201 protein-coding genes, 4 pseudogenes and 1 riboswitch (2 of these 206 cut by a window edge) are annotated in these 229077 nt (G+C 72.3%); of the genes and pseudogenes, 110 read left to right on the forward strand and 95 right to left on the reverse strand.

Annotated elements, in window-relative coordinates; all coding sequences use genetic code 11:
• Positions 1-1031, forward strand: partial view of an inorganic phosphate transporter gene (locus AB0411_RS04725; protein WP_366415778.1) — the 3' portion only. It extends 109 nt beyond the left edge of the window; only the last 1031 of its 1140 coding nucleotides appear in the window; its start codon lies beyond the left edge, outside the window; its stop codon occupies positions 1029-1031.
• A gap of 78 nt (positions 1032-1109) precedes the next feature.
• Positions 1110-1355 carry a hypothetical protein gene (locus AB0411_RS04730; protein WP_366415779.1) on the forward strand — a complete coding sequence of 82 codons (246 nt, stop codon included), beginning with the start codon at positions 1110-1112 and terminating at the stop codon, positions 1353-1355.
• Positions 1356-1507: 152 nt separating this feature from the next.
• Here AB0411_RS04730 and AB0411_RS04735 read toward each other — a convergent pair whose 3' ends face one another.
• On the reverse strand, positions 1508-2140 hold the full coding sequence (locus AB0411_RS04735; protein ID WP_366415780.1) for a helix-turn-helix transcriptional regulator: 633 nt from the start codon (positions 2138-2140) through the stop codon (positions 1508-1510).
• 1392 nt (positions 2141-3532) lie between these two features.
• Between AB0411_RS04735 and AB0411_RS04740 the strand changes: the two genes are divergently transcribed.
• On the forward strand, positions 3533-4279 hold the full coding sequence (locus AB0411_RS04740) for an Lrp/AsnC family transcriptional regulator (protein WP_366415781.1): 747 nt from the start codon (positions 3533-3535) through the stop codon (positions 4277-4279).
• Between the two features lie 138 nt (positions 4280-4417).
• Complete coding sequence (locus AB0411_RS04745; RefSeq protein ID WP_366415782.1) at positions 4418-6103, forward strand: transcriptional regulator; 1686 nt, start codon at positions 4418-4420, stop codon at positions 6101-6103.
• Between the two features lie 57 nt (positions 6104-6160).
• Here the strand turns inward: AB0411_RS04745 and AB0411_RS04750 are convergent, their stop codons facing one another.
• On the reverse strand, positions 6161-6877 hold the full coding sequence (locus AB0411_RS04750) for a DUF4232 domain-containing protein (protein ID WP_366415783.1): 717 nt from the start codon (positions 6875-6877) through the stop codon (positions 6161-6163).
• Between the two features lie 684 nt (positions 6878-7561).
• Here AB0411_RS04750 and AB0411_RS04755 point away from each other — a divergent pair.
• Together AB0411_RS04755 and AB0411_RS04760 are read left to right on the forward strand one after the other, a co-directional pair.
• Positions 7562-8575 (forward strand): DUF4331 family protein, encoded by a 1014-nt coding sequence (locus tag AB0411_RS04755; RefSeq protein ID WP_366415784.1) that lies wholly within the window; start codon positions 7562-7564, stop codon positions 8573-8575.
• A gap of 170 nt (positions 8576-8745) precedes the next feature.
• Positions 8746-10974 carry a SpoIIE family protein phosphatase gene (locus AB0411_RS04760; protein WP_366415785.1) on the forward strand — a complete coding sequence of 743 codons (2229 nt, stop codon included), beginning with the start codon at positions 8746-8748 and terminating at the stop codon, positions 10972-10974.
• A gap of 10 nt (positions 10975-10984) precedes the next feature.
• Here AB0411_RS04760 and AB0411_RS04765 read toward each other — a convergent pair whose 3' ends face one another.
• Entirely contained in the window at positions 10985-11329 is a 345-nt protein-coding gene (locus AB0411_RS04765) for a hypothetical protein (protein WP_366415786.1), read from the reverse strand.
• Between the two features lie 592 nt (positions 11330-11921).
• Here AB0411_RS04765 and AB0411_RS04770 point away from each other — a divergent pair.
• The 4 genes and pseudogenes from AB0411_RS04770 to AB0411_RS04785 all read left to right on the forward strand — a co-directional run bounded on the left by AB0411_RS04770 (position 11922) and on the right by AB0411_RS04785 (position 15230).
• Complete coding sequence (locus tag AB0411_RS04770) at positions 11922-13052, forward strand: hypothetical protein (RefSeq protein WP_366415787.1); 1131 nt, start codon at positions 11922-11924, stop codon at positions 13050-13052.
• 455 nt (positions 13053-13507) lie between these two features.
• Positions 13508-13666: pseudogene (locus AB0411_RS04775) on the forward strand (Lrp/AsnC family transcriptional regulator); the annotation flags it as partial.
• A gap of 226 nt (positions 13667-13892) precedes the next feature.
• Positions 13893-14238: pseudogene (locus AB0411_RS04780) on the forward strand (ABC transporter permease subunit); the annotation flags it as partial.
• Positions 14239-14246: 8 nt separating this feature from the next.
• Positions 14247-15230, forward strand: coding sequence for a glycine betaine ABC transporter substrate-binding protein (locus AB0411_RS04785; protein WP_366416296.1), 984 nt, complete (start codon positions 14247-14249; stop codon positions 15228-15230).
• Positions 15231-15544: 314 nt separating this feature from the next.
• Here the strand turns inward: AB0411_RS04785 and AB0411_RS04790 are convergent, their stop codons facing one another.
• Positions 15545-17932: a hypothetical protein gene (locus AB0411_RS04790; RefSeq protein ID WP_366415788.1), complete on the reverse strand. Its 2388-nt coding sequence runs from the start codon at positions 17930-17932 to the stop codon at positions 15545-15547.
• Positions 17933-18150: 218 nt separating this feature from the next.
• Between AB0411_RS04790 and AB0411_RS04795 the strand changes: the two genes are divergently transcribed.
• Positions 18151-18696, forward strand: a complete 546-nt coding sequence (locus AB0411_RS04795) for a hypothetical protein (RefSeq protein ID WP_366415789.1) — start codon at positions 18151-18153, stop codon at positions 18694-18696.
• A gap of 193 nt (positions 18697-18889) precedes the next feature.
• Here the strand turns inward: AB0411_RS04795 and AB0411_RS04800 are convergent, their stop codons facing one another.
• Complete coding sequence (locus AB0411_RS04800; protein WP_366415790.1) at positions 18890-19624, reverse strand: hypothetical protein; 735 nt, start codon at positions 19622-19624, stop codon at positions 18890-18892.
• A 246-nt stretch (positions 19625-19870) separates the two neighbouring features.
• Between AB0411_RS04800 and AB0411_RS04805 the strand changes: the two genes are divergently transcribed.
• Genes AB0411_RS04805 through AB0411_RS04815 form a run of 3 tightly spaced genes read left to right on the forward strand, consistent with a single transcriptional unit; the run spans position 19871 to position 22761 of the window.
• Positions 19871-20245: an acyl-CoA thioesterase gene (locus tag AB0411_RS04805; RefSeq protein ID WP_366415791.1), complete on the forward strand. Its 375-nt coding sequence runs from the start codon at positions 19871-19873 to the stop codon at positions 20243-20245.
• A 45-nt stretch (positions 20246-20290) separates the two neighbouring features.
• Positions 20291-21817, forward strand: a complete 1527-nt coding sequence (locus AB0411_RS04810; protein ID WP_366415792.1) for an acyl-CoA dehydrogenase family protein — start codon at positions 20291-20293, stop codon at positions 21815-21817.
• A complete protein-coding gene (locus tag AB0411_RS04815) occupies positions 21817-22761 on the forward strand; it encodes a DMT family transporter (RefSeq protein WP_366415793.1) in 945 nt (314 codons plus the stop codon). The genes AB0411_RS04810 and AB0411_RS04815 overlap by 1 nt, the downstream gene beginning before the upstream one ends.
• Before the next feature lie 98 nt (positions 22762-22859).
• Here the strand turns inward: AB0411_RS04815 and AB0411_RS04820 are convergent, their stop codons facing one another.
• On the reverse strand, positions 22860-24554 hold the full coding sequence (locus tag AB0411_RS04820; protein ID WP_366415794.1) for an APC family permease: 1695 nt from the start codon (positions 24552-24554) through the stop codon (positions 22860-22862).
• 355 nt (positions 24555-24909) lie between these two features.
• Here AB0411_RS04820 and AB0411_RS04825 point away from each other — a divergent pair, with 355 nt between their 5' ends.
• The 5 genes and pseudogenes from AB0411_RS04825 to AB0411_RS04845 all read left to right on the forward strand — a co-directional run bounded on the left by AB0411_RS04825 (position 24910) and on the right by AB0411_RS04845 (position 28925).
• Positions 24910-25476, forward strand: coding sequence for a TetR/AcrR family transcriptional regulator (locus AB0411_RS04825; protein WP_366415795.1), 567 nt, complete (start codon positions 24910-24912; stop codon positions 25474-25476).
• Positions 25477-25559: 83 nt separating this feature from the next.
• Positions 25560-27035 (forward strand): MFS transporter, encoded by a 1476-nt coding sequence (locus AB0411_RS04830; protein WP_366415796.1) that lies wholly within the window; start codon positions 25560-25562, stop codon positions 27033-27035.
• The gene (locus AB0411_RS04835) at positions 27032-28453 is read left to right on the forward strand and encodes a carotenoid oxygenase family protein (protein WP_366415797.1); all 1422 of its coding nucleotides are present in this window, start codon (positions 27032-27034) and stop codon (positions 28451-28453) included. The genes AB0411_RS04830 and AB0411_RS04835 overlap by 4 nt, the downstream gene beginning before the upstream one ends.
• Before the next feature lie 53 nt (positions 28454-28506).
• Positions 28507-28590 (forward strand): annotated as a pseudogene (locus AB0411_RS04840) (hypothetical protein); the annotation flags it as partial.
• A 59-nt stretch (positions 28591-28649) separates the two neighbouring features.
• Positions 28650-28925, forward strand: coding sequence for a hypothetical protein (locus AB0411_RS04845; protein WP_366416326.1), 276 nt, complete (start codon positions 28650-28652; stop codon positions 28923-28925).
• Between the two features lie 67 nt (positions 28926-28992).
• Here AB0411_RS04845 and AB0411_RS04850 read toward each other — a convergent pair whose 3' ends face one another.
• The gene (locus tag AB0411_RS04850) at positions 28993-38649 is read right to left on the reverse strand and encodes an Ig-like domain repeat protein (RefSeq protein ID WP_366415798.1); all 9657 of its coding nucleotides are present in this window, start codon (positions 38647-38649) and stop codon (positions 28993-28995) included.
• Between the two features lie 500 nt (positions 38650-39149).
• On the opposite strand from AB0411_RS04850, the gene AB0411_RS04855 reads away from it, so the two are divergent.
• The 5 genes from AB0411_RS04855 (at position 39150) to AB0411_RS04875 (ending at position 44162) form a co-directional block, all read left to right on the forward strand.
• Positions 39150-40607: an amidase gene (locus tag AB0411_RS04855; protein ID WP_437041308.1), complete on the forward strand. Its 1458-nt coding sequence runs from the start codon at positions 39150-39152 to the stop codon at positions 40605-40607.
• Between the two features lie 267 nt (positions 40608-40874).
• Positions 40875-41039, forward strand: a complete 165-nt coding sequence (locus AB0411_RS04860) for a hypothetical protein (RefSeq protein ID WP_366415799.1) — start codon at positions 40875-40877, stop codon at positions 41037-41039.
• Positions 41040-41067: 28 nt separating this feature from the next.
• Positions 41068-41223, forward strand: coding sequence for a hypothetical protein (locus AB0411_RS04865; RefSeq protein WP_366415800.1), 156 nt, complete (start codon positions 41068-41070; stop codon positions 41221-41223).
• A gap of 125 nt (positions 41224-41348) precedes the next feature.
• Complete coding sequence (locus AB0411_RS04870) at positions 41349-42110, forward strand: dienelactone hydrolase family protein (protein ID WP_366415801.1); 762 nt, start codon at positions 41349-41351, stop codon at positions 42108-42110.
• Between the two features lie 174 nt (positions 42111-42284).
• Positions 42285-44162: a WD40 repeat domain-containing protein gene (locus AB0411_RS04875; protein WP_366415802.1), complete on the forward strand. Its 1878-nt coding sequence runs from the start codon at positions 42285-42287 to the stop codon at positions 44160-44162.
• A gap of 6 nt (positions 44163-44168) precedes the next feature.
• On the opposite strand, the gene AB0411_RS04880 is transcribed toward AB0411_RS04875, so the two are convergent.
• Together AB0411_RS04880 and AB0411_RS04885 are read right to left on the reverse strand one after the other, a co-directional pair.
• Positions 44169-44957: a class I SAM-dependent methyltransferase gene (locus tag AB0411_RS04880; protein WP_366415803.1), complete on the reverse strand. Its 789-nt coding sequence runs from the start codon at positions 44955-44957 to the stop codon at positions 44169-44171.
• Between the two features lie 119 nt (positions 44958-45076).
• Complete coding sequence (locus AB0411_RS04885; RefSeq protein ID WP_366415804.1) at positions 45077-45568, reverse strand: hypothetical protein; 492 nt, start codon at positions 45566-45568, stop codon at positions 45077-45079.
• Positions 45569-46275: 707 nt separating this feature from the next.
• Between AB0411_RS04885 and AB0411_RS04890 the strand changes: the two genes are divergently transcribed.
• From AB0411_RS04890 to AB0411_RS04910, 5 genes are all read left to right on the forward strand, one after another.
• Positions 46276-47346 (forward strand): alkene reductase, encoded by a 1071-nt coding sequence (locus AB0411_RS04890; protein WP_366415805.1) that lies wholly within the window; start codon positions 46276-46278, stop codon positions 47344-47346.
• A gap of 41 nt (positions 47347-47387) precedes the next feature.
• The gene (locus AB0411_RS04895; RefSeq protein ID WP_366415806.1) at positions 47388-48293 is read left to right on the forward strand and encodes an NADP-dependent oxidoreductase; all 906 of its coding nucleotides are present in this window, start codon (positions 47388-47390) and stop codon (positions 48291-48293) included.
• 131 nt (positions 48294-48424) lie between these two features.
• On the forward strand, positions 48425-48751 hold the full coding sequence (locus AB0411_RS04900; protein ID WP_366415807.1) for a winged helix-turn-helix transcriptional regulator: 327 nt from the start codon (positions 48425-48427) through the stop codon (positions 48749-48751).
• A 42-nt stretch (positions 48752-48793) separates the two neighbouring features.
• Positions 48794-49588 carry an alpha/beta fold hydrolase gene (locus AB0411_RS04905; RefSeq protein WP_366415808.1) on the forward strand — a complete coding sequence of 265 codons (795 nt, stop codon included), beginning with the start codon at positions 48794-48796 and terminating at the stop codon, positions 49586-49588.
• A 242-nt stretch (positions 49589-49830) separates the two neighbouring features.
• Positions 49831-51672 (forward strand): LuxR C-terminal-related transcriptional regulator, encoded by a 1842-nt coding sequence (locus AB0411_RS04910; protein WP_366415809.1) that lies wholly within the window; start codon positions 49831-49833, stop codon positions 51670-51672.
• Between the two features lie 183 nt (positions 51673-51855).
• Here AB0411_RS04910 and AB0411_RS04915 read toward each other — a convergent pair whose 3' ends face one another.
• Entirely contained in the window at positions 51856-52239 is a 384-nt protein-coding gene (locus AB0411_RS04915; RefSeq protein WP_366415810.1) for a hypothetical protein, read from the reverse strand.
• Between the two features lie 474 nt (positions 52240-52713).
• Here AB0411_RS04915 and AB0411_RS04920 point away from each other — a divergent pair, with 474 nt between their 5' ends.
• The 7 genes from AB0411_RS04920 to AB0411_RS04950 all read left to right on the forward strand — a co-directional run bounded on the left by AB0411_RS04920 (position 52714) and on the right by AB0411_RS04950 (position 65002).
• Entirely contained in the window at positions 52714-53259 is a 546-nt protein-coding gene (locus tag AB0411_RS04920; RefSeq protein WP_366415811.1) for an ATP-binding protein, read from the forward strand.
• 123 nt (positions 53260-53382) lie between these two features.
• Positions 53383-55740, forward strand: coding sequence for an ATP-binding protein (locus tag AB0411_RS04925; RefSeq protein ID WP_366415813.1), 2358 nt, complete (start codon positions 53383-53385; stop codon positions 55738-55740).
• Positions 55741-56158: 418 nt separating this feature from the next.
• Entirely contained in the window at positions 56159-56755 is a 597-nt protein-coding gene (locus AB0411_RS04930; protein WP_366415814.1) for a hypothetical protein, read from the forward strand.
• 156 nt (positions 56756-56911) lie between these two features.
• The gene (locus AB0411_RS04935) at positions 56912-58444 is read left to right on the forward strand and encodes a S1 family peptidase (protein WP_366415815.1); all 1533 of its coding nucleotides are present in this window, start codon (positions 56912-56914) and stop codon (positions 58442-58444) included.
• A 294-nt stretch (positions 58445-58738) separates the two neighbouring features.
• Positions 58739-60475 carry a trypsin-like serine peptidase gene (locus tag AB0411_RS04940; RefSeq protein WP_366415816.1) on the forward strand — a complete coding sequence of 579 codons (1737 nt, stop codon included), beginning with the start codon at positions 58739-58741 and terminating at the stop codon, positions 60473-60475.
• Between the two features lie 225 nt (positions 60476-60700).
• A complete protein-coding gene (locus AB0411_RS04945; protein ID WP_366415817.1) occupies positions 60701-64567 on the forward strand; it encodes a polymorphic toxin-type HINT domain-containing protein in 3867 nt (1288 codons plus the stop codon).
• A gap of 9 nt (positions 64568-64576) precedes the next feature.
• Positions 64577-65002, forward strand: coding sequence for a hypothetical protein (locus tag AB0411_RS04950; RefSeq protein WP_366415818.1), 426 nt, complete (start codon positions 64577-64579; stop codon positions 65000-65002).
• Between the two features lie 536 nt (positions 65003-65538).
• Here AB0411_RS04950 and adh read toward each other — a convergent pair.
• The 3 genes from adh to AB0411_RS04965 all read right to left on the reverse strand — a co-directional run bounded on the left by adh (position 65539) and on the right by AB0411_RS04965 (position 70061).
• A complete protein-coding gene (adh, locus tag AB0411_RS04955; RefSeq protein ID WP_366415819.1) occupies positions 65539-67062 on the reverse strand; it encodes an aldehyde dehydrogenase in 1524 nt (507 codons plus the stop codon).
• Between the two features lie 67 nt (positions 67063-67129).
• Positions 67130-68452, reverse strand: coding sequence for a GAF domain-containing protein (locus tag AB0411_RS04960; RefSeq protein ID WP_366415820.1), 1323 nt, complete (start codon positions 68450-68452; stop codon positions 67130-67132).
• 325 nt (positions 68453-68777) lie between these two features.
• Positions 68778-70061: a glycoside hydrolase family 18 protein gene (locus AB0411_RS04965; RefSeq protein WP_366415821.1), complete on the reverse strand. Its 1284-nt coding sequence runs from the start codon at positions 70059-70061 to the stop codon at positions 68778-68780.
• 338 nt (positions 70062-70399) lie between these two features.
• Between AB0411_RS04965 and AB0411_RS04970 the strand changes: the two genes are divergently transcribed.
• Positions 70400-71572: an acyl-CoA dehydrogenase family protein gene (locus tag AB0411_RS04970; protein ID WP_366415822.1), complete on the forward strand. Its 1173-nt coding sequence runs from the start codon at positions 70400-70402 to the stop codon at positions 71570-71572.
• A 154-nt stretch (positions 71573-71726) separates the two neighbouring features.
• Here the strand turns inward: AB0411_RS04970 and AB0411_RS04975 are convergent, their stop codons facing one another.
• Positions 71727-72884 (reverse strand): pyridoxal-phosphate dependent enzyme, encoded by a 1158-nt coding sequence (locus AB0411_RS04975; RefSeq protein ID WP_366415823.1) that lies wholly within the window; start codon positions 72882-72884, stop codon positions 71727-71729.
• Between the two features lie 176 nt (positions 72885-73060).
• On the opposite strand from AB0411_RS04975, the gene AB0411_RS04980 reads away from it, so the two are divergent.
• Together AB0411_RS04980 and AB0411_RS04985 are read left to right on the forward strand one after the other, a co-directional pair.
• Positions 73061-74200 carry a hypothetical protein gene (locus AB0411_RS04980; protein WP_366415824.1) on the forward strand — a complete coding sequence of 380 codons (1140 nt, stop codon included), beginning with the start codon at positions 73061-73063 and terminating at the stop codon, positions 74198-74200.
• Positions 74197-75315 carry a phosphotransferase family protein gene (locus tag AB0411_RS04985; protein ID WP_366415825.1) on the forward strand — a complete coding sequence of 373 codons (1119 nt, stop codon included), beginning with the start codon at positions 74197-74199 and terminating at the stop codon, positions 75313-75315. Before AB0411_RS04980 ends, AB0411_RS04985 begins: the two co-directional genes overlap by 4 nt.
• A 33-nt stretch (positions 75316-75348) precedes the next feature.
• Here AB0411_RS04985 and AB0411_RS04990 read toward each other — a convergent pair whose 3' ends face one another.
• Positions 75349-75774: a hypothetical protein gene (locus tag AB0411_RS04990; protein ID WP_366415826.1), complete on the reverse strand. Its 426-nt coding sequence runs from the start codon at positions 75772-75774 to the stop codon at positions 75349-75351.
• A 209-nt stretch (positions 75775-75983) separates the two neighbouring features.
• On the opposite strand from AB0411_RS04990, the gene AB0411_RS04995 reads away from it, so the two are divergent.
• The 5 genes from AB0411_RS04995 to fxsA all read left to right on the forward strand — a co-directional run bounded on the left by AB0411_RS04995 (position 75984) and on the right by fxsA (position 81814).
• On the forward strand, positions 75984-76424 hold the full coding sequence (locus AB0411_RS04995; protein ID WP_086718334.1) for an Lrp/AsnC family transcriptional regulator: 441 nt from the start codon (positions 75984-75986) through the stop codon (positions 76422-76424).
• A gap of 57 nt (positions 76425-76481) precedes the next feature.
• Positions 76482-78146, forward strand: coding sequence for an amidohydrolase (locus tag AB0411_RS05000; RefSeq protein WP_366415827.1), 1665 nt, complete (start codon positions 76482-76484; stop codon positions 78144-78146).
• Positions 78147-78705: 559 nt separating this feature from the next.
• Positions 78706-80379: an apolipoprotein N-acyltransferase gene (gene lnt / locus AB0411_RS05005; RefSeq protein WP_366415828.1), complete on the forward strand. Its 1674-nt coding sequence runs from the start codon at positions 78706-78708 to the stop codon at positions 80377-80379.
• Positions 80376-81131 (forward strand): polyprenol monophosphomannose synthase, encoded by a 756-nt coding sequence (locus tag AB0411_RS05010; protein WP_366415830.1) that lies wholly within the window; start codon positions 80376-80378, stop codon positions 81129-81131. Before lnt ends, AB0411_RS05010 begins: the two co-directional genes overlap by 4 nt.
• A gap of 80 nt (positions 81132-81211) precedes the next feature.
• Positions 81212-81814 (forward strand): FxsA family membrane protein, encoded by a 603-nt coding sequence (fxsA, locus tag AB0411_RS05015; protein ID WP_366415831.1) that lies wholly within the window; start codon positions 81212-81214, stop codon positions 81812-81814.
• Between the two features lie 103 nt (positions 81815-81917).
• Here the strand turns inward: fxsA and AB0411_RS05020 are convergent, their stop codons facing one another.
• The 4 genes from AB0411_RS05020 to AB0411_RS05035 all read right to left on the reverse strand — a co-directional run bounded on the left by AB0411_RS05020 (position 81918) and on the right by AB0411_RS05035 (position 85564).
• On the reverse strand, positions 81918-82295 hold the full coding sequence (locus AB0411_RS05020) for an RNA polymerase-binding protein RbpA (RefSeq protein WP_026170122.1): 378 nt from the start codon (positions 82293-82295) through the stop codon (positions 81918-81920).
• Between the two features lie 312 nt (positions 82296-82607).
• The gene (locus AB0411_RS05025) at positions 82608-83984 is read right to left on the reverse strand and encodes an MFS transporter (RefSeq protein ID WP_366416298.1); all 1377 of its coding nucleotides are present in this window, start codon (positions 83982-83984) and stop codon (positions 82608-82610) included.
• A gap of 99 nt (positions 83985-84083) precedes the next feature.
• Positions 84084-84872 carry a glycerophosphodiester phosphodiesterase family protein gene (locus tag AB0411_RS05030; RefSeq protein WP_366416300.1) on the reverse strand — a complete coding sequence of 263 codons (789 nt, stop codon included), beginning with the start codon at positions 84870-84872 and terminating at the stop codon, positions 84084-84086.
• A gap of 8 nt (positions 84873-84880) precedes the next feature.
• Positions 84881-85564 carry a YczE/YyaS/YitT family protein gene (locus AB0411_RS05035; protein WP_366415832.1) on the reverse strand — a complete coding sequence of 228 codons (684 nt, stop codon included), beginning with the start codon at positions 85562-85564 and terminating at the stop codon, positions 84881-84883.
• A gap of 100 nt (positions 85565-85664) precedes the next feature.
• Between AB0411_RS05035 and AB0411_RS05040 the strand changes: the two genes are divergently transcribed.
• A complete protein-coding gene (locus AB0411_RS05040; protein ID WP_366415833.1) occupies positions 85665-87170 on the forward strand; it encodes a PLP-dependent aminotransferase family protein in 1506 nt (501 codons plus the stop codon).
• A gap of 37 nt (positions 87171-87207) precedes the next feature.
• On the opposite strand, the gene AB0411_RS05045 is transcribed toward AB0411_RS05040, so the two are convergent.
• Both AB0411_RS05045 and AB0411_RS05050 read right to left on the reverse strand, forming a co-directional pair.
• Positions 87208-89118 carry a hypothetical protein gene (locus tag AB0411_RS05045; RefSeq protein ID WP_366415834.1) on the reverse strand — a complete coding sequence of 637 codons (1911 nt, stop codon included), beginning with the start codon at positions 89116-89118 and terminating at the stop codon, positions 87208-87210.
• Between the two features lie 187 nt (positions 89119-89305).
• Complete coding sequence (locus AB0411_RS05050; protein WP_018092434.1) at positions 89306-89500, reverse strand: hypothetical protein; 195 nt, start codon at positions 89498-89500, stop codon at positions 89306-89308.
• 195 nt (positions 89501-89695) lie between these two features.
• Between AB0411_RS05050 and AB0411_RS05055 the strand changes: the two genes are divergently transcribed.
• Positions 89696-90145 carry a YchJ family protein gene (locus AB0411_RS05055; protein ID WP_366415835.1) on the forward strand — a complete coding sequence of 150 codons (450 nt, stop codon included), beginning with the start codon at positions 89696-89698 and terminating at the stop codon, positions 90143-90145.
• Positions 90146-90251: 106 nt separating this feature from the next.
• Here AB0411_RS05055 and AB0411_RS05060 read toward each other — a convergent pair whose 3' ends face one another.
• On the reverse strand, positions 90252-90626 hold the full coding sequence (locus AB0411_RS05060) for an RNA-binding S4 domain-containing protein (RefSeq protein WP_366415836.1): 375 nt from the start codon (positions 90624-90626) through the stop codon (positions 90252-90254).
• A 170-nt stretch (positions 90627-90796) separates the two neighbouring features.
• Positions 90797-91903, reverse strand: coding sequence for a Ku protein (locus AB0411_RS05065; protein WP_366415837.1), 1107 nt, complete (start codon positions 91901-91903; stop codon positions 90797-90799).
• Between the two features lie 30 nt (positions 91904-91933).
• On the opposite strand from AB0411_RS05065, the gene ligD reads away from it, so the two are divergent.
• Complete coding sequence (ligD, locus tag AB0411_RS05070) at positions 91934-92881, forward strand: non-homologous end-joining DNA ligase (protein WP_366415838.1); 948 nt, start codon at positions 91934-91936, stop codon at positions 92879-92881.
• A 213-nt stretch (positions 92882-93094) separates the two neighbouring features.
• Positions 93095-94663, forward strand: a complete 1569-nt coding sequence (murJ, locus tag AB0411_RS05075) for a murein biosynthesis integral membrane protein MurJ (protein WP_437041426.1) — start codon at positions 93095-93097, stop codon at positions 94661-94663.
• An 18-nt stretch (positions 94664-94681) separates the two neighbouring features.
• On the opposite strand, the gene AB0411_RS05080 is transcribed toward murJ, so the two are convergent.
• Complete coding sequence (locus AB0411_RS05080) at positions 94682-95113, reverse strand: hypothetical protein (RefSeq protein WP_366415840.1); 432 nt, start codon at positions 95111-95113, stop codon at positions 94682-94684.
• A gap of 484 nt (positions 95114-95597) precedes the next feature.
• Between AB0411_RS05080 and AB0411_RS05085 the strand changes: the two genes are divergently transcribed.
• The 3 genes from AB0411_RS05085 to AB0411_RS05095 all read left to right on the forward strand — a co-directional run bounded on the left by AB0411_RS05085 (position 95598) and on the right by AB0411_RS05095 (position 98350).
• A complete protein-coding gene (locus AB0411_RS05085; RefSeq protein WP_366415841.1) occupies positions 95598-96464 on the forward strand; it encodes an endonuclease I family protein in 867 nt (288 codons plus the stop codon).
• A gap of 142 nt (positions 96465-96606) precedes the next feature.
• On the forward strand, positions 96607-97854 hold the full coding sequence (locus AB0411_RS05090; RefSeq protein WP_366415842.1) for a D-alanyl-D-alanine carboxypeptidase family protein: 1248 nt from the start codon (positions 96607-96609) through the stop codon (positions 97852-97854).
• Between the two features lie 292 nt (positions 97855-98146).
• Positions 98147-98350, forward strand: coding sequence for a cold-shock protein (locus AB0411_RS05095; protein WP_006601696.1), 204 nt, complete (start codon positions 98147-98149; stop codon positions 98348-98350).
• A gap of 153 nt (positions 98351-98503) precedes the next feature.
• On the opposite strand, the gene AB0411_RS05100 is transcribed toward AB0411_RS05095, so the two are convergent.
• Positions 98504-98695: an antitoxin gene (locus tag AB0411_RS05100; protein ID WP_086721658.1), complete on the reverse strand. Its 192-nt coding sequence runs from the start codon at positions 98693-98695 to the stop codon at positions 98504-98506.
• Between the two features lie 466 nt (positions 98696-99161).
• Between AB0411_RS05100 and AB0411_RS05105 the strand changes: the two genes are divergently transcribed.
• Entirely contained in the window at positions 99162-99461 is a 300-nt protein-coding gene (locus tag AB0411_RS05105; RefSeq protein WP_366415843.1) for a hypothetical protein, read from the forward strand.
• Between the two features lie 21 nt (positions 99462-99482).
• Here AB0411_RS05105 and AB0411_RS05110 read toward each other — a convergent pair whose 3' ends face one another.
• From AB0411_RS05110 to AB0411_RS05135, 6 genes are all read right to left on the reverse strand, one after another.
• Positions 99483-102527, reverse strand: coding sequence for an alpha-mannosidase (locus AB0411_RS05110; RefSeq protein ID WP_366415844.1), 3045 nt, complete (start codon positions 102525-102527; stop codon positions 99483-99485).
• Between the two features lie 58 nt (positions 102528-102585).
• Positions 102586-104670 carry an endo-beta-N-acetylglucosaminidase gene (locus AB0411_RS05115; RefSeq protein ID WP_366415845.1) on the reverse strand — a complete coding sequence of 695 codons (2085 nt, stop codon included), beginning with the start codon at positions 104668-104670 and terminating at the stop codon, positions 102586-102588.
• Positions 104667-105896, reverse strand: a complete 1230-nt coding sequence (locus tag AB0411_RS05120) for a glycoside hydrolase 5 family protein (RefSeq protein ID WP_366416301.1) — start codon at positions 105894-105896, stop codon at positions 104667-104669. Before AB0411_RS05120 ends, AB0411_RS05115 begins: the two co-directional genes overlap by 4 nt.
• Before the next feature lie 157 nt (positions 105897-106053).
• Positions 106054-106875: a carbohydrate ABC transporter permease gene (locus tag AB0411_RS05125; protein ID WP_366416302.1), complete on the reverse strand. Its 822-nt coding sequence runs from the start codon at positions 106873-106875 to the stop codon at positions 106054-106056.
• A gap of 59 nt (positions 106876-106934) precedes the next feature.
• On the reverse strand, positions 106935-107900 hold the full coding sequence (locus tag AB0411_RS05130) for a carbohydrate ABC transporter permease (RefSeq protein WP_366415846.1): 966 nt from the start codon (positions 107898-107900) through the stop codon (positions 106935-106937).
• 13 nt (positions 107901-107913) lie between these two features.
• The gene (locus tag AB0411_RS05135) at positions 107914-109206 is read right to left on the reverse strand and encodes an ABC transporter substrate-binding protein (RefSeq protein ID WP_366415847.1); all 1293 of its coding nucleotides are present in this window, start codon (positions 109204-109206) and stop codon (positions 107914-107916) included.
• Between the two features lie 316 nt (positions 109207-109522).
• Here AB0411_RS05135 and AB0411_RS05140 point away from each other — a divergent pair, with 316 nt between their 5' ends.
• From AB0411_RS05140 to AB0411_RS05150, 3 genes are all read left to right on the forward strand, one after another.
• Complete coding sequence (locus AB0411_RS05140; protein WP_366415848.1) at positions 109523-110701, forward strand: LacI family DNA-binding transcriptional regulator; 1179 nt, start codon at positions 109523-109525, stop codon at positions 110699-110701.
• A 151-nt stretch (positions 110702-110852) separates the two neighbouring features.
• Complete coding sequence (locus tag AB0411_RS05145) at positions 110853-112379, forward strand: SDR family oxidoreductase (protein ID WP_366415849.1); 1527 nt, start codon at positions 110853-110855, stop codon at positions 112377-112379.
• A 110-nt stretch (positions 112380-112489) separates the two neighbouring features.
• Positions 112490-113893: a phytoene desaturase family protein gene (locus AB0411_RS05150; protein ID WP_366416303.1), complete on the forward strand. Its 1404-nt coding sequence runs from the start codon at positions 112490-112492 to the stop codon at positions 113891-113893.
• 76 nt (positions 113894-113969) lie between these two features.
• On the opposite strand, the gene AB0411_RS05155 is transcribed toward AB0411_RS05150, so the two are convergent.
• From AB0411_RS05155 to AB0411_RS05165, 3 genes are all read right to left on the reverse strand, one after another.
• Positions 113970-114416, reverse strand: a complete 447-nt coding sequence (locus AB0411_RS05155; RefSeq protein ID WP_366415850.1) for a spore-associated protein A — start codon at positions 114414-114416, stop codon at positions 113970-113972.
• Between the two features lie 204 nt (positions 114417-114620).
• Positions 114621-115481 carry a lysozyme gene (locus tag AB0411_RS05160; protein WP_366415851.1) on the reverse strand — a complete coding sequence of 287 codons (861 nt, stop codon included), beginning with the start codon at positions 115479-115481 and terminating at the stop codon, positions 114621-114623.
• Between the two features lie 387 nt (positions 115482-115868).
• Positions 115869-116513 carry a transglycosylase SLT domain-containing protein gene (locus AB0411_RS05165; RefSeq protein ID WP_366415852.1) on the reverse strand — a complete coding sequence of 215 codons (645 nt, stop codon included), beginning with the start codon at positions 116511-116513 and terminating at the stop codon, positions 115869-115871.
• Between the two features lie 723 nt (positions 116514-117236).
• Between AB0411_RS05165 and AB0411_RS05170 the strand changes: the two genes are divergently transcribed.
• Positions 117237-117452 carry a hypothetical protein gene (locus AB0411_RS05170; RefSeq protein WP_366415853.1) on the forward strand — a complete coding sequence of 72 codons (216 nt, stop codon included), beginning with the start codon at positions 117237-117239 and terminating at the stop codon, positions 117450-117452.
• Positions 117453-117640: 188 nt separating this feature from the next.
• Here the strand turns inward: AB0411_RS05170 and AB0411_RS05175 are convergent, their stop codons facing one another.
• The 7 genes from AB0411_RS05175 to AB0411_RS05205 all read right to left on the reverse strand — a co-directional run bounded on the left by AB0411_RS05175 (position 117641) and on the right by AB0411_RS05205 (position 123283).
• A complete protein-coding gene (locus AB0411_RS05175; RefSeq protein WP_366415854.1) occupies positions 117641-118348 on the reverse strand; it encodes a transglycosylase SLT domain-containing protein in 708 nt (235 codons plus the stop codon).
• Between the two features lie 472 nt (positions 118349-118820).
• The gene (locus tag AB0411_RS05180) at positions 118821-119672 is read right to left on the reverse strand and encodes an SRPBCC family protein (protein WP_366415855.1); all 852 of its coding nucleotides are present in this window, start codon (positions 119670-119672) and stop codon (positions 118821-118823) included.
• Positions 119669-119986: an ArsR/SmtB family transcription factor gene (locus tag AB0411_RS05185; protein ID WP_086721403.1), complete on the reverse strand. Its 318-nt coding sequence runs from the start codon at positions 119984-119986 to the stop codon at positions 119669-119671. The genes AB0411_RS05180 and AB0411_RS05185 overlap by 4 nt, the downstream gene beginning before the upstream one ends.
• A 75-nt stretch (positions 119987-120061) precedes the next feature.
• Positions 120062-120961 (reverse strand): alpha/beta fold hydrolase, encoded by a 900-nt coding sequence (locus tag AB0411_RS05190; RefSeq protein WP_366415856.1) that lies wholly within the window; start codon positions 120959-120961, stop codon positions 120062-120064.
• 119 nt (positions 120962-121080) lie between these two features.
• Entirely contained in the window at positions 121081-122319 is a 1239-nt protein-coding gene (locus AB0411_RS05195) for a beta-ketoacyl-[acyl-carrier-protein] synthase family protein (protein ID WP_366415857.1), read from the reverse strand.
• Positions 122316-122549: an acyl carrier protein gene (locus AB0411_RS05200; protein ID WP_366415858.1), complete on the reverse strand. Its 234-nt coding sequence runs from the start codon at positions 122547-122549 to the stop codon at positions 122316-122318. The genes AB0411_RS05195 and AB0411_RS05200 overlap by 4 nt, the downstream gene beginning before the upstream one ends.
• Before the next feature lie 272 nt (positions 122550-122821).
• Positions 122822-123283, reverse strand: a complete 462-nt coding sequence (locus tag AB0411_RS05205; RefSeq protein ID WP_366415859.1) for a MarR family winged helix-turn-helix transcriptional regulator — start codon at positions 123281-123283, stop codon at positions 122822-122824.
• A gap of 127 nt (positions 123284-123410) precedes the next feature.
• Between AB0411_RS05205 and AB0411_RS05210 the strand changes: the two genes are divergently transcribed.
• Entirely contained in the window at positions 123411-123821 is a 411-nt protein-coding gene (locus AB0411_RS05210) for an organic hydroperoxide resistance protein (RefSeq protein WP_366415860.1), read from the forward strand.
• A gap of 68 nt (positions 123822-123889) precedes the next feature.
• On the opposite strand, the gene AB0411_RS05215 is transcribed toward AB0411_RS05210, so the two are convergent.
• The 4 genes from AB0411_RS05215 to AB0411_RS05230 are packed head-to-tail and all read right to left on the reverse strand — an operon-like array spanning position 123890 to position 128388.
• The gene (locus tag AB0411_RS05215) at positions 123890-125281 is read right to left on the reverse strand and encodes a GH1 family beta-glucosidase (protein WP_366415861.1); all 1392 of its coding nucleotides are present in this window, start codon (positions 125279-125281) and stop codon (positions 123890-123892) included.
• Positions 125278-126162 carry a carbohydrate ABC transporter permease gene (locus AB0411_RS05220; protein WP_366415862.1) on the reverse strand — a complete coding sequence of 295 codons (885 nt, stop codon included), beginning with the start codon at positions 126160-126162 and terminating at the stop codon, positions 125278-125280. Before AB0411_RS05220 ends, AB0411_RS05215 begins: the two co-directional genes overlap by 4 nt.
• Positions 126155-127078, reverse strand: coding sequence for a carbohydrate ABC transporter permease (locus tag AB0411_RS05225; protein ID WP_366415863.1), 924 nt, complete (start codon positions 127076-127078; stop codon positions 126155-126157). The genes AB0411_RS05220 and AB0411_RS05225 overlap by 8 nt, the downstream gene beginning before the upstream one ends.
• Entirely contained in the window at positions 127075-128388 is a 1314-nt protein-coding gene (locus AB0411_RS05230) for an ABC transporter substrate-binding protein (RefSeq protein WP_366415864.1), read from the reverse strand. Before AB0411_RS05230 ends, AB0411_RS05225 begins: the two co-directional genes overlap by 4 nt.
• A gap of 151 nt (positions 128389-128539) precedes the next feature.
• On the opposite strand from AB0411_RS05230, the gene AB0411_RS05235 reads away from it, so the two are divergent.
• Positions 128540-129859, forward strand: coding sequence for an ROK family transcriptional regulator (locus AB0411_RS05235; RefSeq protein WP_366415865.1), 1320 nt, complete (start codon positions 128540-128542; stop codon positions 129857-129859).
• Positions 129860-129956: 97 nt separating this feature from the next.
• On the opposite strand, the gene AB0411_RS05240 is transcribed toward AB0411_RS05235, so the two are convergent.
• Together AB0411_RS05240 and AB0411_RS05245 are read right to left on the reverse strand one after the other, a co-directional pair.
• Positions 129957-131660 (reverse strand): amidohydrolase, encoded by a 1704-nt coding sequence (locus AB0411_RS05240; protein ID WP_366415866.1) that lies wholly within the window; start codon positions 131658-131660, stop codon positions 129957-129959.
• A gap of 107 nt (positions 131661-131767) precedes the next feature.
• Positions 131768-133294 (reverse strand): APC family permease, encoded by a 1527-nt coding sequence (locus tag AB0411_RS05245; protein ID WP_366415867.1) that lies wholly within the window; start codon positions 133292-133294, stop codon positions 131768-131770.
• Positions 133295-133584: 290 nt separating this feature from the next.
• On the opposite strand from AB0411_RS05245, the gene AB0411_RS05250 reads away from it, so the two are divergent.
• The 5 genes from AB0411_RS05250 (at position 133585) to AB0411_RS05270 (ending at position 137377) form a co-directional block, all read left to right on the forward strand.
• On the forward strand, positions 133585-134289 hold the full coding sequence (locus AB0411_RS05250) for a TetR/AcrR family transcriptional regulator (RefSeq protein ID WP_366415868.1): 705 nt from the start codon (positions 133585-133587) through the stop codon (positions 134287-134289).
• Between the two features lie 46 nt (positions 134290-134335).
• The gene (locus AB0411_RS05255; protein WP_366415869.1) at positions 134336-135586 is read left to right on the forward strand and encodes a PP2C family protein-serine/threonine phosphatase; all 1251 of its coding nucleotides are present in this window, start codon (positions 134336-134338) and stop codon (positions 135584-135586) included.
• A 337-nt stretch (positions 135587-135923) separates the two neighbouring features.
• On the forward strand, positions 135924-136160 hold the full coding sequence (locus tag AB0411_RS05260) for a DUF6400 family protein (protein WP_366415870.1): 237 nt from the start codon (positions 135924-135926) through the stop codon (positions 136158-136160).
• A 2-nt stretch (positions 136161-136162) separates the two neighbouring features.
• Positions 136163-136396 carry a hypothetical protein gene (locus tag AB0411_RS05265; RefSeq protein ID WP_366415871.1) on the forward strand — a complete coding sequence of 78 codons (234 nt, stop codon included), beginning with the start codon at positions 136163-136165 and terminating at the stop codon, positions 136394-136396.
• A 99-nt stretch (positions 136397-136495) separates the two neighbouring features.
• Positions 136496-137377 carry an SCO6745 family protein gene (locus tag AB0411_RS05270; protein WP_366415872.1) on the forward strand — a complete coding sequence of 294 codons (882 nt, stop codon included), beginning with the start codon at positions 136496-136498 and terminating at the stop codon, positions 137375-137377.
• Positions 137378-137380: 3 nt separating this feature from the next.
• On the opposite strand, the gene AB0411_RS05275 is transcribed toward AB0411_RS05270, so the two are convergent.
• The gene (locus AB0411_RS05275; RefSeq protein WP_366415873.1) at positions 137381-138238 is read right to left on the reverse strand and encodes a hypothetical protein; all 858 of its coding nucleotides are present in this window, start codon (positions 138236-138238) and stop codon (positions 137381-137383) included.
• Positions 138239-138496: 258 nt separating this feature from the next.
• On the opposite strand from AB0411_RS05275, the gene AB0411_RS05280 reads away from it, so the two are divergent.
• From AB0411_RS05280 to AB0411_RS05290, 3 genes are all read left to right on the forward strand, one after another.
• Positions 138497-139336, forward strand: a complete 840-nt coding sequence (locus AB0411_RS05280) for a hypothetical protein (protein ID WP_366415874.1) — start codon at positions 138497-138499, stop codon at positions 139334-139336.
• 122 nt (positions 139337-139458) lie between these two features.
• Positions 139459-140397: an SDR family oxidoreductase gene (locus AB0411_RS05285; RefSeq protein WP_366415875.1), complete on the forward strand. Its 939-nt coding sequence runs from the start codon at positions 139459-139461 to the stop codon at positions 140395-140397.
• Positions 140398-140610: 213 nt separating this feature from the next.
• Positions 140611-141003: a hypothetical protein gene (locus tag AB0411_RS05290; RefSeq protein WP_366416304.1), complete on the forward strand. Its 393-nt coding sequence runs from the start codon at positions 140611-140613 to the stop codon at positions 141001-141003.
• Positions 141004-141057: 54 nt separating this feature from the next.
• On the opposite strand, the gene AB0411_RS05295 is transcribed toward AB0411_RS05290, so the two are convergent.
• Together AB0411_RS05295 and AB0411_RS05300 are read right to left on the reverse strand one after the other, a co-directional pair.
• The gene (locus AB0411_RS05295) at positions 141058-141930 is read right to left on the reverse strand and encodes an undecaprenyl-diphosphate phosphatase (protein WP_366415877.1); all 873 of its coding nucleotides are present in this window, start codon (positions 141928-141930) and stop codon (positions 141058-141060) included.
• 200 nt (positions 141931-142130) lie between these two features.
• Positions 142131-142832, reverse strand: coding sequence for a TVP38/TMEM64 family protein (locus AB0411_RS05300; protein ID WP_366415878.1), 702 nt, complete (start codon positions 142830-142832; stop codon positions 142131-142133).
• A gap of 181 nt (positions 142833-143013) precedes the next feature.
• On the opposite strand from AB0411_RS05300, the gene AB0411_RS05305 reads away from it, so the two are divergent.
• The 4 genes from AB0411_RS05305 (at position 143014) to AB0411_RS05320 (ending at position 146389) form a co-directional block, all read left to right on the forward strand.
• Complete coding sequence (locus AB0411_RS05305) at positions 143014-143169, forward strand: hypothetical protein (RefSeq protein WP_366415879.1); 156 nt, start codon at positions 143014-143016, stop codon at positions 143167-143169.
• 111 nt (positions 143170-143280) lie between these two features.
• Positions 143281-144453: an elongation factor Tu gene (gene tuf / locus AB0411_RS05310; RefSeq protein WP_366415880.1), complete on the forward strand. Its 1173-nt coding sequence runs from the start codon at positions 143281-143283 to the stop codon at positions 144451-144453.
• 168 nt (positions 144454-144621) lie between these two features.
• A complete protein-coding gene (locus AB0411_RS05315) occupies positions 144622-145467 on the forward strand; it encodes a patatin-like phospholipase family protein (RefSeq protein ID WP_366415881.1) in 846 nt (281 codons plus the stop codon).
• 67 nt (positions 145468-145534) lie between these two features.
• Positions 145535-146389, forward strand: a complete 855-nt coding sequence (locus tag AB0411_RS05320; RefSeq protein ID WP_366415882.1) for a spermidine synthase — start codon at positions 145535-145537, stop codon at positions 146387-146389.
• A gap of 42 nt (positions 146390-146431) precedes the next feature.
• On the opposite strand, the gene AB0411_RS05325 is transcribed toward AB0411_RS05320, so the two are convergent.
• Positions 146432-147718 (reverse strand): MFS transporter, encoded by a 1287-nt coding sequence (locus tag AB0411_RS05325; protein WP_366415883.1) that lies wholly within the window; start codon positions 147716-147718, stop codon positions 146432-146434.
• 275 nt (positions 147719-147993) lie between these two features.
• On the opposite strand from AB0411_RS05325, the gene AB0411_RS05330 reads away from it, so the two are divergent.
• On the forward strand, positions 147994-148449 hold the full coding sequence (locus tag AB0411_RS05330; protein ID WP_366415884.1) for a DUF4442 domain-containing protein: 456 nt from the start codon (positions 147994-147996) through the stop codon (positions 148447-148449).
• A 255-nt stretch (positions 148450-148704) separates the two neighbouring features.
• Positions 148705-149355, forward strand: coding sequence for a DedA family protein (locus tag AB0411_RS05335; RefSeq protein WP_366415885.1), 651 nt, complete (start codon positions 148705-148707; stop codon positions 149353-149355).
• Positions 149356-149447: 92 nt separating this feature from the next.
• On the opposite strand, the gene AB0411_RS05340 is transcribed toward AB0411_RS05335, so the two are convergent.
• Positions 149448-149657 carry a hypothetical protein gene (locus tag AB0411_RS05340; protein WP_366415886.1) on the reverse strand — a complete coding sequence of 70 codons (210 nt, stop codon included), beginning with the start codon at positions 149655-149657 and terminating at the stop codon, positions 149448-149450.
• 100 nt (positions 149658-149757) lie between these two features.
• On the reverse strand, positions 149758-151812 hold the full coding sequence (locus AB0411_RS05345; protein WP_366415887.1) for an ATP-binding protein: 2055 nt from the start codon (positions 151810-151812) through the stop codon (positions 149758-149760).
• Between the two features lie 295 nt (positions 151813-152107).
• Here AB0411_RS05345 and AB0411_RS05350 point away from each other — a divergent pair, with 295 nt between their 5' ends.
• From AB0411_RS05350 to AB0411_RS05380, 7 genes are all read left to right on the forward strand, one after another.
• Positions 152108-153100 carry an alpha/beta hydrolase gene (locus AB0411_RS05350; protein WP_366415888.1) on the forward strand — a complete coding sequence of 331 codons (993 nt, stop codon included), beginning with the start codon at positions 152108-152110 and terminating at the stop codon, positions 153098-153100.
• A 144-nt stretch (positions 153101-153244) separates the two neighbouring features.
• Positions 153245-153601, forward strand: a complete 357-nt coding sequence (locus tag AB0411_RS05355) for a DUF4333 domain-containing protein (RefSeq protein WP_366415889.1) — start codon at positions 153245-153247, stop codon at positions 153599-153601.
• A 474-nt stretch (positions 153602-154075) separates the two neighbouring features.
• On the forward strand, positions 154076-155299 hold the full coding sequence (locus AB0411_RS05360; protein WP_366415891.1) for an ATP-binding protein: 1224 nt from the start codon (positions 154076-154078) through the stop codon (positions 155297-155299).
• Positions 155296-155709 (forward strand): roadblock/LC7 domain-containing protein, encoded by a 414-nt coding sequence (locus AB0411_RS05365; protein WP_086717734.1) that lies wholly within the window; start codon positions 155296-155298, stop codon positions 155707-155709. The genes AB0411_RS05360 and AB0411_RS05365 overlap by 4 nt, the downstream gene beginning before the upstream one ends.
• The gene (locus AB0411_RS05370; RefSeq protein ID WP_086717732.1) at positions 155706-156086 is read left to right on the forward strand and encodes a DUF742 domain-containing protein; all 381 of its coding nucleotides are present in this window, start codon (positions 155706-155708) and stop codon (positions 156084-156086) included. Before AB0411_RS05365 ends, AB0411_RS05370 begins: the two co-directional genes overlap by 4 nt.
• Positions 156061-156651: a GTP-binding protein gene (locus tag AB0411_RS05375; RefSeq protein WP_366415892.1), complete on the forward strand. Its 591-nt coding sequence runs from the start codon at positions 156061-156063 to the stop codon at positions 156649-156651. Before AB0411_RS05370 ends, AB0411_RS05375 begins: the two co-directional genes overlap by 26 nt.
• A 10-nt stretch (positions 156652-156661) precedes the next feature.
• Positions 156662-158032, forward strand: coding sequence for a cytochrome P450 (locus AB0411_RS05380; RefSeq protein ID WP_366415893.1), 1371 nt, complete (start codon positions 156662-156664; stop codon positions 158030-158032).
• A 182-nt stretch (positions 158033-158214) separates the two neighbouring features.
• On the opposite strand, the gene AB0411_RS05385 is transcribed toward AB0411_RS05380, so the two are convergent.
• Positions 158215-158424: a hypothetical protein gene (locus AB0411_RS05385; protein ID WP_366415894.1), complete on the reverse strand. Its 210-nt coding sequence runs from the start codon at positions 158422-158424 to the stop codon at positions 158215-158217.
• Between AB0411_RS05385 and AB0411_RS05390 the strand changes: the two genes are divergently transcribed.
• Positions 158414-159388 carry a cytochrome P450 gene (locus AB0411_RS05390; protein WP_366415895.1) on the forward strand — a complete coding sequence of 325 codons (975 nt, stop codon included), beginning with the start codon at positions 158414-158416 and terminating at the stop codon, positions 159386-159388. The genes AB0411_RS05385 and AB0411_RS05390 overlap by 11 nt on opposite strands.
• A gap of 52 nt (positions 159389-159440) precedes the next feature.
• Entirely contained in the window at positions 159441-160199 is a 759-nt protein-coding gene (locus AB0411_RS05395) for an enoyl-CoA hydratase/isomerase family protein (protein ID WP_366415896.1), read from the forward strand.
• Between the two features lie 55 nt (positions 160200-160254).
• Here the strand turns inward: AB0411_RS05395 and AB0411_RS05400 are convergent, their stop codons facing one another.
• A complete protein-coding gene (locus AB0411_RS05400) occupies positions 160255-160794 on the reverse strand; it encodes a gamma carbonic anhydrase family protein (protein ID WP_366415897.1) in 540 nt (179 codons plus the stop codon).
• Positions 160795-160936: 142 nt separating this feature from the next.
• On the opposite strand from AB0411_RS05400, the gene AB0411_RS05405 reads away from it, so the two are divergent.
• Positions 160937-161719 (forward strand): acyltransferase, encoded by a 783-nt coding sequence (locus AB0411_RS05405; RefSeq protein ID WP_366415898.1) that lies wholly within the window; start codon positions 160937-160939, stop codon positions 161717-161719.
• 85 nt (positions 161720-161804) lie between these two features.
• On the opposite strand, the gene AB0411_RS05410 is transcribed toward AB0411_RS05405, so the two are convergent.
• Positions 161805-162674: a DMT family transporter gene (locus AB0411_RS05410; protein ID WP_366415899.1), complete on the reverse strand. Its 870-nt coding sequence runs from the start codon at positions 162672-162674 to the stop codon at positions 161805-161807.
• A gap of 106 nt (positions 162675-162780) precedes the next feature.
• Here AB0411_RS05410 and AB0411_RS05415 point away from each other — a divergent pair, with 106 nt between their 5' ends.
• Positions 162781-163353, forward strand: coding sequence for an XRE family transcriptional regulator (locus AB0411_RS05415; protein WP_366415900.1), 573 nt, complete (start codon positions 162781-162783; stop codon positions 163351-163353).
• 42 nt (positions 163354-163395) lie between these two features.
• Complete coding sequence (locus tag AB0411_RS05420) at positions 163396-163953, forward strand: YbaK/EbsC family protein (RefSeq protein WP_366415901.1); 558 nt, start codon at positions 163396-163398, stop codon at positions 163951-163953.
• Positions 163954-164004: 51 nt separating this feature from the next.
• Here AB0411_RS05420 and AB0411_RS05425 read toward each other — a convergent pair whose 3' ends face one another.
• From AB0411_RS05425 to AB0411_RS05440, 4 genes are all read right to left on the reverse strand, one after another.
• Complete coding sequence (locus AB0411_RS05425; RefSeq protein WP_366415902.1) at positions 164005-164904, reverse strand: aminoglycoside phosphotransferase family protein; 900 nt, start codon at positions 164902-164904, stop codon at positions 164005-164007.
• A gap of 34 nt (positions 164905-164938) precedes the next feature.
• Entirely contained in the window at positions 164939-165496 is a 558-nt protein-coding gene (locus AB0411_RS05430) for a GNAT family N-acetyltransferase (RefSeq protein WP_366415903.1), read from the reverse strand.
• A 25-nt stretch (positions 165497-165521) separates the two neighbouring features.
• Positions 165522-165929: a CoA-binding protein gene (locus tag AB0411_RS05435; RefSeq protein WP_366415904.1), complete on the reverse strand. Its 408-nt coding sequence runs from the start codon at positions 165927-165929 to the stop codon at positions 165522-165524.
• Between the two features lie 172 nt (positions 165930-166101).
• On the reverse strand, positions 166102-166893 hold the full coding sequence (locus tag AB0411_RS05440; protein WP_366415905.1) for a type VII secretion system-associated protein: 792 nt from the start codon (positions 166891-166893) through the stop codon (positions 166102-166104).
• Positions 166894-167155: 262 nt separating this feature from the next.
• Here AB0411_RS05440 and AB0411_RS05445 point away from each other — a divergent pair, with 262 nt between their 5' ends.
• Together AB0411_RS05445 and AB0411_RS05450 are read left to right on the forward strand one after the other, a co-directional pair.
• Entirely contained in the window at positions 167156-167782 is a 627-nt protein-coding gene (locus AB0411_RS05445; RefSeq protein ID WP_366415906.1) for a YigZ family protein, read from the forward strand.
• 242 nt (positions 167783-168024) lie between these two features.
• A complete protein-coding gene (locus AB0411_RS05450; RefSeq protein WP_366415907.1) occupies positions 168025-169530 on the forward strand; it encodes an APC family permease in 1506 nt (501 codons plus the stop codon).
• Positions 169531-169876: 346 nt separating this feature from the next.
• Here AB0411_RS05450 and AB0411_RS38065 read toward each other — a convergent pair.
• Positions 169877-170110 (reverse strand): annotated as a pseudogene (locus tag AB0411_RS38065) (chaplin); the annotation flags it as partial.
• Between the two features lie 620 nt (positions 170111-170730).
• Here AB0411_RS38065 and AB0411_RS05460 point away from each other — a divergent pair.
• The 3 genes from AB0411_RS05460 to AB0411_RS05470 all read left to right on the forward strand — a co-directional run bounded on the left by AB0411_RS05460 (position 170731) and on the right by AB0411_RS05470 (position 176127).
• Positions 170731-171897 (forward strand): exonuclease SbcCD subunit D, encoded by a 1167-nt coding sequence (locus tag AB0411_RS05460; RefSeq protein WP_366415908.1) that lies wholly within the window; start codon positions 170731-170733, stop codon positions 171895-171897.
• Positions 171894-175133, forward strand: coding sequence for an SMC family ATPase (locus tag AB0411_RS05465; RefSeq protein ID WP_366415909.1), 3240 nt, complete (start codon positions 171894-171896; stop codon positions 175131-175133). Before AB0411_RS05460 ends, AB0411_RS05465 begins: the two co-directional genes overlap by 4 nt.
• Positions 175134-175260: 127 nt before the next feature.
• Positions 175261-176127 carry an SDR family oxidoreductase gene (locus AB0411_RS05470; protein ID WP_366415910.1) on the forward strand — a complete coding sequence of 289 codons (867 nt, stop codon included), beginning with the start codon at positions 175261-175263 and terminating at the stop codon, positions 176125-176127.
• Here the strand turns inward: AB0411_RS05470 and AB0411_RS05475 are convergent.
• From AB0411_RS05475 to AB0411_RS05495, 5 genes are all read right to left on the reverse strand, one after another.
• Positions 176117-177574 (reverse strand): GNAT family N-acetyltransferase, encoded by a 1458-nt coding sequence (locus tag AB0411_RS05475; RefSeq protein ID WP_366415911.1) that lies wholly within the window; start codon positions 177572-177574, stop codon positions 176117-176119. The genes AB0411_RS05470 and AB0411_RS05475 overlap by 11 nt on opposite strands.
• A gap of 79 nt (positions 177575-177653) precedes the next feature.
• Entirely contained in the window at positions 177654-179348 is a 1695-nt protein-coding gene (locus AB0411_RS05480) for a DUF885 domain-containing protein (RefSeq protein WP_366415912.1), read from the reverse strand.
• A gap of 180 nt (positions 179349-179528) precedes the next feature.
• Positions 179529-180926, reverse strand: coding sequence for a GNAT family N-acetyltransferase (locus AB0411_RS05485; protein WP_366415913.1), 1398 nt, complete (start codon positions 180924-180926; stop codon positions 179529-179531).
• A gap of 84 nt (positions 180927-181010) precedes the next feature.
• On the reverse strand, positions 181011-182663 hold the full coding sequence (locus AB0411_RS05490) for an alkaline phosphatase D family protein (RefSeq protein ID WP_366415914.1): 1653 nt from the start codon (positions 182661-182663) through the stop codon (positions 181011-181013).
• A 295-nt stretch (positions 182664-182958) separates the two neighbouring features.
• On the reverse strand, positions 182959-183801 hold the full coding sequence (locus tag AB0411_RS05495; protein ID WP_366415915.1) for an alpha/beta fold hydrolase: 843 nt from the start codon (positions 183799-183801) through the stop codon (positions 182959-182961).
• Positions 183802-184034: 233 nt separating this feature from the next.
• Here AB0411_RS05495 and AB0411_RS05500 point away from each other — a divergent pair, with 233 nt between their 5' ends.
• A complete protein-coding gene (locus AB0411_RS05500) occupies positions 184035-184928 on the forward strand; it encodes an RNA polymerase sigma-70 factor (protein ID WP_366415916.1) in 894 nt (297 codons plus the stop codon).
• Here the strand turns inward: AB0411_RS05500 and AB0411_RS05505 are convergent.
• On the reverse strand, positions 184880-185545 hold the full coding sequence (locus tag AB0411_RS05505) for an aspartate/glutamate racemase family protein (protein ID WP_366415917.1): 666 nt from the start codon (positions 185543-185545) through the stop codon (positions 184880-184882). The two genes, AB0411_RS05500 and AB0411_RS05505, sit on opposite strands and share 49 nt — an antisense overlap.
• A gap of 260 nt (positions 185546-185805) precedes the next feature.
• Between AB0411_RS05505 and AB0411_RS05510 the strand changes: the two genes are divergently transcribed.
• Complete coding sequence (locus AB0411_RS05510) at positions 185806-186552, forward strand: GntR family transcriptional regulator (protein WP_366415918.1); 747 nt, start codon at positions 185806-185808, stop codon at positions 186550-186552.
• A gap of 179 nt (positions 186553-186731) precedes the next feature.
• Here AB0411_RS05510 and AB0411_RS05515 read toward each other — a convergent pair whose 3' ends face one another.
• Positions 186732-187946 (reverse strand): ROK family transcriptional regulator, encoded by a 1215-nt coding sequence (locus tag AB0411_RS05515; protein WP_366415919.1) that lies wholly within the window; start codon positions 187944-187946, stop codon positions 186732-186734.
• Between the two features lie 170 nt (positions 187947-188116).
• Positions 188117-189817, reverse strand: coding sequence for a CocE/NonD family hydrolase (locus AB0411_RS05520; protein ID WP_366415920.1), 1701 nt, complete (start codon positions 189815-189817; stop codon positions 188117-188119).
• Between the two features lie 101 nt (positions 189818-189918).
• Between AB0411_RS05520 and AB0411_RS05525 the strand changes: the two genes are divergently transcribed.
• Together AB0411_RS05525 and AB0411_RS05530 are read left to right on the forward strand one after the other, a co-directional pair.
• Entirely contained in the window at positions 189919-190659 is a 741-nt protein-coding gene (locus tag AB0411_RS05525) for a TetR/AcrR family transcriptional regulator (protein WP_437041337.1), read from the forward strand.
• Positions 190660-190749: 90 nt separating this feature from the next.
• On the forward strand, positions 190750-191181 hold the full coding sequence (locus tag AB0411_RS05530; RefSeq protein WP_366415921.1) for a hypothetical protein: 432 nt from the start codon (positions 190750-190752) through the stop codon (positions 191179-191181).
• A gap of 13 nt (positions 191182-191194) precedes the next feature.
• Here the strand turns inward: AB0411_RS05530 and AB0411_RS05535 are convergent, their stop codons facing one another.
• From AB0411_RS05535 to AB0411_RS05560, 6 genes are all read right to left on the reverse strand, one after another.
• Positions 191195-192211: a TolB family protein gene (locus tag AB0411_RS05535; protein ID WP_366416307.1), complete on the reverse strand. Its 1017-nt coding sequence runs from the start codon at positions 192209-192211 to the stop codon at positions 191195-191197.
• Between the two features lie 11 nt (positions 192212-192222).
• Complete coding sequence (locus AB0411_RS05540) at positions 192223-193545, reverse strand: MFS transporter (protein ID WP_366415922.1); 1323 nt, start codon at positions 193543-193545, stop codon at positions 192223-192225.
• A 1-nt stretch (position 193546) separates the two neighbouring features.
• The gene (locus AB0411_RS05545) at positions 193547-194479 is read right to left on the reverse strand and encodes an alkaline phosphatase family protein (protein WP_366415923.1); all 933 of its coding nucleotides are present in this window, start codon (positions 194477-194479) and stop codon (positions 193547-193549) included.
• Between the two features lie 108 nt (positions 194480-194587).
• Positions 194588-195145, reverse strand: a complete 558-nt coding sequence (mug, locus tag AB0411_RS05550) for a G/U mismatch-specific DNA glycosylase (protein WP_366415924.1) — start codon at positions 195143-195145, stop codon at positions 194588-194590.
• 11 nt (positions 195146-195156) lie between these two features.
• Complete coding sequence (gene purB / locus AB0411_RS05555) at positions 195157-196590, reverse strand: adenylosuccinate lyase (protein WP_366416308.1); 1434 nt, start codon at positions 196588-196590, stop codon at positions 195157-195159.
• A 548-nt stretch (positions 196591-197138) separates the two neighbouring features.
• Complete coding sequence (locus AB0411_RS05560; RefSeq protein WP_366415925.1) at positions 197139-197969, reverse strand: alpha/beta fold hydrolase; 831 nt, start codon at positions 197967-197969, stop codon at positions 197139-197141.
• Positions 197970-198044: 75 nt separating this feature from the next.
• Here AB0411_RS05560 and AB0411_RS05565 point away from each other — a divergent pair, with 75 nt between their 5' ends.
• Both AB0411_RS05565 and AB0411_RS05570 read left to right on the forward strand, forming a co-directional pair.
• Positions 198045-198647: a sigma-70 family RNA polymerase sigma factor gene (locus AB0411_RS05565; protein ID WP_366415926.1), complete on the forward strand. Its 603-nt coding sequence runs from the start codon at positions 198045-198047 to the stop codon at positions 198645-198647.
• Between the two features lie 292 nt (positions 198648-198939).
• Positions 198940-199440 carry a hypothetical protein gene (locus tag AB0411_RS05570; RefSeq protein WP_366415927.1) on the forward strand — a complete coding sequence of 167 codons (501 nt, stop codon included), beginning with the start codon at positions 198940-198942 and terminating at the stop codon, positions 199438-199440.
• Here AB0411_RS05570 and AB0411_RS05575 read toward each other — a convergent pair.
• Positions 199425-199823: a hypothetical protein gene (locus AB0411_RS05575; protein ID WP_366415928.1), complete on the reverse strand. Its 399-nt coding sequence runs from the start codon at positions 199821-199823 to the stop codon at positions 199425-199427. The genes AB0411_RS05570 and AB0411_RS05575 overlap by 16 nt on opposite strands.
• Before the next feature lie 237 nt (positions 199824-200060).
• Here AB0411_RS05575 and AB0411_RS05580 point away from each other — a divergent pair, with 237 nt between their 5' ends.
• Complete coding sequence (locus tag AB0411_RS05580; protein ID WP_366415929.1) at positions 200061-200861, forward strand: DUF6461 domain-containing protein; 801 nt, start codon at positions 200061-200063, stop codon at positions 200859-200861.
• Between the two features lie 47 nt (positions 200862-200908).
• Here the strand turns inward: AB0411_RS05580 and AB0411_RS05585 are convergent, their stop codons facing one another.
• Entirely contained in the window at positions 200909-201586 is a 678-nt protein-coding gene (locus AB0411_RS05585; protein ID WP_366415930.1) for a hypothetical protein, read from the reverse strand.
• A gap of 33 nt (positions 201587-201619) precedes the next feature.
• Here AB0411_RS05585 and AB0411_RS05590 point away from each other — a divergent pair, with 33 nt between their 5' ends.
• Entirely contained in the window at positions 201620-202018 is a 399-nt protein-coding gene (locus tag AB0411_RS05590) for a DUF6234 family protein (protein ID WP_366415932.1), read from the forward strand.
• A 132-nt stretch (positions 202019-202150) separates the two neighbouring features.
• Here AB0411_RS05590 and AB0411_RS05595 read toward each other — a convergent pair whose 3' ends face one another.
• Positions 202151-202921: an SGNH/GDSL hydrolase family protein gene (locus AB0411_RS05595; protein WP_366415933.1), complete on the reverse strand. Its 771-nt coding sequence runs from the start codon at positions 202919-202921 to the stop codon at positions 202151-202153.
• Positions 202922-203046: 125 nt separating this feature from the next.
• Between AB0411_RS05595 and AB0411_RS05600 the strand changes: the two genes are divergently transcribed.
• The gene (locus tag AB0411_RS05600) at positions 203047-203670 is read left to right on the forward strand and encodes a TetR/AcrR family transcriptional regulator (RefSeq protein WP_366415934.1); all 624 of its coding nucleotides are present in this window, start codon (positions 203047-203049) and stop codon (positions 203668-203670) included.
• Here AB0411_RS05600 and AB0411_RS05605 read toward each other — a convergent pair.
• From AB0411_RS05605 to AB0411_RS05620, 4 genes are all read right to left on the reverse strand, one after another.
• Positions 203645-204910 carry an FAD-dependent oxidoreductase gene (locus tag AB0411_RS05605; protein WP_366415935.1) on the reverse strand — a complete coding sequence of 422 codons (1266 nt, stop codon included), beginning with the start codon at positions 204908-204910 and terminating at the stop codon, positions 203645-203647. The two genes, AB0411_RS05600 and AB0411_RS05605, sit on opposite strands and share 26 nt — an antisense overlap.
• Before the next feature lie 117 nt (positions 204911-205027).
• Positions 205028-206047 carry a hemolysin family protein gene (locus tag AB0411_RS05610; protein WP_366415936.1) on the reverse strand — a complete coding sequence of 340 codons (1020 nt, stop codon included), beginning with the start codon at positions 206045-206047 and terminating at the stop codon, positions 205028-205030.
• Positions 206044-207387 carry a hemolysin family protein gene (locus tag AB0411_RS05615; RefSeq protein ID WP_366415937.1) on the reverse strand — a complete coding sequence of 448 codons (1344 nt, stop codon included), beginning with the start codon at positions 207385-207387 and terminating at the stop codon, positions 206044-206046. The genes AB0411_RS05610 and AB0411_RS05615 overlap by 4 nt, the downstream gene beginning before the upstream one ends.
• A 221-nt stretch (positions 207388-207608) precedes the next feature.
• Positions 207609-208034 carry a GNAT family N-acetyltransferase gene (locus AB0411_RS05620; RefSeq protein WP_366415938.1) on the reverse strand — a complete coding sequence of 142 codons (426 nt, stop codon included), beginning with the start codon at positions 208032-208034 and terminating at the stop codon, positions 207609-207611.
• Positions 208035-208325: 291 nt separating this feature from the next.
• Between AB0411_RS05620 and AB0411_RS05625 the strand changes: the two genes are divergently transcribed.
• Entirely contained in the window at positions 208326-209345 is a 1020-nt protein-coding gene (locus AB0411_RS05625) for a hypothetical protein (RefSeq protein WP_366415939.1), read from the forward strand.
• A gap of 75 nt (positions 209346-209420) precedes the next feature.
• Here the strand turns inward: AB0411_RS05625 and AB0411_RS05630 are convergent, their stop codons facing one another.
• Positions 209421-210893 (reverse strand): APC family permease, encoded by a 1473-nt coding sequence (locus tag AB0411_RS05630; RefSeq protein WP_366415940.1) that lies wholly within the window; start codon positions 210891-210893, stop codon positions 209421-209423.
• Positions 210894-211108: 215 nt separating this feature from the next.
• On the opposite strand from AB0411_RS05630, the gene AB0411_RS05635 reads away from it, so the two are divergent.
• Both AB0411_RS05635 and AB0411_RS05640 read left to right on the forward strand, forming a co-directional pair.
• A complete protein-coding gene (locus AB0411_RS05635; RefSeq protein WP_366415941.1) occupies positions 211109-211381 on the forward strand; it encodes a toxin-antitoxin system HicB family antitoxin in 273 nt (90 codons plus the stop codon).
• Entirely contained in the window at positions 211378-211749 is a 372-nt protein-coding gene (locus AB0411_RS05640; protein ID WP_366415942.1) for a fic family toxin-antitoxin system, toxin component, read from the forward strand. Before AB0411_RS05635 ends, AB0411_RS05640 begins: the two co-directional genes overlap by 4 nt.
• A gap of 14 nt (positions 211750-211763) precedes the next feature.
• On the opposite strand, the gene AB0411_RS05645 is transcribed toward AB0411_RS05640, so the two are convergent.
• The 4 genes from AB0411_RS05645 to bioB form a co-directional block, all read right to left on the reverse strand.
• Positions 211764-212435, reverse strand: a complete 672-nt coding sequence (locus tag AB0411_RS05645) for a class I SAM-dependent methyltransferase (RefSeq protein ID WP_366415943.1) — start codon at positions 212433-212435, stop codon at positions 211764-211766.
• A 183-nt stretch (positions 212436-212618) separates the two neighbouring features.
• The gene (bioD, locus tag AB0411_RS05650) at positions 212619-213320 is read right to left on the reverse strand and encodes a dethiobiotin synthase (protein WP_366415944.1); all 702 of its coding nucleotides are present in this window, start codon (positions 213318-213320) and stop codon (positions 212619-212621) included.
• A 134-nt stretch (positions 213321-213454) separates the two neighbouring features.
• Positions 213455-214759: an adenosylmethionine--8-amino-7-oxononanoate transaminase gene (locus AB0411_RS05655; protein WP_366415945.1), complete on the reverse strand. Its 1305-nt coding sequence runs from the start codon at positions 214757-214759 to the stop codon at positions 213455-213457.
• Positions 214752-215903: a biotin synthase BioB gene (gene bioB, locus AB0411_RS05660; protein WP_366415946.1), complete on the reverse strand. Its 1152-nt coding sequence runs from the start codon at positions 215901-215903 to the stop codon at positions 214752-214754. Before bioB ends, AB0411_RS05655 begins: the two co-directional genes overlap by 8 nt.
• A gap of 156 nt (positions 215904-216059) precedes the next feature.
• Here bioB and AB0411_RS05665 point away from each other — a divergent pair, with 156 nt between their 5' ends.
• A complete protein-coding gene (locus AB0411_RS05665) occupies positions 216060-217286 on the forward strand; it encodes an 8-amino-7-oxononanoate synthase (RefSeq protein ID WP_366415947.1) in 1227 nt (408 codons plus the stop codon).
• A gap of 136 nt (positions 217287-217422) precedes the next feature.
• Here AB0411_RS05665 and AB0411_RS05670 read toward each other — a convergent pair whose 3' ends face one another.
• A complete protein-coding gene (locus AB0411_RS05670) occupies positions 217423-218337 on the reverse strand; it encodes a LysR family transcriptional regulator (protein ID WP_366415948.1) in 915 nt (304 codons plus the stop codon).
• Between the two features lie 71 nt (positions 218338-218408).
• On the opposite strand from AB0411_RS05670, the gene AB0411_RS05675 reads away from it, so the two are divergent.
• Positions 218409-219074 carry a LysE family transporter gene (locus AB0411_RS05675; RefSeq protein ID WP_366415949.1) on the forward strand — a complete coding sequence of 222 codons (666 nt, stop codon included), beginning with the start codon at positions 218409-218411 and terminating at the stop codon, positions 219072-219074.
• Positions 219075-219224: 150 nt separating this feature from the next.
• Here the strand turns inward: AB0411_RS05675 and AB0411_RS05680 are convergent, their stop codons facing one another.
• The 3 genes from AB0411_RS05680 to AB0411_RS05690 all read right to left on the reverse strand — a co-directional run bounded on the left by AB0411_RS05680 (position 219225) and on the right by AB0411_RS05690 (position 221129).
• Positions 219225-219698: a C40 family peptidase gene (locus AB0411_RS05680; RefSeq protein ID WP_366415950.1), complete on the reverse strand. Its 474-nt coding sequence runs from the start codon at positions 219696-219698 to the stop codon at positions 219225-219227.
• Positions 219699-219702: 4 nt separating this feature from the next.
• A riboswitch (cyclic di-AMP (ydaO/yuaA leader) is annotated at positions 219703-219869 on the reverse strand.
• A 310-nt stretch (positions 219870-220179) separates the two neighbouring features.
• Positions 220180-220488 carry a hypothetical protein gene (locus tag AB0411_RS05685; RefSeq protein WP_366416309.1) on the reverse strand — a complete coding sequence of 103 codons (309 nt, stop codon included), beginning with the start codon at positions 220486-220488 and terminating at the stop codon, positions 220180-220182.
• Positions 220489-220493: 5 nt separating this feature from the next.
• Positions 220494-221129, reverse strand: coding sequence for an ATP-dependent Clp protease proteolytic subunit (locus AB0411_RS05690; protein WP_366415951.1), 636 nt, complete (start codon positions 221127-221129; stop codon positions 220494-220496).
• Between the two features lie 58 nt (positions 221130-221187).
• On the opposite strand from AB0411_RS05690, the gene AB0411_RS05695 reads away from it, so the two are divergent.
• Complete coding sequence (locus AB0411_RS05695; RefSeq protein ID WP_366415952.1) at positions 221188-221502, forward strand: type II toxin-antitoxin system Phd/YefM family antitoxin; 315 nt, start codon at positions 221188-221190, stop codon at positions 221500-221502.
• Positions 221503-221541: 39 nt separating this feature from the next.
• Here AB0411_RS05695 and AB0411_RS05700 read toward each other — a convergent pair whose 3' ends face one another.
• A complete protein-coding gene (locus AB0411_RS05700) occupies positions 221542-222486 on the reverse strand; it encodes a M28 family metallopeptidase (RefSeq protein WP_366415953.1) in 945 nt (314 codons plus the stop codon).
• Positions 222487-223017: 531 nt separating this feature from the next.
• Between AB0411_RS05700 and AB0411_RS05705 the strand changes: the two genes are divergently transcribed.
• From AB0411_RS05705 to AB0411_RS05730, 6 genes are read left to right on the forward strand one after another with little or no spacing between them, the layout of a single operon-like run.
• Positions 223018-223320 carry an urease subunit gamma gene (locus tag AB0411_RS05705; RefSeq protein WP_366415954.1) on the forward strand — a complete coding sequence of 101 codons (303 nt, stop codon included), beginning with the start codon at positions 223018-223020 and terminating at the stop codon, positions 223318-223320.
• Between the two features lie 17 nt (positions 223321-223337).
• On the forward strand, positions 223338-223649 hold the full coding sequence (locus AB0411_RS05710; RefSeq protein WP_366415955.1) for an urease subunit beta: 312 nt from the start codon (positions 223338-223340) through the stop codon (positions 223647-223649).
• On the forward strand, positions 223642-225363 hold the full coding sequence (locus tag AB0411_RS05715; protein WP_366415956.1) for an urease subunit alpha: 1722 nt from the start codon (positions 223642-223644) through the stop codon (positions 225361-225363). The genes AB0411_RS05710 and AB0411_RS05715 overlap by 8 nt, the downstream gene beginning before the upstream one ends.
• Before the next feature lie 41 nt (positions 225364-225404).
• On the forward strand, positions 225405-226079 hold the full coding sequence (locus AB0411_RS05720) for an urease accessory protein UreF (protein ID WP_366415957.1): 675 nt from the start codon (positions 225405-225407) through the stop codon (positions 226077-226079).
• A gap of 55 nt (positions 226080-226134) precedes the next feature.
• Positions 226135-226830, forward strand: coding sequence for an urease accessory protein UreG (ureG, locus tag AB0411_RS05725; protein WP_366415958.1), 696 nt, complete (start codon positions 226135-226137; stop codon positions 226828-226830).
• Positions 226827-227657: an urease accessory protein UreD gene (locus AB0411_RS05730; RefSeq protein ID WP_366415959.1), complete on the forward strand. Its 831-nt coding sequence runs from the start codon at positions 226827-226829 to the stop codon at positions 227655-227657. Before ureG ends, AB0411_RS05730 begins: the two co-directional genes overlap by 4 nt.
• A gap of 16 nt (positions 227658-227673) precedes the next feature.
• On the opposite strand, the gene AB0411_RS05735 is transcribed toward AB0411_RS05730, so the two are convergent.
• From AB0411_RS05735 to AB0411_RS05745, 3 genes are all read right to left on the reverse strand, one after another.
• Positions 227674-228048: a hypothetical protein gene (locus tag AB0411_RS05735; protein ID WP_366415960.1), complete on the reverse strand. Its 375-nt coding sequence runs from the start codon at positions 228046-228048 to the stop codon at positions 227674-227676.
• Positions 228049-228156: 108 nt separating this feature from the next.
• Positions 228157-228537, reverse strand: coding sequence for a roadblock/LC7 domain-containing protein (locus AB0411_RS05740; protein ID WP_260634474.1), 381 nt, complete (start codon positions 228535-228537; stop codon positions 228157-228159).
• Positions 228538-228607: 70 nt separating this feature from the next.
• Positions 228608-229077: the 3' portion of a hypothetical protein gene (locus tag AB0411_RS05745; RefSeq protein ID WP_366415961.1), read on the reverse strand. The gene runs 385 nt beyond the window's last position; only the last 470 of its 855 coding nucleotides appear in the window; the start codon falls outside the window, past its right edge; the stop codon is at positions 228608-228610.

The raw sequence follows: 229077 nt of genomic DNA on the forward strand, positions 1-229077 counted from the left end.
CCGGGGCGCTGGCGCCGCGGATCGCCGTCGTGGTCGCCGGGGTGCTCAATCTCGCGGGTGCGTTCCTGTCCACGACCGTCGCCAGGACGATCTCCGGTGGCATCGTCGACGACCACGCGGTCAGCCTCACGATGATTTTCGCCGGGCTCATCGGCGCGATTCTCTGGAACATGGTCACCTGGCTCGCGGGACTGCCGTCCAGTTCCTCGCACGCCCTGTTCGGCGGCCTGATCGGCGCGGTGTGGGTGGGCGCAGGCGGTGACGCGGTGCGGCTCGGGCAGGTCGTGGAGAAGATCGTGATCCCGGCCCTGGTGGCACCGGTGCTGGCCGGCCTGACCGCGCTGCTGGCGACCTACCTCGCCTATGTCCTCACCCGGCGGACGCCGAGCGGTCCGGTCAGCCGTGGGTTCCGCATCGGGCAGATCGGTTCCGCCTCCCTCGTCGCGCTGGCCCACGGCACCAACGACGCCCAGAAGACCATGGGGGTCATCACCCTCACCCTCATCTCCGCCGGCGCGCTGGGCCAGGGCTCCGGCCCGCCGTGGTGGGTGACCCTCAGCGCGGGACTGGCGATCTCGCTCGGGACCTACGCCGGCGGGTGGCGGATCATCAGGACCATGGGCAGGGGGCTCACCGACATCGAGCCGCCGCAGGGGTTCACCGCGGAAACCACCGCCGCCACCGTCATCCTGGTCTCCTCCCACATGGGCTTTCCGCTGTCGACCACGCAGGTCTGCGCGGGCGGCATCCTCGGCTCCGGCCTCGGCAGGAAGCTGGCCCAGGTCCGTTGGGGAGTGGCGGGGCGGATCGCGGTGTCCTGGATCCTCACCCTCCCCGCGGCCGCGGCTGCCGGGGGCGTCGCGGCCTGGCTGGCCGGGCGCGGCGACATCGGCCTGGTGCTGGTGGCGGCAGCGGCCCTGGCCGCGGTCGGCGGGATGTACGCACTCTCCCGGCGCAGACCCGTCCACGCGGGCAACGTCAATGCGCCGGCCGGTGAGGAAGACGAACAGGCCGACCGCACCGCGGTGTGAGCGGGGAGCCCCCGGTCGGCGGACGGACCCACACACGACAGCAGTTCCCTCGGCGGGGGAGATGAGGAGGCCGGAGCCATGCAGATCGAATGGGATGCGCTTGCCGCGGTCTGTGCCGTCAGCCTGACCGTCGGGGTCCTGCTCGTGGGGGTCTTCTCCCTCGGGCTCGTCGCCCTGACCTGGTCCCGGGAGGCGCGGTCGGCCGGAACCGGACGCGGGGCCAGGACGGCTGTGCCGGCGAAGGCCGCGGCGGCGCTCTGCTTCATGGTCTGCGCGGGCCTGGCCTGCTACGGAATCGTGCTGATCGTCTCCCAGTCGCGTTAGCGGAAGCGGACGGGGTGGTGAGGTCGGGCCGGCCGGGCCGCGCCGGTGGCCGACCTCCCGCATCGACTCCGGTGGACCCTGCGCCCGGTCCCTGACCGGCTCCACCGCCCGAACGCCCCGCCCCCGGCCCCCTCCGCAGCCCCGGAAGCCGGTCAGATATGACCCTCCCGCAGCGCATAGGCAACGGCATGGGCCCGGTTGCGCAGGTGGAGGCGGGTGGTCATCCCGTGCAGCACATTCTTGACGGTGCGTTCGGAGTACGAGAGCTTGCTCGCGATCTCCGCCGTGTCCAGTCCTTCGGCGATCAGCCGGATGACATCGATCTCGCGCGGGGCCAGCCCGGCCAGCGTGCCGGGCCGGTCGTCGGCGCTGCGCTGCATCTGTCCGACCTGCTGGAGCAGCCGGGCGAGCAGGTCCGAGGGCAGGTCCCCCTCGCCCCGGGAGGCCGCCAGCACGGCCTGGTACAGCCGGCGCGGAGTGGCCTGATGGCGCCACAGGATCGCGCCGACACCGCACTCGATGACGGCGAGCAGCTCGGCCTCCCGGATCTGGTCCGCCACCAGCACGACCCGTGCCCCGTCGATCCGGACGAGACGGCGCAGCTGCGGGATCGTGGAGTCGTCCATCGTCGTGGTGACGACGACGGCCACCGAGGGCGGACGTTCCCCGCCGCCCTCCACCAGCCGCACCCCCCGGTGCTGGTTGAGCTGACTGGTCACGCCCGCCAGGGAGATCGGGTCCGGTGCGCGGACCACGACGGGTATCTCCAGCTCGGTCTGACTCATGGTTGCTTGCATCTGTGTTCCCTCGTTCTCTGGAGCCCTCGACTCCGGCCGTGCCCCGCCCGCGCCTCCGGCGCGCCACTACGGCCGCGAGCGCAGGAGCCCGCCCGCCGGTCCGTCGCGCCCCACAGGTCGCGCCCGGACCGGGCGGTGAGCGTCTCCCGCACCCGTATGTATCGGGATGTTGCGCATGGTTCAGAAATCGTGCGGGCCGCGCACGCAGCCCGGCTCAGCCCGGTCCGGCCCGGCTCGGTCCGGCTCAGCCCGGTCCGGCTCAGCCCGGTCCGGCTCAGCCCGGTCCGGCGCAGCTCGGCCCGGCTCGGCCCGGTGCCGTCTTCGGATGCTCCGGTCGCCGGAGTGTCCGCCCTGGGACCGGATGTCCGCCCTGGGACGCGGGGCGGTGGGCACCGCCCCGCGCTTCGCTGTCCGTTGCCGCGGACGGCCCCGCGGCAACGGGTCAGCGCTGTGGCCGCCCGACGCGCTGTCGCCGGTCGCAGCGACAGCGGACGGCCGGTTGTCCCGGGCGGTGCCGTCGGTCCGGCGGGACGTCGGCGAACGTCCCGCGAGGAGCGGGGCGGTGCCGGCGGCCGGGGCGGGTGCGGGTGCGGTGCATGGTGGTACGACTCCCCATCGGGCATCGGGCATCGGGCATCGGGCATCGGGCATCGGTGTCGGTCGGGCGGAAGGCGAGCGGGCAGTCGCTGCGGTTGATTCGGGCAGCGACGGCGAGCACATCGCCTCTGCCGAAAGCGGGTGCGCCGTGCGGCTCCCGTTCGGCAATGCCGTGCACCCAGCCTGCGGGGCGGGCCGTGCGCGCGGCAACGAATCCGGGCAAAACGAGAACGCCGGAACGCCAAAACATGCTTTGACCTGCGTGAATGCCCTTCGTCTGGAACGCCCTCCTGGAACGCCCGCCGGCACGGAGGCCCTCTTGGGCGACCAGACCGGGGGCGTCCGCGCGGAACCTGGACGGTGCCCGGGGAGGCAGTGCTACGGCGCGATGGAGCCGGCGCTGTTGCCTCGTCGTCCGGCGAGGCGGGCAGCGCCCCGCCGCGCCGCCGGACGGCGTGGCGGGGCGTCACGATGTCGGTGCGTCAGGCTCCGCCGGCGCGGTGCCCACGCTCTCCGGCCTCGTTCGCCGGAACGGGCGCCGCCGGTTCCCCTACGGCCGGCCGGAAGGCAGGTCGGCCGGGGCGGGGTTGCCGCAGCGCAGTCGCCAGGTGTGGTCGAGGTGCAGCGTGGCCCGGCGGTCGGCGTCGTCAGGCTGCCGGCCGGGATGGCCGTGGGTGGCGAAGGCGACCCGGGCGGCGTGGGCCGCGAGGTCGGCGAGGTGGTCCGGGTGGCCGGGGCCGAGGAGGGCGTGTGCGCCGTGCAGCGCGGGGAGTTCCGTGCGGGATGCCGTTCTCCACCCTTGCGCGCACCCTCGGCATCACCGAGTCCCGTGCCCGCCGCACCGCCGTCGGCCTGCTCGATTCCGGCCTGTTGCGTCCGCATTCCGGCCTGTTGCGTCCGCGTGTCGAGGTCGATCCACGGGACCTCGGCTACGCGGTCGAGGCGGTGCTGCGCATCGGCTGCCGCCCGGGTGCCGTCAAACGCCTCGCCGCGTCCCCCGCCGACCACCCCGCGACGCGGTTCCTCGCCCTCACGGCGGCCTCTTCGGCCTTCACCCACGGAGGCGTCTTCCGCGACGAGGAGCACCTCGCCGACTTCCTCACCGGCGGTTTCGAGGGCAGCGAGGAGGTCACCTCCCTGGAATGCTCCCTCCAGCTGGAGGTTGTTCAAGAGGTACTGGACGGCCCTCGTCTGACGGATGGTGCGGTACGGGCGCGCGATCGCGCCGGGCGCCTGATGCACTCCGGCGACCCGGTGCACTTCGGCCACCGCCCACACCCGTCGGCGAGAGCGGGCAAAGCCCTCTGGAAGGGCGCAAACCGGCCAGTATGCAACCGGCCTGCCGCGTCCACACACGGCCCCGGCACCCTGCCCCGCCTGCTCCGCCCCGGAGCGACCGGCGTCCCGGACGTGACGCAACAGCACGACGGAGATGGGCCGTTGGGCGTTTCGCGAGTGTTCCGAACAGCGGCTGAGCGGATCGGTGCGACCATTGATCCTGACGTACCGGGCGACGCGGACCGCCGGTGACCCACCAGGTCACCGGCGGACCGGCCAACTGGGGGGCCGGGGTGCGGCGGGGGAATCGGCATGGTCAGGGCCGTGGGAGCGGTCGTGTTGGGCGGATGGCACGTGTGCGGGGCGCGCGGGCGGGGAGGGGAGTGGACAGTGGGGGCGGCTGAGGAAGCGGCGGGGGTCGCGGCACTGCTGAAGGAGTGGAAGGAACGCTCCGGGTACAGCTACGGGGTGCTCGCGAAGCGTCTGCACATGAGCACGTCGACGCTGCACCGCTACTGCAACGGCGACGCGGTGCCGACGGAGTACGCACCGCTGGAGCGGCTGGCACGGCTGTGCCGGGCGACGCCGGACGAACTGGTGGAGCTGCACCGGCGCTGGATCCTGGCGGACGAGGCCCGCCGGCGCGAGCGGGACCGCAGACAAGGGGGCGGGGACGCGGGGGCGGCCGTCGGGGTCAACGGGGAACGGGCTGCCAGGTCCGGCCCCGTGACAGCACCCGGGAACGCGTCCGTACCCCGGGCTTCCGCACCCCGGACCGAGCCCGCACCCGGGCCGGACGCCGGGGGCGCGGCGGTGGTGAGGGGGACGGGGGCCGGGCACGGGACCAAGACCGAGCACACGGCGGGATCCGGGGCCGGGGCCCGGCCCGAGGCCGCGGCAGGGACCAGCGCCCAGCCCGTGGTCGCGAGCCACTCCCGGCCCGACGCCGGATCCGGGGCCGACTCCCGCCCTGAAACGGATGCCGAGACCGAGGCGGGCCCCGGTGCCGCGCCGCCGACGGCCTCCGCCGATGCGGCCACCACCTCCGTTTCCACGACTGCCGCCGTCTCCGGCACCACCCCCGCCTCCGAGCCCGACGCCGGTGAGGTCGCCGAGGTGACCCCCGAGGGGCGGCCCGTGCGCCGTCGGCCGCCGACGGGCAACCGGCGGCGTATGGCGTCGGCCGCCGGGATCGCCGTGGCCGCCGTGGCCGCGTCCGCCGCGCTGGTGGCCGGACTGGTCGCCGATGGCGGCGGCGACCGCAAAGCGGCAAGCGGGGCGGCGGTCACCCGTACGAAGGGCGGCAGCACGCCGACGACTCCCTCGGGCGGACGGTCGGGGTCCGCGTCCGCGAAGCCGCACGGTGCGGGCAGCATGAGTCCCACCCCGACCTGGTCCCATACGCCCGGTGGCAGGACGTCCGGCAGATCCGGCGACCGGGCGACGAGCCCGGACGCGGCCGACCGCGACGGGCTTCCGGTGAGCGTCGATGTCCGCCCGTACACCTGGGAGGACCCGTGCAGCCAGCGCTACTTGGTCGACCGGGCCCCGGGCGAGATGCCCCCGCCGCCCCCCGAACAGGACGCCCGCGGCTGGATCGCGGCACTGGGCGCCGTCTCGGCGGACAGCCAGCGGGTCCAGATGTCGGTACAGGGCGTGGGTGGCAAGACGGTGGTCCTGCACGCCCTGCGGGTGCGGGTGGTGGGCAGCGCGGCCCCGCCCGCCTGGACCGCCTACAGCATGGGCGTGGGCTGTGGCGGTGGCATCAAGCCCAAGTCGCTGTCGGTCGCCCTGGACGCGGCGCAGCCGCGGATCACACCGCAGAACGGTCAGCCGGACTTCCCGTACAAGACGAGCGAGAGCGACCCCGAGGTCTTCCAGGTCATCGCGCGGGCCGGCTCCCGCGACGTGCGCTGGTACATGGAGCTGGAGTGGTCCAGCGGGAACCGGCACGGCACGCTCCGGATCGACGACAACGGGGAGCCGTTCCACACCAGCGGGATGGCCGGCCGGCCCCAGTACGACTACCCGTTGGGCGGCAGCAAGTGGATTCCCGCCCCGAAGGAGAACGGCTGAGCCCGGGGCCGGCGTCCGTGCCGGCCCCGGGCCCCGGACGGGGTCAGTGACGACCGTTCACCAGCTCAGTGCCTGCCCGACGGTGGACTGCCAGTAGGTGACCCACGCCGAACTGTCGGTGGTGATACCGCCCTTGGGCAGCGTGAGCCGCACGGCCGGTCCGGTCGACCCGTTCCCCGCCTGGTTGGCGAACAGTACGCCCAGCTTGTGAGCGGTGTGGCTGCCGCTGCCCGAGCCGTCCGCGGCCTGGTACATGATCCCCGCGTACGCCGACTCGCCCGGCCCGAGCGTGACCACGGCCTGCGGCTTGGACGCCTCCAGGAACGTGGTGGCGGCCTGGCCGTCGTCCCAGCGGAGGTACGGGGCGTAGTAGGCGTCGCAGGGCGCGGAGCCGGTGTTGGTGACGGTGAGGAGCATGTGGTTGAGGGGGCGATCGACCTTCGTCACGGTGGCCTTGACCTGCGCACCGGTGCAGGCGCCGGTGGCCTTCTTGCTGCCGGAACCCTTGCCGGCACCCACGCCGGGGGCCTTCTTCCCTCCGGTCCCGCTGCCGGACGCGCCGGAGGCGACCTGCGCCGCGTCACCGCCCTTGGCCTGGCCGTTCGCGTCGGACGAGGACGGGGCGCTCTGGCTGCCGGCCCCGGGCCGGGAGGACGCGGCCGGGACCCCGCTGCCGGTGTTCTTGGTGTCGCTCTCACAGGCGGTCAGTGAGAGGGCGGCCGCCAGGACTGCGGCCGAGGCGACGAGTCGGGTGGTGTGACGGGCGATGCGCATGGTGAGTGGGTGCTTTCTGCTGAGGTGGGTCCGGACGGCACTACGTGACGTCAGAGAAGGGTGACGACCAGGAGGAAGACGGTCGCTGCCGATGCGGCGAACACCGCCAGGGCCACCGCGTCCGTGACGTCGACTCGGCGGAACAGGTGGTGCCGGAAGCGGGTCCGCATGGTGTCTCCCCTCCGCATGAGGTCGTCGATGCTTGCGGTGCCGAGCTTGCGGCGCGGTCCGTCCCAGCCGCCACGACCGCCGTGAAGCCCGGGACGCTGGAACGTTCACATCGCCCCTGACCTGCTGGAACGGCCCCTCACTGGAACGCCGCACGGGGACGCGAGAGGCGTCGGCGGACGGCGTGGAGCGTGTGGGAGGCCGGCCGGCGGGCGACCGGCGGGAGCGACCGGCGGGGCGTCCGGACCGACAGCCCACCGGATGCCCGGCGGACCGCCGGCTTCTCCCGCCGCCCGCCCACCCACCGGTCTCCCCGGCCGTACGAAGCGGACCAGCCCGCTCATCCACCTGATGTGGCGGCTTTCATGCTCCAATGTCGGCATTGCGCGGAATGGGCGTCTCGGTGCGGAACATGCCACCCGCGTTCCCTCCGCCGCCGGACCCCGCCCCGGTGCCGGCCCCCGGTCGGCCCGCCCCTCCGGTGCTCGTCCCTCACCCAGCGAAAGGACCTGCAGGATGTCGAATCACTTCACCGGTCTCAGCCTCGGCGCACCGCTCGGAGACCAACGGCTCGACCTCTGCGACCTCTACGCGTTCCAGTCCCCCCACGACCCGGGGAGGACGGTGCTCATCCTCAACGCGAACCCGAACGCCGACGCCCTGCACCCCGACGCCGTCTACCGTCTCAACATCGACAACGACGGGGACTGCCTCACCGACCTGGCGATCAGTTACGTCTTCTCGCCGCCGCAGGACGGCCGCCAGACCTTCAGTGTCTTCATGGCCAGAGGCGAGGAGGCCCGCTCGCCCGAGGCCGTCGGAGAACAGGTCGTCACCGACGCCGAGGTCTCGTTCGGCACCGTGGCGACCCCCGTCACCTCCGGCCCCTACACGTTCTTCGCCGGCAGCCGCAGCGACGCCTTCTTCTTCGACTTCGACGGGATCAAGAACCTCTTCGACACCAACGGCGGCAGGAACTTCACCGCGCCGCATCTCGGCGGCGCCTCGCCGTGGACCGGTGTGGACTCGAATACGGAGGCCAACGTGTTCTCGACGGTGGTGGAACTGCCGACGAGCGAGCTCCGTGCCGACCCCGAGATCCGTATGTGGGGCCGCTGCAGCGTGCGGAAGGACGGCCGGCTCGTCCACGCCGACCGGGCGGGCCACCCCTCGGTCAGCAGCTTCTTCAACACCGACGAGACGAAGGAGGAGTACAACGCCAGTGAGCCGGTGAACGATCGTGACCGGTGGACCGACCAGTTCGTCCACCTCATGGGGCACACCGGCAACTACACACGGGAGGACGCGATCGCGGCGATCGACGCCGACCGCATCCTGCCCGACATGCTGGTCTTTGACCCCTCGAAGCCCGCGCGGTACCCCAACGGCCGGGTCTTCACCGACGACGTCATCAACCACCGGCTCGCGTTCCTCTCGGCGGGCGACATCCCGCCCACCGGCCTCGCGCCGCACACCGACCTCCTGCACGAGTTCCCCTACCTCGGCAACCCGCATCCCCAGGGGAACTGACCGCCGCGCCTCCTCGGCGGCGCCGTCCCGCGCGGCAGTGCCGGGCCCGCGCGGGGCGCCGCCGACCCGCCCGGGCGCGCCGAGGCAGGCATCCGCGGGCAGCAGCAGCCGGAATCGTTCAAATTTTGACATTCCTCTCGCGGATCATCCGGTCCTTCTACGGTTCGCCTATGGAAGAACCCGGTCGCCTCACCCTGGCGGTTCGCACTGCCGGCCCCGCGGGCCGTCCCCCGTCCGATCCCGCCGTATGGCTGTCCGCCGTCCACGGCGCGACCTCAAAAGCGGCGCGCTCGCGCACCGCCCGGGAGCTGCTCGCCGGTGCCCTCGACGCGGCCGCTCCTCTGCTCGGCGACCTGGGCGGTGCCCTCCTGCTGCTGGACGCGTCCGGCCGCTACCTGTTCCTGGTCGCCTCCCAGGGGCTGCCCGCCGACGTGGCCCTTCCCATGGAGGCCATCGGCATCGACGAGGACCTCTCGGTCACCGACGCGGTGCGCAAGGCGCGTCCGGTCTGGCTGAACTCCTTCGCCCAGCGCCAGGCGCGCTACCCGGGCCTCATCGAGCGGCTGCCGGTCGACCTGGTGACGGGCGCCCTGCCGCTGATCGACAACGACACCGTCATCGGCGTACTGACCGTGCTGCGGCAGCACGAGACCGGATTCTCCCCCGTCGAGCGGGCCTTCCTGCAATGCCTCGCCGACCACGCCGGGCCCGCCCTCGCCGCGCTGACCGGACGCCAACTGGACCACGGCGGGCCGGAGGACGAGGACGTGGCCGCGGACGCCAGCGGCACCATGGAGCTGGGGACGTTCGTCTGGCACCTGGACACCGGCGTCGTCGAGGGCGATGACGCCCTGGCCCGCCTCCACGGCCTGGCACCACGCTCCGATCCGCCCCTGACCCTGGAGGAGTTCCTCTCCCAGGTGCCTGCCACGGACCTGCCCGCGTTACGGCAGAGTCTCGGACACATCGCCCAGCGTTGCGCGGACTACCAGGTCCGCTACCGCGCGTACGACGCCACCGGCCGGCTGCGCACCCTCGAAGCCCGCGGCCGGGCCCATCCGGCCGCGGACGGCCACCCGATGAAGATGGACGGCCTGGTCGCCGACATCACCGTGGCCTGCGACCGCCAGCAGCTGAACCAGCGCCTGCTGTCGTCCCAGGCGGAACAGTCGGGCCGGCTGCGGGACCTGGCGGCGCATCTGGTGAGCGCGGCCAGCCTCGACGACGTGGCCAACGCCACCGGCACCGCCCTGCAGGCGTTCGGCGCCGACGGGCTGCTCGTCGTGGACACCGAACGCGACCGCCTGCGGGTCATCGCCAGCTGGGGGTACGGCCCGGCGGAGGAGAGCGCCACGGAGGGATTCCCGCTGCACGCCTCGACCCCCTTCCGGGACGCGCTGCTCGGGGGCACCCCCACCTTCGCCGGCTCCCTGCGGGAAGGCCTGGCCGGCTACCCCTCCCTGGTCGACTTCGCCCACGCCACCAAGCGCCAGTCCTGGGCCGTCCTGCCCCTGCCCACCGCGCAGGACGGCCGCGCCGCCTGCCTGATCGGCTTCTCCGCCCCGCACGAATTCGCCCCCGCCGAGCGGTCGTTGCTCACCGTCGTGGCGGCCCTGCTGGCCCAGGCGATGGACCGGGCGCGCATCCACGACCGGGAACACCGGCGTGCCGTCGAGCTCCAGCAGGGCATGCTCCCGCAGGCCCTTCCGGAGTCGCGCAACACCACGGTGCACACCCACTACCGGCCCGCGGCGGAGGGCGCCGCCGTCGGCGGGGACTGGTACGACGCCTGGTACACGCCCTCGGGCGACCTCGCCCTCGTCGTGGGGGACGTACAGGGCCACAGCACCGCGGCCGCCGCCGTGATGGGACGGCTGCGCACGGCGGTGCGCGCCTACAGCGCCGAGGGACACTCGCCGGCCGACGTCCTCCACCGCACCAACGCGCTGCTCACCCAGTCCTCCACCGACCCGGACTACGACCTCTTCGCCACCTGTGTCATAGCCCACCTCGACACCGACACCGGCCGGCTGTCCCTGTGCCGCGCCGGGCACCCGCAACCCCTCCACGCCGGTCCCGGACAGCGGCCCGCCGTCCTTCCCGTCGACGGCGGACTGCCCCTGGGCATCGAACCGGACGCGGTCTTCCCCACCACGTCGGTGACCCTCGCGCCGGGCTCGCACCTGCTGCTGTACACCGACGGTCTCGTCGAACGTCCGGGGCTCGACCTGGACACCGGAACCCGGCAGCTCCTCACGGTCTTCGGCGCCGGCCTGCGCTCGGTACCCGAGAGCGCCCTGCTGGCCCACATCGAGCAGGTCTGCCTGCCGTCCCCCGTCCCGGGCGACGCCGATGACATCGCCGCCCTCTACCTGCGCTGGCAGGGGCCCGGTTCGTGAACGAGCGTCCTCACGGCCGCCGTTCGGTGTACCCGCAGATCCATGCCAGCGCGGTGTGCACCCCACGGAGGTAGTCGTGCGCGGCCGTGCCCTTGCGGGTGCTCTCCCACTGCACGGCGGCCGCGTCCACCTCGGCGGTCAGGGCCGGCACCGTGGGGCAGCCTTCCGTGCGGAAGCCCGTGATGGGGGCGGCGGCCCCGTCCCCGAGCGCCCAGCGGTAGGCGGCCAGCGCGCCCAGGGCGGTACGGCCGGTCGGCGAGAGATCGTGCGTGACCTGGGCCAGCGCCGCACTGGCCCGGAGCACCTCGGTACGCGGGCGGGTGCCCAGAAGCGACGGGTCGAATTCGGACCCCATAGGGTTCTGTGACTCCATGGCTAGGTGGCAGCTCCTGATGTTGCCTGCACCGGGAAGCTCGCCCGAACGTGCGATGCCCAAGACCCTGTGGGTCGGGTGCTGTTGTCAACGTCCCTCCAGAGTAGCCGTGTTGGAGGCATGCTGCGCTCGCCCCGTGCGGCGGGCGAGCACCCGATGTGCGGGGCCGCCCGCGAGACGGTTCCCAGGCCCCTGGCGCCGGGACGTCCCATCCGCCCCTCGAAACGGACCCGGACAGTCCCGGACGACTTCCGGCCATTGGCCGGCGGAGCCGTCCCGGAGGGCCATGGGGGAGGGGTAGGAAAGGGGCCGGTCCGCGGAACTCCCCCCAACGGGCGGTCGTCCGGTTTCCGGTCCTGCTCTTTCCTGACCTCCCGTTCAACGGGGCCAGGAGGATCCGCGCGAGCCACGACAGCACCGTGACGTCGGGTAATGCTCCGACAAGTTGGGGACGTCCCTGGCGCTCCGGCCGGACGGCTCCCCTCCGGTGCTGCCGGTTCCTCCGTGGCATCCGCCGGCCCCTTCCCCTGCCGACGCGGGCCGCTGCCCGCGTCGTCGGAAACGGAGACCCATGATGCGAAGACATCTCCGCGCCGCGGTGACGGTGGCCGCGACCGCCTTCCTCGTCCCGCTGCTGACCGCGAGCCCGGCGCCCGCCTCGCCGGCCCGGCACGCCGACGGCGCCCGTCCGCCCGCGGCCTGCCGCCCGGCCCTCCAGGTCCTGGCCTCCCTGCCCGGATCAGGAGCCGGCCAGGTCAACGGACTCGGGCCGAACGCCCTGGCGGTAGGGGCCTCGCGCGGTCTGCCCGTGTACTGGACCGGCACCCGGGTCCACCGCGTCCCGCTGCCCGCCGGATTCACCGGCGGCGAGGTCGGTGCGGTCAACGCGAAGGGGCTGATGGTCGGGACCCTGCAGGGCACCGGCCGGACCGCCGCCTTCAGCTTCCGCGCCGGAGCCCGTACGGTGACCCTCCTGCCCGAGGGGGCCCACGCGGCGGACGTCAACGACCGGGGGCTGATCGTCGGCGACGGGACCAAGAGCGGCGCCTTCACCGGTCTCGTATGGGACGGTACCCGGATCATCCGCCGGCTCGCCCCGCCCGCCGGGTACGCGCTCACCTCGGTGACCGCCATCAACAACGCCGGGCAGATCGCCGGTTCCGGCGAGGCCGTCAAGGACGACGAATCCTGGTCGGCCGGCCTCACCTGGCCCGCCAGGACGGGAGCCGCGGCCGTACCGCTCCAGCGCTTCTGGCCCGCGGGAGTCCCCTACGACTACTGGTACCCCCGGGACATCGACAGCGCCGGCCGGATCGTGGGCACCCACGACTACACCCGGCTGGACACCCTGACCCCCACCCAGTGGCTCCCGCCCTACACCCTCGAGACCGAGCCGGGACTGCTCGGGGAACGTACCAGCGGCACCTTCGAGGCCATCAGCCCCACCACCAACATCAGTGTGGGCACTGCTCTCGACAGCCACATGGTCGGGCCCTTCCCGCCCGAAACGGCACCCCCGCTCCAGGCCCAGATCTGGCCGGGCTCCGGTCCGCTGCTGGCACTGCCCAGGCTCTCCCCGGAGGGCGACGCCCAGGCCCACGCCATCAGCGACGACCAGCGCGTCGGCGGCTCCGCGGCCGACGCCACATCGACCCCCCGCGCCGTCATCTGGACCTGCGCCCTCCGGCAGGCGTACAAGCCTTGACGCCCGGCTCCGGCTTCTGACGTTCCGGCGCCCTGTGTGACGTCCGGGAGCGCCCCGGGCGGAAGTTCACCGCCCGGGGCGCTCCCGCCTTGGTGGACTCCCGAACTCCGAGATGAACAGACTCAGTTGGGCGCACGGCGGATATGACTCAACAGGCGGTCCGGCCAGGGGATCGTTGAGGTCCTGGTGGGGGATTGCCGGGTGGCCGCTCCGGTGGTGTTCACGGATGAGGAGCTGGAAGGGCTGCGGCAGTCCTGGCCATGACCGGGCGTCGACCGTTGGCACGGCAGAGTTCCCGGTCATATGGCCAGGTCGAGCCATTCCCCGACGGCCAGCACGTGTGCGCGTCGTCCGGCGGGCGTGCGGAACCCCTTCTCCGGGTCGGAGACCTCGACGTAGCCCTCGATCGTGTCCGGCTGCTCCGTCCCGTAAGTACTCCTCGCCGCCGGCGGGGTGGTGACACGCTGCGCCGTTTGGTGGCACGCTCGAATGCCGACTTGCCGCGCGTGATCGACCGGATGGTGGGATTCGCCGGCATCGTGCGGGCCTCGAGGGCGATCACGTTGGAGAATCCGGTGTCGCTCCGGATCACTCCACTGGTGCGCCAGGCGTCGCGGAAGGCGCCGTACGGACCGCTGACCGCCGGAGGACCGGCCTTGAGGGAGGGACCGAGAAGTGACCTTCTGGGAGTACCTGGGCACCCGCTGCCGGCAGCTGCTGGTGGGCGCCGCTCCGCATGCCGGCGCCGTCTTCCCGCACCTGACCGTCACCGGGAACATCGGGCTCGAACCGAAGACGGCCGGGCGGCCCCGCGCGCAGGTGGGGGGCCGGGACGAGGAGATGAGCAACACCGTGGCCGGCCCGAGGGCCACCGACCCCGGCACTCGTGGAGGCGGCGCGCGGCATCGGGATGTCGCCGCTGCTGATGCTGTTCCGGGGCGAACTGCCCCTGGCCGCCCCGCTGATCCTGGCCGGCGTACGGACCGCGCTCGTGCCGAACGCCGGCAGCGCGACGCCGGCCACCTTCGGGGTAGGAGGAGGACGCGGGGACCTGGACTCCTCCGGCATCACCAACCAGCGCGTGCCGGTGCCGGTGCCCGGCTTCGTACCGACGGTCGCCATGGCGCGGGTCATGGACCGGCCGGGGACGCTCGTCGAGTTGCTGCTGCGCCCACGCGGCCTGGAGGGGGACCGATGCGCCTGGCCCAGGTACGGACGGCCGTCGCGGGCGCCCTGCTGCTCGCCGCCGCAGGGCTGAGCGGCTGCGGGCTGACCAGCGGCAGCCCGCTGGCCGACTCGGTGCGGCCCGGCTCCATCGGGAAGGGGCGACCGCTGAACGGCGTCCAACTGACCGTGACCTCGAAGGAGTTCACCGAGCAGATCATCCTGGGCCAGATCATGGGGCTGGTCTTCAAAGCGGCCGGCGCGGAAGTCCTGGACCGGACGAACATCCAGGGCTCGATCGGTGCCCGCGAGGCGGTCAAGTCCGGTGCGGCGGACGGGATGTACGAGTACACCGGCACGGCCTGGATCACCTACCTCGGTCACACCAAGCGGGTCGTCGACCCGTACAAGCAGTGGGAGGCCGTACGCGAGGAGGACCGCCGCAACGGCATCACCTGGCTGCCCCCCGCCCCGCTCAACAACACCTACGCGCTGGTCGCGAACCAGGCGAATGCGCAGAAGTACCGGCTGCGCACACTCTCCGACGTGGCACGGCTGACGAAGAAGGACCCGGGCGCGGCGACGATCTGCGGCGGAAGCGAGTTCTCGGTGCGCGAGGACGGCCTGCCGGGCGTGGCGAAGACGTACGGATTCGCCCTCCGGCGCGGGAACTTCAAAAAGATGGACGACGGCGTCGTCTACACCCAGGTCGCCGAGGGAGCGGCCTGCGCCCTCGGCGTGGCGGCCACCACCGACGGCCGCATTCCCGAACTCAAGCTGAAGGTGCTGGAGGACGACCGGCACTTCTTCCCCAACTACAACGCGGCACCCGAGATGAACAGCGCCACCATGAGGAAGTACCCCGCCATCGCCGACCTCCTCTCCCCGATCACCAAGCGGCTGACGGGGGCGGAGGCCCAGCGGCTGAACGCACGGGTGGACGTGGACGGGGAGGACCCGCACGAGGTGGCGAAGGACTGGCTGGTGCGGGAGGGCTTCATCCGGGAAGGCTGACAGACGGCTTCTCCCGAGCTCCCACCTGTGAGTTGTCGTCACGTCGACGGGGGCGCGCCGTTGACGCCGGTGGTGCGGTCGTGCGGCGGATCCGTCTGCCGCCGGCGGCACGGGAGCGGCGGACGGGGCCTGGGGTGCGGCGCGCCGACTGCCCGGCGTCGGAATGGCGATGTCCCGCATGAACGCCGGACCACGTCACCACCGGAGAGGACAACTGCCCCGGCCGCGACGGCCCGGAGCAGGCGAGAGGCCCCCTCCCCGGCGCGAGCAGCAGGGAGGGGGCCTCTTCGCGTAGCCGTGGCTACGGGGTGATCTCAGCTGGTGGTGTCCGCCTTACGGCGGCGCATCCACCACGTCAGCGCTCCGCCTGCCGCGACGGCGGCGGCGGCGAGGGCGCTGATCAGGCCGACCGGGGTATCCGATCCGGTGTCGGCGAGGTCGCCGTCAGGGTCCGTCGCCGGGGGCTGGGTGGGCTTGCCGGTGTCACCGGGGCCCGGGGTGGTGGGGTCCGGTGCCGGAGTCGACGGGGCGTCGGTCGGCGTCGGCTTCCCCGAGTCCGTGGGGGTCGGTGTGGGGGTGGGGTGGGGCTTGCCGTCGTCGGTCTTCGCGGCCCCGTTCCCACCGAGGAACGTCACATCGGCATCCCGCGCGGAGGTCTGGGCCCGCACGCTGTCCTTCGTGGTCTGGGGAAGGCGCCGGTGTTGGAGCTGGAACTCCACGGGGGTGATGTTGCGCTTGGGGGCCTTGGAGAAGTCGACGCCGCCGACGAAGAAGGTGTAGATGCGTCCGTCGCCAAGGGGCCATTCGTACGTGAAGTCGCCCTTGGTGAAGGACTTCACCATCTCCTTCCATACGGTGCGCTTGTCCCAGTCGGCGTTCTCGCCCCGCAGCGGCCAGCGCTTGAGTTGGTTGCTGTTGATGAGGGGCCGGAAGTCGGTGGCCTTCTCGGCGTCCTGCTGCCGGATCCACTCGGCGGCCACACGGGACTTGTAGACGCGGCGCAGATCGGCGTACTTCTTCTCGGTGTTGATCTGCTTCTCCACGTGCGGAACGAGGTAGCGGGTGATCAGCCGGTGGCTGCGCTCCTTCTCCGCCTTGGTGAGCTTCTTCGAGCAGTCCTCGCCCTGCACGGGGGTGTCGAAGTCCATCGCCGCGTGGTTGACCTTGAGCGGGGCGTCGAGGATGTAGATGCCGCCGTCCTGCTCGCGGACCTTCGCCCGGCCGGGGACGATCCAGTTGCGGCCGGATCCCCAGCACGGCACCCCGCCAACCTTGGGGGCGGCGTTCATGAACTCTTTGCCGGGGGACTTCTTGGGGTCCATGGCGCGGGAGAAGTCCCGCTTCATCTCCATGTCGGCTTCGAGGAGGACGCGTCCGGCGTCGGTCTCCCCGAAACCCCTGTCCATGATCTTGTCCGGCTGATCCGGATTCAGGTTCACCCACTGCCGGTCGGGGGTGAGGGCCAGCCACGTGAACAGGGCGTCCGAGGCCAGCTCGAGTTTCGCTTGCCCGCCCCAGCCGGGATTGTTGTCCTCGTCGGGCATGAAGTCGGCCTTCATGCTGTAGTCCAGCCCCTTGCCCTTGACGGGGCTGCCGACGTACTGGAGCTCCAAGGTGGAGAAGTCGACGCCGCCGGGGCCGCGGCCGAGGACACCGCGGGTGTTCATCTGGTTGTGCTCGTTCTGGATCTGCCGCGCCTGCGCGGGGTTCTTCCCGGAGCCGTAGGCGATGGAGTTGATCGGGCCCTGGGTGCCGGTGTTCGGCCGCGGATTGAACACCGGGTAGGACTTGGTGTACTTCGTCTGCGGCCACAGCCCCTTCGCCGTCGCCCGCCGCTCCGCGATCCGGATCGGGTTGTTGCCCGATCCTCGTTCGGCGCGGAGCTTGGCGTTCTCCGCCTTGTACTCCTTGGTGGTGGCTCCGTTGGGCTTCTCCCCGGCGAACATGGTGAATTTCGACTTCGTGAAGTCGTACTTCGCGTCCTTGTGGCGAAGGATGATCTTGTCGTTCTTGAACTGGCCGGTCTTCCGCTTGCCGTCGGCCTTGAACTCGCCCAGGTCGCCGGTGCGCTGGTTGTAGGCGTCGTAACGCCGGGAGGCGATCTTGTTGCCGTCCTTGTCGAAGATCTCGACCTTCACTTCGCACAGCCAGTCCGGGCCGACGAGGTGGAAGTTCTGGACGGTCTTCCGCTCGAAGACGCCGCCCTTCTCCCGGGAGTGCTGGGCGCCGATCAGGTTCTGCGGCACCCACTTTGTGAACGCCTTCGGGGACGGCTTGCCCTGGATGTAGCGGGCGTAGCGGGCCCAGACGGCGCGCTTCATGTCCTCGGGGTTCTTCGACGCCCGGTAGGCGGTATCCCACTTCTTGACGTCGGCGTCGGTGTTGCCGACGCTGTTCAGGTCGGCGCGGGTGGGCGCGGGAACGTCTTCGAAGCCCTTGAACTCAAGGTTGAAGTAGTACTCCTCGTCCGGACCGCCCTTGATCCAATGGTGTTGGCCGGTGGGAGCTCCGGAGTTGTTGGGGGTGCGGGGGAACGTCTTGCCGAGGTGCATTTTGTCGCACCGTCCGCCGGACGTGACCTTGGCGTAGTCGCCGGGCGCCGCGTTCGCGTTGGCGGGGAGGCCGACGAGCATCATCCCGGCCGCCGAGGCGACCGCGAGGCAGGAAACCAGGCGTCGCCGGAGCCGGGTACGGATGGGCATCTGTGTTCTCATGCGTGTCCCCTGGTCGTGGGGGCCATGGGACTCAAATGGCGCGGGCGGGCGGCTGGTTGGGGCCCCCGTGTCAGTTTTCGCCGACCGCCGGCCCCACACCCTAGACGATCCCAACACCCCGCGTACAAAGGGTTGTTGGGCGGATCTGGTGTCGACTTGGCAGCAGTGCAACGGTGGTGTCGGTGGTGTCTACTACCGTCGACGGCATGACCGAGCCTGCTGAGACGTACCGCCCGACCCGGCACCCCGACCTGCTCAGGTGGCGGGGTGAGCGCCAGGATGCCCACGAACGGTGGGCCGAAGAGACCTCCTTCGCGGGCTTGCTGGACTTCACCCCGGCCTCCTTGGGGACCCTGGACGATCTGATCCGGGAAACCGCGAACAGCATGGAGGAGGTCACCGACCAGCGGATGACGCCCTTCATCCAGGGCGCGATCTGGTACGTGGGAGAGGTGTTCTGCCGCCACCAAAAGATGGTGTGGAAGTACATCCCCGACATCGTCAGCGGGGAGCTCGAGCCGTTCTTCAACGCGGCCGGGGAGACCTCGGCGCTCGATCACCCCTGCGTCGGCGCCCCCGATGACCCGGAAAGCTACCTGTACCCGCTGAACATGCTGCGCCGGATCCTCCTCACCGAGGACGAGGTCGGCAACCCGGTGGAAGAGACGCTGTTGTCGATCTTCGCCCATCCCTTCGACGAGGACGACGAAGACGACGGCGAGGAGTTGGACCCGACCGGCGGTTGGGGATGACCCCGTCCCGCACGCCGATGCCGCCCACCCTCGCCGGGGGCGCGGCCCTGGCGGGGCTCGACCTCGTCCACCTGTTCAAGTCCCCTGTGTCCACTCCGCTGCCCAGCCGATCTGCCGGTCGCTGCAAGGGGCCGGGAGCGCAGCCAGGAAGGGCGGTGCGGCGGGGTCTTCCCGCCGCACCGCCCTTCAGTTCTCAGTGCGCGACGAGGTCGCGCGGGACCCGGGTGACGACGCGTGAGCGCAGTACCAGGTCGTCCATGGTGTCCATGAGCCAGAGCGCGGACAGCGGCATCCGCACCGCGATACGGCTCTGGTAGGTGGCGACGAGCTCCCGGAGCCGCTGGTATGCGTCGCCGCTGACCTCGCCGGTGAGTTGTAGGTAGCCGGCCAGGAGCGGGCGGTGCTCCGCGCCGAGACGGGTGCGCAGGTGCGCGAGTGCGGTTGCGGATGCCACGTCGGCCGCCTGGACCGGCAGGTAGATCCGCCCGGTGTTGAAGCGTCCGATCCAAGGCCCGCGGACCACCACTTCCATGCGCGGGTCCAGTCGAGAGGGGAGTTCCCCGCCCCCTTCGAGTCCTCCGGCGAGCGTGGCGTGCAGGCGGTCGGCTCGCAGGGACAGTCCCGGCCACCAGACCAGCGAGCCGGCGTCGCTACGACGGAGAGCGTCCAGGAAAGAGGCGAGAGCCGCGTCGGCCGCCAAGCGCCGACCGTCGATCGGGATCACCGCCGAGCGGATCGGCGGCCAGTACTCGGCCGGGCCGGTGTCGGGTCCGAGAGGCGCTCTGGCCCGGCCGTCGAGAAGAGGCAACTGCCGTTCCCGATAGCGCTGGTCCAGCGTCAGCGCCCCGTTGGCCGCCCAGTCGTACGAGGCGTCCTGCCGGGACAGCTCCGTGATCGGATCCAGCAGGGGTGCGAGTGCCTCGTTCATCCATGGTCTCCCGTTCGGTGGGTGACGGACATTCCCGCCCAGCGACGGGCAGCGTCACACCCGAAGCCTCCCGGTCGCGAGGTCCGGCCTCGGAAACCGCAACTCCGCACAGTGGTAAGGAGGTTGAGGCTGTCACACTCGTGTCACGCACGTCACACCCGGGTGGTTCGCGGCGCGTCCGGAGGATCATGATGAGACACTGTCAAAAAGTCGAAATACTGTACCAATTAGGGGCAAAAAGTGAAGGTGACGATTTCACCGCGCTTCTCTGAGGTCGATGTGCTCGGCCATGTCACCAACTCCGCAGTGCCGGTGTGGTTCGAGCACGGCCGGTTACCGATTTTCCGGCTGTTCAGCAAAGAAGCGAACATGCGTGACCTCGCGCTCATCCTGCGCCGGTACGAGATCGACTTCACCCGGCAGATCGTCGCGTCCGCGGACGTCACCGTCGAGACCAAAGTGGCGAAGGTCGGCAACACCTCGATCACCATCGAGCAGGTCGCCACGCAGGGCGGAGTCGAGGTCGCCCACGGTACCTGTGTGATGGTGCATTTCGACTACGAGAGGGATGCCACCGCCAGTATTCCGGACCACCTGCGCACCGAACTGGCCGCGCTGTAACACCGGAACCAATCAGTCAGCCGAGATGGGATCTTTGTCTTGAGCATGTCGCGCAACCCCCTGGTCGACCTTGATCCGACCGAGTTCCTGGACAATTTCCGGCGCAGCATCGACGAGTTCGACAGCGCCAGACTTCCGCATGAGCCGCTTTCCCGAGAAGGCCTGCGCAAGCTCGTGGACTTAGGCATCTACTTACCGGCCATCCCGCGCGCGTACGGCGGCCGGGAAAGCCATCGGGAGATGTGCGAGATCATCGAGATCATGTCCGAGCGCAATCTGCCGCTGGGCATGTACACCATGATCGTGACGGTCCTCTTCCTCCGGAACGTGGCGGCCGGCGGCGATGAGGCTCTGAAGGAAGAGGTCTTCGACGACTTCGCGCGCAACCCCGTCATCGGCGGTCTCGCCTTCACCGAACCGGGGAGCGGTTCGAACCTCGCCCGCATGCAGACCACCTACCACGACGACGGTGACGCGTACCGGATCACCGGAACCAAGCACTGGCAGGCGTTCAGTGAGCAGGCGGACTGGTGGATCATCTGCGCCAAGCATCCGGAGCGCAAGGAGTTCGCCTACTTCGCCCACCGGCGTGCGGACGGCGGATTCGTGACCACCGAGGTCTACGACAGCCTGGGGCTGAAGAACCTCGGATACGGGCTCAACACCCTGGACCTGCGGGTGCCCCGCCATTACCGGCTCACCAAAACCAGGGAGGGCTTGGGCGACGCCGCCGAGATCCTGTGCGCGTCCCGCTTCAGCAAGGCCGCCATGGCCAGCGGATTCCTGCGCCGGCTGAGCACCGAATCGCTGCGCCAGGTCAGCACCCGGAAGATCGGCGACGGCACACTGCACGACATCGGCTATGTGCGTTACAAGGTCAGTCGCATCAGGCAGAACTACGTCGCCTGCAATGCGCTGTACCGGCACCTGATGCTGGCGGAGGACTACTACACGGACCTGGAGAACAGCATGTTCGCCTCACTGGCGACCAAGGTGCTGGCCTCCGAACTCATGCTGGAATCGGCCATCGACTACCAGCAGTTGTGCGGCGGCGAAGGCTACCGGAAGGGCGCACCGGACAACATCGCCGCCTACGCCCTGCTCGATGCGCGCGTCTACACCGTCTTCGACGGCACCAACGACCTGCTGTGCCAGCACCTGGCGCATCTGTTCCTGCGCCATTTCCAGGACTCCGGGCTCCGGTCGCCACTGGAGTTCCTCGGCCGGTTCGGATATCTGGAAGACGCGTTCTTCCACCTCACCGACATCAACCTCAGCCATCTCACGGACGCGCCGTCGCAGGACCGGATCGTGATCCTGGGCCGCATCCTGTCCAGGATCTACGGAATCAGCGCGCTGCAGAAGTCGTCCCGCTCGGCCGCGCCCAGCGCCCGGCTCGCCGTGGACGACGCCGACTACCCCAAGGCGATCGCGGTCCTGAAGAACGAGATCGCCGGCCTGGTGAACGAGTACGAGCTGACCGCCCGGCTCGCCGGCCCGCAGACCCTGCCGGGCGCGCTGCGTCCGCACGGCTCCGTGGTCACTTTCGACTCCAAGGTGGGAATGCGCTAGTGCCCGGCGGGACCAAGAACCTCAAGGTTTCGCTCATTGCGCTGACGTTCGTCGTTCTCTACGGATCAGGTTTTGTGGGCGGCCGGTACGGCCTGCCCTATGCGGAGCCCTTCTTCTACCTGGCCATCCGGTTCGGTGCGACCGCGGCCATCCTGTTCGTCCTGATCCTGTGCTTCAGGGTCGGCTGGCCACGCTCGGGCTATCTCCACCTCGTGCTCAGCGGGATCCTGCTGCAAGGGGTGTTCTCCGTCGGGGTGTTCTACGCGCTCCACCACGGCATGACTCCCGCGGTCTCGGCACTGATCATCGCCCTGCAACCGCTTCTGGTGTGGTTGATGGTCTCCGTGGTGACCGGGCGGAAGGTCCGGCTGCTGTCGGTGCTGGCACTGCTCGGCGGGCTGGTCGGCGTCGCCATCACGGTCTACCGGGGCCTGGCGTCGTCATCCGGGCTCACCCCGACCAATGTCGCCTTCGGCGTCCTCGGCCTGGTGGGAGTGTCGACCGGACAGTTCTGCTTCCAGCGGAGGAACCCCGGCGCACACCTGCTGATCAATGGCTTTGTGCAGTCCGGCTCGTCGGCCGTCGTCATGCTCGTCGGCGGACTGGTCTTCGAGAAGGGCGACATCCGGTGGACCCCGCAGTTCCTGCTGTCGGAACTGTGGATGTCGGTCGGTGTGTCGATCGGCGCGCTCAGCCTGCTGTTCGTCCTGATGCGTTCGGAGAGCGCGGACCGGGTGGCGTCGTACTTCTACGGCGTCCCGATCGCCGCGGGGCTGATCGCCTGGCCGGTACTGGGCCAGCGCCCGACCCTGTCGGAGATCATCGGGTTCGCGGTCATCATGGTCTCGATCACGGTCTTCCACCGCAGCAGCCGGCCCCCGCACGCCGAACAGGCTCCCGCGGCGCCGGTCGAGGACTCCGTGCCGGCGACGGAACGCGCCTGAGCAGGGGTGGGGGCCGTTGCGGGCCCCGCTGCGCCAAGCCGGCGGCGAAGAGATCCCGTGCCGGGCTCCGGGGGTGACCCGGAGCCCGGCACGGTGCCTCAGACGGAGGCCATCGGGCGTGCGTCGGCGGCGGCAGCGGGCGCCGCGGCGGCTTCGGCGGGGGACAGGCCACCGGTCAGGCCCTGTGCGTGGGCCCTGACCCCGGAGCGCACCGCCCAGAAGTAGAACAGCGGGGCGGTGACCGCGATCAGGACGGTGCCGAGCACGCCGGGGAGGACGTCCCGGCCGCCGAACTCCTTGCCGCCCAGCGCGGACACCGCGGCCGTCCACACCAGGAAGACGATCATCCACCAGGCCGGCGCGAACTGCCGCAGCAGGCCCGTCCGTCGCCCGCCACTGCCGCCGGCCGCCCCGCTGCCGCTTTCGTTCCGGTCCCGGCGCCGCAGCACCAGCGCCGCGACCGGTGCGGCCACCAGCGTCAGCACGGTGATCTTTCCGGTCTCCGGCCACTTCGACCAGTACAGCGCGCAGGCCGCGAAGGCGAAGGTGACCGGGCACAGCACCCCGGCGGCCGGCAGCCGGAAGGGACGGGGCAGGTCCGGGCGGGTCCGCCGCAGCACCCCCACCGCGATCGGGCCGATCAGATACGAGATGACCATGGCTGCCGACACCACGCCGGCCAGCGCCTGCCAGCTGCGGCCGACGGTGAGCAGCAGGACGACGGAGAAGCCGAGGTTCAGCCACATCGCGGGGCGGGCGGTGCCGTAGCGCGGGTGCACGGCCGCCAGCTTCCGGGGGAAGAACCCGGTCTCGGCGAGGTTGGTGACCATGTACGCGGCCGAGGCGACATTGGCGATGTTGGACCCGGCCGGCGAGATGAACGCGCCGAACTGCAGCATGGTGACCACCCAGTGCAGCATCAGCAGCCCCGCCAGGTCGGCGAACGGCGAGTTGAGGTTCACGCCCTGCCATCCGCCGGACCGCGCCAGCAGCTCGGGCGGCACCGACCCCAGGTAGGAGACCTGCAGCGCCAGGTAGATCACCAGGCCCAGCGCGAGCGCGCCGACCAGGGCGAGCGGGATGGCCCGGCCCGGGTTCTTGGCGGCCCCGCCGAGGTTGACCACGGCCTGGAAGCCGTTGAAGGCGAAGACCACGCCGCAGGTGGTGACGGCGGTGAGCACGGCCGGCCAGCCGTACGGGGCGAAGCCGCCGTGCGCGGTGAAGTTCGAGGTGTGGAAGCCCGACCCGACCAGGGCGAGCACCGCCAGCACCGGGATGGCGAACTTGACGAGGGTGAGCACGGTGTTGGCGCGGGCCAGCAGCTGCACCGACCAGAAACAGGTCAGCCAGAGCGCGAGGGTCAGGACCAGCGCCACCGCCGTACCCGAAAGGGTCAGCTGGTGGGTGGCCGGATCGACCAGGCCCTGCGCCCAGCCGAAGCTCCAGGACGTCATGTACTGGGTGGCCGCGATCGACTCGATCGGGATCAGCGAGGCGGTCGCGATCCACACCGCCCAGCCGGTGAGGAAGCCCAGGACCGGACCGTGCGAGAGGTGCCCGTAGCGGGCCATGCCGCCGGGGATCGGATAGGCCGAGCCGACCTCCGCGTACGACATCGCGATCATGCCGATGAAGATCACGCCGATCACCCAGGCGACCACCGCCGCGGGGCCCGCCACCTGGGCGGCGGAGCCGGCACCGAAGAGCCAGCCGGAGCCGAAGATCGAACCTATGCCGATCATGATGAGGGCGAAGAGGCTGAGCCCCTTGCGCTCGCCCGCGCTCATGTCCATGGGATGTGTCGTCCGTCCTGGTGGTGCGCGTGCCCCGCGTTGTCCAGGGGCCGCTGTCGTCTGCCGCCGACCACCTTATTTCCGGCCACATGGCGGGAACGCCGCCGTCTCGCCGGAGCGCCGCACGCACTCGCCCCGGCAGGCCACGCGCACGGGGTCAACGCGCTTGGGCCCACGGCCCGTTCGCTGTCTGCGCGCGGCTCACCGGCCGCCCGGGAGGTCCCTGCATGAGACGCGTCACAGCGGGGGCGGCACGCACCGCGTCATGGCGGCCGGTGCCGGGCGTTCGCCGCTCTCGTGGCCGTCTTTCCGGTGAGGGATTGACGCCCCCATGTGTGAGTGGTTTATTACTCACATGGCAACGACACAGGCGCGCCGCCTCTCCACGGCGGACGCACGACGCGGCGAGGTGCTGGCCACCGCGGCCAGGGTCTTCGCCGCACGCGGGTACTACGGCACCTCCACCACCGAGGTCGCCAAGGGTGCGGGGATCTCGCAGTCGTATCTGTACCGGCTCTTCCCCGACAAGGAGACGCTGTTCGTCGCGGTCGTCGAGGACTGCTCGCGGCTGATCCGGGAGCACCTGGCAGAGGCGGCCGTCGGGGTCGGGAGCGCGGAACCGGAGGCTGTGCTGGACGCGATGGCGCTGGCGTACGCGCACCTCATCGCCGACCGGGACGACCTGCTGCGGGTGCTGATGCACGCGAACTGCGCGGCGAGCGAGCCCGCGATCGGGGAGGCCGTGCAGACGCTCTACGCGAGGCTCGTGGAGTATGTGCGTTCCGCGTCGGGGGCCCCGGACGGGCCGGTCCAGGAGTTCTTCGCCCGGGGCTTTCTGTGCAATGTGGCGGTCTCCATCGGTGCGACCGAGGTGGACGCCCCCTGGACGAGGACGCTGCTCGCCGGGATCCGGCACTTCTGAGGCAGGACGGACGGCCGCACTCCGCGGCCGTTTCTTTGGAGTATGGAGTGAGTGGTCAATCACTCTTTCTTTGAGGAGGGGACATGGAAACGAGGACGCAGCCGTGGTCGCCGGCACCGCGGGCGGCCCAGTCACCGCCGTCGCAGGGGGAGCAGGGCAAGCAGGGAGAGCGGAAGGAGCGGGGCGAGCCGAAGGAGCAGGGCCGGGAGGAGCCGGAGGGCCGCGGGCCGCGCGAGCACCCCCGGCCCGCCCGGCGAGGGGCGGCGCTCGCGACGCTCGCCACGGCGCAGTTCCTCGTGGTGCTGAGCACCTCGATCGTGAACGTCGCCCTGCCCTCCATCGGCAGCGGCCTGCGGCTGTCGCCCGCCGCGCTCTCGTGGGTGGTCAGCGCCTACGTCCTCGCCTTCGGCGCCCTGCTCCTGGTCGGCGGGCGGCTCGGCGATGTGCTGGGCAGCCGCCGGGTGTTCACCGCCGGTACGGGCGTCTTCGCGCTGGCCTCGCTCGCGGCGGGGCTCGTGCCCTCGGCCCCGCTGCTCATCGCGGCCCGTGCCGTCCAGGGCATGGGCGCCGCGCTCCTCGCACCGGCGGCCCTGGCGCTGCTGTTGGGCGCCTTCCCGCCCGGGCCGGGCCGGGGCAGGGCGCTCGGGGTCTGGGGCGCGGTGTCCGGGGCGGGCGGCGCCGTGGGCGTGCTGCTCAGCGGACTGCTCACCGAACTGTACGGCTGGCCCGCCGTGTTCCTGGTGCAGGTGCCCGTCGCCGTGCTCTGCCTGGTCGCGGCCCTCCTCGTCGTCCCGGCCGGCGAACCCGCCGGCGGCGCGGTCGATGTGCTGGGCGCCGTCGTCTCGACGGTCGCGCTCACCGCCCTCGTCCACGCCCTGACGGCGAAGAACCTCCTCGCCGGTGCCGCCGGGCTGCTGCTCCTCGCCGCGTTCGCCGCCCGGCAGGCCAGGGCCCGCACCCCACTGATCCCGCCGCGTCTGCTCCGTACCGGAAAGGTCGCGGCGGCCAACGTCGCCATGACCCTGCTGGGCGCGGTCTACGTCGGCCTGTTCTCCTTCCTGCCGCTCTACCAGCAGCAGGTCCTCCACTACAGTCCGCTGGCCGCCGGGCTCACCCAGCTCCCCCTCGCGCTCGCCGTCGTCACCGGCTCCGTGCTCGCGCCCCGGCTGCCCGCCCGGGCCGGGACCCCCGCCGCGCTCGCCGTCCTCACCGCCGGCCTCGCCTGGCTCGCCGCGGGCCCCGACCACGGCCCGTTCGCGGCCGGTTCGTTCGCGGCTCATCTGCTCGGGCCGTCGCTGCTCGTCGGCGCGGGCCTCGGCATCGCCTTCGTACGCCTCACCGCACTGTCCACCGACGGTGTGCCGGCCGCCGACTCGGGTCTGGTCGGCGGGCTGATCAACACGACCCGGCAACTCGGCGGGGCACTCGGCCTCGCCCTGATGACCGCGGTCGCACCGGCGGCGGCCGACTACACCACCGCCTTCCTGACCGCGGCGGTCATCGCCGCACTGACCGCCACCACCGCCCTGTTCGCCTTCACCGGAAGGAAGCACCGATGAGCACCGGAACCACCGCCCCTGCCGCGGCCACCACCCCGCAGGCGCCCACGCCCTACGTGTCCGACCACTACACCCCCGTCGCCGACGAGATCACCGCCCGGGAACTGACCGTCCACGGCACCGTTCCGCCGGAGCTCAGCGGCCGTTACTTCCGCAACGGCCACAACCCGAAGCCCGGTCACACCCCCACCCACTGGTTCAAGGGCAGCGGCATGATCCACGGTCTGCGGCTGCGGGACGGCCGCGCCGAGTGGTACCGCAACCGCTGGGTGCGCACCCCCGCGCTGGACGGCGTCCCTTACCTGGGCGCCGACTGGGTGCCCGACCTCCGGGCCAGCGAGGCCGCCACCCATGTCGTCGAGCACGCGGGCCGCATCCTGGCGCTGCAGGAGGTGAACCTGCCGTACGAGATGACCCCGGAGCTCGACACCGTCGGCGCGTTCGACTTCGGCGGCACGCTGAAGACCGCGATGACCGCCCACCCCAAGACCGACCCGGTCACCGGTGAGCTGCACTTCTTCGGCTACGGCCCCTTCCCGCCGCACCTGACCTACTACGTGGCCGACGCCCGGGGCGAGATCGTGCGCGCGGAGGTCGTGGACGGGGCGGGACCGTCCCTGATGCACGACTTCGGCCTCACCCGGCACCATGTCGTCTGGCTCGACCTGCCGGTCGTCTTCAACCCGGCCGAGCAGTCCGGCATCCCGTACCGCTGGAGCGACACCTACACCCCGCGCATCGGCGTGATGCCGCGCACCGGCCCGGCGAGGGTGCGGTGGTTCGAGGTCGCACCGGGCGCCCTGCTGCACGTGGCGAACGCCTACGAGGACGAGCGCGGCAGGATCGTGCTGACCGGACCGCGCTACGACCGCGGGGCCTGGGAACAGACCTGGAAGTGGTGGGTGGGCGCCCCCGGTTACGCCCCCGAGCCGCTGGTCGGGACCACGCCGTACCGCTGGATCCTCGACCCGGCGACCGGCCGGGCGACCGAGGAGCGGACCGACGATCTCGTCACCGAGTTCCCCACCATCAACGAGGAACGGACCGGACTCCCGCACCGCTTCGACTACGCGGTCGCCTTCCCCGGTGCCGGGCTGGGCGAGTACGCCCTCGTCAAGCACGACCACGCGACCGGTACCCGCGAACTGGTGCCGATGGGCCGCGGCCGGATGCCCGGCGAGGCCGTCTTCGTACCCGCCGCCGGCGCGCGCCGCGAGGACGACGGCTATCTGCTCACCGTCGTCAGCGATCTGGAACAGGACGCCTCCCAGCTGCTGATCCTCGACGCGTCGGCTCCGGCGGGGGCACCGGTCGCCACGGTGGAACTGCCGCGCCGGGTGCCGTCCGGCATCCACGGCTCCTGGATCGCGGACGCCGGTCCCGCCGCCGGCGACGGGACCCCGGGCGGTGCCGCGTGATCACCACACGTCACGAGATCACCGTGGACGCACCGGCCGCAACGGTCTGGCGGGTGCACACCCGCATCGACGGCTGGCCGGCCTGGAACTCCGGGATCGACCGGGCCGTGCTCGACGGGGAGTTGCGGGTCGGCGCCGCCTTCCGCCGGCTCGCCCACGGCCTGGACATCACCTCCACGGTCTCGGCGCCGGAGCCGTGCCGGCACGTCGCCCGGGGCGGTCCGCCTCCGGCATCGACGGGCTCCACAGCTGGACCCTGGAGCCCCGCGCGGACGGCGGCACGCGCATCGTCACCCAGGAGTCGTGGTCGGGCGCGCCCGTCGACGCGGACCCGGAGGGCATGCGGGCGGCCCTGGACCAGTCGCCGGCCGCCTGGCTGAGGGACCTCAAGAAGGCGGCGGAGAAGGCGGCTCAGCCCCTGCGCGCCGACGCCCCCGCGACGCGGAGTCGCCCGCGGCCGAGGTGGCCCTGAGCACGACCGGGAAACGGCCGTCGGCCACGTGGCAGGGACCACGTGGCCGACGGCCGTTTGCGGTGCCTCAGTTGTTGACCACCTGGGCGGTGGTCCCGCTGGACGGTGCGAAGTTCACCTCGCCGTTGTAGTTGGCGGTGACGAGGTGGGTGCCCTTGGGCAGCGGGTTGAACACCGCGCTGGCCCGGCCGTTGACCAGGGGCACGGTCTGGGGGGTGCGCCCGGCGATGGCGAGGGTGATGGTCCCGGTGGGAGTGCCCGTTCCGGGGGCCACCGTGGTGACGGTCGCGGTGACGGTCACCTGGTCGCCCGTCGTCGAGGGGTTCGGCGTGGACACCACGACCGTGGAGGTCGTCGCCTTGTTGACGGTCTGGGTGTCGGTGCCGCTGGACGCCGCGAAGCTGTCGTTCCCGCCGTAGGCGGCCGAGATGGTGAACGGACTGCCGGTGGTGCCGGTGTAGGCGTGGGTGACGGTGGCGACGCCGCCGGACACCGGTGCGGTGGCCGAGGCGGTCCCGTCGCCGAAGGTGAAGGTGACGATGCCGGTGGGCGTGCCGGACGCGGCGGACACCGTCGCCCTGATGGTCACCGGCTGCCCGGACGCGGAGGGATCCGGGGTCGAGTTGACGGTGGTGAGGGTCGTGCTCTTGCTCAGGGTCTGGGTGTCGGTGCCGGTGGAGGCGGTGAAGTTGGTGTCCCCGTTGTAGGTGGCGGTGACCGGGAACGGGCTGCCGGTGCGGGTGGTCCAGGTGTGGGTGGTGGTGGCGGTGCCGCCGAAGAGAGTGGCGGTGGTGGCGGTGGTGCCGTCGCCGAAGGTGAAGGTGACGGTGCCGGTGGGGGTGCCCGCCCCGGGTGTCTGGGCGGCCACGGTGGCGGTGAGGGTGACGCTCTGGCCGGTGACGGAGGGGTCGGGGGAGGAGGTCACGGTGGTCGTGGTGGCGGCTTTGTTGACCGTCTGGGTGTCGGTGCCGGTGGAGGCGGTGAAGTTGGTGTCCCCGTTGTAGGTGGCGGTGACCGGGAACGGGCTGCCGGTGCGGGTGGTCCAGGTGTGGGTGGTGGTGGCCGTGCCCCCGGAGAGAGTGGCAGTGGTGGCGGTGGTGCCGTCGCCGAAGGTGAAGGTGACGGTGCCGGTGGGGGTGCCCGCCCCGGGTGTCTGGGCGGCCACGGTGGCGGTGAGGGTGACGCTCTGGCCGGTGACGGAGGGGTCGGGGGAGGAGGTCACGGTGGTCGTGGTGGCGGCTTTGTTGACCGTCTGGGTGTCGGTGCCACTGGAGGCGGTGAAGTCGGCGTCGCCGTTGTAGGTGGCCGTCAGGGCGTACGGGCTGCCGGTGCGGGTCGTCCAGGTGTGGGTGACGGTGGCGACCCCGCCGGAGAGGGTGGCCGTGGTGGATCCGGTGCCGTCGCCGAAGGTGAAGGTGACGGTGCCGGTCGGGGTGCCCGCCCCGGGGGCCACCGGCGCCACGGTGGCGGTGAGGGTGATGGGTTGGCCGACCACGCCGGCGTCCGGGGCGGAGACCAGGGACGTCGTGGTGACGGCCCTGCCGACCGTCTGGGTGTCGGCACCGTGGGACGAGGTGTAGTTGGCGTCGCCGTTGTAGGTGCCGGTCAGGGTGTACGGGCTGCCGGAAGTCCCGGCGTAGGTGTGGGTGACGGTGGCGACCCCGCCGGAGAGGGTGGCCGTGGCCGGGCTCGTCCCGTCGCCGAAGTCGAAGGTGACGGTGCCGGTCGGGGTGCCCGCCCCGGGGGCGACGGAGGCCACCGTGGCGGTGAGGGTGGTGGGTTGGCCGGCGACGGTGGGGTCGGGGGAGGAGGCCAGGGCGGTGGTCGTGACGGCCTTGCTGACGCTCTGGGTGTCGGTGCCGCTCGACGCCGTGTAGTTGGCGTCGCCGTTGTAGGTGCCGGTGAGGGCGTACGGGCTGCCGGCGGTCCCGGTGTAGGTGTGGGTGGTGGTGGCGAGCCCGTTGTTCAGGGGCGCGGTCACCGTGGGGCTGCCGTCGCCGAAGTCGAAGGTGACGGTCCCGGTGGGGGTGCCCGCCCCGGGTGCCTGGGCGGCCACCGTGGCGCTGAGGGTGGTGGGTTGGCCTACCACGGTGGGGTCGGGGGAGGAGACCACCGCGGTGGTCGTGGCGGCCTTGTCGACGGTCTGGGTGTCGGTGCCGCTGGAGGCGGTGAAGCTGGCGTCCCCGGCGTAGCTCGCGGTCGCCGTGTACGGCCCGCCCGCGCTGGTGTACGCGTGGCTGATCCGGGCCACTCCGCCGGACAGCGGCGCCGAGGTGGTCGGGGTCCCGTCGCCGAAGTCGAAGGTGACGGTGCCGGTCGGCACCCCGGCCCCCGGACCGACCGGCGCCACCGTCGCGGTGAGGGCCACCGGCTGGCCGGTCACCGACGGGTCGGGGGTGGTGACCAGCGTGGTGGTGGTCGCCGACGGCAGCACGGTCTGGGTGTCGCTGCCGGCCGAGGAGCTGAAGTTGGCGTCCCCGCTGTAGTCGGCGGTGATGCCGTAGGGGCTGCCGGTCGCGCTGGTGTAGGTGTGCGCGACGGTCACGGTGCCGCCGGACAGCGGCGCCGTGATGGCCGCCGTGCCGTCCCCGAAGTCGAAGGTGACGGTGCCGGTGGGCACCCCGGTGCCGGCCGGCGCGGGGGCCACGACGGCGGTCACGGTCACCGGCTGGCCGGTCACCGTGGGGTCGGGCGAGGAGGTCACCGTCGTCGCGGTGGTGGCGGCGCCGGCCGTCACGGCGTGCGGGGCCGTGGCGGTGGCGGTGGTGAAGTCGGCGTCCCCGCTGTAGGTCGCGGTGATGGTGTAGGGGCTGCCCGTCGTGGTCGCGTAGGCGTGGTCGGTCGTCGCGACCCCGCCCAGGACCGGGGCGGTGACCGGTGCGGTGCCGTCGCCGAAGTCGAAGGTGACGGTCCCGGTGGGGGTGCCCGCGCCCGGGGGGACCGGCGAGACCCGTGCGGTGAAGGTGACGTTCTGCCCGGCGGTGGACGGTTCCGGGGACGAGGTCACCGTCATCGCCGCGGTGACCGGGCCCACCGTCTGGGTGTCGCCGCCGGTGGACGGGTCGAAGTCGCCGTCACCGTGGTAGGTGGCGGTGAGGGAGTAGGGGCTGCCGGCGGTGGTGGTCCAGGTGTGGGGCGTGGTCGCGGTGCCATTGGTCAGCGGCACGGTGACCGGCGCGGTGCCGTCGCCGAAGTCGAAGGTGACGGTCCCGGTGGGAGTGCCCGCCCCCGGGGCGACGGGTGCCACGGTGGCGGTGAGGTCGACGGACTGGCCCGGCACCGAGGGGTCGGGGGAGGAGGTGAGGGTGGTGCCGGTCGCCGCCGGGCCCACGGTCTGGGTGCCGTTCCCGGCGGACGCGTTGAATCCCGGGTCCCCGCTGTAGGTGGCGGTGACGGGGTAGGGGCTGCCGACGGTGCCGGTCCAGGTGTGCGGGGCGGTGGCGGTGCCACCGGTCAGCGGCACCGCCACCGGTGCGGAGCCGTCGCCGAAGTCGAAGGTGACGGTGCCGGTCGGCGTCCCGGCGCCCGGTGCCACCGCCGCGACGGTGGCGGTCACCGTCACCTCCTGCCCGGCCACCGACGGATCCGGGGAGGAGTCGACCACCGTCGTCGTCGAGGCCTGCTGCACGGTGTGGGTTGCGGACCCCACCGAGGCGATGAAGTCGTCGTCGCCGCTGTAGCCGGCGGTGACCGTGTACGGGCCGGCCGCTCCGGTGAAGGCGTGCACGGTCGTCGCCAGGCCCTGGGTCACGGTCGCGACGGCCGGCGCGGTGCCGTCGCCGAAGTCGAAGGTCACCGTCCCGGTCGGGGCGCCGTCCCCCGGGGCGTCCGGCGTCACCCGCGCGAAGAACGTCACCGGCGCGCCCGTCACCGACGGCTCGGGCAGGCCGCTGACCGTGGTGGTGCTCGCGCCCGGGCCGACGGTCTGGGTGGTGGTGCAACTGGAGGGGGCGAAGTCGGTGTCGCCCTGGTAGGTGGTGGTCAGGGTGTAGGGGCTGCCGGCGGTCCCGGTCCAGGCGTGGGTGGTGGTGGCGGTCCCGTCCGTCACGAGGGCGGTGACCGGCGGGGTGCCGTCGCCGAAGTCGAAGGTGACGGTGCCGGTCGGGGTGCCGTCCCCCGGGGGGACCGCGGCGACCGTCGCGGTGACGGTGACCGGCTGGCCCGGCACCGCGGGGTTGGGGACGGAGCTGACGGAGGTGGTGCTCGCGGCCGCGGTGACGGTGTGCGAACCGGTCGCCGACGTGGGCCCGAAGTCGGCGTCCCCGCTGTAGGCGACGGTCACGACGTACGGGCTGCCGGCGGTGCCGGCCCAGGCGTGGGTCACGGTCGCCGCCCCGCCCACGAGCGGCACCGCGACCGGCGCCGTGCCGTCACCGAAGTCCACGGTGACGGTGCCGGTCGGCGTGCCGGCGCCCGGTGCGGAAGCGCTGAGCGTCGCGGTCACGGTCACCGGCTGGCCCGGCACCGAGGTGTCGGGCGCCACCGTGATCACCACGTCGGCCGCCGCCCGGTCCACGAAGTGGCCCGTGCTGCCCGCGGAGCCGGTGAAGTCGGTGTCGCCGCCGTAGGTGGCCGTGACGGTGTAGGGGCTGCCGGCGGTGCCGGCGAAGGCGTGCTCGGCGGTGGCCACCCCGGCCACCACGGCCGCCGCCACCGGGGCGGTGCCGTCGCCGAAGTCGAACGTCATGGTGCCGGTCGGCGCGCCGGCACCCGGCGCCGCCGGGGCCACCGTCGCGGTGAAGGTGACCGGTTGACCGGCCACGGACGGCTCCGGCGCGTCGGACACCGTGGTCGTCGTGGCGTCCGGCAGCACCGTCTGGGTGGCGGTGGCCGCCGCGGTGGTGAAGTCGCCGCTGCCGTTGTAGACGACGCTGATCGCGTAGGGGCTGCCCAGGCTGGTGGTGTAGGCGTGGGTGAGCAGGGCGGCCCCGCCGGCCAGCGCCACCGTCGCGGGGGCCGTGCCGTCGCCGAAGTCGACGGTGACCGTGCCGTCGGGCACCCCCGCGCCCGGCGGCACCGCGGCGGCCGTCACCGCGACGGTCACCGGTTCGCCCACCACCGACGGACCGCCACCGGTGGTGACCGTGAGGGCGGTCGCGGTCTGCCCCACGGTCTGCGTGGTGGTGCCCGCGGAGGCGCTGAAGTCGTCGTCGCCGTTGTAGGAGGCCGTCACGGTGTAGGGGCTGCCGCCCGTGGTGGTGTACGCGTGCACCACCGTCGCCAGTCCCGCCACCGCGTCGATGGTCACGGTCGGGGTGCCGTCGCCGAAGTCGAAGGTGACGGTGCCGGTCGGGGTGCCGGTCGCCGGGGGCACCGTGGCGATCGCCGCGGTCAGGGTGACCGGCTGGCCGGCCGACGAGGGCTGGGGCGAGGCGATCACCACGGTGGAGGTGGCCGCGGGGTTGACGGTCTGGGCGTCGGTGTCCGAGGAACCGGTGAAGTTCGTGTCGCCGTTGTAGGCGGCGGTGACGGGGTAGGGGCTGCCGGCGGTGCCGGTGTACGGATGGACGGCGACCGCGGCCCCGTCGGCGACCGGGACCAGGACGACCGCCGAACCGTCGCCGAAGTCGAAGGCGACGTACCCGGTGGGGGTGCCTGCGCCGGCCGCGGCGGAGGCGACGGTGGCCGTGAAGGTGGCCGGTTCGCCGGTCACCGAGGGGTCCGGTGCGGAGACCAGCGTGGTCGTCGTACCGGCCTGGTCGACCGTCTGGCTGTCGACCCCGGACGACCCCGCGAAGTCGGCGTCGCCGCTGTAGGACGCGGTCACCGAGTAGGGACCGGCGGTCGTGTAGGCGTGGGTGGCCGTCGCCGTGGTGCCGGTCAGCGGCACCGTGACCGTCGGGGAGCCGTCGCCGAACGCGAAGGTGACGGTGCCGGTCGGGGTGCCCGAGGCCGGAGGCAGGACCGCGACCGCCGCGGTGAAGGTCACCGTCGAGCCGACGACGGACGGGTCGGGCGCCGAACTCACCGTCGTCGAGGTGGTCGACACGCTCATCGCCACGCGCTGCGCGGCCGTCCCGACGGACGCCGCGAAGTCCCCGTCCCCGGCGTAGGACGCGGTGACGGTGTAGGGGCTGCCCGCGGTGGTGGTCCAGGCGTGGGTCACCGTCGCCAGGTTGCCGGAGACCGGCGCGGTGACGGTCGGGGAGCCGTCCCCGAAGTCGAAGGTGACCGTCCCCGTCGGGGTGCCGGCACCCGGCGGGACGGGCGTCACCCGCGCGATCAGCGTCACGGTCTGGCCCACCGCGGCGGGGGTGGCCGACGAGAGCACCGTGGTGGTGGTCTCGGCCGGTGCGACGGTGTGCACGATGGTGTCGTCGGACGGGGCGAAGTCGCCGTCCCCGCTGTAGTGGGCGGTGATCGTGTAGGGGCTGCCGGAGGCGCTGGTGTAGACGTGGGTGACGGTGGCCGAGCCGTCGACGAGCCGGGCGGTGAGGATCGGACTGCCGTCGCCGAAGTCGAAGGTGGCCTCGCCGGTCGGGACGCCGGCCCCGGGCGCGACGGGGGACACGGTGACCGTCACCGCCTCGCCGGTCACCGACGGGTCCGGCGCCGCGGTGACCGTGGTGAGGGTGGCGGCCTGCTCGACGCTGTGCAGCGAACTCCCGGTGGATGGCGTGAAGTTGGTGTCTTCGCTGTAGGTGACGGTCACCGGGTACGGGCTCTGCGCGGCGTTGGTGTAGGCGTGGGTGGTACCGGCGGAGCCGCCGCTGAGCGGGACGGTGACCGGCGCCGTGCCGTCGCCGAAGTCGAAGGTGACGGTGCCGGTCGGGGTGATCGAGGACGCCGGGACGCCCGCCACGGTGGCGCTGAAGCTGACGGACTGCCCGGTCACCGAGGGGGACGGGGTGGTGGTCACGGTCGTCGTCGAGACGGCCTGGGTGACCACCTGACTGTCCGCGCCGGCCGAGGCGTTGAAGTTGTCGTCGCCGCTGTAGGTCGCGGCGACCGTGTACGGGCTGTCCGACACCCCCGGATTGGTGTGGCTGATCGTCGCCGTACCGCCCGCGACCGGCACCGTCACCGGCGGGCTGTCATCGCTGAACTCGAAGGTCACGGTGCCCGTCGGCGAACCGCCGGCCGGTGCCTCGGGGGTGACCTTGGCGACGAAGGTCGTCGACTGCCCCACGGTGGCGGGGTCGGGCGTCGAGGTCAGGGCGGTGGTGGTGTCGGCCGCCTGCACGGTCTGGGTCCCGGTGCCGGTGGACGCGGTGAAGTCGGCGTCGCCGTTGTAGGTGGCCGTGACCGCGTAGGGGACTTCGGCCGCTTCGGTGTAGACGTGGGTGGTCTCCGCGGTGCCGTCGGTGAGGGCCGCGGTGACGGTGGGGGTGCCGTCGCCGAAGTCGAAGGTGACGGTGCCGGTGGGGGTGCCCGCGCCGGGCGGGACGGTGGTGACCGCCGCACCGAACGTCACCTCCTGTCCCACCGTGGAGGGGTCGGGCGCCGAGGTCACGGCGGTGGTGGTGCCGGCCGGTTGCACGGTCTGGGTGAAGGTCCCCACGGACGCGATGGTGTCGGCATCGCCGTTGTACGTGACGGTGACCGTGTACGGGCTCTGCGCGGCGCCGGTGTAGGTGTGCGAGGTGGCGGCGGCCCCGTCGGTGAGGGGGACGGTGACCGGCGCCGTGCCGTCGCCGAAGTCGAAGGTGACGCTGCCGGTGGGGGTGCCTGCGCCGGGCGGGACGGTGGTGACCGTCGCACCGAACGTGACCGGCTCGCCCACCGCAGCGGGGTCGGGCGAGGCGGTGACGGCCGTCGTGGACGCGGCCTGACCGACCGTCAGTGCGGCTGTCCCGGTAGAGGAGGCGATGTTGCCGTCGCCGTTGTAGGTGGCGGTGACGGTGTACGAGGTGGCGGCCGCGTCGGCGTAGGCGTGGTCCACGGCCGCCGCCCCGTCGGTGAGGGGGACGGTGACCGGCGCCGTGCCGTCGCCGAAGTCGAAGGTGACGCTGCCGGTCGGGGTGCCGGCCCCGGGCGGGACGGTGGTGACCGTCGCGGTGACGGTGACCGGCTGGCCGGCCACCGACGGGTTCGGCGCCAGGGTCACCCCCGTGGTGGAGGCGGCCTGTTGGACGGTCTGGGTGTCGGTGCCCGTCGACGCGGTGAAGTTGCCGTCCCCGCTGTAGGCGGCGGTGATCGTGTAGGGGTCCTCGGCGGCGTCGTCGTAGGCATGGGTGACCGAGGCGGCACCGCCGCTCAGCGGGGCGGTGACCGGCGTCGTGCCGTCGCCGAAGTCGAAGGTGACGGTGCCGGTCGGCGCCCCGTCCCCCGGCGGTGAGGGGGCGACCCGCGCGACGAGGGTGACGACCTGCCCGGCCAGCGAGGGGTCGGGGGAGGACTGCACGGTGGTGGCGGTCGAGGCCGCCCCGACCACCTGGGTGTCCGTCCCGCTGGACGGGATGAAGAAGACGTCGCCTCCGTAGGAGACGGTGACCTGGTAAGGGGTCCCGGACGGAGCGGTGTAGACGTGGCCGACCGTCGCCGTGCCGTCGGTGAGGGCCGCCGGCACGGGCGCCGAGCCGTCCCCGAAGTCGAACGTGACGGTGCCCGAGGGGGTGCCGGTGGTGGGCGGAACGCCTGTCACCACGGCGGTGAAGGTGACCGCTTCCCCCACGACGGAGGGGTCGGGCGCGGAGCTGACGGCCGTCTCCGTGGGTGCCTGGTAGCCGAAGCCGCCGGACACGGTCACGCTGCCGCCCGGGGTGGTGATGACGAGGTCGGCCGGACCCGGCGTCCCCGGCGGTGTCACCACCAGCAGCAGGGTGTCGGAGTACGCCCGGAAGGACACCGCGGGCACACCGCCGACGGTGACGGCGGTGACCCGGGCGAGGCCGGTGCCCCGCACCACCAGGGTGGTACCGCCCGCGATCGGCCCGGTGGCCGGGCTGACACTGTTCACCGACGGCGAGGCGGCATAGGTGTAGGGCAGTTGATTGCTCACCCCGGCGAGGGTGGTGACGTAGACCGGGACGGTACCGGGCCCCGCCACGGGAGGCGCGGTCACCAGCAACTGCCCCTCGGAGATCGCGGTGGGGAAGGCGATCGCGTCACCGAAGTGCACCAGCAGCGCGGTGCTCAGGTTGGCGCCCACCAGCTCCACCACATTGCCCCCGCCGACCGGGCCGGCCGAGGGGATGAGCCGCGAAATGCTGGGCCAGTACAGGTAGAAGAAGTACCCGATGCGGGCGCTGCCGCCGGGCGTGGTGACGGTGACCGGGACCGCCCCGCTGCCCGCCGGGGTCACCGCGACGATGGTCCGGTCGTCGAGGACGGAGAAGCTCGCCGCCCGCCGGGAGCCGAAGTACACCGCGGTGGCACCGGTGAAGTGCCGCCCGACGAGGGTCACCAGGGTGCCTCCGCTGTAGGACCCCTGGTCGGGGAAGACCCCGGAGAGACTCAACAGCCCGGGCACGTCGGCGCGTCCGGCGAGGTCGGCCCGCCCGGTGAGCTCGGTCCGCCGCAGCAGCCCCGGGGCGGCGGCCGTCCGGGCCAGTGCGCCGGGCAGGGCGTGCAGCAGCGTGCCGCTGTCGAGCGCCCTGGGCAGGTCCGCGCGGTCCACCGTGGTGCGGAGCACCAGACCGTCCCCCGCCCCCCGGGCCACGAGCGGGACCGGGGAGCTCACGGTGGGCACGACCTTGCGGGAGGCCGGGTCGATGACCGCGATGCAGTTCCCGTCGCGATCGGTGATCAGAAAAGGCCCGTTCGGATGCTCCGGTGTCAGCATGAGACCGCCCTTGCTCGCGTCGTGACGGCTCCAGACCAGCTCGCGGGCCTGTCGCACACTGCGGCGCCGACACGGCAGTGACCTGCATGCCTCAACGGAGGAGCGCGCGCGGACGCCTCGTCATGACGAGGCTCCGGCAAGGGCAGGACGCCTTCCACTCCCCCGGAAAGGATGGGCGGCCCACCGGAATCGGACGGACTCAGTAACCCATTCCGGTGACGTCAAAGACAACACTCCGCCTACGACCTCACCCGAAAGGCCGATCGCGCCACGTGGGTGCGCGCCCGTCGCGTCGGCGACTGTCCTGCCTTGCTCCGCCTCGTACCAATGCACTTGCATCACTTCCCGAAATAGGATGTGATGCAAGCGCATCGAAACGAACGGGGCATGGAGCGAGCGGCGCCGATGCCGGCTCATGCCATGCCCGGTGAGGGCCAGTTGAGCGCACGTCATGGGACGCCATCGGCCGTCACGACACAGCGAGGGGAAAGGGGGCAGGGGTGCACGCTCACCACGAGGCTTCGAGCGAGCGGCCCGGCGACGCGATGAACACGGACCTGTGGAAGCTGAACGCAACGGAGTTGGGCGCGGCCGTAGCCCGGGGCGAGGTCCCGGCGGTCCAGGTGGTGGAGAGCCATCTGGCGCGCATCGCGGCGGTGAACCCGGCCGTGAACGCCGTCACCCAGCTCATGGCGGACGGCGCCCGCGAAGCCGCGCGCACGACCGACCGGCGCCGGGCGGCGGGGGAGCAGCTCGGCCCGCTGGCCGGAGTGCCCTTCACCGTCAAGGAGAACATCCACGTCGCGGGGTGGGCGACCACCCACGGCGTACGGGCGTTCCGCGACCAGGTGGCCGAGGCCGACTCCCCGCCGGTGCGCCGGCTCCGCGCGGCGGGAGCGATCCCGATCGGGCACTCCAACATGCCGGACCTGGCACTCTCCTCGGAGCCGGAGAGCCAGCTCTTCGGCGTGACGTACAACCCCTGGGACCGGACGCGATCCCCGGGCGGTTCCAGCACCGGCGACGGGGTGGCGGTGGCGGTCGGCATGGCGGCGCTCGGCCTCGGCAACGACGCGGGCGGCTCGGTGCGCCTGCCGGCGGCCTTCAACGGGGTGGCCGGGCTGAAGCCGAGCCACGGCCGCTTCGCCGCCGACCACCGCATCATGGGCCAGGAGCCGATGCTGGCCTCCCAACTCATCCCCGTCGACGGCCCGATCGCCCGCTCGGTCGCCGACCTGCGCGCGGCCTACGAGGCGCTGGCGGGCGCCGACCCGGCGGACCCGCGAGCCGTCCCGGTACCCGCATACGGCCCCCGCTCCACCGGACCTATCCGGGTCGGCGTCGTGGCCGACCCGGCCGGAGCCGGTGTCCACCCCGAGATCCGCGCCGCCCTCGACCAGGCGGCCGCCGTACTGGAGCAGGCGGGTTATGTGGTGGAGGAGGTACGGATCCCCCGGTTCGCCGAGAGCCTGGAGTGCTACGGCAAGCTCATCATGACCGAGTTCGGCGTGAACTGGCCCCGCGTCAGGCAGCTGCTCACCGAGAAGGGCGCCCAGCACATCGACCTCTTCATGGACCGCACCCCGCACACCGACCTCGCCGAGTTCCTCCGGCAGACCGGCGTCCGGCTCGGCATCCAGCGCGCCTGGGCCCAACTCCTGGACACCCACCCGCTGCTCCTCGGCCCCACCAGCACCCAGCCCGTCCCCGGCACCGACGTGCTCCCCGACGGCACCGACACCGAGAGCCACGCCCGGCTGATGCTGCCGGGAGCCCTGTGCACGGTGACCTCCCTCGTCGGCGTGCCCGCCGTGAGCGTGCCCGTCGGTTTCGCCGACGGCATGCCCCAGAGCGTCCAGCTCATCGGCCAGATGTACCGCGAGGACCGGTGCCTGCGGGCCGCCGAGGAGCTCGAGCGCCACTTCGGCGTCCTGGCCCCCCTCGACCCACGCCCGTAACCGCGCCGCGCACCGGTGGCCGGCCCTGACGACGGGGCAGGACCGGCCACCGGGGCCGACCGGGCCGCCCCGGTGATGTGACCGGGGCAACGGCCCCAGCCACCGGCTCGGAACCGTGACGTGGCCCCCGTGCTGCTCACCGGCCCCCGAGACCAGCGGTGAAGTCCGCCAGCGCCGCCGCGACTTCGGCGGGAGTCTCCCTACGCGAACGGCGCCGATACCGGGTGCACGGCCACCGCCGTCGAGAGCGCCAACCGCTCCGCCGTGATGACCGCGGCACACTGCGTGCGCCGGGGCTCCTCTCCCGGCACCACCCACATCCTGATGGTGTTCGTCCCCGGCTACAGCAAGGGCAAGATGCCTTACGGCGCCTTCGCGGTACGCCGTGACCCCGCGCAGCTGGGAGACGGGTCTCCCGCCGACGACCTGTGATGGCGTGGTACGTGCGGCGGCACCGGTCGTGCTCACCGCCCTGTGTCTGCACGGGGGCAAGTCCGGCTGGGTGGTACTCGGCGTCGTCCTCGCCCTCTGCGGCCTCGCCACCCGCCCGCTCACCCGCTGGGCCCTGCGCACACGGACCTTTCCCGCGCCGGAAGCAGCCCTCCCCGTCGGCTGACGCATCCCTCGTTGCGTCAGGCCCCCTGCCACGCCCCCGTCACTCCCGCACGCCTCAACCGAGCCTCAGCGCACACCCGTCACTTCCCGAGCCGCTTCGCCGCCGAGGCGCGCCGGGCGAACACCGTGTCCTCCTTCCGCCGCCTGATCGCCGGTTACCGCTTCACCTCTGAGACGTCGTCCGGTAGCGCCTGCGAAAAGATCTTCATCCTCGATGGCGTGCCCGGTGTGCTGTGGACGCCGGAAGGCGCCGCCGGTACTCGGCCCCTCATCCTGATGGGACACGGCGGCGGCCAGCACAAAAAGGCCCCCGATGTCCTGGGCCGTGCCCGTCGCCTGGTGGCGGAGTGCGGGTTCGCGGTGGCGGCGGTCGACGTGCCCGGCCATGGCGACCGGCCGACGGACGAGGAGTACGACCGGCTGGCCACCGAGAACCAGGCTCGCGTGGAGGCCGGGGAGGACCCGGCTCCGTTGATAGCCGGTTTCCCGGCGCTGGTGGCTCGCCAGACCGTCCCGGAGTGGCAGGCGGCTTTGGACGCGCTCCAGGAACTCGAATACGTCGGTGCCGGGCCAGTGGGCTATTGGGGGGTGTCGCTGGGGTGCGGACTCGGAGTTCCGTTCGTGGCCGCCGAGCCCCGGGTCCGCGCGGCGGTACTGGGCCTGGGCGGGGCGTCGGCGTCAGCGGACGCCGCCGCGCGGATCACCGTCCCGGTGGAGTTCCTGGTGCAGTGGGACGACGAGCGGGTGCCGCGGGCCCAGAGCCTGATGCTGTTCGACGCCTTGGCCTCAGCCGAGAAGACCCTGCACGCCAATCCCGGCAAGCACGGGGAGATTCCGGCCTTCGAAGGGGACAGCACGCTACGTTTCTTCACCCGGCACCTCGGCTGACGGCGTCGCCTGCGGTCCCGACGCGCCGATCGGGATGCGTTCCCGGTCGGCGCGTGCATCGCACGCTGGTGGGCCGGTCCGCAGAGTCCAGGTTCCGGAGATCGAGCGGAACCGCAAGACGACCAGGAGGGCACGGCAACCCGGTTGTCAGTGGCCGGAGTTACGGTCCACAGCATGGACGTACGAGGGAAGACGATCGTGCTCGTCGGCCGCTTCGACGGCTTGCGCCAGGACGAGGCGCAGCGGCGGCTGGAGGAGCTGGGTGCCCGGGTGACGGGTTCGGTGACCAGCCGGACGGATCTGGTGTTCGTGGACAGCCTCCACTACAACGAGGGAAGGAAGCTCCAGGAGGCACGGAGACGCAGCATCCCGATATTCGACGACCAGGCGCTACGGGACGTGCTCGCCGATGAGGATGTCGACCATGACGGGGCTCGGGCCGGTGCGCTGTCGGATCTGGCGGACCTGCGGGCGCGGCTGCTGAAGCTGGAGCGCGAGCAGGGCATCACCGAGGACCACCGCGCCGCCACGCGGGAGGTCCGCGAGAAGGAGGGCGCACTCCTCCGCCACCCGCACAGCCATCAGGCCGAGATCAACGACTACGCGCTCAGCCCCTGCGGCCGCTATCTGGCCACCGGCACCCTGACCGGCGACGGCTACGGCGGCACCTTGCAGATCTGGGAAGTGCTCACCGGGCGCTGCGTCAATGTCACCGGTATCGAGGGCGGCGTCGGACGGCCCGGCTACGAGCGCAGCATCCAGTGGTCGGCCGACAGCCGACGCATCGGCCTCGCGTACAACACCGACCGCATCGGCGTCTTCGACCCGTTCAGCCCCTTCCTCGGTTCCGTCACCCTCGCCGAGTGTCTGATCACGGACGGCGCGACCCGGCCGGTGGCTTGGGCGCTGGCGCCCGACGGGAGACGGGTCTTCGTGAATTCCGGGACCCCCGGCGAGGTGGGCGGCTGCATCGTCCCCCTGGACAGCGGCGAGTTGCACTGGACGACCCGTGACGCTCCGCCCGCGCACCCGTACCTGCTGGCCGGCAGGCTCCGGGAGGATCTGCGGACCGCGCAGAGGGACGCGCACCGCGAGGTCACGCTGCGGGCCGACGGCTGGGTCCGCTGGTCACGGGACGGCACCCGGTTGCAGGCGCAGGGTGCGAGCAGGGGCCACGCGGAGGCATTCGTCGTCGATGTCTCGTCCGGGCAGGTGAGCTGGCTGGCCGGGGTCGGCGCGCTCGCCGCGTGGAGCCCGGACGACCGGCTGCTGGTGCACGTCGACGAGGGGCTGCACTTCCTCGACGCGGTGACCGGCAAGCCGACCGGGGCGGGGACCGGGCACAGCGGCGTCTCGGCGCTGCAATGGGGCATGCGGGGCGAGGTGCCGCGGCTGGCGGCCATGGTGGCCGGGTCCAATGCCTCCGGGGCCCGGCCAGGGGTCCTCATCTATGACGAGGACCGTTTCCGCTACCGCCTCGACGTCACGCCGGTGGAAGAGGGCATGGTCTACGCCGATTCCTGGGCCTGGGCCCCGTCCGGCGACGCGGGAGCCTGGCTCACGGCCGACGGGCGGGTGGAGGTGTGGTCCCTGGAGGGGGACGAGCCGCAGCGGCTGCGCACCGTGGAGGTCCCGCCCGAGACCGGTGTGCTGCTGTGGGGCGCCGACGATGTCCTGGTCGCGATGAGCCCCACCACCCTGCGGTTCCTCCGGGCCGGGTCGGGGGAGACCGTCGGCGACTTCACCTGCTTCCACCACCCACGGGTACCGAAGCCGTTGGGCGACAACTACTGGTTCTTTGAGAGGAAGCACTTCGCGCCGGATGACGGGACATGGTGCGCGGTGTTCGAGGAAGGAGTGGTGATCGCTCCGGACGGCCGGGGGAGGGAGTCATGGGACGAGGTTCTCGCCTGGACGGTGGACGAGCGTCTGGCCTGGCCGGTGCGCTGGGGTGAACTCGACGTCGTACCGGACGCCCGGAGCGCGGGAAGAGCTCTCGGGGACGCACCGGACGGCCAGTGGCTGCGTGATTACTGGGACTCGATCCGGTGAGCTGAGTCAGAGTGCCGGTGGCAGTGGGGCGGAGCCCGCATCCGACGGCGGTACCTCGGCGACGAAGAACAGGAAGCTGACTTTGGTCGAAAGGTCATCGAACTCGTCGGGGAACAGCTCACGCGCGGCCGGGTCGGGCTGTGGCTCGCTGAGGACGGCAGGGCGGAAGCCGGCGCTGGTGAAGGCATCGGTCATCGCGTGCAACGGCCTGCGCCAGAACGTCATCGGGAAGAACTGTCCGTGGAACGCCCAGTCGTAGGTATAGCTGGTGGTCGCGAAGTAGTCGGGCCGCGGGTCCTGGAGCGCGTAGGACACGAAAGGGTGCTCCACCGACGCGATCAGCCGGCCGCCCGGCCTGAGCACGCGCCGCATCTCGGCCAGCGTCGGCCCCCAGTCCTCCAGGTAGTGCAGGACCAGCGATGCGACCACGTCGTCGAACGCACCGTCGGCGAACGGCAGACGGTCGCTCAGGTCGCCCCTGTGCAGGGCCGCGTCCTCACCCAGCCGCCGCCTGGCCAGTGCCAGCATCCCGGCGCTGGCGTCGATGCCGGTGACGACGGCACCGCGGTCGCGCAGGGCAGCGGACAGGGGGCCCGATCCGCATCCGGCGTCCAGGATGCGGTGGCCGGTCACGTCGCCGGCGAGGTCCAACATCGCGGGCCGCGCGTAGTGCCCGTTCAGGAGGTTGTTCTCGGTGTCCGCCGAGTACGCCTCGGCGAAGCTGTCGTAGTCGTTCGACCGGGCCGGACCTGCCGGCCGGTCTAAGCTCCCGGGCACGTTGATTGCGGGTTCCATGGCCGCAGCCCAGTGGGCACACGGCCGGCCGGCTGGAACCTCATGGTGCCCTCCGTGGATCGCCGTTGCGGCTTTCCGGCGTCGAGGAATCGCGCGTGCGGGATGTACCGGTGGGCATCTCAGCGCCTCGCCCGCCCCTTCCTCCCGCGGCTGTTAGCGGCGGCGTCGTTCCGGAGGTGCGGACAGTCCAGGCCGGCACGGTTGTTGGGCAGGCGCATGCGATGGGCCAGGTCGCGCGTCATGCGCTGGGGGAGGGAGCAGCGCCAGGTGATATCGGGGTAGCAGGCTCGCAGGTGGGAAACCGCACGCGTGCCCAGGCCGCTGTCCTGCAAAGGCGTGGAGACGTGGACCTGGGTGATCACCCCGCTCGCGCAGTGATCACACACTTCGTAGGTGACTTCCCCCACGACGCGGCGGACGTATACCAGCAGCAGACTCTGCGCCTGCTCACTCGCCGGCGCCGGGGAGTGGAAGATCACCACGTCCCGGTAGGCGAGCAGCCTGCGGTGGAGCTTGCCCCGTCGGCGGCCCAGGCGGGTGTGCCGTGGTCGCCGCCGACTATGGATGCCCCGTAGCAGCGCTCCCGGCTTGAAGTGACGTGTAGCGGCCATACGCGGCGCCTACCCGAGCCGAAAGCGGACAATCCCCCGGGACCGCCCCTTCGCCGTCGGCCCCTGCGGCCCTCGCGCAGATCCCGTGGCCCGAGGAGCTGGGCGGCGCCGGCTCGCGCCGAGGCGGTACGGGTGCGCACGGAACAGGTAGTCGTACGCGTATTTCTCCCCTGCCCAGGACCGCAGGCGGCGGAGAGAGTGAGGGGGACTGCTGCTTCCGGTCCCTGCTTCTGCGACTGCCGGGAGCGGGGCACAGGGGTCGTCGCGTGGACGGCTCGGGTGAGACGGCGGATCGCGTAAGCGCCTATGGAGGTACGGGGAATTGTCCCGCGGACATGCGGTGCCGGCGGGCCAGGCGGAAGATCGCGCGGCTGATCGGGCCGCTGCCGGCCGCCGCCGGTACCGGGACGGTGGCCTCGCGTCCCGGTACCGGGAGACCTCATCGGGCCTCCGGTGTGGGCTGCTCCTCCTTTCTCGTTTGCCTGCCTGGACAACCAAAGTCGCGTCGTGGTGGTGCTTCCTCGTGGGGCTTTCCTGGCTCCGGCTGGAAAAGAGCCAGTTGGCAGGTGTGGCGTGCTTCACGGCAGGCCTCGGGAATGGCTTCAGGTGATCTACTTGTTCGGACAAGTGATTTACTTGTTCGAGCAGGCAATCGTCGCCGGCGGAGTGCCTGAGCCGTAGAGCGTCACGTTCCAGAGGAAGAGACCATGACCACTGCTTTCGATCCGATCGTCCTGGGCGGCAAGCGCCTGACCAGCCGCGTCGTGATGGCTCCGATGACCCGTAGCCGTGCGTTCGGGCCCGGCGCCGAGCCGACGGAGCTGATGGCGACCTATTACGCGCAGCGCGCCAGTGCAGGGCTGCTCGTCACCGAGGGCATCCAGCCCTCGCCGGTCGGCCAGGGCTACCCCGACACCCCCGGCCTGCACACGTCCGGGCAGGTCCAGGCGTGGCGGACGGTGACCGACGCCGTGCACCGCGAAGGCGGTGCGATCTTCGCCCAGCTGATGCACACCGGCCGGATCGGCCACCCCGTCCTGCTGCCCGAGGGCCTGGTGCCGGTCGCGCCGTCGCCGGTGGCCGCCAAGGGCCAGGTGTACACCCACCAGGGACCGAAAAAGTTCGTGACGCCGCAGGAGCTGACCGGGGCCGAGATCCGGCAGACCGTCGCCGACTTCGCCGACGCGGCCCGCAACGCGATCGAGGCCGGCTTCGACGGCGTGGAACTCCACGGCGCCAACGGCTACCTGATCCACCAGTTCCTCGCGCCCAACACCAACCGGCGCACCGATGCCTGGGGCGGCGACACCGAGGGCCGGATCCGGTTCGCGGTGGAGGTCGTCACCGCCGTGGCCGAGGCGATCGGCGGCCACCGGGTGGGCCTGCGGATCTCGCCCGGGAACGTCTACAACGACATCGCCGAGGACGACCCGACCGAGGTCTACGCGGCGCTGCTGGACCGGCTCGCCGCCCTGGACCTGGCCTATCTGCACCTGATGGAGGGCCCGGACCGCTCCCTGACCGCCCGGCTGCGCAAGGCCTGGCCCGGCACGTTCGTCCTCAACCCGTTCACCTACCCGGACGCCACCGGTCCGGACGCGCTGGAGCTGGTCGAGGACGGCAGCGCGGACATGGTCGCCTACGGGGCGCTGTTCCTGGCCAACCCCGACCTCCCGGCCCGCCTGGCCGCCGGGGGTCCGTTCAACACCCCGGACAAGGCCACCTTCTACGGCGGCGACCACCGCGGCTACACCGACTACCCCACCCTCACCGCCTGACCGGAACCCCTCACCGGTTCCCCACCCCTACGGGAGTTCTGATGTCCCAAGCGATCACCTTTTCCGCCTACGGTGCCCCCGACGTGCTGCAGCTGTCAGCGGTCGCCACGCCGGAGCCGGGCCCGGGCCAGGTCCGGATCCGGGTGCGGGCGGCCTCCGTGAACCCCCTCGACATGAAGATCCGGTCCGGCCTGATGGCCGGCAAGGTCCCCGCGCACTTCCCCGTGATCCCCGGCCTGGACGCGGCCGGTGTCGTCGACGCGGTCGGCGAGGGGGCCGAGGCGGCCGTCGGGGACGAGGTCCTCGGTGCCACGGTCGGCGGCAGCTACGGCGAGTACGCCCTGCTCGACCGGGCGGTGGCCAAGCCCGCGGCGCTGTCCTGGGAGGTCGCCGCCTCCCTGGTCACGGTCGGCCAGACCGCGCTCCGTGTCCTCGGGCAGTTGAGTGTCCGAGCGGGGCAGACCCTGCTGATCCACGGTGCCGCCGGCAGCGTGGGCGTCATCGCGGTGCAGCTTGCCGTGGCCCGCGGCATCACCGTCGTCGGAACCGTCGGCGCACACGACGCCGAACGCCTCACCGCGCTCGGAGCCACCGCCGTCCGCTACGGCGACGGCTGGACGGAGCGGGTGCGGGCCGCTGCTCCCCAGGGAGTCGACTACGTCCTCGACGTCTCCGGTGCCGGCGTGCTCGCCGACTCGGTCGCGCTGACCGGTGACAGCGCACACGTGATCACCATCGCCGACATGTCCGCCGCGCAGCACGGCGTCCGGTTCAGCGCGGGCACCGCCGACCAGGCCGCGGAATCCCTGCCGGAGCTGGTGCGGAAGGCAGCCGACGGCACGCTCACGGTGCCGATCTGGCGCACCTACCCCCTGGCGGAAGCGGCGCGTGCCCACACCGACCTGGAAGCCCGCCACAACCGTGGCAAGGCCGTACTCCTGCCCTGATTCCCGGCTCCGCCGCCTCGTGCCGCCGGGGGAGCGGGGCGGCTCCTGGGGCCGCAAGCCGGCACCCCCCGGCCGGCCGCGGCCCACCGACCGCACACCGCACCACCAGTGAGGACAAGGACCGAGAACCGATGGCAGCCCGCACCACCCTCGCGCCGCTGACCGCCGATGCGGACCTCACCGCCGCGTTCGAGGTCCTCGGCCAGAAGTGGAACGGCATCATCCTCCACACCCTGGCCACCCGCCCCGCCCGGTTCGGCGAACTGTGCACCGCCATCGACCGCATCAGCGTGAAGATGCTCGCCGGCCGGCTGCGCGTACTCCTCGACGCCGGTCTCGTCACCCACGACCGGCTCCCGCCCGGGCCCGCCACCTACACCCTCACCACCGACGGCCGGGCGCTGCTGCCCGCACTGGAGCGGATCCGCTCCTGGTCGCAGCGCAGAAGAACCACGTAACCCCCGTAACTCCTCGTTACTCCACGAAGATGGGAACGCACCATGTCAGCACGCACCCTGCCCGAAGCGACCTTCTCCCGCACCGTCCTGGGGTCCGGTCCCGGCCTCGTCCTGGCCCACGGCGCCGGCAGCAGCGTCGGCAACACCTACGGCCCGATCCTGGAAGGCCTGGCCGCGCGCCACACCGTGGTCGCCGTCGACTACCCCGGCAGCGGCGAGACCCCTCGCTCCACCACCCCGCTCGACACCGACGAGATGGCCGACCAGCTCGTCGCCGCCGCCGTCGCCGAAGGCCTGGAGACCTTCGCCCTGCACGGCTACTCCCTCGGCGGCCCGATCGCCATCCGCGCGGCCGCCCGCCACCCCGAGCGCGTCACCGCCCTCGTCCTGAGCGCCACCATGGCCCACCCCAACAACCAGCAGGCCCTGACCATCAGGGTGTGGGGCAAGCTCGCCGCCACCGGTGACCGCCGCCTGGTGAGCGAGTTCCTCTTCCCGCACGCCCTCAGCCCCCAGGCCATCGAGGCCATGCCTGCGGAGCAGATGGAGGAGGCCATCGCCTACGCCGCCGCCGAAGTCGCCGACGGCACCGTCGAGCAGGCCGACCTCGCCGGCCGGATCGACGTCCGCGCCGACCTCGCCGCCATACGCGTCCCCACCCTGGTCATCTCCACCACCGCCGACCACCTGGCACCGCCCGCCCTGCACCGTCACCTCGCCGACACCATCCCCGGCGCCGAGCTCGTGGAGATCCCCACCGGCCACCTGCCCATGGTGGAACGCCCCGAGGAATGGCAGAGGCTCATCACCGACTTCCTCGGCCGGCACGGCGCCTGAGACGCACCGCTGGTTGGGGTGGCCACGCCGCGGGCGAGGCCACCCCACCAGCGGTGACAGGCACGCCTGGACGCCGCGACGGCCGCCGTCCCGTCTCCGGGCTCGGGAGAGTCCGCATCCTGGACCGTGCTGCCCGGCGTGGCCGGGACTGGTTCGCTGTGAACGCGCCCCGGCCCGCCGCCACACGCCGCGGCGCAGTCGGGGAGTGCCGGCGAACGCACCTCGCCGCTCGGGGCCGTCGCGTGGCTCGCGCCCGACGCGGACGCCCGCCCGTCCGAGGGGGACCCAAGGGGGAAGCCATCAACACGTCCCGTACGCGCAACGCATCAGACGCGCACTACCGGACCGCCCGGCTGCTCCACGACCGGGACGGCCCGCTGGAAGAGGTCGCCGGGCAGCTGCTCGCCACCGAGCCCGGCAGCAGGGACTGGGTGGTCGGCGCGTTGCGTGCCGCCGCCCGCCTGGCTGCGGCCCGCGGTGACTCCGAGAGGACTGTGGCCTACTTGCGGCGTGCGCTGCGCGAACCCCCTTCGTCCGGGCAGGAGATCCTGCTGGCCGAACTCGGCCGCGCCGAGGCGCCGGCGCACCCGGCAGCCGCGGTCCGCCACTTGTCCGCGTCGCTGGACGCGCTCACCACCGTCCCGGCACGGCTGGAGGTGGTGCCGGTCCTGGCCGACGCCCTGGAGCGGTGCCGGCGCGGCTGCCAGGCAGCCGAACTCCTCGACCGCGAGGCCCGATTGCTGACGGCGGACGACCGGGCACCCGACGACGCGGCGTTCGGCATGCGTCTGCAGCGTGTGCTGATCGAGCTGGCGGACGTGAACAAGCGGCCGTGGGCGGGTGGGGAGCCGGCCGGGCTGCCGTCCGGCGGCGACCGCACCCGCGAACGGGCCGCCGTGGCGGTCCAGTCGGCTCTGGCGGCAGGCCGCCCCGCCGACGCCGCCACCGTGGTCGCGTACGCCCGTGACGCGCTGGACGGCCCGCTGCCGCAGGACGACGTCATCACCCGCGCGATGGCGCTGGGCGTCCTGGCCCTGGTGTGGTGTGACCAACTGGCGGAGACCACACAGATTCTCGACCGGCTGGCCGAGCAGACGCAGTGGTGCGACGCCGCTGCCGCGCAGACGCTGATCTCGATGGGCCGGTGCGAAGTGGCCTACCGCGGCGGCAGCCTTCCTGCCGCCCTCGACGCGGGACGCCGCTGGCTCGACCTGGCCTCGGCCTCGCACGGAAACCCCATGATCCCGCTCGCCCTCGCCGGTGTGCTGCGGGTGCTGCTGGAGACGGGACGGCGCGAGGAAGCCGAGTCCCTGCTCGTCCTTGCCGAGCACGAGCGGTACGGCGACGTCTGGCAGTGGACGCACCTGCTGGAGGCACGTGCGCGCATGCGCCTGGCCGACGGCGATCACGCCGATGCCCTGGCGGACCTGCTGGAGTGCGGACGCCGCCAGACCGCCTGGCAGCAGGACAACCCCGCGATCCTTCCGTGGAGGTCGCTCGCCGCCCTCGCGCACCGCGCCCTGGGCCGTGCCGACCGGGCCGCGCGCCTGGCGCACCAGGAACTGGAGCAGGCCGAGGCCTGGGGCGCCCCTCGTACGCTCGGCATCAGCCTGCGCACCGTCGCCGTGACCGTGCGCGGCCGCGAGGGCCTGAAGCAGGTGGAGACCTCCGTCGGCCTGCTGGAGGAGGCCGGAGCCAGGGTCGAACAGGCCCGGTCGCTCGTCGAGTACGGCACCTTGCGTTTCGAGGCCGGGCATGTCCGGCTGGGCCGGGAGACGGCTCGTCGCGGGCTGGACCTCGCCCGGCAGTGCGGGGCCGTCGGCCTCGCCGACCTGGCCCGCGAGCGCCTCCGGGCGTTCGGCGCGCGGCCGCGCAGAACGCACATGGTCGGGATATCGGCATTGACCGACCGTGAACGCCGCGTCGCGGTGCTCGCGGCCCGCGGGCTGACCAACCGGGAGATCGCCGACACCCTGTTCATCACGCAACGGACCGTGGAGAACCACTTGACCAGTGGCTTCCGGAAACTCGGCATCACCGGCAGACGCGAGTTGGCGCCCTTGCTCGACGACGAACCGTCGTGACGTGAACGGCACATCTCCGCGTGCGCTCCCCCTCGGTGGGCGCACTCGGTGGGCGAAGCCGCGGCACACCGGTCCCGGCCGTCAGGGAGCTGCGGCCGGGCGGCGGGGCCGGTGCTCCGGAACACGGACCCACCGCCGCCCGGCCCCGCGGAGGCGCCCCCGCGTGCCGCGGTGCGCTCCCGGCTACCCGGCCCGTCGCAGTCCCGCGTACTGCATCGAGCCGAACACCACCACGGCGATACCGATGAAGCCCGCGTAGCCGCCACCGAGAAGGGTGAGCGGGAACCACGACGCTCCGGCGACGAGTACGGCCGCGCAGCCCACCGCCCACACGGCGTTGAGCACGACGGCTGCGACGGCGATCGGCCGCATGACGGCCGGATGCGTGGCCGCGTACCAGAGGGCGGCGGCGTAGACCGCGAGGAACGCACCCTGGGTCCAGTGCAGCCACACCGGCAGGCCCAGCAGCGAGTCCAGCGTCCTGGCTGCCAGCAGACTGAGGGCCGCGACGAGTCCGGACACCGTGCCGTCCAGCTTCAGGGAGAAGCGCAACAGAGCATCGTCCAAGGCCGATCCCCGCACGCTGGGACGGCCGGCTCGCAGGCCGCCTAGTTCATTCACCATCGAGTCCTCTTCTCGTATCCGGGTTGTCGCCTTCGGGCGGCCCTGCGCTCCTCACCTCGGCGGCCGGCTCGCGGGCGTCGGGGCACCCGTCGTCGCGCCGGGGTAGGGCGGCGGCGGGTGAAGGAGGAGGGCCTGTCCTCACGAGAGACAAGGCTGCCGAGCCGGACGCCGTCGTGGATCACGGGGTTTCCGTGAGAATGCGACCCACTCCCGTCTGCTGTACAGCGGACCTCGGAGAGCGCCGGCTGAGGGGCAGCAGGTGTGCACCCGACGGGGCGGTGGCGGTGCGTGACCGCGGTGGGCGAGCAGGTACTGATGGCGTAGCAGTTTGCGTAGTTTCCGCCTTCTCGCCGCGCGGGAAGGCGCGCAGTGTGTGAAGCGTTCGACCACTGCGCCGTTCAACGTTTGGTAAGGGCGATGGAAACCTCGCAGCAGCTCCCACATGCGATACGACCGCCGGTGCCGGTGCCGGTGCCGGTGCCGGTGCCGGTGCCTAGCGCCGCCGGCGACGGCCGTTGCGGCAGAGAAGGGGACGCAGCCCGCATCGAGCGCGATCCCCGTTTCGTCGCTCACGCGTCGCGTCGGCTCGTGCACCGACCGGAAGCGGTCGGCCACGCTCGTCGCGTCGCCCGGTCGGTGCTCCACGCCTGGCGCATCGACGACGATGCCGCCCATTGCGTACTGCTCGTGGTGTCCGAGCTGGTCACGAACGCCGTGGAGCACGCTCGGCCGCCGCTCGCCCTGCACCTGCGCCGCGAGCACAGAGGTCCGCGGGTGTGGGTGGGAATCACCGATGGCGGCCCGTCGGCACAGGGCGGGGCCTGGACGTCGTCCTGCGCCCACGATGAACGCGGGCGCGGCCTGACCATTGTCGAAGCTCTGGCCGCCGCACACGGCGCCGACAGTCACGCGGGTGGCACTACCCACTGGGCCCGGTTGCCCGTGGCATACCGGGCCCGCTGACCACGGCCGACGGCTTTGCGAAGGGGGCCAATTAGGGAGGCAACCAGGGAGGCAAACTCCCTCTCTGAAACTACTTCCTGGTAAATTTTCATCCCGTTCAGGGGTCGATTAATCTCCGGAAGTATGACTTCCGCGGCTCGGCCCAGCGTCCTGGAGGGTGTCGAGACCCTTCCGGTCGACGTCACCAGTTTCGTCGGCCGGCGGCAGCAGGTGACCGATGCGAAACGACTGCTGACATCCTCCAGGATTGTGACGCTCACCGGCCCCGGCGGCGTGGGCAAGACGCGTCTTGCCCTGCATGTGGCCGCCGCCGTGCGACGGAGTTTCCGGGACGGTGTGCGCTTCGTCGAGCTGGCTGAATTGCGCGATTCCTCGTTGTTCGCGCACACGGTGGCGGCGCAACTCGGCCTGCACGACCAGCCCTCGTGCACCACGATCGACGTGATCATCGAATACCTCGGCTCCCACGAGGTGCTCCTGACGCTCGACAACTGTGAGCATCTGATCGACGACTGTGCGCAGTTCATCGACGGCGTCATTCGAGCGTGTCCGAAGGTGCAGATCCTGGCGACGAGCCGGCAGTCGCTCGGCGTGTACGGCGAGACGACCTTGGTGGTTCCCCCGCTGCCGGTACCCAGCCCGCAAGCAGCGCCGTCGCCGGATGCGCTGACGCAGTACGACGCGGTGCGGCTGTTCGTCGATCGGGCCGGTGCCGTGCTGCCCGGCTTCCATCTCCGTCACCAGGACTGCGCAGCAATCGCACGGCTGTGCCGCGCGCTCGACGGGATTCCGCTGGCGATCGAGCTGGCCACGGTGTGGCTGCGCGCACTGTCGCTCGGCCAGATCGAGGAGCGCCTGTCCGAGCGCTATCGCCTGCTCACCGTCGGTCCCCGGAACGCACCCACCCGGCAACGCACGCTGCAAGCGCTGATCGACTGGAGCTACGACCTGTGCGCGCGGCCCGAGCAGCAACTGTGGGCCCGGGCATCAGCATTCTCCGGCAGCTTCGACCTGGACGGCATCGAATATGTCGGCGCCAGTGAGGGGATCACGCCGGAGGAAATACGGAATATGGTGCTCTCCCTCGTCGACAAATCCATCCTGATCCGCGACGAGCGTGATGGCTGTGTGCGCTATCGGATGCTGGAGACCATACGGGAGTACGGCGAGGCGCGGCTTGTGGCGGCCGGTGAGCGCGATGCCGTCCACCGCCGTCATCGCGACTGGTACGTCCGCATGGTGGAGCAGTTCCAGGCCGAATGGATGGGACCGGATCAGGATTCCTGGATTCTGCGGCTGCGACGCGAGCACGCCAACCTGCGCGAGGCCCTCGGATTCTGCCTCACCCAGCCCGAGGACGCCGTCCTCGCGTTGCGCATGGCCGACAAACTGGGGACCTACTTGGGTGTCCAGGGCTTCAACAGCGTGACGCGTCACTGGCTCGATCAGGCGCTGGCGGCAAGCCCTGAGCCGTCGCCGGAGCGCACCTCGGCGCTGCGTCGAAATGCTTGGGTTGCGCTGCTGCAAGGCGACGTCGACGCCGCACGGGCCCAACTTGCCGAGGCCGCTGAGCTGGCCGCGGAGCTCGGCCTCACCAAGGAACGCGCGTATGTGACGCTCGTGGAGGGGACGAAGGCCGCCTCCTCAGGAGACATCGAGAGGGCGTCGCTGCTCACCGCCGACGCCCTGTCCGGTTTCCAGTCGGGGCACGACCTCAGCGGCACGCTCCTCGCGATGTCCCTCCACGGACTCATCCTCGGGCACCAGGGGGAGCGCGAACGGGGCCTGGCCCTCCTGGAGGAGGCAGTTGCCCTCACCGTGCAGCGCGGAGAGGTGATCTGGCGCTCCTGGGCACTGCTGGCCCTCTCCTTCGTCGAGCTCGACCACGACCTGGCGCACGCGGAAGCCGCAGCGCGCGAGGCCCTGAACCTGCGCCGCCGGGTGAGCGCCAAGTTCCTGATGGCCTTCGCGTTCGAAATCCTCTCCTGGGTCAGCGAACGGCAGGCGCGCCATGTCCGGGCGGCGACTCTGAACGGTGCCGCCGCCGCCATGTGGCGGACGGTCGGCACCTCACCCGACTACTTCCATCCAGTGGGAGCGGTACACCGGCAGCACCTCGGCCTGATCCGCGCGGCCCTGGGCGACGACCGCTTCGACACCGCGTTCCAGCGCGGCTACGACCTGTCCGAAGAGGCCGCACTCGACTACGCACTCGGGACGGTGCCCCCGACCGACGGCGAGCAACGCCAAGCGAGCGGCGAGGACGCGGACTTGACGCCGAGAGAGCGGCAGATCGCCCAGCTGGTATCCGAGGGCCTGACCAACAGAGCCATCGCCACGCGCCTCGTCATCGCCCCCCGCACGGCCGAAGGACACGTCCAACGCATCCTCACCAAGCTCGGCTTCACCTCACGCGCACAAATCGCCGCCTGGTACGTCAGCGCACAGCAAGCCCGGGAACTGCCCCTTCCCTCGAACTGACGGCGGCGTCCTCCCTGTCCGGCCACTCGCACGGTGAGGCCGGACGACCGTCGTTCTCGCGGCGATCGGGCTCTTGGACCGCTCATCAAGGGCGCCTGCCCGACATCTGCTCTGACCAGGCGGCCCTCCTCAGGCTTCTGGAAGAGCCCCCGCTTCTTCGCCGAGTAGCTCACCAGCAGGTGCTTCGTCTGCTGGTAGTGGCAGTTCCCACTCCCCGGCGGTGTTGACCTGCCGGAATCGTGGCAGTGACTTCCACGCTCTGGGGACTGGTCCGCGCAGGGTCCGGATCTTTTCCTCGCGTGCCTGTGCGTACGTGCTGGGGACGGCTCATTGTCCCGCCCCGAGGCGGCGGAGCCGGTGCACGGGTCTGCGGCGCCTTGTATGGGCGGAAGTTGGCGACCGCCGTCATGAACGAGACATGAACACGTTCACACATGCCTTACATATGCTTTACTTCTTCACTGCAACGACACATGTTGACATCCCCCTCTTTGAGCAGAAGGACACCGTGGTGATACCTCGCGCCCGAAAAGCGCTGTTAGTCGGCCTTGTTGGCGCAATGTCGGTGTCGGCCTTGATGGCCGGCCTGACGATCGCGCAGGCCGCCCCGCAGGAGGATCCGCCGCCCGCGGCCGCAACCGAGATGCCCTCCGCGGTCGAGGACTTCGGCTACCCGAACGCCGCGCGGATCCTGCAGGATCAGGGAATCTCCCTGAAGCGGGGCGACGGCCACATCGTGCTGACCGGTTGCGACTCCGCCTACGACATCATGGTCAAGTCCCGTACCGGCGCGAAGGAATTCTGCTTCGCGGTCCGTGGCACCAAGGGCTACCTGACCATGGAACTGGCCGACGCCTTCGGTATGTGGACCGTGGGGCATCCGGTGCAGGCCACGATCACCGCTGACGGAAAAGAAACCGTCGTCAACGCGCCCAAGAACGACTACAAGCCGTTGGGTGAGGCCGGCAGCTCCGAGAAGCGCTCGGTCCTGGTGGAACTCCGCGTCACCAGCTGACGCCGTCGGGCGGCAGCTTCTCCGGGCAAATAGTGCGCAGGGACACGCTGTTGAGCGTGTCCGGAACTGCGCCCCTCCTCGATCGAACAGAAAGTGTCAGTGATGGGCAGACGTTCGCGCGCCGCGTGGATATCAGGATTATGCGCAGCCTCCCTCATGACGGGCGTGCCGGCGTACGCAGTCGCAGGTGGCACCGCCGCCTCGGGCGGGACCTCTGCGTTCGCCGTGAAGCTCGACATCGGTGACGGCAAGCGCAGCTGCTCGGGTGCGCTGGTGGACAAGCAGTGGGTGCTCACCGCCGCCGGCTGCTTCGCCGACGACCCCAAGAGTCCGAAGGTCACCGAGGGTGCGCCCAAGTGGAAGACCACGGCGACCGTCGGCCGGACCGACCTGAGCGGTTCGGCAGGAACCGTCACCGACGTCACCCAGGTGGTGCCCTATCCGGGGCGCGATGTGGTGATGGCCCAACTGGCGAAGCCGGTCAGCGGCATCACGCCCGTGACCGTCGCCACGACTCCTCCCGCGCAGGGTGAGGAGCTGAGGGTCATCGGCTTTGGGCGGACCGCGACCGAGTGGGTGCCCGACAAGCTGCACACGGCCGCCTTCACGGTCGACGCGGTCCAGGACGGGAAGCTGGAGATCACCGGCAGGAGCGCGGCCGTGTGCCCGGGCGACACCGGCGGTCCGGCGCTGCGCGAGAGCGGCGGCCGGGTGGAGCTGGTCGCCGTGAACAGCGTGTCCTGGCAGGGCGGTTGCCTGGGCACTGCCCCTGCCGAGACGCGTACCGGCGCCGTCGACGCCCGGGTGGACGACCTGGGCGCCTGGGTGCAGCAGGTCCGCTACCGGCCGGTCTTCGCCGCCGCGCCGTGGGAGAAGGCCACCCACGTCGCGTCGGGCTACTTCACCGGCGGTTCGGCCGGCGGTACCCGGCACATGGACATGATCGTGCGCTGGAACGACGCGGAAGTCACCCTCTACCAGGGCTCCGACGGCAAGGACCCCCGCCATCCCTTCGCCGCCGAGTACCAGCTGGCCGAGCCGCCCAAGAAGGGCGAGACCAGCATCTGGCAGTACGCCAAGCAGATCACCGGCGCGAGTTTCGGCAGCGGTACGGACGGGCTGGTGGTGCGCTGGGGCGACGGCGAGTTGACCCAGTACACCCACGTCGACGCCAAGGGCTTCCACGGCGAGAAGCAGCTCGCCAAGGCCAAGAACACCCTCTGGCCGCATGCCACGCAGATCACCGCGGGCCGTTACTCGGCCAACCAGCAGCGGGACGACCTGCTCGTGACCTGGGACGACGGCCGCGTCACGCTCCACCCCGACCTCGACACCAACGGTGTGGCGGACAAGGCGCAGAAGCTGCTGGCCAAGACGAGTACCTGGACGCACGCCACTCAGATCAGCGCCGGAGAGTTCACCGGCAAGAAGACCATGGACCTGCTGGTGCGGTGGTCGGACGGCGAGGCCACCCTCTACCCGGGCGCCGACACCGCGGGCTTCCACGGTGAGAGCCAGCTGTTCAAGCCGAGGACCGACTGGGACGACGCCATCGTCGTCAATGCCGGGGCCTTCGTCGGCAACGAGCGGATCCACGACGTGCTCGTACGGCGGGCGAACGGCGCCCTCAGCATCTACCCGGGCCTGTCCCCCGAGACCAAGCCCCGCGAGGTCAAGATCGTCGGTTGAGCCGGTGCCGCGTGGTGCGACAGGGCGGCGATTGCTGCCGTCTCATCACGCGGCACCGACCGATGTCACCTCTCGGTCAGCCGGGCCGGATAGCACGATTTCTCCCTCGACATCACAACGGAAAGCTCCATGAGACGTATACCGTGGATGCGCGCCACCGTCATCGCCCTGTGTGCATCGCTGGCATTCACTGTCCCCGCGGCCGCTCTCCCCCGCGGGGGACCGGGTTCCCCCGGTGCTGAGCCTTTTACTGCTGGCCCCACCGCGGCTCCGCCAGGAATCGGGCACGGACCTGTGCGCGGTGTGCACGAGGAGCAGGCCGAGCAGGCACGGGAGGCGCAGCGGTACTGGACGGCCGAGCGCATCCGAGCTGCCGTTCCGGTGGACGCCGCGCAGTCCCGTAAGCGCGATTCCCAGGATTCCCCCGCGCCGCAAGGATCCGGACTGCGGCGCAAGCCCTCCCTGGCGAACGAGCCGTCCCGCCAGGTCCCCGAGGGGATCGCCACGGTCGGTGTGTTCCTGATCCGCGCCACCGATGGCTCACCCACTCCCGACCAGTTCTGCACCGCCAGTGCGGTGACCTCGCCGGCCAAGAGCCTCGTCATCACCGCGGCGCACTGCCTCAAGGGCGACCGCCGCCACCACGACTTCGCCTTCGTGCCCGGCTACCGCACCGGAGTCTCGACCGCCGGGCAGGCAGGGGAAGCGCCTTACGGCATCTTCCCGGTCCAGGAAGACAAGATCTGGATCGACGCCCGCTACCGGTCCTCGACTCCCGACGATGACGTCGATTTCGCCTTCCTGAACGTCGGCCCGAACACCCGGGGGCAGCTCCTGGAGGATGCCGTCGGAGGTGGCAACGAACTGACCTCCGTTCCCACGGCGAACCTCGCACGCACGGCCGTGACCCTCGTCGGCTACCCCGGTGGCCAGAAGACTCCTCTCCAGTGCACCCATGACACCACCGCCTTCCAGGACCGGTTCATGGAGATCAAGTGCGACGGCTTCCGCACCGGCGTCAGCGGCGGACCCTTCCTGGAGAACTTCGACGGCCGGCGTGGCGACCTCGTAGGTGTCATCGGCGGTTACAAGACCGGCGGCCTCTTCGACCACACCAGCTACACGTCTCAATTCGACGAGGACGTCTTCCGTCTCTACCGGCAGGCCGTCACGGGGAAGCCGTCGGAACCGGATCCGGGCACCGGCACGTCCATGGGAACCGCCGGAACCTGGACCCACGCACGGGTCCTGACGACCGGTCACTTCCACACTTCCTCGGTGCGCGACCACGTCAGCGATCTCATCGTGCGCTGGTCCGACGGCGAACTCTCCCTCTATCCAGGGGATGGCGCATACGGATTCCGCAAGGACATCCAGCTCGTCAAGGACAAGGCCTGGCAGCAGGCCGCGGTCATCACCGCCGGCGACTTCACCGGTGACGCGAGTGATGACCTCCTGGTCCGCTGGGCCGACGGCAGACTGACCCTCTTCAAGGACGTCAACGAAACCAACAAGCTGACGGACAGGGTGGACCTGAAGAGCCCCAACGACACCTGGACCCACGCGAGCACGGTGACCGCCGGGCGCTTCGGCGGTGGCAATACGCGCCGCGACGACCTCATGGTGACCTGGACCGATGGTGAAGTGACCCTGTACACGAACGTGGACGCCAAGGGGCTGCATGCCGAGAGGCAGCTCGTCAAACCGCCGGACACCACCTGGCCGCACGCACGGGACGTCTCGGCGGGCGACTTCCGCCCGGGAACGGGAGACCAGGACGTGTTCGTCCGCTGGAGCGACGGCGAGGTCACCACATACGAGGACATCGCCGCAGAAACCTTCGGGCGCGAGCACCGGCTGATGCCCGCCAAGTCCCCTTGGCGCGACGCCTCGCTGGCCACCGTCGGCGCCTTCGGCGGCCCAACCCGCCAGAACGACCTCGTCACGCTCTGGCCCGGAGGGAAGCTCACCCTCCACCCCGACACCACCAGCACCTCCCTGGCTGCCGAACGCGTCCTCGTGAGCCCGTGACCAGGGGGCCCGTGCACTGGTGACGCTTTGATGGTGGCGGCTGCGTGGCGTGCTTCCCCTTTCACTGAACGGACGTTCCGGCCGCTGGGGGACTAGCGATTGCTATGAAGGAAAAAGAGGACTGACCGAATGAGACCAAGACCAAGCGTCAAGAGAGCCACATGGCTCCTCAAGAGTGGCCCCTTATCCAGCAAAAATGGACTGCCTCGTCGTGGTACCTGGTCCATGCTGTTGACCAGCTCGCTGGTGGCGGGACTCCTGCAGGCAGGGCCCGCCACCGCAGCGGACACCGACAACGACGAACTGCTCTACAAACGTGATCTGGTCGTCCGCCTGTGGATGGATGGCGGTACGGGCATCAAGGAAGCGGCCGAGCAGGCGCTTCTCGGTACGGACCAGGACCTCAAGACGTTCCTCGAGCAGCGGGACAGCATCGAGTTCGACGACGACTATGTCGACGCGAGCCGGATCTTCAACGCCGGTGGTCCCGCGGTACGCGAGGCGGCCAAGACGGCCTTGAAGAACAGCACTTCGGATAAGCCTGAGGCGCTGCGGACGTTCTTGAAGGATGGTTGGAAGGCTCCGCTGGAGGAGGACCAGGAGGTCGAGGTCTCCCGGGTCATCAACTTCGGGGGTAACGGGGTCAAGGACGCCGGCAAGGCGGCCTTGAAGGGTACCCCTGAAGACCGGGCGAAGTTCCTCGCGGAGGGGCAGTACACGGCGCGTGAGACGGACAACGAGGTCGAGGTCTCGCAGCTCGTCAACTCGGGCGGTCCGGCGGTCAAGGCGGCCGGCAAGGTGGCGCTCAAGGGCACCCCTGACGACATCGCCGAGTTCCTCGAGGTGGGGCAGTTCGTCGCGCGCAATCGCGACCAGGAACATGCCACCATCGCCCAGCTGACCGAGCAGGCCACCCTGGCCGGCAAGCGGGCCAAGGACGCGACGGAGAAGGCGCAGGAAGCCTCCACGCGTGCGATCGAGGCCTCGGATCTCGCCAAGGAAGCCGCGCTGAAGGCGGCACGGGAGACCAACGCGGCCAAGAACGACTCCCAGCGGGCGGCGGTCAAGGCCAAGCAGGCCGCCGATGCGGCCCGGGCTGCCGCTGCCGCGTCGCAGACGGCCATCAGCGCGGCCAACGCCGCCAACCGCTCGGCCCGCATCGCCGCCTTCGCAGCGGCGCAGACCGCCGCGGCGGCCGCCAATGCCGCCGACGCGGCCAACGACGCCTACAACGCCTCGATCGCGGCCGCGTCCGATGCGGGCCGGGCAGGCGAAGCCAGGGACATGGCGAAGAAGGCCCGCGCGGCAGCCGCCCTCGCGAAGACCTCCGCACAGGCGGCCAAGCAGGCCGGCGCCGCTTCTTTGGCCGCGGGCGCCGCCGCGAAGGCCTCCCGCAGCGCCAGCAGCAACGCCAACGCCGCAGCCGACGCTGCCGATGAAGCCAACAGCTACGCGGAAGCCGCGGGCGTCCACTCCGGTGAGGCCAGGGCGGCCGCCGCGGAGACCCGCCGCCACGCCAACGAGGCCGACCGCGCAGCCAATGCCGCCGAGGCCCTGGCACGCAAGTCAGCCGGCGCCGCGGACGAGGCGCGTGAAGCAGCCGAGTCCGCGGCCACGCATGCCGACAACGCCGCCGCAGCAGCGGAAGAAGCAGCCAAGCACGCCGGCGAATCAGCGAAGGCGGCCGAACAGGCAAAGAAGCACGCAGATGCAGCCAAGAAGGCGGCAGATGCGGCCGAGTCGGCGGCGGCGACGGCCAAGAAGGTCTTCACCATCGCCCGCGAGGCCGAGGCGGAGGACCTGACCACCCGTACCGCCGCTGCCATCGAACGTGCCCGGTCCCATACGGCACAGGCCGCCTCGGTCACCTCCGCCTCCGCCGCGGGGCTGGTGGAGTCCCGCTCCCTGGACACCACGGCAGCCGAACTGGCCACCGAGGCCGACAAGCCCGACGCCGACACCAAGGCCCTCGTGCAAAAGGGCCGCGTCCTCGCGCTCAAGGCCCTGAAGGTCCGTGGTCCCTGGCATCAGGAGTCAGCCGCCAGGGCCCTGTCGGGTGCCGACGACGAGGTTCTGGAGTACCTGCGCACGGGGTGGAAGCGGGCCGCCCAGGACGAGATCCGCGAGCAGGTCTCCCAGCTCAGCACGCAAAGCCCCTACGAGGTCGTGCGCAAGGGTGCTGCCGAGGCGCTCAAGGGTTCCGACCAGCAGGTCAGCGACTTCTATACGACCGGTCAGTACGACGTGGCCGTCACCGACTACGCCGTGCGCGTCTCCCAGATCAACAACGCCGGCGGCCCGGGTGTGAAGGAGGCGTCCAAGGTCGCGCTGGCCAACGGCAAGGGCAAGGTGCTCGCGGCGTTCGTCAGAAACGGCCAGTATGCGGCGCTGAACTCCGATGAGCAGGTCAACGCCTCCAGGCTCGTCAACAATGGCGGCCCGGAGATGAAGGCAGCCGCCAAGATCGCCCTGGCCGGCTCTGCTGACGAGCTGCACGAATTCGTGCAGGTGGGCCAGTACATGGCCGACCGTAAGGACAAACTCGCCAGCACTCACATCGCGCAGATGCAGCGACTGATCGCCGAAGCCTCGGGCGTGGCGGCCAAGGCCAGGTACAACAGCTGGAAGGCGGCCGAAGCCGCTGCGAACGCCGGCGACGCCAAGGACGCCGCCGCCAAGGCCGCGGGCGAGGCGAAGAAGTCCGCCAACCTCGCCAAACAGTACGCCGACGACGCCGACAAGTCCGCCACGAGCGCGGAAGGCAGCGCCGCCGAGGCAGCCAAGTCCGCCAAGACGGCACGTAACGCGGCCAACGCCGCCGACCGCGATGCCGACGATGCCGAAAGCTCCGCAGCTCAAGCAGAGTTCTCGGCCAACTACGCGCGCAACTCTGCCTACCTCGCCACTTCGGCGGCCGACGATGCCCGTGCCGCCGCGCTCGACGCCGGCAAGAGCGCCAAGGAAGCCACCACCCTTGCCACCCAGGCATGGACGGAGGTGAAGAAGAAGCGCGAGAGCGAGGTAGCCGAAGCACGCCGCAAGGCCGAAGAGGCCCGCAAGCAACGGGAGAAGGAGAAGGCCAAGAAGCCACACTGTGTCTCCCACACCGGCAATGAAATAGCCGGGCTCCTGCCCTGCGTGATGGCCGGCGGCGACGTCACTCCCGTCATCGACCCCACCCTTACCGCCGTGGTATGGGAACTGACTGATCTCAACTCTCTCAAGGAGTGCGTCAAGAACCCTACTGTCGGGGAGTGCACCTCCTTCGCCATCTCCATCCTGCCTATTGGCAAGATCAAGCTTCTCAAGAAGCTCGGTGAAGGCGTAGAGGACATAGTCAAAGCCTCGCGGGTTGCCAAAAAGGCGAAGTGCTTCCAATGCTTCCTCGCCGGCACCAAAGTGCTGATGGCCGACCGCTCGACGAAGAACATCGAGTCGGTGCGGGTAGGTGACGAGGTGATCGCCACTGACCCGGTCAGTGGCGTTACGGGGAAGCGCACCGTGACCGACCTCATCGTCACGGAACACGACAAGAATTTCAACGAACTCACCCTCGCCACCCCCAAGGGCAACCGCCACCTCACCGCCACGAACGAGCATCCGTTCTGGTCGCCGTCGCAGAACGCCTGGACCGAATCTGCCCACTTGCGTCCGGGCATGACACTGAGAAGCGTCGACGGCAGCGCGGTCACGGTCAAGGCCAACCGCCCCTTCGGCAGCAGCGCAAGGACGTACAACCTGACGGTCGACAGCCTGCACACGTACTATGTGCTCGCTGGTGAGACCCCGGTCCTGGTTCACAACAGCAGCTGCTTCTCGACGACCGCAGGGAAAGCTGTTGACTTCCTCAAGCCGACTCAGAAGACGCGTACATGGGAGCAAGAAGCCGCCCTCGAGCATCTGTCGAACGAAGATCTGCTGAAGGCGATTCAGCACCCCGCTGACGGAGACGAGATTCTCGTACTTCGAGATGGCCGACAGTTGGGCGGGCATCACCGGATTGATGAACTCCGGCGACGAGTGAAAGACGGAAGGATCGACCCTGACACGCCGATCAACCTCAAGTGGTTCGACTCGGATGTGGACGGCTAGGAGAACCTCATGACGCCAGACGAACCGCAGATCCGCAGACAGAGCAGAGTGCGCTGGAATGACGCGGACTTCACCGTGCGAACAGTCACCCTTGAGCATCTGATCCAAATTCAGCTCGATGATGTGCAGCACGGGTGGAGCAGGAGGTGGTCCTCTGAAGGAGAGCTATTGCGGCAGATCTCGGGATCTAAGGAGATGTTCCTCTGTCCGCTCTTCAGGAATGGCGGACCTGCAGACGCTCCCGAATCCTATCGGTGCTGGCTCTGGTTCACCCAGGAGCAGGAACCCGGTTCCAAGGGAGTAACCCTCCTCGATGTCGGCAAGGAAGTCTACGAAACGCTTCCCGAGGTCTCCTCGGCGAGCGATTTGAAGAGGGTCATCGCAGCCATGTTCGGCGGAGTGACCGAGGGATGCCAATTCGAGTCCATCTGGTGATCCGCCGTCTCCTGAAACAGGTGGGTACCTGGTCTTGAGGTGAGCTGCGGTTCTCGATGTTCGCTGATCTGACCTCGACCTGACGGGAGCCGACGGTCGTGGGGAGAAGCGTGCGTTGCGCCGGAATCGACTCAGGACTTGTCAGCCTCTTGGGCTCCGCCGGCCTGACCGTCGCCACACCTCCACGCCCTCTCGCCCCCCCGGCCGCACCGTTCAGCAGGTGCCGGCCCCGCCGGCTTCCCACACGGCGAGTCGCACCCGCTGAGCCGCACATGACCGAATGACCGCCTTCGAGCAGCAGGCCCCCGGGGCTATCTTCCGGGGGCCTGCTGCGTACGGTCGTCGAGCCAGCGGTCGACCCAGGCCGGGGACGGGGAGGTCAAGCTGCTGCTGGGCCCCGGGCACGAGCTGGTCAGGAGCGGGATACGGGTGGCAGGAACGGGGAGTCACGACGTAGACCGTGTCCTGCTCCGAGCGGACCGGCCGGAAGGCGCCTGGCGGGCAAAAGCCCAGGTCAGGCGCCTTTTCTCGTGCCCCTAGAAGAAGCCGAGCTTCTTGGCCGAGTACGAGACCAACAGGTTCTTCGTCTGCTGGTAGTGATCCAGCATCATCTTGTGGGTCTCCCGGCCGATGCCGGACTGCTTGTAGCCGCCGAAGGCGGCATGGGCCGGGTAGGCGTGGTAGCAGTTGGTCCATACCCGGCCGGCCTGGATGGCGCGGCCCGCGCGGTAGGCGGTGGAGCCGTCGCGGGTCCAGACGCCGGCGCCGAGGCCGTAGAGGGTGTCGTTGGCGATGCCGATCGCGTCGTCGAAGTCGCTGAAGGGGGCCACGGCGACCACCGGGCCGAAGATCTCCTCCTGGAAGACCCGCATCTCGTTGTTGCCCTCGAAGATCGTCGGGCGGACGTAGTAGCCGCCCTCCAGTTCGCCGCCCAGTTCGGCGCGGGAGCCACCGGTCAGGATGCGGGCGCCTTCCTTCTGGCCGATGTCCAGGTAGGAGAGGATCTTCTCCAGTTGGTCGTTGGAGGCCTGGGCGCCGATCATGGTGTCGGTGTCCAGTGGGTGGCCCTGGACGATCTTCTCCGTGCGCGCCACGCCGGCCTCCAGGAAGTCCTGGTAGTGGCCGCGCTGGATCAGTGCGCGGGACGGACAGGTGCAGACCTCGCCCTGGTTGAGGGCGAACATGGTGAAGCCCTCCAGCGCCTTGTCGTGGAAGTCGTCGGCCGCGGACGAGACGTCGTCGAAGAAGATGTTGGGGCTCTTGCCGCCCAGTTCGAGCGTCACCGGCCGCAGGTGTTCGGAGGCGTACTGCATGATCAGGCGGCCGGTGGTGGTCTCGCCGGTGAAGGCGACCTTGGCGACGCGCGGGCTGGACGCCAGCGGCTTGCCGGCCTCGGCGCCGAAGCCGTTGACGATGTTGACCACACCGGGCGGCAGCAGGTCCGCGATCAGGCTCATCCAGTAGTGCACGGACACGGGGGTCTGCTCGGCCGGCTTGAGGACCACGGCGTTGCCCGCGGCCAGGGCCGGGGCGAGCTTCCAGGTCGCCATGAGGATGGGGAAGTTCCAGGGGATGATCTGGGCGACGACCCCGAGCGGCTCGTGGAAGTGGTAGGCGACGGTGTCCTCGTCGATCTCCGACAGGGAGCCTTCCTGCGCGCGGATGGCGCCAGCGAAGTAGCGGAAGTGGTCGATGGCGAGCGGGATGTCGGCCGCCAGCGACTCCCGTACCGGCTTGCCGTTCTCCCAGCTCTCCGCGACCGCCAGGGCCTCCAGGTTCTGTTCCATCCGGTCGGCGATCTTGTTGAGGACCGCGGCGCGTTCGGCGGCGGCCGTACGGGCCCAGCCGGGCGCGGCCGCGTGCGCCGCGTCCAGGGCCCGCTCGACGTCCTCGGCGGTGCCCCGCGCGACCTCGGTGAACGGCTGCCCGTTGACCGGGGTCGGGTTCTCGAAGTACCGGCCCAGCGCGGGCGCCACGAACTCGCCGCCGATCCAGTGGTCGTAGCGGGGCAGGTAGCTCATGACGGCATCGGCGGAACCCGGACTGGCGTAACGGGCCATGGTGCGGCCTCCCAATCGCTCTCGGCGCGGTGCCCGCCACTCCCGTGTGACGGGCGTTGTGCGCAGGCTAAGGCGGCGGAGGTTGCGTGAACGTTGCGACGCGCGCGGCGGCCGGGGCGTGCACCGCACGGGAGGCGGCGCCGGGCAGGCCGTACGCCGCGCGCAGCCGGTGCGCGGTGGCCATCGGCGCCCTGCGGGCCGGGGAGCGCTCCGGGAGGGCGTCCACCAGGGCCTCCCAGATCTCCAGGTCGTCCTCGCCCCAGGGGGTGCGCGACCACTCCCGCAGCAGGCCGGGGTCGCGGGTGCCGAGCAGCGTACGCCGGAGCCGGTCCTCCAGCGCACCACGCAGCCGCTGTACGCCGGGCGCCTCCGACAGGGGCAGCAGCGGGCCGCGGTACGCGCCCAGCGCGGCGTGCACCTCGCCGGCGTCCAGGGCGTCCTCGACGGCGCACAGGTCGGTCTCGACGGGCCGGCTCAGCCGGTACGGACGGGAGTGGAGCAGCGTGCCGACGAGGTGGCGCAGCCGGGACAGCTCGGCCCGCAGCGTCACCGGACGCATCTCGCGCTCGCCGTACAGCAGCACCGAGAGCTGATCCCCCGTCAGGCCGTCGGGGTGCCGGGCCAGCAGCGCCATGATCTCGCTGTGCCGGCGGCCGAGGCGCAGCCGCTGCCCGTCCACCACCAGCAGCGCCTCGTCCCGCCCGAGCGCCGACAGGCACACCCCCAACTCCGGTAGAGCTGAGGCAAGATGGGCCTCCGCCGCGCGGGCGGTGGCCTGGACGAGGGCCAGGCTGTGCGGGCTCGCCAGGTGGTCGCCGCCGGTGATGTCGACGGCGCCCAGCAGCCGCCCGGTCCGGGGATCGTGCAGCGGGGCGGCGGCGCAGGTCCAGCGCTGCACCCGCCGGTTGTAGTGCTCGGCGGCGAAGATCTGTACGGCGTGATCGGCGGCGAGCGCGGTGCCCGGGGCATTGGTGCCGGCGTGCCGCTCGTCCCAGCGGGCGCCGACCACGAAGTTCATCCGCTCGGCGCTGCGCCGCACCCCGCGGTGCCCCTCCACCCACAGCAGCCGCCCCTGCGGATCGCAGACGGCCAGCAGGTGCGCCCCGTCCTGCGCGAAGCTGCCCAGCAGCTCCCGGAAGACGGGCATGGCGCGGGCCAGCGGGTGCCCTTCCCGGTAGGCGTCCAGGGCGGCCTCGTCCAGGTCGATGGGGGCTGCGCCGTCGGCCGCGGCCCGGGCGTCGGCGGAGCGGCGCCAGGAGTCGGCGACCACCTGGCGGACCGGTGGCGCGACGGTCCCGTCGGTCAGGAAGGCCGCATGGGCCCGGCGCACCGTGCGGGTGCGCTCCACCGGATCGGCCCCGGTCTCCATCGCCAGCCAAGGGTTGACCACGTGTCACCTCTTCAGATGCAGCTCCTGCCCCCGTACGGCCGATGGTGCTCGTCGTGGACGGGGGCGTAAACCCCGTGGGCGCGCGGGGGCATCCAGAGGCGTGCCGGGTCACCCACGGGCGTCACCACGGCCACCGCGTGCACAGCCGCAACGGGAGCAGCCGCCATGGAGCAGCAGCAAGGCGAGGGGGCCCGCCCCGGACGTCGCAACCGCCGCCCCGCCGGTGCCCGCCCGCGGCGCCGCCCGTGCGGCCGCCCTTCGCGCGGCGGACGGGCGGGAGGCCGCCGACCGCCTCCCGCCCGTCCTGCTCCGTGCCTGCCGGGGCCTACCTGATCGCCTTGATCAGCTCACCGTTGGTGGTGTCGCCGCTCAGCTCCCAGAAGAACGTGCCGCCCAGACCCTGTGCGTCCTTGTAGGCCATCTTCGTGCCGATGGTCTCGGGGGTGTCATAGCTCCACCACTGGTCGCCGCACTTGGCGTACGCGGTGCCGCCCACCTTGCCGGTGGCCGGGCAGCGGCTCTTGAGCACCTTGTAGTCGTCGATGCCCGCCTCGTACTTGCCCGGTGCCGCGCCGGTCGCGGTGCCGCCCGGCGCGGCCTGGGTGACGCCCGACCAGCCGCGGCCGTAGAAGCCGATGCCCAGCAGCAGCTTGCCCGCCGGGACCCCCAGGCCCTTGAGCTTGGCGATGGTGTCGGTGCTGTTGAAGCCGGCCTTCGGGATGCCGCTGTACGACGTGAGCGGGGAGTGCGGTGCCGTCGGGCCCTTGGCGTCCCAGGCGCCGAAGTAGTCGTACGTCATCGGGTTGTACCAGTCGACGTACTGGGCCGCGCCCGCATAGTCGGCCGCGTCGATCTTGCCGCCGGCCGAGGCGTCCGCGGTGATCGCCGCGGTCACCAGATTGCTCTGGCCGAACGTCGAGCGCAGCGCCCGCATCACCTTGGTGAAGGCGTCCCGGCCGCTGGTGTCGCAGGTCAGGCCGCAGGCGTTGGGGTACTCCCAGTCGATGTCGATGCCGTCGAAGACATCCGCCCAGCGCTTGTCCTCGACCAGGTCGTAGCAGGACCGGGCGAAGGCGTCGGGGTTCTTGGCGGCCTCGCCGAAGCCGCCCGACCAGGTCCAGCCGCCGAACGACCAGATCACCTTGAGGCCCGGGTGCAGCTGCTTGAGCTTGCGCAGCTGGTTGAAGTTGCCGCGCAGCGCCCCGTTGTCCCAGGTGTCCGCCTTGCCGTCGACGCTCTGGTCGGCGGTGTAGGCCTTGTCGTAGTCGGCGTAGGAGTCGCCGATGGCGCACTTGCCGCCCTGGACGTTGCCGAAGGCGTAGTTGATGTGGGTCAGCTTGGCGGCCGAGCCCGAGGTCTCGATGTTCTTGACGTGGTAATTGCGGTCGTAGACACCCCAGTTGGTGAAGTAACCGACGACCTTGCTGCCCGCCGCGGCGGGCTTCGCGGCGGGCGCGGCGGCCGCGGACGGGTGGTGTGTGGTGGGGGCGCCGGCCGGTTCGGCGGCAGCCGGTCCGGCGAGCAGGGTGCCGGCCAGCGCCGCCGTACACAGCGCGGTGGCGGCGGCGATCACTCTGCGGGGCGAGCGCATCCGGTGCGGTCTGAGCATGTCGTCTCCTCGGAGGGGGGCGAGGGGTGGAGCCTGACCTGCGTTCCGAATTGGCATGAACGCGTTGAACGTTGGAGCAGAAGGTAGAAGGACTAGACCAGTGAGTCAATGGTTCGGACCAATTCGGTGGCCGGTCGGCGCGCGGACCGGATTCCCGCAGTCCGTGATGATCAACCCGTGACGCGGGGCCGCCGATCGGGCATACTCCTAGCGCCACCGCCGCAGGTCATCGCCTTCCGCGACCCGGAACGCGATCATCGGCCTGGCACGACGAAACCGGCGCCGCCGCCCACCCCGCGCGTGTCGCCGCAGCGCCCGACAGGGAGGAGAGCGCCGCCATGACCGAGTACGGCCCCCGGCCGGTGGACCGCAGGCTGCCCACGGAGGAAGCCCGCGACCTGTTGACCCTCGTACGCGAGCTCGCCGAGCGCGAGATCAGGCCGACGGCCGGCGAGGAGGAGGACGCCGGCCGCTTCCCGCGCGAGGTCTTTACGCTGCTGTCGGAGTCCGGACTGCTCTCGCTGCCCTACGACGAGGAGTTCGGCGGAGGCGGCCAGCCCTACGAGGTCTACCTCCAGGTCCTGGAGGAGCTCGCCGCCGCCCGGCTCACCGTCGGCCTCGGCGCCAGCGTGCACACCCTCGCCTGTCATGCGCTCGCCGGATACGGCACCAAGGAGCAGCGCGCCGAGCACCTGCCGGACATGCTCGGCGGCGGACTCATCGGCGCCTACTGCCTCTCCGAGCCCTCCTCGGGCTCCGACGCCGCCTCCCTGACCACCCGGGCGACCCGGGAGGGCGACACCTGGCGGCTGGAGGGCACCAAGGCCTGGACCACCCACGGCGGCGTGGCCGACTTCTACACCGTGCTGGCCCGCACCGGCGGCAGCGGCGCCCATGGCATCACCGCCTTCCTGGTGCCCGGCGACGCCGAGGGCCTCAGCGCCGCGGCGCCCGAGCGCAAGATGGGCATGAAGGGGTCCCCGACGGCGCAGCTGCACTTCGACGCCGTCCGCGTCCCCGACTCCCGCCGCCTCGGTGACGAGGGGCAGGGCTTCGCCATCGCCCTGTCCGCCCTGGACTCCGGGCGCCTGGGCATCGCGGCCTGCGCCATCGGAGTCGCCCAGGCCGCGCTGGACGAGGCGCTCGCGTACACCGCCGAACGACAGCAATTCGGCCGCCCGATCGTCGACTTCCAGGGCCTGCGCTTCATGCTCGCCGACATGGCCACCCAGATCGAGGCGGGGCGCGCCCTCTACCTCACCGCCGCCCGGCTGCGCGACGCCGGTCTGGCGTTCTCCAAGGAAGCGGCGATGGCCAAGCTGTTCTGCACGGACACCGCGATGCGGGTGACCACCGACGCCGTCCAGCTCCTCGGCGGCTACGGCTACACCCTCGACTTCCCGGCCGAGCGCTATATGCGCGAGGCCAAGGTCCTTCAGATCGTCGAGGGCACCAACCAGATCCAGCGGATGGTCATCGCCCGCCATCTCGCGGGGCCCGAGACGCGCTGAGCGGGGGGAGGGGCGGGGCGAGGCCGGGAGCGAGGCGGGGGCGGAGCAGAGGCGGCCCGGAGCTGTCCGGTCCGCACTCGCCCGTCCGCACTCGCCCGTCCGCACCTGCCGGCCTGCACCTGCCGGTCCGCGCCCGCCCGTCCGGCCCCCGGCCTCAGTCCGCCAGCCCCTTGAGCCCGGTCGCCGTCCCGATCGCGACCACCAGGGCGCCGGGCGTGCGGGCCTGCTCCCGGGCCACGGCGGACCCGACGGCGGAGGACGGCTCCAGGGTCAGGCCCTCCGCCGCCAGCCTCCGCGCCTCCGCCGTGATCGCCTCGTCGTCCAGCGCGACGGCCGTGCCCGCGGTGCGCCACAGCGCGTCGAGCCCCTGCCAGCAGGGCCGCTCCTCCCCGAGGGAGAACGCCACCGTCGGCCGGGCAGCGACCCGCGTCCGCTCCTGGTCCGCGCGGTCCGCGCAGCGCAGCGCGGCGGTGAACGGCGCCGCGGCGGACGGCTCGGCGGCCACCAGCCGCGGCTCGTGGGCGATCAGCCCCGCGGCCGCCAACTCCCGGAAGCCACGGCCGATTCCGCCCAGTAGATCCGCCCGGCTGGTGGGCACCACCACCGCGTCGAGCCGCCGCCCGGCAAAGTCCCGCGCCAGCTCGTAGGCGACCGACTTGTAGCCTTCGTTGGCATACGGATTCCCGCCCGGCGAAGGCGAGGAGTAGCTGGTCAGCGGGTACCAGTGGTGTTCCTCGACGGCCCGGGCCATCGCCGCGTTGCGGGCGGCGGTGCTGCCCGGGTGCACCCGGCGCTCGGCGCCCAGCGCATCGATCTGGGCCCGCAGCCCCGCCGGCACCTTCTCGTTGGTGAACACCACACAGCGCAGCCCGGCCCGTGCCGCGTACGCCGCGGCCGCCGCCCCCGCATTGCCGGAGGACGCGGCGACCACGGTGCCGGCACCGGCCGCCACCGCGGCGGCCACTCCGACGGCCATCGCCCGGTCCTTGTGGGAGCCGGTCGGGTTCCCACCCTCGTATTTCAGCCACAACTCTCCTTCGGACCGGCCGTCTTGAGACCGGTCCGGACCCGTCCGCAGCCGGATGCACGGGGTGTTGCCCTCGCCCAGCGTGACCGGCGGGCCGGATACCGGCAGTGCCTGCGGCAGGCCCCACGGCCCGCCCGGATACGCCGCCAGGTCCACACCGGCCAGATCCGCGAGCGGCGGCATCGTATTGACGCCGATGCCCTCCGCGGCGCAGGTCCGGCACCCGGCGAAGCCCTCCGCGGCGCGGGCGCAGCGCAGGCAGTGCAGAGGAGGTCGTGAGGTCACCGTGGCTCCAGGGGTCGGTCGGGTGTCGGCCTCGAAAGGTAACAGGTGAAAGAGGTTTTTGGCCCCTACGCATTTCGCGGGTCTGGTCGTCCGTCCGGAGCTGACGTACCGTCAACTCCCGCCGTGGGGTCCCGAACCTGGCCGTGCCCCGCCGACCGCGCGCCCAGGAGGAGACCGTGCCCGACCGCCCGATCGCGCTCGACGAGTACCCGATCCACCAGGTCCCGCTGTCCATGCGGCATGTCGCCACCGGCGACCGCAACGCCTACGACCGGTGCATCTTCCACGTCATGGACCACTCCGGCCGCGCCCTGCTGATCGCCGGCCTCGGCGTCTACCCCAACACCGGTGTCATCGACGCCTACGCCACCCTCCGTCTCGGCGACCGGTTGCACGCCGTACGGGCCTCCGACGCCCTCGGCGACGACCGCCTCGCGCTCGCCGTCGGCCCCCTCACCATCACCGTCGAGGAGCCGCTCGCCCGCCTGCGGCTGACCTGCGCCGCGGACCCCGCCGACCCGGACGGCCTGGCGTACGACCTGACCTGGACCGCGACCTTCCCCGCCACCTGGGAGCCGCACCACACCCAGTACCGCGGCGACCGGCTGCTGCTCGACGGCCGGCGGTTCGTCCAGGCGGGCACCTGCACCGGCACCCTCCGCGCCGCCGGCCAGGAGCTCGCCGTCACGGCGGGGGAGTGGACCGGAACCCGCGACCGCAGTTGGGGCGTACGCCCGATCGCCGGTGAGGACGGCGGGCGGGCGGCCGAGGAGCTGCGGCCCGAGGGCTTCCACTGGATCTGGTGCCCGGTGCGCTTCGACGACCGCTTCGTGATGGTCATCGTCCAGGAGGACGCCGACGGCCACCGCACCCTGAACGAGGCCACCATGGTCCGCGACGGCGCCCGCGACACCCAGCTCGGCTGGCCGCACACGGACATCCGCTACCGCCCCGGCACCCGCCACCCCGAGCGCGCCGTCATCCACCTCACCGACCCCGCCCGCACGCCCCTGGATCTCACCGCCGAGATCCTCACCTCCTCGCCCCTCGCCGTGGGCGCCGGCTACCCACCCGCGAGCGCCGAGGACTGGCAGCACGGCACCTGGCGGGGCCGCGGCTGGACCGACCGCCGCAGCTACGACCTCTCCGACCCGGCCGCCCACCCCCTCGCCGCCTACGGAGTCACCGACCACGCCGCCCGCTTCACCCTCGACGGCCGGACCGGCTACGGCATCTTCGAGCACGGCAGCTTCGGCCGGCACGATCCGAGCGGCTTCACCGGGTACGACTCCGTCGCACCGGAGGCCGGACAGTGACCGGCGCGGCCCGGCCCCGCACCACCACCCGCGACCCCGAGGACCTCACCCGCCGCCTCACCGCCTGGCTCGGCACCCGGCTCCCCGGGGCCCGCGCCGTCGCCGCGGCCGTGCCCGACTCCAACGGCATGTCCAGCGAGACCCTGCTCTTCGACATCGAGCACCCGCGAGCGCCGTCCCCCGGGCTCCCGGCCGCTCAGGCCCCGGTCTCCTGCGCGCTGCGCCTCGCCGCCGACCCCGCCGCGTACACCGTCTTCCCGCGCTACGACATGGCCCGGCAGTACCGCACCATGCGCCTGGTCGCCGACCACACCGACCTGCCCGTGCCCCGCACCTTCTGGCTCGAAGAGGACCCGGAGCCGCTCGGCGCGCCCTTCTTCGTCATGGCGCGCGCCGCCGGCCGCGTCCCACCGGACGTCATGCCCTATACGTACGAGGGGAACTGGCTCCACGACGCCACCGACGCCGAGCGCGACCGGCTGGAAGCCGCCAGCGTCTCGGTACTCGCCCGGCTGCACGACCAAGTCCCGCCCGGCGCGGCCGGCTTCCTCGCCCTCCCCGGTACCGGAAGCGCGCTGCGGCGCCACGTCGCGGACCAACAGGCCTACTACCAATGGGTCGTCGACGGCCGTCCCCGCTCACCGCTGATCGAGCGCGGCTTCGCCCGGCTGACCGAGATCTGGCCGCCGGATCCCGGAGAGACCGTGCTGACCTGGGGCGACGCCAGGATCGGCAATATCGTCTACGACGGCTTCGAGCCGGCCGCGGTCCTCGACTGGGAGATGGCCGCCCTCGGCCCCCGCGAACTCGACCTGGGCTGGATGGTGTTCCTCCACCGCTTCTTCCAGGACCTCGCCGAGAGCAGCGGCCAACGGGGACTGCCGGGATTCCTGTGCCGCGACCGTGTCGAGAGCCACTATGCCCGGCTCACCGGACACCCGCCCCGCGCCATGGAGTTCCACACCCTCTACGCGGCCCTGCGGCACGCCATCGTCATGCTGCGCGTGGCCTACCGCCGGGTCCACTTCGGTGAGATTCCGGCCCCGGCCGACGCCGATGCGCTGATCCTGCACCGGGGCACCCTGGAGGCGATGATCGAGGGCCGTTACTGGTGAGGCCGGACGCCGGTCGTACGGCGGCCGGCGCTCTCAGCCGCGCGGGCGCATCCGCGGGACCCGGACCGGACGGGTGCCGGGCCCGCCGAGGTGCGAGAACGGCTGGCGGCGCCAGTCCAGGCTCTCCGGGAGCGTCAGCAGCACGGCCGCGTCCTGTTCCCTGGCGTCCAGGGTGTCGGCGGTCCGCGGAGCCTGCGACGCCGTCCGCCCGGAGCCCTGGCACACCGTCAGACCGAACGGGTCCCACGGCGAGGCGCACAGCGCGTGCTCCGGGAGCATGTCCTCGTCCGCCAGCAGCGCGATCGGCTGCAGGCAGTCGGGGCACGTCACGCGGTAGATCTCATAGGTGTCGAACGAGTCGTCCGCGCCGTCGTCGCCGAAGCCGCCGGGATCGTCGCCCTCCTGGGCGCCGATGTGTGCGGCAGCGGAGTCCTGCTTCAGGCGTCGCATGATGTCCATCCCCCTCGGGTGGGCCGGTGGTACCGCTGACTTCCTGTGACGGGCGGCCCCGGCCACCAGCAGCAATTCCCTTCATGCCGCACGCATAATCGCGGGCACCCCCTCCACACCGGATCACGCATGTGGCATTGGTCACACAGGCCGGCGCAGAGGTGTCCACGATCCGGCGCACGGTGCGCACACGCCCCCGCGCACAGTAGGTTGAACGGGTGGAGGAGTTGGACCGACAAATCGTGGATCTGCTCGTCAAGGACGGGCGGATGAGCTACACCGACCTGGGCAAGGCCACCGGCCTGTCCACCTCGGCGGTGCACCAGCGGGTGCGCCGCCTGGAGCAGCGCGGTGTCATCCGGGGCTATGCCGCCCTCGTGGACCCGGAAGCCGTGGGCCTGCCGCTCACCGCCTTCATCTCGGTCAAACCCTTCGACCCCAGCGCGCCGGACGACATCGCCGACCGCCTGGCCGAGGTCCCCGAGCTGGAGGCCTGTCACAGCGTCGCCGGCGACGAGAACTACATCCTCAAGGTCCGGGTCGCCACCCCGCTGGAGCTGGAGCACCTGCTCACCCGCATCCGCACCCTCGCGGGCGTCTCGACCCGCACCACGGTCGTGCTCTCCACCCCCTACGAGGCCCGCCCGCCGCGCATCTGACCGGCAACCGCCCCCCTGCGCGCGGCCGGTCCGTCCGCAGGGGCCAAACTGTCCGGTATGAGCGAGCACCTTTCCCACCAGGCCCGGCAGCACTCTTCCCGCCCGGCCCCGCCCCGCACCGTCCTGCTGCGCGGTGGTGAGGTGCACAGCCCCGCCGACCCCTTCGCCACCGCCATGGTCGTGGAGGGCGACCGCGTCGCCTGGGTGGGCGAGGAGGGCGCGGCGGACTCCTTCGCCGAGGGCGTGGACGAGGTCGTCCAGCTCGACGGCGCGCTCGTCACGCCGGCCTTCACGGACGCACATGTGCACACCACGGCGACCGGCCTGGCGCTCACCGGCCTCGATCTGGTCGGGGTCGGCACGCTCTCCGACGCACTCGCCCGGATCCGTGCCTACGCGGACGCCCGCCCGGCGGACCGGATCCTGCTCGGCCACGGCTGGGACGCCGGTGTCTGGCCGGAGGGGCGCCCGCCGTCGCGCGCCGAACTCGACGAGGCCACCGGCGGCCGGCCCCTCTACCTCACCCGGGTCGATGTGCACTCCGCCGTCGTGACCACGGCGCTGCTGGACCTGGTGCCCGGCATCCGCGACCGGGAGGGCTTCCGCGACGGTGCCCCGCTGACCGGCGCCGCCCACCACGCGGTGCGCAGGTCCGCGTACGCCACCGTCACCCCCGCCCAGCGCGCCGAGGCCCAGGCCGCCGCGCTCGCCCGCGCCGCCTCGCTCGGCATCGGCAGCATCCACGAGTGCGCGGGCCCGGACATCTCCGGCGAGGACGACTTCACGGGGCTGCTCGCCCTCGCCCGGGAAGGCAACGGTCCGCGCGTCGTCGGCTACTGGGCCGAGGTCGTCACATCAGCAAAGGACGCGGAGCGGATCCGCGACCTCGGAGCCCTCGGCGCCGCGGGCGATCTGTTCGCCGACGGCTCGCTCGGCTCCCACACCGCCCATCTGCACGCCCCGTACGCGGACGCCGGCCACACCGGCGCCGCCCAGCTCGACGCCGAGGCCGTCGCCGCCCATGTCGCCGCCTGCACCGAGGCCGGGCTCCAGGCGGGCTTCCACGCCATCGGCGACGCCGCCCTGACCAGCGTCGTCGCCGGGGCACGCGCCGCCGCCGAGCGCCTGGGCACGGCCCGCGTCCGGGCCGCCCGGCACCGCGTCGAGCACGCCGAGATGCTCACCGAGGAGACCATCGCAGGGTTCGCCGACCTGGCCCTGACCGCCTCCGTCCAGCCCGCCTTCGACGCGGCCTGGGGCGGCGCGGAGGGCATGTACGCCGCCCGCCTGGGCGCCGAACGGGCCGCCACCCTCAACCCGTACGCCGCGCTGCTCAAGGCCGGTGTCCCGCTCGCGCTCGGCTCCGACAGCCCGGTCACCCCGCTCGACCCCTGGGGCACCGTCCGCGCCGCCGTCTTCCACCGCACCCGCGCCCACGGCATCTCCGCCCGCGCCGCGTTCACCGCCCACACCCGCGGCGGCTGGCGCGCCATCGGCCGGGACGACGCGGGCGTCCTGGTGCCCGGCGCCCCGGCCGACTACGCGGTCTGGCGCACCGGCGACCTGATCGTCCAGGCCCCCGACGAGCGGGTGCAGCGCTGGTCGACCGACCCCCGCTCCGGCACCCCTGGCCTGCCTGATCTCACTCCCGGCAAGGACCTCCCGGTCTGCCTGACCACGGTCGTCGGCGGGCGGACGGTCTTCGGGCCGCCGAACGAGTGACATCGCGCGGTCAGGTGCCGGCACGGGATGCGCTTGCCGCTCCTTGCCTCACTTAGGGGCGCTCGCGGCTGACCTGGGGCGACGCGAAAACGACGCAGGCAGAGCACCTGTTGACAGCAGGCGGTCGGCGGCCGGTAGGTTCGGCCGAGTCCACCACAGGACGTCCGACCGGGAGACCTCCGCGCAGTCGTCGAACGCAGCTGGGCCATGGGGCGGTGCGCCACTGGGGCACATCGCCACTGGGAGCCAGGTCCAGCACCAGCGGCACGGGACAACGGAGTGTTTCGGCTGGATGGGGGTCCCTCCCTGCTCCTTGAGAGCCTGGGGGACGGTGCGACCCGGATGGGGCCCGGACGCTCAGTAGACAACGGCTTTCGGTCGACCCGCAGCCAGCGGGTCCCAGGTCGGCCCGAAGGGCACCGGGCCCCTATCCGCACCGCACACCCACGGCACCCCTCGTAGTGCCCCCTTCACCTTTTGTGCACCCCATATCCGCAATCCCGGCCTGCCGATGTACGGTCAGCTCACCACCGCACGACCTGCAGGAAGGCCCGCGACCGTGCCATCGGGTTCCGACACCACCGAAGAAGCCGTCAGCGACACCTCGCCCGACGGCCCGGTGCCGCGCGCCGGGACGGACTCCACCGCGGCGCCCGCGCGCCCCGGGCGGGCCCGCCGCCTCGCCGCCCTGGTCCGCCGGGAGGCGCTGCGCACCGGCCTCGCGGCCGTCTTCGGTATCACGCTCGGCCTGGCCTTCCCGCCGTACGACCTGTGGCCGCTGTCGCTGGTGTCCGTCGCCGCGCTGTCGCTGCTGACCCGTGGCCGCACCGCGCGCCAAGGGGCCTGGACGGGCTTCGTGTTCGGGCTGCCGTTCTTCCTGATCCTGCTGAAGTGGCTCCATGTCGTCGGCTGGGACGCGGTGTTCGGCCTCTCGGTCGCCGAGGCGCTCTTCCTGATGCTGCTGGGCGCGGCGCTCGCCGTCACGTCCCGGCTGCCGGGCGGGCCGCTGTGGGCCGCCTGCCTCTGGGTCGCCGAGGAATGGGCCCGCGACCGGCTGCCGTTCGGCGGCTTCCCGTGGGGCCGGCTCGCCTTCGCCCACACCGGCTCGCCGTTCACCCCGCTCGCCGCGCTCGGCGGCGCCCCGTTGGTGACCTTCGCCGTCGCGCTGGCCGGCGCGCTGCTCGCGGCATGTGCCGCCGCCCTCTGGCAGTTGCGCGGCAACCCCTCGCTGCGCCGGGCCGTCCCGGCCCTGGAGGCGTTCGGCCTCGCCGCCGCGGTGGCCCTGGCGGGCGTCCTGGTGCCCGTGCCCACGAAGGCCGACGACAACGTTGACATCGCGGTGGTCCAGGGCAACGTCCAGCAGCCCGGCATGGACTTCCTGGGCCGCCCCATGATGATCACCGACAACCACGCCAAGGCCACCGAGAAGCTCGCCGCGGACATCAAGGCCGGCCGGGCCAAGAAGCCGGACCTGGTCATCTGGCCGGAGAACTCCTCCGACCTCGATCCGTACCAGTACCCGCAGGCCTACGACCGCATCGACGAGGCCGTGAAGGCGATCGGCGTGCCCGTCCTGGTCGGCGCCCTGGTCGACCACCCCTCCAAGAAGGGCTATGTCTTCAACGAGGGCATCGTCTGGGACCCGAAGAAGGGGCCGGGCGCTTCCTACACCAAGCAGCACCCGGTGCCGTTCGGCGAGTACGTGCCGTTCCGGGAGCAGCTCAGCAAGATCATCACGCGTTTCCAGCGGGTGCCCCGCGACTTCTACCCCGGTGACCACACCGGCGTGCTGCACATCGGCCCCGCCCGGCTCGGCGACGTCATCTGCTTCGAGGTCGCCTACGACCAGATCGTGCACGACACCGTCGACGCCGGAGCCCGCGCCCTGGTGATCCAGACCAACAACGCCACCTACGGCGGCACCGGCCAGCCCGAGCAGCAGCTGGCGATGTCCAAGCTGCGCGCCGTCGAGCACGGCCGGGCCGTGGTCACCGCGGCCACCAGCGGGATCAGCGCCGTGGTCGCCCCGGACGGCACGATCACCCACCGGATCCCGGAGTTCACCCGGGGCGTGGTCTCCGCGCGGATTCCGCTGCGGGACGAAACGACGCTCGCCGACCGCGTCGGTGCCGCTCCCGAGTGGGTGATCGCTATCGTGGGCCTTCTGTCCTGCGCCGGCGCCGTAGTCGTCGGCCGGCGGGGGCGTACGAAGGACGAGAAGGGGCAGCAGTGACAGACGGGCAGCGGCAGTACGGTCCGCTCGGCACCACGTTGGTGATCATTCCGACGTACAACGAGGCGGAGAACATCAAGCCGATCGTCTCGCGGGTGCGGTCCGCCGTCCCCACGGCGCATGTCCTCGTCGCGGACGACAACAGTCCCGACGGAACCGGCAAGCTCGCCGACGAACTGGCCGCCGACGACGCACAGGTCCACGTCCTGCACCGCAAGGGCAAGGAGGGCCTCGGCGCCGCCTACCTCGCGGGCTTCCGCTGGGGCATCGACCACGGCTACGACGTGCTCGTCGAGATGGACGCCGACGGCTCGCACCAGCCCGAGGAACTGCCGCGGCTGCTCACCGCCCTCAAGGGCGCCGACCTCGTCCTCGGCTCCCGCTGGGTGCCGGGCGGCCGCACCGTCAACTGGCCCGCGTACCGCCGGCTCATCTCCCGCGGGGGCAGCACCTACTCGCGGCTGGTACTGGACCTGCCGCTGCGCGACCTCACCGGTGGCTTCCGGGCCTTTCGCGCGCAGGCCCTCAAGGGGCTGGGCCTGGACGACGTGGCCTCACAGGGCTACTGCTTCCAGGTCGACCTCGCCCGCCGTGCCGTGCAGGCCGGCTACCACGTCGTCGAGGTGCCGATCACCTTCGTCGAACGGGAACTGGGCGACAGCAAGATGAGCCGCGACATCGTCGTCGAGGCGCTGTGGCGGGTCACGGCCTGGGGCGTCGGCTCGCGCGTGGACAAGATCCGCGGCCGCTGACGGCGGACCCGGCCGCCGGCGGTGATCCCCGCGCGCGACCCTCACGGGGGGTGACGGCAGGGGCCAGGCACACTTGAGGCATGACGTTCGGAGTCACGCCACCGCCGAGTTCCCGCCCGCCCCAGCGCTCGCGCGCCCGCCGGTTCGTCCCCCTGGGCATCGCCGCCTGGATGGTCCTGGAGATCTGGCTGCTGACCGTGGTCGCCGGGGCCACCAACGGCCTGACGGTCTTTCTTCTGCTGGTCGCCGGGGTGATTGCGGGCGGCTATGTGGTGAAACGTGCCGGCCGCCGCGCCTGGCGCAACCTCACCGAGAGCCTGCAGACCGCCGGTGACCCGGCGGCTTCCGGCCGCTCCGCCTCGTCCGGCAAGGGCACGTCCGGGGAGGGCAGGCAGGGCAGCGGCAACACGCTCCCGATGGCCGGCGGGCTGCTCCTGATGATCCCCGGGCTGGTGTCCGACGCGCTGGGGCTGCTCTGCCTCTTCCCGCCGACCGGGAAGCTGATCCAGCGCCGGGCCGAGAAGCTGCTGAACCGGCGGACGGGCTACGCCCAGAGCTCCTTCGGCAACGCCTTCCAGCAGGCCCGGATGCACCGGCCGGACGGCAAGGTCGTCCAGGGCGAGGTCATCCGCGAGGACGAGCCGTCCGCCCCGCCCCGCCAGGACCCGCCGCTGACCGGCTGAGCACGGACGCCCGGCAGGTGCGGGCGCCGGACACAGCAAGAGCCGGGGCCACTGCGCAGTGCAGTGGCCCCGGCCCTTCGTGCTGCTTGGCGCAGGCCCGTCGTCAGGCGGACTTGCGGTTGCTGTCGCGCGGATGCACGGCAATGTTCATGGTGCCGGAGCGCAGGACGGCCAGCCGTTCGGCCAGCACCTCCTCCAGCTCCTCGCGGGTGCGCCGCTCCATGAGCATGTCCCAGTGCGTACGCGCGGGCTTACCCTTCTTTTCCTCAGGGCCATCGCCATCCACCAGAAGCGAGGGTGCACCGCATACCTTGCACTCCCACTCCGGCGGAATCTCGGCCTCAACCGAGAACGGCATCTCGAATCGATGTCCGTTCTGGCATGCGTACTCCACCGCCTGGCGCGGGGCCAGGTCGATGCCGCGGTCGGTCTCGTAGCTGGTCACCACGAGTCGCGTGCCGCGGAGAGCTCGCTCACTCATGAATCGTGCCTCCCGGGCTTGTCGCCCACAGGACAGGTGTCGCTGTCGTCGTCATCCGGTCAACGTCCGGTCGGCGGTGAAGATTCCCGTATTCGAAATCCGGGACATGCGCCCACCCGTCGCCCACCACCGCCCATGATGGAGGCGCTGTGCGCCGCTGCCTTCCTTCGTGCCGCCCCTTGTTGTACCCACCAGCGCCCGGTTTGTCACATCTGGCAGCAGATGTCACCCAGCGCCTTCTATGGTTGAGCGCGCAGTAACGGTCCGCCTGGTGAGCCAAAGGCGTACACTACCGGCCCGCAGGCCCCGGGACTAAATCCGGTCAGGTATGGGATTTCCGGCTGCCGCGATCGCCCGCCCCACCGGCACCCTCGCCAACAGGACAAAACCGATCACAAAGAACGCCACCAGGGACACGATCGCGTCCCGGTAGCTCCCGGTGAGCTGATAGGCCACCCCGAACACCAGCGGTCCCAGCCAGCTCACGCCCCGGTCGCTCATCTCGTACGCGGAGAAGTATTCCGCCTCCTTGCCGCGCGGCACCAGATGGGAGAAGAGCGAACGGGACAACGCCTGGCTCCCGCCCAGGACCAGGCCGATGCCGACGGCCAGCCCGAAGAACCAGCCGGGTGCCCGCGCGGGCAGGAAGTAGCCGGCCGCGATCGTCAGCACCCACGCCAGCAGGGAGCCCAGGATCGTGCGCTGCGCGCCGTACCGTCCGGCGAGGCGTCCCATCAGCAGGGCGCCCGCCGCGGCCAGCACCTGGACCAGCAGGACCGCCACGATCAGCGTCGTCTGGTCCAGGCCGAGTTCCTCGGACCCGTAAACGGAGGCCTGGGTGATCACCGTCTGCACCCCGTCGTTGTAGACGAGATAGGCCAGGAGGAAGGAAAGGGTGAGGGGGTGGCGGCGCATGGTGCGCAGCGTCTCCCGCAGCTGCTGCCATCCCTGGCCGAGCGTGGCACCGCCGGCCCCGGCCCGCTCCTCGGTCGTGCCCGTCCGCCGGTCGCGCAGCCGGCGCAGCGGAATCACCGAGAAAGCGCCCCACCACAGCCCCGCCGACGCCAGGCAGATGCGCACCGCGGCGCCCGTGGACAGGCCGAAGGAGTCGTGCGCGCCGTAGAGCACCAGGTTGGCGACGAGGACCAGGGCCCCCGCGGCGTAGCCGAACGCCCAGCCGCGGGAGGACACGGCGTCCCGTTCGTCGGGCCGGGCGATCTGCGGCAGGAAGGAGTTGTAGAGCATCATCGACACCACGAACGACACATTCGCGATGATCAGCAGCGCCCCGCCCAGCAGATAGCGCTCGCCGCCCAGGAAGAACATCCCCGTCGTCGCCGCGGCGCCCGTGTAGGCGCAGCAGCCCAGCAGCGGCTTCTTCCGGCCGGTCCGGTCGGCCAGCGCCCCGGCGAGCGGCATCGCCAGCACCGACAGCAGCAGCGAGGCGGACACCGCGTACGCATAGAAGGAGCCCGCGCGCACCGCGATGCCCGCCGGGTGCACGAAGCCGTCCGGGTCCGCGGCGGCCTTGGCCACCGAGGTCAGATACGGCCCCAGGAACACCGTCAGCACGGTCGTCGAGTAGACGCTGTTGGCCCAGTCGTACCAGTACCAGCCGCGCTGTTCCCGGCGCCGGGCGGACGCGTCGTCCACGCCCCCGGCCACGGCTCGTGTGCCCTCCACGCCCACCCCCGTCTTCCCGTCCCCGTCCACGGCGGCGGCCGACGGTCCCGGCGCCGGAGCGTGTCCGCACCTGCCGTCCGGGGCCGCACCCCGGGCGGCGTCCCCCTAGACCCAGCACCCTCGCTCGGTCAGCACCGTCCGCAACGTCTCTATGTGGTCGGTCATGATGCCATCCACGCCGAGGTCCAGGAGGGCCGCCATCCGGTCCGCGTCGTTGACCGTCCAGACGTGGACCTGCATGCCCAGCGCGTGCGCGGCGCGCAGGAAGAGCGGGTCGACGACGGGGAGGCCGGACTGCCGCTCGGGGACCTGTACGCAGACCGCGCTGCGCCGCACCGCCGCGCCCAGCAGCCGGTCCAGCGGCAGCACCCCGCGGCCGTACGACCGCAGCCGCAGGCCGGCCACGCCACGGGTGCCGAGCGAGCTCGCCATGCGCCGTCCGGCCAGTCGCTGGGCGCGGGCCACCCGGGCCTCCGAGAACGAACCGACGCACACCCGGTCCCAGGCGTTGGTGCGGCGCAGCAGGCCGAGCAGCGGGGCGAGGGCGGCCTCCGCCTTGAGGTCGACGTTCCAGCGGGCGTCGGGGAACTCCTCCAGCAGCTCCTCGAACAGCGGCAGCGGCTCGCGGCCGCCGACCCGGGCCCGGCTCACCGCCCGCCAGGGGAGCTGTCCGATCGCGCCGCGGCTGTCGGTGACGCGATCGAGCGTCGCGTCGTGGAAGGCCACCAGCTGTCCGTCCGAGGTGGCATGCACATCGGTCTCCAGATAGCGGTAGCCGAGGCCGACCGCGCGGCGGAAGGCGGCGGCGGTGTTCTCCAGGCCCTCGGCCGCCCCGCCCCGGTGGGCGAAGGGGAGCGGCACGGGGTGGTCGAGGTAGGCGTGGCGGGGGCGTATCGCGGGGGTCACTCCGGCAGTATCGCGTGCTCGGGTGAAGCCTCTCCGCGGGCCACCACCGGCGAGGGCGTCACGGGCCGGTCCTTGATCGCGAAGCGGCGGAGGAAGAACTGCGCCAGCGGCCCGATGGCCAGCGCGTACACCACCGTCCCGGCCCCCACGGACCCGCCGAGCAGGTAGCCGGCCGCGAGCACCGTCACCTCGATGCAGGTCCGCACCAGCCGCACCGGACGGCCGGTCCGCAGGTGCAGCCCGGTCATCAGCCCGTCGCGCGGTCCCGGACCGAAGCGGGCGGAGATGTACAGACCGGTCGCGGCGCCGTTGAGGAGGACGGCGCCGGCCAGCAGCGGGATACGTGCGCCCAGCGCGTGCAGCTCCGGCGTCCAGGCCAGCGTCGCGTCCATCACCAGCCCGAGGATGACCACATTGGAGACCGTGCCCAGGCCGGGACGCTGGCGGAGCGGGATCCACAGCAGCAGGATCAGCGCGCCGGACACGATGGTGACCGTGCCGATCGAAAGACCCGTATGACGGGATATGCCCTGGTTCAGCACGCTCCACGGCTCCAGGCCGAGCTCGGCCCGCAGCATCAGGCCCATGCTCACGCCGTACAGGGTCAGGCCCGTGTAGAGCTGGACCAGCCTGCGTACCGGCAGTCGCCTCCGTGGGCCGGTTTCCCCGACTATGGGCATGGTTTTCCCCCTCCTGGCAGAATTGGACCGACGCATGACACCATGTGGCACGTCCGGGCTCGGGAAGTAGAGCCAATTCGGGGAAGGTGGACTGATCTTCATGGCTCAGTGGACTTCAGCGGTGGGCGCGCCCCAACTCGCCCGGCTGCTCCGGTCGCAGGACCCGCGCGACGCCCAACTCACCGCCGCCGGGCGCCGGTTGCCCGCCTACCGCAGCCTCGCCGACGGCGTCCGGCTGCTTGTGCTGGAGGGCCGGGTGCCGGTCGCCGCACGCCTGCCCGCCGAGCGTGAACTGGCCGCGGCCTTCAATGTCAGCCGCACCACCGTCGCCGCCGCCTACGAAGCGCTGCGCGCCGAAGGGTTCCTGGAGTCGCGGCGCGGCTCGGGGAGTTGGACCGCAGTCCCGGCCGGCAACCCGCTGCCCACCCGCGGCCTGGAACCGCTGCCCCCGGAGGCCGCCGGTTCCATGATCGACCTGGGCTGTGCCGCGCTCCCGGCTCCCGAACCGTGGCTCACCCGCGCCGTCCAGGGCGCCATGGCCGAGCTCCCGCTCTACGCCCACACCCACGGCGACTACCCGGCCGGCCTGCCCGTCCTGCGCCAGGCCCTCGCGGACCGCTACACCGCCCGCGGCATCCCCACCATGCCCGAGCAGATCATGGTGACCACGGGGGCGATGGGCGCGGTGGCCGCCATCTGCCGGCTGTGTACGAGCCCCGGCGAGCGGGTGGCCGTCGACTCCCCGTCGTACGCCAACATCCTCCAGCTGATGCGGGACGCCGGCGCCCGGCTCGTCCCCGTCGCGCTCGCCGACAAGCTGGCCGGCTGGGACATCCCGGCCTGGCGCCAGGTGATGCGCGACGCCGCGCCCCGCATGGCGTACGTCGTCGCCGACTTCCACAACCCCACCGGCACCCTCGCCACCGAGGACCAGCGCCGGCGTCTCGTCGACGCCGCGCGTTCGGCCGGCACCCTGCTCGTCGTCGACGAGACCATGGCCGAACTCCAGCTGGACCAGGACACCGCAACGCCCCCTCCGGTCTGTGCGTTCGACCCCGCCGGCAGCGCGGTGATCACGGTCGGCTCGGCGAGCAAGGCGTTCTGGGCCGGGATGCGGATCGGCTGGGTGCGCGCCGCCCCCGACATCATCCGCAGCCTGGTCGCCGCCCGCGCCTACTCCGACCTGGGCTCACCCGTTCTCGAACAGCTCGCCATCGCCTCGCTCCTGCAGACCGGCGGCTGGGAAGCGGCCATCGGCATCCGCCGCGAGCAGGCCCGCGAGAACCGCGACGCGATCGTCGAGGCGCTCCACCGCCACCTCCCCGACTGGGAGTTCAGCGTCCCCCGCGGCGGCCTCACCCTGTGGGCGCGGACGGGCGGACTCTCCGGCTCCCGGATCGCCGAGGCGGGGGAGCGGCTCGGGGTGCGGGTGCCCTCCGGGCCGCGGTTCGGAGTCGACGGTGCCTTCGAGGGCTTCGTACGGCTGCCGTTCACGGTCAGCGGCGCCGTCGCCGACGAGGCCGCGGTCCGGCTGGCCGGAGCCGCGCGACTGGTCGCGACGGGCGCGCCGCTCGACACGGAGACGCGGCACACGTTCGTCGCCTGACGCCGGATCACCGGGCGGCCCGCCGCGCGGACGGGGCTCAGCCCTCCGTGCGGGCGGCCTCCGGCGAGCCGTTGACGGCGCGGGACCCGCCGTCCTCGACCGTCCGTACCCGCACGCCCGCGCCCACGGGCTCGGCGAGGTCGGCCGGCGTCCCGGCCTCGGGTGACGTGTCGGCGGGCGCGGGGCGGTTGGCCGGCTCCGGTGCCTGTGCCGCACCCGTCGGCTGCGCTGCCTCTGCCGTCTCCGCGGGGTCCGGGGCCGTGGATTTGCGGATGTTCACCGGCCGGCCGGTGTCCATGGACCCGGCCGCGCCCTCCGGCCCGCCGTCGCCCTCCGGCCCGTCAGCCCGCACCCCGTCGGTCGTAACCGTCTCGTCGGCCGCCGCGGCCTCGTCTCCCGCTCCGCCCTCGTCGGCCGGAACCGTGCGCTCCGGCAGGAGTGCGAGGACGGCCTCCCGGAGGGTCTGCCCGGCGGCGTCGTCCAGGGGGTCCGGCGTGGCCGGTACCTGGAGGCGCAGCACCGGAGCGGCGCCGAGGCGGGCATAGCCCCGGCCCGGCGGCACGTGCGCGGTCGGCGTGGTGTGCGGCGGCGCCCCGAGCACCGCCCGTACCTCCTCCGCCGTGGCGGGGCCGAGCACCACCCGCGCCTTGGTGTGCGCCCGTACGGGGTCGCTCAGCAGCTCGGCGCTCTCGAACTGGTCGGCCACCACCACCGTGACCGCTGCTGCCCGGCCGTGCCGCAGCGGCACCTGGAGCCACCGCTGCGGATCCTCCCGGCCCTCCGCGACCGCGACATGGGCCAGTGCCGTCGGACGGTCCGCGATGATCCACAGCGGGCGCCGGGTGTCCTCCGGCGCGGGCAGGCCGGCCTGGCGCGCCCGGTTCGCCGCGATCAGCCGCCGCTCGGTCTCGTGGGACGCCCACTCCAGGGCCGCCAGCGCCCCCGCGAGGCCGCTCTCCACGCCGAGTACGCCACGGCGCCCGGACAGAGCGCCGTACTCGCCGGTGCCGCCCCCGTCGACGATCAGCACGTCCCCGTCCTGCAGCGCCTGGACCGCGATCGAGCGGAGCAGGGTCGTGGCGCCCGTCCCCGGCTGCCCCAGGACGAGCAGATGCGGTTCGGTGGAGCGCTGCCCGGTGCGCCAGACCACCGGCGGCGCGTCCCGTGTCTCCTCCCCGGCGGTGACCGGCAGGGTCCGCTGGACGGCGTCCGGGTCGGTGAACCCGAGCACCGTCTCGCCCGGGGAGGTGACGAAGCGCTGCGCGCCGATGTCGGCGGGCAGCGCGCCGAGCGCGGTCAGGGTGAGCTGATTGGTCAGCTCGTCCCACCCGAAGTGGTACTCCCGGCCGCGGCCGGCCTTGGCGTACAGCACCTGCTCGATGCGGACCCGGGCCTGGTCCTCACCGTCGGTGAAGTACGCCGGATACTTCAGCTGCAGCCGCTCGATCCGTCCGCTGTCGTCGAAGGCGTACTCGGTGAAGGCCCGCTCCCAGTCCCCGCCGTGCGCGTACAGGAGGCCGGTGTCGCCCTCGGTGGAGAAGTACGGCACCAGCGCCTCGTAGAGCGCCGTCAGCCGCTCCCGTTCGGCCTCGCCGGGGCCGGTCTCCACGGGCGTGCGCTCCCGCCCCGCCCAGGCCCCCGCGCCCATCACGGCGATCAGGGCGAGCAGTGGCCCGTACGGCACCAGGCACATGACCAGCACACACGCGCCGACGAAGAAGGCCATCGGGCCGCGGCTCTCCCGGGGCGTCTCCGCCCAGCGGCCCCGGCCGGCCGCCCCCAGCCGGCGCAGCCCCCGGCCGATGACGATCAGCGGGTGGAACACGTCGGAGGCGCCGTCGGCGGCGGTCCGCGCGAGTTCCCGGCTGCGGGCGAGGGAGGTGCTGTTGGCCATGCGGGCGAGCGGTGCGCTGTCGGTCAGGATGCGGGGCAGGGGGCGCCGGGCCACATCGTCTCCTGTTGCTCGTGGCGGTGGTCGTGGGGGCGGCTCGGCGTGGGCGGCGAGCCGGCAGCGTGCTGCCCGGGAGCCGCCCGGACGGGAGGTGGTGCGGCCCGTTCGGGCGGGTCCCGTGGGGCGGCACCGGTCGGGGACTCCGGACGCCCCTGGGCGGACGGGAGCGGGACGACGGAAGGGACTAGATCTTGATTCCCCCGAGGAGGCTCGCCAGGCTCGCCCCGCCGGCCTTGATGCTGGGCGCGATGGCGGAGCTGGCGAGGTAGAACCCGAAGAGCGCGGAGACCAGTGCATGCGACAACTTCAGGCCGTCTTTGCGGAAGAAGAGGAAGACGATGACACCGAGCAGGACGACGCCGGAAATGGACAGAATCATGGGGGTTCTCTCCTGGGTGGTGGGGACGGACACCATGAGTCCTTCCAGCCTCACAGTACGTATCAAGCCACGAAAAGCTGCAAATGGGTGATTTGTCGTGGAAATTCCCTAAATGGGCGCAGCGTCGAGGCGTGCCCCTTCGGCGTGTGCTGGGCGTGTCCCGGCCCGGGGCCGCCGACCCGGCACAATCGTGGGGTGTCGAAGTCGAACAAGCCGATCAAGCCGAAGAACGCGCCGCGCCGCCCGGCCGCCGCCGTCACTGCCGACTCGCCGTGCCCCTGCGGACACGCCGAGGCCTACCGCGACTGCTGCGCCGCCCTTCACCAGGGCCGCGCCACCGCCCCGACCGCGGAACGGCTGATGCGCTCGCGCTACAGCGCCTTCGCCGTCGGTGAGACCGGATACCTGCTGCGCACCTGGCACTCGACGACCCGCCCCGGCGGCCTCGACCTCGAACCCGCCCAGCGCTGGACCGGCCTGGACATCCTCGGCACCACCGGCGGCAGCGCCTTCCACACCGAGGGAACCGTGGAGTTCCGGGCCCACTTCACCCTGCACGGCCGGGCCGACAGCCAGTACGAGAACAGCCGCTTCGTCCGCGAGGACGGCCAGTGGGTCTATCTCGACGCACTGCCGTCCGTATAGGAGCTGACCGCGGGGCGCGGGCGTCGGTCCCGGGGAGCCGGCGCGTGTCGTGACCGTCGCCGGCCCGGCGGCGACGCCTCCGCCGGGGCCCGCGGCCCGTTCCGGTTCAGAGCCCGCGCAGCTGGTCGATCTCGCGGCGGTCGCGCTTGGTGGGGCGTCCGGTGCCGCGTTCGCGTACCGCGATCACCGGGATCTCCTCGCGCGGCGGGGCCGGGGGAGAGTTGTCGACGAAGCACTCGGCGGCGACGGCCGCGCCCACCCGCTTGCGCACCAGCCGCGAGACGACCACGATCCGCTCCCGCCCCGCGTGCCGCAGCCGCACCTCATCGCCGTTGCGCACCCCATGTGCCGGCTTCACCCGCTCCCCGTTGACCCGCACATGCCCCGCGCGGCACGCCGCCGCGGCCAGTGACCGCGTCTTGGTGAGCCGCACGGACCAGATCCAGCTGTCGATGCGGGTGGTCCCCTCGTCTGAAGCCATACCAAGACTCTAGAACGGGCGGCCCGGCGCGCGGCAGAACGGGCGGTGCGGGGCCGGCGTGCGCGCCCCGCCGGGACCTCTCCCGCCCGGCCCGTCGTAACGCGTCCTCCTCGGCCGGCGGCCGGCCCGTCGTAGACGCCCCCGCCCGTATGCGCCCCCGCCCCCGACCGTCAGCCCGTCTTCCGGCCCGTCGCCTTCTTGGCGGTGCGCTTCGAAGCCGTCTTCTCGGCGGTGCCGGCGGACGCGGCGCGGGCGCCGCTGCCGGTCTTCTCGGCCGACGCTGCGCTCTTCTTCCGTCCGCCCGCGGCCTTCGGCGCGGCCGTCGCCGCCTTCTTGGCGGGGGTCTTCTTCGCGGTGCCCGACGCGGTCTTCTTCGCCGCCGGCTTCTTCGCGGCAGTGCCGCTCTCCTTGGCGGTGCGCGACCCGGCCTCGCTCTTCTTCGCCGCCTTCCGCCCCCGTATGGGCGTCACGGACGCCGACTCCGCCCCTGTGCCGCTCTCCCCGCCGCCGCGGGCCGCCCGGACGCTCTTCTCCAGGGCCGCCGTCAGGTCGATGACCTGGGCTCCGCTGTCCGGCGCCGCCGGGGCGGAAGGTTCCTCGCCCTCCAGTTTGGCGGCGACCAGCTCCTCGACGGCCTCGCGGTAGTCGTCGTGGAGTTCGGCGGGGTCCAGCTCGCCCAGGGAGTCCATCAGCGTCTCGGCCAGCGTCAGCTCGTTCTCGCGCAGCTCGACGTCCTCGGGCACCACCCCGTCGGCGGGCCGGATCTGATCCGGCCACAGCAGGGTGTGCATCACGATCGCCCCGTTGTGCGCCCGCAGCATCGCCAGCGACTCCCGCCCCCGCATCGCCACCTTGCCGACCGCGACCTTTTCGTGGTGCTCCAGGGCTTCGCGCAGCAGGCTGTACGGCTTGGTGGCGGAGGTTCCGTTGGGGCCCAGGTAGTAGGCCTTGTCCATCTGGAGCGGGTCGATCTCGGCGGGGTCGACGAAGGACAGGATCGACAGCGTCTTGGCGGTCGGCATCGGCAGCCGGGACAGGTCGTCGTCGGTGATCGGCACGATCGTCTCGTCGCCCGGCGGCTGATAGCCCTTGCCGACCTCCTCGTTCGGGACCTCCTTGCCGTCCAGCTCACAGATCTTCCGGTACTGGACCTGGGCGCCGTCCTTCTCGTGGATGCGCACGAAGGAGACCGACGAGGTGCGGTCGGTGGCGCTGTAGGTCTTCACGGGGATGGTGACCAAGCCGAACGATATGGAGCCGTTCCAGATAGATCGCATCTTTTGTCCCTTGTGTGGGAGTCTCATCGTATGTCGCCGATCACCGATGTGGAGGGGCGGCGCGTCTCGCTGACCAACCTGGACAAGGTGCTCTACGCCGAGACCGCCACCACCAAAGGTGAGGTGCTGCACTACTGCACCACCGTCGCGGGCCCCCTGCTCGCCCAGCTCCGGGACCGGCCGCTGTCCTTCCTGCGCTATCCCGACGGGCCGGAGGGCCAGCGCTTCTTCACCAAGAACGTGCCGCCCGGCACACCCTCCTGGGTGAAGACCTGCGAGGTCCCCCATACGACGTCCGGACCCACCCGGCAGGTCCTGCTGCAGGACCTGCCCTCCCTGGTCTGGGCCGCGAACCTGGTCGTCGAACTGCACACGCCGCAGTGGAAGTGCCAGGACCCGGGCATCGCGGACCGTCTGGTCCTCGACCTCGACCCCGGCGCCCCGGCGACCATCGTCGAATGCTGCACCGCGGCGCAGTGGCTGCACGACCGGATGACCGCCGACGGCCTGGAGGTCCACGCGAAGACCAGCGGCTCCAAGGGGCTGCACCTCGTCGTGCCGATCGAACCCGTCCCCTCGGAGCGGGCCACCGCCTACGCCAGGACCCTCGCCGCCGAGGCCGCGGCGGCCCTCCCGGACCTCGTCGTGGACAAGATGACCAAGGCCCTGCGCCCCGGCAAGGTCTTCCTCGACTTCTCCCAGAACGCCGCCGCCAAGACCACCGCCGTCGCCTACACCTTGCGCGCCCGCCCCACCCCCACCGTCTCCACCCCGGTCACCTGGGACGAGATCGCCGGGTGCACCGAACCACGGCAACTCGCCTTCCTCTTCGACGAGATCGCACCCCGCCTCGCGGAACACGGCGACCTGCTCGCCCCGCTCCTCGACCCCGATCGCGCCCGCCCCCTGCCCCGCAAGAAATCCCGGGGTGCGCCCGCCGCGCCCGATCGGCCCCGGTCCAGCCGGGGTTGGGCATAGGTTGGCGGCATGCTGGAGGGGACGCCGCACACGCCGCACGACACACTGCCGCTCCGTCTGCCGGACCGGTGGGCGGACGACGAGCCGGCCGACGGGCCGGCGCCCGGCGGCGCGGGGGGAGCAGACGGGCGGGCCGCACGCCCGGGGCGGCGCCGGCACGCCGCCGGCCAACGGGACGGCGGGAGCGGGGGAGTGCAGCGCTCCTCCCTCCTGATGGCACTGGGGACGGTGGCCTCCCGCGGCACGGGGCTGATCCGGCAGGTGCTCCAGGCGGGCGCCCTCGGCACCGGCCTGCTCGCCACCACGTACAACACCGCCAACGTCGTCCCGATGAGCATCTACACCCTGCTGATCGGCGGCGCCCTGAACTCGGTGCTGGTACCGCAGCTGGTGCGCGCCAGGGCCGAGCACGCGGACGGCGGCCGCGCCTACGAACAGCGCCTGGTCACCCTCGTCCTGAGCGTGCTGGCGGTGGGCACCGTGCTCTCGGTCTGGGCCGCGCCGCAGATCGTCGCCGTCTACACCCCCGACACGCCCGAGCACCATGCCGCCTTCGAGCTCACCGTGGTGTTCGCCCGCTTCCTGCTGCCGCAGATCTTCTTCTACGGCCTGTTCTTCATCCTCGGCCAAGTCCTCAACGCCCGGAGCAAGTTCGGCGCGATGATGTGGACACCGGTCCTCAACAACGTCGTATTGATCACGATGTTCGGGCTCTACCTCGGCCTGCTGGCCGGCCCCGACCGGATCGAGGACATCACCCCCGGCCAGATCGACCTGCTCGGCATCGTCACCACCGCCGGCATCGCCGTGCAGGGGCTGGCCCTGATCCCCTTCGTCCGTGCCGCCGGCTTCCGCTTCCGGCCGCGCTTCGACTGGCGCGGCACCGGTCTGCGCAAGAGCGTCACGGCCGCCCGCTGGACCCTGCTGTTCGTGCTCGCCAACCTCGCCGCGATGGTCGTCGTCACGCACTACGCCACCGCGGCGGACCAGCAACTCCCCACCGCAGGCGTCGGATACACCTCCTACAGCTACACGCAGACCATCTGGACGCTGCCGCAGTCGATCGTCACCGTCTCGCTGGTGACGGCGCTGCTGCCGCGGATGAGCCGGGCGGTCGCCGAGAACCGCCTGGACGAGCTGCGCGGCGACCTCTCCCGTGCGCTGCGCGTCAGCGGCGTCGTCATCGTCCCGGCCGCGTTCTTCTTCCTCGCCCTCGGCCCGCAGACCGCCCGACTCCTGTTCGCGCACGGCACGGTGGACGTGGCGTCGGCCGTGCCCGCCGGGCACATGCTGCAGGCCTTCGGGCTCGGACTGATCCCGTACTCGGCCCAGTACCTGCTGCTGCGCGGCTTCTACGCCTTCGAGGACACCCGCACGCCGTTCTGGACGGCCGTCGCGATCGCCGCCGTCAACATCGCCCTGGCCACCGCGTGCCATCTGCTGCTGCCCGCCCGCTGGGCGGTCACCGGGATGGCGGCCGCCTACGGCGTCGCGTACGGCATCGGGCTGGTGGTCACCGCGCTGCTGTTGCGCCGACGCCTCTCGGGACGTCTCGACGGCCGCCGCCTGTGCCGCACCTACGGCAAGCTGGCGACGGCCGCCGCCCTGGCCGCCGCGGCCGGCTGGCTCGCCGCCCGTGCCTGCTCCGGTGTGCCCGTCCCGGCCGGCTGGACCCCCGTCCTGGGCCTGACCGCCGGCGCACTCAGCATGGCCCTGATCTACCTGGCCCTGGCCCGGGCCCTGCGGATAGGCGAGCTGCGCAGCCTGCCCGGCCTGCGGTGACCCGGGCGGCGACGGCCCTCACACCGCGCGCGACCGCGGCCAGGACGCCTGCGTGGCGGCGGCCAGCCAGCCGATGACGGCACCGACCGTGGTGTCGCCCAGGCTCGCGATCTCCGCCAGGGCGGCCAGGTCCCCGTCGGCCGGCGCCACACCGGCCGCGGTCAGGGCGGCGTGCAGCTCCAGCCGCCGGTGATCGGGCATCGCCACCGGCCCCTGCCGCTGTTCCGCGGGACGCGCGGGAGCGGTCAGGCCGTAGCGCTGCGCGGGCTCGAAGGACAGCCGGTCCTCCGGGCGGGGCGGCGGGAGGAAGGGGTGCGTCGCGTACGCCGACGGGTGCGGCGGTTCCTGCGGGTGTGCGGGCGCGCCGAGGCGCTCCTCGGGGCGCGGCGGGGCGAGCACATAATCCGGCGTCGCGCCGTACGGCGGGGGAGTGGGGCGGTAAGGCGACATGAGGGCCTCCACAACTCGCGGTCCGAAAGAGTTCACCAAGATTCGGCGAAGACTGTGTCAATGCTCCGGAAGCCGGACGGTGCCCTTCCGGTTGCGGGCGGGGCGAGAGTTCACCCGATGAGCCCAAGGGGCGTCGGCGACGCCGGGTACCGCGGCCGTATGCCACGGCCCTGACGGGCCGTCGTATGCATGCGGACTCCGGCCGGGTCCGATGTTGCCCGGCTCGCGCCCCGTCCAGCAGAATCCGTGTGGCGTGCAGCACTTTTGACGGGGAATCGGGAGGCTGCACGGGGTGGCAGTGCGCGGCATTTCTGGGGAATTCTGTGATTGCCACAGTGTGGTCACACAATTCTCTCCCGGTGTTCACGCCGTGGTGATTACCGCGATGGAAAGCTGCCTGCGGCCGTATTTCCCAACGGCCGGTGCGGGTCGTGCCCCACATTTTCGCGACCCGGCGCCACAATTCGGGGAAAGGACACCCTTCGTGGACAACAACCGCGTGAACCGTCGCGCCCTGACCGCGCTGGCCATGGCCGCCGGAACGGTGCTGACGGTGGTGGTCGGACAGCTCCCGGCCGGTGCGACGGCCGCTCCGGCCGCGGACCAGCGTGCCGCCGCCGCGTCCGCCGCCCAGCATGCGTCCCTATCCGCCGGCGCATATGACGACACGTACTACAAAGACGCCATCGGCAAGACCGGTCAGGCGCTCAAGGATTCGCTGCACCGGATCATCAGCACCACCCAGACCGGAAAACTGACGTACGACCAGGTCTGGGACGCCCTCAAGGACACCGACCAGGACCCCGACAACAGCGCGAACGTCATTTTGCTGTACAGCGGCCGGTCGCAGAGCAAGGACGCCCACGGCGGAAATCCCGACGACTGGAACCGCGAGCACGTCTGGGCGAAGTCCCACGGTGATTTCGGCACCGACACCGGTCCGGGAACCGACCTCCACCACCTGCGTCCTGAGGACGTGTCCGTCAACAGCGAGCGCGGCGACAAGGACTTCGACAACGGCGGAACCGAGGTGGAAGGGGCGCCGGGCAGCCGCACCGACGACGACTCCTTCGAGCCCCGTGACGCGGTCAAGGGCGATGTCGCCCGCATGATCCTCTACATGGCCGTCCGCTACGACGGCGGCGACGGCTTCGCCGACCTGGAGCCCAACGACAAGGTCGGCAACGGCACCCAGCCGCACATCGGACGGCTCTCCGTCCTGAAGCAGTGGAGCAAGCAGGACCCGCCGGACTCCTTCGAGAAGCACCGCAACCAGGTGATCTTCGACAAGTACCAGCACAACCGGAACCCGTTCATCGACCACCCGGAGTGGGTCGACTCGGTCTGGTAGGCCGCATCCGGCAGCCGGGGCCGGGGCCGGCGGGCGTGTTGCCGCCGGCCCCGGCGTGCCGCGTACGGCAGTCGGGGCGCCCGCGCATCGGATGGCGTAGGCCAGCCAGCGCGGCGCCGGGGTCGTTTTTAGCGTGGGCCACATGTCGAGCGCGAGTTGGGTCCCCGTCAGAGTCGTTACCGCAGCCACCTTTTGTGCCGCGAGCCTGCTGGCCGTGCCAGGCCCGGCGGCCGCCGATGGCCCCCACGGCATCGACGACCTGCGGGCCGGCGCGCACGCGGGCCGCCCGGCCCGGATCCCCAACCGGCTGGACGGCCGGGGCGTGCAGTTCCTGCCCCGGCCGGACGTGCCGGAGCCGCCGGACGTCTCCGCCCTGTCGTGGATGGTGACGGACATGGCGAGCGGCAAGGTCCTCGCGGCCAAGGACGCCCACCGGCCGCTGCCGCCCGCCAGCACCCTCAAGGCGCTCTTCGCCGTGACGGTGCTGCCGAAGTTCTCCCAGGGCGAGGTGCACACCGTGTCCCTCCGGGACCTGGACGGCATCGAGGCGGGCAGCTCGCTCGCCGGCCTCAAGGAGGACCTCCCCTACCGCGTCGCGGACCTGTGGCACGGCGTGTTCCTCCGCTCGGGAAGCGATGCGGTGCACACCCTGGCCGGCATGAACGGCGGCTGGCACAAGACCATCGACGACATGCAGGCAACGGCGCGGCGGCTCGGTGCCCGCGACACCACGGTGGAGTCCGCCGACGGGTTCGACACGCCGGGCCAGTTCTCGTCCGCCTACGACCTGACGCTCTTCGGACGGGCCGGCCTGGCCGACCCCGACTTCGCCGACTTCGCCGCGACGAAACAGGCGGAGCTGCCGGAGGAGGGCGGCCCGGACTCCTTCGGCATGGTCAACACCAACCGGCTGCTGGTCGGCTCGCACGGCGTCAAGCCGTACGACGGCCTGATCGGGGTGAAGAACGGCTATACGACCCACGCCGGCAACACCCTGATCGCCGCCGCCCGGCGCGACGGCCGGACGCTGCTGGTCACCGTGATGAACCCGCAGTCCGGCAGCCGCAACGCCGTCTACGAGGAGACCCGCGCCCTGCTGGACTGGGGTTTCGAGGCGGCTCCCCGGGCCGCGGCCGTCGGGGTGCTGCCGGCCCTGGTGCGCGACGACGGCAGCGGTGTGACGCAGCCCGCCCTCCACCGGCCGCGGTCCCGTGGGCCGCTGCACAAGGCGGCCGTCGCGGCGCCGGCGGACGCCGAAGCGCCGGCCCGGAACTGGTGGCTGCTGTCCGCCGCCGGAGGCGCCGGGGTCATCGCCCTCGCCGGGCTCGGCACCGGTTGGTGGTGGCGGCGTCGCAGGGCGCGGACGCACGCGGACGGGGAGTCCGGCTGAGGGCGAGCCCCGCATCGCCGGGCCTCGCACATCCGTCCGATCGGTCAGGGATACGGAGGACGCGCGATGGCCTTGCCCGGTGAAGGGCGACGCGTCCGTCACGGTTGTGCCGGATGCCGGGCGTTGCTCGGTGTAGCGTCCTGATCAGCTGTCGTGGTTCCGAAGTGCCGGGCGCCCGTGTCGCATGCACGGGCGTCCTTGCTGTGTAGCGCGTCTCCGGACCAGGGCGATCACCTCCGGGGTCCGCAGCACGCGGAACCCGATTCGAGCCCCTTGAACGAAGGAGACGGATATGGCGTCCGGCACGGTGAAATGGTTCAACTCGGAGAAGGGCTTCGGCTTTATCGCGCAGGACGGCGGCGGTGCCGACGTCTTCGCCCACTACTCCAACATCGATGCCACGGGCTTCCGCGAGCTGCAGGAGGGCCAGAAGGTGACCTTCGAGGTCACCCAGGGGCACAAGGGCCCCCAGGCGGAGAAGATCCGTCTGGCGTAGGTCCGGCGGATCCGCCCTAGGCGCCCGTTCCCGGCCCGGGGGCGGGCGCCTGCGCATGGCGCGCGCCGCTCACCTCACCCGGTCGGCCGCCGGTGGCGGCCCCGGGCCACGGGCCCTCTCGGGGCGGACGGATCTCCGCCGGGGAGCGTGCGCTCAGGGCTGCGGCGGCCGGTCCTGGCCCTGCCCGCCGAACTGGTCCCGCATCTTGTCCTGGGCCGTGTCGACCTGACCCTTGTACTTGCCCTGGGTCTTGTCGTCGACCATGTCGCCGGACTTGTCGATGCCCTTGTCCGTCTGGCTCTCGTGGCCCTTCAGCATGCTCTTGATCTTGTCCATCATGGACATGAGTGGTCCTCCTCACCACGGTCCCCCACGACTCCAGCATCTCCCCCAGCCAGGTGATCTGCATCCGCGCGCCGGGGCCCCGCCGGGGCGGGCGCGAGCCACCCGGCAGGGCTATCGGTACGGGGAATCCGCTCGTGGCGTATTCCGGCCGCGCTACGGCGCGGGCGCCCGGAACCGGACGCTTCCGGTGACCGGATTCCGGGCCCTTCGACGCCGTCCGCGCTATAGGGGCGCCGTCGCCCGGGCCGGGTGTCCCGGAGCCGCTCCGGGCGCCGGGCGGGCAGGAGGGCGGCATCGGCGGCGGGCCCGGAAAAGGGGCGGTGGTGGATTCAGAGCTTCCCCCGGCAAGGACGGTCCTCCGGGTCCGGTTCACCCGGAGGGAGCAGTGCGCCCCCGGCGGTTGTCCGCGGGCGGCCGGTGCGGCGCTCGACGGGCACGGTCGTGCGGCCCGGCCGAGAATGCAGCGGTGAGCGATGAACACCGCAATGCCGAGGACGCCGCACCGCACGCCGTGCCGGGTGACGAGGAACGACGGCTCGCCAGGAAGGCGCTGGCCGGCCGTGCGCGCGACGCGGACGATCTGTCGTTGTTGATGGACATGCTGGGCCTGGACCCGGGCCGCGATCCGGACCACGAGGCGGCACACGGCCGTCCGCAGGGCCGTGGCCGGCAAGCCGGGCGCGGCACCGGGCGCGAGCGGCGGCAGGAACTGCGCCGCGACACCTGCCGCGACGCCGGCTCGCGCCCACGCGGGCCCGGGGTCTAGCCGCGTCCCGGGCAGCCGCCGCTACCGGCCCCGCACCCGGGACAGCCGTACGGTCACGATCTGGAACGGGCGGAGCCGCATCCGGACCGTGCGCCCCTGCCGGTCGAGCGCCGGGCCGTCCTCGACGGGGCGCTCCAGCAGATCGGTGACCGTGGCGCCGGCCGGCTCGAAGGCGGTGGTCAGGGTGGCGGTGGCGCGACCGCCGTGGGCCTCGTGGAGGCGGACGACCACATCGCCGCTGGTGTCGTCGGCGAGCTTCACCGCGGTGACCACCACCGCGTCGTTGTCGACGGTGACGAGGGGCGCGACCGCTGCGGCACCGGTGATCCGGCGCTCGGGCAGGTTGAGGCGATGGCCCTCGCGCACCGCGTCGCCGACGGCGGCGCCCGGGACCAGCGCATACCGGAAGCGGTGCCGGCCCTGGTCGGTCTCCGGGTCGGGGAACCGCGGAGCCCGCAGCAGGGAGAGCCGGACGGTCGTGGTGGTGCCGCGGTCGCCGTCCTCCCGGACGGTACGGGTGACGTCATGGCCGTATATCGCGTCGTTGACCAGGGCCACGCCCCAGCCCGGCTCCTCCAGGTGGACGAACCGGTGTGCGCAGGCCTCGAACTTGGCGGCCTCCCAGCTGGTGTTGGTGTGGGTGGGCCGGTAGAGATGCCCGAACTGGGTCTCCGCGGCATAGCGTTCGGCGTGCAGGTCCAGCGGGAACGCGACCTTGAGGAACTTCTCGGTCTCGTGCCAGTCGACCTCGGTGTCGAGGTCCAGCCGCCGCTGCCCGCGCGCCAGCGTCAGCGACTGCACCACGCGGGAGCCGCCGAACGTACGGGTGACGCGCACCGTCGCGGCCTCCCCGGAGACCTCGCCGAGCGCGACCTCGTCCGCCTCCGTCAGGTCGGTGACCACATTGCGGTAGTAGGCGTCCACGTCCCAGGCGTCCCACATGGCGGGGAAGTCCGGGTGGATCTGCAGCAGGTTCGCCGCCCCGCCGGGCGCCACGGTCTCGCGTCCGGCCACCCGGTCGTACGCGGAGACCACCAGGCCGCGGCCGTCGATCTCCACCCGCAGCGCCTCGTTGGTGAGGATGAACCCGCCGCCGCCGCGCGGCACGGCGGCCACCTCGGCCCCCTCGCGCGGTGAGGGGACCGCCACGGCACCCGCGGCGACCCCGCCGCGGGCGTGCGGCGCCGAGTTCACCACCAGCGCGGTGGTACCCCGGCCGGCCGCGGCGGCCACCGCGGCGGCGATGATGTCCTCCAGCTCGGCGGCGACGGCCGCGTAGGTCTGCACCGCCTCGCGGTGCACCCATGCGATGGAGGAGCCGGGCAGGATGTCGTGGAACTGGTGGAGCAGCACCGTCTTCCAGAGGCGGTCCAACGCCGCGTACGGGTAGGGGTGCTGCGCCAGCACGGCCGCCGTGGCCGACCACAGTTCGGCCTCCCGCAGCAGGTGTTCGCTGCGCCGGTTGCCGCGCTTGGTCCCCGCCTGGCTGGTGAGCGTCCCGCGGTGCAGCTCCAGGTACAGCTCGCCCACCCACACGGGTGCCCGGGGGTACTCCGCCTCGGCCTTCGCGAAGAAGTCCGCCGGCTTCTCCCACTCCACCGTCGCCGAACCGTCCAGATCGCGCAGCCGGCGGGCCTTGGCGATCATCTCGCGGGTGGTGCCCCCGCCGCCGTCGCCCCAGCCGGTCGGCGCGAGCGAGTGCCTGGCCGCCCCCTTGTCCTTGAAGTTCCGTGCCGCATGGGCGATTTCGCTGCCCGCCAGCTGGCAGTTGTAGGTGTCCACCGGCGGGAAGTGGGTGAAGATCCGGGTGCCGTCGATGCCCTCCCAGCGGAAGGTGTGGTGCGGGAACGCATTGACCTGACTCCAGGAGATCTTCTGCGTGAGCAGCCATTTCGACCCCGCCGCCCTGATGATCTGCGGCAGCCCCGCGGCGAAACCGAAGGTGTCCGGCAGCCACGCCTCCTCGTTCTCGATCCCGAACTCCTCCAGGAAGAACCGCTTCCCGTGCACGAACTGGCGCGCCATCGCCTCCGACCCGGGCATATTGGTGTCCGACTCCACCCACATCCCACCCGCCGGCACGAACCGCCCCTCCGCGACCGCCTTCTTGACCTTGGCGTAGACCTCGGGCCGGTGTTCCTTGAGCCAGGCGTACTGCTGCGCCTGCGACATGGCGAACACGAACTCCGGCTCGTCCGCGAGCAACGCCGTCATGGAGGACGCCGTACGGGCCACCTTCCGCACCGTCTCGCGCAGCGGCCACAGCCACGCCGAATCGATATGCGCATGCCCCACCGCGCTGATGCGGTGTGCGGAGGCCCCGGCCGGCGCGGAGAGCACGCCGCGCAGTTCCGCACGGGCCGCCGCCGCCGTCGCGTTGACGTCCTGAAGATCCACGGCGTCCAGCGCCCGGCCCACCGCCCGCAGCAGTTCCCAGCGGCGCGGGCTGTCCACCGCGAGCTCCGCCATGAGCTCGCCCAGCACGTCGAGATCCTGGATCAGCTCCCACACCCCGGTGTCGAACACGGCCAGATCCATCCGTTCCAGCCGGTACTGCGGCGCGCTGCCCGCCGTCTCCCGGTCGCCCAACGGGGTGGGCACGAAGGGGTGGACATCGAGGATGACGGGGTTGGACGCGGCCTCCAGATGCCACTCGACGCGCTCACCGCCGCGCACCGGCGCCCCCACCCGCACCCACTGGTTGCGCGGATTGAGCGCCTTGACGGGGGTGCCGTCGGGCAGATGGACCAGCGCCTCGCACTGGAATCCCGGCATCCGCTCGTCGAAGCCCAGGTCGAGCACCGCCTCGACGGTGCGGCCCGCCCAGGCCCGCGGCACCTCACCGCGGACCGTGAACCAGGTCGTACCCCACGGGGCGCCCCAGGCGTCGCCCACCGCCACCGGCGTACGGGGTGCGGCCAGGCCCTCGGCCACGGGCACCGGCTCACCCGGTGCGGCCCAGGCCGCGACCTGGAGGGGAACCGATTCCGGGTACAGCGCGGGCCGGATGCGCTCGTCCAGGACGCGCCGGAGGCGGGCTTCGGTCAGTGCGCGGTCGTCATGCATGAAGGAGGACTCCCCGGCGTCGAGGTGCGGGCGGTGGTGGATCGGTGACCGTCGTGGCTCACCAGGGCAGCTGGGTCCGGGACGGCTTCGAGACGGTGAACAGTTCGTGCACGGCGCGTACTTCGAGCCGGGCGGCCGGTTCGTCCCCCGCGCGCCGCAGGCCCGCCGCGTAGAAGGCGGTACCGCAGGTGCCGCCGAGGAACTCCCGTCCGTCCGGGAGCCGGCGGTACAGCTCGTAGTGGCGCACCGGGCCCGGTGCGCGCCGCCAGCCCAGCCGCACGGCCCTCGCCCCGTCCGTGGTGGCGGTGCCGGTGACCGTCAGCCCGCTGGGCGCGGTGGGGAGCGCGGTGGCCTCGCGGACCGCGAGCGCCCCCAGCCGCCAGGCCACCACCGTGCCCGCGCGGCCGGTCAGCCGCACCCCCAGGGCGTGCACGGTCCCCGGCCCGAGGGGCCCGAGGCGCAGGGAGACGGTGCGCCAGCCGCCGCCCGGCTCCAGGGCCCCGGCCGGCAGGAAGGAGTACGGGGCGGGCTCGCCCGGGGCCGGCGCCTCGCGCAGCGCGACGGCCGCCTCCACGGTCACCGGGCCCGAGCCCGGGTCGAGCCGATGGGTGAGGTCGAGCACCGTGGCGGCGCCCGACGGGAGCCGGGCGGGGAACAGCTCCAGGGTGGCGGGGGCGGCGAGGGCGCCCCGCACCAGCAGACTGCTGCCGCCGCGCCAGGCGTCGGCGAAGTCCAGGGTGACGTCGGGGCGTTGCCCCGGCGTGCGGACCGCCCAGCGCCGCGGTGGCAGCCGGTTCTGCAGGCCGAGGTGGTTCCAGGGCGCGGCGGAGGTGACCGTGCCGTCCTCGTACCAGCGCAGCCCGTGGCCGGTGTTGAAGGTGGTGGCGAAGGGCAGCGCGGTGAGCGTCGAGCGGTCGGCGACGGCGGTGGCCGGGGCCCGCCAGCCGCGGCCGGTGCCGCCCGGCCGGGTCGGATCCAGGCCCGCACCCGACCAGAACCGGTCGTCCGCGGCATGGAACTCGCCGGGGGCGCGCCCCTCGGGCAGGTGATGGAGGGTCCACTCGGGCCGGTAGAAGCCGTACGAGACGACATGAGCGCGGTCGGCCGGGACGATGGCGTCCCAGTCGGTGTCGGTGTCCCAGCCCGCGGCTTCGACATCGATCCCGGCCCACAACTCGTAGCGGCTGCGGCCCAGTTGCCCGGCCAGCCGACCCGAGTCCGCCAGCCGCCCGGCGTTCCACCGGAAGTCCACGAACAGCGAGTCGGCGACCGGGCCGGCCGCGTCCTGGAAGAACGGCTGGTTGAGCTCGTCGAGCGCACCCTGCCAGCCGACCTGCCCGGTCCGGTTCATGGCGTCGTACCACGTGATCCGCAGGCCGTGGCCGGCGCCCGCGGCGCGCAGCGCCCGCAGGAACGCCTGCATCTCGGCGGCCAGCGCGGCGTCACCGCCACCGGTCTCCGCGTTGAGGAACCAGCCGTCGAAGCCGTACACCGTCGCGACCTGCACCAGCTTCGCCGCCAGCGGGAAGCCGTCCGCCGCGTCGCGCTGCACCAGGTCGCGCGTCCAGCGCAGCCGCCCGCCGTAGGCGACCGGAGGGAGGAAGACCGTCCCCAGCACGGGGACGCCCTGGCGGTGGGCGGCATCGACGACCGGCGCGGTGGGGGCCAGGATCAGGCCCTCACCGGACGAGCCGCCCCAGAAGACCAGCTCATCGAGGTACGCCCAGTGGGTGGGCGCGTAGTGGTCCGCGGTCGCCGAGCCCTGCGACGGGTGGCCCGCGGTGGGGCCGAAGGCGGCGAGGGCGCTGATCCGGGCCTGGCCGGCGCGGGCCGTGGTGTTCGCCGCGACCGGGGTGAAGCGCCCGGCGAGCGGCACCGTCGCCGTGTTGAACGCCAGGTCCGGGTCGCTCCCGGGAGTCCAGGCGGCCAGGCTCCGCCAGGTGATGCCCTCGCCGGGCGTGCCCGCCGGCAGCGAGTCGGGGAACCAGTACGACGCGTACGGCTGCAGGGGGTCCGCCGCGCCGGGCCGGGGCAAGCCGGCCGCCGCCGCGCCGCCCCCCGAGGACGGGCCGAGCAGCGCGGCCGCCGTGCCCGCCCCGGCCAGCAGCACACGGCGCCGGGAGACGGGGGACGGTCGGCTCATGGGGTGCTCCTCCGGCGCGGAACGGACGACGACGGCCGGCGGCCGACCTCCTCGGGTGTGCGGACCTCGGTGATCCCACGGGACGCCAGATGAGCGGTGTCACGGGCGAGTTCGGCCAGCACCAGGGCCGGGCGGACCCCCTGGGCGGCGAGTTCGGCCCAGGCCTCGAAGACCGGGCCGCCGGGCGCGCACACCGACCGGTGGGGCGCGGCGTCGCCCCCGCCGACGTCGGCCACCAGCGCGGTGCTGCGGACCGGCGGACGGTGCGCACGGCCGCGCCGGTCCGCGATCAGCGCCGCCAGCGCCCTCCCCGCGGGCTTGACCGTACGGTCGGCGGTGAGCAGCCCCAGCCCGTACTCCAGCTCGGGGAAGTCCGCCAGGGACCGCGGCACGTCGTGCGAGCACCACCAGGTGATGCCCCACAGGTCCGGGCAGTCCAGCGCGCCCGCGACGGTGGCCTCGGTGAACCGCGCCGAGTGCCCCTCGGGGATGTGCGGCGCGGGCGCGCCGACCTCCTGGAGCCACACCGGGCGGTGCGGGTCCCTCGCCCAGGCCTTGGCGAGCTCGACGAGGTAGGCGGCGTGCTGCTCGGTGGCGGTGCCGGCGGGGCCGTGCAGCTGGGCGGTGCCGTTGAACACCCAGGAGTGCACGGCCGTGACGGCGCCCAGCCGGGCCGCCTGGGCGGGGGTGAAGGGGTGGCCGTCCTGGTACCAGGCGGCATCGTAGGCGGCGTGCAGATGCATCCGCCCGGGGGCGCCCCGCTCGCACGCCGCGAGCATCCGCTCCAGCCAGGCCGTGGCCTGCGCGGCGGTGATCCGGTCGGGGTCCGGGTGCGGGGCGTCGGAGAACTGGTTGACCTCGTTGCCGAGCGTCATCCCGAGGAAGTGCGGCCGGTCGGCGAGCGCGGCCGCCAGCGTCCGCAGGTACTCCTCCTGGCCCGCCAGGACCTCGGGGTCGGTGAAGAGGTTGCGGCGGTGCCAGGTCCGCGTCCAGGAGGGCAGGAAGTCGAAGCTCGACAGATGGCCCTGCAGCCCGTCGACATGGACGTCGAGGCCGCGTTCGGCCGCGGCGTCCGCCAGGTGCACCAGCTGCTCCACGGCGCGCGGCCGGATCAGGGTGCGGTTGGGCTGGAACAGCGGCCAGAGCGGGAAGACCCGGATGTGGTCCAGGCCGAGGGCGGCGAGGGAGTCGAGGTCGGCGCGTACGGAGTCCAGGTCGAAGTCCAGCCAGTGGTGGAACCAGCCCCGGGTGGGCGTGTAGTTGACCCCGAAGCGTGGCGGGGGCGCATGGCCGGGCGTGGCGTCGGGGCACGGGCGCGCCGGGTGGCGGGTGGTGTGCGGCACGGGCAGGGACCCTCCGGTGAGTGGGAGCGGTGCGGGGCGGTCAGCCTTTGACGGCGCCCTCGCCGACACCGCGGAAGAAGGAGCGCTGCAGACAGGCGAACAGCACGATCAGCGGGAGCACGGCGATCACGGTGCCGGCCGCGACCAGCCGCTGGTTGTCGGCGAAGGTGCCGTGCAGGAAGTTCAGGCCGATGGTCAGGGTGAACTTCGACTGGTCGCTCAGCACGATCAGCGGCCACAGGAAGTCGTCCCAGGCCCCCATGAAGGCGAAGATCGCCACCACCGCGAGGGTGCCGCGGACCGACGGCAGCGCGATCCGCAGGAACCGCTGCCAGGCGTGCGCACCGTCGACGTACGCGGCCTCCTCGACCTCGTACGGCAGCCCGGCGAAGGCGTTGCGCATCAGCAGCACGTTCATCGCCCCGATGCAGCCGGGCAGCACCACCCCGAGCAGGGTGTTGTTGAGCTGCAGTTCCCGCATCGTCACGAACTGGGCGATCATGATGCTCTCGACCGGCACCAGCATCGCCATGAGGAAGACGACCAGCGCGGTCCGGCGGCCCCGGAAGCGCATCCGGGCCAGCGCATAGCCCGCGAGCGCCGCGCCCGCGCAGTTGGTGAGCACATTGGCGAGGGCGACCTTGAGGGAGTTCAGCGCGAAGTCCCATACGGGGATGATCCGCGCGACGCCGCTGTAGTTGCCGAGCGTGACCTCGTGCGGGACCAGGCTCGGCGGATAGCGGTAGAGGTCCTCGCCGGCGCCCTTGAGCGAGGTGGACAGCTGCCACAGGAACGGGCCGATGGTCAGCGCCAGTACGGCGAGCAGCAGGAGGTAGCGCAGCAGCAGCTGCCACCGCGGCATCCGCCGCCCGTCGTGCGCGTGGCCGGCCCGCCGGTCCGGCCGCCGCCGGGTGCGGCTGCTCACCGGTCCTCCGTGCGGTGGGCACGCAGGACCAGCAGCATCAGGCCCAGCGTGAGCACGAACACCACCACGGACAGCGCGGAGGCGTAGCCGACCCGCCCGCTGAGGCCGGTGCCCACCTGCTGGACGAGCATCACCAAGGTGGTGTCCTCGCCGCCGGGGCCGCCGGTCGGACCGGCCATCAGGTAGACCTCGGAGAACACCTTGAAGGCCCCGACCGAGGAGAGCGCGGCCACCAGCACCATCGTGGAGCGCACCGCGGGGACCGTGACGGTCAGGAAGCGGCGCACCGCCCCGGCACCGTCGACGGCGCATGCCTCGTGCAGCTCCCGGGGCACGCCGGCCAGCGCCGCCAGGTAAATGATCATGTAGTAGCCGAGGCCCTTCCAGACCGTGACCGCCATCGCGCTGAGCAGCAGCAGCCACGGGTCGCTGAGGAACCCCACCCGGCCGAACCCCAGCCCCTCCAGCAGCGCGTTGATCAGCCCCCGGTCGTCCAGCAGCCACACCCAGATCAGACCGACGACCACGACGGAGGCGACCACCGGCGTGTAGAAGGCGGCCCGGAAGAAGGTGATCGCGGGTATCTGCCGCCGCACCAGCATCGCCAGCAGCAGCGGGAGCACCACCAGGAGCGGCACCACGCCGAGCACGTACAGCAGGCTGTTGCGCAGGCCCGTCCAGAACATGGCGTCATGGATCAGCTCCCGGTAGTTGGCGCCGCCGACGAACCGCCCGGGGGCGAGGGTGCGGGCATCGGTGAAGGAACCGGTCACGGTGCTCAGGAACGGGTACAGGCCGAAGGCGGTGACGACCAGCAGCCCGGGAGCGAGGAACAGCCAGGGGCTGGACGGCAGATGGGGACGGATGCCGCTGCCCTTCCGCGGCCCGGACGGCGGCGGGGGAGCGGTGGCCGGGGAGCGGGCCCCGGCGTCCCGGCCGCGTGGTGTCGTTGCGGTCTTCATGAGTGCCCCGGTCTCAGCCGGTCCCGAGCAGGCGGTTGCACTCGGCGGCCGCGCCGTCCAGTGCCGCCTTCGGCGACTGCTTGCCCTGCACCGCCCTGGCGACCGCATTGCGCAGCACCGTCTTCATCTGGTCGCTGAGCAGCACCGGGGTGTAATTCACCGCGGTCTTCAGCGACCTGGCCGAGGCCACCCGCACCCGGGTCGCGTCGGTGCCGTCCTCCTCGGTGAAGTACGGGTCGTCCAGTGAGCCCTTGGTGCTGGGGAAGATGGTGACCTCCTTGGCGAAGGCCATCTGGTTCTTCCGGTCGGTGACGAAGTGCGCGAACGCGACGGCCGCCGGTGTGACCTTGCTCCGCGCGTTCACCATCAGCCCCTGGACGTACATATTGGCCCTGCCGGTGTTGTTGACCGCGTCGGTGATGCCGATGTGCCGGTAGAGGCCAGGAGCCTCCTTCTTGAAGTTCTCCAGATCGTGCGCGCTGCCCGGATTCATGGCGACGGACTGCTGCTGGAACTTCCGCCCGGCGGACTCGGCCTGTGCGGTGAGGGCCTGCGAGTCCAGCGCTCCGGCCGCATAGAGCTCCTTGTAGTGCCGGAGCAGGGCGACGCCCTGAGGGCCGTTGAAGGTGAACTCCGTGCCCCGCTTGTTCATGAGGCGTACGCCGTAGCGTCCGAAGTCCTCGATCGACGGGGTGCCGGCGAGCATCGCGATCCTGCGGCCGCTCTTGCGCGCCATGGTCAGCGCGTCCTCGAAGAGCTGGTCGTAGGACGTCGGCGGTTTGTCCGGATCGAGCCCGGCCTTGGCGAAGAGCTCCTTGTTGTAGAACATCGGCCCGGTGTTCAGATACCAGGGGAAGGCATAGACGCCCGGCAGCCCCGGCATCCGCTGGCTCTGCCATGCCCCGCCGAGATACTCCCCGCGGTACTTTCCCGCCGCCTTTTCCAGATCGAGCGCGAGACCGGCCTTGGCCAGCGGATAGGCGAGATCCGGTGACACATTGACGACGTCGGGCAGGGTGCCGCCCGCGGCGTCCGCGCTCAGCTTTTCCGGATATCCCTCGGCGGGCTGGTCCACCCATTTCACCTCGGCGTCCGGATATTTCTTCTCGAAATCCGCGATGACGCGCTCGAAGTAATCCTTGAAATTGGCCTTGAGGTTCCAGGTCTGGAAGGTGACCTGCCCCTCGACCTTCCCCGACGCGCTGCCCGGGCCGCCGGATCCTCCTGGGGAACCGCACGCGGCCAAGGCGAGCGCCGAGGCGACCAGGGCCGCGGTGGCGGCGGCCGTTCGGCGGGGCATACGCATGACGGGCGGCTCCTTTGCTCGGAACGGACGCCGGCGTGCGGGGCGCGACAGGGTCGGAACGCCCCGGGGTCTCGGCAACCGAAAAGAGAATGCGGCGGGCTTACCGGTCGTTGAACCGGGTATTGCGCAGGGCCTTGGGAGACGATGCGGCAGACGCTACTAATGCGTTTTAGTAGGTGTCAATACCCCGGTGTCCAGCCTTCCGGAAGCGGCGGAAAACCGCTCCCGTCCAGATGCCCGTACGACGTTGACAGGCAGGTGCGCGCTGATCAGACTGAGCCGCACTAATGCGGTTCAGTACGAGGGGGAGCCCGCCATGACAGCGCCCGGTGAGGCGGCCAGGCCCCGACCGGCCCGCCGGCCGACGATCAAGGACATCGCGCGCCGGGCCGGGGTGTCGGAGAGCGCGGTCTCCTTCGCGCTCAACGACCGGCCCGGCGTCTCCCAGGACACCCGCGCCCGCGTCCGCCGGGTCGCGGAGGAACTCGGCTGGCAGGCCAACAGTGCCGCCCGCGCGCTGTCCGGCGAACGGGCCGGCGCCCTGGGGCTGGTGCTCGCCCGGCCCGCCCGGACCCTGGGCGTGGAGTCCTTCTTCCTCCAGCTCGTCTCCGGCATCCAGGAAGTGCTCTCCGCACGGAACATCGCGCTCCTCTTCCAGGTCGTCGAGGACCTCGATGCCGAGTGCGCGCTCTACCGCCGCTGGTGGGCCGAACGCCGGGTGGACGGCGTCCTGGTGGTCGACCCGCGCACCGAGGACCCCCGGCCACAACTGCTCGCCTCCCTCGGCCTGCCCGCCGTCGTCGTGGGCGGCACGGCCACGCCCGAGCGGGACGCCCCCGCACCGGACGGCCGCACCGAATCCGCCCCGAAGACGGCCGCGCCCGCACCGGGCACCGCCCCGCACCCCGCCGCGCCCGGACCGGCCGCCACCCCGCCCCACCCGCTGCTCGCCACCGTCTGGGCCGACGACGCCAAGGCCATGGCCCGGATCCTCGACCACCTCCACGGCCTCGGCCACCGCCGCATCGTGCACATCGCGGGGCTGCCCGGCCTCGCCCACACCGCCCGCCGGATCCGCTCGCTGCGCACCGAAGCGGCCCTGCGCGGCCTCGACCACCGGCACGTCCGCTCCGTCACCACCGACTACTCCGACGCCGAAGGGGCCGAGGCCACCCGCCGCCTGCTCGACGCCGCGAAGCCGCCCACGGCGCTGGTCTACGACAACGACGTGATGGCCGTGGCCGGTGCCTCGGTCGCCGCCGGGCGCGGCATCCCCGTACCGGGCGCCCTGTCGATCGTGGCCTGGGACGACTCGGCGCTGTGCCGGGTCACCCACCCCCGGCTGACCGCCCTCGTCCGTGACACCCCCGGCTTCGGCAGGCTCGCCGCCCACGAACTCCTCGCGGTCCTCGACGGCGGTCCGCCGCGGACCGTCCAGGGGGAACTGCCGCACCTGGAGGCACGGGAGAGCACCGGACCACCCGGCGCACCGTAGGCGGCCGGGACGGTGCCACCGCCGGGGACGCTCCGCGCCGTTCGCCCGGCCGGACCCGCCCCGGCCCGCGCCGTGATGCCCCGCGCCGGCGCCGGTGCCACACTTGGCGGGCAGGTCATCGTGCTGCCACCAGCCGGAGGAGGCCGTGCCCATGGCCGACAACGGCGAGGCCCCAGCACCGTCCGCCCACCGCCCGCGCGCCCTGGTCACCGGCGCCACCGGCTACATCGGCGGCCGTCTGGTCCCCGAGCTGCTCGCGGCCGGATACGCCGTACGGGCGCTGGCCAGGACACCGGAGAAGCTGCGCGACCACCCCTGGGCCCCGCAGACCGAGATCCTGCGCGGCGACGTCACCGACGAAGCGTCGGTCCGCGCCGCCATGGACGGCGTCGAGGTCGCCTACTACCTGGTGCACGCCCTGGGCAGCGGCCGCCGATTCGAGGACACCGACCGCACGGCCGCGGAGATCTTCGCGCGACGGGCCCGCGCCGCCGGCGTCCGCCGCATCGTCTACCTCGGCGGACTCGGTCCCCGGGGCGTCCCCGAGCAGGATCTGTCGCCCCACCTCCGCTCCCGCGCCGAAGTGGGAGACATCCTGCTGGCATCCGGCGTGCCCACGGCCGTCCTGCGCGCCGCCGTCATCATCGGCTCCGGCTCGGCCTCGTTCGAGATGCTGCGCTACCTCACCGAGCGATTGCCCGTCATGGTCACCCCCAGCTGGGTGCGTACCCGGATCCAGCCGATCGCCGTCCGCGATGTGCTGCGTTACCTGGTGGGCTGCGCCCGCCTCCCCGAGGACGTCAGCCGCACCTTCGACATCGGCGGCCCCGACATCCTCAGCTACCGCGACATGATGCAGCGCTACGCCCGGGTCGCCGCACTGCCCGAACGGCTGATCCTCCCCGTCCCCATGCTCACCCCCCGCCTGTCCAGCCTCTGGATCGGACTGGTCACCCCGGTACCCCCGGGCCTGGCCCGCCCGCTGGCCGAATCGCTGCGCTACGAGGTCGTCTGCCACGAGCACGACCTCACCCGCTACGTCCCCGACCCGCCGGGCCACCCCATCGCCTTCGACGAGGCGCTGGAACTGGCGCTGCGCCGGGTACGGGACGCCGAGGTCACCACCCGCTGGTCCAACGCCGCGGTGCTCGGCGCCCCGAGCGATCCGCTGCCCACCGACCCCGACTGGGCCGGCGGCAGCCTCTACACCGACCGGCGGGAGCGGACCGTGGACGCCCCGCCCGAGGTGCTGTGGCGGGTGGTCGAAGGCATCGGCGGCGACAACGGCTGGTACTCCTTCCCGTTCGCCTGGTCGGTGCGCGGCTGGCTGGACCGGCTGGTGGGCGGGGTGGGGCTGCGCCGCGGCCGGCGGGACGCGGGCCGGCTCCGGGTCGGTGACTCGCTCGACTTCTGGCGCGTCGAGGAGGTCGTGCCGGGCCGGCTGCTGCGGCTGCGCGCCGAGATGCGGCTCCCCGGCCTGGCCTGGCTGGAGCTGACGGTCGGCCGCGACGCCCGGGGCCGCACGCTCTACGGCCAGCGGGCCCTGTTCCACCCGCACGGACTGACCGGCCACGCGTACTGGTGGTCCATCTCGCCGTTCCACGCCGCGGTGTTCGGCGGGATGGCCCGCAACATCGCGGCCGCCGCGGCGGCCGAGCACCACCGCCGGCCGGCGTGAGCCGCCCGGAGGGCGCGGCGGGATCCGCGGCCGCTCCCGCCGGACGCCGGCGCGCTCGGCATGCCGGTGCCCTGACGGGGCGGGCCGGGCGTGCGCGGGAGCGGGCAGTGGTGGTGGGGTCGGGCCCGAACGGCCTGGCCGCGGCCGTCACCCTGGCCCGCGGCGGACTGCAGGTGACGGTCCTCGAGGCGGCCGACGAGATCGGCGGCGGCGTCCGCAGCGGTGAACTGTCCGTCCCCGGCGTGCTGTTCGACCACTGCTCCTCGACCCACGTGATGGGCGCGGGCTCCCCGTATCTGCGCACCCTCGATCTCGCGTCGTACGGGCTGGAGTGGCTCTGGCCCGAGATCGACCTGGCGCACCCGGTGGACTCCGGGGGCGCGGGAGCGCTGTACCGGTCCGTGCGGCGGACCGCCGCCGGGCTCGGCGCCGACGGCCCCGCCTGGCGGCGGCTGTTCGGGCCGCTGGCCGCCGACGCGGAGGCGCTCACCGACGAGGTCATGCGGCCGCTCCTCAAGGTGCCCCGCCACCCGTTCCGGCTCGCCCGCTTCGGGCTGCACGCCCTGCAGCCGGCCACGCTGGTCGCCCGCCGCTTCCGCACCGAGGCGGGCCGCGGCCTCTTCGGCGGGGCGGCGGCCCATCTCTTCGGCCCGCTGGACCGACCCCTCGGCGCTTCCGTAGGACTCATGATCCTCGCCGCCGGGCACCGGTACGGCTGGCCGGTGGCCAAGGGCGGCTCCGGCGCCCTCGCGGCGGCGCTGGCTGCCCTGCTCACCGAGGCGGGCGGCCGGATCGAGACCGGCATCCGCATCCGCTCACTCGACGAACTGCCGCCCTGCGCCGCGGTGTTGCTCGACCTGACGCCCGCCGCCGCGGCCTCGGTGCTCGGCGACCGGCTGCCGCCCCGGATACGCCGGGCCTACCGCCGCTACCGGCCCGCCCCCGGTGCGTTCAAGCTCGATCTGACGGTCGAGGGCGGGGTGCCCTGGCGCGCCGAGGCCTGCCGGCGGGCCGGGACGGTGCACCTCGGCGGCAGCTTCGAGCGGATCGCCCACGCGGAGCGGGAGGTCCACGCCGGGCGGATGCCGCGGCGGCCGTTCCTCCTGGTCTCCCAGCAGTACCTCGCCGACCCCGGCCGCTCCGCGGGCGACCTCCATCCGGTCTCCGCGTACGCCCATGTGCCGTACGGCTACACCGGCGACGCCACCGCCGCGATGCTGGCGCAGTTCGAGCGCTTCGCGCCGGGCACACGGGAGCGCATCGTCGCCGCCACCGCCACCTCGACCGCCGATCTGGAACGGGCCAACGCCAATCTCGCCGGCGGTGACATCATCGGCGGCGCGAACACCCCGTTGCAGCTCACGATGCGTCCCCGCGCCGCCCTCGACCCGTACCGCACGGGGGTCCCCGGCGTCTTCCTGTGCTCGGCGGCCACCCCGCCGGGAGCCGGCGCCCACGGCATGAGCGGCCACAACGCGGCCCGGTCCGCACTGCGGGCGCTGGGCAGGTCCTGACCCGTGCCGTCCGCCGCGGCAGCGCGAACGGCGGGTTTCCGGGCGCATGCCGCCCGGAAACCCGCCGTCATGCCGCTCAGTGGTGCCGGACGACTCCGGCCGCCATCCGGCCGCAGTTGGAGCCGGAGACACTGACGCTGACCGACTCGATCGAGCCGCCCCAGTCCACACAGACGCCCTTCGCGGGCAGATAGACGGGACCGGCGTACGAGGTGTACTGCCCGCTGTCGTAAACCCAGTCGGAACTGCCGTTGGAGGCCGTGAGATACGTGTACATGTAGACCGGCTTACCCGGGCTGTTCCGCACCGTCACGACACAGTTCTTTCCGGTCTTCGCGCTGTACGTCAGGTACACGGTCCCCTTTCCGGTGACCGGTACGGAATTCACTACGCTGTAGCCGCTTCCGCAGGCGCCGTTGTACGCGGCCTTCGTGGCCGCGGTCGCGGTGGTGGCCGCCGTCATCGTGGCGATACTCGCCACGGCCAGTACTGCGGATCCTGCGATGGCACGTGAACGCTTCATCGAATTTACCCCCGTCGGTGGAGTGCGTCGCGTGGTCCTTTCGCAGTGTTGGACAGCGGTCGGCGGTGGATGGTTGTACCGGGTCGGGGAATTCACCTTTGTTCGAACGCAGTTGTCGAAAAACGATGCCCGGCGCGGGCGGCATGACGGCCGGTCCCCGGCGCCGGAGGGCGCCGGGGACCGGCCGGGAGCGGAGGCGGGGGGTCAGCCGCCGTTCGCGAGGACCTTCAGGCGGGTGAGCGTGCCGTTGAAGCGGTTGCGGTCGCCGACCGAGTGGCCCGAGGAGGTGTGCTGCCAGATGCTGTGGTACTGCCAGCCGCGCGGCAGCGAGCCCACGGAGGAGCCGTAGCGCGGGATCCACAGCGGATTCGTCTTGCCGAACTTGCCGGAGTTGCCGGTGCACTGCTTCCACCAGTTGGTGGACGTGTAGATGACCGGGTAGCGGCCGGTCTCCTCCCGGTAGGTCCGCACGAAGTCGCGGATCCAGCGGACCATGGCCTTGTGGCTCTTGCCGTAGCAGGTCGCGCCGTAGGGGTTGTACTCCATGTCGAGCGCGCCGGGCAGCGTCCGGCCGTCCCGGGACCAGTCGCCGCCGTGGTCGGCGAAGTACTCCGCCTGGGAGCGGCCGCTGGAGTGGTCGGGCAGCGCGAAGTGGTACGCGCCGTGGATCATGCCGGAGGAGTACGAGCCCCTGTACTGCTGCGCGAAGTAGGGGTTCCGGTAGCTGGTTCCCTCGGTGGCCTTGACATACGCGAAGCGCACCCCGGACCTGCGCAGCGTCGGCCAGCTGACCTTGCGGTTGTGGCTGGAGACGTCGACGCCGGACACGGCCCTTCTGGACGACGCCTGCGGTTCGAGGCCACCCGCCCGGATGCTGCTGCCCTCGTGGGCCGCGATGGTGGAGCCCATCCAGTCCTGCTCGGGGTGTGCCGGTCTCTTGGCATCCGACGCCGTGGCGGAGCCGGGCAGCGCGAGGGGCAGAGCGAGCACGGAGAGAAGAGAGACGAGAGTTCCGGCCGCAAGAGGGACTGTACGGCGGGCCGGACCGGATCTGCGCAAGGGCATCGCATGCCTCCGAAGGCCTTCGGTTGAGTCAGGTTCGGCAGCTTTTGAGCAGAATCCTGCCGATAAGAGACTTATACGCAGAACTGCCTGACGCTATGACCCAACAGGCCGTCAGTCCGTCGACCGGCCCCGCATCTCACCCGTCTGGCGGCCGCACACGGTCACCCGCGTCCCCGGGCCGCCCCCGTATGTCGCACGACAGAGCGAAGCGGGCCCCGGCACTGCCGGGACCCGCTCCACCGCGCAGCGGCGAACGCGCCATTCCGCCGCTTCGCAAGCTGCCATATGCAGAGCCTGTCGGCTCGCTTGTGCGGTCCGTCAGGACCGTGGCCTCATCGGCCCTGGGCCGGCCGGGAGGGCCGGCGACGGCTCATCGGCTCAGCCGGCTCAGTAGGCCGAGTTGACCTTGTCGATCGAGCCGTAACGGTCGGCCGCGTAGTTGGCCGCGGCGGTGATGTTGGCGACCGGGTCGGTGAGCTTCTTCGGCGTGCCGGACACGTGGTAGCTGTCGAAGGTGGGCTGGATCACCTGGAGCAGGCCCTTGGACGGCACACCGTTGACGGCGTTGACGTCCCAGTTGTTGACGGCGTTGGGGTTACCGGCGGACTCCCGCATGATGTTGCGGTGCAGGCCCTCGTAGGAGCCGGGGATGCCCTTGGACTTCATGATGTCGAGCGACTCACGGATCCAGCCGTCGAGGTTGTTCGCGTAGTCCTTGACGCCGGTGCGCTCGGTGGAGCGGCTGGCGGCCTGCTGAGCGCTGTGCTGCTTGGCGACGTCGGCGACCTTGGTGTGGCCCGCGGCGGAGGCGGTCACGGCGCGGCCGGTCTTGACGTCGCCGGCCTTGCCCGGCTGGCCCTTCGCATCGACGGGCTTGACCGCGGCCGGGGCGTGCGCGGACGCCGCCTGGGCGGTGTCCGGAGCCGAGGTGACGGCCAGGCCCGAGGTGGCACCCGCGGCGGCCAGAACGGCCACGGCGATCTTGTGGGTGCGGGTGATGCGGGTGATGCGGGGCAGGGTGAAGCTAGGCATGCAGATTGACCTCTTCCAGGTACTGGGGACGGGGAGGCGGCCTTTTTGGCGGCGCGTTCCGCACCGGAGGTCTTTGTTGCGATCGCCTTGGGGCGTGAGTCGCAAACTCGCTCTCAGTGCGTCGGAATCCATGGTTAACGCCGGTCCCGAATCGAGGCAATGTTGCTCGGTACTACTCATCTTCGTGAGGTAAACCCGGATCCCCGAAGTAATAAGCGTTTCTGGCGGCGTTGGCCCGGAATGGCCGCATGGAAATCAACTAGGCAGTCTCGTAAGTGACGTACGTCGCGTGCCCCGAGTCACCTGAGAGCGGCCGCAAAGGCGCTTCGGCGGCCCGTATAAGTTGCCTGGCTCACACCGGAATTACCGGCCTTTGCGGCCGCCGGTGGCGTGCACTGCGGCCGTTTATCCGGGCGACTTGGCAACGGGGCGGGGCCGGGAGAACCCCACATGTGGTGCGGGGCACTGCGCCCGGGCCCAATGGGGCGGCAATTGTGCGCTGATTCACGAGCGGGGGGCGGCGTCCGGCGCCACGGAGATCACGGATCTGCGGGCGGGGGAAGGCCCGTGTGCGCATGCGCCGTCGGTGCGTGGCCGCTCAGGCGATACGGCGGTGCCGCTGGTCCGTTCGCAGCAGCGCCCGGAGCTGTCGCATGACTACGGACCCCCCGCTCCACGAAGGTGACACCGCACACAGCCATCACTCACCGTAGGGACGTGCTCATGCTCCGTCGTCTCACCGTCGTTCTCACCGGCCTGCTGGTCTCCGGCTTCCTCGCCACGGGAGTTGCCGCCGCCGCGCCCGCCGACGGCCACCACCAGCGCGGCTGGCACCGCCAGCACCCGCTCACCCCCAGGGAACGGGAAGGGCTTCGCATCGCCGGCCAGATCCTCGACACGCTCTTCGGCGGAGACAGGGTGCGCGGCGGCCGCTTCTGACGCGCGGCGCCGGGCACCGAAGTCCGGCACGAGAACCGGGGCCCGGCGCCGGCCGCGCACGCCGACGGCAACGGCAGTGGCCCCGCCCGCGCGATGCGGGCAGGGCCACTGCCGTTGCCGTGCCGGTGCCGCTCCGCGGCACCTGTATCAGTCTGCTCCGACCGTCCTCACGGTCGCGTCTGTCCGGCTCAGTAGGCCGAGTTGACGTTGTCGATCGAGCCGTACCGGTGGGCCGCGTAGTTGGCGGCGGCGGTGATGTTGGCGATCGGGTCGGTGAGCTTCTTGGGCGTGCCGGACACGTGGTAGGTGTCGAAGGTGGGCTGGATCACCTGGAGCAGGCCCTTGGAGGGCACGCCGTTGATGGCGTTGATGTCCCAGTCGTTGACGGCGTTCGGGTTGCCGCTGGACTCCCGCATGATGTTGCGGTGCAGGCCCTCGTAGGAGCCGGGGATGCCCTTGGACTTCATGATGTCGAGCGACTCGCGGATCCAGCCGTCGAGGTTGTTCGCGTAGCGCTTCGGGGCGGCCTTCGGCGCCGCCTTGGGGGCCGCGGACTTGGGCGAGGCTATGACCTTGCGCTCGGCGGACCGGTTGGCGGCCTGCTTGGCGGTGTGGCCCTGCTTCTCGACCGCGGTGACCTTGAGGCCGTCGGCGACGGACGAGGCGAGCTGCTGCCCCTTCTTGCCGTCGTCGGCGCGGTCCTTCGCGGTGAGCGGAAGGCCGTTGGCGCTGACGGGCTTGACCGCGGCCGACGCGTGACCGGCGGTGGTCTCGGCGTCGCTCGGCGCCGCGGTGAACGCCAGGGCGGCCGCGCAGCTCGCGGTGGCCACCACTGCCGCGGAGACCTTGTGTGCACGGGTGAGGCGGGCGGGGCGGGGCAGGGTGAAGTTCGGCATGAGGGTGACCTCTTCCAGGGCTTGGTGGCGGGGGAGACGGCCTTCGGTTGGCGCGTGAGACCGAGGGTCGGTGGCCGCGTTCGCCGCTCTGGCTGAGATCGCAGGCGCTTCTCGGTGCTACGCCGAACATGCTTAGCGAGCGCCCTGGATGCAGGCAAAGGTGCCTTGTACTACCTATCTTCGTGAGATGGAGTGAGATGTCCGTTGTAAATCCTGCATTTCGCGCTCAGCGCGGGGAACGGCATCGACTAAAACCGCTCGTACGTGACGTACGTCGCGTGCCGCGCATCACCCGGCGCCGGTCGCCGTGACCTCTCGGCGGCCCCCGGAAGTTGCCTGGCTCACACCGCGGAGCGGCGGTGCGCCGCTGCCGGAAAGGCCTCACGGAAAGGGCCGCAATAACGCTCGCGCCCCCTATGGACTCCGAAGTCCATAGGGGGCGCGCGTCAGCGGGAACGAGGTCCGCGGCGGGTCAGGATTCCAGGAGACGTGCCGCGAGATGCTCGATGCGGTCGTGCCAGGCGATCCGTGCGGCGTCCGCGTCGAAATCGCGCGGGCCGGTCTGGGTGAGGACGAGCCGGGCGCCATGGCCGGTGCCCCGGCCCAGCTCCCACCGGACCGTGCCGTCCGGCTGCCAGCGGTAGGCGAGCACCGTGGGGGCCCGTACCTCGGTGACGGGCCCGGCCGGCGCCCGTCCCGTGGTGAAGCCCGCCGGTGCGGGCGCGCCTTCCACGGGTTCGTCCCCCGGGGCCAGCGCCGCCCAGACGGTCTCGGCGGGCCGTACGAGCTGGCGCTCGAAACGGACCAGCAGGCCGTCCGGGGTGTCCTCGACCACACCCTGCCCGAGATCGAACTGCTCGACGTACGCCTCGTGCAGCTCCCCGGTGTCGCGGGGGACGGCCGTCGGTGCGCCGTCGAGCAGCTGCGCGAGCGCGGTGAGGCACAGATGCCAGCCGGAGGCGAAGCTCGCGCCGCCGAACCGGTCGCCGAAGGTGTGGACCAGGGTCAGCAGCGAGCCCTCGCCGTCCGGCGTGATCTCCCAGCGCAGATGGTCCTCGCCCCAGGTGAAGGCGAACAGCCGGGGCTCCTCGGCGTCGGTGACCGTGCCGGTCATGGCGACATCGCGCACGCCGGGCATGGTGAAGGTCATCGCCCCGCCGGGCCGGAGCTCCACGGTGACCTCGGAGGGGAACCACTGCCCGATGTGCGCCGGGTCGGTGATCGCCGACCAGACCTTCGCGGGCGGATGGGCGAGCCTGCGCTCCATGCGCAGGGCGTTCCGGCCGTCGCCGGCGGGGGTGAGGCTGTCGGAGCGGGGGTTCATCGGGGGTCGTCCTCCATGGCGTCGAGATGCCGTTCCAGGGCGTCGAGGCTCCCGGTCCACAGATGCCGGTAGTGCGCGAGCCAGGCGTCCAGCTCCGCCAGGGGCTCGGGGCGGAGCTCGTACCAGCGGCGCTGGGCGTCCTGCCGGACCCGGACCAGGCCGGCCTCGCGGAGCACCCGCAGATGCTTGGAGGTGCCGGGCTGGCTCAGTCCGAGCTGCTCGGTGAGCTCGCCGACCAGCCGTGGGCGCTCCAGGAGCAGGTCGAGGATCCTGCGCCGGCTCGGTTCCGCGAGGACGTCGAACGGTAGGGGCATGCCTTCAGTATGCTGCGCGAGTTATATAACCGCAAGGGAATGTGCTCCAGGCCTGGCTCATGACCCGGAGGCGGCTCATACGCACGCCGGATCGGCGGCCGGAGCCTCCTCGCGCGCCACCGGCGCGAGGCAGGGCGCCGAGCCCAGCGGACCGTCGGTGAAGAACCGGGCCGCCAAGTCCGCGACGTCCCGGGGGCGTTCGAGCACCACCCAGTGATCGGCGTCCGGAATCGTCAGGAAGCGGCTGCCCGTGATGGTGGCCGCGAAGTCCCGTTGCCGGGCCGGGGAGGTCACCGTGTCGTGCTCGCCGCTGAAGACCAGGGCGGGGATACCGGTCAGGCCGCCGGAGAAGTCCGGGCGGTCCGAGATCCCCCTGCGCAGCGATTCGACGGCGTGCCGGGAGTTCCGGGCCGCCTGCAGCATCGAGCGCCGGACGTAGCGGTAGGCCAGCCGCCGGTGCACGACGTGCCGGCGGTCGTCGAGGCACATCAGCCCCTCGGTGACCAGGGTGGCGAAGGCCTCGGTGTCGCCGTGCGCGAGATGGTCGGAAGCCCGTCGCCACAGCTCCTGCTGCGCCTGGCTGATGTGCGCCGGAACCCCGCCCAGGGCGAGCCGCGCGATGCGTCCGGGGAACCGCCGGGCGCATCCGTAGGCCAGGCCGGCGCCGTAGGAGAAGCCGAAGAGGTTGATCCGGGGGACGTCCAGATCCTCGATGATGCCCTCGATCGCGGCGCACACCACATCGATGCTCGGCCCGGGGGGAAGCGGGTCGGCGCTCCCCATGCCCGGCAGGTCGGCGGTCACCACATCCGCGAACGGCCCCACGTGATCTTCCATCTGCGGCCAGCCGAACATCCCCTGCAGCGCGCCGCCCAGCACCAGCACCGGCTCGGTGATCCGCTCCGGCTGCCGCAGCCGCCGGTAGGAGTAGGACACTCCGTGCACCGACAAGGAGCGGATCGTTTCCTCGGACATGTCAGATTTCCTTCTCGGGGCACCGGCGGGAACGGGCGCGCCGACGCGGCGCGCGGGGGCGGTCCAGGCCGTGCCGTCACACTCCCGCAGCCCTGGCGGGGCGCGTGTGACGGCAGGGCCTAGCGGGTCAGCACCAGCGCGGCGTTGTGCCCGCCGAAGCCGAGGGACGTCTTGACCGCGCAGTCGAACGCCGCCTGCCGGGCCTCCGTGTGCACCACCTCGACCGGGATCCGCGGGTCCAGCACCTCCAGGTTGGCGGTCGGGGGCACCAGCTGCTGTTCCAGGGCGAGCACGGTGAGCGCGGTCTCGATCCCGCCCGCGGCACCCAGCGCGTGTCCGGTCATGGCCTTGGTCGAGGTGACCAGGGGGTGGTCGCCGAGGACCCGCTGCAGCGCGGCGGCCTCGATGTGGTCGTTGGCGACCGTCGAGGTGCCGTGCGCGTTGACGTGACCGATGTCGCGGGCCCCCACCCCGGCGTCCGCCAGTGCGGTGCGCAGTGCCCGCTCGATGCCCTTGCCCTCGGGGTCGGGGGCCACCGCCGCGTAGGCGTCGCTGGACGCGCCGTAGCCGCGGATGTGGGCGCGTACGGGGGCGTGGCGGGCCCGGGCGTGCTCGGGCCGCTCCAGCACCAGGAGCCCGGCGCCCTCGCCGACCACGAAGCCGTCCCGGCCCGCGTCGAAGGGGCGGCACGCGGCGGCGGGGTCGTCCCGGCGGGTGGAGACCGCCTTCATCTGGCAGGCGCTGGCGATCAGCAGCCGGGACAGGACCGACTCCGCCCCGCCGGCGATGGCGATGTCGCAGACCCCCGCGCGCAGCAGCTGGTGCGCGGTGCCCAGGGCGACGGTCCCGGAGGAGCAGGCCGTGGCCACGCCCAGGCTGGGGCCGTGGGCGCCGATGTCCATGCAGACGCTGCTGGCGGCGCTGTTGACGACGGTCAGCGGGGCGAGCTTGGGGGAGACCCGGCGGGCGCCGCGCCCGGCCATGGCGACATGCTGCTCGTCGTAGAACGGCAGCCCGCCGTGCGCGGAGCCGATCACCACGGCGACCCGGCTGCTGTCCCAGGACTCCGGGTCGAGCCCGGCATCGGCGACGGCCTCCCGGGCGGCGATCACCGCGAGCTGCGAGAAGCGGTCCATCAGCCGCTGGGTGGCCACGCCGAGCAGCTCGGTGGTGTCCAGACCGGCGATGGTGTACATGAAGTCGCAGGGCAGGTCGGCGAGTTCCTCTTGGTGGGACACCCCGTGGGGCACGGTTTCCTGGGTGACGGCGTGCCAGGTGGCCTTCGCCCCCACGCCCGCCGCGGTCACCAGTCCCAGCCCTGTCACGGCCGCGGAGAACGGCTCCTGGCGGGCCGTCATGCCGGCACGGTGCCGTCGACGGCCGCCACCAGCTGGCCCACCGTGTTCCGCGGGGTCAGCGACACCTCGTCGAGGTCGATGTCCAGCCGTTCCTCGATGAGGACGCGGAGCTCCTCCAGCGCCAGGGAGTCGAGGCGCAGGCTGCGCAGCGGAGCCTCCTCGGCGATGTCGACCGGGGCGACCCCGAATCGTTGGACCAGCAAGGTGTTGACAACTTCTGCCGCATTCACGTGGCGCTCCTCCGCTTGTCGTAGGCGATGCTGCCAACCGCGTCGTGGGCGGGATTTCACCGGCGGCTCCGGCTGGTTTGACCACCCTTTATACGCCTTTGTCCCGATGACTCCCCAACCTTGGTAGCTCAATGGGGTGATGAGCGCACCGGGGCGGCCAGGGCGTCGGCGCCTCGCCTTGCGGACGCCGCGGAGAGCACCTACGTACGTAACGCCGCGGACCGGCGGGAGGTACGGGCCGCGGGCCGGCGGACCGCGGAGGGCCTCCGGTGTCAGGCCGTGTCGAGGGCGCTGGTCACCCGCCCCAACAGGCCCTGGAGGGTGCGGAGTTCCTCGATGGTCAGGCCGGTGGCGGCCAGCATCCTGCGGGGGACGGGCAGGGCGGCCTCGCGCAGCTCGTCGCCGGCCGGGGTCAGGTGGATGGTGACCGACCGCTCGTCCTCGGTGCTCCGCTCGCGGCGCACCAGGGCGGCCGACTCCAGGCGTTTGAGGAGCGGGGAGAGGGTGCCGGAGTCCAGCCGGAGCCGTTCGCCGATGGCCTTGACGGGCTGGGAGCCGTGCTCCCACAGGACCAGCATGACCAGGTACTGGGGGTAGGTCAGGCCCAGGTCCTTGAGGGCGTCGCGGTAGACGCCGCCGAAGGCCCGTGAGGCGGCGTGCAGCGAGAAGCAGACCTGGTGGTCGAGGCGGAGGAGTTCGGCGTCGGGTACCGGGGGCCTGGTGGCGGAGGTCATGGGTCCAGGTTAGCTCGCCGGGTCATTTAGTTGTGCGCAATCGAGTTGCGCACAATTTAAATGTGTGTCACTGTGATGCCTGTCGGTGGCCGGGAAGCGGCCGCCGCGCCACCGAAGGGGAACTGTGATGGACGCGCTGTACACCGCTGTCGCCACCGCCAACGGCCGCGAAGGCCGGGCGGTCAGCTCCGACGGCCAGATCGACCTGGCCCTGGCCATGCCGCCGGCCCTCGGCGGCAACGGTGCCGGGACCAACCCGGAGCAGCTCTTCGCCGCCGGCTACGCGGCCTGCTTCGCCAGCGCGATGAGCAACGTCGGCCGCCAGATGAAGCTCGACACCAAGGACGTCTCGGTCACCGCCGAGGTCTCCATCGGCAAGGACGACACCGGTTTCGGGCTGGCCGTCGTCATGCGCGTCGAGCTGCCGGACGCCCTCGCGGGCGAGACCGGGCGGCAGCTGGTCGAGGCGACGCACCAGTTCTGCCCGTACTCCAAGGCCACCCGCGGCAACATCGACGTCGAGCTGGTCGTCGAGTAGGCGGGCGGCGTGCCCGGCGGACCGGCCCCCGCGAACCCGCCGGGGCCGGTCCGCCGCACACGTACGGCTCAGACCGCGGGCGGGGCGGCGCGGTGCGTCCGGCCGCCGATCAGTGCCGCGTAGTGCCGGCCGCTGTCCTTGAGGGTGCGCACCTGGGTCGCGAAGTCGACATGGAACAGGCCGAAGCGCTTGTCGTAGCCGTAGGCCCACTCGAAGTTGTCCATCAGCGACCAGGCGAAGTACCCGGCGAGCGGGGCGCCCTTCCGGGCCGCACGGGCGCAGGCCGCCACATGCTGGTGCAGGTACGCGGTGCGCTCGGGGTCCTCGACGGTGCCCCGGGGGCCGACGACGTCCGGGTAGGCGGAGCCGTTCTCGGTGACGTAGATCCTGGGCGCCGCGTACTCCTCGGTCAGCCGCAGCAGCAGGGTTTCCAGGCCGCCCGCGTCGATCTCCCAGTCCATGCCCGTACGGGGCACGTGCGGCCGGCGCACCGGGCGGGCGAACGGCGGCGGGCCGGACGGGTCGGCGGCGACCACGACCGGGAAGTAGTAGTTCAGCCCCAGCCAGTCCAGCGGCTCCGCCATGGCCGCGAGGTCGCCGGGTCGCTCCGGCAGCTCGACGCCGTAGACCTCCCGCATGTCGGCGGGGAAGCCGCGGCCGTGCACCGGGTCGAGCCACCAGCGGTTGGTGTGCCCGTCCATCCGCCGGGCCGCCGCGGCGTCGGCCCCGGACCCGGTGGCGGGCTCGACGGTGCTCAGGTTGGTGACGATGCCGATCCCGGCGTCCGGGGCGGCGGCCCGGATCGCCCCTACGGCCAGGCCGTGCCCGAGCAGCAGGTGGTAGGAGGCGCGCACGGCTGCCGGCAGGTCCGTGAGGCCGGGCGCCATCCGGCCTTCGAGATGGCCGATCCAGGCCGAGCACAAGGGCTCGTTGAGCGTGGCCCACTGCGGGACCCGGTCGCCGAGCTTCCCGGCGACCACCGAGGCGTACGCCGCGAAGTGCTCGGCGGTCCGGCGCTCGGGCCAGCCGCCGCGGTCCTGGAGCGCCTGGGGCAGGTCCCAGTGGTAGAGCGTGGCGAACGGGGTGATGCCCGCTTCGAGGAGGCCGTCGACGAGCCGGTCGTAGAACGCCAGGCCCGCGGCGTTCACCCGGCCGTCGCCGTCCGGCACCACCCGCGGCCAGGCCACCGAGAACCGGTAGGCGCCGACCCCCAGTTGCCGCATCAGCGCGATGTCCTCGCGCCAGCGGTGGTAGTGGTCGCAGGCCCGGTCCCCGGTGTCCCCGTTGGCGGTCCGGCCCGGGGTGTGCGCGTAGGTGTCCCAGATGGAGGGGGCGCGGCCGTCCTCGGCGACCGCTCCCTCGATCTGATAGGCCGACGTGGCCACGCCCCAGGCGAAGCCGTCCGGCAGGGCGGCGAAGTCGATCCGGTCGGTCACGGGGTTCCTTTCGGCGTGGGTCATTTGACGGCCCCGGTGGTGAGCCCGGCGACCAGATAGCGCTGGAGCAGCAGGAACCCGGCGACCACCGGGACGCTGACGACCAGGGACGCGGCCATGACCTGGTTCCAGTAGACGTCGTTCTGGGTGGCGTAGCCCTGCAGCCCGACCGAGAGGGTGCGGGTGGTGTCGTTGGTCATCACCGAGGCGAACAGCACCTCCCCCCAGGCGGTCATGAAGGCGTAGACCGCGACCGCGACGATCCCGGGGAGGGCGGCCGGCACCACGACCCGCAACAGCGCCCCGAGCGCGCCGCAGCCGTCCACGTACGCGGCCTCGTCCAGCTCGCGCGGCACCGAGGCGAAGTACCCGGTCAGCATCCAGATGGAGAACGGGAGCGAGAACGTCAGATAGGTCAGGACCAGGCCGCCGCGGGAGCCGTAGAGGGCGACGCCCGTGGAGTTGCCGATGTTGACGTAGATCAGGAAGAGCGGGAGCAGGAAGAGGATGCCGGGGAACATCTGCGTGGACAGCACCGTGACGGTGAAGACCCGCTTGCCGCGGAAGCGGTAGCGGCTCACCGCGTACGCGGCGAAGACCGCGATGACCACCGAACAGACGGTGGCCGAGCCCGCCACGATCAGCGAGTTGCCGAAGTACCGGGCCAGCGGGACCGTGTGCCAGATGTCGAGGTAGGGGCGGATCGTCAGCGTGCCGGGCAGCCAGTGGAAGCTGCCCGAGACGTCCTCCAGCGGCTTGAGCGAGCTGCTGAGCATCACGTACACCGGGAGCAGCACGAAGCCGGTCAGCGCGGTGAGGAAGATCCGGCGGGCCCAGCGGAAGGAGCGGGGCGGGGCGGTGGGGGAGCGCCGGCGGCCGGCCGTACGGGCTGTGGCGCTAGTCATCGGCGTGCTTCCTTCCGCGCGAGGTGGCCAGGAGATAGCCGGCCGTCACCACCAGCAGGAAGAGCAGCAGCAGGACGGACATGGCCGAGCCGGTGCCGAAGTTCCAGGTGACGAACGAGGACTGGTAGATGTGGATGGAGAGCAGGTCGGCGGCCTCCGGAGCGGCCTTGCCGAACAGCACGTACGGCGTGTTGAACTCGTTGAAGGACCACAGGAAGAGCACCAGCACCAGCACCTGGTTGAGGGGACGCAGGGAGGGCAGGGTGATCCGGCGGATCTGCCGGAGCATGCCCGCTCCGTCGAGCGCCGCCGCCTCGTAGAGCTCCTTGGGGATGCTCTGCAGCCCGGCCATCACCACGAGGAACGCGAACGGCCAGGTCTTCCACACGCAGACCACGAGCAGCGCGGCGAAGCTGTGATCGCCCAGCAGCCAGAAGGGCCGGCCGTCGGTGAGGTGCAGTTGGTCGTGCAGCACATGGTTGACCAGGCCGTTGTCCCGCTGGAACATAAAGGCCCAGGTGATCACCGCGGCGTAGACCGGCAGCGCGTACGGGGTGAGGAACACGGCCCGCAGCAGGCCGCGGCCCCGGAAGTCCTCCTGGAGGAAGAGCGCTGCCGCGGTGCCCAGGAGCCAGCACAGGCCGACCGACAGCACACTGAACGCACAGGTGACGAGGAACGAGTGCAGCAGCGTCGCGCCGACCGGGGCGTCGAAGTCCACGGTGACGCGGTAGTTGCCCAGCCCCTCCCAGGGGGCCGTGCCCCAGTCGCCGATATGGAGCCGGGTCAGGTCCTTGAAGCTCATCACGATGCCGATGACCATCGGGACGAGGTGGACCAGCAGCTCCAGCGCCAGCGCGGGGAGCAGCAGCAGATAGGGCAGCCCGGCCCGGCGCAGCCCGGCGGGGATCCTCATTGCGCCATCTGCTGCTCGGCCTTGGCCAGACGCGCTGTGACCGAGGCGGTCGTCACCGGGTGGCCCGCGGCCGCGTCGGCGAACAGGTCCTTGATGGCGGTGCCGACGGACGTCTCGAACTGCGACTCCTCGGCGACCTGCGGCAGCGGCGTGGCGCTGCGGGTGAGCGTGTCGCGCAGCACCCTGGTGTCCTGGCGGTCGAAGGCCGGGTCCCGCTGGGCGGCCGTGACGGGCGGGATGGAGCCGTAGGTCTTGTTGAGCAGCCGTTGTTCGGCGTCGCTCGTCATGAACTTCACGAACTCCCGGGCGCCGTGGAGGTTGTGGGTGTTCTTGAAGACGGCGATGTTGATACCGGCGAGCATGGAGTTGGTCTGCCGGCCGGTGCCCGGCGTGCCGGAGGGGACGGGCACCGGGGCGACGCCCCACTCGTCCGGCTTCATCCCGTCGGCCGCGAAGGTGGTGGCCGCGGCCTGCCACAGCACCATCGCGGTCCGGCCCGTGGCGAAGTCCCGCAGCGACTGGTTCTGCCCGTACTCGGCGTTGCCCGGCGCGATGATCTTGTCCTTGGCCATGAAGTCGATGTACTGCTTGACCGCCGCGACCGCGCCGTCCGAGGTGAAGGCGGGCTTGCCGGAGCCGTCGAAGAAGTCGGCGCCGTGCTGCTTGCCGAGGACGAAGGCCTGATGGATGTTGTTGGTCAGCTGACCGCCCTCGGCGCCCAGGCCCCACTTGCCGCCCTTGGCGATGCGCTTGCCGTCCGCGACCAACTCGTCCCAGGTGGCCGGGGGTTCGCTGATCCCGGCGTCCTTGAACATCTGCTTGTTGTAGTAGAGCGCATAGGCCAGCGAGTACAACGGGACCGCGGCCGGGTCCTTGCCCGCCGCGCCCGTGGCGTCCAGGGCCGGTGCCAGGAAGCGGCCGCGTCCGCCGATCGCGTCGAAGTTCTTCTTGTCCCAGGGCAGCAGCGCGCCGGTGGCCTGCAGCGAAGCGGACCAGGTGTTGCCGATGTTGAGCACGTCGGGGCCCTGGCCCGAGGTGGTGGCGGTGAGGATCCGGTTGAGCAGTTCGGGCCAGGGGACGACCTCCAGCCTGACCTTGATCCCGGTCCGCCGCTCGAACTTCTTCAGCTCGGGACCGAGGATCTTCTTGTCCGCCTCGACGTTCGGTCCCTGGTTGGACGCCCAGTACGTCAGGGTCCCGGGGGCGTCGTCGCTGCCCCCTCCGGGGCTCGTCCCGCCCCCGCATCCGGATGCCACGGCGGCGAGCGCGGTGACGGTGGCGGTGATGGTCGCGGCTCGGAGTATGCGCATGACGGATACGCCTCTCTCTGAGGAGTCCGAGGTCGGCCATGTTCAGTTCCTGAACGGCCTCATGGCTTAACTTAGGGTGTGAGTTAAGGCCCGAGAGAAGGGTGCGTCAAGAGCGCCGACGCCGCCGGGTCGCGGGCCGGGAGGGAACCAGATGGCCGATCGTCCCCAGCGCACCGTGCGTGACCTGCGCAGAGCCAATCGCACGGCGGTTTTGGAACGGCTGTATTCCGACGGTCCCCTGAGCCGGCAGGAACTCGGCCCCGCAACGGGCCTCAGTTCAGGCTCCGTCAGCAACGTGGTCGCCGAACTCGCCGAGGACGGACTGCTGGAGGAGGCCGGCGTGGTCGAGTCCGCCGGCGGCCGGCCGCGCACCCTGCTCCGCGTCGCCCCGTCGAGCGGCCGCCTGATCGGCGTGGACATCGGCGAAACCCGCGTCCGGGTCGGACTCTTCGACGTCGCCATGGACGAACTCGCCCGCTGTGACCTTCCGTTGGCGCACCACGGCCACGAGGTGCACCTGATCGTCCGCCATGTCGCCGACGGCATCGCCGCCGTGCTGCGGGAGAGCGGTACGGCTCCCGGCCGGCTGCTCGGCGTCGGCGTCGGTGTCCCCGGCATCCTCGAACGGGGCGGGCCCGGCGGCGCCGTCGTCCACGGCCAGACCGTCGGCTGGGACGCCGTCCCGCTGGAAGGGCTGTTGCGCGACGCCGTCGGGCTGCCCGCCGCAGTGGGGTTCTTCCTGAGCAACGGCGCCAAGGCGCTGGGCCAGGCCGAGATGTGGTTCGGCGGCGGCCGGGGCGCCAAGGACGCGGTCATCGTGCTCGTCGGCTCCGGCGTCGGCGCCTGCCTCGTCACCGACGGCGTCATCGACGGCGGGGCACGCGACAGCGCGGGCGAATGGGGGCATCTGACGGTCAGCGTCCGCGGCCGGCGCTGCCGCTGCGGTGCCCGTGGCTGCCTGGAAGCCTACGCCGGGGCCGAGGCCCTGCTGCAGCGTTGGCGGGAAGCGGGCGGCCGACCGCCCGCCGGCGCCGACGAGGAGACGGCGCTCACGGCACTGATCGCGGCCGCCCACCCGCCGGACGGCAATGCGGCGGCCGACCCGGTCGCGCGCTCCGTCCTGGACGAGACCGCGGAGTACCTCGGCGCCGGCATCTCCGACCTGATCAACCTCTTCAGCCCCGAACGGGTGCTCATCGGAGGCTGGGCCGGCCTCCAGCTGGGCCCGCACCTCCTGTCCGCCGTCCGCACCTACGCCACCGCCTACTCCCTCGCGCACCCCGCGGGCCGGGTGACCATCGGCCTCGGCACGCTCGGCCCCGACGCGGTCACGGTCGGCGCGGCGACGCTGCCGCTGGCGGACTTCTTCGCCAACGGGGGGCGGCGCACCGCACCGGTCCGTACGCCGGGGGAGCGGGCGGCGGCGCCGGGCGGGCCCACGGCGCCGGCCGGGCGGCGGCGGGGCGGGTGAACAGCGGCCCGGGCCGGGCGGGGGCCCGGCCCGCCGGACGGGAAGCGTGCCGCGGCCGGCCGCTCCCGCCGACGGGCGGGCCCCCTGCGCGCTCTCCTCAGGCGTCCTCGGCCGCGTACACCCGGCTCCCCCCGACGAACGTCTGCAGGACGCGGGTCGCGGCGATCTCCTCGGCGGGCCCGTCGAAGGGGTCGCGGTCCAGGACGACCAGGTCGGCCAGCTTTCCCGGCTGGAGGGTGCCGGTGTCGTCGAGGTGGTTGGCGTAGGCGCTGCCGGCCGTGTACGCGGCGAGCGCCGAGCCCAGGTCGATCCGCTGCTCGGGGAGGAAGACCGGCGCCGAGGGCGGGCCGTCGGGCGCCCGGCGGTTGACCGCGACATGCAGCGCGGCGATCGGGTCCGGGGAGCTGACCGGCCAGTCGCTGCCCGCCGCAAGGGTGGCGCCCGAGCGCAGCAGGTCGCCGAACGGGTACTGCCACGCGGCCCGTTGGGCGCCCAGGAAGGGAATGGTCAGCTCGTCCATCTGCGGCTCGTGGGCCGCCCAGAGCGCCTGGATGTTCGCCGTCGCGCCCAGCCTGCGAAAGCGCGGGACATCGTCGGGGTGGACCACCTGGAGGTGGGCGAGGTGCGGCCGGGTGTCGCGCCATCCGTTCGTCCGCCGGGCCGCCTCGACCGCGTCCAGCGCCTCGCGTACGGCCCGGTCGCCCAGGGCGTGGAAGTGCACCTGGAAGCCTTCCGCGTCCAGCAGGGTGACGTAGGCCCGCAGCTCCTCGGGGTCGATGAACGAGATGCCGCTGTTGTCGGAGGCACAGCCGCAGGCGGTGAGGTACGGGGTGAGCATGGCGGCCGTGTGGTTCTCGGCGATGCCGTCCTGCATGATCTTGACGCTCGTCGCCCGCAGCCGTCCGCCCGTCAGCTCCTTGCGCCGGGCGACGAGTTCGGGGATCTGCTCCAGGCCACGGGACCGTTCCCACCACAGCGCCCCCGTGACCCGCGCGGTCAGCTTCCCGTCGTCCCGGACCGCCGCATACGCGGGGGCGCAGTCGGCGGTTCCGGGGCCGCGGCCCAGCATCGCGTCCTGCCAGGCGGTCACCCCGTACGCATGGAGCAGGCGCTGCGCCCTGAGCAGTCCGGCGGTCCGCTCGGCGAGCGTCGCCTCCGGGATCAGGTCGCCGACCAGCTGCATGGCACCTTCCTGCAGCATGCCGGTCGGGTGGCCCTCGGCGTCCCGCTCGATGCGGCCATCGGCCGGGTCCGGGGTGCGGGAGGTGATCCCGGCCCGTTCCAGGGCGCAGGAGTTGGCCCAGCCGCCGTGGTGGTCGCGGTTGACGAGGAACACCGGGCGGTCGGGGACGAGGGCGTCCAGGAACTCCCGGGTCGGCATGCCGCCGGGGAACGCCTCCAGGGACCAGCCGCCGCCCGTGATCCACGCCGCCTCCGGGTGCGCCGCCGCGTACGAGCTGATCAGTTCGCGGTACGCCTGGGCGGTGACGGCGGCGCTCAGATCGCACAGCGCCAACTCCAGCCCCCCGCCCACCGGATGGACATGGGCGTCCTGGAACCCGGGGACGAGCAGCTTGCCGCGCAGGTCGACGACGTCCGTGGCGGGCCCGATCAGGTCACGGACGTCCGCGTCGTGCCCGACGGCGACGATGCGGTCCCCGCGTACCGCCACCGCGCTCGCCCGGGTGCGCGCGGCGTCGACGGTGTGCACGGGACCGGAGACGAAGACGAGGTCGGCGGGGCCGTCACCGGTGGCGGCCTCCGGAGTGGGCTCGGGGGCCGAGGCGGTGCTGAGATCCATACGGGCGTCGCTCCAGATGTGTGAGGTGGGTGAGTTACGGGTCGTGTGCGTGGTGACGGAGGTGTCGAGCCGCCGCCTTCCGGGCCTGCGGCGGCGCGGGAGTGCGGTCAGCCCTCCGACGGGCTGGGGAGGGCGGCGCTCTCCGCGTCCATCGGGAGGCTGATCGCGTCGGCGTCCGTCCCCCGGCCGGTGCGGAAGTACGGGGCGCGGCGCACCCACTTGGCCCAGGCGGCGGTGGCCAGGCCCAGCGCGATGAACAGTGCGGGCAGCAGCAGCATGAACCAGCCGTTGTCGGGGCTCGCCTCGAAGTGGTCGCTCATGGTCGCGTAGTCCCAGACGAGGTAGCCGCCGAGCCCGAACAGCGTCAGCGCGCTCACCGCCGGGACGAGCACGTCGCGCAGGGCGCGCACCACGCCGCCGCGCAGGCTGTCGCGGAAGCGCACGGCGCAGGCGAGCGCGGTCAGCCCGTAGTAGAGGGCCACGGTCAGGCCGATGGAGTTGACGGCGGTCAGGATCATGTCGTTGAGCTGGGGGATACCGACCGCGAGCACGGCGAGGAGCGCGGCGAGGGCCATGACCACGAGGGTGCCCACGGCGGGGGAGCCGTAGCGGGGGTGCACCCGCTGCCACATCGGGCCCAGCGTGCGGTCGCGGGCCATCGCCAGCGTGCCGCGGGCGGTGGGGATGACGCTCGACTGGAGAGAGGCGAAGGCCGAGCACATCAGGGCGGCCAGGGGCAGGGACGCCCAGGGTTCCGGCGCCAGTGCGGAGCCGAGGAAGGTGAGGGCCTGCGGCCCGTTGTGGACGAGTTCGCCGGTGCTCATCACACGCTGGAAGGCGAGCGCACCGATGAGGAACAGCCCCAGCATCGCCGCCAGCGCGATCAGTCCGCCGCGGGCGGCGTCGGTGGAGCTGCGGGTCTCCTCGTTGACGCTGAACGCGGCGTCCCAGCCCCAGTAGAAGAACACCGCCAGCACCATCCCCTGGGCCAGCGCCTGGGGCGAGGAGATCTCGAAGGGGTTGAGCCAGGACAGCGAGAACGGCTGGTCGCCGGTGGCGAGGGCGTAGCCGCAGAAGAGCAGCAGGACCGCGTACTCGAAGACCAGCAGCCACATCTGCAGCCGGGTCGCGGACCGCACGCCCGTGATCGCGGTGATCGTGACGATGACCAGCGCGACCAGCCCGACGACGGTGCTGATGCCGGTCGAGCCCGGATCCAGCCGGAGCCCTCCTACGCTGCGCAGGCCCATCTTGTTGAGGAACTGCAGGACGACGGAGCCGGTCACCGCGCCCGTGTACGCCATGAAGATCACGTTCCCGACCAGCACCACCCACCCGGTCAGGAACCCGGGCCAGGGCCCGATGGACCGGCCCACCCAGGTGTAGCCGCTGCCGCAGTTGGGCTCGGTGCGGTTGAGCCGGGCGTACGACAGCGCGATGCCGAGGATGGGCAGGAAGGCCAGCAGCAACAGCGCGGGCGTCTGCCGCCCGGTGTACGCGGCCAGGGTGCCCATTCCGATGCCGATGCTGGTGGTCGCCGCGGTGCTCGACGCGGCGATCGCCACCCCGTCCTTCACCCCCAGCGAGCGGCGCATTCTCGCCGGGCCGGGGTCCTGCTGCACTGCGGAAGGCATGGCACTCACTCCTTGGACGGCGGGCCGGACCGTCTCGGCCGGGCCAGGGGGACGGGAGGTGCGGGGAGGGGCGGCGGGGCAGGACGGCGCGCGCCGGGACCGGGGTCGCGGACCGGCTGCGTCGTACGGAAGGGGGGTGGTGCGGGATGGGGCACCGCGGTGATCCGTGTGTGTCCGCCGATGAAACCGCCCCGTCCATCTTGTGTCAACGGTGTTGACGTAACCTCGTGGTTAACCTGACTCCGACAGGGCCCGCGGGCCGGGGCGGAGTGGAGCGGAGGGGATTCGGCGTGGCGGAGAGCGAGCGCGTCCCGGCCGAGCGCAAGCGGCGCCGGCCGACGAGTTCAGGGGTGGTCCTGTCGGCCGATCTCATCGTCGACGCCGCCTGCGAACTGATCGACGCGCAGGGGGCGCAGGCCTTCACGGTGCGCAGACTCGGCGCGGCCCTCGGCGCCGACCCGTCCGCCGTCTACCGCTACTTCCGCAACACCGAGGACCTGCTGCTCGCCTTGGCCGACCGCCTCATCGGCGAGTCCATGACCGGCTTCACGTCCACCGGCGACTGGGCCGCCGACCTGCGCGACTTCGGCCTGCGGGCCTACCGCTCCGCGCTGCGCCACCCACAGATCGCCGTGTTCAGCACCGTCCGGGTCACGGGCCGGCCGCACGAGCAGCACGCGGTCGACACGGGCATCGGCCTGCTGCTCCAGGCCGGTTTCGACGAGGCCGCCGCCGTCCGCCACTACCACGCACTCGTCGACACCGCCCTCGGCCACGCGGCCCTGGACGCCGGCGCACTGCGGCTGACCCCCGCCCAGCGCGTGGCGGACGAGCAGGCCTGGCGGAACGGGTACGCCGGTCTGCCCGCGGACGAGTTCCCCAGCCTGCACCGCGTACGGGAGCACCTTCCCGCCATGGCCGGCTCGGCCGTCGAGCCCGCCCTCGACCTGCTCATCGCGGCCCTGCGGCGGGCGGTGGAGCAGCCCGGGGCATGACGGCGGCGAACCGGGCATGTCGTACGCCCGGGTGCAAACATGAGGCATGCCCTTTGCACGGCGGACGGAGCTGCGCGGCCGACGGGAACTGAGCCGTGCCCTGGTGCTGATCCCGGTCGGGCTGATCGCGGCGGTCTGCGTGATCGACGTGCTCGCACCGCCCGACATCCACCTGGGGCCGCTGCTCGTCGCGGCGCCCGCGATCACCGCGGCCTTCGCCGGACCCCGCCCGACCGCGGCGATCGGCGCGCTGGCGGTGGCCGCCCAGGTGTTCATCGGCATCGCCCGCCAGGTGCTGTTCACCGCGAACCTGCAGGCCCAGATCGTCGCACTGGTGGTCGTCTCCGGGCTCGTCGTGCTCTTCACCGTCGTACGGGACCGCAACGAGCGACGGCTCACCCAGAGCCGCTCGGTGGCCGCGGTCGCCCAGCAGGTGCTGCTCCGGCCGCTGCCCGCGCGCAGCGGAGCCCTGGAGATCGCCTCCTTCTACCTGGCGGCCGAGGAGGAGGCGGAGATGGGCGGCGACCTGTTCGCGGCGGCGCGCACCACCAGCAGCACCCGGCTGATCATCGGCGACGTCCGCGGCAAAGGGCTGCCCGCCTACGGTCACGCCGCCCTCATCCTCGGCGCCTTCCGGGCGGCCGCCCACCGCCAGGCCACCCTGCCCCGGCTTGCCGTCCACCTCGACGGCGCCGTCCGCTGGGACAGCAGCCAGTGGTACGACGCACCGGGCGCCGGGGCCGGGGCGCAGCCGGCGGCCGGCCCGAACCCCGGCCCCGGCGCCGCCGCCCTGCCGGGCGCTGCGGTCCCCGGCTCGGCCGGCGACCCCGACAGCGAGGAGACCTTCGCGACCGTCGTGCTGCTGGACGTCCCCGACCGCTGGTCCGTGCTGCGCCTGATCAACTGCGGCCACCCGCCCCCGCTGCTGCTGCGCGACGGGCGGGCCACCCCCTTGTACGGCGCCCGGACCGCGCTCCCGATCGGCCTGGGCGGTCTGGCCGGGGACCCGGACTACGAGGTCGAGACATTCCCCTTCGAACCGGGCGACCTCCTGCTGCTCCACACGGACGGGGTGAGCGAGGCCCGCGACGACAAGGGCGCCTTCTACCCCCTGGCCGAGCGCGCCGGTGCCTGGAGCGAGGGCAGCCCGCAGCAGGTGCTGCGCCGACTGCGCGCGGATCTCCTGGCCCACACCAACGGCAGACTCGGCGACGACGCCGCCGCGGTCGCGGTGCGGCGCCTGCCCGGCGTTCCGCCGGCTTCCGCGGCCCCCGCCGATCCGGAACGGCCGGCTTAGGGCGGGGCGAGGGGGCGGGGCAGGGGCCGAGGCCCGAAGCCGGGCGCGAGTGGGGGCCGGGGTGGAGACCGGGGCCGGGCGACCTGGACGATCCGATCTCACGGGGATGAAGTACATCACGCCTTAAATTCCCGACAATCTCGGGCATATCTCAGGCCGACCGTGCCCGAAGTGCCGGATTTGAAGAACTTCGTCCCCGTGTTTGGTGTCACGCTGAGCGATCGACCGGCCCGAATCCCGTGACCCCGGCCCGGCCCCCTCCCTCTGACGCTTCCTCAGTGCCGTCCCGCTTGATAAACACGTCCGCATCATCCGCAAGTGGTACAGGACGCGCACCATGAACGACCGCAACACCTCTGACCACCAGATATTCGAGCTGGACCTCGCCGCTCACGAAGCGCAGCGGCGGGCCGAGGTCCTCGCGGCGCTGGGCGAGGGCTGGGACCCCGTCGCGGTGATGGAGGGCGAGGACGAGGCGTACCGGCTCCTCTACTCGGGCCTGGACGCGGAGCAGCAGGCCACCTACGACATGCTGGTCGCCGCCGAGGTGCTGCCGGGCCCCGGGCAGGCCTGAGCATGCGGCTGCCCCTCGATCCCACCGCCGATATCGGCCGCCGGGCCTGGGTCCCCTGCCCCGGCTGCGCGGACCACCTGGACTGCGGGACCTGCCTCGACGGCCGCACCTGCGGTGATCACTGGCGCTATCTCCTGTCGAACCAGGGCAGTGTGCTGCATCTCCAGTGCCCCAACTGCACCCACCTGTGGACCTGGGAGTCGGGCTTCGGAGCCGGCGGCCGCACCGCGGGCTGACACCGGACCGCCGCCGCGCCGACGGCCGCCCCCCGGCCGACGGCGGCCCGCGTCCTCCGGTCGGTGCGCCGGACGCCCGCCGGCGGTAGCGTGCCGTTCATGGAGCTGCACGCGCGATCGCTTTGGCTGCTGACCGAGCCGCTGCACGCGGTCTGCTACTTCGACGACGGGTGCCGGGCCCTGGGCAAGGACCTCGGCCTCAAGGGCTTCTGGATGGGGTATTTCGCCTCGCGCACGGCCCCCTTGGGTGCGGTGGAGCCCGCGGCGGCGACGGCCGTACTGGGGGTGTTCGCCCCGGGGATGGTGGCCCGTGCGCTGCCCGCGGCCTGGAGCGTCGTCAGCCCGGCGCACGCCCTCGACGAGCGCGGCAGCCGTGCGGCCCACGCGCTGCGCGAGATCGCCCCCGAGCTGGAACGCACGGCGGTCGAACTGCTGCCCCCGCTCCAGACGATCGTCGACGAGGCGCCGGCCGTCGCCCGCCCCTTGTTCGCCGCCAACCGCGCGCTGTGCGATCACGCCGACCCCGTCGAGCGCCTGTGGCAACTGGCCACGACGGTGCGGGAGTTCAGGGGGGACGCGCATCTCGCCGTGCTCGCCGACGAGGGGCTCGACGGCTGCGAGGCCCTGGTCCTGGCCGCCGCATCGGGTCGCGTCCCCCGCGACACCATGCGGCAGGACCGCGGCTGGAGCGAGGAGGAGTGGGCCGCCGCCGCGGACCGGCTGCGCGCCCGCGGGCTCGTGGACGCACGGGGCGAGGCGACCGATCACGGCCGGCAGGAGCGGGAGCGCATCGAGACGGCGACCGACCGGCTGGCCGGACGCCTGCTGCGCCCGCTGCCCGAGGCGGCGGCCGAGGAGATGCTGCACACGCTCGAACCCCTGGTCCGGCGCCTCCTGGCCGCCGACGTGCTGCCGTTCCCCAACCCGATCGGCCTGCCGCACCTCGATGACCCCGCGCCCGGCGGCGGCAACCCCCGCTGACCGCTAACCCAGGCGCTTCCCGGCCTCCTTGAGCTTCTGCTCCAGGTCCACCGTGTCGGAGGCGGGCGGCGCCTGCACCCTGACCGGCTTGTTGACGTCGAAGAACCGTATGGTCAGGTCCAGGGGCCCCTGGGCCGCCTGCGCCCGCTCACGGAACTTCACGGTGCGGTCGCCGGGACCGACCCACATGTCGAGGTGCAGCTTGCTCACCCCGAGCTGCTGGTACTGCTCCAGCACCTTCTTGCGGCGCTCGGTGTCCAGCGCGCTCTTGGGGGCCCGCTTGTCGAGCAGGTCCGCCACCTCGACCACACCGGCGTAGTGCGTTGTCCGCACCCCGTCGACGGTCTCCTCGCCGACCTTCTTGACGTCGTCGGACTGGGGGAGCAGGGACGCCTGCGCCGCCGGGTCCTGGTCGGCCTGCCGCTGCATCCCCGCGAGGCCGGCGGCTTCCTTACCCTTCATCGCGAACTTGATCCAGTGCTTGCCGTCCATCTCGGCCGCCGCTTTGCCGCCCCCGCCGAGGTACACCGCGTCCCCGACGAGCCGCACCGAGAACTCGCCCTCCTCCTTGCCCCCGGAGGCCTTCATCCGCATGTCGATGGCGCGCGGGCTGACACTGAACGCCACCTTGCCGTCGATCGTCCCCTGGCCCGGGACCTTGCCGGAGAGCTGGTACGAGACGGACTTGAGCTTGGCCCCCTTGTTCACGGCCTTCTGCACCGCGGCGACCGGCGTCGCGCGGAGGTTCCCCGACGCGGCGGTGCGGCCGCCGGAGGCGGTGCAGGCTGCCGTGCCGCACAGCACGGCACCGGTGAGCAGCGTCGCTGCGACGCGGGACGAAAAACGGGAAAAATGAGTCACGGCCCCCCCATGAGCACATGGAACGATGAAAGTGTCATCGATCATGACAGTAGCCCACGGCACCGACAATCCGCGTTGAGTAGGTACGCGAGCGCGTGACCAGGGAATATGACATCCCGATCAGGTCGGGGGTGATCGGGGGCGGTGCACCGGGGTGATTGTCATCTGGTGGTTCGATGGGTGCTTTGGAGTGCTTTGCTGAATCAGATCGGGACACCTCTGCCCAAGAGCCGTTGAGTGGGTATGGATCCTAGAGAGTTGTGGGACCGCAACGCCGTGCTGGCAGAAGCGTTTTGTCTGGGCGATGAGCGGGTGCGCGAGGCGCAGGCCAGACTGGACGAGGCGCAGGCGGACCGGTCAAGGGTTTTGGCGGCATTTGCGGTGACGGTGGGCAGTACCGGCGCGGTGGCCGGGCTGTTCGGCTTGAACGAGCGGGAAGTGCGGATCGCCCGGCGTACGGTCGGCAAGGAGGATGCCCGCGCCGTCGCCGACGAGCTGCTGGCGACCGCCACTCCCGCCGCCGCGCCGCCGCGTGAGCCGGAGGAAGCCGCGCCGGCGCCCGATCCCGCCGCCGATTACTCTCACCAGAATCCCCCTGCCGGAACCCGCGCCACCGGCCTGCCCCGTGAGGGAGTCGGCGCGACGGCGGAACAGAGCTGGTCCCCGGCCATGGACGCGGTTCTCATCGGCAGTTGGCAGACCGGGGTGGATCTGCGCGAACTCGCCACCGAATTCGGGCTCGACCTCACCCGCCTGGTCACCCGCGCCCAACAACTCTCGGCGCAGGGGCGGTTCTACCCCGGCCCTGCGGAAACCCATGCGGGACGGCACCGGCGCGGCCCCGGCGAGGTGCACGAGTCCGAATACAGCATCCCCGCACAGCAGACGGCTGCCTGGAACGCGACCGCGCACGCGGGGCACCCGATGGCGTCCGGCTGGCACACCGGAACGATGCCGTCCGCGGAGCCCGTCCCGGACATGGCCGCCCTGGCCTCGGAATGGGACAACGCTCTCGCTCCCTGGGGAACGCTCGCGCCCTCCCACGAGGATGCCGCACCGGCCCATCAGCCCTGGGCCCAATATCACCTCAGTTCCTGACGCCACACACTCACTTGCGATCCGTACGAACCCGCCCCGCGGCCCTCACCGGTCCTGCCGGGGCGACGCTTCCCCGCCGGAACTCCTGAGCGGGGACGAGGGAAAGGGAGCAGCCCGGGGCCATGGCGACGGACGAGACGAGGGGCGGTGCGCTCGACGGGAAGGTCGCGCTGGTGGCCGGTGCCACGCGGGGCGCCGGGCGCGCGATCGCGGTGGAACTCGCCCGCGCCGGAGCCGTCGTGTACGCCACCGGACGCAGCAGCCGCACGGCGGGCCGCTCGGAGATCAACCGGCCCGAGACGATCGAGCAGACCGGTGAACTGATCACCGGGGCCGGGGGCACCGGCACGGCCCTGCGGGTGGACCACCTCGACGGCGATCAGGTCCGCGCCCTCGTCCAGCGCATCGACCACGACCACGGCCGCCTCGACATCCTCGTCAACGACATCTTCGGCGGCGACACCTACGCCCAGTTCGGCACCACCCTCTGGGAGCACGACCTCCCCGGCGGGCTGCGGATGCTGCGCATGGGCATCGACACCCATGCGATCACCAGCCACCACGCGCTGCCGCTGCTCATCCGCCGCCCCGGCGGACTGGTGATCGAGATGACCGACGGCACCGCGGAGTACAACGCCGCCTACCGCCATCACGAGGGCTTCTACTACGACCTGGTCAAGGCCGCCGTAGCGCGGATGACGCTGGCCCAGAGCCAGGAACTCGCCCCGCACCGGGGCTACGCCGTCGCCGTGACGCCCGGCTGGCTGCGCTCGGAGAAGATGCTGGAGGCCTTCGGCGTGACCGAGGACAACTGGCGCGAGGCGACCGCCGCCGTGCCGCACTTCTGCATCGCCGAGTCCCCGACCTATGTCGCCCGGGCGGTGGTCGCCCTCGCCGCCGACCCGGACGTCGCGCGTTGGACGGGCACGGTCGTCTCCAGCGGCCAACTCGCCCCCCTCTACGGGTTCACCGACACCGACGGCACCCGACCCGACTGCTGGCGCTACGTCGTCGAGGTCCAGGACCGGGGGCTCCCGGCGGATGACACCGGTTACCGCTGACGGCGGTCACTTCGGTTCCGGCGGGGCACACGCTCAGCGGCCGACGGCGCGTGAAGGCCCGGTTCTCGCACGGACCGGCTCTCGTAAGGCTGTCACCACCGGGCGGAGCGTAGCGCTCCGTGATCTTGCCGCTACTTGCCGGATCCGTTCGGGTCCGCGACAGTGTGCGGAGTGATGCAGTCGGCCGGCACAGGCAGTCAAGGGGGGCTCGTGATGTACGCACACCGGGAGAGGGTTCGGGCGGTGGCAGCCGCGCGGCGGCGATCGGCGACGGTCGCGGCCGCGCTCGCCGCGGTCAGCGCGGTGGGGCTGGCGACCGCGGCGCCGGCGAGCGCCGAGGTCAAGTCCACGTGCGGCACCTACATCTGCGTGGCCACCGCCTATCAGGGGCGCGACTACGTCCAGGACATCACCGTCACGACGAAGGACGGACTGCCGGGGACGTTGCGCGCCTTCGTGGGCGACTACCGGAACAGCAAGGCCGGGGTGTCGCGGTGGCGGTTCGTCGTCAACCGCGAAATCAGGGCCTATCCGCGCTTGGCCGTCTGCGGTGGTCTGGATCGCAGCGGCAGGGTCATCGAGAACCACTGCGTACTGATCCCCTGACCACCTCGGCTTCGCCGCCGGCGGCTGCCTTCCCCGAGGGGTGAAGGTGCCTGCTCAGCCCGCCGTTTCGCCCGCATGCGGTGCCAGGGTTCCCGCTGCCACCAGGGCGAACAGGGCTATGCCCAGGAGGATGCGGTAGACGACGAAGGGCATGAAGGACTTCTGGGAGATGAACTTCATGAACCATGCGATGACGGCGTAGCCGACGACGAAGGCGATGAGGGTGGCGAAGACGGTGGGGCCCCAGGCGACATGGCCCTCGCCCGCGTCCTTGAGTTCGAAGACGCCGGAGGCCAGTACGGCCGGAATGGCGAGCAGGAAGGAGTAGCGGGCGGCGGATTCGCGGGTGTAACCCATCAGCAGGCCGCCGCTGATGGTGGCGCCGGAGCGCGAGACACCGGGAATGAGCGCCATGGCCTGGCAGACGCCGTACACCAGACCGTCCTTGACGCTGAGGTCCGTGAGGCTCTTGCGCTGCTTGGCGGCCCGGTGCCGGCCGCCGGTCTCGTCGCGGGCGGCCAGCCGGTCGGCGATGCCGAGGACCACACCCATGACGATCAAGGTGGTGGCGATCAGCCGCAGATCGCGGAACGGCCCCTCGATGGCGTCCTTGAGCGTGATGCCCAGCACGCCGATCGGGATCGAGCCGACGATCACCAGCCAGCCCATCTGGGCGTCGTGATCGTGCCGCAGCTCCCGGTTGGCGAGGGAGCGGGCCCACGTCGAGATGATCCGCCCGATGTCCTTGCGGAAGTAGATGATGACGGCCGCTTCGGTGCCGATCTGGGTGATGGCGGTGAACGCCGCACCGGGGTCGTGCCAGCCGGCGAACGCCGCGGTCAGCCGGAGATGCGCACTGGAGGAGATCGGGAGGAACTCGGTCAGCCCTTGGACGAGTCCGAGGACGAAGGATTCAAACCAAGACATGGAAACTACGCAATCCAAGGGTGGTCAAGCGCTGACCTGCGCAAGAGGGGAGAAAACGGACGGTGGCGGCGGATGCGGATCATCGCCGACAGGGGGCAGCGTAACGTTCGAAGGTGTACGGACGGCCAAAGGGTCCGTGCTCGGCTACCACGCTCGCCCGGCTCGTTCCTGCCCTCGCCCGACGCGGCCCCGAACCGCTGTCAGCGTCCGCGCAGCGCCTTGCGCTTGCACCACGCCACCACCAGCGCCCCCAGCGCGCTGACCGCGATGAAGCCCATGGCCAGGAGGAACACCGGTGAGGTGGGCGTCGAGGCCCGGGCGCCGGCCACGGCGTAGGCCGCGGTGTTCGGGATGCTGCCGAGGGCCGTCGCGGCGAGGTAGGGGGACCAGCCCATGCGGGAGAGAGCGGCGCAGTAGTTCATGGCGCAGAACGGCAGACCGGGCAGGAGCCGGATCACCACCATCGACCGGAAGCCGTGCTCGCTCAACTGCCGGTCGGCGGCCGCAAGCCAGCGGGCGCGCAGCAACGGGCGCAGGGCGTCCTGCCCGAGCAGCCGGCCGAGCCCGAACGTCAGCGCGGCGCCCAGCATCGTGCCGGCGAGCGCCGTGGCCAGCCCGGCCTGGCTGCCGAAGAGAGCGCCCGCCGCCAGATTGAGGACCGGGCGCGGAACGAAGAAGGCGGTGCACGCTCCGTACGCCAGCGCGAAGACCACCAGGGCGATGGGGCCGGACACCTGGGCGGGCCGGGCGTCGGTCAGCAGATGCTGCGGCTGCCACCACAGCGTCACGGCCGCGCCGCAGGCCAGCAGGGCCAGCAACAGGCCCAGCCGGGAGCGGGGAGCGAGCAGGACGCGCGAGCAGCGGGCGGCGGCGCCGGCGGGCGCCGCGGCGGGCGGGAGCATTCAGGGAGCGTAACCGACCGGGGTGCCGGGGAGCCGCAAGGCTGCGCACATGGCTCGTGCCCGTGCGGGCACCACGACGGCAGCCGGTGCCAAGCTCAGGAACGTGCGCCCGACGGAGCCCCGGACAAGGCGCCGGATAATTCAGTCGACGCCGCGGCGGGCGCCCGGCACCATAAGGCGCATGTTCCGGTACGCCTTCCTCCCGCTCCCGTCCGCAGTCGCGGACGAGCCGAAGGCTGCCGTCGATCTCCTCGCGGCCCTCGCCGCCTGCGTTCCCGCAGACGCCGCCGCGGTCGCCGTCCCGGCCGCCGCAGTGGCCGACGGCGCACGAAGCTGACCCTCTCCGGATCGTCCGGCGGACCCCGCAGGGGGAGGGTCGGCCGGGCTCAGGGGTCCCCACGGCGCCAAGTCGCCGTTCTCACCGCACTGTTGCGAGGAAGAAAACCACATGCCCAAGACGGCATACGTGCGCACCAAGCCGCACCTGAACATCGGCACCATGGGCCACGTCGACCACGGCAAGACCACCCTCACCGCGGCCATCACCAAGGTCCTCAGCGACCGGGGGAGCGGGGCGTTCGTGCCCTTCGACCGGATCGACCGGGCCCCGGAGGAGGCCGCCCGCGGCATCACCATCAACATCTCGCACGTCGAGTACGAGACCGGTACCCGGCACTACGCGCACGTCGACATGCCCGGCCACGCCGACTTCATCAAGAACATGGTGACCGGCGCGGCGCAGCTCGACGGCGCGATCCTCGTCGTCTCGGCCCTCGACGGGATCATGCCGCAGACCGCCGAACATGTGCTGCTCGCCAAGCAGGTGGGCGTCCGGCACATCGTCGTGGCCCTCAACAAGGCCGACGCCGGCGACCCGGAGCTCACCGACCTGGTGGAGCTGGAGGTGCGCGAGTTGCTGGGCGCGCACGGATACGACGGGGAGCACGTACCCGTCGTACGGGTCTCGGGGCTGCGCGCCCTGGAGGGCGACCCGCTCTGGACGGGGGCGATCGACGCGCTGCTGGACGCCGTCGACACCTATGTCCCGATGCCCGAGCGGTATGTCGACGCGCCCTTCCTGCTCCCGGTGGAGAACGTGCTGACCATCACCGGTCGCGGCACGGTCGTCACCGGAGCCGTCGAGCGCGGCACGGTGCGGGTCGGCGACCGGGTCGCGGTGCTCGGCGCGGAGGTGGAGACGACGGTCACCGGGCTGGAGACGTTCGGCAAGCCCATGGAGTCCGCCGAGGCCGGTGACAACGTGGCGCTGCTGCTGCGGGGCCTGCACCGCGACCAGGTGCGCCGCGGGCATGTGGTCGCCGCGCCGGGCAGTGTCACACCGCGGCGCCGCTTCACCGCCGAGGTGTATGTGCTCTCCACCGAGGAGGGCGGCCGCCGTACGCCGCTGTCCACCGGCTACCGGCCGCAGTTCTACATCCGCACCGCGGACGTGGTCGGCGACCTCGACCTCGGCGAGCGGGGCGTTGCCCGGCCCGGCGAGACGGTGACGGTGTCGGTCGAACTGGGCCGGGACGTGCCGCTGGAGCGGGGCCTGGGCTTCGCCATCCGGGAGGGCGGCCGCACCGTCGGCGCGGGCACGGTCCGCACCGTCGAGGAGTAGAAACCGCGGGCCGTCGCGGCTGCGTGCGGTACCTCTCGGGGTGCCGCACGCAGCCGCCCGCTGTCGCGGCGGGCGCGCGGGTGCGAGACTGCTCGCCCGGATGGACGGGTACGAGGCCCCGACCGCCCCGCGACGGCGGGCGGTCGGCCGGACACGGAAGGAGGCCCGATGGCGGGCACGGCACTGGTCCTGGGCGGCGGGGGCCTCACCGGCATCGGCTGGGAGATCGGGGTACTCGCCGGTCTCGCCGAGGCGGGCCTCGACCTCGCCGACGCCGATGTCGTCATCGGCACCTCCGCCGGGTCGATCGTCGGCGCCCACCTCACCTCCCGGCACCACACCGTGGAGGAGCTGTACGAGCACCAGCTCGCCGCGCCCGGGAAGAGCCGCTCGGCCGCCCGTATGGGCCCGGCCGCGCTGGCCCGTTTCGCGGCCATCGCGTTGCGTTCCCGGGACACGGCCTCCTTCGGGGCACGGATGGGGAAGCTGGCGCTCGGGGCCCGTACCGTCACCGAGGCGGAACAGCGCACGGTGCTCGCCCGGACCCTGAACCTGACGGACTGGCCGGCCCGCCGCCTGCTGATCACTGCGGTGGATGCCGCGACGGGGGAGCGGACCGCCTTCGACGACACCAGCGGGGTGCGGCTGCTGGACGCGGTGGGCGCGAGCTGCGCGGTCCCCGGCATCTATCCGCCGGTCACCATCGACGGCACCCGGTGGATCGACGGCGGCGTGCACTCCAGCGCCAACGCCGACCTGGCCGCCGGATACGGCCGGGTGGTGGTCGTCGCGCCGATGGCGGCCAGTGGCGGGCCGATCGCCGGTCCGCGGGCGCAGGGGGAGCAACTGGCCCGCCGGGGCGCCCGGGTGTGCGTGCTCACCCCCGACCGCGCGGCCCGCTCGGCGTTCGGCCGCAACGTCCTGGACCCCGCCAAGCGCGCGGACGCGGCCCGGGCGGGGCGCCGCCAGGCGGCAGCCCACGTGGCGCGGATCCGGCAGGTCTGGTCGGACTGACCGGACCGGCCGACGGGCCCGGTGCGGCCGGGGCCGGGCCCCGCGGCCGCACCGGCACAATGGGACGGTGGACGAAGCACCCGAGCCGATACCCGTCACCCGGACCGTGGACTGCGGCACCGCCAAGCTGTTGCCGGACGTCGACCGGCCGCGCGCCTGGCTGCTCACGGTGGACGGCGCACCCCAGTCGTACGTGGACCTCGACGTGCCCACCCATCTCGAATTCGAGTATGTGCGCCGGCTGGCCCACGTCCTGGACGAGGTCGCCGCCCCGGGGCGGCCGCTCGACGCGCTGCACCTGGGCGGCGGGGCACTGACCCTGCCGCGCTATCTCGCCGCGCTGCGCCCGCACTCCCGGCAGGACGTCGTCGAGGCCGACCGCGGACTGCTCGCGCTGGTGGCGGAACATCTGCCGCTGCCCGGCGACTGCGGGATCACGGTGCACGCCGAGGACGCCCGGACGGCCCTGGAGGCGGCGCCGGAGGGCAGCGCCGACGTCATCGTGGCGGACGTCTTCGGCGGCTCGCGGGTGCCGGCGCACCTCACCTCGGTCGAGTACGCGCGGGCCGCGGCCCGGGTGCTGCGGCCGGACGGCTGCTACGCCGCGAACCTCGCGGACGGCGCCCCGTTCGGCTTCCTGCGCGGCCAACTCGCCAACTTCGCCGCCGTCTTCGAGCACCTCGCGCTGATCGCCGAGCCCTCGGTGCTGCGCGGCCGCCGGTTCGGCAATGCCGTGCTGCTCGCCTCGCGCGCACCGCTCCCGATCGCCGCACTGGCCCGGCGGACGGCCGGTGACGCGTTCCCGGCCCGCGTCGAGCACGGTGCGGCGCTGCGGCGGCTGATCGCGGACGCGGTCCCGGTACGCGATGCCGAGGCGGTGGCGTCCCCCATGCCACCCGACGGCGCGTTCAGCGTCGGCTGAGCACGGCCCGCCGCGGCTGCGCACCGGGGCCGCGGCGACCGGTCATTCCGCCTCCGCGGTGCGCGGTTCCCCCGCCCCGGCCGGGCGGGGGAGGGCCCCTGCGGCCGCGGGCTCCGGACTCGCACGCCGGGTCAGCCGCCGCACATCGGGCACGCACAGCACCGACGCCGTCAGCAGCACGATCACGGCGGAGCAGCCCCACAGCGCGGCCGGCCGGCCGATGAGGTCCTGTACGGGGCCGGCCAGCGCGGTGGCGAGCGGGACCATGGCCAGGGACCCGAGCCAGTCGTAGGACGAGACCCGGGAGAACTTCTCCTCGGGGATCTCCTGGTGCAGCGCCATCATCCACATCACCGCGAAGACCTCGACCGCGACCCCGGTGCCGAACATGATCGCGCCGAGTCCGGTCGCGGGCAGGGGCACGGCGAGCGCGGCGGACGGGAGCGCGAGCGGGAAGACGCACAGCGAACCGGTGAGCAGCAGACGGTGCGGTCTGACCCTGGTCATCATGAGGGCGCCGGCCACCGTGCCCGCTCCGAAGGCGGCCAGTGCCAGTCCCCAGGGCCCGGGGCCGCCCAGGTGCTGCTCGGCGACCAGCGGCCCGTAGACCGCCTCGGCGGCCGACACCACCGCGTTGACGAGGGAGAACTGCACCACCACCGCCCACAGCCACGGCCGGGAGACGACCTCGCGCCAGCCGTCCCGCAGATCGTGCAGCACACCGCCGCCGGGGGCCCGCGCGGCCACCTCGCCGACGTCGAGGAACGTGCGCAGCAGGCCCGCGACGGCGAAGGAGGCGGAATCGACGGCCAGCACCCAACCGGGGCCGACCGCGGCGACCAGGGCGCCGCCGAGCGCCGTTCCGCCGATGTTCGCGCCGTTCATGCCCATGCGGAACACCGCGAAGGCGCGCCCCGCCTGGTCGCCGGAGACGCTGGCGAGCACCATGCCCTCGGCGGCCGGCGCGAAGAACGCCTGTCCCGTGCCGCCGAGGGCCGCCAGCACCGCCATCTGCCACAGCCGCGGCTCACCGGTCAGGACGAGCAGCGCGAACAGGCCCTGGGAGACGCAGCTCAGGGCGTTCGCGGCGACCATCACACGGTGCCGGGGCAGCCGGTCGGCGACCGCGCCGCCGAGCAGCAGGAAGAGGACCAGCGCGACCGTCCGCGCGGTCGCCACCAGGCCGACGTCGGTCGCGGAGCCGCCGGCCGCGAGCACCGCGAAGGCGGTGGCGATCAGCGCGCCGGAGCTGCCGAGGTTCGCGATGACCGTGGCGCTCGTGAGCAGCAGGTAGTTGCGCCCCGCCCATACGGGGCGGGCGCCTACCAAGAGGGCACCGGCACGGAGGGTGCCGCGGGGAAGCGCGCCCGGTCCGGGGCGCCCGCCGCCCGGCGCACGAGGTGCGCGGGGGCCCGCACCCCTCCGTCTTCGCTGTGCTGTTGTCCTGGCCGCATGGGCGCCAACGATAGGCAAGGCGCTGCGTGGGCCGCACACGGATATCCCCGCAGGGCGCTGCCGTGGGGCCGCGGTGTCCGAGACGGTCCCGGCGGCCGGAGCGCGCCCGCCCCTTCACACCTAAGCTACCGCTAGGTAACATGACGCCCATGTCCTCCGAGACCCTGCCGTCGATCGGCGAAATGATGGCGGCCTCCGTGCCGATGGCCCGCACCCTGAACCTCGAGTTCGCCGAGACCACCGCCGAGCGCGCCGTGGTCCGCATGCCCGACCAGGCCGACTTCCACAACCACGTCGGCGGACCGCACGCCGGCGCGATGTTCACCCTCGCCGAGTCGGCGAGCGGCGCCATCGTGATGGCGGCCTTCGGCGATCAGCTCGGCCGGGCGGTGCCGCTGGCCGTGCGCGCCGAGATCGGCTACAAGAAGCTCGCCATGGGACCGGTCACCGCCACCGCGGAGCTGGGCCGGCCGGTGGCCGACGTCGTCGCCGAGCTCGACGCCGGCGAGCGCCCGGAGTTCCCCGTGAACATCGCCATCACCCGCGAGGACGGCGCGGTCACCGGCGAGATGAGCATCGTGTGGACCCTGCGCCCCAACAAGTGAGCTGATTCACAGCGGGGTTTCCCCGGCCCGTCGTGCCCCGCACGGCGGGCCGTCGCCGTTTCCGAGGGGCCGCTCGGCACCCGGGCCGGGCCGCGGGGACAGGTGTTGCGCACCGTCCGCGGATCCGGCCCTCCGCCGGCGCCATCGAGTACGCTTCCCGGGCGTGCCGAGGCGCGCCAGGGGATCGACCGGCACCGTTGTCATGGCTGCCGGCGCACGGCCCACGGGGGCCCTACACCAGCGGAGGAAGCGGCGTTGCACATCCAGGAGTGGCTCGAGACCGTACCGGCCGTGAGCGTCTACCTCCTGGTGGGGGTGGTCATCGGACTGGAGAGCGTGGGCATTCCGCTGCCCGGCGAGATCGTCCTCGTCAGCGCGGCGATCCTCGCGGCGACCCAGGACCACATCAATCCGTTCGTGCTGGGTGCCTGCGCGTCCGCGGGCGCGATCTTCGGTGACTCCATCGGGTACCTGATCGGACGCAAGGGGGGCCAGCCCCTGCTGCAGTGGGCGGGCCGGAAGTTCCCCAAGCACTTCGGCCCGGACCATGTCGCCATGGCCGAGGCGAAGTTCGACAAGTGGGGCATGTGGGCGGTCTTCTTCGGCCGCTTCGTCGCGCTGCTGCGCATCTTCGCGGGACCGCTCGCCGGCGTGCTGAAGATGCCGTACTGGAAGTTCCTGATCGCCAACGTCCTCGGCGGCATCGTCTGGGCCGGCGGCACCACCGCGCTGATCTACAGCGTGGGCATCGTCGCCGAGTCGTGGCTCAAGCGCTTCTCCTGGCTCGGACTGGTCGCCGCCCTGCTCTTCGGCGTCGGGTCCTTCCTCCTCATGAAGTACCGCGCGAAGAAGGCCGCCGCCGCGCGCGAGGCGGCGGAGACGCCGGTCACCGTGACCGTCGACTGACCCTCGCCGAGCCGCCACGCGGTCCGTACGGCAGTCCGCGGCTCACCCGGCACAACTCAGGTGACGCCGCGGTCCCGTTGGCGGCCCGTACGTCAGGTCATCAGCCAGACATCGGGCCCGCCGTCGCGCCATTCGAAGACCCCGGTGTCGTCCCAGACGAAATTCGCGGTGCCGAAACCGGCCCGGCGCAGTATCGCGGCCACATCACCGGGCCGCAGCGCCCGGCCCAGATCCTGTCCGTTGAGCGACACACGGCGACCGCCGGTACAGGGCGGATGCACGATCACGGGGGCACGCTTCATGCCTCCCAGCATGCGACCGGCCCCCCGCTCCCGCATCCCGAACGCGATCGGCGTGTCACCCAGCGTGTTCCCCGGCGGCCCGCCGCGGGTGGCCCGGCCCTCACGAGCCGGCCCGCAGCCGTGAGAAGAACGGCCGCGCCCGTACGCCGGTCCCGCCGCGCTGCCACCACGGGGTCTCCTCGCCGGCGTCCGGTGCCGCCGGCCCCTTGCGCACCGTCCGCCGCAGCTCCGCCAGCGTGTGGCGGACCCCCGCGATGAACAGCGGGTCGCCGATGAGCTTCTTGGCCTCCAGCGCCTTGTGGCACGCGCGCAGCGCCGCCGTCGGTTTCCCGTGGGCGCTCTCGGTCAGGGCGCGGGCGTAGAGGACCGTCGAGTACAGCCAGAAATCGCCGTCGGAGTGCCGGGTCTCCCAGGCGCGGCCGGCCGCCGCCCGCGCCCGCTCTCCGTCCAGCGGCGCCAGGGCGATGGCGAGCAGCGCCCAGCTGTGCGCGGGCCCGGGACCGAACCACGGATCCCTGGCCTGGTGCCGGGTCGCCTCCTCCAGGCAGGACACGGCCGCCGCGGTGTCCCCGCCGTACAGCTCCCGTACGGCATGCGCATGCGCGATACGGGCCAGTCCGTCGGTGTCCGCATGCAGCACGGCCGCCGTCCACGCCTCGTCGAGCAGGGCCTGTGCGGCGGCCGGCGACTGTTCCTGCGCGGCGAGGTAGCCGGCCAGCCACAGTGCCCGGGCCCGCAGCGCGGTGTCCTCCCGGCAGAGCAGCAGCAGCCGGTCGAGATGGGCCCGCCCCTCGCGGCGGAATCCGCAGGCGGCCCAGTGGAACCACAGGGACACCGCGATCTCCAGTGCGCCGAGGGCGTCCTCCGCGTCCTGCGGCGGCCGGGTCAGCGCCGCGTCGAGATTGGCCTGTTCGTCCTCCACCAGCCGCACGGCCACCTGTTGGTTCGGGCCCTGCCAGGCGATCTGCGCCTCGGCCGCGAGCGCCGCGCAGGCCTGCCGGAAGCGCCGCAGGGCCGCGGACTCCTCGCCCGCCTCGCGCAGCTGGGCGCGCCCGAAGTCGCGGGCGGCGCGCGGCAGTCGGTAGCGCGGCGGGAGCGCGGCCCCGGTGTCCTCGTGCACGCCGCCCGCCTCCCGTACCCGCTCGACGACCGAGACCGTACGGAGCCGTTCCAGCGCGCCGTCGACCGCCGCCGCCGGGACGTCGCTGCCGGCACAGACGCATCCGGCGAGCCAGGGGTCGAAATCGCCGGGCAGCACCGAGAGCCTCGCCCACACCCGGCGGTCGGTGGGCGAGCAGAGGGCGTAGCCCGCGGCCTGCGCGGCGTGCAGCGAGGTGTGGCGCACGGTGGCCGCGGGGCCCGCGTAGAAGAGCGGACCGTCCGAGTCCACCTGTGCCGCCAGCTGCGGCAAGGACATCCGGTCCAACTGGTGCGCGGCCAGCGCGATCGCCAGCGGGGAGCCCTCCAGCGCCTGGCACACGGCGACCAGGAGCTCGGGCGCCGCGGTTCCGGTCCGCGTGGCCAGCAGCTCGACCGCCGGTCCGGCGATCCCCTCGCCCAGCGTCACCGCCAGCGGGGCGAGTTCGACGACCCGTTCCTCGGCCAGACCCAGCGGGCCGCGCGCGGTCACCACGATGCGCAGCGACGGGTCGGCGCGCAGCAGCCGCCGCACGAGCCGGGCGCACTCGGCGCGTACCGGGTCGCAGTCGTCGAGCAGAACGGTCGCGCGCTGCCGCCGGCAGTACGCGGCCAGCGCCGCGAGGGCCGTGCCGCCCGCGGGAGGGCTCGCCGCGGGGGTGCCCGTACGGCCCGCCCGGCCGGGCAGCGTGGGGCCGATGCCGGGTTCGGCCGTCTGCCGGGCGAGGGGCCGCGCGGAGTCCCGGCACGTGGTGTCCGCCTGGCCCGCCGCCCGGAGCAGCGCCTCGGCCGGGCCGCCCCCGGACAGGCCGTCCCAGCAGCCGACCCGGAGGACCGTGCCGCCGTGCCGGGCGGTGTGCTCCGCGAGGACGGCACGGGCCAGCACGCTCTTGCCCACCCCGGCGGCCCCGGTGAGCGTCACCAGCGGAAAACCGCTCAGCAGTCCGGACACCTGCTCATGCTCAACGGCCCGCCCCACTACGCCGGGCGGAGGCCGGTGATCGGCCCACGCGGTCATCGGTCATCCCCAACCACGGCACAGCGCCGCGCCCTTCCGAACTGGGAACCCACCTTGCCAGAACCGACCGACCGGTTAAGAACGAGCGGGCTCATCGAACGAGGGAAACGCGGCCGCCGCATTTGACGTGCCGCGCGGCCACCTGGCGACGCCGGGAGGACGGACTGCCAGGTCAGGTGGCCGGGGTCGGCGTCGAGGTCCGTTCTGCCGATCTTAAAGTGGTGTCTTTCGACCGGCGTCGCAGTGGCAGCGTGGCTGCCCGCGGTCGGCCCGAGTATCCGAGGAGAACGTCCCGATGAAGTGCCTGCGCGTCCGTGCTGCGGTGAGTGTGGTGGCCCTGGGGCTGCTGGCCGGGTGCGGCGGCGGCAGGGACCTCGTGGACGCCTCCGGCGTGCCGCGGCTGCACGCGCATGCCGCGGACGCCCGCAACGGCGCGCCCCGGGTGGCCGCGCCGCGCGGCCCGCGCTCCTCCTTCACCCCGTTCCGCACCACCGGGGACGGCACCGCGGTCGTCCGGACGAAGTGGCACGGGCGGAAGTCCGGTTTCACCGGGGACATCTGGGCCTGGGTGCCGCCGGAGTACCACCAGCCGCAGTACGCCACGAGCGGCTTCCCGGTACTGATCGCCCTGCCGGGCGCCTACGGCTATCCGTTCAACTACTGGGCCGGGGACGCCTTTGCGCTGGAGGAGCGGATCGCCGAGTGGTCGCGGCAGGGCAAGACGCTGCCGTTCATCGTCGTGATGCCGGTGCTCAACCCCGGCCGGAAGTACTACGACGGCAGCGACATCCCGGGGCAACCGAAGATGGGCACCTGGCTGACCGAGGACGTCCCGGACTTCGCGCGGGCCAACTTCCGTACGTACGACAGCCGTGACGGCTGGGCCTTCATGGGCTCCTCGTCCGGGGGGTTCGCCGCGCTGAAGGCCGTGCTCAAGGAGCCGCGGAAGTTCAAGGCGGCCATCGTCAACGGCCCCGACACGGCGCCGGATTCGCCGATGTGGCAGGGGCATCCAGCCGAGATGCGCGCCAACGACCCGCGCCACCTGGCACGTCGGCTTGCCGCGCGGCGCGGCCTGTCCGTCTACCTGGCCTTCGAACTCGGCAGCAAAGAGGCGGCGGTGCCCGATGTGAAGCGCTTCATCAAGGACTACACCGGCGGGCCGGTCCACTCCACGCTCTTCGAAATACCGGACGGTGAGCACAGCGGCCACACCTACATCCGGCGGATGGCCGACTCGCTGCACTGGATCAGCGAGCAGATGCAGGGGCCTGTGCCGTCCGCCTGACGCACTTTTGACGCACTGTCGCCCAGGTGGTCGCACGGGCGTGCCCTCCTGTTGCCGACGCCGGAGCGGCCGTGAGAATGGTCCGTGAACCCGGCCGGTGGGCACGGCCGGCGCCGGACGTGTGTGCCCGCGGGAAGGAGAGCCGTGCGGAAACTGCGAGTCGTCGGCCTGGCGCTGGCCGGCACGGCTCTGCTGGCGGGCAGCCTCACGGCGGGCAACCAGTGGCTGGGGGACCGGCACGCGACCAGCGAGGTGCACGGGACGACCGACGCCGTCCCGCGCGACGAGGTCGCCCGCTCCATCTCGGGTCATCTGTCGCTTCCGGTGATCCCCCGGGGGCCGCGCTCGGTGGACTGCGCCAGGGACCTGCGCGCGGTCAAGGGTGCCTGGACCCATTGCACGGCGCACTACCTGCGGGGGACCGACCGCGGCATGACCGTCCGCGTCGTCCGGGTCCGCGGCGGCGAGATCACCTACGTTCACGACACCCCGCATCGCTGACCAGCGGCGGCCACGGCCGGACCGGTCCGGGACCGGGCGGCGCGAGGGGTTGGCGGCCTCCCCTGCTGCGTGGTCCAGGTCACACCGGATCGCGCTAACAACCCGTCAGAAATAGCCGGGCGCGCTTGCGCTGGGCTCCGCCTGGCGCTCAATGGCCCCAAAACAGGGCTTTGTTGAATCTCCTTCAGGTCTGTCCGGTGTTCAGATCGCCGTTGGACGGAGGGTGTTGCGGTGATGCTAAGATCATCGCACTTGCCAACGGGTCAGTCACCTGATATGGCGGGAAAGAGATTCCGCGCATTGGCCTATGAAAACCGCCACCCCGGGGAGAACTATGCCATTAGCCGGCCCTTCGATGGCTTTCTGGCAGGCGACTGTGTGTGGCCGTTCACGTATGTCCGGAAGCGCGATTGATTCCGTACGTCGTGGCCAGACATGCGCCACCTGGTGGCTCCGTCGTCCAAAGAGAGTCCTATGACGCAATACTTCCAGGATCCAGCGTTCTGGGGTTTGATCGCTGGCACCCCTGTCGCCGCAACCGCGATTGTTCGCGGCAGAAAAAAGATCACGGAACTTCGACAAGAAAAGGCCGAGCTCAAGCAGCAGTACGCCACTCTTGAAGACCACTACACGGAGGCCGTGGAAGAAGCCAAGGACCGGGCGGAGGAGGCCACCAAGACCACGCTGAAGGCCGCCATGCGGACGCTGCAGGGTCTGGCCGGTGAACAGCAACTGGCGATTTCCAAGCTGCAGGAATCCTATGGCGAGCACAAGATCCTCCAGGATCTGCTCGACATCGACCACATGAACTCGCAGTTCGCGCGGCGCGCCCAGTCCATCGCCGTCCTCTGCGACGGCTGGCTCGGCCGGCGTCGGCACAACGCCTCGCTCTACGATGTGGTGCGCAGTGCGAAGGGCCGTATCCGCCATTTCACCCGTGTCGAGATCCGGTCGCAGAGCAATTTCGCCATCGTGAGCCGCGCCGTGGAGCCGGTTGCGCTGGTGCTCGCCGAGCTGCTGGACAACGCCACCAGCTATTCGGCGCCGGAAACGATGATCGAGATCAATATCCGGCCGGTGCCCAAGGGCGTGTGCATCGTCGTCGACGACGCCGGTGTCGGAATGAACGAGGAGGAGAAGGCGCGGGCCGCCCAGCTGCTGTCGAGCGAGAATTCGGCCAGCGTCTCCAGCCTCGGAAACCCGCCGCAGTTCGGATTCACCGTCATCGGTGTGCTCGCCGCCCGCTACGGCTTCAGCGTCTCCGTGGACTCCACCTCTCCCTACGGCGGCGTGCGCGCGGTCGTGCTGCTCCCCGACGATCTACTGACGTCTCTGCACGAGCCCGAGGAGAGCCCTGCCGTGGCCGCGTCCGCTCCGTTGCCGCCCGAGAACTCTCCTGGTCAACCGGCTCCTGGCGGTCCGGCTCCGGCCCCCGCCGCCCCTGCGTACCCGGCCGCGGGCCGCCACCACCCCGGCCCCCCGCCCGCGGGGCAGCCGGCTGCCGAGACGACCGCGGGCGGTCTGCCGAAGCGCCGCCGCCGCGGTGCGATATCCATCGTGCCGACCGATTCCGAGGGCACGCAATCCCCGGCCCGCGACAGCGCGCAGACCGCGTCCGTCATGGGCGCATTCCAGCGCGGCACGCAATCCGGCCGTCGTTCCACTAATGCAAGCAATGAAGGGCATGAGGTTCAGTGAACTACGATCTGTCGTGGATGCTTGACAGTGCTCTGGAATTGCCCGAAGCGCAGCACGCCATTCTTGTCTCCGCCGACGGCCTCCTCATGGCCCGCTCGAAGGAAGTCGGCCGGGACCACGCCGACACCGTCGCCGCCGCGATGAGCGGAATGCAGTCGCTGAGCCGTACGGTCGCCGATTTCTGCCATGGCGGCCGGTCCGCCGGCCGTCCGCAATGGCGGCAGACGCTGGTGGAGTTCGACCATGGCTGGGTATTTCTCATTTCTGCCGGGGAGGGCGCGTATCTCGCGGTGTCGGCGTCCCCCGATGTCGACATGGCGGAGATCACGTTCCGTATGCAGCAGCTCGTCGGCCAGCTCGGCAAGGCACTGACCAGCCCGCCGCGCGAGAGGGCTGATATTCAGCCATGACCACTGATGACGAGCCGGAGCTGGAACACGAAGCAGCGGAATTAGTACGGCCGTACGTCATCACCAACGGCCGCGATCTTCTTGACGGCAGCGAATTCTCGCTGATCACTCTGGTCACCGTGCACGCGGACCCGCCCCGGACCAAGCCCCTTGATCCGGAGAAGGTCCGTCTGCTGGAGCTGTGTTCGGGAGGCTTCCTCTCGATCGCCGAGATAGCCGGGCACACCCGGCTTCCGGTGGGTGTCGTCAAGATTCTGGTGTCCGATCTCGCGCGGGAGGGCCATCTCTATTCCCGCGCACCCATACCGAGCGCTCAGCTCGTCGACCGGGAAATCCTTGAGGAGGTGCTGCATGGGCTCCAGGCTCGCTTTGGATGATGGCGTGTACCTGCGCAATTCAGTGCAGACTGCGGCGAAGATCCTCGTGGTCGGACACTTCGCCGTCGGAAAGACCACATTCATCGGGACGCTGTCCGAAATTCCTCCGCTGCGGACCGAAGAGGTCATGACCCAGGCGGGCGCGGGAATTGACGATCCGAAAGGTGCGCCGGGGAAGACCACGACCACCGTCGCCATGGACTTCGGCCGGCTCACGCTCAGCGAGAAACTGGTCCTGTATCTCTTCGGCACGCCCGGCCAGCAGCGCTTCGTGCAGGTGTGGGAGGACATGACGCGCGGGGCGCTCGGGGCGCTGGTCCTCGTCGACCCCCAGCGGCTCGACGAGTCCTTCCCTGTCATGGACCTGGTGGAACACTACGGAATCCCCTACGCGATCGCGGTGAACCACTTCGACGGGACTCCCACGCATTCGCTCGACGAGATCCGGGAAGCACTGGACCTCCTTCCTGAGACGCCTGTTGTCACCTGTGACGCACGGGACCAGCGTTCCTCGGCGGATTCCCTGATCGCCCTCGTCCGTTATCTCCAGTCCCGCCTCAACTAGGAGTTCAGGCATGCAATCTCACTCGGAATACCAGACTCCACCGCCCGGCTGCCCCGCGCACGCCGACGGCAAAAGGGTGCCCCTGCACGGACCGGAATTCGCCGCCGCCCCGGACGCCTTCTACGACATGCTGCGGCAGTACGGCCCCAGCGCGCCCGTCGAGCTCGCCCCCGGCGTGGAGGCCGAACTCGTCACGGACTACGCCACCGCGCTCCAAGTCCTGCAGAACCCGGACACCTTCGCGCGGGACTCCCGGCGCTGGCGCGCGCTGAACGAGGGGCAGATCCCGCCGGACAGCCCCGTGCTGCCGATGATGATGTACCGGCCGAATTGCATGTTCTCCGACGGCGCCGAGCACCTGCGGCTGCGCCAGGCGGTGACGGACAGCTTCGCGCTGCTGGACATGCACCGGGTGAGCAGGCATGTCGACCGCGTCGCGGCGTACCTCATCGACCAGTTCAGCGTCCGGGGCAAGGCGGACCTGATCGGTGACTATGCGCAGCTGCTGCCGCTGCTCGTCTTCAACGACCTCTTCGGCTGCCCGGCGGAGATCGGCGACCGGCTGATCAGCGCCATCTCCAACCTCTTCGACGGTGTCGATGTGGAGCGGGCGAACCAGGCCATGGCGGGTGCCCTGTTCGAGCTGGTCACCCTGAAGCGCAGCACTCCCGGCGACGACATCACCTCCTGGCTGATGCAGCACCGGTCGCGGCTGACGGACGAGGAGATGGTCCACCAGCTCGCGCTGCTCATCGGGGCGGGCACCGAGCCGGTGCAGAACATCATCGCCAACGCGCTGCGGCTGCTGCTGTCCGACGAGCAGTTCGTCGACGGCCAGCAGGGCGGGGGCGATGTCCTGGTCGAGGACGCCCTCAACGAGGTGCTCTGGAACAGTCCGCCGATCGCCAACTACGCCACCCACTACCCGGTGCACGAGGTGGAGCTCGCCGGGAACAAGCTGGCGGCCGGCACCCCGGTGCTCATCAGTTTCGCGGCGGCCAACGGGGACCCGAGCCTGTCCGCGGGCCGGCAGACCTTCAGCAAGCGGGCCCACCTGGCCTGGGGAGCCGGGCCGCATGCCTGCCCGGCGAAGGACCCCGCGCTGCTGATCGCGATACGGGCGATCGAGAAGCTGCTGAACGCGCTGCCCGACATCGAGCTGGGCGTCCCTGCGGACACGCTGACCTGGCGGCCCGGCCCGTTCCACCGGGCGCTCAACGCCCTGCCCGCCCGCTTCACCCCGGTGCGCAGTGAGCGTCGGGGGCCCGGGCCCGGGGCGGCAGGCGCTTCCGGCGCGGGAGGGGCACGGGCGCGGGAAGAGCAGCGCACGTCTCAAAAAGGCAGCTGGTGGAGCGGATTCCTCAGTTGGTGGCGAGCGTGACGCACGCGACAGTTCTGGTGTTCGAGGGTCGCATGAACGTTCAGCCGTAGGGGTATGCAGGGTTGGCGACCAATGAGTGATCTTCGGAAAGAAGGTGTCGCCTTGCAGCCCGCTCTGGCCGCTGCCCCCGTTGACCGGCGCAGTGTGGTTTCGGTTTTCTCCCGTCTCCGCACGGCCGATGGTCAATCGAATCCCTTGCCGTTGTACGCGAAACTCAGGGCGATGGGGGATGTCGTTCCGGCGCCCTGGGGCGGCCACTTGGTGACGTCGTACGGGCTGTGCCACCAGCTTTTGCGAAGCAGATCCTGGCGGGTCCCGGACAGTGCCTGGCGGGCCCGCCAGGACGACGCGGCCCGGTGGAACACGAGCGCGTCACGCCAGATGGGCGGCACTCTGCCGATGCTCAACGCGCCGCACCACACCAGTGTGCGGCGTTCGGTGGGCAATGTTTTCGACCGCAACTCCCTGGCCGGGATGAGGGCGTCGGTCGAGCGGACGACCCATCGGCTGCTCGACCGTTTCGAAGAGGAACTCGCGTACGGCCCTGCGGATTTCTGCGCAATGGTCAGTGAAGAACTTCCGGTGATCACCATCGGTGAATGGCTGCAGATTCCGCGGGCCGACTACGCATTCCTGCGTTCGCTCACCCATGACCAGGTGTACACCCAGGAATTGTTCCCGACGCCGAGTCAACTCGCACTGTCCGAAGAGTCGAGTCGACAATTGCACGAATACTTCACTGCTTTGGTGGAGGAGCGCAGGAAAAGACCGGGGAACGACCCGGTTTCGTCATGGCTCCGCATCTGGGACACGCAGGAGCCCGACCGTGAAGCCGCCGACCGCGCCGTGTACTCCCTCGCGCTGTTCATGCTGCTGGCGGCGCTGGAGACCACGTCACATGTGCTCTCCGGCACGGTCCGGCTGCTCCTGGAGCATCCGCGCCAGCTGAACTGGCTGCGTATCCACCCCGAGCAGATACCGGATGCCGTCGACGAGGTGCTCCGCTACGACGCCCCGATACACATGATCAGCCGGGTGGCTCCCGAGGAGACCGAACTCGCCGGGGTGACCGTCCGCAAGAACGAGATGGTGCAGCTCATGGCCGGGGCCGCCCATCACGACCCGGCCCACTACGCCGCCCCCGAGACCTTCGACATCCGCCGCCGGCCCGCCCATCTCGGCTTCGGCGGAGGAATCCACTTCTGCCTCGGCAACGCGCTGGCCCGCCTGGAGGCCGACTGCCTGCTCACCGCGTTGCTGGAACGGCTGCCCGGTCTGCGGATCAGCGCCCCTCCCCGCTGGGAGCCGCGGGTGGCCTTCCGCCGCCTGATCACACTTCCGGTCGCCCGTGTCTGACGTACCCGGCACCGGTCTCCCGCACAGCGGAACTTCACACCAAGGAACGGCCATGATCCACGACTTCAAGTCCCTCCTCGTGACGCATGAGGGGCCCGTCCTCACGGTGCAGCTGAACTGCCCCGAGACGGGCAACGCCATCTCGGGGGAGATCCTCGACGAGCTGCTCGTCGTACTGGGGGCCCTGGACGACGAGTTGGGCATCAGGGTCCTCGTCCTCTCCGGCGCGGGAGAGGACTTCTGCCTGGGCGGTGACCGGGCGGAGTTCCCGGCCCTGCTCGCCGAGGACCCCAGCGGGGTGGGGCTGCGCGCCCTGGGCAACAAGGCGCGCCGGGTGTGTGATGCCCTCGCGAGCACCGACGCGGTGACCATCGCGCGGCTGCACGGCGGGGTGGTCGGAGCCGGGGTGGGGCTCGCGGTCTTCTGCGATCTGCGGGTGGGCGCGGACACCTGCCGCTTCCGGCTGCCGGAACTGGGGCTGGGGGTGCCGCCCGCCTGGGGAGGCATCATGCCGCGGCTGCTGCACGAGGCGGGCGCGGCGCGGATCCGCGAGCTGATACTGACCGCCGACACCTTCGACGCCGCCACCGCCCAGGAGCTGTCCATCCTCCACAAGGTCGTCCCGGAGGCACAGCTGGACGGCGCCGTCACCCGGTGGATCAAGCCGCTGGTCCGCCGCTCCCCCTCGTCGTTGCGGACCGCGAAGCTGATGCTGAACGCGTACGCCAACGCCAACCGCCTCGCGGACGCCACCCTGTTCGACGCCGAGCTGCTGTCCTCCGCGCTGACCGCCGCCGCTGCCCGGAGCTGAGCTGGACGCCGCCGGGCGGACCGTCCATGGTCCGCCCCGCGGCGGCCGACGGCCGTCAGCCCTCGGTGTCCGGCACGTCCTCGCGGTGCCGGGCCACCAGCTCCCCGTACATCACGGCATTGAGCTTGATGGTCTCGCGCTCCTCGTCGGTCAGCTCCCGCTTGACCTTCGCCGGCACCCCGGCTACCAGGGAACCGGGCGGCACGCGCATGCCCTGGGGGACCAGCGCCTGCGCGGCGACCAGCGAGCCGGCGCCGATGTGCGCGCCGTTCAGGACCGTGGCACCCATGCCGATCAGCACGTCGTCCTCGACGGTGCAGCCGTGCAGGACGGCGTTGTGCCCGACCGAGACGCGCGCGCCGACGTGCACCGGGAAGCCCGGGTCCACATGCACCGTGCAGTTGTCCTGGATGTTGCTGTCGGCGCCGAGCACGATCGGGCCGCAGTCGGCGCGCAGCACCGCGTGGTACCAGACGCTGGAGCCCGCCGCCATGGTGACCTCGCCGAGCACGACGGATGTCGGGGCGGTGAATGCCTCCTGATCGACCTTCGGCTCCTTGCCGCCCACCGGTGAAATCAACGCCCGTCCTGCCATGTCCGGATCTCCTCGTCGTGATGCGCCGCGCCAACAGCACCGTAGACGACGGCCGCTGTGCCGGGCCGGGTCGGCGGCCGGTGGGGCGAAGATCACAGCCCGGCGCGCGGTCCGCCGCCCGCGGGCTGAGTACGGTGTGCGGGTGCCGATAAACCAGAACGTGTTCTCATCCGTCGCGGCCTGGCGGCGCCGGGCCGTGTCGCGTGCCGTGCACCGCGGCGCGCGCTGGGTGAGGGAAGTCGCGGCCGTCACGGCCGAGCGCCCCGGCCCGTACCGCTTCCGGCGGCTCGGTCCCGGCACCCGGCTCGCCTATCCGCAGGGCACGGTCTTCGGCGACCCGTGGATCGAGCTCGGCGACCACTGCATCATCGCCCAGGACGTGACGCTGACGGCGGGCATGATGCCGGACCTGGACCTCGGCCCGGACCCGATCCTCACGCTGGGGAACGGCGTGGTGCTGGGCCGCGGCAGCCATGTGATCGCGGATGTCCGGCTGACGATCGGCGACGACTGCTTCTTCGGTCCCGGGGTCTACGTCACCACCACCAACCACAGCTACGACGACCCCGAGGTGCCGGTCGGCAAGCAGTGGCCGCGCAGCGAGCCGGTGGCCATCGGGCCCGGCGGCTGGATCGGTACCGGGGCGGTGATCCTGCCCGGCGCGCGGCTGGGCCGGAACGTGGTGGTCGCGGCCGGAGCCGTGGTCCGCGGCGAGGTCCCCGACCACGCGGTGGTGGCCGGCGCGCCCGCCCGGATCGTCCGCCGCTGGGACGCCCGGCAGGGCTGGCAGCCGCCGCTGCGCACACCGGCACCGGTGCCGATCCCCGAGGACGTCACCCCCGACCAGCTGGTCGCGCTGCGGGCCTGGCAGGCGGAGGAAGCCGAGGAGGCCGCGGGGGCCGAGGGGGCGTACGAAGCGTCCTGATGCGCCGTCGGGCGGACGGGCACGCGGGGCGCGGACGGGGCGCCGCCTGTCGTTCGTGCCCCGCCCGTCTCTCCCGCCCCCTGCGTCAGTTTCCCGAAGCGAGCAGCACCGAGCCGACCAGCGCCAGGGAGGCGCCCGCGGTCTGGATCGCGCGCAGGCGCTCCTTGAGGACGCCGAGTGCGGCGAGCGAGGTGACGACGGGGTAGAGCGAGGCGAGCACCGCGGCCATGGTGACCGGCCCGTTCTGGGCGGCGAGGGCGTAGGTGCCGTTGGCGGCGACATCGGCGATTCCGACGAAGCCGAGCGCGGGCAGCGCGTTCCGGAGGGCTGCCAGCCCGCCCTCGGGCAGGGCCGGGGTGCCGCGCCGCACCGACGCGTACAGGGCGGCGCCGCCGACGGCGACATTGCACACCCGCTGGACGAAGAGCGCCAGGAAGAGCCCGGTCACGGTCGTGGAGGCCTCCGAGATCAGGGCCATCACCGCGCCGAACCCGAGCGCCGACACCATCGTCAGCACCAGGGTCTGACGGGCCACGGACGCGCCGCTGATCCGCGGGCCGCCGGCCAGCAGGACGCCGATCACGGCCACGACCATGCCGGTGGCCTGCAGCAGTCCCGGCCGCTCGCCCGCCACGATCCCGACTCCGAGCGGTACGAGGACGGTGCCGAGCGAGGCGAGCGGGGAGACCACGCCCATGGGGCCGAGCGCCAGGGCGCGGTAGAAGCAGAGCATGGCGGCGGGGCCCACGACGCCCGCTCCGACCGCGAACCACAGCTGCGGCCCGGCCTCCCGCCAGCCGCCGGTGGCGACCACCACGGCACCCAGCACCACAGCGGCCAGCACCTGCGAGACGACCACCACGGTCAGCGCCTGCAGGCGTCGGGTGAGCAGTCCGCCGCCGAAGTCGGCGAGCCCCCACAGAAGGCTGGTGGCCAGGGCGAAGACCGCTGTCATGGTGAAACCTCGCAGTACAGTGAACCGGACGCTGAAGTACACCACACCGTAGTACAGCCTACTGAATCGCTGCATCCAATATATTGCCCTTCGACTTGGACGGACCGTGACGGATCTCGACCAGCTCACGCAGTCGCTCGCCCGCAATCTCAAGCACTGGCGCGCCGAGCGCGGCTACACCCTCGATGCGCTGGCGGCCCGCGCCGGGGTCAGCCGCGGCATGATCATCCAGATCGAGCAGGCCCGGACCAATCCGAGCGTGGGAACCACCGTCAAGATCGCCGACGCGCTCGGCGTCAGCATCACCACGCTCCTCGACTACGAACAGGGCCCGCAGGTGCGCATCGTGGCGCCGAGCGAGGCGGTCCGGCTGTGGTCCACCGACGCCGGCAGCTCCACCACGCTCCTCGTGGGCGCCGAGGCGCCCGGCCCCTACGAACTGTGGGACTGGCGGCTGATGCCCGGCGACAGCAGCGCCTCCGATCCGCATCCGCCCGGCACCGTGGAACTGCTGCACGTACGGGCCGGCACGCTGACGCTCATCGTGGACGGTGCGGAGCACACGGTGCCGGCCGGCGCCTCGGCGACGTTCGAGGCCAAGGTCGCGCACGGCTACCGCAACGACGGTACGGAACCGGTCGAGATGACCATGTCGGTGATCATCCCGCTCGCCCGCTGAGACGGTCCGCCCCGCCCCCGTCACGGCTGTTAACTTGGCGCCATGCCCGTGCCGATGGATGCCTTCGACGATGTCCGGCCCGCCGTGCAGTGCCTGGACCTGCTGCCCGACCCGGTGGCCGCCGCGCTCCGCTCCTGGAGCGGATCCGTACCGGTCGAGGAGCTGCGCTTCGTCGACACGGACCCGGCCATCGCGGACACCGCGCTGCTCGTCGAGCGCTACGGCTCCTGGCTGCTGGAGCAGTCGGCGAACTGCGTGGTGGTGGCCGGCAAACGCGGCGGCGAGACCACGCTGGCCGCCTGTGTCGTCCTCTCGCACACCCGCGCCGACGTCAACGGCGTGGTGCGGCGTCATCTGGGCGCCCGCAAGGCCTCGTTCGCGCCGATGGACCAGGCGGTCGGCGAGAGCGGGATGGCGTACGGCGGGATCACCCCGATCGGCCTGCCCGCCGGCTGGCCGCTGCTGGTGGACCCGGCCGCCGCGGACACCCCCTACGCCCTGATCGGCAGCGGCAGTCGCCGCGGCAAGCTCATCGTGCCCGGCAAGGCGCTGGCCGAACTGCCCGGCGCCACGGTCCTGGAGGGGCTGGGCGTCGCCTAGCGCTCCGGGGCGGTGGCCCGCCGGGGCCGACGCCGCTGGTACGCGGCCGCCTCAGCCCTCTTCCAGCACCGCCCGGATCACATGCCGGGCGTTCGCCGCCATCGACGGGTTGGTCCTGCGGTAGTGCGGCAGCGCGATCAGCGCCTGCGAGAGCGTCCGCCCCCGGCCGCGGGCCCAGGAGGCGTCGTCCACGCCGAGAGCCTCGCGGAAGACCTGCCGCGCGTGTGCCGGCAGCAGGTTCCACGCCGGGAACAGATCGCAGGCCGGATCGCCCACCCCCATGCACCCGAAGTCGATCACCGAGGCCAGTCTGCCGCCGTCCACCAGCAGGTTGCCCGGCATCAGATCGCCGTGCAGCCACACCGGCGGCCCGTCCCGGCCCGGGGCCCGCAGCGCCTCCTCCCACACGGCGGTCGCGGCATCGCAGTCGACGCCCTCCTGCGGAATCCCGCGCAGCGCCTCGATCGCCGCCCGGGTCGACGCGTCGAGCGTGGCGACCGGTCCGCCGCGGTAGGCCTCCGGCGCGCCCGGCAGGCCGATGCTCCGCATCGCCGCCACGAACCCCGCCAGATCCCCGGCCAGCAGCGCCGGCTCGCTCAGCGCCCCCGCCTCGGGGTTCGTGCCCGCCAGCCACCGGTACACCGACCACGGCCACGGATACCCTTCCGCGGGCTCCCCGGCCCCGAGCACCTCCGGGACGGCGGTGGGCAACCGGGCCGCCAGGCGCGGCAGCCACTCCCGTTCCCTCGCTATGTCCGCGGCCCCGCCCCGCGTCAGCGGCAGCCGTACGACCATGGCGTCGCCCAGCCGGTACATGGCATTGACCGTGCCGCCGGACGGAACCCGCCGCACCGCCTGCCCAGCCCACCGCGGGAACTGCCCGGCGACCAGCCGCCGTACGAGGCCCTCGTCGAGGGGATGGACGCCGGGGTGCATCTGCTCTGTGCTCATGGGGCGCCATCCGACCGCCGGGCGCTTGCCGGCGTCAATCGCATTTCCCGGACGGCGCGGTGGGGCCGGGGCGGGGCAGGAGGCGGGCCGGGGCCGCGGGGGACGAAGCCCCCGCGCCGGAAGGCAGGTCCAGTGACAGCGCCGTGGCGTGCTCGGCGAACCCCAGGCTCCGGTACAGCGGCTCGGCGTCGTCCGTGGCGTGCAGATCGACCCGGGTGACACCCTGCTCGGCGAACCAGGCCAGCAGCGCCTGCGTCGTGGCACGTGCACAGCCGCGGCCCCGGTAGCGGGGATCCGTACAGACGTTGAAGACGAAGCCGAAGCGTCCCGCCGGATGACTCGGTGACGGCAGCCGCTCCTCGACCGTCCCGAGCGCGCACGCGGCGAGGTGCGGGGCACCGGCCTCGTCACCCGGCACCACGAAACCGGCCAGCCGCGCCCGCGGCCCGGTCAGCTGCCGATGCGCCGTCTCCTCCGCGTCCCGCTCCCAACTCCCGGGCACATCCCGCCCGTTCATGGCGCGGAACATCAGGCGGCGCAACCGGACCAGCTCGGCGGCATCCTCGGGAACAGCGGCGCGGGGCGCGATCATGCCGGGACGCTAACGCATCCGCCGCTCAGCCCAAACGGGGTATCTCAATGGCCGGACAGCGGTCCATCACCATGGCGAGACCGGAGTCGTGCAGACGGTGCCAGGCCGCCTCGTCGACCACCCCGAGCTGGAACCAGACCGCCTTCGCCCCGATCGCCACGGCCTCGTCGGCGATGCCGCCCGCCTGCTCGCTGTTGACGAACACATCGACCACATCGACCGGGAAGGGAATCGCGGCCAGCGAGGGGTACCCCCGCTCGCCGTGCACGGTCTCGGCCTTCGGATGCACCGGAACGATCCGCTTGCCATAGCGCTGCAGCACCTCGGCGACACCGTGCGCCGCGCGCTGCTCGTTGTTGGACAGGCCCACGACGGCCCAGGTGTCGCCGAGCTCGGTGAGGATCCTGCGGATCGTGCTGGGGTCGCCGTACACGCACTGCCTCCTGCGCTGGAAGGGTCTTGTGCGCTCAACGGACGGCACGACCCGGAGATTCCCGTCGCGGCGGCCGACAAGGCGTGCGACGTGCATCGACCGGCGCGCGCCGCACGGCAAGCGCCCCGCCCGAAGGGGAAGACGGGCGGGGCGGGTCTTCGGTGCCGGCGGCTCAGTTGGCGCCGCGGGCCATCCCACTGCCGGCCATACCGGCTCCGACGACGGTGCTGCCCTTCGCGGCGCGGGCCGGCTTGCCGATGCCCCGTCCGCCGGCCACCGGCTCGGCGCCGCCGGCGCCGGTACCCGGGCGCGGGGCCACCGGCACGGCGGCCGCGTCCCGCGTCTCGTCCGCCGTGCCGGACGCCTCGGCCAGCGTGGCGCGCAGCTCCTCGGTGTCCACCAGCATGCTCACCGGACCCGTCGGGTTGAGGTACAGCGCATGGCCCGGCGGCAGCTGTTCGACGAGCTCGGCCACCGTCCGCCGGTCGTACAGCAGACGGCCCACCGATTCGAGGTAGCCCGTCGAGGTGTACACGGGGATCACCGGGGTGCCCTCGGGCGAGGCGGCGGCCAGTGGCGTACCGGTCGCGGTCACCAGGACGGAGACCTCCGCGCAGGCCAGCGCCTGCGAGACGGCCTCTCCCGGCCCGTAGCCGGTCGCGGCGAGCTGCAGCGCGCCGTCGACCGCGTCGGTCGGCTCCGGCCAGTCCAGCATCTGCGGCGACGGCCGGTACTCCGGATTGTCGCGCCACTCGACGATCTCGCCGTCCGCGTCCGAGCGCCATTGCCCGATCAGCGCCCAGAGGGGCGGTGGCCCCTCTCCCTGCCAGGTCAGATCCACCATGGCCAGCCAGTGGTCGGGTGCCTGGCGTGCCGCCTCGATGACCTCCGGTGGGGGCTCGGGCATCTCCTCGCCCGTCACGGGAACGCCCGCCGTCATCGCCGACTGTGTGCTCTCTTCCATGCAGCCCTCCGCAAACCCGCCGTTCCTACATGTACGAGCGGGGCCCCGGAAACACGAGGCTCTCGCACTGACCTCACAGTGCCCACGGCCGGGGCGGACGTCGCACCGACGCACCGTGCGGACGGGGTGGGTACGCCGCCTGGCCGCGCCGACTGCGCCCGTACGGCGGACACCCGCGCCCTTACGGCGGACACCCCAGCGCGGCGCGGTCCGGCCGGGCCGCGCGTGTCCGCATGTCACAGGGGCCGCATAGGCTGGTCCGATGCAGGAGCAGTACCGCACGCTCGCGCGCGAGGGTGTCCACGAGATCGAGATCAACAAGTCCCGCTTCCTCTGTGCGCTCGCGCCCGTCGCGACCGAGGCCGAGGCCCAGGACTTCATCGCGCGCATCCGCAAGGAGCACCCCACCGCCCGCCACCACTGCTTCGCCTACGTCCTGGGCGCCGACGGCGGCATCCAGAAGGCGAGCGACGACGGCGAGCCGGGCGGCACCGCGGGCGTGCCCATGCTGCAGATGCTGGTGCGCCGTGAGGTCCGCTACGTCGTCGCCGTCGTCACCCGCTACTTCGGCGGGGTGAAGCTGGGCGCAGGCGGCCTCATCCGTGCGTACGGCGGCGTCGTCGGCGAGGCACTGGACGCGCTGGGCACGGTCACCCGGCAGCGCTTCCGCCTGGTCACGATCACCGTCGACCACCAGCGCGCGGGCCGGGTGGAGAACGATCTGCGCACCACGGGCCGGGCGGTGCGCGAGGTCACCTACGGAGCGGAGGTCAGCATCGAGGTCGGACTGCCCGAGGCCGACCTCGATGCCTTCCGCGCCTGGCTCGCGGACATCACCGCCGGCACGGCGAGGACGGAACTCGGCGGCGAGGCGTACGGGGATCTCTGAACGGCGGGACGGCCGCCCCGCGCCGTCCCGCTGCCTTGCCGCCCCGTGCCGGCCCGCGGTTTCCGCCGCCCTGCCGTCGCGCCGTGCGGCACCGGGCCCGCGACGGCCGGAGCGAGGGCTGCGGACCGCGGCGGAAAGTCCGGCCCGCACCGGTGCGCCGGGGCGCCGATCGTGCCAGCCTGTGGCGCGGTGAGAACGGGCCGCGACACAGGTGCCCGTGCCGGCACGAGAAGGGGGCCGCGATGCCCGAACTCCTCGATGAGCGCGTGGGATTCGTCCGCCGGATCGGTTTGTTCCAGGCCACCGCCATCAACATGAGCCAGATGTGCGGGATCGGGCCCTTTGTGACCATCCCGCTGATGGTCGCGGCGTTCGGCGGACCGCAGGCCGTGACCGGGTTCCTGGCGGGTGCGGTCCTGGCGCTCGCGGACGGGCTGGTCTGGGCCGAGCTGGGTGCGTCGCTGCCCGGCGCGGGAGGCAGCTACGTCTATCTGCGGCAGGCGTTCCAGTACCGCACCGGCAAGCTGATGCCGTTCCTGTTCGTCTGGACGGCCATGCTGTTCATCCCGCTGGGGATGTCGACCGGCGTGATCGGCTTCGTGCAGTACCTCGGCTACCTGTGGCCGGACATGAGCCCGGGTCAGGGCGACCTCGTCGGCCTCGTCGTCACCGCGGGCATCATCGCGCTGCTGTGGCGGCGGGTGGAGAACATCGCCAAGCTCACCGTCGTGCTGTGGACGGTGATGATCGCCTCCGTCGCCCTGGTCATCGCCGCCGCCTTCACCCACTTCAGCCCCGAGCGCGCTTTCACCTACCCCGCCCACGCCTTCGAGCTGACGTCCGGTCACTTCTGGACCGGCTTCGCGGCCGGCCTGACGATCGGCATCTACGACTACCTCGGCTACAACACCATCGCGTACATGGGCGCCGAGATCAGACAGCCGGGACGCACCATCCCCCGCGCCATCATGACCTCGATCGTCGGCATCATGACGATCTATCTGCTGCTGCAGATCGGCACCCTGGGCATCGTGGACTGGAAGGACATGCTCGACCCGCACTCCACGGCGTCCTCCTCCGTCGCCTCCGCCGTGCTGGAGCGGGCCTGGGGCAAGGGCGCCGCCGGCACCGTGACCGTACTCATCCTCGTCACCGCCGTCGCCTCCGTGTTCACCGGCCTCCTCGGCGGCTCCCGGGTCCCCTACGACGCCGCCCGCGACCGGGTCTTCTTCCGCCCGTACGGCACGCTCCACCCTCGTCACCGCTTCCCCGTGCTGGGCCTGCTGACCATGGGGGCGGTGATGGCCGCGGGCTTCCTCCTCGGGCGGCACACCGACCTGGCCACCATCATCCAGTTGCTGACCACCGTCATGGTGATCGTGCAGGCGCTGGCCCAGATCGCCGCGGTCACCGTGCTGCGCCGCCGCCAGCCGGGCCTGCGCCGCCCGTACCGGATGTGGCTCTACCCCCTGCCGAGCATCGTGGGCCTGGTCGGCTGGCTGGTGATCTACGGCTACGCGGACGCCAACTCGCCCGGCAGGCACCCCATCGAATGGTCGCTGGCATGGGTCGGTGCGGGGGTCGTGGCCTTCCTCGCCTGGGCCCGCTACGAGAAGGAGTGGCCGTTCGGGCCGAAGCGGATCAGCGAGGAGTACCTGCACGGCGCGGACCCGGACACCGAGCACCCCGGCGCAGACGAGGGGGAGCGGGGCAGCGAGGGCGCGGTGGGGACTGCCGGGGGGACCTGAGACCGACGGCAGGGCGAGGGTGCCTCCCGGGCGGCCGGGCCCGGGCTGCCGGAAGGCAGCAAAAAGCCCGAGGCCGGGGCGTCTCCTCCGATGAAGGTGGAAGGGCTATCGGTGGATACGGCCCGGCCTCGGGCCTGGTGATGCAAGGGGTCAGTGGCTGTCCCGGGCGGTGGCGCGATCACCGGCCACGCCCGGGACGGTCCCTGATCTAGCCGGCCATACCGCCGCCGCCGGTGTGGATGCCACCGGCCGGGTAGTGCTTCTTGTGGTGCTTCTTGTGCACGACGTGCTTGACGACGCGCTTCACGACCTTGTGGTGGCGGACAATCACCTGGCGGTGGAGGCCGTTGATGCAGGTGTTGCCGAAGGCCGGGTTGAGGAGCCCCACGATATTGACGGTGTTGCCACACACGTTGACCGGAATGTGGACCGGGACCTGAATGGCATTGCCCGACAACACTCCAGGCGAGTTGGCCGCGCCGCCGGCCGCGCCACTGTCTGCGAACGCAACCGAAACGCCGCCCAGGGCAGTACTGGCCGCAAGAGCGGCCACAGCAGCCACCCGCGTCATCCGTGACATAACAATCTCCCGATCGATCCAAGCGGCTCACTGCCGCTTCCTGTTACTTCACATCGGCGCGGGCGGCCGGATCGTGAGGGAATTTTCAAACGTTTCACACTTTCAGGGCATAAATGTGGTTTGATGCCGTGGCGTTTGGAGCAAGGGGGCTGGTGCGTCGCCCGGTCTTCGGCCCCTCCGGGACCGGCTTCCCTCGGTCGGCGGCTTGCGGGGCCTTGGGGTGTGCGGCCCGGCCGTGGGGCGAGGTGCCGACGGTACCCAAGCCTGGCGGGAGTAACCGTGAGGCGTGTGCCCATCCGGTGAATTGCGGTGGTCGGTGCCCGGCGGCTGGTGCGTCTCCCCGGCGCTTCGGCCGGCCTCCGGAGTCGTTCGCCCGTTCGATGCTTCCCTCTGTTCGGTGCGGCGGTCTGTGGGGACCGGGTCCGCTGCCGACCGGAGGCGGGGGCTCGTCGGCCGGTCCGCGGCGACGCGCGGATCACGGCCTTCCTCGACGGACAGGTGATGTCACAGGTGGGTGCGAGAATGAGGGCCGTGAGGGAGCGGGGGCGTGCCGCAGCCGGCGCCGGACGTGCCGACTGAAGGTCCAGGGAGGGGAAGACGATGCAGGCCGGAGTCGCCAGGTGAGATTTCTGCACACGTCCGACTGGCATCTGGGGCGGTCCTTTCACCGCGTGAGCCTGCTCGCCGCCCAGCGCGCGTTCCTCGATCATCTCGTCGAGACGGTGCGCGCGCGGGACGTCGACGCGGTGCTGGTGGCCGGTGACGTCTACGACCGGGCCGTGCCGCCGCTGGCCGCGGTCGAACTCTTCGACGACGCCCTGCACCGGCTCTCCGCGCTCGGCGTCCCGACCGTGATGATCTCCGGCAACCACGACTCCGCGCGCCGGCTGGGCGTCGGTGCGGGGTTGATGGAGCAGGCCGGCATCCACCTCCGTACGGACCCGGCCGGCTGCGGCACCCCCGTGCTGCTCTCCGACGCCCACGGTCCGGTGGCCCTCTACGGACTGCCGTATCTGGAACCCGCCATGGTGCGCGACACGCTCGGCGCACGGCGGGCCGACCATGCGGAGGTGCTGGGGGCCGCGATGGACCGGGTGCGGGCCGACCTCGGCGGCCGGCCCGCGGGGACCCGCTCGGTGGTGCTTGCGCACGCCTTCGTCACCGGTGGCGCGGTCAGCGACAGCGAGCGCGACATCACCGTCGGCGGGGTCGCCTCCGTCCCCGTGGCCGTGTTCGACGGGGTCGACTACGCCGCCCTCGGGCATCTGCACGGCTGCCAGACGCTCACCGAGCGGGTCCGCTACTCCGGATCGCCGCTCGCCTACTCCTTCTCCGAGGCCGGCCACCGCAAGTCGTCATGGATCGTCGATCTCGACGCGGACGGGACCGTGCAGGCGGAGCGGGTGGACTGCCCGGTGCCGCGGCCGCTGGCCCGACTGCGGGGGCCGCTGGAGCAGGTGCTGGAGGACCCGGAGCACGCCCGGCACGAGGAGTCCTGGGTGGAGGCCACGCTCACCGACACCGTCCGCCCGCACGAGCCCATGGCCCGGCTCGCGCGGCGCTTCCCGCACATCGTCAGCCTCGTCTTCGACCCCGACGAGGCTCCCGCCCGCTCGCTGGCCTCGTACGCGCAGCGGCTGCGCGGGCGCAGCGACCAGGAGATCGCCGAGGACTTCGTGGAACACGTGCGCTCCGGCCGGTCGGCCGATGAGCAGGAGCGGAGCGAACTGCGCTCGGCGATCGACGAGGTGCGCCTCGACGACATGGCGGCCGAGGTGGCGCGTTGAGGCTGCACCGGCTCTCCCTCACCGCCTTCGGACCCTTCGGCGGCACCCAGAGCATCGACTTCGACCGGCTCTCGCGGGACGGGCTGTTCCTGCTGCACGGCCCGACCGGCGCGGGCAAGACCTCGGTCCTGGACGCGGTGTGCTTCGCGCTGTACGGGTCGGTGCCCGGGGCGCGGCAGAGCGGGCAGGCGCTGCGCAGTGATCTGGCCGACCCGCTGACCCTCACCGAGGTCGTCCTCGAACTGACCGTGGCGGAACGGCGTTTGGAGATCACCCGGCTCCCCGAACAGCCGCGCCCCAAGAAGCGGGGCAGCGGTACGACCAAGGAGAAGGCGCAGAGCAGGCTGCGGGAGTTCGTGCCGGCCGGGGCGGACGCCGGGGGAGCGGCGGACGGCGAGGGGCTCGCGGACGGCGCGGGCGGTCACTGGAAGGCGCTGAGCCGCTCGCACCAGGAGATCGGTGAGGAGATCGGCCAGCTCCTCGGGATGAGCAAGGAGCAGTTCTGCCAGGTCGTGCTGCTGCCGCAGGGCGACTTCGCGCGCTTCCTGCGGGCCGATGCGGAGGCCCGGTCGCGGCTGCTGGGGCGGCTCTTCGACACCCGGCGGTTCGCGGCCCTCGAAGAGCAGTTGAACGCGCGCCGCAAGGCCGCCGCGGACACGGTCACGGCGGGCGACGAACGGCTGCTGGCGCTGGTGCACCGGATGGCGCAGGCGGCCGGGGAGAGCGCCGATCTCACCGATCCGTCGGTCCCCGCGCCGGACCGGGCCGGGCAGGCGGCAGCGGGCGCTCCGGCACGCGGCCGCGGCCGGGCCTCGTCGACGACGGCCGGGACGGCCACGACGGCGGCGCGGAGGGCGACCGTACCGGGGCAGGCCGGACCCGTGGAGGGCGGCGGGCGCGGGGCGGCCCGTGCAGCAGCCGGGGAGGCCCCGCCGGCACCGGGCCCCGGCGAGCCGGGGTTCGCGGAAGCGGTGCTGGTCAGGGCCGCCGTCGCCCGGGTGAGCGCGCGGGAGCGGCTGGCCGTCGCCCATGCCGCGGAGCGCGCCGCCGAGGACGCGGAGAATCGGGCGGCCCGGCGGTGGGAAGAGGCCCGTGAGCGCCACCGGCTCCAGCAGCGCCACGCGGACGCCCGGGAGCGGGCCGCCCGGCTCGAAGCCCGTGCCGAGGAGCGGGAGCGCACCCGCGAGCGGCTGGAGCGGGCCCGCGCGGCCGCGGAGGTCGCGCCCGCGCTCGCCCTGCGCGATGCCGCCTGGCACGAACTGGACGCCGCCCAGCGCGCCGAGCGCCGGCACAGAAGCCCGCTGCCGGCCGCCCTCACCGACGCCGAGAGCGATCAACTCGCCTCGACGGAACGCCAGGTGAGGGAGGACCTGGGCGCACTCGCGGCGGCCCGGCGGGCCGAGCAGCGGGCCGCCGACATCGGCCGGGAGCGCGCCGCCCTCGACCGGGCGGCCCGTGCCGACGAGCAGACCCTGCGGGAAGCCGCCGAGTGGCTCGCCGGATGGGGCGACACCCAGCGCGCCCACCGGCAGCGCATCGACACCGCCCAGGAAGCCGCCACCCGCGCCGAACAGCTCGCCGCCCGGATCGCACCGGCCGCCGAACGGTATGAGGCGGCCCGCCGCCGCGACCGCCTCGGCGCCGACGTGGAGTCGGCGGAGAACGAGCTGCTCACCGCCCGGGAACGGTCCGCGGCGGCCCATGAGCACTGGCTCGACCTCAAGGACCGCAGGCTGCGCGGGATCGCCGCCGAGCTCGCAGACAAGCTGCGCGAGGGCCGGCCGTGCGCGGTGTGCGGGGCGACCGAGCACCCCGACCCGGCCCGCGCCGGAGCCGGCCATGTCGACCGGGCGGCCGAGGAAGCCGCACTGGAGGCCCACCGCCGGACCGAGGAGGCACGGCAGCAGGCGGAGGCCCGCCGCCAGTCGGCCAAGGAAGCGCTGGCCGCCGCTGCCGCCACGGCCGGCGACACCCCGACCGGCGAACTCGCCGCGGAAGTCGAGGAGTTGCGCGCCGACTTCGCCCGCGCCCGGGCGCTCGGCGCCGACCTCCCCGCCGCCCGCGAGGCCCTCGACAGCGCCGAGCACGCATACGAACGGCGCCGCGCCGAGCAGCAGCAGGCCGAACGCCGGGCCGCTGCCCGTACCTCCCACCGCGACGCGCTGGACCGCGAACGGGCCGCCCTGGAAGAGGAACTGACCCGGGCGCGGGGCGACTGCCCGAGCGTGGCCGACCGGGCCGCGCGACTGGAGCGGCAGGTGGCCCTGCTCGCCGCCGCGGCGGAGGCGGCCCGTACGGCCGACGGCTGCGCCCAGCGGCTCAAGGACGCCGACGCCGGGCTGTCCGACGCCGCCTACCGCGCCGGGTTCGACACCCCGCAGGCCGCCGCCGAGGCCCTGCTGCGGGACGACGCCTGGCGGGAGCTGCAGCAGCGGCTCGACGACTGGCAGGCCGAATCCGCCGCTGTGCAGGCGGAGCTGGCCGACCCCGGGGCGGCCGCCGCCGCGGCGCTGCCGCCCGCCGACCCGGCCGCCGCCCAGAGCGCGCAGCAGGCCGCGGCCGCGCGGCTGCGCACCGCCTCGGCCGGCCACGCCGCGGCCCGGGACCGCTGCGCCGAGCTCGACCGGCTCTCCGCCCGCGCCGAGGCCGACGCCCGCGCCCTCGCCCCCCTTCGCACCGCCCACGACCGCATCGCCGGCCTCGCCGGACTCGCCTCCGGTACGTCCGCGGAGAACGAGCGGCGGATGCGCCTGGAGTCGTATGTGCTGGCCGCCCGGCTCGAACAGGTGGCGGCCGCAGCCACGGCCCGGCTGCAGCGGATGTCCGGCGGCCGCTACACCCTCGTCCACTCCGACGAACGGGCCGGCGGCGCCCGGCGCTCCGGACTCGGCCTGCATGTCATCGACTCCTGGACCGGCCAGGAACGGGACACCTCCAGCCTCTCCGGCGGGGAGACCTTCTTCGCCTCGCTGGCGCTGGCGCTCGGTCTCGCCGATGTCGTCACCGACGAGGCGGGCGGCACCCGGCTGGACACCCTCTTCATCGACGAGGGGTTCGGCAGCCTGGACGAACAGACCCTGGACGAGGTGCTGGACGTCCTGGACTCGCTGCGCGAACGCGACCGCAGCGTCGGCATCGTCAGCCATGTCGCCGACCTCAAGGCACGGATCCCCGCCCAGCTGGAGGTCGTCAAGGACCGGTCGGGATCCACGGTCCGGCATCGCGTACGGGGCTGAGCCCGCCGGGCCGGGGCGTCACGGACGCAGGTCACCGGCTCGAGCGCAGCGCACCGGACGCCGCAAGGCGGCGCCCGCCGGAAATCCGGGTGACATCGCGACCGGGCGGCCGCCAGCCTGCTGTGTCATGACCTACGACAGCAGCCGTCCCGCAGAGAGCTCCGGCACCGCCACGGACGCCGACGTACCCCGCCGCGACCCGCTGCCGCTCCTCGGGCGCACCGCCCTGGTCACCGGAGCGAGCCGCCGCCGCGGCATCGGCTACGCCGTCGCCCGGCGACTGGCCGCATACGGCGCCGGCGTCTATCTGCACCACCATGTCCCGCACGACGCCCGCCGGCCCTGGGGAGCGGACCCGGGCGGCCCGGACGCCGTCGCCGACGGGGTGCGGGCGCTCGCCGCCCCGGGCGCGGTGGTGGCCCAGGGGCCCGCCGATCTGGCCGCACCGGACGCCCCCGCCCGACTCGTGGACACCGCGGCCGAGGCGCTCGGCGGCCGGCTGGACATCCTCGTCGCCAACCACGCCCTCAGCGGCAGCGACGGCCCCCTGGACGCCGTCGACGCGGCGATGCTCGACGCCCACTGGGCGGTGAACACCCGCTCGGTGATCCTCCTCGCCCAGGCCTATGCGCGCCGGCGCACGAAGGAGACGCCGGGCGGGCGGATCGTGCTGATGACCTCCGGCCAGGACCTGGGCGACGGGATGCCGGAAGAGATCGCCTACGGCCTGGCCAAGGGCGCACTGGCCACGGCGACCCGCAGCCTCGCCACCACCTTCGCCGGCCTCGGGGTGACCGTGAACGCCGTCAACCCGGGCCCCGTGGACACCGGTTACGCGGTCGGCGCCCTGCACGAGCAGGTCGCCGGGCGCTTCCCGGGCGGACGGTGGGGCGCGCCGGACGATCCGGCCCGGCTGATCGCCTGGCTCGCGACCGACGAGGCGGCCTGGATCACCGGGGAGGTCATCAACTCCGAGGGGGGCTTCAGGCGGTGACGGCGACCGTCTCCGCGGCCCCGTCGATCTCGTAGGCGCGCAGCCCCTCGCGCTCCCCGACGAACCGGAATCCCGCCCGCTCCAGCACCCGTTGGGACGGCAGGTTCTCCGGCTCCGTCAGGGCGCACACCGTCCGTACCTCGGGGCGCGCGGCCGCCCAGCCGGCGAGCAGCCGTGCCGCCTCGGTCGCCCAGCCGGCGCCGCGCGCCGACGGCGAGAGGTCGTAGCCGATCTCCACGAAGCCCTCGGCGTCCGGCGGGCCGTGGAAGCCGATGCTGCCGAGCGCCGTCCCCGTGGCCGCGTCGGTCAGGACGAAGACGCCCCAGCCGGGCCGGTAGTCGCCGGCCGCTGCGGCCCGTACGGCGATGCCGGCGCCGCCCGAGGTGGCCTCGGGCGGGCCGCCGTCGATCCAGTCGAAGCCCGCGGGCTCGCCGTCCGCGACCCGGGCGGCGGTGGCCGGCGGCAGGGCGCGCAGCGCCACCCGGCCGGCCGTGAGCACCAGCGGATAGCCCGCGCCCGCGGTGACCAGCGCCTCGAACAGCGGCCGGTGGTCCGCCCCCGCCGGCAGACCGCTGACCTGGCCGTCGCCGACCTCCACCACCCGCCAGACGCCGTCGGTGCGCCGTGCCAGGTCCGTGGTGACGAAGCGCAGGCCCGACTCCCGTACCGCGGGCGCCACATGGGTGAGGTCGGGGGCCGGGCGCAGGCCCGGGGTGTCGGGGTGCGGGCCGCTCAGCACCGGCTCGCCGTCCACCCACCACACCCGCGCCTCGCCCACCGCGTCGAAGGACTCGAAGGCGCGCAGCACCACGCCCCCGGTCAGGGACTCCTCCTGGAGGGCGACGAAGCGGCCGACGACCGCGGCCAGTTGCCCGGTGTCGTCCGCGTCCGGGACGTAGGCGGCCTCGTCCCACTCGTGCTTACGGGACTTCACCCAGTCCTTGACGACGAGCGGCCGGGGCCGGCCCGGTGTGCCGAGCGGCGCGGCGAGGTCCGCCAGCGCCGCCCGCTCCGGGGCGCGGCCGGGCGGGCAGGGGAGCCAGGCGCTGGCCGGGGTGAGCGCGCGGAAGGTGTCGTACCAGCCCGGGAGTTCATGGGCACGGCGGTAGGCGGCGGGGGAGGTCAGCAGGCGCCGGCCGCGGTCGGCGAGCGCCGCGGACAGCGCGGCATAGCGGCCCGCGGGCAGCATCCAGCCGCGGTACCAGACCGGTCCGGCACCGCGCGGGACCCGGGCCACCGCCGCTGCCGCGTCCCCGGCGGCCAGTGCCTCGTGGTCGAGGACCGCGGTGGCCGCGCCGGCCGCCTGCGCCGCGGCGGCCTCGGCCGCGAAATGCGGATCGGTCCCCGGCCCCGGCCGCCTCCGGCCGGGCGGCGCTCCCCGCCGGGGACGCAGCGGGTCGCCGGGGAACAGGAGGAGCGGCCGGTCCACCGCGGGGTCCACTGTCATGTCAGCGGACCCTACGGACGGCGGTGGCCGGCCACAACACCCGGGGGAGTGGCCGGCCACCGTGCGCCCGAGCGGTGGTTCAGAGCGCCGACAGCTCGCTGAGCAGGTCGTCCAGGCCCAGCGAGCCCTGCGACAGGGCCGCCATGTGCCAGGCCTTGAGGTCGAAGTCCGCGCCGTGCCGCGCGCGGGCCGCCTCCCGGCCCTGCAGCCACACCCGCTCGCCGAGCTTGTAGCCGATCGCCTGTCCGGCCATGCCCTGGTAGCGGATGATCTCGCTCTCGACGTAGTCGGCCGGGCGGCTGCTGTGCTGGGCGAGGAACGCGTGGGCCAGCTGCGGCGTCCAGCGCTCGCCCGGGTGGAAGGGGGAGTCCGCCGGGATCTCCAGCTCCAGATGCATCCCGATGTCGATGATGACCCGGATCGCGCGCATCATCTGCGCGTCGAGATACCCCAGACGCCGTTCGGCGCTGGTCAGGAAGCCCAGCTCGTCCATGAGCCGTTCGGCGTAGAGCGCCCAGCCCTCGGCGTTCGCGCTGACGATGCCCACCGTCGTCTGGTAGCGCGAGAGGGAGTCGGCGACATGCACCCACTGCGCCAGCTGGAGGTGATGGCCGGGCACCCCCTCGTGGTACCAGGTGGAGACCAGGTCGTACGCCGGGAAGCGGGTCTCGCCCATCGTCGGCAGCCAGGTCCGGCCGGGACGGGAGAAGTCCAGCGACGGCGGGGTGTAGTACGGGGCTGCCGCGCCGCCGGGCGGGGCGATCTGCGACTCCACCCGGCGCACCCGCTCCGCCAGTTCGAAGTGGGTGCCGTCGAGCCCGTCGATGGCCTCGTCCATGAGCGACTGGAGCCACTCACGGGTCTCCTCGACGCCCTCGATCGCCTCGCCGTGCTCATCGCACCAGGCGAGCGCCTCCCACGGCGTCTTCGCGCCGGGCAGGACCTTCTCGGCCTCGGTCTCCATCTCGGCCAGCAGCCGGTGGAACTCCGACCAGCCGTACGCGTACGCCTCGTCCGGGTCGAGGTCGGCGCCGTTGAAGTAGCGGGCGAGGCGGGCGTAGCGCTCGCGGCCCACCACGTCCGGTGCGCCCTCGACGGCCGGTGCGTAGCTGTCGCGGAACCAGTCGCGCAGCTCCACCAGCGCGCCGTTCGCCACCCCGGCGGCCTCGGTCAGCTCGGTGCGCAGGGCGTCCGGGCCGGCGTCGGTGAACTCGGCGAACCAGCCGCGGTCGGTCCCGATCCATTCGTCCAACTGGCCGATGACGGTGCGGACCTGGGTCGGTCCGGCGGGCAGGCCGCGCTTGAGGCCGGCGTCGAGCGCGGCGCGGTAGCCCTCCAGCGCGGCGGGTACGGCCCGCAGCCGCTGGGCGAGCGCCGCCCAGTCCGCTTCGGTCTCGGCCGGGCTGATCGTGAAGACCTCGCGGACGTGGTGCAGCGGCGAGCTGAGGTTGCTGACCGTGCGCAGGCCCTCGCCCGCCTCGTGGACCGCGAGCTCGGCGGTGAGCCGCTCGCGCAGCAGCCGCGCGCAGATCTGCTCGGCGGACTGCTCCGCGCCCGGCCGGGACTCCGCCTCGCTGAGCTTCTCCAGCGTCGTACGGGCGAGCTGGGCCACCGCTTCCTGGCCCGTCGGTGAGAAGTCGGGGAGCTTGCCGGAACTCTCGGCGACGCCGAGGAAGGTGCCGGTGATCGGGTCCAGGTCGACGAGGGCGTCGACATAGGCATCGGCGACCTGGCGGGGCAGCGGACCGCCCCCGGAGGTAGTGGTGTTGGCCATACCGCCATCCTCGTACGAACGGCCCCGCCGCGTCACCATCATCAGGCGGTACGTTCCTGTCGCTTTGCGGTGTCCTTGGCTCCGCTTATGGCGTCCTTGCCGCCGCGCGCCGCCGCCGGCCGGGCGTCCGTGCACCCGGCCGGCGGCGACGGTGCCCGGTCGCGCACCGCGGGGCGGCGCTCAGCGGCGCCCCGTGCCGTCCTGGACCCGTGCGCTCTCCAGGGACTCCCGGCGGGCGGGCACCCCCGTGGGGCGTGCGGTGATCACCAGCGTGCCTTCCTCGATCTGGTAGTCGAGCGGCAGCCCGAGGCCGCGCATCGCCGCCACCATGCCGGTGTTCGAGGCCCGGGTGATCGCATAGACGCTCTCGCAGCCGGTCTCGGCCGCCATCGTCACCAGCCGGCGCAGCAGTTCGGCGCCGATGCCGCGCTGCTGCCAGGCGTCCTCGACCAGCAGGGCGACCTCGGTCTCCTCGCCGTCCCACAGCAGATGGCCGAGCGCCACCAGCCGGCCGGAGGCGGTCTCCACCGCCAGGGTGCGGCCGAACCGCGGGCTGAGCAGGTGGTTGAGGTAGCGGTCCGCGTCGCCGACCGGGCCGTGGTAGCGCAGCCCCAGGGTGTTCGGGGAGCAGCGGTCGTGCATCTCGCGGGCCGCGGCCAGATCGGAGGTGTCGGCGCGGCGGACCGTGATCTCGTTGCCCTCGGGCAGCGTCAGCACATCACGCCGCGGCGGCACCCGCTGGCCGAGTCTGGCGTCCAGGTCGACCAGGGCGCGTACCCGGGCGAACTCGGTCGGGGTGAACGGCAATTGCGGCCTTTCGATGGTGAGCGAGCCCCCGGAGGGGTCGCGGAACTTCATGAGGTGTTCCTCCAATACGCCTTCCGTGGGCACCTGCTCGGCGAGCGGCTGACCGCGCAGCGAGCGGGCGGGAACCGAACGGATGGTGCAGCGCCCCAGCAACTGGCGCAGTGCCAGGGGGAGTTCGGCGGAGTCCAGTGCGGTACGGGTGGCCAGGCCCAGCATCCGGGTCGGGGCGTCGACGAGGTCGTGCGCATCGGCGCGCTCCAGCCAGCTGTGCGCACCGCCCGCGCCGGCCACCGTACGGGCCAGCTCCGCGGAGGTCAGCGCCTCGGGGGCGCGCAGCAGGAACTCGTCGACCGTGCCGTCGGACAGCGGGTGGGTCTGCAGGCTGAGGATGTCGACCCGCCGTGCGGCCAGCGCCGTGCACAGGGCGGCCAGGCTGCCGGGCTCGTCCCGGACGGTGGTCCGCATCCGCCACAGCACCGTCTCCTGACCGGCGGCCCCGGGGGCCGCTCCGGACGGGGACGCCGCCGTGGCGCCGGTATCGGTCGGCGGCGGGGCGTATTCGTGGCGTCGTGACCACCAGACGTGGAAGCCGGCCGTGGCCAGCAGAGCCACCGCGGCGGAGCACAGCAGCAGCGGGCCCGACGGGCCGTGGACGAGGGTGTTGGCGAGGACGTCGGCGACCGCCACGGCGCTGAACAGGGCGGCCAGCTCGATGATGTCCCGCCGCCAGTGGTGGCGGCGGGCGGAACGGGCAGAGGATGCTTCAGTCATGCACACAAGCCTGGCGTACAGGTGTTGCCTGATCGCCAACACATTGTGTCCGACGGGTAAAAGACGCAATCGACGCATTGGCCTCTACTGTCCTACCTGTCCCGGTTGCAGCACCTTGCTGAACAACACCTCGCCGCCTTCCTGACACAGCCGCACCGTCATCTCCCCGCTGTCCCCGTCGATGTCGATCTCGCCGAAGTACTGCGGACTCTCCGCGGGAGAGGTGTTGGCACGGTCCGGCGCCTTGATGAACGGCTGCTCGGGCCCGAATGTTCCGTCCAGCTTCAACGCCTGGAATCCGCCCGCGTTCAGCGGCCCCGACACGAACTCCCAGAACGGCGCGAAGTCCTTGAACGCGGCCCGGTCCGGTGTGTAGTGCTGCGCCGCCGTGTAGTGGACGTCCGTCGTCAGCCACACGGTGCCGGTCACCCGGTCGTGCTTGATGTGCCGCAGCAGCTCGGCCAACTGCAGCTCGCGCCCCAGGGGAGCGCCCGGATCGCCCTGCGCCACCGCCTCGAAGTCGGTCTTGCCGTCCGGGACGACCAGACCCAGCGGCATATCGGAGGCGATCACCTTCCACACCGCCTGCGAGCGGGACAGCTCCCGCTTGAGCCAGCGCAACTGCTCGGCGCCGAGGATGCCCTGCGGATCGTCGGTCTGCCGGCCGGGCGAATTGGCGTTCCGGTAGCGGCGCATGTCCAGGACGAACACGTCGAGCAGCGGGCCGTGGCGCACCACACGGTAGACCCGGCCTCCCCCGCTCTCGGCTTCGCTCGAGCGGGAGGTACCCCCACGGTCGGGCCGCAGCGTACGGATGGGGAAGTACTCGCTGAAGGCGCGCAGCGAGCGCGCGGACAGCACGTCCGTCTCCTTCACCGTGTACCGGTCGTCGTCGAGGAGCTGTCCCGGGTACCAGTTGTTGTGCACCTCGTGGTCGTCCCACTGGGTGATCGTCGGCACCTGCGCGTTGAAGCGGCGCAGATTGCCGTCCAGCAGGTTGTAGCGGAACGCGCCGCGGAACTCCGCCAGCGTCTCGGCGACCTTGGCCTTCTCCTCGGTCGTCACGTTCCGCCAGATCCGGCCGTCCGGCAGCGTCACCCGCTCCGGGATCGGGCTGTCGGCGTAGATGTTGTCGCCGCTGCACAGGAAGAAGTCCGGGTTCCGCCGCCGCATGTCCTCGTAGATGCGGTAGCCGCCGCGGTCGGGGTTGATGCCCCAGCCCTGCCCGGCCAGATCGCCCGACCAGTGGAAGCGGACGCCCTCCTGCCGCCCGCTGCCGGCCGTGCTCCGCGAGGCGCCGGCGGGTCTGCGGTGCGCGGGCGCCGTGCGGAAGGTGCCGGTCACCGGCCTGCCGGTGCGCCGGGGGTCGTCCGGGTCCGCGAGCAGCACCCGGTAGTGGATCTGCTCACCGGAGGGCAGACCGTGCAGCGGGGTCACACCGGTGAAGTCCGTCCCCGCACCGATCACCGGGCCGTGCCAGGTCCGGGCGTTGCGGAACGACTCGGTCGCCGCGGTCTGCACCAGCATCCGGGCCGGCCGGTCGGACCGGACCCACACCAGACCCGAGGACGTGGTCACATCCCCGACCTGGACGCCCCAGTCGGCGCCCGGCCGCCCGCTGCGGGCCTGCGCCGGCGCGGCACAGGAGAGGGCGGGCAGCGCCAGTGCCGCCGAGCCGGCCGCCGCGCCCTGCAGCAGCGACCGCCGTCCGAAGCCGCCGCCGGATCCCTGCGCCATCTCCAACCTCCATGCCTCGACCGACTTTCCTGCCGCCCCGTTCGTATCGCTGTCCGGTGCCCCGCAGCCGAACGGACGGTGAACAGCGGCCCGTTCGCGGTCGGCGGCACGCCTCGCGCAGGGGCGTGTCCCGGCCCCCGCGACCCACCGGACCCGGGCCATCGTCGCAAGCCCCCCGCCCGATCGCCAGGATGCGGACGGGACGTTTACGCCTCCGGTACGCGCCGGGGCCGCCGCCTCGGCGGCCCGGGGAGGGGGAGGCCGCACCCCGGCCGACGGGTGTCGCCGGCAGACCCTAGGAAGCGCCCCGGCTCATGGTGTCGAGGACGACCCGCGCCACCAGCGCCGGATCGTCGTGCATCGGCACATGCCCGCAGCCCGGCAGCCGCACCAGCCGCGCGCCCGGGATCGTGTGCTTGGCCCGCACGCCCTGGCGGGGCAGCAGCAGGCGGTCCCGGCTGCCCCAGCCGATCGTCACCGGGACGTCCGGCACATCCGCCGTGAACCGCACCTCCCGCCCGGCCGCCAGCGTCGGGACGAACCCGGGACCCTCGCGCAGCGCCCTGGTCTCCGCCACGACGGCCGCCGCCGAACGGCGGGCGGGGTGGGCGTAGATGGTGCCGGTCAGCGAGGCCCGCCCGAGGGCGGACCGGGCCAGGGACTCCACCACCGGCTCGGGCAGCGCCTGCGCCCCGGCGTACATGCCGCGCAGCACCCCGAAGGCGTACCGCCGCTCCGCCGGGGTCCAGAAGCCCGCCGGGGAGAGCGCGGTGACCGACCGGACGGCCCGTTCCCGGCCCAGCTCCAGGGCGAGCAGCCCGCCCAGCGAGTTCCCCACCACATGCGGGCGGTCGGCGCCGAGTTCCCCGAACGCCGCGATGAGCAGCGGGACGACCGACGACAGTTCGTAGGAGGACCCGTCGGGCAGCGCGGGGGAGGCGCCGAAGCCCGGCAGGTCGAGGGAGATGACCTCGTGGGACGCGGCGAGGATGTCGCACACCGGGCGCCAGGCCTGGAGATGGTGGCCTATGCCGTGCAGCAGGACGACGGGATCGCCCGCGCCCTTGCGCTCATAGGCGACCGTGAACGGCGGCCGGTCCGCGGGGGTGACACGGGCGAAGGAGACCGGGGTGGCCATCAGAACTCCTCGGGGGTGCGGTGGTGCGGTGGTGCCGGGTGTGGGCTGACACGATGCCAGTTGAGGCTACTGAGTGGTATGGGGCAGTCGGGACGAGTGCGGGAGGTACGGCACCGCGCGCACCCGCTCCGCCCCGCCGCACGGCCCCCGCGCATCCCCCCGGGCACCCCCCCGCGGCCCCCGCCGCGCGGATTCCGCTGGACAAGGCGGAGGCGGGCCGGTGGGATGGAGGGGTGCTGAGCGATTCCGTGACCGACCTCACCGATGTCTTCGAGGAGCACCGCCCCGTGCTGTTCGGGGTGGCCTACCGGATGCTCGGCCGGGTGGCCGACGCCGAGGACGTGGTGCAGGACGCCTGGCTGCGCTGGTCGGGGGCGGACCGCGCGGAGGTGCGCGAGCCGCGCGGCTACCTCGTACGGATCACCACCCGGCTGGCCATCGACCGGCTGCGCCAGGTCCAGTCGCGCCGCGAGTCCTATGTCGGCCCCTGGCTGCCGGAGCCGCTGGCGACCGACATCGGGGCCACCGCCCCGGACACCGCGGAGCGCGCGGTGTTCCAGGAATCCGTCACCCTCGCCGTGCTCGTCGTCCTGGAGTCGCTCTCGCCTCTGGAGCGCGCCGTGTTCGTGCTGCGCGAGGCCTTCGGCTATCCGTACGCGGAGATCGCCGCCGCCCTCGACCGCAGTGAGGCCGCGGTGCGCCAACTGGCGGGCCGCGCCCGGCGGCACGTCGAGGAGGGCCGCCCCCGCTTCGAGGTCGACCAGGAGCGGCAGCGCGAGCTGACCGAGCGGTTCCTGGCCGCGGCGGCCGGTGACGATCTGGCGGGGCTGCTGAGCCTCCTGGCGGCCGACGCGCGGCTGGTCGGGGACAGCGGAGGGAAGGCCAAGGCCCCGCGGCGGATCATCGAGTCCGCGGACAAGGTCGCCCGCTTCCTCGTCGGCGTCGCCCGGTCCGTGCCGCCCGGTATGGAGTTCACCGTCCTCGAACTCAACGGCCAGATCGCGCTGTTGGCGCGCCAGGACGGGGTGCCGGACACCGTCATCCAGTTCGGTGTCCGAGACGGCAGGATCCAGACGGTCTACGTCGTCCGCAACCCGGAGAAGCTGGTGTCGCTCGCGGCCAGCTGAGCGGCGGCCCGCAGGCCGGTCCGCGGGCCGGCCAGCACCGGCACCTCGAGGTCGAGGCGCTCGGCCGCCGGTGCCATGGAGGCCTGCGCCAGGACGATCACATCGGCGTCCCGGATCTCCCGTGCCGCGGCGGCGACCGCCGCCAGATAGCCGTCGCGGTCACCGGCCTCGAAGCGCTCCCAGGCGCCCGGCACCAGCACGGTGCGCACCGTGACCTCGCGGCCGGCCCGGTCGGCCTCCTGCACGAGCAGGTCCTCCGTGGGGACGCGGGTGCTCTCCACGGAGGCGAGTACGGCGATGCGCGGCCCGGTGGCGACGGCTGCCGCGGCCATCGGACGGTCCACCCGCAGGACGGGAAGGCCCAGCGCCGCACCGGCCGCCTCGGCGACCGAGCCGATCGTCGAGCAGGTGCACAGGACCGCCCGTGCCCCGTTGCGGGCCGCCTCGCCGAGCTCGGCGGCGAGGTCCTCCGCCACGCTCCCGGGCCCCTGCGCCCTTGCCCGGTCGAGGAGTTCGGGCCGTACGAGGTGATGCAGCGCCAGGCCGGGGGCCTCCTCGTCGCGCAGGGCGTCGAAGACCGGGACGTGCAGGGGAGAGGTGTGGAGGAGAGCGAGCATGCCGGTGACTGTAGCGAGCGGCACGGCGCCGGGCGTGGTCGGGACCGTGCCGTGCGGGCGATCGTTCCGATCCGCACGTCATGCCGGATTGGTCTTGACCAAGGGTGGGGGCGGCCATATCGTCGGGATACTGCAACAACCTTTCATAAAGAAGCGTTCATCATCGAGCGCGCACGGCGGGCCCGCCGAAGCAGCGTTTTGTGCGCGGGCCCGAGCCCCATGCGGGCGCAGTTCCGGTCACGGCCGATGCGGAGGACAGGGTGGGGACCACGCAGCTCGAAACGGTGCCGGAGCCGAAGTACTGGCACCTCAAGACCGTGCTCAGCGAGGCGCTGGACTCGGAGTTCGCGGTCGGCGAGATTCTGCCCAACGAGCGTGATCTGGCGGCCCGGTTCGGTGTCGCCAGGGCCACGCTGCGCCAGGCGCTCGAACAGCTGGAGCTGGAGGGCAGACTCCAGCGCCGCCGCGGTGTCGGCACCACGGTCGCACCGCCGCGGGTCGGCGTCGCCGTCGACCCCGTCCGCCACACCTGGCCCGGCGCCGCCGGTGACGACTGGCAGCCAGTCGACGCCGTCGAGAGCGACACGGTGCCCGCCGCGGTGGCCGGTTTGCTGGCGACGGCGCCCGGCGAGGCGGTGCACATCGTGCGCCGCAGCCGGGTCACGCAGGGCCGGCCCGTGGCCGCCGAGCTGCTGTACGTCCCGGCGGCCGCGGTCCCGGACTGCGCACCGGCGGCCTCGCTCGGCGACCCGGCCCGGGCCGGTGCGGTGCTGCACGCGCTGCAGGCGCTGGCCCTGGACGGCCAGGACCGTACCGTCGAACTCGGCTCGGCCCGTGCGGAGGACGCCAAGCAACTGGACCGGCTGCCCGGCGCGCCCGTACTGGTGGTCACCACCCGCTATGTCTCCGGGGGCCGTCCGGCTGCCGTGGCGGTGTCCACCTATCGGGCGGACACCTGCCGGCTGACCTTCGGCGAGAGCGAGTCGGTCGCCCTGCTCGCGGGCTGAGCCGCCGCGGTCGTGCTACGGGCTCCTGCCGGACGGCGTGCCGGCGGGGGCCCGTTCGCGCAGGACCGCGGGCCGGCGGCGGCTCCGTGGCCGGGGCCGGGCGGCGGCGCGCACCACCGCCGGGGCGGCGAGGGTCCGCCCCGGCCCCCGGTTCAGCGCCGGCCCAGCAGACCCGCGGTTCAGTGCCGACGCGCGCCGAGCCCGGCTCGGTGCCCGCCCGTCACCGCGTCGGGACTCGTGCGGCGGCCCGTGACCGTGCTCTCCACCGCGAAGAGCTCGCCCTCCACATGATCGAGCGCCAGCCGCAGCGCCCCGGTGGCGACCGCCGCCTCGCCCAGCTGCGACAGGGCGACCTGCGGCGGGCGCAGGCAGTAGCGCGCCAACTCCGCGCGCAGCGGCTCCAGTACGCCGTCCAGTCCGGCCGCCCAGCCGCCGATCACCACCAGCTCCGGGTCGAGTGCCAGCACCAGCGCCGCGACGTCGTGCACCAGCCGCCGGACGAAACGGCCGACCGCCTCCCGGGCCTGGGCGTCGCCCTCGCGCGCCGCCGCGAAGACCGCCGCGACCTGCGCCTCGTCCAGGGGGTGCAGCGGCTTGCCGGTCGTCGACAGCAGCTTCTCCGGTGCCGCCTCGCGGCCGAGCAGGTGCAGGGCGCCGATCTCCCCGGCGGCTCCGCCGAATCCGCGGTGCAGGCGCCCGCCGATCAGCGAGCCGGCTCCCGGGCTGAGCCCCGCCAGCACGAAAACGATGTCATCGGACGCGGTGGCGGCGCCCTGCCAGTGCTCGGCCACCGCGGCGGCGTTCGCGTCGTTCTCGACCAGCACCGGGCAGCGGAACGACCGCCGCAGCCGCTCGCCCAGGGGCAGCCCCGTCCAGCCCGGCAGCGCCGTGCTCAGCCGTACGGTGCCGTCCGCCTCCACGATGCCGGGGCCCGCCGCGCCGACGGCCCGCAGCGAACTGCGGGGCACGCCCGTACGGCGCAGCAGATCGGCCACGACGGTGCGGACCCGCTCCAGCCGTTCGTCGGCCGGCGCGGTCTCCGCCACGGGGCGTTGCGCGGAGTCCAGCACCCGGCCGCTCAGGTCGGACAGCAGGGTGGTGACGCGGTGCGGGCCGATCTCGATGCCCAGCAGATGGCCGGCCTCCGTACGGAACCGGAACCGGCGGGCCGGCCGCCCCTGACGGCGCGTCGCGCCCTCCTCGGCGGGCGCCTCGACCACCAGACCGGTGTCGATGAGGCCCTCGACCACGCCTTCGACCGTCGGCCGGGACAGGCCCGTCACCTGGACGAGGTGGGTGAGCGTGGGGGAGTCCGCGGCCCGCAGCGCATGCAGCACCACAGCGGAGTTGATCCGTCGCAGCAGGGAGGGATCCCCGCCGGTGAGCCGCCCCAACGTCCGTCTCCCTCGCGTTGCGTGTGTGGCGGATCGTAGCCGGTCGCGGGGTGGGCGGCGAGCCCGGCTGGGGGCGGCGGAGCGGGCGATCGGGCCCTCCGGGCAGGTGCCGGCGGGGGCGGCCCGGCGCCCTTGCCGCCGCGAGGGGCGACAGCGTCCCGGCGGTGCGGTCAGCGTTCCGGTGCGGCGCCCTCGTACGCCTCGTCCGCGACGGGCAGGACGAGCCGGGAGGGGTGCTGGAGCGAGATCTCGGCCGGCAGGAGCCGGGTGGCGGTCGCCGGCGGCTCGCCGGTGCCGGTGTTGCGGGCGAAGCGGGGATGGGCGCCGCCGCTGACCTGCAGACGGATCCGGTGTCCGGCGGGGAAGCGGTGGGCCGTGGAGCTCATGGCCACCGTGACCGCGGCCGGGGCGCTGCGGGCCGAGTCGGTGGCGTCGTCGGGGCGCAGCCGGCGCAGTCCGTCGCAGATGTTGGTCGAGCGGCCCCGTGGGTCGACGTCGCAGAGCCGGGCGAAGACATCGGCGTGGCCGGTGTCGGTGCGCACCCGCAGCTCCGCGCGCACCGGCCCGAGGACGTCGAGCGGCGCGTCGAGCGGCGTGGAGGTGAAGGTCAGGACGTCGTCCCTGGCCTCCAGCGCGGTGTTGTCCTGGGCGCCGGCCTTGCCGGAGAGCACGGGCCCGCCGACCGAGGGGGTCGGGTCGGCCGGGTCGTAGCGGAACGACCCCGGCGCCGAGGTGTGTTCGGGCGGCCGGGTGCGCAGGGTGCCGTCGCCGTCGAGGTGCCAGGGCCGGTCCGTCGTCGCCGGGGGCCAGTCGGGCAGGTCCTGCCATGCCTGCCGGCCGCCCACGTGGATCCGTGCCCGCGTGCCGCGCAGGCCGGACGGGTCGTCGCACAGGTGGGCCCGCAGCCAGGCGAGGCTTTCGGCGAAGACCTCGGGCCAGCCCCGCTGCAGTGCGGAGTGGTGCGTCCAGGGGCCGACGAGCAGGGCGGCGTCGCAGCCGGCCCGCCGCAGTCTGCCGTACTGCTGCAGGGTCTGGTCCAGGCCCACGTCGTGCCATCCGGTGATCAGGCTGGTCGGCACGGTCAGGCGGTCGGCCGCGACCCCCGCGTCCACGCCCTGCCAGTGCGCGTCCTGCCGGTCGGGGTGGGCCATCGCCTCGTCCAGGAACGGCACCCGGCCGCCGAGCCCGGGCACGTAGGCCTCGCCCAGGGGCAGCGTCCGCGCGATCTTCGGCAGGTGGCGCCGCAGCCGCAGCGACGCCCGCAGCAGGTGCCGTGTGCCGCGGTGCTGACTGGTCAGGCCCATGGTGCTGGTGAGGGTGTTCTCCAGGGCGAACGCGCCCGCGGAGTAGAAGTAGCCGTACAGGTCGTGCAGGCCGACGTGGACCACCATCGCGCGCAGCTCCGGCGGCGGCTCCAGGGCGAGTGCCCACTGGGCGTAGCCGAGGTAGCTGGCGCCGATCGTCCCCAACGCGCCGCGGAACCAGGGCTGTTCGCGCAGCCAGGCGACGGTGGCCAGGCCGTCGGCGGCCTCGTGCTGCCACAGGGCGAACTCGCCGCCGGAGCCCCCGGTGCCGCGGCAGCTCTGCAGGACGACGTGGAAACCCTGTTCGGCGAAGAGCACGCCGTACATCGGCGCCCAGGGGAAGCCGCGGCCGTACGGCGAGCGGATCAGGAGGGTGGGGAAGTCGCCGTCGGCCAGGGGGAAGTAGTGGTCGCTCAGCAGGGGGCTGCCGTCGGCGGCGGGCACCACGAGACCGGGCTCGTGGGCGACGTCGTGGAGCGCGGGCGGCAGGCCCCGCATGGTGCGCCGCAGGGCGCGGGTGAGCAGGGGCGGCTTCTTGGCGGACGAGTGGTGCGTCGCCGTCGTCATGGTGCCTCGATTCCCGGAGCGGTCTCTCTCCGCAGCAATTTCAGTACGTTGTACGAGAATAGCGTGTGGTGGGATGGCCCCAGGACTGAGGAGAGGTTGCCGTGGCCCGTACTGGAGGCTCATCCGGCCGTCGCACCGGGGTGGATCCCGAGCTGCTCTGGTCGCGGGCCGAACGCCCGCGGCGGGGCAGGCCGCCGGCGCACGACCGCGCCGCGATCACCGCCGAGGCCGTCGCCCTGGCCGACGCCGAAGGGCTGGCCGCCGTCACCATGCGCGCCGTCGCGGGCCGGATCGGCGCGGGGACGATGTCCCTCTACAGCTACGTCCCCAACAAGGAGACGCTGCTGGAGCTCATGATCGACCACGTGAGCGGCGACCACCGGCTGCCGTCCGAACCCTCCGGCGACTGGCGCGCCGACCTCCGGCAGCTCGCCCACGAGCAGCGCGCGCTCATGCACCGCCACCCCTGGCTGCCCGGCGCGCTGCCCGCCCAGCGGACGATCGGCCCGAACACCCTCGCCGTCTGGGAGTACACCCTCGCCGTACTCGCCCCCGCCGGCCTGGACGCGCGGGCGCGGCTGGAGACCTTCAGCCTGCTCACCGGTTTCGTCTCCAGCCACGTCCTGTACGAACTCGCCCAGGAGCGGGCGATCGGGGCCGAGGACCGCACCGCCGGCGACCTCCTCGACGCACAGGCCCGCTACCTCCGGTCCGTTGCCGCCGAGGGCGGCCTGCCCCACCTCGCGCAGGCCCTGGAGGCGACGGGCAACGACCCGGCCCCGCAGGCCGTCTTCGACCGCCTGCTCGACCGCATGATCAACGGGCTGACGGCGGCGACATGACGGGTACCGGCGACCCGTGCGCCGCGGCCGGGCCGCGGTCCGCACGGTGAGACAGGGCCAATTGTCAGACCCGGGCGGTTTACTGACGGCATGACCATCGACGTGTATCTGGGCACCATCGACCGGCTGCGGCTCCGGGAGTTCCCCGCCGTTCCGGGCCGGTCCGCCATGGTCGAGAGCGGGCCGGGGTTCCACATAGCCGGCCTGCGGGTCAGTCAGGAGTTCTGGGACGCGGACCCCGCCGAGGTGACCGAGGCCGCGGAGGATTTCGAGGCCGAACTGACCGCTCTGGCAGCGGCCCTGTCCTTACGGTGGGGCGAGCCCCGCACGATCGAACTCGCCGGCCATCTGGAACGGACGGCGAGGGGCCTGCCCGTCCGCCCGCCGCTGGACACGCTGTGCGGATACGTCCCGCGGATGCACGGCTGGCGGGTGCAGGGCCGGTGGATCGGGGTGGGCGTGGGACAGGGCGGCCCCGAGCTGCCCTTCCAACTCCTGGCGGCGGTGGGCGAAGCGAGGTGAGGCGGGCGCGGGGTCAGGGGGGGAAGACGGGCGCCAGCGCGGCGGTGACGAGCCGGTGCGGGGCGCCGGAGCCGTCGGCGGGGACGGTCCACAGGTCCGCGCCGAAGTCGCCCGGCAGGGCGTAGACCAGGGTGTGGTCGTCGCGCCAGACGGCCTGGTCGTCGATGGTGCGGTGCTCGCCCGTCGGGGACTCGTGCAGGGTGCGCAGATCGAGGACGTACAGCCGCCAGGGCGCGTCCGGGTCGGCGCCCTCGACGCGCTTCTTGTACGCGAGGCGGGTGCCGTCGGGGGAGAGCGAGGGGCATTCGACGTTGGGGTGCAGCGCCGTGAGGGTGCGGGTGGCGCGGTCGCCGCGGACGAGATAGGTCTTCCCGCCCGTGGCGGCGGTGGCGTAGAAGCGGGTGTCGTCGGCGAAGGTGACGCCCCAGACGTTGATGTCGGCCGCGTGCACCCGGTGCCCGTCGACGGTCAGTGCGTAGGTCTCCAGGTTGGCGTCCAGCCGCCGTCCGTCGGTGCCGACGACGGAGGTGCGAGTGGAGAAGGCGGTCCCCGCGTAGGAGTCACCGCTGACGAAGACGGTCCAGGCGACGGTACGGCCGCTGGGGGAGACCCGGGCGCGGGTGGGCGTGCCGGCCAGGTCGTAGTGGCGCAGCGGGCGCAGCCGGCGGTCGAGGACCACCGCCCGGTAGGTGTCGCGGAGCGTGCCGTGGACGGCCTGGAGGCAGATGCCGGTGCCGGCGGCGGCGTGGAAGCGCAGGCAGCGGACGCCGGAGGCGGTGCGCGGGCCGTCGGGACGGTCCGCGGGGACGGCGGTGATCTCGTCGCGGTGCGGGCCCCAGGCCATGGTGCGGAAGAGGCTGCGGTGCGGATCGTCCAGGCGCACGGCTCCGGAGGCGACCGAGGGGCCGCCCGCCCGGGTGTGCTCCTTGCGCGCGGCGCGCCCCGCGGCGTGCAGGGTCGCCCCGACGGCGACCCCGCCGAGCACGAGCACGGCGACGAGCAGGAGGAAAAGGCGTGCGCTGCGGCTCAAGGGGGTGTGGTTCACGCGGGCTCCGAGGGGGAGTTCGGGGTCTGCGCCGGGACGGCGCGGCGCAGCAGGAAGGCGCTGACGGCCGCGGCGAGCGCCAGGCCGAGGGCCGCGGTCAGCACGGCGGTGCCCGCGCCCCAGGCGGTCCAGGCGGCGCCGAAGGCGAGCGAGCAGACGAAGCGGGCGGCGGTCTGGCCGGTCTGCACCACGGCCAGCCCGCTGCCGCGGGCGTCCTCGGGCACCGCATCGGCGGTCGCCGCCGCCAGCACCCCGTCGGTCGCCGCGTAGAACGCACCGTGCAGCACCAGCACGGCACCGGCCAGGGCCGCCCCGCCGGCCGGCGGGACCAGCAGCAGCCCGTAGGCGCACAGCAGCGCCAGATGCCCGGCGAGGAACAGCCGCCGGCGGCCGATCCGGTCGGCGACGGCCCCCAACGGCACCGCCAGCAGCAGGAACGCCGCGGCCGTGCCCAGGGGAAGCAGCGGGAACCACCCCGTCGGCAGATCCAGGCCCCGTTGCAGGGTCAGATAGAGGAACGAGTCGCTAAGGGTCGTCAGCCCCAGCAGCACCGCGCACGCGGTGAGCCGGCGCACCTCCGGCCGTTTCAGCAGGGCGCGCACCGGCGTCCGGGGGACGTCCGGAGCCTGTTCGGCGGCGGCCTGCGAGGTGGCGGCCCCCCTGCGCGGCACGAACAGCAGCAGGACGACCACACCCAGGACGGCCACACAGAAGCTGACCGTGAAGACCGCGTCATAGCCTTCCGCCGCCGCCCGCAGCAACACGAACGCCACCAGCGGACCGCACAGCGCGCCCGCCGTGTCCATGGCCCGGTGCACCCCGAACGCCCGCCCGCGGACGGCCGGTTCGGCGGCCAGGGAGATCATCGCGTCGCGCGGCGCCGTCCGCAGTCCCTTGCCGGTGCGGTCCACCGCCAGCACCGCCCCGATCAGCGGCAGCGAGTGCACCAGCAGCAACAGCGGCTTGCAGAGCGCGGAGAGTCCGTACCCCACCGCCGCCACCGCCTTGTGACCGGTGCCGCCGCCGCGGTCCGACAGTCGGCCGCCCACCAGCCGGACCAGCGCGCCGACCCCGTTGTAGACCCCGTCGAGCACCCCGAAACCCAGCGGGGACAGGCCGAGTTCGGCGACGAGGTACAACGGCAGCACGGCGGTGACCATCTCCGAGGAGATGTCCGTGATCAGGCTGACGGTGCCCAGCACCAGCACCGTCGAGGGGAGAGCGGAGGCGGCGCGCCGGCCCGGACGGTGGTCCGTTCCGGCGCGCCGTTCACCCGTCGGGGCAGCGGCCGAGGGGCCGGAGCGGTCCGCGAGGTACACGTCAGCCGGCCCAGATGCCGCTGATGTCCTTGGCGTCGGCGGCATGTCCCGCGTGCGAGGTGCCGTACATGTCCTCCAGGGTGCGCAGGACGTCGTAGTGGTTGTAGGTGGTGGCGGAGGTGGTGCCGGCCTTGACCGGCTGGCCGTACAGCACGGTCGGGATGCGGTTGCCGCTCAGCCGGTTGTCCTCGTCGAAGGTGACCAGCAGCAGGCTGTTGTGGGTCCCGGCCCAGTCGGCATAGCTCTTGAGGTGGTCCTTCAGCCAGGTGTCACCCGTGGACACCGAGCAGTCGTGCATGTCGCTGCACAGGTTCGGCACGACGAAGGACACGGTCGGCAGCTTCGAGAAGTCGGTGGGAAACGCGTCGAAGGTGTGCGCCGAGCCGGTGGAGACATTGCCGAAGCCGAACCACGGGTTGTGTTTCTGCGCGTACTTGCCGCTCTTGCAGGTGGTGGAGCCCTCGGACGGCAGCGACTCGTTGTAGCTCGCCCAGGACTTGCCGGCCGCCGTCACCTCGGAGGCGAGGTTGGGGGCGTCGCTGAACCCCGGGTCGACGCAGCTGTCGTCGGTGACGCCCTGGGTGTCGCCGGAGAAGAGGGCGTAGTAGTTGGGCTGGCTGGGGTGGGTCTCGGCGTAGGACGCGGTCAGGCCGGCGCCGCCGGAGGCCAGGGAGTTGAGGTACGGGGCGCTGGAGCTGCCCATCACCTGGCCGTAGGCGTGGTTCTCGAAGACCACCACGACGACATGGTCGGGGGTGGGCACGGCGGCCGCGGCCGGCTCGGCGCCGAAGCCGTTGCCCGCCCAGACGCCGAGTCCGGTGGTGGCGAGGGCGAACGCCCCGGCGAGCGCGGTGACTCTGCGGCGGCGGGAGCGGCGGGTGCGGTGGGAGGAGGGGGACGCTGCGGGGGAGGGGGACGCGGAGAGGGCAGGCACAGGAGTCTCCGTAAGGGAGTGGGGGCTGCGCGGGCGGCGTCAGAGTAGAGCCGTCGGGTAGGCATGTACATGCCTTCAAGATGGCCGACGGCCGAACGGTGGACGACCTTAAGCGCCGTCGTCCTCCGCGAACGCCGCGGCGCGCAGCCGCCCGTACTCCTGAGCCAGGGTCGTCGGCGTCCAATGGGCGTTGAGTCCGCTGGGGTTGGGCAGCGCCCAGATGCGGGTGCCGCCCAGGGTGCGCTCCTGCGGGCCGATCGCGGCGCGCTTGTCGTCGAAGGCGACGCGATAGGCGGTGACCCCGGCGACGGCCAGCCAGCGCGGCCGCAGCCGGGCCACCTTCTCGGCCAGCAGCCGGCCGCCCTCGCGGTACTCCTGCGCGGTCAGCTCGTCGGCCCTGGCGGTCGCCCGGGCCACGACGTTGGTGATGCCCAGGCCGTGGGCGAGCAGTTCCTCCTGCTCGGCGGGCCGCAGGAGGCGCGGGGTGAATCCGGCGGCGTACAGGGCCGGCCAGAAGCGGTTGCCGGGACGGGCGAAGTGGTGGCCGGTGGCCGCCGTCATCAGCCCGGGATTGATGCCGCAGAAGAGCACGCGAAGGCCGCTCGCGGCCACGTCCGGGACGAGGCGGTCGCGAGCGGCTTCCAGCTCTTCGGGGGTGAAGCGCACGGGCCCTGGGGTCAGAGGATCGAGCCGGGGGTGTACGCCGCGGCCTGCGGGTGCTGCTCGGCGATCTCCTCGATCCGGGCGACGACGGACGCCACCTGGTCGGCCGCCGCACCGGTGAAGGAGAGCTTGTCCGCCATCAGGGCGTCCAACTGCGCCTTGTCCAGCGGGATCCGCGCATCCGCGGCCAGCTTGTCCAGCAGCTCGTTGCGCTCCGCGCCCTGCTCGCGCATGGCCAGCGCCGAGGCGACCGCGTTCTCCTTGATCGCCTCGTGCGCCTCCTCGCGGCCCACTCCGGCGCGCACCGCGCCCATCAGCACCTTGGTGGTGGCGAGGAAGGGCAGGTAGCGGTCCAGCTCGCGGGCGATGACGGCGGGGAAGGCACCGAACTCGTCGAGCACGGTCAAGAACGTCTCCAGCAGCCCGTCCAGCGCGAAGAACGCGTCCGGCAGTGCGACCCGGCGCACCACCGAGCAGGACACGTCGCCCTCGTTCCACTGGTCGCCGGAGAGCTCACCGGCCATCGAGGCGTAGCCGCGCAGGATCACCATCAGGCCGTTGACGCGCTCGCAGGAGCGGGTGTTCATCTTGTGCGGCATCGCCGAGGAGCCGACCTGGCCGGGCTTGAAGCCCTCGGTGACCAGCTCGTGCCCGGCCATCAGCCGGATGGTCTTGGCCAGCGAGGACGGGGCGGCGGCCAGCTGCACCAGCGAGGTCACCACGTCGTAGTCGAGCGAGCGCGGGTAGACCTGGCCGACGGAGGTGAAGGCCCGGCCGAAGCCGAGGTGCCCGGCGATCCGCTGCTCCAGCTCGGCGAGCTTGGCGGCGTCCCCGCCGAGCAGGTCGAGCATGTCCTGAGCGGTGCCGACCGGGCCCTTGATGCCGCGCAGCGGGTAGCGGGAGAGCAGTTCCTCCAGCCGGCCGTACGCCACCAGCAGCTCGTCGGCCGCGGTCGCGAAGCGCTTGCCCAGCGTGGTGGTCTGCGCGGCGACGTTGTGCGAGCGGCCCGCCAGCACCAGCTCGGCGTGCTGGCCGGCCAGCGAGCCCAGGCGCGCCAGCACGGCGACCGTACGGTCCCGCATCAATTCCAGGGACAGCCGCACCTGGAGCTGCTCGACGTTCTCCGTCAGGTCGCGGGAGGTCATGCCCTTGTGGACCTGCTCATGGCCGGCGAGGGCGTTGAACTCCTCGATGCGGGCCTTGACGTCGTGCCGGGTGACCTTCTCGCGCTCGGCGATGGAGGCCAGGTCGACGGTCTCCAGGACCCGCTCGTAGTCGGCGAGCGCCTGCTCGGGGACCTCCACCCCCAGGTCCTGCTGCGCGCGCAGCACGGCGAGCCACAGCTTCCGCTCCAGCTTGACCTTGTACTCGGGGGACCACAGCACGGCCAGCTCCGCGGAGGCGTAGCGGCCGGCCAGGACATTGGGGATGCGAGGCTTCGCAGACACAGCAGTCACGTGGTCAGAGTCTACTGGCGGTCTAGCTCGGCCGAGCAGTCGGGGTTCTGACCAGCGAAAATGGTGGTCAGAGCCCTTTCGCCGCATGGGGAGGGGCTCAGGGCGGGCGCGCCCTCCCTCTGCGAGTGTTCGCGCAGGTCACAGCGTTGCCCTGGCTCTCCCGGCGCGATAACTTGCCCAGCAGCCGGGAGTCCTTCTGGCGAGCGAAACCACCGGTCAGAAGGCTTTCGCCTGTCGGAGGTGCCTTCGCTGGACCCGGTTCCGTCCGGGTGGGAACCGGCCCAGCCACCGACCCCGACCCGGCCGTGGCCCAGCCACCGGCCCCGACCCGGCCGCGGCCAGGGCGCCGGACCTGATCGGCCGCAACTTCACCACCCGGCGGCCGGACAGGAAGTGCGTCGGCGACCTCGCCTACCCGCCCATCGAGAGCGGGAAGTTCTGCTGTGTGGCGCCCGTCCCCCTGCTGAAGGACGGGCACCTCAACTGTCTGGGCCGCCACCACTTCGGTTCTGCCACGGACTCCAGGGGCGCGAGCCAGGTCATCCACGCAGGAACGCTGCCGAGGCCGCCACGAACCAGTCGGCGTCGTCGAACCACGGATAGTGCCCCGCGCCCGGTTGCACCACGAGCGTGACGTCAGGGAACACCTCCGCGAACTTGACCGTGGACACCGGCGGGCTGTTCAGGTCGAACTCCCCGGTGAGCAGCAGAACGGGGGCCTCGCGGGCGGCGAGGGCCGCACGAGTGCTCTCCGGCTCGAAGGCGCCCTCCGCCGCGAAGCGAGCGACAGCTTCCTGATTGCTCGGCTGGCTGGCTGTGTGGTGCTGCTGTGCCGTGGCGTCCCACCGGCCCCAGAAGAAGGGGGCGACGGCTTCCCAGTCGCTGCCCGTGCCCTCGGTGATCGCCTGTAGGGCGGCGAATGCTTCCGGGAACCACGGCTCGTCCTTCCGCAGCTGTGCCAGCTCGCGCCGCGTCTCTCCCGTGATCGCCATACCGACGGCGCGGGTGCTGGGGCCGATCAGGGCGAGCTTGCCGACCCTGTCCGGGTACCGGGCCGTGTACTGCGTCGCGATGTTCGTGCCGGCGGAATGGCCGAGCAGGTCCATCCGGGGAAGGCCGAGGTGCTCGCGCAGTGCCTCGACGTCGTCGACCAGGCGGTCGCAGCGGTAGGAGGAAGTGTCATCGGGAATCGCGGAGCGGCCGGTGCCGCGGAGGTCCAGGACGATCAGCCGGCGGTACGCGGACAGGCCGCCGAGGTCGCCGAGGTACGCGGAATCCGTAGGACCTCCCGGGATGCAGACGAGCGGATCGCCGTCCCCGATCACGCGGTAAGCGAGCTGGGTTCCGTCGGGCGCGGAGAAGGTGGGCATGCCGCGGATCCTGCCAGTTATAACCCGGTTGTACAACCAGGTTATGGGACGGGTCTCGTGGTGTATAACCGGGTTGTGGCACGCGAAGAGAGCACGCACCGGACCCCCGAGACGCTGACCGAGCAACAGGCCGAGCGGATGCTCGCCGGCATGAACGAGGTCATTCGTGCGGGCGAGGAGATGCGAAAGCTGCGGGCCGAAATGATCAAGGTTTTCGCGGGCTTCGGCTGGACACAGGAACGCATCGCGCGACTCACCGACATGAGCCAGCCCGCCGTGTCCAAACAGATGGCGAAGCGCAATTCCGACGATCCGCAGCCTCCGATGCGGCTCTCCCTCGACCAGTACGACGCTCCCTGGCTCGAAGGGCGACTGTGGGGCCTCGCTGAGGAAATCTCCGAAACCGTCCACGAAACCGCCTGCTGCACCCGCTACGTCAACGCACTTGTCCGGGGGAGAAAGCGCTTCACGCCCCAGAACATCGACGAGCTGCGGCGTCTCGTCGAAGAGGACCTGAGGCTCCACCGGGCGGAGCTGCCCGGCAGTTACCGGGCCGCGTACGATCAGATCAGCCGCGGCCTCGACATTCCCTCGAAAGTCACCGCCACCGCATCAGCATCTGTACGCCGCTCCATCGCTCACCGGATCCAGCGCGATCTACTCCAGGGCGACGCGTAGGCAGCGTCAGCCGACCGCCACGGCCCGGCCCTGGAAATGCTCGCCGGGCCACTGCCGGGCATGTACGACCCGAGCGGACCCGGGTGGCAACCGTTCGGCTTCTTCCGGGCCGATCAGCCTGACGAACTGGCCGCGTACGGCATGCACAGCAGACCGAGGGGGACTCATGAGTGATTCCGGGAGAGCCGGTTCGGAGACCGGGTGCGGTGACCGCGCGGGCGAGGAGTCGGGAGGGACGCCCTTCCCGGCGAACGTGAGCGGTGCGCCTGACGCAAGGACCGGGCCGAGGCGCATGCTGTCGTGCCTGGGCGGTGTGGTCGTCGTCCTTGCGGTGCTGGCCGGAGGGCTCGGCTGGCTGTTCAAGGACGAATTGTTCCACCCGTTCGGCGACGTCCGGGCATGCGAGGGAAGCGACGTGCGGTTGCCGGAGGTGATTCGCGCCGGGGGAGCGTCGATGCCCGCCGGTGCCTCCGACATCCACTACTTCACCCGGAACGGCAGCGCCGAGGTCACCTTCGTGAGCAACCAGATACCGGACTACCTTCACCGCGCGGGCGTCCTCCCGGAGGGCGAGGCCCTCTTCGACGAGAAGCACGGCACCAAAGGGGTTGCCGACGATGAGATCGATCTTCCGGTCAATTTGTGCGGCTCTTCCCTGCGGGGGCCCGTCTGGATCTACCAATCCACCAGCGCCACCGGGGCCGGCATCAGCGTCACGGTCGAGCGCTCTCCCACGGTCAACGACTCCTTCCGAGTCCCTGCCCGCGCCGTGGTCACCTACAGCCTCCCCTGATCCGTGTCCTTGCAACTCTCCTCGACCTTCAGCACGTTGAAGACCACCGGGAACTCGGTGATCCGCTGGTTAGGGCGCGGCTGGGAGTTGCAGATCTTCCACGCAGCCGGGTCGTCCACCGGACGGCCCTGTCCGCTCGCGTCCTTGAATGTCATGTCGAGCTCGGAGCTCATCTGCTCGTACGCGCGCCCGGCGTTGCCGCCGATGACATCGGGCATGGTGAGGGCGACCGGAGCGGGGTCCGCCGAAGGACGTGTCCCGGCGGACCCCGAGGCCGTCGGAGTGGTCCCCGAGACATCCGGCACGGACGACGCGCCGCAGGCGGTGACGGAGGCCAGGAGCGCGGCGGCGAAGGCGGGTCTCAGAAGCTTGGTGACGGTCATGTTCCCCCCGAGCGTGATGGCAGTTCGCAGCAGTATTCACAGTGCGACACCAGAAAGCACCGCTTTCCGGACCGACTCCAAGTCGGTGGCCATGCCCGGTCACCGCTCGGAACGGGTGGTCGCGGCGGGCTGTACCTGAACGCGGTGCCTTGGTGGACCTGGCGAGGGTTCCGCCACCGACCGCGAGCTCGTCCCACGGGCGGAGGGATGTCAGTGGTGGCGGGCAGACTGTGGTGCATGACGTCGGTGACCGCACATGATTACGCCTGGATACGTTCCTCCCCGGTGTTCCGCCACGCGATGGAGAGCGGATACGGCCTCACCCTGGTACGGGGCGTCGTCCCCGGTGACGTACTGCGTGCGATGGGGGCCGAGCCGCAGGGCACTTGTACGGGAGTGGACGCGCTGATCGAGCAGCATGTGGACCAGCGTGGTGCGACGGACTACCGGGACGACTCCTTCATCGCGGGCGCGTTCACGGTGCCGGGCACGGACGGCGACTGGACGCTCGTCCTGCAGTTCGACGGCGGTGTGGGGATGCAGTCGCGCTTCCTGGAGGTCCTGTCGGCGGGCGGGCGGGCCGTGACGCATTCCACCAACGGGGGCGCACCCATCGACCTGTTCCACTGGTACGAGGCCGGTGAGCTCCGGACCACCTTCGAAGGGCCCACCGCCAGGTATGGCAGCACCCCCGACGCACTGGTCCCCATGATGCGTGAGGTCGGTTTCGACCTGACCGAGGACGAGGACGGCACCGGCGCGGGCAGCGACACCAAGGCCGCGGTCCTCGCCCTGACCGAGCGGCTGACCGGCGTACGACTCACGGAGGAGCTCCTCAAGGGCGCGGAGTACCACCTGGGGCACACACCGGAGGAGCCCGCCGAGGAGTGGACCAGGGTCGTCATCGACCTCACCGACGCGCACGGGGAACGGTTCTACAAGGAAGTCACCCGCGAGGAGGTCGAGGCCGCTTCGGCACGCGCCCGGGAGGAGGCCGAGGCGCCGATCGTCGTCCCCGGGCCCTCGCCCGCTCCCTGAGTGTCACGCTCGCCAGGTGCCTGCCCACGGGAGTGCCGGGCCCCGGCTCATGTCAGTGCCGACTTCAACGCCGAGACGACGTCTCCTGAACTGGTGGCAGGGATCTTCCAGCGGAAGGTGTCACCGTGGCCGTCGACATAGACCAGGGTGCCGCCCTTCTCGGATTTGGTGATGTCGAAGGCGATGGTGTTTCTGCGGAAGGTGTGGGGCTGGACGGTGGGTCCGCCGTCATGGAAGCCGACGGGAGCGATCCTTGCCGCACCCTTGCTGTTCCCCGCCTCGACGGTGTGCCCGTTGGACGCCTTCCAGCGGAAGCCTCCTTTGCCGGTAGTTGCCGTCACGGGGGTATCAGTCCGGTTCTCGGCGCTGAAGGCGACGACGGCGTAGAGCTCGTGCTCCGGGGCGCCGGTGCCGGCCTTGTGGACATAGACCACGGTGCCGGGAGTGATCCGCATGGCCCCTCGCCCGCCGACGCCGACGGTCTCGGCGCTCTGTCTCAACCTGAGCGCCGTGCGCGGAGTCGGCTCGCTCTTACCTTGGTCATCGCCATCGGTACAGGCAGTGAGAAGACCGAGGCAGCAGACGGTTATGAGTGCGGTTGCGGTGGCGGTGTGGCGCACGATTCCTCCGAGCAGCGGCAGGTGGAGCGGCCAAGTGTCCTTCCACGCCAGTATCTCAGCGCCCACCTGCCGCTCCACCGGCCAAAGTTGAGTACGGATGCTCATGCGCATCACCTCCAGCCGCGGCACCCTGCCCCCATGGCCGACCCTCTTTCAGCCCCCCGACGCCGGCGCCCCTGGTCGCACCGAACACGCCTGGGCGCGGATCTCGCCCTGGCGATCCCGCTGTTCCTGTTGGAGACCGCGTGGCTCGTGCTGGACTGGATATACGGCTTCGGTCTGGAGGTGTGGGCAGCGCAAGGCGACCGAGCACGGATCGACGCGGCCGGTCTCGCGCACCTCGGGCGGGTGCAGGTGCTGCTGATCGCCGTACTCATCCTGGCGGTCCTCGCGGCAACCTTCCGTGCCCGCTGGACGGTGATCGCACATCTGCTGGTGGCCCTCCTGGCAGGCGGAGTGCTGGTGGCCGCGCAGCAGGAGTGGGACAAGAGTCACTCCCCACCCCCTGGTTGCGTCCGCTACAGCGCGAACTGTTGACGCAGCCGGGCGCGGATCGTGCTGTGCGTCGCGCCAGGGCCCTTGGCGCACGATCAGCCCGGTGTGAATGAGCCGTTGAGGGCCTCGGCGGTCGCGTAACAGGTCGTGGACCTGTCGGTGAGGAGCGGGAGATCAGCCCTCGTACGGCAGCAGCTCCGGACGCTTCGCGGGGCGGCCGTCCCCCGAGGAACGGCCGCTCAGCCGCCGGCCTATCCACGGCCCCAGATGCTCGCGCGCGAAGCGCAGATCCGCGCCGCGCCGGGCACCCCAGCCCGGCGGCGGGGCGGCCGGCAGCGGTGCGTCCCAGTCCGCCGCGGCGGGCAGCCCGAGCGCCTGCCCCACGGCCTCCGCCACCCGGCGGTGCCCCTCGGCGTTCAGATGCAGCCGGTCGTCGGCCCACATGCGCGGGTCGGACAGCGCCCGCGACGCGTACAGGTCCACGACCACCGCGCCGTGCCGCGCGGCCACCTCGTCGATCCAGGCGAAGAGCCGCTCCATCCGCGGCCGGAAGCGCTCCAGCACCGGACCCTGCCGGCCCGGACTGCGCATCAGCACCAGCTGTCCGCCGCCGCGCGCCAGCAGCGCCGCCGCCTCCTCGAACCGTGCGCACACCCGGTCCACGTCGCAGCGCGGCCGCAGGACGTCGTTGAGCCCGCCGACCAGCGTCACCAGATCGGCGCCCATCGAGGCCGCCGGCCCGCACTGCTCGTCGGCGATCTGCCCGATGAGCTTGCCGCGCACCGCGAGGTTGGCGTACCGGAACCCGGGCGCGGCGGCCGCCAGGCGGGCGGCGAGCAGATCGGCCCAGCCGCGGTACGAGCCGTCCGGGAGGCCGTCCGACATGCCCTCGGTGAAGCTGTCGCCGACCGCGACGAAACTGGTGTAGTGAGCATTCATTCCCATGGCGCGGTGATCCTACCGCCCGCCATACCGCGTGGTATGGCCCGGTCCCCGCCGGTGCGCCCGGCGCCCGCGGTGTACGGTCTGATCTCGTCGAGAGGGCGAGGAAAGGCACAGGTGGCAGCGCGATGACTCCTCGCCGGGGCACCGGCCCCGACGCGCCGACCTTCACCGAACGGGCCCGCCGCCAGCAGCTCATCGACGCCACCATCGACCTGATCTCCACCCGCGGCCACCCCGCCACCTCGCTGTCGGCGATCGCCGAGCGCGCCGGGGTGTCCAAGGCCGCGGTGCTCTACCACTTCTCCTCCAAGGACAACCTGACCCGGGCGGCCCTGGAACAGGTGATGGAGCAGTTCCGCGGGTACGTCGACGAGCGCCTGGCGCGGGCGGACGGCCCGCGGGCGGCGATCGTCGCCTATGTGCGGGCGATGGTCGGCTATCAGCAGGCCCACCGCCGCCAGGTGCGCGTCATCACCGAGATGCTCCTCGACGACGCCGGGGGCACCCGCCTCAAGACGCCCGGCTCGCACGACACCCACGGCCGCTGGCAGCACCTCGCCGAACTGCTGACAGCAGGTCAGAAGGCAGGAGTGCTCCGGGAGTTCGACGTCCAGACCGTCGCCCTGGCCATCGGTGGGGCGATCGACGGGGTGATCGCGCACTGGCTGGCCCACCCGGAACTCGACCTGGACGCCGCGGCCGGCGAGCTCGAGGAGTTCACCCTCAACGCGATCGGGCGCCGGGCCTGACCCGGGCGAAACCGGGTGCCCGCTCGGGGCGGATCCCGTACCCGCCCAGATAGCCGGCCACCGTCCGCAGCGGCGGCACCCGCCGCAGCAGCCGCATCGGCACCGGCAGCCGGCCGGCGTCGAGGGTGCCGGCCAGCGCGGACCGGATCATCGTGTGCTCGGCCCGCTGGGCCTGCTGGAGCACGGCCATCGGCAGCTGCCGCCGCCGCTGCACCCGCGCCAGATCGGCCACGCCGACCGTGCCGCGGCGCAGCGGTGCCGCCAGGATCCGGGCCGCGGCGACCGCGTCCTGCAGTGCCAGGCCGACGCCCACCCCGCCGACCGGCGACATGGTGTGCGCCGCGTCCCCGAGGCACAGCAGCCCCTCCCGGTACCAGCGCCGCAGCCGCCCGAAGGTCACCTCCAGCAGCTTGACGTCGTCCCAGGAGCCGATGCGGCCGGTCACCTCGTCGTCCCAGTCGAACAGCGCGCCCAGCCGGTCGCGCAGCCACTGGACGTCCCGGGCGCGCAGCTCCGCGTCCCGGCCCTTCCCGATCAGGTAGGAGGTCTGGAAGTACGTGCCGCGGTCCATGGTGACCGCGGCCTGGCCGCCGCCGAAGCGCGCGAAGACCCGCCCCCTCTTGAGGTCGTCGGACGGGGCGAGCAGTTGAGGGCTCGGCGGAGCCTCCACCCGCACCTGCCAGACGTCCATCGGCACCTCGAACAGCCGCTGCCGGAGCCCGGCCGCCTGCCGCACCCGCGAGTGCCGGCCGTCGCAGGCGACCGTCAGATCCGCGGTCAGCTCGCCGGGGGCGCCGTGCTCGTCGCGGTACCGCACCCCCGTGACGCGGCCGCCCGCGGTCAGCAGCCCCGTCGCCTCGGTGCGCATCCGCAGCGTGAAGCCCGGCTCCTCGGCGGCCGCCCGCGCGAGCAGGTCGAGGAAGTCCCACTGCGGGACCATCGCGAAGTACTTGTGCCGGCCGGGGATGCGCCGCATATCGCTCATCACCACCTCGGTGGCGCCGATGTGCGCCCGCATCTCCTCCAGCTTGGCGAACGGCAGCCGCGCGAACTCCTCGCCGAGGCCGAGCTCGTCCAGCAGGCGCAGGGTCGACGGATGAACGGTGTCACCGCGGAAGTCCCGCAGGAAGTCGCGGTGCTTCTCCAGGACGGTCACCTCGATGCCGGCCCGGGCCAGCAGCAGCCCGAGCATCATTCCCGCCGGTCCGCCGCCCACTATGCAGCACGTTGTACGGTCCACGCCCCTGCCCCCTCGTCGCGTACCCATGCGATGGCGACCGGCCGGCACGCACCCGCGTCTGACCGATCGGTCAACAATCTAACCGATCGGTCAGAGGTCGGGATTCCCGCCCCCGCGTCAGGCCGCGGGCCGCTGCAGCACCACCTCGCGGAGGACGTCCTCCATCGTCACCAGCCCGGCCAGCCGCCCGTCGTCACCGATCACCGCGGCCAGGTGCGTACGGGATCCGCGCATCGCGGTCAGCACGTCGTCCAGCGGCGTCGAGGCCTTGACCCGGGCGATCGGGCGCAGCGCGGACACCGGGAAGGGCTCGGTGCGGGGGGCGGCGTCCAGCGCGTCCTTGACGTGCAGATAGCCGAGGATGCGGCGGGTGTCGTCGACGACGGGGAAGCGGGAGAAGCCGGACTCGGCGGCCAGCTGCTCCAGCTCCTCGGGGGTGGCCCCCATTCGCGCGGAGACGACCTTCTCCACCGGCAGCACCACGTCCCGCACCGGGCGGCGGCCCAGTTCCAGGGCGTCCCGCAGCCGCTCCTGCGCCCGTTCGTCGAGCAGCCCGGCCGCCCGCGAATCCTCGACCATCTTCGCCAGCTGGGCGTCCGAGAACGTCGCGGCGACCTCGTCGCGGGTCTCCACCCGCAGCAGCTTGAGCAGTGCGTTGGCGAGCGCGTTGATCGCGAAGATCACCGGGCGCAGCGCCCGGGTCAGCGCGACCAGCGGCGGCCCGAGCATCAGGGCGCTGCGGACCGGCTCGGCCAGTGCGACGTTCTTCGGCACCATCTCGCCGAAGAGCATGTGCAGATACGTCGCCAGCGACAGCGCGATCACGAAGGAGATCGGATGGATCAGCGCCTGCGAGATCCCCATCGCATGGAACACCGGCTCCAGGAGATGCGCGATGGCCGGCTCGGCGACCGCGCCCAGCACCAGGGTGCACAGCGTGATGCCCAGCTGGGCGGCCGCGAGCAGGGCCGAGACGTGCTGCAGACCCCACAGCACGCTGGTCGCCCGGCGGTCACCGCGCTCGGCGTACGGTTCGATCTGACTGCGGCGCACCGAGATCAGGGCGAACTCGGCGCCCACGAAGAAGGCGTTGACGACCAGCGTCAGCAGACCCACGAACAGCTGCAGGGCGGTCATCGGCGGGCCTCCTTCTCCTGCTCGCCGGTACTGCCGGGGCGCGGGGCGTGCAGCAGCACCCGCGCCGCGCGATGGCCGGAGGCGTCGAGGACGTCCATCCACCAGCCGGCCACCTCCAGGGTGTCGCCGGCGACCGGTATCCGGCCGAGCTCGGTGGCGATCAGGCCGGCCAGGGTCTCGTACGGGCCCTCCGGCAGCCGCAGCCCGATCCGTTCCAGCTGGTCGGTGCGGGCGGCGCCGTCGGCCTGGTAGACGCTGCGGCCCTCGGCGTCGCTGCCGGCCGGCGCCAGGTCGGGGGTCTCCATCGGATCGTGTTCGTCGCGGACCTCGCCGACCACTTCCTCGACGATGTCCTCCAGCGTCACCACGCCGGCCGTGCCGCCGTACTCGTCGATGACCACGGCCATCGTGCGCTTCCCGGAGAGCCGGTCCAGCAGCCGGTCCACGGTCAGCGTCGTGGGCACGAGCAGCGGCTCGCGCACCAGCTCGGAGACCGGGTGCCGGTGCCGGCGCTCGGCCGGGACCGCCAGGACGTCCTTGATGTGCGCCACCCCGACGACGCTGTCCAGACTGCCGCGGTAGACCGGGAAGCGGGACAGCCCCGTCGCCCGGGTCGCATTGGCCACGTCCTCCGCGGTGGACTGCACCTCCAGCGCGATCACCTGCACCCGTGGCGTCATCACGTTCTCCGCGGTCAGATCGCCGAGGTTGAGGGTGCGGACGAACAGCTCGGCGGTGTCGGCTTCCAGGGCGCCCTCCTTGGCGGAGTGCCGCGCCAGCGCCACCAGCTCCTGCGGGCCGCGCGCCGAGGCCAGCTCCTCGGCGGGCTCCAGGCCCATCCGGCGGACCATCCGGTTCGCGGCGTTGTTGAGATGCCGGATCAGCGGCCTGAAGGCGGCGCTGAAGCCGCGCTGGGCGGTGGCGACCTTCTTGGCGATGCCCAGCGGGTGGGAGATGGCCCAGTTCTTCGGGACCAGCTCGCCGACGACCATCAGCACGACCGTCGAGATCGCCGTGCCGAGCACCAGGGCGGCGGAGTCCGCCACCGCGCGCGACAGGCCCATCGCGGCCAGCGGCCCCGCCAGCAGAGTGGCGATGGCCGGCTTGGACAGCATGCCGATGACCAGGCCGGTGACGGTGATGCCGAGCTGGGCACCGGAGAGCTGGAAGGTGAGGCTGCGGACCGCCTTCAGGGCGCTGTCCGCGCCCCGGTCGCCACGCTCGGCGGCGCGTTCGAGGTCGCTGCGCTCGACGGTGGTCAGGGAGAACTCGGCGGCGACGAAGACCCCGCAGGCCAGGGTCAGGAGGAGCGCCACGCCCAGGAAGAGCAGGTCGGTCATCGGGTCACCTCCGTCCCATGATCGAACAGGATCGGGAGGTTCGCGCTCTGCCGGAGGGATGACGGACAACTAGGAGGCTCGTCCATGGCTGGACGCTCACGCACCTTTCGTTCGGGGGAAGAGAGCCTCCATGGTAAAGGATCAGCAAAGTACGTGGTCGGGAGCGGGCCCGCCCCGGTCCGTGGAACGGGACGGGCTCCGCGCGCCGGCGAGTGCCCCGTTCAGTCGTCGAGGTGCTTGACCCAGCGGCTCCACTGCGGCTCGGGTGCGTAACCCGCCGCGCGCCACGCGTGCTGCGCGGACTCGTTGCGGTCCAGCACCATCGCGTCGCCGCGCCGGCCGCCCAGCGCCCGGAACCGGTCCTCGGCGGCAGCCAGCAGCGCACCCCCGATGCCCTGCCTGCGGTGCCCGGGGTGCACGGCCAGCCGGTAGAGGTGGCAGCGCCAGCCGTCGAAGCCGGCTATCACGGTCCCCGCGAGGGTGCCGTCGCGCTCTGCGAGGAGCAGGGCTCCGGGGTCTCGTGTGACGAGTCGGGCCACTCCGTCGTGGTCGTCGCTGATGCTCGTTCCTTCTGCGGCTTCGCGCCAGAACCGCAACACCGTGTCGATGTCGGCGAGGGTGGCGCAGCGGATGTGGAGATCACTCATGCAGCGAGCCAAGCAGAGCGCCGACCCGTTCGGCGAACGATTTCGGCGCTGAGGAAGCGAGAGCGACGGGGGCTCGGCCCTGGGCCGTCCACCTGCCAGGGCCCGCCCATCGAAATCGGCTCCTCGGCGCGGTTCCGGAAGGTCTGTCGGTCATGGGCAGGAACCAGGGGCCGGCCGGCCGGCCCCTCAGCTCGACGGGCCGGCCGCGGGGCGGCCTTGACGCTGACGCAGCGGCAACTTGGACGATGACGCCGTACGGCAGACACAGTCACCCCACCGGAGGCATTCGTCATGTTGCGCGGCAAGGGCATCCATTACGACACCGGCACCTTTCCCAACGGCGACACGTCGCGCCCCGTCTTCGACGTTCGGGACGTCGAACGGGACATGCGTGTCGTCGCGGAGGATCTGCACTGCACCGCTGTCCGTATCACCGGGGGCGATCCGGACCGTATCGAGACCACGGCGCGGTCCGCGGCGGAGGCGGGCCTGAAGGTCTGGTTCTCGCCGTTCCCCTGCGAGCTGTCGAACGCCGAGATGCTGCCGCTGTTCACCGACTGCGCCGAGCGGGCGGAGCGACTGCGGCGCGACGGCGCCGAGGTCGTCCTCGTCACCGGCTGCGAACTCAGCGTGTTCGCCCGCGGCTACCTGCCCGGGGCCACACTGAACGAGCGCATCCCGGTCCTGGCGGGCCCCGGCCGCGAAGCCGCGCTCCAGGGCATCCCCGACAAGGTCAACGCCTTCCTGGGGGAGGTCGTCGACGCCGTGCGGCCCCTCTTCGGGGGCCTCGTGAGCTACGCCTCCTGCCCTCTGGACGGCGTGGACTGGGCCCCGTTCGACATCGTCGGCCTGGACGCCTTCCGCAGCCTGCGCAACGCGGCCACCTACCGCACCGACCTGCGCAAGGAATGCGGCCACGGCAAGCCCGTCGCCATCATGGAGACCGGCTGCTGCACCTACCGGGGAGCGGGAGAGCACGGCGGCGCCGGCTGGTACATGGCGAGGGACGCCGACGGCGTCACCCTCAAACCCGGTCTGGTGCGCGACGAGGGCGAGCAGGTCCGCTACCTCGACGAGCTCATGACCGTCTTCGAGGGGGAGGGCATCGATTCCGTCTTCTGGTTCAGCTTCGCCGGTTTCAGCACACCCCACCGGACATCCGGACCGGACGAGGACCTCGCCTCCTACGGCATCGTCAAAGTCCTGGACGAGCACAGCGGCTATCCCGCCGACAAGCGCGCCTACCCCGGCATGCCCTGGGAACCGAAGGAGGCGTTCCACGCACTCGCCGCCCGCTACAGGGCCCACTGAGCTTCTTCGGCGGGGCCACCGGCCGGGCTCGTGACGCGGGTCCGTCACGAGCGAGGCTCCCGTGGGTGCCGGGCGCTACCCGCCCGTGCCCCGAGCCTCCCCGCGCCGGCCGCGGACACGCTGCGTCAGATACCCGGCGGCCGCGACCACGAGCAGCAGGACCACGGTGCCGAGGGTGAACGTCTCGAAGGCGGGGCGGGAGACGCCCCAGATCGCCCGGAAGTCGTACGGGATCCCGAAGAGCCGCTCCAGGGTGCCGGGAAACAGGGCCACCCACGACCCGAGCAGGATCCAGGCGTAGACGACCAGCGTCGCGACGGTGAAGCCCCGGGTGCCGAACGGGACCCGGTAGGGCCGGGGCGCCTCGCGGTGGCGCAGCCGCAGCGCCAGCAGCGAGGGGACCACGGCGAGGTAGGACAGCAGCAGGGTGGTGATCGCGACGGCCAGCACCACGCCGAAGACGGCCGACGCGTCCCCGTGCGCCAGCTGCGTCGCGGCGATCATGAAGGCGGTGGCGGTGACGCCGGAGAGCAGATTCATCCGCACGGGGGTGCCCAGCCGCGGGTGGAAGGCGCCCAGGCCCCGCCCGAAGAACCCGCCGTCGGCGGCCACCATGGCCTGCATCCGGTCGGCCACGATCATCCAGGCGCTGCCCTGGGTCAGCAGCGCCACCACGAACAGCACGGCGACACCGGTCAACAGCGGCCCGCGCCAGCTCCCGTAGATGCCGAAGACCAGCCGGGCGGCATCCATGAAGCCGCTGACACCGGTGATCCGGTCGGCGGGTACGGCGGAGAGGATGGCCAGCACCGGCAGCAGATAGCAGCAGGTGGCGATCGCTCCCGACGCCCCGATCGCGACCGGTACATCGCGCTGCGGGTCCAGCATCTCGTCCCCCGCCGCATTGGGCGCCTCGAACCCGACGAAGGCGAACAGCAGCACCGGCACCAGCGCCAGGAACCCCGCCCCGGTGGGGGAGAACCCGGCACCTTCCAGGCCACCGAAGCCGTGCCGGATCCCGTAGGCCACCGCCGTACCCGTGAAGAAGGCCAGCGCCGCGACCTTGGCCCCGGCGCCGGCCGTGGTGACCCATTTGCCCCGGCGCAGCGAGACCACCGCGGTGAGGATGGCGGCCCAGATGAAGACCAGCTTGAACGCGTGGTCGGCCACCGTGCCCGAGCCGAGCGGGAAGACGAAGCCGTCCCATGCCTGTGCGGCCACGAACACCAGTGAACCGCCCAGCCAGACCGGATTGGTGACCCAGTAGAACATGGTGGTCAGCGCCGCCGGCAGCCGGCCGAAGGCCACCTCCACCCAGACGTACGGCCCGCCCTCCTGCGGGAAGGCGGCCCCGGTCTCGGCGAAGACCAGGGCGTACGGCAGCAGGAACGCCACCGCGATCACGGCGATCCAGGTGACCGCCTCTCCACCGCCGGCCGCGATCTGCCCGATCACATCGAACGAGATCACCGCGGCGACGCCCATCGCCATGATGTCGAAGCGCCGCAGACTGCGCTTCAGATGCGGGACGGGGGCTGGGACGGACACGAGGCGGTCCTCCTGGGGGCCGAGCGGTCGTGGGCGGTCCGGCCGGCCGCCGGGCCCGCCGGCGGTGCACCGGCCTGACACCGGATCACATGGTGCGGTATCCGCCCGCCCGGGGAGCGCGCCGCGCGGCATCCGGGTGGTGCGGTGCCCGGTGCCCCCGGGCTCCCCCCGGCCGTCGCTTGCCGCTGCTAGCGGATGCGCGCTAGCTTGGAGGGGTGGCGAAGACGCAGCTGAACGTCCGCGTGGATGAGGCCACCGCCGAAGCGGCGCGGGAGCGCGCCCTGCAGCGGGGAGTGAGCATGAACCGCTATATCGAGGAGCTCGTCCTCAAGGACGCCGGCGAGGTGGGCCAGACGTTCGTGGAGGCCGCCTCCGACTTCATGAAGCAGTACGAGCGCGTTTTCGCCGAGGAATTCGGCCTGGAGCCGGGCGGTGCCGAGGGCGCCGCGGATCCCACCCACCACAAAGGACTGCCGGGCACCACGTGACGCTGCGCATCGACCTTGCCTGGCTCCTTCTCATCGCCGAACAGCACACCCCCGGAGACCCCCAGGTCACCGACTGGGGCGCGCTGGTGGCCGCGGTCAGCCGGCATGAAGCCGAGATATTCGGCGTGCCCGTCTACACCGACCCCCAGGACCGGGCCGCCGCCCTCCTGCAACTCCTGCTCCAGGTACCGGCGCTGGAGCGCTCGAACGCCATGTTCGCGACCGCCGTGGCCTACGGCTATCTCGTCGCCAGCGGCCTGAAGATCACCATCTCTCCCGAGCAGATCCGCGACCTCGCCCGCCTCGTCAAGGCGGGTACGGCCGACCTCCGCGCCATCGCGGACGAGCTGCGCACCTGGACGGTGTGACGGCCGCGGCCCGGTCAGCCGGCCGGCCGCCGCGCCACACCCAGCACCGCGGGTGATGTCGGCAGCGTCGGCCCGCGCTCCGGCACCTTGAGGCGGCGCACCCGCAGCACCTCGAATCCGGCGGTCCGGATCTCGCCCAGCGGATCCCGGCCGGTGTGGCAGCCGCCCATCAGCAGCGGCCACAGTGTCCGGTCCAGCGACCGCTGCACCGCCCGCAGCCCCCGCCCCGCGGCCTGCCCGTGCTCGAAGAACCGCAGTTCACCGCCCGGGCGCAGCACCCGCCGCAGCTCCATCAGTGCGCGCTGCACCTCGTGCACGGAGCACAGCACCAGCGACGCCACCGCGGTGTCGAACGCCTCGCTCTTGACCGGCAGGGCCTCCGCGACCCCGGGCACCAGGTCCACCGGCACCTCCGCACGCGCCGCCGCCGACCTGGCCACCTCCCGCAGGGTGGCCTCCGGTTCGATCGCCACGACCTCCGAGACCGTGCCCGGATAGTGCGCGAAGTTCAGCCCGGATCCCGCGCCGACCTCGATGACCCGGCCCGTGGCGCCGGCCAGCAACTCCTTGCGGAGCGCGGCCACCCCCGCCCGCGCGTCCGCGGCCGGACCGCAGCAGCTCGCGTAGAAGCGGGCGAACACCGGGTGATGGACGCTGCCGTGCGGAACCTTTGTGCGCTGCCACATGACGGACCCTTTCGCCGACGACGCCCGCTCGTGGTTCTCAGTCTTCCCACCGGGCGGACCGGGAGCCGCACGCGGCAGCCGTAACCGCGGTTCGGAAATCCGTACGGGCCGTGTGCGCCGTCACCGCCCGGCCACCAGGGCCTTCCGAGGGGCCGGGCGGTCCAGCGGCGCGGGGCCCCGGCGTCAGGAAGGGATACGGAACGCGCCCGAGCCGCCGAGCGCCGTCGCCAGCCAGTCGGGGGCGGCGGTGCGGAAGGCCTGCGGCGACACCGCGCCGGAGCCCTCCGGGATCAGCCCGAGGAGGGGCGCGCCCGCGGCCTCGGGCAGATCCGCCAGATTGCAGCGGGAGGCCAGATCGGGCTCGGCCGGCCAGCTGCCGATGACGACGCCCGGGGAGTCGAGCCCGTACGAGCGCAGCGCCAGCGCGGTCAGCGCGGTGGCGTTGAGCGTGCCCAGGCCCGCTTGGGCGACCACCAGGACGGGCGCGTCCGCCAGCCGCGCGGCGTCGGCGAGCGTATGGCCCTCGGCGTCGAACCGGACCAGCAGCCCGCCCGCGCCCTCGACCAGGACCAGATCGTGCGAGGCGTCCAGTTTGGCGGCCGCCTCGGCGATGTCCTGGGGGCGCACCGGCGGCAGACCGGCCCGCAGGGCGGCCGTCGAGGGCGCCAACGGCTCGGGGAAGCGGGCGAGTTCGAGGGCGGTCACCGGGCCGGCCAGTCGTTCCACCTCCGCCGCGTCACCGGTCTCGTCCGCCGTGACACCGGTCTGGGCGGGCTTGAGCACGGCCACCGACCGTCCCCGGGCGAGCGCCGCCGCGGCGATCGCGGCGGTGGTCACGGTCTTGCCGATCTCCGTGCCCGTGCCCGTCACGAACAGCACCGACATGTCTTCCTCCGACTCTGCGCGGCCGACCCGCGCGGGCTCCTGCGAATGGTGCCGGGCGACCGGCCCCTGGGGGAGCCGCTCGCCGAGGGGCGGTGGCCGGCCGGAACGGACCGGGCCGGCCACCGCCGCTGTGTTCAGCCCTCCCGGGCCGCCGCGCACACCGCGGCGCAGATGCGGGCCACATCCTCGTCGCCGGTGATGTAGGGCGGCATGGTGTAGATCAGATCCCGGAACGGGCGCAGCCAGACGCCCTCCCGGACCGCGGCCCGGGTCGCGGCCGCCATGTCCACCTCGTGGTCGAGCTGGACGACGCCGATCGCGCCGAGTACGCGTACCTCGCGCACCCCGGCCAGGCGCGCGGCCGGTGCCAGACCGTCCCGCAGCCCGGCCTCGATCCGCTTGACCTCCTGCCCCCAGTCCTGGGACAGCAGGAGCTGGATCGAGGCGTCGGCGACGGCGGCGGCGAGGGGATTGCCCATGAAGGTGGGGCCGTGCGCGAGCACCGGCAGGGCGCCGCGGGAGATGCCGTCCGCGACCGCCGTCGTGCACAGCGTCGCCGCCAGGGTCATATAACCGCCGGTCAGCGCCTTGCCCAGGCACATCACATCCGGCGCGATGCCCGCGTGCTCGGCGGCGAACAGTGCGCCCGTACGCCCGAAGCCGGTGGCGATCTCGTCGAGGACGAGCAGGACGCCGTGCTCGTCACAGGCCTCCCGCAGCACCCGCAGATACGCGGGGGAGTGGAACGACATCCCGCCGGCCCCCTGCACCACGGGCTCCACGATCACCGCCGCCAGCTCCTCGGCGTGCCGGCCGATCAGCTCCCGCAGATGCGCCGCGTACGCCTCGTCGGGTTCGGCGCCGAAGCCGGCCGGCGGTGTGTCCGCGAAGATCTGCCGCGGCAACACCCCCTGCCACAGTTCATGCATCCCGCCGTCCGGATCGCAGACCGACATCGGCTGCCAGGTGTCGCCGTGGTAGCCGCCGCGCCAGGTCAGCAGCCGTTGTTTGCGCGGCTTGCCGAGCGAGCGCCAGTACTGCAGGCACATCTTGACGGCGACCTCGACCGACACCGAACCCGAGTCGGCGAGAAAGACGTGCTGCAGCGGCTCCGGGGTGATGTCGACCAGCCGCTTCGCCAGCCGCACGGCGGGCTCGTGGGTGAGCCCGCCGAACATCACATGACTCATCCGCTCCAGCTGGCCGTGCGCGGCGTCGTTGAGCACCGGGTGGTTGTAGCCGTGCACGGCCGACCACCAGGAGGACATCCCGTCCACCAACTCGTCCCGGCCCTCGACCGGTTCGCCCAGCCGGAGCCGGACGCCCGATGCCGACTCCACCAGCAGCGGTGCGGCGGTGCCGGGCATCGGCCCGTACGGGTGCCACACATGCTGCCGGTCGAGCGCGAGCAGGGCGTCCGGGGGGAGCGGTTCAGGCATTGGGCGGCAGGTCGGTACCGGCGCCGCGGCGGCGCACCGAGACCAGGTCGCGGCGGGTGTCGTCGGACGGTGCCGGGACGGTGGCGGCCGGGGCGGCGGCCTCCTCCCCGGCGGGCTCGGCCGGCGCGTCGGCGTCCGGCCTGCGGTGCTCGGGCAGCGTCGTGGTGTCGGTGCCCTCGACCTCGAAGCCGGCGTCCTCGATCATCGCGAGGTCGTCCTTGCCGGCCTGCCCCTCGCTGGTCAGGTAGTCGCCGAGGAAGATGGAGTTGACCAGGTGCAGCGCGAGCGGCTGCAGGCTGCGCAGATGCACCTCACGGCCGCCGGCGAGCCGTACCTCGATGTCCGGGCAGACGAACCGGACCATCGCCAGGATGCGCAGCGCCCGCTGCGGGGTGAGGTTCCACTCCTTGGCGAGCGGGGTGCCCTCGAAGGGGATCAGGAAGTTCACCGGGACGGAGTCCGGGTCCAGCTCGCGCAGCGCGAAGACCACATCGACGAGGTCGGCGTCGCTCTCCCCCATGCCGGCGATCAGACCGGAGCAGGCGGACATGCCGGCCGCCTGGGCCTGCTGGACGGTGGAGACACGGTCCGAGAAGTCGTGCGTGGTGCAGATGTCGCCGTAGGTGGCTTCCGAGGTGTTGAGGTTGTGGTTGTACGCGTCGGCGCCCGCCGCGCGCAGCCGCCCGGCCTGGCCGTCGGACAGCAGGCCGAGGCAGGCGCAGACCTCGACGCCCTCGTTCTGCTCCTTGATGGCGGAGATGGTCTCCGAGACGCGGTCCACGTCCTTGTCCGTCGGCCCGCGGCCGCTGGCCACCAGACAGACGCGCTTGGCGCCGCCGGCCACCCCGGCGGCCGCGGCCTTGGAGGCGTCGTCGGGCTTGAGCCAGGTGTACTTGAGGATCTCGGCCTTGGAGCCCAGCCGCTGGGAGCAGTAGGAGCAGTCCTCGGGGCACAGGCCCGACTTGAGGTTGACGAGATAGTTGAGTTTGACCCGCCGCCCGAACCACTGGCGGCGTACCTTTCCGGCCGCGGCCACGACATCGAGCAGGTCGTCATCGGAGGTGGCCAGTACGGCCAGCGCCTCTTCACGGGTCGGCAACTCGCGCCGCAGTCCCTTGTCCACCAGTGTGTTCAGCAGGTCCATGGCGCTGATCCTCGCGTACGCCACCGCCCCCGGCCAAGGAGGATTCCCACAACGAGCTGCGATCGAGGTGTGTGTATCGCCACACCGTGGCCCTGCGGAACGACCGCTAACGTCTATCGACAGCCCACAATCGAGGCCGACAGACGAAGGACGCCGATGCCGCAGGACTCCGCCCCGCCGCTGCTTCGCGACACCTCCCCGGCGAGGCCCGCCGAGCCCGCTGCCGCGCCCGCCCGCCCGTCCGGCGCCGGGGCCTTCGACTGGCTCGATGCGGCCGGTGCGGCGCGCCGCGACGCCGGACTTGTGCGCACCTTGCGCCCCCGCCCGGCCGACTCCCCGCTGCTCGATCTGGCCGGCAACGACTATCTCGGACTCGCCCGGCACCCCGAGGTCACCCGCGGTGCCGCCGACGCCGCGCACCACTGGGGCGCCGGCGCGACCGGCTCCCGGCTGGTCACCGGCAGCACCGAGCTGCACGCCCGGCTGGAGGCGGAACTCGCGGAGTTCTGCGGCTTCGAGGCCGCTTTGGTGCTCTCCTCCGGCTATGCCGCAAATCTTGCCGCGGTCACCGCGCTCACCGCCCCCGGCACCCTGATCGTCTCCGACGCCGGCAACCACGCCTCGCTGATCGACGGCTGCCGGCTCTCCCGGGCCCGTACCGAAGTGGCCCCGCACGCCGATCCGGAGGCCGTGCGCGCCGCGTTGACCGGCCACGACGGCCGGGCGCTCGTCGTGACCGACGCGGTGTTCTCGGTCGACGGGGACGCCGCGCCGCTCCCCGCGCTGGCCGAGGTCTGCCGGACGCGGGGCGCCGGACTCCTCGTCGACGACGCACACGGCCTGGGAGTGCTGGGCGAGGGAGGCCGCGGCGCGCCGTGGGCGGCCGGTCTCGCCGGTGACGGTGATGTGGTGACCACCGTGACGCTCTCCAAGTCGCTCGGTTCCCAGGGCGGTGTGGTGCTCGGCCCGGCCCGCGTCATCGAGCATCTGGTCAACACCGCCCGGTCGTTCATCTTCGACACCGGTCTCGCCCCGGCGGCGGCCGGCGGCGCCCTCGCCGCGCTGCGGCTGCTGCGCCGCGAGCCGCAGCGCGCCACCCGGGCCGTCGCGGTCGCCCAGGGACTGTACGACCGGCTCACCGCGGCGGGTCTGACGGCGGTGCGCCCGGACGCAGCGGTGATCTCCGTCCGTGCCCCCTCGCCGGAGGCGGCGCTCCGCTGGGCCGCCGACTGCCGCACGGCCGGGCTCGCGGTCGGCTGCTTCCGCCCGCCGTCCGTGCCCGACGGGATCTCCCGGCTGCGGCTCACCGCCCGCGCCGACCTGACGGAAGATCAGCTCGACACGGCGGTGGGCACGATCGTGGCCACCGCGCCGAGGGACTGACCCGGGCGACCGCTCGTCCCTCCGCCGCACCGGGGCACGGCGGCCGGCCCGACCACGGGCCGCCGTCCGCGCCGTCTGCCGTCCGTGCCGACTTCCGTACGCCGCGGCCGTCCGTCGTACGCCGCGCCCGTCCTCGTCACGGCGCGGGGGAGTGCCGGAGGAAGGCCCCGCGCAGCAGGGCCCGCAGGGTGTCGGCGGCCGGGCTGCCGCCGGGGCGGTAGGCCACCGAGATCCGGCGGTGCAGCTCCGGTGGGTCCAGCCGGCGGACCCCCAGGGGCGTCATCGACCCCTCCGCCACCATCTGAGGCACCACCGCCACCCCGAGCCCCGCGCTCACCAGCGCACACGCCACCGCATAGCTCGGCGACTCACAGCGCACCGCCACACTCGCCCCGGCGCCGGCCAAGGCGGCCTCCACCTCGCGCCGGTTCGGGTTGGCCGGTGCCATGCTGACCAGCGGCTGACCGGCCAGTTCGGCGAGCGGCAGCCGTCCGGGCCCGGCCGACAGGGCATGACCGGGCGCCGTGACCAGCACCAGTTCCTCGGTCAGCAACGGCTCCAGACGCACCCCCTCCGGCGCCGGCATCGCCTCGCCGGGCACGTATTCGTGCGTCAGCGCCAGATCCACCTCGCCCAGCGCCACCGCCCCCGCCGCCTGCGGCGGCACGTACTCCGTCACGCTCAGCTCCACATCGGGGTGCGCCCGCCGGAACGCGCTGAGCGCGGGCGGCAGCAGATGGGTGCCGGCGGTCATGAAGGTGCCGACCCGCAGCCGCCCGCCGGACAGCCCCGCCAGCCGGGACAGCTCGTGCCGGGCCTGGTCCAGCTCGTCGAGGACCCGCCGGGCGCGAACGAGCAGCAGCTCGCCGGCCGCCGTCAGCCGCGCCCCGCGGTGGTGGCGCACCAGCAGGGCCGCACCGGCCTCCCGCTCCAGCTTGGCGAGCTGCTGGGAGAGCGCGGGGGCGGTGTAGCCCAGCCGGGCGGCGGCCCGGGTGATCGAACCGGCCTCCGCCACCGCCACCAGGGCGGCCAGTCGTGTCGGGTCGTACATAAGAATCTCTTTAGGCCGTCCATGAAAGTTCCCAATACCCATTAAAGGCTCTGACCAGCGAGACTGCCTTCATGGACGGACAGCTGATCGCCTTCACCGGAGTCGCCGCCGGCATGGTCGCCATGCCGGGCGCGGACTTCGCGGTCGTGGTGCGCAATGCGCTCGACTCGCGGCGGGCGGGGGTGGCGGCCGCCGTCGGCGTCGCGGGCGGGCTGCTGGTGCACACGGCCCTGGCGGTGGCCGGGCTCGCGGCCGTGCTGGTCGCCGTGCCCGCACTCCTGGGAGCAGTTCAACTCCTCGGTGGCGGCTACCTGTTGTACCTCGGTGCCCGCGCCCTGGCCGCGGTCGTCCGCCGTCCGCCGGCCACGACGGACGGCACGGCGGACCCCGCCGGAGCCCCGGCCGGCAGCTGCCGGCCCCCCGCTCTGCTGGGCACGATGCAGAGCCTGCGCCAGGGCTTTTTGACCAATGCGCTCAACCCCAAGGCGCCGGTGCTCTTCCTCAGCCTGCTGCCGCAGTTCGTCCCGGCGGGAGCGCCCGCGCTGCCCCGTACGCTGCTGCTCGCCACGATGATCGTCGTCATTGCGCTGGTGTGGTTCCCGCTCGTCGCGCTGCTCGTGGACCGGCTGGGCGCCTGGCTGCGCCGCCCCTCGGTGGCCCGCGCGCTGGAAGCCACCACCGGAGCCCTGCTCACGGTCCTGGGCGGCATCCTGCTCGTCGAACTGGCGCTGGCCTGAGGGCGGCGCACCCCCGCGGGGGCGGACCCGTCAGCGATCCGTCCGCGGGGTGGCGGGCCCCCAGGACGGGCGGCCCGTGCGGGGGCGGCCGCCCCGCCACCTCACCCGGGCACGCGGGAGGGTGACCGGGCGCCGGGGTGAACCGGCAGGTCAACCCACGCGCCCGTACGAGACGGAACGGCTCCAGATCCGCTCCAGCCGCACCACGCTCCCGGCCTTGGGCGCATGCCACATCCGGCCCTGCCCCGCGTAGATCCCGACGTGGTAGATGCCGCTGCGCGAATGGAAGAAGACCAGATCGCCGCGTCGGCGCGCGCCGGACGGGATGTGCCGGGTGCGGCTGTACTGCGCGGCCGCGGTGCGTGGCAGGGCCCGGCCGGCCCGCTTGAACGAGTACAGCGTCAGCCCCGAACAGTCGAAGGCGTGCGGCCCCTGGGCGCCGTACCGGTAGGGAGCTCCGCTCTTGGACGCCGCGATCCGTAGGGCATGGACGGATACGGACGCGGCTTCCGCGTTCCCGGCCGCTCCCGGAGCAACGGTGGTCCCGCCGAGCGTGACCAGCGTCAGAGCGGTGACGGTGCCGGCGCGTGCCAGCAGATTCGGCGTATGCATGCGCACGGTCATGCGCAAACCCTTCGTCAGCCGCCTGCGAAGGAAGACCTGTCGGGTTCGGGCAGGCGAAGATGCCCGGCCGTGCGTACGGCTTCACCCCAAGAAGTCCTCGGCCGTCAAGGCCGGGACCCCGTCCTGCTCGGGTCCTCCGCTCCCGCCGATCCACATCGTCGACCGGACATCCGGCACGGCGGCGGGATTGGGCGCCCGTCCGGACCGCCCCGTCGCTGTGGCGGGGTCTTGTCGTCGAAGGGATCGTCACGCACCCGGCACCCGAATTCCGAGCCGAAAATGCCGTATGTGAGATGGGTCACAATTGACCCGAATGGTTAGTTTTGTTCCCTCAGGTGCCGCGGCGCGGGGTGTTGCACCCCGCGGACCAGCGGCGAAACATCCGGGCCCGGGGGAATTGTGTCCGCCCGCGCAATTCGTCGCCTCCTCAGATCGGGTGCGGAGGCTACGCCGTATGCGCAGCCTTTCCGCGTGTCCCGCGTCAGTTCTCCCCGGGTGGCGGCATCGCCACGAGCCCGGCCCGGCGCTCGCCGTCCAGCACCCGCAGGGCGCGGGTCAGCGTCGCGCGGTGCACTTCGCTCTCGCCCCGGCTGTGCATCAGCGTCAGTGCGTCCCGCAGCCGGACTGCCTTGCCGACCAGCGCCTGGGCGGCCCGCAGTCCGGTGTAGGTGCCGCCGCAGCGGGCCGGGTTGATCCGGCCGAGCAGATCGAGCACCTCCAGATAGCTGTCGACGAGTTCGCCCTCGGCGCGGGTGAGCGCGGGCAGCGGCGGCGGTTCGGGCGGCAGCACCGCGCTCACCGCGCCGCGGGCTGGAGCGCCGACTGCTTGCGGTTGCGGGTGATCTGGTCGATCAGGCCGTACTCCTGGGCGGCGCGGGCGTCGAAGATCTTGTCGCGCTCGATGTCGGCGGCGATCCGCTCACGGGGCTGCCCGGTGTGCCGCGCCAGCATCTCCTCCAGCATCTCGCGGGTGCGCAGCAGTTCCTGTGCCTGGATCTGCAGATCGCTGGCCTGCCCCTGGACGGGTTCGCTGAACGATGGCTGATGGATCAGGACCCGGGCGCCGGGCAGCGCCAGCCGCTTCCCGGGCGCGCCGGCGGCCAGCAGCACCGCGGCGGACGAGGCGGCCTGCCCCAGGCAGACGGTCGCCACGTCGCACGACACGAAGCGCATCGTGTCGTAGATGGCGGTCATCGCCGTGAAGGAGCCGCCGGGGGAGTTGATGTAGAGCGAGATGTCCTGCTCGGGCGCGGCGTGTTCGAGGTGGATGAGCTGCGCCATCACGTCGTTGGCGGAGGTGTCGTCGATCGGGGCGCCCAGGAAGACGATGCGCTCGTCGAGCAGCTTGGAATACGGGTCCATGGTGCGCGACCCCTGCGAGGTGCGCTCGGTGAACTCCGGAAGGACATGGCGGGCCGTCGGTTGCAGCATGTCTGCTCCTCTCTTCCGTGAAAAATGTACAGGATGTACATCCCGTTAGAATGGGAGCATGGCCTACGAAATTCCGGTGACGCAAGCTCGTGCGGAGCTGGCGGATCTGATCAACCGAGTCGTCTACGGCGGTGAGCGGGTGGTCGTCACCCGCCACGGCAAGCCGCTGGTGGCGCTGGTGTCCGCCGCTGACCTGCAGCTTCTGGAAGAGCTGGGGCGGCGTGAACAGGGTGCGGAGGACGAGCAGGTGATCAGCACGGTCTCGTCCGTGCGGCAGCTGCCGTCCGCTCCGGGCGAACGGCGGCGCTTCGGCATCGCGGCAGAACACCGCGACCCGGCCGCCGGGGACCGGCGGCCGGGTCGCGAGAGTTGACGGTTCAGCAGGTGCTGACCGTGCGGTGGGGCAGGTGGTTCAGGAGCTGAGCTCCCACACCGCGTGGGCGATGGCGTCCGTGTTGGTGTCCAGCGACTTCTCGTCGATGTTCTTCGTGGTGTCGCAGGCCTGGTGGTAGCAGGCGTCGAACGCCTTGCCGGCTTCGCCGCCCCAGTTCTTCGCCTGCTCGGCGGTCTTCTTGTAGTCCGCGCCGGAGAAGAAGCCGCCGACCGGGATGCCCGCGTCCTTGAAGGAGGCGTGGTCCGAGCGGCCGTCGCCCTCGGTGTCCTTCTCGGTGGTGATGTTCTTCTTGGCGTAGAAGTCCTTGAGGACCTTCTCCAGGCGGGTGTCGTCGTCGTAGACGTAGTAGCCCGGGTTGGGGGAGCCGATCATGTCGAAGTTGAGGTACGAGTCGATCTTCGACTTGTCGGCGCCGAGCTTGTCGACATAGGCCTGCGAGCCGACCATGCCGTCCTCTTCGTCGCCCCACCAGCCGAACCGCAGGTGCTTGGTGGGCTTGAGGCCCGACTTGGCGACGGCGAGCGCCACTTCGAGGATGCCGGCCGAGCCGGAGCCGTTGTCGTTGATGCCGGGGCCCGCGGGGACCGAGTCCAGGTGGGCGCCCGCCATCACGGTCTTGCTCTCGTCGCCGCCCGGCCAGTCGGCGACGAGGTTGTAGCCCTTGGTGCCGCCGCCGTCGAACTCCTGGATCTTCGTGGTGAAGCCGGCCTTGTCCAGCTTCTCCTTGAGGAAGTCGACGGACGCCTTGTAGCCGGGCTTGCCGTGGGCGCGGTTGCCGCCGTTGGCGTCGGCGATCGACTGGAGCTGGTCCAGGTCGGCCTTGACGGCCTTGACGTCGATGTCCGGGGCGGCCTTCGGCGCGGGATCGGCGTAGGCGCCGGCCGTGGTGAAGAGGGTGGCGGCGAGGGCGGTGACGGCGCCCGAGGCCAGCACGACCCGGCGTATTCGAGTGGAACGAGTCACGATGTGGCTCCTGGTGTGGGGGGATGGAGCTGCTTCGATGCGCGTCATGGAATGACGCGCACATGAGAATTGCGATCACTCCGGGAACCGTCAAGAGCGCATACCGGTCAGTTGCGTTCGCGGAGCGGGGCGCTGCCGGTTTGTGCGGTTCGTGGTGGTGGGTGACGCATGGGAGGACTCTGTCCCCCGCTTTCCGCCGGTCGTCGAGGGGTGGTTCTCGCCACCGGATTCCGCGTACTCCAAGGGGAGCGAGGGGGTGAAACCGCCCCGGGAATCGGTTGCCGTGCCGTAACGGGCAGTGATGACACCGCGTTACATCAGGCGAAAGAGGGGACGCGAACGTGTCCCTGGTTGTAACGCCGACGAAATCCCGCCGAACTAGTCTCCGGGCCTGGGGCTGTTGATGGCCAAGTGCTGGAAGTCGGTTTGCTCCTCCTTTAATTACTGCGTGGTACATCTATCGACACAGGTGCGTCCACGCCTGTGACCTGGGCTCTTGCGTCCGGGCGGGAAGACTGTGAGGTGGAACGTATGCAACTGACCCCGCATGAACAAGAACGCTTGATGATTCATGTGGCGGCAGACGTGGCCGAAAAACGCCGTTCCCGGGGGGTGAAGCTGAACCACCCGGAATCGATGGCACTGCTGACCGTGCACATCCTCGAAGGCGCACGGGACGGCCGCACCGTCGCCGAGCTCATGTCCTCCGGCCGCAAGGTGCTCAGCCGCGACGAGGTCATGGAGGGCGTGCCGGAGATGATCCACGACGTACAGGTCGAGGCCACCTTCCCGGACGGCACCAAGCTCGTCACCGTTCACGAACCCATCAGCTGACCGGGGGAGAGCAGACGATGATCCCGGGACAGATCCTCCACGCCGACGAGCCGGTGCGCCTCAACGAAGGGCTCCCCGTCACGCGCCTGACCGTCCTCAACGCCGCCGACCGCCCCGTCCAGGTCGGCTCCCACTACCACTTCGCCGAGGCCAATCCCGGCCTCGACTTCGACCGCGCGGCCGCGCACGGCAAGCGGCTGAACGTCCCGGCCGGCTCCGCCGTGCGCTTCGAACCCGGCATCCCCACCGAGGTCGAACTCGTCCCCCTCGGGGGCAAGCGCATCGTCGTCGGCCTGCGGGGCGAGACCGGAGGCACTCTCGATGGCTGAGCTGACCCGCCAGGCGTACGCCGATCTCTTCGGCCCGACCGCCGGCGACCGGATCCGGCTCGCCGACACCGACCTGCTCATCGAGATCACCGAGGACCGTTCCGGCGGGCCCGGCCGGGCCGGCGACGAGGCGGTCTTCGGCGGCGGCAAGGTGATCCGCGAATCGATGGGGCAGTCCCGCGCCACCCGCGCCGAGGGCACCCCCGACACCGTGATCACCGGCGCGGTCGTGCTGGACCACTGGGGCATCGTCAAGGCCGACGTCGGCATCCGCGACGGGCGGATCACCGCCCTGGGCAAGGCCGGGAACCCCGACACCATGGACGGCGTCCACCCCGACCTGGTCATCGGCCCGGAGACCGAGATCATCGCCGGCAACGGCAAGATCCTCACAGCCGGCGGCATCGACACCCACGTCCACTTCATCTGCCCCCAGCAGGCCGACGAAGCGCTGGCCTCCGGTGTCACCACGCTCATCGGCGGCGGCACCGGACCGGCCGAGGGCAGCAAGGCCACCACCATCACCCCCGGCGCCTGGCACGTGGCCCGGATGTTCGAGGCGATGGACTCCCTGCCGGTCAACGTCGGCCTCCTCGGCAAGGGCAACACCACCTCCCTCGCCTCGATGCGCGACCAGCTGCGGGCCGGCATCCTCGGCTTCAAGATCCACGAGGACTGGGGCGCCACCCCCGCCGTGCTCGACGCCTGCCTGACCGTCTGCGAGGAGAGCGGCGCCCAGCTCGCGATCCACACCGACACCCTCAACGAGGCCGGGTTCCTCGGCGACACCCTCGCCGCCATCGCCGGCCGCGGCATCCACGCCTTCCACGTCGAGGGCGCCGGCGGCGGCCACGCCCCCGACATGATCGCGATGGTCTCCGAGCCGAACGTGCTCCCCGCCTCGACCAACCCCACCCGGCCGCACACCGTCAACACCGTCGAGGAGCACCTCGACATGCTGATGGTCTGCCACCACCTCAACCCGGCCGTCCCCGAGGACCTGGCCTTCGCCGAGTCCCGGATCCGGCCCTCCACCATCGCGGCCGAGGACATCCTGCACGATCTCGGCGCCATCTCGATCATGTCCTCCGACGCCCAGGCCATGGGCCGGATCGGCGAGGTCGTGCTGCGGACGTGGCAGACCGCCCATGTCATGAAGCGGCGCCGCGGCCTCCTGCCGGGCGACGGCCGCGCGGACAACCACCGCGCCCGCCGCTATGTCGCCAAGTACACGATCAACGCGGCCCTCGCGCAGGGCATCGACCATGTCGTCGGCTCCGTCGAGGACGGCAAGCTCGCCGACCTCGTGCTGTGGGACCCGGCGTTCTTCGGCGTCAAACCGCAGCTGGTCATCAAGGGCGGCCAGATCGCCTACGCGCAGATGGGCGACGCCAACGCCTCCATCCCCACCCCGCAGCCGGTGCTGCCCCGCCCGATGTTCGGCGCCACCGGCAGGGCCCCGGGCAGCAACTCGGTCAACTTCGTCTCCCAGCAGGCCCTGGACGACGCGCTGCCCGAGCGCCTCACGCTGGCCAAGCGCTACGAGGCCATCCGCAGCACCCGCGGCCGCACCAAGGCCGACATGCGCAACAACGATGCCCTGCCCCGCGTCCAGGTCGACCCCGACACCTTCACCGTGACCATCGACGGCGAGGTGGTCGAGCCGCAGCCCGCCCGCGAGCTGCCGATGGCCCAGCGGTACTTCCTCTTCTGAGATCCGCCGATGAACCTCCCGACGACCACCCCGGACCACCGATGAGCCGCGCCGCGCTGCTCGTCCTCGCCGACGGCCGGTTCCCCGCCGGCGGGCACGCCCACTCGGGCGGCGCCGAAGCGGCCGTCGCCGCGGGACGCATCACGGACGCCGCCACCCTGGAGACCTTCTGCCGGGGCCGGCTGCACACCGCCGGCCTGGTCGCCGCGGCACTCGCCGCCGCGGCCGCGGACGGTCACGACCCGCTCCTCCTGGACGACGCCGCCGATGCGCGTACCCCGGTGCCCGCGCTGCGGCAGGTCGCCCGGCGGCTCGGCCGGCAGATGATGCGGGCCGCCCGTGCGACCTGGCCGAGCGAGGCACTCGACGCGCTCGCCGCGGCCCGCCCCCGCGGCGCCCACCAGCCCGTCGTCCTGGGCCTGGCCGCCCGGTCGGCGGGCCTGCCGCCGCTCGATGCCGCCTACGCCGCGGCCTACGAGAACATCAGCGGCCCGGCCACCGCGGCCGTCCGGCTGCTGAGCCTGGACCCCTTCGACGCCACCGCCGTGCTCGCCCGCCTCACCACCGAGCTCGACCAGGTCGCCCACCAGGCCACCGACGCCGCGCTGCGGACCGGCGCCGAGGGAACCGGCGCACTGCCCGCGGCCTCCGCGCCGCTGCTCGACATCGCCGCCCAACAGCACGCCGCCTGGCCGGTACGCCTCTTCGCGTCCTGACCCGGCCGCCCTTCCGGCGGATCCCGCGCCGCCCGACCCCACCACCGGAGTGACCATGCACCTCGACCACAAGGACACCTTCCCCGAGCGCCACACCTACAGCGCCGCAGACCCCGTCCGTCCCGACGGGGCCCGCCGCGCCCTGCGCATCGGTCTGGGCGGCCCGGTCGGCACCGGCAAGACCGCCACCGTCGCGGCACTGTGCCGCGCGCTGCGCGACGAGCTGGCCCTCGCTGTCGTCACCAACGACATCTACACCCGCGAGGACGCGGAATTCCTGCTCCGCGAGGCCGTCCTGCCCGCCGAGCGGATCGCCGCCGTCGAGACCGGCGCCTGCCCGCACACCGCCATCCGCGACGACATCTCCGCCAACCTCGAAGCCGTCGAGGATCTGGAGGAGGCGGTCGGCCCGCTCGATCTCGTCCTGGTCGAATCCGGCGGCGACAACCTCACCGCGACCTTCTCCAAGGGCCTGGTCGACGCCCAGATCTTCGTGATCGACGTGGCCGGCGGCGACGACATCCCGCGCAAGGGCGGCCCCGGCGTCACCACCTCCGACCTGCTCGTCATCAACAAGACCGACCTCGCGCCGTACGTCGGAGTCGACCTGGCGGGCATGGCCCGCGACGCCAAGGCGCAGCGCGGCGACCTGCCGGTCGTCTTCACCGCCCTGAAGACGGAGAACGGCGTCCGGCCGGTGGCGGACTGGGTCCGCGGACGGCTGGCCGACTGGACCGCGGGCCCGGCATGACCCTCGCACCCCCCGCGCCGCAGACGGCCCGCGCCGCCGGCGGGCTGTGCGCCACCGCCCGACTCGTCGCGCGGGCCGACGCGGCGAGCGGCACCACCCGGCTGCCGGTCCTCGACGGCGACGGACCCTTCGCGCTGCGCCGCATCCGCGGGCACGGCGATCAGGCGAGGGTCTGTGTCGTGGGCGCCATGAGCGCCCCGCTCGGCGGCGACCGGCTGGGCATCGATGCCACCGCCGAGGCGGGCAGCGCGCTGCACCTCACCTCCGCCGCCGCGACCGTCGCGCTGCCCGGCCGCACGGGGGAACACGCCTGCTACGACGTGTGGTTGACGGTCGGCGACGGCGCACGGCTCGACTGGCTGCCCGAACCGCTGATCTCCGCGGCGGGCAGCGACCTGCGGATGACCACCACCGTCGAACTGGCCCCCACCGCACGCCTGGTGCTCCGCGAGGAACAGGTCCTGGGGCGCACCGGAGAGGAGACCGGCACCCTGCGCAGCCGGCTCACCGTCCGCCGGGGCGGCCGGACCCTGCTCGACCAGGAGACGGCGTACGGGCCCGGTGCCCCCGGCTGGGACACCTCGGCCGTCCTGGGCGGGCATCGTGCCGTGGGCCAACTCCTGGTCGTCGGGCCGGAGTTCGAGGAGTCGCCGGCCGAGGTGCGGCTGCTCGGTGACGCGGCGGGGGACGAGGCCCCTGGCGGCACGGGACAAGGCGTCCTGGCGCCGCTCGCCGGGGCCGGGGCCCTGGCCACGGCCGTGGCCCCGGACGCGCTCCGGCTGCGGCGCCTCCTGGACGAGGCCGCCCGGAGTGCGGCCACCGGGTGACGGCGGCCGCCCCGCCTCAGACCTCCAGGTCGCTTTCCAGCCGTGCCAGGCGCAGGCGCGCCAGCGCGAGGTTGGCGCGCTTGCGGTCGAGCACCAGGTAGAGGAAGAGGCCGCTGCCGCTCTTGCCGGTCACCGGGCGGATGATGTGGTACTGCGCGGTCAGGGTGATGAGCATGTCCTCGATGGCGCCCTGGAGTTCCAGCATCTCCATGGTGCGCATCTTGGCCCGTACGACATCGGTGTTGCCGGCCGCCGCGACATTGAGGTCCAGGGCCTGCTTGTCGCCCAGGGTGGCCAGGGCCATGCCGCTGGTGTAGTCGACCAGGGCGACGCCGACCGCGCCCTCGATGGTCGACATCGCGTCGGCGAGAGCGGATTCCAGTTGAGCCATGAGGGGTTCAGACCTTTCGATTTTCCGGGGGTGTTGCCGGGCTCCCGGGCTTCCGCGGTTGCGGGCCTCCGGGTTCTGCGTTCGTGCGGGTGCGTGGGGGTTGGTCCGTTACCGGTCGGGTGGTGCGTCCACGAGGGCGCCGATCCGCTCCGCGGCCCTTCTGGCCTGCAGATGGAGCCGCCCCACGTTGGTGTCCGGGCTCGCCACCGCGGTCAGGACCGCCCGCCGCCCGGCCGAGTAGGCCGCGATATAGCCCTCCGAGCCGCGGGTCAGGGATTCCTCGAAGGCGCCCTGTCCGGTGGCGTCGGTGAGTCGCTTGGCGACACCGATCGCCGCGGCGGTGAGGGCCGCCAGGCCGTCCGGCTCGATGTCCGGCAGATCATGGGCGATCACCATGCCGTCGACGCTCGCCACCATCCCGCCCCGGAAGTGGCGCACTTGATCACGCAACGTATGCAGTTCCTCCCGTATCCGGGGTTCGATCGTCATCAGTCTCCTTTTCACGGCGTGCCTTCTGATGACGCGCCTCATGGGGTGCACTGTCTTCGTGCGCAGGGGCTCACAGGGTTTCCTCCAACGCCGTACGCAGGCGGACCAGGAGGGCAACATCCGGATCGGCGGTGGCGAGGATCTCCGGCTCCGGCAGTTGCCAGGCCGCGGCGGGGCCTCCTGGGGTGACGGGGGCGGGACCGTTCAGACCGGCGCCGGGCCGCCGTCGGGGGAGGGGAGCCGGCGCGGGCGCCCGGGGGATGCGGACGAGGCCGGCGGCGGCGAGGCGGCGGATGTCCAGCAGCGTGCCGAACGCGGACTGTCCCAGCGCCCTGGCCAGGTCATACGGCGTGTGCCTGCCGTCGGCGAGGGCGAGCAGCCGCCGTTGGCGGCTCGTGGTGGGGGCCGGGGGGTGCGGGTGGACGGGCACGACGGGCGAGGAGTCGACCGCCGCCCAGGGGCGCAGCCGGTCGAGCAGCAGCCGGCGGTGGGCCGTCGCCTGCTGGAGGGCGGTGGCGCTGACGGGGCGTATGACCCCCA

Source organism: Streptomyces angustmyceticus, assembly GCF_040701845.1.
In the GTDB taxonomy this organism is placed as follows: Bacteria; Actinomycetota; Actinomycetes; order Streptomycetales; family Streptomycetaceae; genus Streptomyces; species Streptomyces angustmyceticus_A.

Coding starts and splice junctions, on each gene's coding strand:
- AB0411_RS05655 (WP_366415945.1), bottom strand. CDS start 214,759: ATGCCTGAACCGCTCCCCCCGGACGCCCTGCTCGCGCTCGACCGGCAG.
- AB0411_RS05705 (WP_366415954.1), top strand. CDS start 223,018: ATGCAACTGACCCCGCATGAACAAGAACGCTTGATGATTCATGTGGCG.
- AB0411_RS04925 (WP_366415813.1), top strand. CDS start 53,383: ATGACTTCCGCGGCTCGGCCCAGCGTCCTGGAGGGTGTCGAGACCCTT.
- AB0411_RS05530 (WP_366415921.1), top strand. CDS start 190,750: ATGACCATCGACGTGTATCTGGGCACCATCGACCGGCTGCGGCTCCGG.
- AB0411_RS05245 (WP_366415867.1), bottom strand. CDS start 133,294: ATGCCTTCCGCAGTGCAGCAGGACCCCGGCCCGGCGAGAATGCGCCGC.
- AB0411_RS05360 (WP_366415891.1), top strand. CDS start 154,076: ATGACGCAATACTTCCAGGATCCAGCGTTCTGGGGTTTGATCGCTGGC.
- AB0411_RS05475 (WP_366415911.1), bottom strand. CDS start 177,574: ATGACAGTGGACCCCGCGGTGGACCGGCCGCTCCTCCTGTTCCCCGGC.
- AB0411_RS04990 (WP_366415826.1), bottom strand. CDS start 75,774: ATGGACATCATGCGACGCCTGAAGCAGGACTCCGCTGCCGCACACATC.
- AB0411_RS04905 (WP_366415808.1), top strand. CDS start 48,794: ATGTCAGCACGCACCCTGCCCGAAGCGACCTTCTCCCGCACCGTCCTG.
- AB0411_RS05430 (WP_366415903.1), bottom strand. CDS start 165,496: ATGATCGCGCCCCGCGCCGCTGTTCCCGAGGATGCCGCCGAGCTGGTC.
- AB0411_RS04730 (WP_366415779.1), top strand. CDS start 1,110: ATGCAGATCGAATGGGATGCGCTTGCCGCGGTCTGTGCCGTCAGCCTG.
- AB0411_RS05095 (WP_006601696.1), top strand. CDS start 98,147: ATGGCGTCCGGCACGGTGAAATGGTTCAACTCGGAGAAGGGCTTCGGC.
- AB0411_RS05480 (WP_366415912.1), bottom strand. CDS start 179,348: ATGGCCAACACCACTACCTCCGGGGGCGGTCCGCTGCCCCGCCAGGTC.
- AB0411_RS05400 (WP_366415897.1), bottom strand. CDS start 160,794: ATGGCAGGACGGGCGTTGATTTCACCGGTGGGCGGCAAGGAGCCGAAG.
- fxsA (WP_366415831.1), top strand. CDS start 81,212: ATGACGTTCGGAGTCACGCCACCGCCGAGTTCCCGCCCGCCCCAGCGC.
- AB0411_RS05380 (WP_366415893.1), top strand. CDS start 156,662: ATGCAATCTCACTCGGAATACCAGACTCCACCGCCCGGCTGCCCCGCG.
- AB0411_RS04735 (WP_366415780.1), bottom strand. CDS start 2,140: ATGAGTCAGACCGAGCTGGAGATACCCGTCGTGGTCCGCGCACCGGAC.
- AB0411_RS05420 (WP_366415901.1), top strand. CDS start 163,396: ATGCCCGTGCCGATGGATGCCTTCGACGATGTCCGGCCCGCCGTGCAG.
- AB0411_RS04950 (WP_366415818.1), top strand. CDS start 64,577: ATGACGCCAGACGAACCGCAGATCCGCAGACAGAGCAGAGTGCGCTGG.
- AB0411_RS05570 (WP_366415927.1), top strand. CDS start 198,940: ATGCTGTCGTGCCTGGGCGGTGTGGTCGTCGTCCTTGCGGTGCTGGCC.
- AB0411_RS04795 (WP_366415789.1), top strand. CDS start 18,151: ATGACCGAGCCTGCTGAGACGTACCGCCCGACCCGGCACCCCGACCTG.
- AB0411_RS05425 (WP_366415902.1), bottom strand. CDS start 164,904: ATGAGCACAGAGCAGATGCACCCCGGCGTCCATCCCCTCGACGAGGGC.
- AB0411_RS04900 (WP_366415807.1), top strand. CDS start 48,425: ATGGCAGCCCGCACCACCCTCGCGCCGCTGACCGCCGATGCGGACCTC.
- AB0411_RS04770 (WP_366415787.1), top strand. CDS start 11,922: ATGCGAAGACATCTCCGCGCCGCGGTGACGGTGGCCGCGACCGCCTTC.
- AB0411_RS05180 (WP_366415855.1), bottom strand. CDS start 119,672: ATGAACCCCCGCTCCGACAGCCTCACCCCCGCCGGCGACGGCCGGAAC.
- AB0411_RS04820 (WP_366415794.1), bottom strand. CDS start 24,554: ATGGACATGAGCGCGGGCGAGCGCAAGGGGCTCAGCCTCTTCGCCCTC.
- AB0411_RS04755 (WP_366415784.1), top strand. CDS start 7,562: ATGTCGAATCACTTCACCGGTCTCAGCCTCGGCGCACCGCTCGGAGAC.
- AB0411_RS04830 (WP_366415796.1), top strand. CDS start 25,560: ATGGAAACGAGGACGCAGCCGTGGTCGCCGGCACCGCGGGCGGCCCAG.
- AB0411_RS05175 (WP_366415854.1), bottom strand. CDS start 118,348: ATGCCGAACTTCACCCTGCCCCGCCCCGCCCGCCTCACCCGTGCACAC.
- AB0411_RS05590 (WP_366415932.1), top strand. CDS start 201,620: ATGGCCGACCCTCTTTCAGCCCCCCGACGCCGGCGCCCCTGGTCGCAC.
- AB0411_RS05410 (WP_366415899.1), bottom strand. CDS start 162,674: ATGACAGCGGTCTTCGCCCTGGCCACCAGCCTTCTGTGGGGGCTCGCC.
- AB0411_RS05670 (WP_366415948.1), bottom strand. CDS start 218,337: ATGTACGACCCGACACGACTGGCCGCCCTGGTGGCGGTGGCGGAGGCC.
- AB0411_RS05490 (WP_366415914.1), bottom strand. CDS start 182,663: ATGGCGCAGGGATCCGGCGGCGGCTTCGGACGGCGGTCGCTGCTGCAG.
- AB0411_RS05495 (WP_366415915.1), bottom strand. CDS start 183,801: ATGGCCACCCCGGTCTCCTTCGCCCGTGTCACCCCCGCGGACCGGCCG.
- AB0411_RS04920 (WP_366415811.1), top strand. CDS start 52,714: ATGGAAACCTCGCAGCAGCTCCCACATGCGATACGACCGCCGGTGCCG.
- AB0411_RS05000 (WP_366415827.1), top strand. CDS start 76,482: ATGAGCGAGCACCTTTCCCACCAGGCCCGGCAGCACTCTTCCCGCCCG.
- AB0411_RS05140 (WP_366415848.1), top strand. CDS start 109,523: ATGACAGCGCCCGGTGAGGCGGCCAGGCCCCGACCGGCCCGCCGGCCG.
- AB0411_RS05345 (WP_366415887.1), bottom strand. CDS start 151,812: ATGACCGCGTGGGCCGATCACCGGCCTCCGCCCGGCGTAGTGGGGCGG.
- AB0411_RS05620 (WP_366415938.1), bottom strand. CDS start 208,034: ATGAGTGATCTCCACATCCGCTGCGCCACCCTCGCCGACATCGACACG.
- AB0411_RS04930 (WP_366415814.1), top strand. CDS start 56,159: ATGAACACGTTCACACATGCCTTACATATGCTTTACTTCTTCACTGCA.
- AB0411_RS04810 (WP_366415792.1), top strand. CDS start 20,291: ATGTCGCGCAACCCCCTGGTCGACCTTGATCCGACCGAGTTCCTGGAC.
- AB0411_RS05595 (WP_366415933.1), bottom strand. CDS start 202,921: ATGGGAATGAATGCTCACTACACCAGTTTCGTCGCGGTCGGCGACAGC.
- AB0411_RS04880 (WP_366415803.1), bottom strand. CDS start 44,957: ATGGAACCCGCAATCAACGTGCCCGGGAGCTTAGACCGGCCGGCAGGT.
- AB0411_RS05210 (WP_366415860.1), top strand. CDS start 123,411: ATGGACGCGCTGTACACCGCTGTCGCCACCGCCAACGGCCGCGAAGGC.
- AB0411_RS05090 (WP_366415842.1), top strand. CDS start 96,607: ATGTCGAGCGCGAGTTGGGTCCCCGTCAGAGTCGTTACCGCAGCCACC.
- AB0411_RS05585 (WP_366415930.1), bottom strand. CDS start 201,586: ATGAGCATCCGTACTCAACTTTGGCCGGTGGAGCGGCAGGTGGGCGCT.
- AB0411_RS05115 (WP_366415845.1), bottom strand. CDS start 104,670: ATGAGCCGACCGTCCCCCGTCTCCCGGCGCCGTGTGCTGCTGGCCGGG.
- AB0411_RS05580 (WP_366415929.1), top strand. CDS start 200,061: ATGACGTCGGTGACCGCACATGATTACGCCTGGATACGTTCCTCCCCG.
- AB0411_RS05165 (WP_366415852.1), bottom strand. CDS start 116,513: ATGCCTAGCTTCACCCTGCCCCGCATCACCCGCATCACCCGCACCCAC.
- AB0411_RS05205 (WP_366415859.1), bottom strand. CDS start 123,283: ATGACCTCCGCCACCAGGCCCCCGGTACCCGACGCCGAACTCCTCCGC.
- AB0411_RS04785 (WP_366416296.1), top strand. CDS start 14,247: ATGCGCCTGGCCCAGGTACGGACGGCCGTCGCGGGCGCCCTGCTGCTC.
- AB0411_RS05600 (WP_366415934.1), top strand. CDS start 203,047: ATGACTCCTCGCCGGGGCACCGGCCCCGACGCGCCGACCTTCACCGAA.
- AB0411_RS04970 (WP_366415822.1), top strand. CDS start 70,400: ATGACCGAGTACGGCCCCCGGCCGGTGGACCGCAGGCTGCCCACGGAG.
- AB0411_RS04885 (WP_366415804.1), bottom strand. CDS start 45,568: ATGGCCGCTACACGTCACTTCAAGCCGGGAGCGCTGCTACGGGGCATC.
- AB0411_RS05035 (WP_366415832.1), bottom strand. CDS start 85,564: ATGCCCATAGTCGGGGAAACCGGCCCACGGAGGCGACTGCCGGTACGC.
- AB0411_RS04740 (WP_366415781.1), top strand. CDS start 3,533: ATGCCGTTCTCCACCCTTGCGCGCACCCTCGGCATCACCGAGTCCCGT.
- AB0411_RS04800 (WP_366415790.1), bottom strand. CDS start 19,624: ATGAACGAGGCACTCGCACCCCTGCTGGATCCGATCACGGAGCTGTCC.
- AB0411_RS05375 (WP_366415892.1), top strand. CDS start 156,061: ATGGGCTCCAGGCTCGCTTTGGATGATGGCGTGTACCTGCGCAATTCA.
- AB0411_RS05575 (WP_366415928.1), bottom strand. CDS start 199,823: ATGACCGTCACCAAGCTTCTGAGACCCGCCTTCGCCGCCGCGCTCCTG.
- AB0411_RS05155 (WP_366415850.1), bottom strand. CDS start 114,416: ATGAAGCGTTCACGTGCCATCGCAGGATCCGCAGTACTGGCCGTGGCG.
- AB0411_RS05295 (WP_366415877.1), bottom strand. CDS start 141,930: ATGTCTTGGTTTGAATCCTTCGTCCTCGGACTCGTCCAAGGGCTGACC.
- AB0411_RS05485 (WP_366415913.1), bottom strand. CDS start 180,926: ATGACTGAAGCATCCTCTGCCCGTTCCGCCCGCCGCCACCACTGGCGG.
- AB0411_RS05350 (WP_366415888.1), top strand. CDS start 152,108: ATGAAGTGCCTGCGCGTCCGTGCTGCGGTGAGTGTGGTGGCCCTGGGG.
- AB0411_RS05340 (WP_366415886.1), bottom strand. CDS start 149,657: ATGAAGCGTGCCCCCGTGATCGTGCATCCGCCCTGTACCGGCGGTCGC.
- AB0411_RS05135 (WP_366415847.1), bottom strand. CDS start 109,206: ATGCGTATGCCCCGCCGAACGGCCGCCGCCACCGCGGCCCTGGTCGCC.
- tuf (WP_366415880.1), top strand. CDS start 143,281: ATGCCCAAGACGGCATACGTGCGCACCAAGCCGCACCTGAACATCGGC.
- AB0411_RS04750 (WP_366415783.1), bottom strand. CDS start 6,877: ATGCGCATCGCCCGTCACACCACCCGACTCGTCGCCTCGGCCGCAGTC.
- AB0411_RS04825 (WP_366415795.1), top strand. CDS start 24,910: ATGGCAACGACACAGGCGCGCCGCCTCTCCACGGCGGACGCACGACGC.
- AB0411_RS05450 (WP_366415907.1), top strand. CDS start 168,025: ATGCCCGAACTCCTCGATGAGCGCGTGGGATTCGTCCGCCGGATCGGT.
- AB0411_RS04790 (WP_366415788.1), bottom strand. CDS start 17,932: ATGCCCATCCGTACCCGGCTCCGGCGACGCCTGGTTTCCTGCCTCGCG.
- AB0411_RS05060 (WP_366415836.1), bottom strand. CDS start 90,626: ATGGCTTCAGACGAGGGGACCACCCGCATCGACAGCTGGATCTGGTCC.
- AB0411_RS05040 (WP_366415833.1), top strand. CDS start 85,665: ATGGCTCAGTGGACTTCAGCGGTGGGCGCGCCCCAACTCGCCCGGCTG.
- bioB (WP_366415946.1), bottom strand. CDS start 215,903: ATGGACCTGCTGAACACACTGGTGGACAAGGGACTGCGGCGCGAGTTG.
- AB0411_RS05265 (WP_366415871.1), top strand. CDS start 136,163: ATGCGGCTGCCCCTCGATCCCACCGCCGATATCGGCCGCCGGGCCTGG.
- ligD (WP_366415838.1), top strand. CDS start 91,934: ATGTCGCCGATCACCGATGTGGAGGGGCGGCGCGTCTCGCTGACCAAC.
- bioD (WP_366415944.1), bottom strand. CDS start 213,320: ATGTCGGTGCTGTTCGTGACGGGCACGGGCACGGAGATCGGCAAGACC.
- AB0411_RS05300 (WP_366415878.1), bottom strand. CDS start 142,832: ATGCTCCCGCCCGCCGCGGCGCCCGCCGGCGCCGCCGCCCGCTGCTCG.
- AB0411_RS04965 (WP_366415821.1), bottom strand. CDS start 70,061: ATGCTCAGACCGCACCGGATGCGCTCGCCCCGCAGAGTGATCGCCGCC.
- AB0411_RS05145 (WP_366415849.1), top strand. CDS start 110,853: ATGGCCGACAACGGCGAGGCCCCAGCACCGTCCGCCCACCGCCCGCGC.
- AB0411_RS05330 (WP_366415884.1), top strand. CDS start 147,994: ATGTCCTCCGAGACCCTGCCGTCGATCGGCGAAATGATGGCGGCCTCC.
- AB0411_RS04895 (WP_366415806.1), top strand. CDS start 47,388: ATGTCCCAAGCGATCACCTTTTCCGCCTACGGTGCCCCCGACGTGCTG.
- AB0411_RS05315 (WP_366415881.1), top strand. CDS start 144,622: ATGGCGGGCACGGCACTGGTCCTGGGCGGCGGGGGCCTCACCGGCATC.
- AB0411_RS05625 (WP_366415939.1), top strand. CDS start 208,326: ATGTTGCGCGGCAAGGGCATCCATTACGACACCGGCACCTTTCCCAAC.
- AB0411_RS05290 (WP_366416304.1), top strand. CDS start 140,611: ATGTACGCACACCGGGAGAGGGTTCGGGCGGTGGCAGCCGCGCGGCGG.
- AB0411_RS05720 (WP_366415957.1), top strand. CDS start 225,405: ATGAGCCGCGCCGCGCTGCTCGTCCTCGCCGACGGCCGGTTCCCCGCC.
- ureG (WP_366415958.1), top strand. CDS start 226,135: ATGCACCTCGACCACAAGGACACCTTCCCCGAGCGCCACACCTACAGC.
- AB0411_RS05645 (WP_366415943.1), bottom strand. CDS start 212,435: ATGTGGCAGCGCACAAAGGTTCCGCACGGCAGCGTCCATCACCCGGTG.
- AB0411_RS05130 (WP_366415846.1), bottom strand. CDS start 107,900: ATGAAGACCGCAACGACACCACGCGGCCGGGACGCCGGGGCCCGCTCC.
- AB0411_RS05195 (WP_366415857.1), bottom strand. CDS start 122,319: ATGACGGCCCGCCAGGAGCCGTTCTCCGCGGCCGTGACAGGGCTGGGA.
- AB0411_RS05185 (WP_086721403.1), bottom strand. CDS start 119,986: ATGCCCCTACCGTTCGACGTCCTCGCGGAACCGAGCCGGCGCAGGATC.
- murJ (WP_437041426.1), top strand. CDS start 93,095: ATGGCACTGGGGACGGTGGCCTCCCGCGGCACGGGGCTGATCCGGCAG.
- AB0411_RS04850 (WP_366415798.1), bottom strand. CDS start 38,649: ATGCTGACACCGGAGCATCCGAACGGGCCTTTTCTGATCACCGATCGC.
- AB0411_RS05395 (WP_366415896.1), top strand. CDS start 159,441: ATGATCCACGACTTCAAGTCCCTCCTCGTGACGCATGAGGGGCCCGTC.
- AB0411_RS05440 (WP_366415905.1), bottom strand. CDS start 166,893: ATGGAAGAGAGCACACAGTCGGCGATGACGGCGGGCGTTCCCGTGACG.
- AB0411_RS05220 (WP_366415862.1), bottom strand. CDS start 126,162: ATGACTAGCGCCACAGCCCGTACGGCCGGCCGCCGGCGCTCCCCCACC.
- AB0411_RS05445 (WP_366415906.1), top strand. CDS start 167,156: ATGCAGGAGCAGTACCGCACGCTCGCGCGCGAGGGTGTCCACGAGATC.
- AB0411_RS05470 (WP_366415910.1), top strand. CDS start 175,261: ATGACCTACGACAGCAGCCGTCCCGCAGAGAGCTCCGGCACCGCCACG.
- AB0411_RS04890 (WP_366415805.1), top strand. CDS start 46,276: ATGACCACTGCTTTCGATCCGATCGTCCTGGGCGGCAAGCGCCTGACC.
- AB0411_RS05260 (WP_366415870.1), top strand. CDS start 135,924: ATGAACGACCGCAACACCTCTGACCACCAGATATTCGAGCTGGACCTC.
- AB0411_RS04860 (WP_366415799.1), top strand. CDS start 40,875: ATGACCGCGGCACACTGCGTGCGCCGGGGCTCCTCTCCCGGCACCACC.
- AB0411_RS05215 (WP_366415861.1), bottom strand. CDS start 125,281: ATGACCCACGCCGAAAGGAACCCCGTGACCGACCGGATCGACTTCGCC.
- AB0411_RS05285 (WP_366415875.1), top strand. CDS start 139,459: ATGGCGACGGACGAGACGAGGGGCGGTGCGCTCGACGGGAAGGTCGCG.
- AB0411_RS05020 (WP_026170122.1), bottom strand. CDS start 82,295: ATGAGTGAGCGAGCTCTCCGCGGCACGCGACTCGTGGTGACCAGCTAC.
- AB0411_RS05240 (WP_366415866.1), bottom strand. CDS start 131,660: ATGGATCTCAGCACCGCCTCGGCCCCCGAGCCCACTCCGGAGGCCGCC.
- AB0411_RS05065 (WP_366415837.1), bottom strand. CDS start 91,903: ATGCGATCTATCTGGAACGGCTCCATATCGTTCGGCTTGGTCACCATC.
- AB0411_RS05710 (WP_366415955.1), top strand. CDS start 223,338: ATGATCCCGGGACAGATCCTCCACGCCGACGAGCCGGTGCGCCTCAAC.
- AB0411_RS05370 (WP_086717732.1), top strand. CDS start 155,706: ATGACCACTGATGACGAGCCGGAGCTGGAACACGAAGCAGCGGAATTA.
- AB0411_RS05610 (WP_366415936.1), bottom strand. CDS start 206,047: ATGACCGCCCTGCAGCTGTTCGTGGGTCTGCTGACGCTGGTCGTCAAC.
- AB0411_RS04835 (WP_366415797.1), top strand. CDS start 27,032: ATGAGCACCGGAACCACCGCCCCTGCCGCGGCCACCACCCCGCAGGCG.
- AB0411_RS05680 (WP_366415950.1), bottom strand. CDS start 219,698: ATGACCGTGCGCATGCATACGCCGAATCTGCTGGCACGCGCCGGCACC.
- AB0411_RS05615 (WP_366415937.1), bottom strand. CDS start 207,387: ATGACCGACCTGCTCTTCCTGGGCGTGGCGCTCCTCCTGACCCTGGCC.
- AB0411_RS04875 (WP_366415802.1), top strand. CDS start 42,285: ATGGACGTACGAGGGAAGACGATCGTGCTCGTCGGCCGCTTCGACGGC.
- AB0411_RS05050 (WP_018092434.1), bottom strand. CDS start 89,500: ATGATTCTGTCCATTTCCGGCGTCGTCCTGCTCGGTGTCATCGTCTTC.
- AB0411_RS05100 (WP_086721658.1), bottom strand. CDS start 98,695: ATGTCCATGATGGACAAGATCAAGAGCATGCTGAAGGGCCACGAGAGC.
- AB0411_RS05735 (WP_366415960.1), bottom strand. CDS start 228,048: ATGGCTCAACTGGAATCCGCTCTCGCCGACGCGATGTCGACCATCGAG.
- AB0411_RS05740 (WP_260634474.1), bottom strand. CDS start 228,537: ATGACGATCGAACCCCGGATACGGGAGGAACTGCATACGTTGCGTGAT.
- AB0411_RS04760 (WP_366415785.1), top strand. CDS start 8,746: ATGGAAGAACCCGGTCGCCTCACCCTGGCGGTTCGCACTGCCGGCCCC.
- AB0411_RS05190 (WP_366415856.1), bottom strand. CDS start 120,961: ATGTCCGAGGAAACGATCCGCTCCTTGTCGGTGCACGGAGTGTCCTAC.
- AB0411_RS05230 (WP_366415864.1), bottom strand. CDS start 128,388: ATGCGCATACTCCGAGCCGCGACCATCACCGCCACCGTCACCGCGCTC.
- AB0411_RS04945 (WP_366415817.1), top strand. CDS start 60,701: ATGCTGTTGACCAGCTCGCTGGTGGCGGGACTCCTGCAGGCAGGGCCC.
- AB0411_RS05125 (WP_366416302.1), bottom strand. CDS start 106,875: ATGCCGCGGTGGCAGCTGCTGCTGCGCTACCTCCTGCTGCTCGCCGTA.
- AB0411_RS05730 (WP_366415959.1), top strand. CDS start 226,827: ATGACCCTCGCACCCCCCGCGCCGCAGACGGCCCGCGCCGCCGGCGGG.
- AB0411_RS05270 (WP_366415872.1), top strand. CDS start 136,496: ATGGAGCTGCACGCGCGATCGCTTTGGCTGCTGACCGAGCCGCTGCAC.
- adh (WP_366415819.1), bottom strand. CDS start 67,062: ATGGCCCGTTACGCCAGTCCGGGTTCCGCCGATGCCGTCATGAGCTAC.
- AB0411_RS04935 (WP_366415815.1), top strand. CDS start 56,912: ATGACGGGCGTGCCGGCGTACGCAGTCGCAGGTGGCACCGCCGCCTCG.
- AB0411_RS05305 (WP_366415879.1), top strand. CDS start 143,014: ATGTTCCGGTACGCCTTCCTCCCGCTCCCGTCCGCAGTCGCGGACGAG.
- AB0411_RS05235 (WP_366415865.1), top strand. CDS start 128,540: ATGGCCGATCGTCCCCAGCGCACCGTGCGTGACCTGCGCAGAGCCAAT.
- AB0411_RS04765 (WP_366415786.1), bottom strand. CDS start 11,329: ATGGGGTCCGAATTCGACCCGTCGCTTCTGGGCACCCGCCCGCGTACC.
- AB0411_RS05255 (WP_366415869.1), top strand. CDS start 134,336: ATGCCCTTTGCACGGCGGACGGAGCTGCGCGGCCGACGGGAACTGAGC.
- AB0411_RS05695 (WP_366415952.1), top strand. CDS start 221,188: ATGGCCTACGAAATTCCGGTGACGCAAGCTCGTGCGGAGCTGGCGGAT.
- AB0411_RS05110 (WP_366415844.1), bottom strand. CDS start 102,527: ATGCATGACGACCGCGCACTGACCGAAGCCCGCCTCCGGCGCGTCCTG.
- AB0411_RS05170 (WP_366415853.1), top strand. CDS start 117,237: ATGCTCCGTCGTCTCACCGTCGTTCTCACCGGCCTGCTGGTCTCCGGC.
- AB0411_RS05715 (WP_366415956.1), top strand. CDS start 223,642: ATGGCTGAGCTGACCCGCCAGGCGTACGCCGATCTCTTCGGCCCGACC.
- AB0411_RS05080 (WP_366415840.1), bottom strand. CDS start 95,113: ATGTCGCCTTACCGCCCCACTCCCCCGCCGTACGGCGCGACGCCGGAT.
- AB0411_RS05160 (WP_366415851.1), bottom strand. CDS start 115,481: ATGCCCTTGCGCAGATCCGGTCCGGCCCGCCGTACAGTCCCTCTTGCG.
- AB0411_RS05665 (WP_366415947.1), top strand. CDS start 216,060: ATGCCGCAGGACTCCGCCCCGCCGCTGCTTCGCGACACCTCCCCGGCG.
- AB0411_RS05225 (WP_366415863.1), bottom strand. CDS start 127,078: ATGAGGATCCCCGCCGGGCTGCGCCGGGCCGGGCTGCCCTATCTGCTG.
- AB0411_RS05520 (WP_366415920.1), bottom strand. CDS start 189,817: ATGACGACGGCGACGCACCACTCGTCCGCCAAGAAGCCGCCCCTGCTC.
- AB0411_RS05560 (WP_366415925.1), bottom strand. CDS start 197,969: ATGCCCACCTTCTCCGCGCCCGACGGAACCCAGCTCGCTTACCGCGTG.
- AB0411_RS05390 (WP_366415895.1), top strand. CDS start 158,414: ATGGGCGGCACTCTGCCGATGCTCAACGCGCCGCACCACACCAGTGTG.
- AB0411_RS05675 (WP_366415949.1), top strand. CDS start 218,409: ATGGACGGACAGCTGATCGCCTTCACCGGAGTCGCCGCCGGCATGGTC.
- AB0411_RS05505 (WP_366415917.1), bottom strand. CDS start 185,545: ATGCTCGCTCTCCTCCACACCTCTCCCCTGCACGTCCCGGTCTTCGAC.
- AB0411_RS05690 (WP_366415951.1), bottom strand. CDS start 221,129: ATGCTGCAACCGACGGCCCGCCATGTCCTTCCGGAGTTCACCGAGCGC.